This is a genomic window from Pseudactinotalea sp. HY158 (assembly GCF_009660225.1).
Lineage (GTDB): Bacteria > Actinomycetota > Actinomycetes > Actinomycetales > Beutenbergiaceae > HY158.
This window is the reverse complement of sequence record NZ_CP045920.1, coordinates 2642376-2873061: the sequence shown is the minus strand read 5'-3', so window position 1 is coordinate 2873061 and position 230686 is coordinate 2642376. Positions and strand designations below refer to the sequence as shown.

Below are 230686 nucleotides of genomic sequence, written 5' to 3'. Positions count from 1 at the left end.
AGGTGATCGTCGCGTCGAAACGCATGGGGCTCCTCGGCTCTCGGGATCCGCCGGCGGGCCGGCGGATGATCGGCGTGCGAACGCAAGGCTAACCGACCCCTAGGCTGGGGCGGTGTCCACGATGAGCGATCTGATCCAACGGCACGGCACGGGCGACGGTGCCGACGCCGACTGGCTGCACCTGTTGGTCGGGGATTGGCAGATCATCTCCGATCTGGCGTTCGCCGACCTCGTGCTGTGGCTTCCCGTCGAGGGCGGGGACTACGTCGCCATCGCCCACTGCCGCCCGTCGACCGGCGCGACCGTCCACCACGAGGACATCGTCGGCTCGGTCGCGCCGCGCGGATTCGTGCCGACCCTCGACGAGGCCGCCAAGAAGCGCGAGATCATCCGGGTCGTCGAGGCCCGGTGGACCGGCTCGTACGCGATCCGCGAGGAGGCGGTGCCGGTGGTGCGCAACGGGCGCACGATCGCGGTCATCGCCCGCGAGACCCACCTGGGTGCCAGCCGCACGCCGAGCCGCCTCGAGATCAACTACGTCGAGTCCGCCGATGAGCTGTGCGGCATGATCGCCCGCGGCGAGTTCCCGGTGCCCGGGGCCGCGACGGGACGACGACGCGGCGCACCTCGCGTAGGCGACGGCCTCATCCGCCTCAACGGCGAGGGGGAGGTGCTCTACGCCAGCCCGAACGCGCTCTCGGCGTTTCACCGCGTCGGGGTGACCGGCGAGATCGTCGGGCAGTCGCTCGCCGAGGTGACCACGCCGCTGATCGAGCACTCGCGCGAGGTCGACGAATCGCTCCCGCTCGTGGTCATGGGCCGGGCCGCCTGGCGCACCGAGCTCGAGGCCCGGGGGGTGGCGCTCTCACTTCGTGCCGTTCCGGTGACCGAGCTGGGGCAGCGGGTCGGTGCCGTGCTGCTCGCGCGGGACGTCTCCGAACTGCGGCGCCGCGAGCGCGAGCTCATGACCAAGGACGCGACGATCCGCGAGATCCACCACCGCGTGAAGAACAACCTGCAGACCGTGGCGGCGCTCCTGCGACTGCAGGCGCGGCGGACGTCCTCGGAGGAGGCGCGCACGGCACTGGAGGAGGCGATGCGCCGCGTGGCCACGATCGCGACCGTGCACGAGGCCCTCTCCCAGACCATCGACGAGACCGTCGACTTCGACAGCGTCTTCGGGCGGGCGCTCAGCCTCGCCGCCGACGTCGCCACCGCGAACAACGTGCACATCGACTACGTGCGCGAGGGCAGGTTCGGCGTCATCCGGGCCACCAAGGCGACCGCGCTCGCGGTCGTGCTCACCGAACTGGTGACGAACGCGGTCGAGCACGGCCTCGCCACGAGCGGGGGGACCGTGACGATCTCCTCGCACCGCGAGGCCGGGATGCTCCACGTGACCGTGAGCGACGACGGGGTCGGCACCGGCGACGGCATCGGCCGCGGCCTCGGCACTCAGATCGTCAAGACCCTCGTCGACACGGAACTGGACGGCACGATCGACTGGCAGAACAGTCCAGACGGCGGCACCCGCGTGCAACTGACCGTCGGGTTGGGCGAGGTGCGCGACTAGCCCCGACGGCCGCCGGCACGGCGGTACGGCTCAGCGGGCGCGACGTGCCCGGGCCGTGCGGCGCTTGAGGGCGCGGCGCTCGTCCTCCGACATGCCACCCCACACGCCGGCGTCCTGGCCGGAGTCGATGGCCCACTTGAGGCACGTGTCGACCACCGGGCACCGCTTGCAGACGGCCTTCGCCTCTTCGATCTGGACCAGGGCGGGGCCGGTGTTGCCGATCGGGAAGAACAGTTCGGGGTCTTCCGTCAGGCATGCTGCCTCGTGACGCCAATCCATCAGCCACTTCTCCTTGGGCGTGAGTCAGGTACGGAACTTAGGTGTCGTCCTGACGTAAAGTCAATGAACCAACGACTACTTTCACATGTCCGACCAATGACGCACAAGAGCTAGCGGGTCCCATTTTCGTTTTCGCCCTGAGAGGTCTCTCACTGCGCGAGATCGTGAGGTGTGCTACATCTCCCGGCCTCTCCGCCCACCGCACGGCCCGGCCACCGCACGGCCCGGCCCGCAGTGGCCCCGGCCCGGGGAACTAGAGTGACGTGCGTGCCCGCCTCCCACACCTCCCATACCTCCCTTACCTCTCGCCCCGTCCCGCTCCTGGTCGGCCTCGCCGGCGCCGCCGCCGAGGTGGTCGCCCTCGTCGGGGCGGCGGTGTGGATGCTCGTCGACCGGCCCGAGGGCGGAGCCGATTCGCTGCCGTACGGCATCGCGATGGCCGTGACGCTGCTGCTGTTCGCCGGGCTCGTCGGCCTCGGGGTGCGAGGGCTGTGGCGCGGGCACCGCTGGGGTCGCGGCCCGGTCGTGACGTGGCAGCTGCTCCAGGGGATCACCGTGGCCACGATGTGGGGACTGCTGCCGGCGGCCGTGGCCGCCACGGCCCTCGCGCTGAGCGTCGTCGTGCTCGTCACCCTGCTCACCCCGGCCGCGTTGGCGGCGACCGCTCGAACCCTCGGGCCGGCGGCCGGCTCACGGGACTGAGTCCCCGAGACCGCCCGACCCACTCGATCCACCCGACCCACCGGCACGGTCGACCTGCACCGGGATCGCCCGGCCGCCGAGCGCGAGCACGCCGCGGCCCGGCCGGCGGCCCCCGAGCCAGGGCCGCACGTCCACGCCCGTGAGTGCGGCCGGGACGGGCCCGAGCACGAGCATCGCCCCGTCACGGGCCCGCGCGAGCAGCGGATGGAAGCCGCTCACGAGCCCGTCCGGCCGGGTCGTCACCACGACCGCGCCGCCGCCGGTCAGCCACGCCATCCCCTCGTCGAGCGTCGCCGCGGGGGTGCGGTCCACGTCGTCGAGGACGAGCAGGCCGCCCGCGACCGGAGTTCGCCCGCCCGCGCTCCCGAACGAGACCTCGCCGCCCGCCTCGGCCACCCGGCGCCCGATCGTGGTCGCCGCCGTGGTCCGGCCCCGGCCGGGCCCGCCCACGACGGTGAGCACCTGCCCGGGCGTGACCGGCGCGAGCACGGGGGCTGCGTCGTCCCCACCCAGACCGACGACCACCCACCCGGCTCGCCCGGACGCTCGAGCCGCCGCCGCGGGCAGGTCCACGAGCGCCGGCACGGGCCGCAGCCGCAGGGGCGGCGGATCCACTCGACCGGCCGGCCCGGGTCCCTCGAGCGGGAGCAGCACCTGCCCGCGGATCGCCCGCCCGCCCGACAGGAGCGTGCCCCGGCCGCGTGGGGCGTGCCCCGCCCACGCCTTCGGCACCCCGGCGAGCAGCTGCAGGTCCGGCTCGCCCCCGGTGAGCACGAGCCGGTGATCGGCCGGCTGCGCCCACCGCGGCAGCGGCAGCTCGCTCGTGAGCACGAGGCCGAGGCCGTTGCCCCGCGCCGAGCGCAGCAGCTCGGTCACGGCCTCGGCGCCGCAGCCGGGCCCGAGCCGCTCGTCGATCGCGCGCTCGAGGGCGGCCGCGTCGTCGAGCACGAGCAGCTCCGGGCGGGTGCGCGGCTCCTCCGTGAGGATCCCGAGCAGGCGTCGCGCGAGGACGACGTCGCCCGCCTCTCCCGTCGTGCCCAGCCAGGGGGCGGCCGGGTGGGGCGCGGCCGGGCCGGGCAGGTCCCGGCCGAGCAGGTGGGTGACGACGCCGCGGTCGAGTGCGGCCCGGGCGAGCGTGGCCGCCGCGGTCGTGCGGCCGCTGCGGCGGCCCGCGACGACCAGCACCTCCCCGGCGGGCAGCGCCCAGTGGCCGAGCCGCTGCTCGTCGGTGACGTCCACGACGAGCAGCGGCAGCTCGCCGCCCGGTGCCGGCGGCCCCGGGGCCGGAGTGGGCCACGGTGCCACGGGCGGGAGCGCGCGGGCCCGGTCCGGCAGCTCCGGCGCCCATGGCCGGTACGCCCCGCCGGACTCGGTGGCTCGGGCGGCGCCGGTGAGCGCGGCGACGAGGCGCGGCACGTACCCCGCGTGCGGCGGGCCGACCCAGAAGGACTGCACCTCGGCCGGCGTGCCGGCGCGCAGCAGGAACCGGCCCGGCACGGGCGGTAGTCGCGCCGCGCCCGGCTCGCCGAGCACGTCGACCGAATCGCCCTCCTCGAGCACCCGCAGGCACAGCCGCACGGCGATGTTCGCCCGGATCTCGGCCCCCACCGCGCCGCCCGGGCGCTGCGTGGCGAGCACGAGGTGGAGGCCGAGGGAGCGGCCCTGGGCGGCGAGCCGCACGAGCTCGTCGAGCACGTCGGGATGTTCCTCGGACATGGCCCGGAACTCGTCCACCACGAGCAGGAGGCGGCACAGCGGCGTGCCGGGCAGGCCGCGGCCGAGGCGGGCGTGGTGCTCGAGCAGGTCGGCCGCCCCGGTCTCGGCGAGGAGCCGCTCGCGCCGCTGGACCTCCGCGCGCAGCCCGGCCAGCGCCCGGGCCGTTCCGGGCGGGTCGAGGTCGGTGAGCACGCCGGCCACGTGGGGCAGGCCCGCGAGCTCACCGAAGGTGGCGCCGCCCTTGTAGTCCACGAGGATGAGCGAGAGGCGGCTCGGCGGGTGGCCGCGGGCGAGGGCGAGCAGCCAGCTGAGGAGCAGCTCGGACTTGCCCGATCCGGTCGTGCCGGCCACGAGCGCGTGCGGCCCCTCCGCGGCCAGATCGACCCGGGCGGGCACGAGCCGGCCGGTGTCGGGATCCTGCCGCACGCCCACCGGGGCCGCGAGCCCCGCCGGGGGATCGCGCCAGTCTCGCCGGATCGCGTCCGGTTCGGCCGGCCCGAGCACCGCGGGCAGCAGGGCCTCGGTCGGCAGCGCCCCGGCGGCCGCGGGCAGGAGCGTGAGCACGTGCCGCAGCCACGGCAGTCGGACCCGGCGATCGTGATCGTCGGCGACCGGGATCACCCGGCTGCACCACCGCGGGGCCTGCGAGGCGGCGGGGCACACGACGATCGTGACCGCGCCGGTGCGCGGGGGCGCCGCCGGATCCTCCGTGACCGCGATGTGCAGGCCGCCCGAACCCGCCACCGGGCCCGTCCCGGACGTGGGGACGGTGGCGTGCCCGGCGAGGCCCCAGCCGGGCGGGACCCGGAAGGTCACGTCGGCGCGGGTGAGCAGGAGCTGACCGAGCAGCCAGCGTGCGAGGGAGCCGGCCGCCTCCGGGGCGCCGCACACCGCGATCCCGCCCCCGGCCGCGGCAGGTCGACCGATTCCCACCGGTGCCGCCGCCGGCGTGGGGCGTGCGCCCGGCGCGCGTCCGCCCGGCCGAGCTCGAGGCGGGTGCCGACCGTGGGCCACGGCCGGCCCGCCATGGCCAGCGCGGCGGCGGGATCGACGAGCGGCGGCGGCCGGGGCCGATCCGCCTCGGTCCGGTCGCGGCGCCGCTGCCGCCACCGCGGCACCGCGACCGTGCCCACGACCATCGCCACGAGCGCCCCGAGCAGCACCCAGCGCAGCGCACCGCCGCGACCGGTGAACAGGAACATGAGCATCGTGCCCGCCGAGAACACGAGGGGCAGCAGCATCCCCGCTCCCGGCGACGCGGGGGAGCCGGCCTCCGGCTCCTGCCCGGAGCGCAGCTGCAGCCGGGTCTCCCCGGCGCGCACGAGGCCGCCCGCACCGAGCCGGAGCCAGCGCCCCCGGGGCACGGGCAGCCAGATCCCGGCCCGGCGCACCCGGGTGCCGTTCGCCGAGCCGCAGTCGCGCACCTGCACGTGCCGCCCCCGCACCCGCAGGAGGCAATGCCGACGCGAGAGCAGCGGATCGGCCACCCGGAGCGTGGCCTCCTCGCCGCGCCCGAGCACGACCTGCTCCCCGCCGGCCGGGAGCGCGGCGATCCAGCCGGGATCGGGGCCGCCGACGACCGCGACGTGGGCGTGCACGACCGGATTCCTCATGGCCCCAGGACACACCGCGCCCCGGCGCGCTCGCCGGCACGCCGGGGCGGACTGTGGACGCCGGGTCAGGCTGTGGACGAGCCGGTCACCGGCGCCCCCGAGTCGCTCACTCGAGTCGCTCACTCGAGGCGCTCACTCCTCGGCGAGGGCCTCGACCGGGGACGTGCGCACGGCGCTGCGGGCGGGCAGCACCGAGGCGAGCAGTCCCGCGGCCACCGCCACGACGACGACCGCCCCGACCGTGCCCCAGGGGATCACGAGGGAGACGTGCCCGAGCTGCCCGAGCATCACGGCCGCGCCCGCCCAGCCGTACGCGATCCCGGCGATCAGCCCGATGATCGTGCCGACCCCGGCGATGAGCACCCCCTCGACCGCCAGCATCGCCCGCAGCTGACCGCGGGTCAGGCCCATGGCCCGCAGCACCGCCGACTCCCGCCGCCGCTCGAGCACCGAGAGCGCGAGCGTGTTCGCCACGCCCACGAGCGCGATGACCACCGCCACGGCGAGCAGGCCGAGCACCACCGCCAGGAGCGTGTCGATCACCTGCGCGAAGGAGACCCGCTCGAGCGCGCTGCCCTCGACCGCGACGAGCGGCGCCTCCGGATCGGTCTCGCTGATCCGGGCCAGGGCCTCGTTCAGGCTCTCCCCGACCTCGAGCGGGTCGGCGCCGTCGGCCAGCGCGAGCCAGGCCACGTTCTCGGGCACCTCCGGTGCGATCTCGGTCATGAGAGCGGGGGTGGCGATCGCGGAGGCGCCGTCGTAGGAGTTGACGAGCACGGTGACCTCGATCCCGTCGCGGCCGCCGAGGCGCAGGCCGTCGCCGGCGGACAGGCCGAGCATCCGGGCGCTCGTGTTCCCGATGAGCACGGTGCGATCGTCCAGGCCGGCGAGGTCGCCCGGGTTCTGGAGCACGGATCGCGCGTCCGCCGGGGCCGTGAGCGCGAGCGTGGGGCCGGCGTCGTCGGCGCCGTCCGCGGCGGCCTCGATCCACTCCGCGCGCCCGAAGCTCAGCGCGTCGATCCCCTCGAGCGCAGTGACGGCGTCGCGCTGGTCGGGCGTGAGGGCGAGGGTCTGATCGACGGTCGCCGCGCTCAGGTCGACCGGGAAGTTCGACGTGAGCTCCTCCTCGAGTGCGCGCTGGCCCGTGGCCGCGCCCGTGCTCATCATCGCCACGAGCGCCACCCCGATGACGAGCGCGTTCGTGGTCGTGGCCGTGCGGCGCGGGTTCCGGATGGCGTTCTCGGTGGCGATCCGGCCCGCCACGGAGCCCCCACCGAGGCGACCGAGGAGGCGCACCACGGCCGGCACGACGTAGACGGCCCCGAGGAGGATCCCGAAGACGGAGATGAACCCGCCGGGGATCCCGAGCAGCAGCCCGACCTCGGGCCCGGTCGCCGGTTCGGACCGGGTGGCCACGAGCACGCCGCCGACGAGCATGACCGCCCCGATGAGCACGAGCGCGAGGGCGATCCCGGCGCGGAGCCTGCCCGCGGTGCGCGTGCCGTCGAGGGGTCGCAGCGCCGCCAGGGGGGAGACCCGGGTGGCGTTGCGGGCGGGGAGCCAGCACGCGACGAACGTCACGGCCAGACCGGTGAGCAGCGGGGCGATGATCGTCGCGGGCGTGATGCCCACGGCCGCGGCCACGTCGATGCCCGGGAGGTGCGGGCTGAGGAGCCGGGCGCCGAGTTCGACCACGCCGATGCCCAGACCGATCCCGACGGCGGAGGCCCCGACCCCGAGCAGGGCCGCCTCGGTGAGCACGGACCGGCGCACCTGCCACCGGGTCGCGCCGATGGCCCGCAGGAGGGCGAGCAGCCGGGTGCGCTGTGCCACGAGCACGGTGAACGTGTTCGTGATCACGAGCGCCGCGACCGCGAGGGCCACGGCGGCGAACGCGAGCAGGAGCGTGGTGAACGTGTCGGCGTCGCCGGTCAGGCCCGCGGTCGTGTCCTGCGCGAACTCGGTCATCGTGCGCACCTGGACCTCCGGGCCGAGCTCGGAGGTGAGGTCCGACTGCACGCCGGCGAGGTCCGGGCCGGCGGCCGGGTCGAGCGCGACGGCGATCGAGTCGAAGGAGTCGGCGGGCACGACCTGCCGGAACCGGTCCGCGGGGAGCACGAGGTCGGCGCCGGCATCGAAGAAGCTCGTCGCGCTCGCGGTGATCCCGACGACCGTGGCGCTGTGGCGTGTGTCGTCGACGGGGGAGAGGTAGTCGAGCCGGTCGCCGAGGGAGAGCTCGAGCCGGGAGGCCAGCCCCGCGGAGACCGCGACCTGATCGTCGGCGCGCGGGAACTCGCCGGACTCGAGCGTGCCGGTGCGCATCCGTGGCAGTGGGGCGGCGGACTCGATGCCGACCCATTCGGACCGGTTCCGGGCGCTCACCTCCATGCCCACGTAGGTCCGGGGCCGGGCGGCCTCGACGCCGTCCGTCGCCGCGATCCGCTCGAACTGCTCGTCGCCGAGGGGATGGCCGGTGACCACGAGGTCGCTGCCGGCGTAGGCGGCCGTGAAGGACTGGTAGGCGGTGTTGCGCATGGTCTGCCCGGCGAGCAGCGTCGCGGCCACGAACGCGGTGCCGAGCACGATCGCCAGGCCCGCCGCGGCGAGCCGGGCCCAGCCGGTGCGCATGTGGTGGAGCGTGATCGCGAACATCAGGCGACCGCCTCCGGGGCACGCAGCGCGTCGAGGCCCGCGAGCACCGACTCCGGGGTGGGGTGGGAGATCGTGCCGGCGACCCGGCCGTCCGCGATGAGCACGACCTCGTCCGCATAGGCCGCGGCCGCCGGGTCGTGGGTCACCATGACGATCGTCTGGCCCAGCTCGCGCACGGAGCGCCGCAGGAACGCGAGCACCTCGGTGCCCGAGCGGGAGTCGAGGTTCCCGGTCGGCTCGTCGGCGAACACGACGTCGGGCCGGGTCGAGAGGGCCCGGGCGATGGCGACGCGCTGCTGCTGCCCGCCGGAGAGCTCGTGCGGCTTGTGCCCGAGCCGGTCGGTCAGCCCGAGGGTCTCCACGAGGGTGAGGTACCACTCGTGGTCGAGGCGGCGGCCGGCCAGCTGCGAGGGCAGGGCGATGTTCTGCGCGGCGGTGAACATCGGCAGCAGGTTGAACGACTGGAACACGAACCCGATCCGGTCCCGGCGCAGCAGCGTCAGCTGCTTGTCGGTCAGCGCGGTCAGTTCGGTCTCGCCGAGGTACACCCGCCCGCCCGTGGCGCCGTCGAGGCCCGCGAGCAGATGCATGAGGGTCGACTTGCCCGAGCCGGAGGGCCCCATGATGGCGGTGAAGCGGCCGCGGTCGACGGCGACGTCCACGCCGTCGAGGGCGTGCACGGCCGCCTCCCCGTGCCCGTAGATCTTGGTGAGTCCGCTCGCGCGCACGGCCGGGGCCGCCGCGTCGGGTCGTGGTGTGGTCATGCCCCGAGCCTAGGAACGCCCGGGAGGGGCGCGCGTCCGGCCCAGGGCGGCTTGCGCCGTCCACCCGCAGGAGGACGCGCGGGCCCCGGGGTCATTCCCCGGGGCGCACGAGACCGGTCTCGTAGGCGAGCACGACGGCCTGCACGCGGTCGCGGGCGGAGAGCTTCGCGAGGATCCGGCCGACATGGGTCTTGACGGTCGCCTCGGCCACGAACAGGTCACCGGCGATCTCGGTGTTCGAGCGGCCGCGGGCCATGAGCACGAGCACCTCCCGCTCCCGGTCGGTCAGGGTGTCGAGGATCGCAGGGGAGGCCTGCTCGGAATCGGGCAGGGCGGCGGCGAGCTGTTCGATGAGACGACGCGTGGTCGAGGGCGCGATGACGGCGTCGCCGCGGTGGATGGTGCGGATCGCGGCGAGCATGTCCTCGGGCGGGGTGTCCTTGAGGAGGAAGCCCGAGGCCCCGGCCCTGATCGCGGCGAGCGCGTATTCGTCGAGGTCGAAGGTGGTGAGGATGACGACCCGGGGAGGGGTGGTCCCCGCGGGGGTCCGGGCGGGGTCGGTCAGCTCGGCGGTCGCGGCGAGCCCGTCCATGGTCGGCATGCGCACGTCCATGAGCACGACCTCGACCTCCCGCCCGGCCAGCAGCCGCAGTGCCTGGGCCCCGTCGCCGGCCTCGAACACGACCTCCATGTCGGGCTGGGAGTTGATCACGAGCGCGAAACCGGCGCGCACGAGCGCCTGGTCGTCGACGATGGCGACGCGGATCGGGGTGGGCGTCGGGTCGGGCGTCATGGTGTCCTCGGCTGGTGGGATGGGCGAAGCGGTGGCGGGCGGGTGCCGGCCCTGGCGACGAGGGTAGCCGCCGCCGGCGGGCGGACCGCGGTGCTGCGGGGGCTACGGGGCTACGGGGCGCCGCCCGGGATCGGGATCGTGGCGCGCGTGCGGAAGCCGCCGCCGGGCCGGGGACCGGCGATGAGGGCGCCGCCGAGCATGCTCGCGCGCTCCTTCATCCCCACGAGGCCGTATCCGGGGACCTCGGTGGCGGCGGCGGCGCCGCGGCCGTCGTCCTCGACGGTGAGCACGAGCTCGGCTGGAGTCCACTGGGTGGTCACGGTGACGCGCGCGTGCGGGCCGGCGTGCTTGAGCACGTTCGTCAACGCCTCCTGCACGATCCGGTACACGGCGACGCCGGTGCCCGGGGGCATCGGCCGGGGCGTGCCCAGATCCACGTGGGAGACCTCGAGCCCGCTGCGGCGCACCTGCTCCAGCAGCGCGACGATGTCGGCGTCGGCCGGCTGGGGGATGAGGTCGGCCGCCTGCCCGTCCTCGTCGCGCAGCACCCCGAGGATCCGGCGCATGTCGGCCAGGGCCGCCCGGCCGGTCTCGGAGATCGTCGACAGCGCGGTGACCGCCGCCGCCGGATCCGCCGCGGCGGCGTACCGGCCGCCGTCGGCCTGGGCGATGACCACGGAGAGGGAGTGGGCCACGATGTCGTGCATCTCGCGGGCGATCCGGTTCCGTTCGGCGGCCGTGGCGAGCTGGGCCTGCTGATCGCGTTCGAGTTCGAGCCGGGCGGCCCGCTCTCGCAGGGACTCGGTGCGGTCGCTCCGGCTGCGGCGCAGGAGCCCGACCGACCAGAACAGCAGCACCGCCGTGGCTGCGAACGCGAAGCCGAAGGCCACGAGGAACACCGCCTCGAGCCGGGTGGTGGCGTTCGCGGCGAACACGGTCGACACGAGCAGCCCGCCGACGAGGGCGCCCGCGAGGCCGAGCCGTTCGGCCCAGCGCGGCCCGTGGACCGTGACCGAGTAGAGCGCGAGGAAGATGAGGGCGTCGATCGGCAGGAGCATGAAGCCGGCCGCGAAGTGGGCGAGCGCGGTGAAGTACACGAGGATCGTCGCCGGCACCGGGTTGCTCGCCCGCCAGACCATCGCGCCGCACATGAGAACGCCCGCCAGGAGCACGATGGCCGGGGCGCCGTCGCGCGTCCCGAAGCCGGAGAAGCCGAACGTCACGAGGCTCGAGAGCCCGAACACCACGAAGCACACGACCGCCAGGAGGACGTCCTGCAGCAGCCGCGGCCGGGTGGGATGGCGCCGGCTGCTGCTCGGCCCGGCGGTCACGGGGGCGGACATGCGCCCAGCCTAGATGAGTAATTCCAAGGGGTCAGTGGTCGTAGGCGGTCAGTGAGCGGCGGATGGGCTGGCCGGTACGGTCGTTGTGCCAGATGGCGGCGGTCAGGGCCAGGATGCGTTGCAGGATGCGGATCAGGACACCGGCGGGGGTGCGGCCTTGGTGGCGTTCGAGGTCGAGTTGGCCCTTGAAGGTATCGAAGATCGATTCGATGGTCTGGCGCAGTGGTTTGAAGAACCGTGCACCCGGGCGCGGTTTCTCGCCCTTGCGTGCTGGGCGCAGCAGTTCGATTTCGTGGTCGGCGAGGTCGGTCTCGAACTGGTGGCCGAAGTAGTTCTTGTCGCCGATCAGGATCGATCGGGCGCGTCCGGCCAGGGACTGGTCGGTCTGCAGGAGTTCCAGGACCACGGTGCGTTCATCGGCCTTGGCGCCGGTGATCGCGAACGCGATGGGCAGTCCGTGGACGGTGGCGATCATGTGCAGGCGTAGTCCCCAGAAGTAGCGGGAGTGGCTGGCGCAGTAGCCGTACTGGGCCCAGCCGGCCAGGTCCGAGCGGTGCACGGTCTCCCTGGAGCGGGCGCATTCGATGGGGGTGGAGTCGACCAGGAGGACGTCGTCGTCGTACACGGAGGTCTGGGATGCCAGCGCCCGGATCAGCCATGCCACGGTCCCGACCAGGGCACGCAGGCGCTTGTTGTAGCCCGATTGACCCGGAATGTAGGGGAACATGGCGTGCAGGTGCGTGTGGGCGTACCGGAGCCAGCGGGTCTCGTTGGTATGGCCCAGCAGTGCCTGCATCACCGCCAACGTGATCAGCTCGGCGTCGCTGATCTGCGGTGCCAGGCCCACCAACGGCCGCAACGGGCATTCTTCGGGATGGGCCTTCAGTAGGTCATCGGTCGTGACGTACAGTTCAGTTGCGAGGGTGTCCAGGTCGGCGTCCACGGCGAACCTCCACGTTCGGCGATTGGGGTAACAACGCCGATCCTGGACACTTTCTCGTTCACCGCGCAGCCGCCGCGCCGCCCACACCCCTTGGAATTACTCATCTAGGCACCCGCCCGGGGCGGCGCGTCCCGCCCAGGGCGGGCGACGTCGTCCTCCCGCAGGGGGAGGCCGGCCAGTTCGGGAGGGGACGCCACGGCCTCGAGGAGGCCGGGGTGATTATTACGGACGGCGCCCACCGCCTTGGTCACGGGGTGCCAGGTGAGGCGGGGGCCGGGCTCGCGGGTGAGCTCGAGCGCCGCGCGCGCATCGGTGAGCTCCGGGTCGAGCCACGCGCGGGCGGCGGCCGCACCGAGCACGACCGGCTCGCGGGCGTGGAGGGTGGCGAGCGCCCCGCGGGCCTCGCCGGTGACGATCGTGGTCGAGAGCAGCCAGCGCTGCGGGTCGCCCGCGGGCAGCTCCGGATCCGGCCACCACGAGTACAGGCCGGCGAACGCGAGCGGCGCCTCGCCCGCGGGATGGATGTAATAGGGCTGGCGGAGCTCCCCGCTCCGGCGGGCCGTCGAGCCGGCTGCGCCGGTCGAGCCGGTCGAGCCGGTCGAGCCGGTCGAGTCCGGTGAGCCGGGGGCCGGGGTGTAGCGGTGCCATTCGTAGTAGCCGTCGGCGAGCACGAGGCAGCGCTGCTTCGCCGCCGGGACGCGGAAGGCCGGCTTGTCCGCGAGGGTCTCGGAGCGGGCGTTGATCATCCGGGACCCGATCGCCGGGGAGGTCGCCCAGGGCGGCACGAGGCCCCAGCGCGCGGCCTGGAGTGAGCGGCGGGAGCCGGGGTGGGCGACCACGATCCGCACCGGATCGGTCGGGGCGACGTTCCAGCTCGCCGCGATCGCCCGGGCCGCGTCGGTCATGTCGTCGACGTCGAAGGCGTCCGCCATCGCCTGGGCCGCCCGGAAGGAGGCATATCGTCCGCACATGCCTCCATCCTGCCCCCTGCCGCCCCCGAGTCACCGAGCCGCCGAGCCGTGGAGCCGTCAAGCCGTGGAGCCGTCAAGCCGTGGAGCCGTCGAGCCGTCGAACTCGGGATCGTGCCGGGGTCACCCCGGCCGCACTGCACGCAATCCGGCTCTTCGTGGTTCGTGGTGAGGAGGGCCGCACCGGTGGGATCATGAGGGAATGAGCGCCGCCGACTTCTACACGGGTGACCCGGATGCCGACCGACTGCTCGCGGCGGACGACCTCGCCCTGCTGCTCGGGATGGTGCTCGACCAGCAGGTGATGATGGAGACCGCGTTCGCGGGCCCGGCGAAGCTGGCCGATCGGCTCGGGGGTCTCGACCCCGCGCAGATCGCCCACCTGGATCCGGAGGAGTTCAAGGCGGTGTGTGCCACCCCGCCGGCGGTGCACCGCTTCCCCGGGTCGATGGCGGCGCGGCTGCAGGGGGTCTGCGCGGCGATCGTCGCGGACTGGGGCGGCGAGGCCGGGCGGCTCTGGACCGACGGGGAGCCCGACGGCGCGGAGGTCTATCGCCGGCTGCGTGCCCTGCCCGGCTTCGGGGATCAGAAGGCCCGGGTGTTCCTCGCGCTGCTCGGCAAGCGCCGCGGCCTCACGGCCCCCGGCTGGCGCGAGGCCGCCGGCGACTACGGTCCGGACGAGGCGTACCTGTCGATCGCCGACGTGCGCGACGAGCACACTCTGGCCCGTGTGCGGGAGAACAAGAAGGCCGTCAAGGCCGCGGCGAAGGCGCGCAGGTAGGCGCGAGCCGAATCATCGCGCGTCGGCGTTCGCCAGCTCGGCGCTTCGATCGCCGACGAGCTCCCGGATCGTCACCGCTGCGTCGCGCATCTCGCGCAGCAGCAGGAGTTCACGCCGCATAGAGGGGCTGCGTGTCGGCAAGGACCTGCACGCGGATGTACTTGTTGATCGCCTTGCGCGCGACCAGGTCGACCCGACGCCCGAAGAGCGCGGCGAGCTCGTCTTCGAGGTCGAAGAGTTTGAATCCAAGACGTGCATCCGGTTTCAAGACGTAGAGCAGGTCGACGTCGCTATCGGGCCGGTGCTCACCCCGGGCGACCGACCCGAACACCTCCAACGACGCGACGCCGTAGCGCTCGCATACTTCGCGCAAGCGCTCCGGGTCGACGTCCACGGCCAGCACAGCCCAAGACTATCGGAGAGTGGCCGCATCCGGCTGTCATCCAACCGATATCGACCCGATGACGATAGTTTGCACGGTGTTCGCGCTGACAACGAGGCGGTCGTGCTGCTGCGCCGCATCGCGCTCGACCCTGCTGCTGAGCGCGCGACGCCGAGGGGCACGTGCCCGTGCCGGTCCGCCGGATCCGCAGCGAATCTTGACCCGCCCGAGGGGGAATTCGCGGGCGTGCTTGAACCGTTCCCGGCCGCGTGCCCGCGCGGCCTGAGACGTCTCCCACACGTGCAACGCGAATCGTTTCGATCCGGCGAGAATCCTGACAGGATGCTCTGGCACGAACGAAACGTTTCGATATCAGGAGTCGGATGACCGCGCTCGCACGACCGCAGACCGCACCCATCCCCACGCGGGCCGCCCGGACCGGGCGGGCCTCGATGGCGAAGTGGGTCCTGCTGCTCGGTTCCATGGCCGCACTCGGTGCGCTCACCACCGACATGTACCTGCCCTCGCTCCCGGAGGTCGCCACCGAGCTGGGCACCGGGATGTCGGCGGTGCAGTTCACCATCACCGGCACGCTCATCGGCGGCGCGGTCGGCCAGCTCGTGATCGGCCCGCTCTCGGACCGCTACGGCCGCCGGGCACCCGTGTTCGCCGGGCTCGTGCTGCACATCGTGGCCTCGCTGCTGTGCCTCCTGGCCTACTCCGTGGTGCCGCTCATCGCGCTGCGGATGCTCCAGGGCGTGGGCAACGCCGCGGCCGGGGTCGTCGCCATCGCCGTGATCCGCGACCGGATGACCGGCTCCGACGCCTCCGCCCTGCTCTCCCGGCTCATGCTCGTGATCGGCGTGGCCCCCCTGCTCGCCCCCACGATCGGCAGCGCCCTGGCCCACCTGTGGGGCTGGCGCTCGGTGTTCGTGGCGCTCGCCGTGCTGGGGGCCGGGCTGTTCGTGATCGTGTGGAGGTTCCTGCCCGAGACGCTGCCCGCCGAGCGGCGCCTGCGCAGCACCCGCGGGGTGATGCGGTCCTACCGGGTGCTCGCCGCCGACGGGCGCTTCATGGCGTACGCGCTCCTGCCCGGGCTGACGATGGCCGCCCTGTTCGCCTACGTCGCCGGATCCCCGTTCGTGCTGCGCGACGGATACGGCCTCTCCTCCGGGGAGTTCGCGATGCTCTTCGCGATCAACGGCGCCGGACTCGTGCTCGGGGCCCAGCTCAACGCCGCGCTCGTGCGCCGCTTCGCCCCCATCCGCATCATCCGCATCGCCATGCCGTTCGCGGTGATCTGCGCGCTCGTGCTCACCGCGACCGCGCTCACCGGCGCCGGCGGACTCCTCGGGCTGCTGCTGCCGCTGTTCTTCGTGCTGTTCTTCGGCTCGTTCATCCCGCCGAACGCCTCGGCGATCGCCCTCGGCCGCCACGGTGAGCGGGCCGGGGCGGCCGCGGCCTTCATCGGCGCGCTGCAGGCGGGGATCGCCGGCGTCATCGCACCGATCGTCGGCGTGCTCGGCGGGAACGCGACGGCCATGGCGATCGTCATGCTCGCGGCCGTCGCGGTGAGCCTCGGGGTCATCGCCTTCGGGGCGCGCGCCTATCGCCGCGGCGGCTGGGAGGCTACCGTGGAACCGGACACACTGCAGGACCGACGGGCCTGAGCCGGGGAGACCGGGTGGGCGCGCGGGGCGGGATTGGCGAAACCACCGGACGAAGGGGCACAGTGAACGGATGAGCGCCACGACGACGTCCACCCCCATGTCGGACGTGCTGCGGCTGCAGCGCGCCGCCTTCCACCGCGACGGCCCGCCCGATGCCGCCCTCCGGCGCGACCGGGTGGACCGCTTCACCCACGCGGTCGTGGCGAACACGGACCGGCTCGTGACGGCGATCTCGGATGACTTCGGCCACCGCCCCGAGGTGACCACGCTCGTGACCGACGTGCTCACCCTCGCCGCCGAGACCGAGGTCCTGCGCGCCGGTCTCGGCCGCTGGATGCGGCCCCGCTATTCCGCCGGCGCCGTGACCGGCCGGGTCCTGCGCCTGGCCGGGCTCACGAGCCAGGTCGTGCCCAGCCCCCTCGGGGTCGTCGGCGTCATGGGCATGTGGAACTTCCCGCTCAACCTCACCGCGGTCCCGGCCCTCACCGCCCTGGCCGCCGGCAACCGGGTCATGATCAAGATGAGCGAGAAGCTGCCGCGGACCTCCGAGGTGCTCGCGAACGCCTGGCACGACGTCTTCGACGTCGAGGAGCTCGCCGTGGTCACCGGCGACGTGGCCGTGTCGGCCGAGTTCGCCTCGCTCGACCTCGATCACCTCTTCTTCACCGGCTCCGCCGCGACCGGATCGAAGATCATGGCGGCCGCCGCCACGAATCTCACGCCCGTGACCCTCGAGCTCGGCGGCAAGAACCCCGTGGTGGTCAGCCCGGAGGTGGCCTCCCATCGCGGCCGGCTGCGCCGCTCCGCCGCCCGGGTCGCCGCCTCCCGGCTGCTCAACGCCGGCCAGGTCTGCCTGAGCCCGGACGACGTGTACGTGCCCGCCTCGCAGCTTCGACTGTTCGTGCAGGAGGTCTTCAACGCCTGGAGTGAGACCGTGCCCGACCGGCTCGCGACCGGGGAGGTCACCAGCCTGATCGACGCCCAGGCCTACGACCGGGTCACTGCACTCATCGACGACGCCGCCGCCCAGGGCGCCCAGGTGCTGCGCGCCTTCGGCACCGACGAGGCGGGGGAGGCGGCGCTGCGCGGCCGGCGCATCGTGCCGCCCACGATCGTGCTCGACGTGACCGAGGGCATGCGCCTGAGCCGCGAGGAGGTCTTCGGACCCGTGCTGGCCGTGCACCCCTACGACGACGTCGACGAGGTGGTCGCCCGGCTCGCGGATCGGCCCGCCCCGCTCGTGGCCACCTGGTACGGCAAGGACGACGCGGCGTTCCGCTCGTTCGTCGCGAACACCCGGTCCGGGGGCGTGGCCCGGAACGATTGGGGCCTGACGAACGCGATCCCGATGGCCCCGTTCGGCGGCGTCGGGCAGTCGGGGATGGGCCGCTACCACGGCAGGTTCGGCTTCGAACAGTTCTCGCACCTGCGTGCGGTGGCCGGCTCCGACCTGCCGATCTCGGTGACCGACCTGGCCGCCCCACCCGGGCCCGACGGCTGGACCGAGAAGGTGCGTTCGGCGCTCGGCTCCTACGCCGGCCTGCTCGACCGGCGCCTGCGCCGCTGACGGGGCCGGACTCCGGGGGCCGGTGAGCTGGCGTAGGGTGGTCGACTGTGGTCACCGACTTTCCCCATGAGATCGAAGCGCTCCGGCACACCTACGACACCATCGCGGCGGTGACCGACCCGGCGCAGCTCGCCGCCCGGATCGAGGAACTCTCGCAGCAGGCCGCCGCCCCCGACCTGTGGGACGACCTCGAGCATGCCCAGGCGGTCACGAGCGACCTGTCGCACACGCAGTCGGAGCTGGGGCGGCTGACCAAGATCTCGCAGCGGATCGACGACCTCGAGGCCCTCGTCGAACTCGGCGAGGAGGCCGGCGACGACGAGGTGATGGCCGAGGCCGCCGGGGAACTGGGATCCATCCGCGAGGCCCTGAGCGACCTCGAGGTGCGCACCCTACTGTCGGGGGAGTTCGATCAGCGGGAGGCCGTGGTCTCCATCCGGGCCGGAGCCGGCGGCGTCGACGCCGCGGACTTCGCCGAGATGCTCATGCGCATGTACCTGCGCTGGGCCGAGCGGCAGGGCTATCCCACCTCGGTCCTCGACACCTCCTACGCCGAGGAGGCCGGGCTCAAGTCCGCCACCTTCGAGGTCAAGGCGCCCTACGCCTACGGCACCCTCTCGGTGGAGGCCGGCACGCACCGGCTCGTGCGCATCTCCCCGTTCGACAACCAGGGTCGCCGGCAGACGTCCTTCGCCGCCGTCGAGGTGATCCCGCTCATCGAGCAGACCGACCACGTCGAGATCCCCGAGGCCGACATCAAGGTGGACGTGTTCCGCTCCTCCGGCCCGGGCGGGCAGAGCGTGAACACGACCGACTCGGCCGTGCGGATGACCCACGTGCCCACCGGCATCGTCGTGTCGATGCAGAACGAGAAGTCCCAGATCCAGAACCGGGCCGCCGCGCTGCGCGTGCTCCAGTCCCGCCTGCTGCTCCAGCGCCAGGAGGAGGAGAACGCCACGAAGAAGGCCCTCGCCGGCGACGTCAAGGCCTCCTGGGGCGACCAGATGCGCTCGTACGTGCTCCAGCCCTACCAGATGGTCAAGGACCTGCGCACCGAGCACGAGTCCGGCAACCCCGCGGCCGTCTTCGACGGCGAGATCGACGACTTCATCGAGACCGGGATCCGCTGGCGCCGGCGGCAGCAGGACTGACCCGACCCCACCCATCGGGGCGACCGCGCCGATACGGGCGCCCGATGGGCGACGCCCGGGCGCGCCTACGAGGGCCGGCCGGGCGTCGTCCATAGGCCGCTCGCGGCGGTTCGGCGTGTCGCAGTCACGCTTCGCAGGTTGGTTCCATACGCTGCCCATGGCCGGAGTTCAGCACGACCAGCTCCTCATGGCGCCATCCCATTCTCGAGACCGGCCGGTTGAAGATACGTGATTCGCTTAGACAAGGTCTCCAAGGTGTACGCCCGTGGAGCACGCCCAGCCCTGGACCAGATCGACATGGAGGTGGACCGGGGGGAATTCGTGTTCCTCGTCGGCGCCTCCGGTTCCGGGAAGTCCACATTCCTGCGGCTCGTGCTGCGCGAGGAGCGGCCCACCTCCGGGGCGATCTTCGTGGCCGGGCGGGACCTGTCGAAGGTCTCGCAATGGAAGGTGCCGTATCTGCGCCGCCAGATCGGCACGGTGTTCCAGGACTTCCGGCTGCTGCCCAAGAAGAACGTGTTCGACAACGTGGCCATCGCGCTGCAGGTCATCGGCAAGCCGCGCCACCACGTGCTCCAGGTCGTGCCCGAGACCCTCGAGCTCGTGGGCCTCGCGGGCAAGGAGAAGCGGCTGCCGCACGAGCTCTCGGGCGGGGAACAGCAGCGGGTCGCGATCGCCCGGGCGATGGCGGGCCGTCCCGCGATCCTGCTCGCCGACGAGCCCACCGGCAACCTCGACCCGGCGACGTCCGTGGGGATCATGCGCCTGCTCGACCGGATCAACCGCCGGGGAACCACGATCGTCATGGCCACCCACGACGACGACATCGTGGACCAGATGCGCAAGCGCGTGGTGGAACTCGTGGACGGGCAGATGGTCCGTGACCAGGCCCGCGGAGTGTACGGAGCGCAGCGATGAGAGTCCGGTTCATTCTTTCCCAGATCGGCTCGGGGCTGAAGTCGAATATCGCCATGGCGATCTCGGTGGTGCTCGTGACGTTCGTGTCGCTCGCGTTCGTGGGGTCGGCGGCGCTTATGCAGACCCAGATCGGCAAGCTCAAGGACGACTGGTACGACAAGGTCGAGGTGAGCGTGTTCATGTGCCCGGCGGACTCGCTGCAGCCCAGCTGCGCGGGCGGGGAGGCCACCGACGACCAGCTCGACGACGTGCGCGGGATCCTCGAGTCGGAGGCGCTGGCGCCGTACGTCTCCAAGGTCTACCTCGAGACCAAGGAGGAGGCCTACGACAACTTCGTCGAGCAGTTCGGCGACGAGGACTGGGCCCAGGCGATCACCGCCGACCAGATGCAGGTCTCGTTCCGGATCAAGCTCGTCGATCCCGAGCAGTACGAGGTCATCGCCGACGAGCTCACGGGCCGCACCGGCGTGCAGCAGGTGCAGGATCAGCGCAAGATCTTCGAACCGCTCTTCCTCGTGCTCAACCGCGCCACGGTGCTCTCGGTCGGGCTCGCCGTGGTCATGATCGTCGCGGCCGTGCTGCTCATCACGACGACGATCCGGCTCTCCGCGATGAGCCGCTCCCGCGAGACCTCGATCATGCGCCTGGTCGGGGCCTCGAACCTGTTCATCCAATTGCCATTCATGCTCGAGGGCGCGATCGCGGCCCTCGTCGGCGCGGCCCTCGCGGTGGGCGGGCTCTGGGGCGCGGTGGACTACCTGCAGGGCTGGTTGGCGGACCAGATCACCTGGGTCAACCTCGTCAACACCGCCGACGTCTGGACGATCGCACCCATCCTGGTGCTCGTCGGAATCCTGCTCGCCGGGGTCTCCTCAGCTGTGAGCCTGAGCCGATACACGAAGGTATGACCATGGCACGCCGCACACGCCCCCTCCCGCGGATGCTCGCCGCGCTCACCGCCTTCGCGGCCACCGCGGCCCTGCTCCTGGGCGGGCTGACGCTGCCCGCCGCCGCCGGCCCGAAGGACGATCTGGAGGATCAGCGCGCGCGCAACGCCCAGGAGCGGGAGGAGCTCGAGGCCTCGCTCGAGGGCACCGACCAGGACCTGGCGGAGCTGTACCTCGCGCTCGACGAGACCAAGCGCCGCCTGCCCGAGGCCGAGGCCGAGCTCGAGGTGAAGAACCAGGAGCTCGACGCCGCCGAACGCGAGCTCGACGCCGTGCAGGATCGGCTCGCGGCGGCCCGCTCCCAGCGGGACTCGCTCGAATCCGAGATCGCGGCGAGCGACACCGAGATGGACACCGCCCACGCCGCCCTCGGTGAGGTGGCCCGTTCCGCCTACCGCGGCGGCGACGGCATCTCGACCCTGGCGGTCGTGTTCGAGGCCACCTCCCCGCAGGAGTTCGCGAGCTCCTACTCGGTCATGAGCTCGGCCATGCGCACCCAGAACGAGACCCTCGCCGAGCTGCGGGACATCCAGGCCGTCAACCGCAATCGCGAGGCACGCCTGGGCGCCGTCGAGGATCGCATCGGCGATCTGGAGGACGAGGCCGCCGCCGCGGTCGCCGCCGCCGACGACGCGCGCGCGGCCGCCGCGGATCTCGTGGCCGAGATCTCCCAGCTCAAGATCGACCAGGAACATCAGGCCGCCGACCTCGAGGACGCCAAGGCGGCGAGCGAGCAGGAGCTCGCCGACCTCAAGGCCGCCGACGCCGAGCTCGCCTCCCAGATCGCCGACATCGTGGCGAAGGAGGAGGCCGCGGAGGCCCGCCGCCGCGAGGAGGCGGCCAAGAACCAGAACTCCTCGAAGCCGGGCTCGGGCGGGGGCTCCTCCTCCGGCGGGGGCTCGGGCGGCTCCGGCGGGTCGGGCGGCTCCGGTGGCAGCGGCACGCTCATCCCCCCGGTCGGCCGGTCGAACCTGCACGTGACCTCCCCGTGGGGCATGCGCTGGTATCCGTTCGGCGGGCGGTGGATGCATAACGGCGTCGACCTGCGCTCGAGCTGCGGGGAGAACCAGATCGCCTCGGCCGCGGGCACGGTCTCGGCCGTGCGGCCCGCGGCCGGCAACGGCACCCACGGCAACCAGGTGATGATCAACCACGGCCGGATCGGCGGCAGCATCTACGTCACGGTCTACAACCACCTGTCGCGATTCGCCGTCTCCACGGGCGAGCGGGTCTCCCAGGGCGAGACGATCGGCTACACCGGCGCGACCGGGAAGGTGACCGGCTGCCACGTCCACTTCGAGGTGTGGAAGAACGGCAGCACGATCGACCCGATGGGCCTGCCCGGGTTCTGAGCGGCCGAAATCGAGTGGCTCGCCCGCGCGCCGCTCCTCTACAGTGGGCCGCGACGGCCGGCGGCCCCGTCGGGTGCAGGCGGGCGTGTGGTCGCGGCGAGAAGGAGCAGGATGAGCAAGGCGGGCAAGAAGCAGGCGAGTGCCAAGGTCGACCCGAAGACGGTCAAGACCGTGGTCGCGCGCAACCGCCGCGCCTATCACGACTTCCACATCGACCGCACGTTCGAGGCCGGGATCGCCCTGACCGGCACCGAGGTGAAGAGCCTGCGGGCCGGGCGCGCGAGCCTGATCGACGGCTGGGTGCACATCGACTACGGCGAGGCCTGGCTCGAGAGCGTGCACATCCCGGAGTACACCGAGGGCACGTGGACCAACCACGCCCCGCGCCGCAAGCGCAAGCTCCTGCTCCACCGCGAGGAGATCGCCAAGCTCGACCAGAAGACCCGCGAGAAGGGGCACACGATCGTGCCGCTCGAGCTCTACTTCATCGGCGGCCGGGCGAAGGTCGAGATCGCGATCGCCCGCGGCAAGCAGGAGTGGGACAAGCGCGAGACGCTGCGTCAGAAGCAGGACGAGCGTGAGGCCGCCCGGGCGATGAGCGTGCGCCGTCGCCGCGGCTGAGCCTGTCAGCGCCTCGTCTGCGTGAGCGCCGAGGCCGGGGAGGGCAGAGTAGTCTGCGCCCGGAGAAGCCCCGGATGTTCACTGTCGGACGCGGGTGCGATTCCCGCCACCTCCACCAGCGACATGTCGTCGTCTAGGCCATCCCACCCCGGTGTGCACGCTCCGCACGCGCTGCGGTGAGGACGTTCGGCTCGCGGCTCTCATGCCGAACCGGCGCACTCCATGCTCCCGGACGGCGCCGGTGCCGATCGTGTCCAGTCGAGGACGTGGTGCATCCAGGTCCTGCCGATCGCGGTGCCCGATAGGGCGGGGTCGATCAAGGTGACGATCAGCGCGGCGGCCAGCGCTGCTGTGCTGTAGGCGGCGCAGTGGGGGACTGGGCGGCTGAGTCTGGCGTAGCCGGGTCCCCAGCCGGCAGGGATGGTGAAGTGGTCGAACGGCATCATGCGGCGGCGTTGGGCTTCCGTGAGGATGGCGGTTCTCAGGGCGCCGCCGTCGATGTCGTGGGTGGTGGCGAAGGCGACGAGGTCGACGAGATCCTTCTCGCGGGTCGAGTCGCGTTCGCCGTACCTGGTCATCGTGGCGCAGACCTTGTCGGCGATCTGGTCCACGACCGGGTAGAGGCGGTAGGCGTGACTGGTCAGCCGCGGCAGTGGTAGTGCGCTGACAGGGCGACTGGCCGTGATCTGGTCAGTGATTCCGGCGCCGACCGCGAGGTCGACGTGGACGGTGCCCCTGTTGCTGATGCCGATGAACACGTTGAACTTCACGCGATATCCGTCGGTGTAAGGCTGGGTGTCGGTGCCGATCGAGTCGCTGTGCCCGGCGTACTCGAAGGTGAAGTGATCGTGCAGATCGATCCGCGACAGGCGTCTGAGGTCCTCGAGCGCTCGGTCGAGGCTGTAGCCGCGGCGATACAGGTCGATGTCACGGGTGGAACGGGTGGACGGGATCCGCGCGAGGATGCCGGTGCCGCCCTTGAGTACCCAGTCGGACCCTTCCCCTTCTGAGAACACTCGGCTGAGGAAACGGTTGAAGTACTCCAGCTGGATCCGCTTGCCGACATCGAGTGAGGGGTCTGCGGCGGCCGCCGTCTTCGCCGCGTTCTTGATAGCGCTTTCGACACCAGCAGCAGTCGAATATGCGGCCGTGTCAGCCATCGGATTTCAGGATTTCGGGCCGCCTGGTCCGCGCGGTGTTGATCAGCAGATCGGCCTCTGCGACGTTGAGGCTGCTGAGGTAGCGTGCAGCGGTCCGTGGTCCGAGCGACGGGTCGCGTGCGATCTGGTCGGCGAGTGCGTCTGGGTCGATGCCTGCGGCCTGTTGGAGTCGTTCCAGCAGAGCGGCACCGTCGCCCTTGGCGAACCCGTGGCGGTGGGCGAGTGGCCCCAGCAGCACTGTGAGACGGCCGAGGTCGAGATCGCGTTGCTTCGACGCGTCGCGCAGGGCGTCGCTGACCAGGCTGAGGTCGCCGACGTCCTCGACAAGGTCAGCGATGGTGCGTTCGAGCGTCATCACTGGTAGGCCCTCGACCAGGGTGACGTCTTGCGCATCTAGGGCGCGCAGGCGGTAACGGATCTGGGAGCGCTGGCTCTGCCGTCGGGCGGGGGAGACGAACTCGTGCCGGTCTGTCCAGAGGTCGCCGATGCCGTGGAGCCGGGCGGCCGAGGATGCGGCGATCACCACACCCTTGGAGCGTTCGCTGAGCCGCGCTTCGCCGATGAGCCTGGGATTGGTGCTCAGCCAGGCCGCGCGTAGGTCGTCGAGCCGGCCGCTGGGTGCGCCGCCGTCCATGTATACGCCGTGCGCGAGGCGCTTCAGGTGTCCGGACTGGGCCAGGCGAGACAGGTCGAGACGAGAGACTCCATGCAGACCGGCTTGCGCTGCCGTCACCATGCCCCACTGGTAGGCCGTGATGCCGGCAAGCGTACGGAGCGCCTCCACAGCATTCATGCTTGTAATGTATCTTCCAGGTCGATACATGACAAGGTCACTGCTGGCCGGCACTGACGTCGCCGTCGCCTACGTTCGGTGGGCCTCGGCGGGGACGACGTCCGTGGGCCCCGGTGTGGTGCGCGGCCTGCCCCGCTGTGCCCGGGCCTCGGCCTCGGTCTGCTTCTTCGTGGCCGCGAAGGAGCAGATGGGGCAGCCGGCGAGGTCGTGGCGCTGCGCCGGGCAGAACTCCCGGCCGAAGTAGATGATCTGCAGGTGGCGCCGATTCCAGGTGTCCCGGGGGAAGACCCGCTTGAGATCCGTCTCCACCTTCTCCACGGTCGTGCCGGTCGACAGGCCCCACCGCCGCGCCAGCCGGAAGATGTGCGTGTCGACGGGGAACGCCGGGATGTCGAAGGCTTGAGCCATGACCACGCTGGCCGTCTTGTGCCCCACGCCCGCCAGGTGTTCGAGGAAGTCCCAGTCCGGGAGCACCCGACCGCCGGCGTCGAGGATCTGCCCGGCGGCGGTCCACACGTTCCGCGCCTTCGTCGGTGCGAGACCGATCTGGCGGATCAGCTCGAGGATCCGATCCGCGCCGAGCGCGTACATCTCCTCGGGCGTGCTCGCCTCGGCGAACAGCGCCGGGGTGACCTCGTTGACCTTCTTGTCGGTGGTCTGTGCGGACAGCGCCACGGCCACGAGCAGCGTATAGGCGTCGGTGTGGTCGAGGGCGATCGGCGGGTCCGGGTACAGGTCGTCGAGGATCCGCCCGATCCGCTCCGCCTTCTCCGCCCGCTTCACGCGGCCAGCCTACCGGCCGCGCATGCGATCGCCGCGGCCGGGTCCACCCGCCTACGGACGGCGCAGCTCGCCGTCCGTAGGCCGCTTCCGGTCGGCGCCCGGACGAGGCGGTTCACCCCTGGGAGTAATGGTTCGACAGCGGCTCGATCGGCCCCGTATCATGGGGATGTCGCGGTTCGCCGCGGCGGTACAACTCAATAGGGGGTGATCGGTTTCGACGGCAGTCGTCGATCCAGGAGAAGCGGGCCGAGGATGCAGAGTCATCTCGTTAACGCTCTTTGCAAACCAATAGGTGCCGATAACAACCGCACCGACTTCGCACTCGCCGCCTGAGCGAGTCCTGAAGTCCGTCAGCCCGGGCTAGCTCTCGACCCGGTTCCTGGCGTCAGCTAGAGAGCCACTGCTCATCGTCCTCGTTACCGGGACGGTGGGGACTTCTAGGTAACTGAGCCCGTCAGCACCTTGTCTGCGTGAGTGCTGGGGCCGAGAAAAGCAGAGCAGTCTGCGCCCGGAGAAGCCCTGGATTTTCACTGTCGGACGCGGGTTCGATTCCCGCCACCTCCACTGACGAAGCGCCGCGTGCCCCAGGGTGCGCGGCGCTTCTCGTCGTGGTGCCGGCGGTCTTCGGCGATCGGCTCCGCATGCGCGAGTTGGCGGGACTCGGCCGTAGCCGGCCCAGATGGCCCCCGGTTGGCGCGATGGGTGTGTACGATTCTGACTTGGTTGCCAACGGGATCAACGACATGGAGCATGCCCACAGGCTGGTCACCCGCGCCGAGGCCATTCGGGCCGGAGAGCGCGAGACCCGCCCGCTCGATGAGCTGATGTCCGCGATGGAGATCAGCCGTGAGGAGCTGGACGCGGCGCCCGATCGCGCCCGCATGTGGAGTGTTCGGGTAGCTGACTGATTCCGGTGGCAGCGGAATGGGGCACATACCCGAACGGAGGTGACGTAGCCCGCCTTGCGGAGGGACCCGGTGGTGAGGGCCCGCACCGGACTGCTCGACGCGCTCGACGCGCTCGACGCGTTGGCGGCGCGCGTCAGCGCTTGCCGGGCTTGTCTGCGGTCGACCCGCCATTTAGAGTAGGTAGGTACCTACATTGACGGAGGTGTGGCTGTGACGACTATGAGCGCACGTGACTTCAATCGCGACGTCAGTGCCGCCAAGCGGGCGGCCGATCATGGCCCGGTGATCATCACCGACCGGGGGCGGGCAGCCTACGTTCTGCTGGCGGCCCCGGCCTACGAGCAGCTCATCGATAAGCGTTCCATCGTCGATTGGCTGCAGGTGGATGACGATATCGAGTTCGAACCCGCCCGGCTGACGTCGGTGCCGCGAGCTGCAGACCTGTGAGCTTCCTACTCGACACCAACGTTGTCAGCGAGTTGCGGAAGCGTCCCGGAGTGGTGGACCCGCACGTGCTGGCGTGGGCGCAGCGGCAGCCCGCTCATGACCTGTACGTCAGCGTGGTCACCGTGCTCGAGATCGCGCTGGGTGTCGCGCGAGTCGAGCGCCGCGATCCGCGGCAGGGTGCTGTGCTGAGGGAGTGGATGGAGTCGGGTGTGCTGGCCGGATTCGCCGGCCGCATCCTGGTAGTGGATGTCGATGTGGCGCTGAGTGCCGCGCAATTTCACGTTCCCGATCCTCGCCCCGAGCGCGATGCGTTGATCGGGGCCACGGCGAGCGTCCACGGCCTCACAGTCGTCACGCGAAACGTCCAGGATTTCCAGCCCACCGGAGTCGCTGTGCTGGATCCCTGGGCACACGGCCGGTAGCCGCCCAGATCGACGACACCCGCAACCACTGTGTGCCAGTAAGGGTAAGGCGCGTTGGGCGACTGCGATGGACCTCGTGTGTACTGACGCAGTCAATGAGTCCGCCGCCCGCACCGCGACGTACGTCCGTTCCGCATGGCCTACGGCGCACCCCGTTGGCGGACCGGGGGAGCGGGGACACGCGGATCCTTCCCTACGGGCACCAGGTCAACGGAAGGTGTGTGGAGGTTTCAACCGCATCGTGCGAGAATCCGGGGTGCGCCCGGCTCAACGCGAGTGAGTCCGGGCGCATCGCCCAGGTCCTAGGGTTCCTGTACGCCTGCATCCATCACGGCGGCCGATGCCTGCGAGCAATCGGGCTTGTCGGGCCGCTCTTGCGTGGTCGGATCGAGCGCTGCGCTTGATGTACCTACGCGGAGGCTCACGAAAGGTCGTCCGGCGAACCTGGCGGCGCCCACGGCGCAGAACGACTGCCCGCGGGTCAGGGTGAGGGCGGTGGGCCCGTAGCGAGCAGCGCGAGCGAAACTTGTGCTCGACGTCGGCGTTCGACAGGAACGTAGGACCACGCTGGATGGTCGTCGGGTAGCGCTCGTGCGAGGTTCCGTATCCTGCGGGCATCGGAGCCTGTCCACAGCTCGGGCGACTCGAGGAGCGCATCGGCGTCCTCGACTGTGGCTGCAAGCATGGCGCCGTCGAGCAGGTGACGATCTCGGTCTCGTGAGTCGACGCGGTAGGCGCCTCCCTTGAGCGTGAGAGCGCCGAGGACGTCGGGGATGCTGATCGTCACCTCGTCAGATGTCTCTGCGGATAGGTGCAGGTTCACCGTCTTGCGGAGCGCCGATGTCCCTCCTGGCGCCTCGACGACGGCTTGATGTCCGACGCGATCGGCGATGGCGCGCGGCCCCGCGTGGTCGGCAATGAGGACGTCGATGACGCGACCGTCCTCGGAGCGGATGAATCGATGTGCAGGGTCCCGACGATCGTTGGGCTCGACTAGCCGGTACCCGAGTCTGCGTAGGCCGGCGCAGGCGGTACTCCAGCTGATCGCGCCAGTCTCGACGTGGAGGACGACGTCGATGTCCTCGGTGGGGCGGGCCACAGTCAGGCCCGCATGGAGCACGTGGGCCTGCACCATCAGGCCGCCGACGAGGGTCCACGATCCATGAGGTAGATGGTGGGCGAGGTCGGGCAGCTGCGGCCACGGCTCTGGCAGTGCGTCGACGCGATGCTCCAACCGCCAGACAGGCCGCTTCATCGAGCGAGCCGTTCGGCAAGGACCTCCAGCGCCGCGCCGCGTTCGCGGACCCCCCACCGCTCGGCGAGATCGAGAGCGGCAGTGACGATCCCGGTGGTCGGCTCCTGGTCGGTGCAGTGGATGAGGACTTCTCCCTCCGCGTCGGCTTCGAGGCCGAAGCGGTGCTGCAGCCGTTGCCATTGGTCGTCCACGACGTATCCCTCGATGCGACCGCCGTCGACGGCGACCAGACCGAACTGCGCGGCGATGTCGCGCCGAGCGAGCAGTGACTCACCGGAGAGTGAGAGCTCGTCGCGCAGCTGGTCTCTCGTGCGTCGTGTCTGGCTGCCCCGCCACAGTTGCGCCCGGCGACTGGTGAGGCGAACCAGTTCAGCCGCGTTGCAACTGCGTAGCCGGCCTCGCAGCCGAGACAACGAGGAGCCGGTGAGTCTCTCGGTCCTACCGGTCTCGAGCAGATCGACCGCCGCCCACGCCGTGTGGGTCGCCCACGTTCGACCACGGCGTGCAGCGGCGGCTGTAGTGAGTGCGGAGTCATCCAGGAGATTGCTGGAACCGACTCGACGCACCACCTGCAGGCGGCCCGCTTGCGCGAGCCGTTGCACCTGCCGCACGGAGACGCCCAGGCGTGCCGCGACTTCCGTCGTCGTCATCTCCATGTCAGTAATAGTCGCACGAACGACTATATGTGTCAATGTTCGAATCGAAGCGCGCGGCGCTGCTCGATGGGGCGTGCTCCCCCAAATCCCGCCGAACGTTCTCGCCACGCCGGGCCGCTTGGCCGCGTCTCACGCCCGGGCCGATAGGTTGACCCCGAGGCCGGGGGCGTTCCCAGCCTCGGGGGGTTTCTCCACAGCGGAGTGCCCGCGAGGAGGCAGGCGTGACCACGCAGGAATGGGCGATCTCGACCCGCGGCCTACGCAAGTCCTATCCGGGCGTGCGCAGGCGGGTCGCCGTCGACGGGCTCGACCTGAACGTGCCCGCGGGCGGCGTGCACGGGTTCCTCGGGCCGAACGGCTCGGGCAAGACCACCACGATCCGGATGGTGCTCGGCCTCGTGCGCCCCGACTCGGGGGAGATCACGGTGCTCGGGAAGCCGGTGCCGGCCGCGCTGCCCGAGGTGATCGCCAAGGTCGGCGCGATCGTCGAATCGCCCAAGTTCTTCCCCAACTTCTCCGGGCGGGCGAACCTCGAACTCCTTGCCGACGCGATCGGCGCCCCACGCCCGCACGTCGCCGAGGTGCTCGCCCAGACCGGGCTGTCCGACCGCGCCGGCGACCACTTCGGCACCTACTCCCTCGGAATGAAGCAGCGGCTCGCGATCGCCGCCACGCTGCTCAAGCGACCCGAGGTGCTGATCTTCGATGAACCCACGAACGGCCTCGACCCCGCCGGCATCCACGACGTGCGCGCCACCATGCGCGCACTCGCCGACGAGGGCCGCACCGTGCTCGTGAGCAGTCACATCCTCGCCGAGGTCGAACAGATCGCCGACACGGTCTCGATCATCGGCCGCGGCCGGCTCATCGCCGGCGGCACCGTGGCGGAGATCATCGGCGCACGCACGGCCACGATCCGGATCCGCGTGGCCGAACCCGAGCGCGCCGTGGCCGTGCTCGCCGGCGCCGGGCACGCGGCCCGGCTCGACCACGGCACGATCCACGTCGACTCCGGCGACGACCCCGCCGTCCTCAACGAACTGCTGGCCGCCCACGGCCTGTTCGCGAGCGAACTCCTCGCCGAGCGCCCCGGCCTCGAATCGGTGTTCCTCGACCTCACCCGGGAGGCCGAGCTCGGTCTCCCGCGCCGCCGGGATCGCCGCGGCGGCGTGGCCCCGTCGAAGGAGGCCGGCGCATGAGACTCCTGCGGGTGGAACTACGCCGGCTGCGGCTGCGCGGACTCGTCCGGATCGCGAGCGTGCTCGGGCTGCTCGGGGCGATCCTCCTCGTGGGGATCGCGGTCCTCGACGCCCGACCGGCGACCGCGGAGGACATCGCCTGGGCCGAGCAGATGTACCAGGAGGAGCGGGCCAACTGGGAGGAGCACGGGCAGGAGCAGATCGAGCAGTGCGAGCTGGCCGAGGCCTCCGAATCCGAGATCGCGGGTGAACAACTCGACTTCGGCTGCGACGACATGGAGCCACGGCTCGAGTGGTACCTGCCGCCCGACCCGGTCCTGACCGACTACCTGGCCTCCGCGATCCGGCCGTTCACGATCCTGCTCACGCTCCTGATCGGCCTGCTCATCGGCGCCACGGCGATCGCCGCGGAGTTCGGGGCCGGCTCGATGTCGACGCTCCTCACGTTCGAACCCCGGCGCCGGCGCGTCTATCTCGCGAAGACGGGCGCTGCCGTCCTCGGCACGATCCCGCTCGGCCTCGTCATGGTCGCGCTGACCTTCGGCGGGGTGTGCACGGTCTTCGCCCTGCGCGGCCTCGAGGCCGACGTGCCGAGCTCGGTCATCTGGTCGTGGGTCCGGCTCGTCGCCGTGCTGCCCGCGGCCGCCGCCGTCGGCGCGGTGGTCGGGTTCCTGCTGCGCTCGACCGCCGCCGTGCTCGGCACCGCCGTGGGCTACGTCATCGCCGTCGAGGCGATCGTTCGCTTCAACGTGCCCGCCCTGGCGCCCTGGATCCCCGGGGTCAACCTCGCCGGCTGGGTGAGCGGCGGCACGACCTACTACCTCCAGGAATGCACGCGCTCCTCCGCGGGCCTCATGTGCGAGGCGGTCGAGCAGTCGATCTCCTTCGGGTGGAGCGCCGGATTCCTCGCCGTCCTGCTCGCCGTGCTCGTGACGCTCGGGGGCTGGAACTTCGCCCGCCGCGACGTGAACTGACCCCATACCGGGCATGCCCGGGCGAATGGACGACGCAGCTCGCCTCGGCCGTTCGCCTCGCGCCCGTGGTCGCTTCGGCCGATGCCGCGTACCGTGGAGACGGGCCGGGTTGCGGCCCGGGAAGTGACGAGTGAGAGGCGAGGCGTGGGATGAGCATCGGACGATTCGCACTGAGGGTCACGATCGGTGGCCTCTTCGTGGGCCATGGGCTCCAGAAGCTCACGGGCTCCTTCGGCGGGCCCGGCCTCGCGGGGACCGAGCAGATGATGACCTCACTCGAGCTGTACCCGCCGCACCTGCAGGCGCTCGCCGCCGGCGCGACGGAGACGGCCGCCGGGGCGATGCTCACCGCGGGCCTGCTCACCCCGATCGCCTCCGCGGGACTGGTCGGCGTCATGACGACCGCCATCCGCACGGTTCATGCCCCGAACGGCCTGTGGAACGCCAAGGGCGGCTGGGAGTTCAACGCGGTGATGATCGCGGCGGCCCTCACGCTCGCGGAGGAGCCGGGCCGCGGCTCACTCGACGCCGCCTTCGGCCGGGCACGGTGGGGATCGACGTGGGCCGTCGCCGCGCTCGTGGGCGGCATGCTCGCCTCGACCGCCACCATCGCGGTGGGCCGCAGGATGGCCCGCGCGGCCGCCGAGCACGAGGAGACCGCCGAGGGCGCCTAGGAGTCGGCGTCATGGCGAAGCGGTGCGCCTGGCCACGATCTGCGCGACCGAGCGGGCCATCGCCGCGGGGCGGCGCCGGACGTCCTCCGTCGTGAAATGCACCATGTGCCATCCGAGCGCGGCGAGACGCCGATCGCGCCGACGGTCACGCTCCTGCTGATCTGCCGAGGAGTGATAGGCGGCGCCGTCGACCTCGACCCCGACCATGGTGGCGAGGTCGACGAAGTCGATCCGGAACTCTTCGCGCCCGCCGTCGAGCACGACGTGCTGCGGCTCGAGCGCGAGCCCCACCGCCCGGAACGCCTCGACGGCCTGAGCCTCGAGGCCCGAGTCCAGCCGGTCGTCCAGGGCGATGAGCACCTGCGACAGGACGCCCGCGCCGCGGCGCCGGCTCACCGCCGAGGCGGCGATCCGAAGCTGTTCGGTGCTCACCTTCTCGGAGCGGAGGCAGTCGTAGAGGACGGCTCGCAGCCGATCCGCGCCGAGAGCGCCCGCGAGGTCGACGATCGTCCGGGCCACGGAGGTTGCAGGGTGACCGGCGGCCGACTGCGTGAAGCCCTCGATCCTGCGGGATCGGACATAGCGCACTCCCGGCCCGGACCGACGCGTGGACTCGTGCGGGATCGTGATCCACACGTCCCCGGAGGGCAGCCGGACGCCCAGCCGCAGCAGCCGCGCGGCCGTGACGTGACTGAACACCGAGCCGGGCGGGGCGTGGAGCAGCGCGGCGACGGCGATCGTCATCCGCGTGAGCGGCGCGGCCGAGACTCGATAGACGCCCGGGTGCATCGCGACCCACTCTCGGCGGGCCACCCGGCCATCGATCTGGCGGGTGCTCAGGCCGCACTCGCGTGCTTGACCGCGGGTGACGAGGCCGGCCTGCACACACGTGATCGCGGCGAGCGCGTCGAGCGGGGACGGCGGTGCTGATTCGACCATGATCCCGATTCAGTCGGAGATCGCCGTCGTCCGCCTCTCCGGCGGGGCGAGCTGTGGATGCCGGTGCATCACGACCCGTATGTGGGCGGCCGGGCCGGTGATGTGGGTGGCTGGGACCACTTCCCGGGTGGTCGGGGCCACCCGGTGCGTCGCGGCCGGTGATGTGGGTGGCTGGGACTACTCCCCAGGTGGTCGGGGCCACCCGGTGTGTCGCGGCCGGTGATGTGGGTGGCTGGGACTACTTCCCGGGTGGTCGGGGCCACCCGGTGCGTCAGAGCCGGATCGGGTCGACGAGCACGTACGCCTCCCGCCGCACCCACCATTGCCGCCGGGACCGCAGCTCGGCCCACGTGCTGTAGCGGTAGTCGAACACCCGCGCGCGCACCCAGGCCGGGCGGGCGCCGTCCATAGGATCGTGGGCGAGGAGGCGCAAGGTGGCGGGATCGGCCTGCAAGAGCCGGCGGAGGAGCCGCTCGAACCAGCGCAGCTGGGCGCGCGAGCCGAGGGCGAGGAACCACATGCCCCAGTCGAGCCGCAGGTGGTACGGCGCGAATTGCCGGGGAAGGCGGTGCGGATCGCCCGGCTTGCCGCGGAAGCCGTACTCGTGCCACGTCGCCGCGGCCGGATCGGGGTCGGCGGTGGCCTCGATGACCACCTCGCGGCGCCGGCGCGTGATCGACCCGAACGCGCCGTAGGCACCCACGAGATGCCAGCGGTTGAAGGCGGCGTTCATGCGCTGCCGGCGGCTCAGCAGGTTCGCCACCGGGCGCGGGCTGAGCACGAGCACGAGAACCCCGAGGGCCACGGACACGAGCGCGAGCGTGACCGCGGCTGCGCCCGGAGGCGGAAGTGGAGCGGCCGCGCCACCGAGGACCGAGTCGCCGACCGCCGCGAACGCCAGCAGCATGGTGAGCCAGTTGAGCCAGGCGAAGTTCCCCGAGGCCACGAGCCACAGCTGCGTGGCGATCACGGCCGCCGCGGCCCACGTGGCGATCGGCTGCGGGGCGAACAGGAGCCACGGCACCCCGAGCTGCACGACGTGGTTCGCCGCGACCTCGACCCGATGGAGCGGCCTGGGCAGATGATGGAAGAACCAGCTGAGCGGCCCGGGCATCGGCTGGGTCTCATGGTGAAAGTCGAGGGCGGTGAGATCCCGCCAGACCCGGTCGCCGCGGAGCTTGATCATCCCCGCCCCGAACTCCACCCGGAACAGCAGCCAGCGGAACGCGACGAGCGTGATCACCGGCGTGCCCACGTCGCCGGACCCGAGGAATACCGCGAGGAAGCCCGCCTCGAGCAGCAGCGACTCCCAGCCGAACCCGTAGAAGACCTGCCCGGCGTTGACGATCGAGAGATAGAGGCCGTAGAGCGCGCCGAAGACGAGCGCCGGCGCCCACCACGGGCCCAGTTGCGGCACTCCGACGACGACGGCGAGCGCGAGGACGAGGCCGGACCGGGCGACCACGCGCAGCAGCCGGTCGGAGTAGCGCCCATGGAACAGGCTCGGTGCGCGCCGCCGCCCCGCCGCCCGGAGGAAGTCGCGCGCGGGCAGCAGCCCGTGCTCACCGAGGAGCGCCGGGAACTGCCGGTCCGCGGCGAGGAACGCGACGGCGTAGATCGCGGCGATGCCCCGCTGCAGCACGGCGCGGGCGAGATCGGCGTCGGCGGTCAGCAGGCCGCCGGCGAGCCACTGCGCGTCCATCCTCCGCACCCACCCTTCGGCCGTCCGGATCGTGCCCGCCTCGACCGTACTGCGCGCGCGGGCGGCCGGGTAGCCGCCCGCGGCCCTCAGCCCATCGCCGCGGCCGTGAGTTCCACGGAGTGCAGCCGCTCGGTCGCACTCGGGCCCTGGTGCGCGAGGATGAGCTCGTCGGCACCGGTGTCGGCCGCGAAGCCGTGCAGGAAGTCGGCGACCCGGCCGGGGGTGCCGGCGGCCGTGTAGCGCAGGTTCTCGTGCACGAGGCGCCCGTGCGGAGAGTCGAGCACGAGGTCGGCCTCCGCATCCGGTACGGGGTCGGTGCGGCCGAGCACGATCGTGACCCAGCGCCGCCGCAGCGTGAGCAGCTGCTGCGCGGCCGCCTCCTCGGAGTCCGCGGCGAGCACGTTCGCGGCCGCGATCACGTAGGGGCGCTCGCACTGCGGCGAGGGCCGGAACTCGGCGCGATAGGCGGCGACCGCGTCGGTCAGGGCCGCGGGCGCGAAGTGGGAGGCGAACGCGTACGGCAGGCCGAGGGCCGCGGCCAGCCGGGCCCCGAACAGGGAGGAGCCCAGGATGTACACGGGCACGTTCGTGCCGGCACCCGGGGTGGCCCGGATGCCCTCGACGAGGCTCTCCCCGCTCAGGTAGCCCTGCAGCTCCTGCACGTCGCGGGGGAAGGTCTGGGCGGCGGCGGGCCCGCGGCGCATCGCGAGCATCGCGTTGCGGTCGGTCCCGGGTGCCCGGCCCAGGCCCAGGTCGATCCGGCCCGGGTGCAGCTCGGCGAGCGTGCCGAACTGCTCGGCGATCACGAGCGGGGCGTGGTTGGGCAGCATCACCCCGCCCGAGCCGAGGCGGATCGTGGCGGTGTGGGCGGCGACGTGGGCGATGAGCACCGCCGGGGCCGCCGAGGCGATGAGGGCGTTGTTGTGGTGCTCGGCGTACCAGACCCTGTGGTAGCCGCAGCGTTCCGCGGCCCGGGCGAGGTCGACGCTGGCCGCGAGGGCATCCGCCACCCGTTCACCGCGGCCGACGGAGGCCAGATCGAGGATCGACAGGGGACCCCGGAATTCACTCACCTCGTCAGTCTGACACGGGGATCGGCGCGGCCGGCGCGGGCCTCAGCGGAAGCGCTGGACCGCCCGGTCGGCGTAGCGGGCGAGCTCCGCGATGGCCTCGTGGGAGGGCTGGGCGAGCAGCTCGGGCAGCGGGCCGCGGTCGACGAGGCGGCCCTCGGCGAGGAACACGACCTCCGGGCACAGCCGGTTCACGAGTTCCAGGTCGTGGCTGGCCACGAGCAGCGAGGTGCCCAGGCGCTCGACCGTGCCGCTGAGCGAACGGGCGATCTGCCCGCGGGCGGTCGGGTCGACGGCGGTGAGCGGCTCGTCGAGCACGAGGATCTCCGGGCGGGTCGCCAGCGCCACCGCGAGCGAGACCCGCTGCCGTTCCCCGCCCGAGAGTGAGACCATCGACCGGGTCAGATACCGGGGCTCGAGCCCGACGGCGTCGAGCATCTCCGCCGGTTCCACCGAGTGGGTGCGTCCGCCCCGGCGCGCCCGTGCCGCCGCGTTCTTCAGCCGGGCCTTCGGGGTGTCCCGCGGGTCGGTGATCGTGAGCGAATACTGCGACATGAACCGAACCGCGGCCTTGAAGTGCTTACCCTCCTTGCCGCGCAGCTTGTAGACGCCGCGGCCGTCGAAGGTGGCCCGGCCGCCGCCGGGCCGCATCACCCCGGCGAGCAGGTCGAGCAGCGTGGTCTTGCCGGCCCCGGAGGCGCCGACGAGCCCGAGCGGCGCCTGTCCCGCCTCGATGCTCAGGTCGACGCCCGCGAGCACCGGCAGGCCGGGATAGGAGAAGTGGACGTCGGCGGCGGTGAGGCTGGAGGGGGCGGCCATGGGGCTCCTTGTCGCGGGAACGGGCGTCCTCACTCTAACCGCGCGCGACCACGAATCCGGTGCGCATCCCTGTGACGGGGTGTGAATGCGCACCGACGGTCCGGTCGCCGGGTTCGTGCGACCGGACCGTCGATGCGTGGGACGGTGGGGCCGCCTACGTCGTCGCGGGGCGGCGGGTCTCGGAACTGATGAACCAGGCCTGCTGCTCGAGCCGGGCGATGTACTCGTGGAGGATGTCCGAGGTGCTCGGATCGGCCTTGTCCACGGAATCGTGGACCGCGCGCATCGTCGCGACCGTTCCCTCGATCGCGCGCACGGCGAGGTCGACGGCATCGGACGTGAGGATCTCACCCCGAGGCACCTCGGGCAGCGTCGAGTCGCCGGCGACGGTCGTGCTCCGGGCGTCCGGGGTCGCGTGCAGCGCCCGCATCCGCTCGGCGATGTCGTCGGATCCCTCCCGGGCGATCGCGACCACCTCGTCCATGTTCAGGTGCAGGTCGCGGAAGTTCGGGCCCACGAGGTTCCAGTGGATCTGCTTGCCCACGAGGTGCAGGTTCACCAGGTCGACGAGAACGTGCTGCAAGTCGTCCCGGAGGGAGGCGGGCGCGACGAACCCGTGCTCGGCGTTCTCCTCGGTCGTCGTGGCCGCGGGGGTCTTCGATGCGTTGGCCATTCTTCCTCCAAGTCTCGTGACGGTGCGGGCGGGGACGCCGGCGACTCATGGAGCCACGCCCTCCTCATTCACGCTTGCACACCGTGATCCCGCTGACAACGGGGCGGACGGCTCGGGATCCTCGTCTAGGATCGATGCGGTCGATCAGAGGAGGAACCATGTGTCAGCGCATCTCGTGCGAGGCCTGCGCCAAGCCGACCTGGCAGGGCTGCGGCGAGCACATCGAGGAGGCCCTCGAGGGCGTCGCACCGGCGGATCGCTGCGTCTGCCCGCGCTGACGCTCGAGGAGATCAGTCCGGGATCGGGCCGAGGAGTGCGGTCGCCCACGACGCGTGGGTGGACTCCTCGCTGCTCGGATGGAAGATCCCGGCCGCCACGTCGCGGTAGAGCCGCGAGAGCTCGTTCCGCGTGAAGTAGGAGCCGCCGCCGCTCAGGCGCATCGCCGCGTCGACCACCCGCCGGGCCGTCTCCGTGGCGTGGATCTTGACCGCGGACAGCCGCGGAAACCACAGGTCGCCGTGGTCCGCGGCCCCGGGGAGGCCCTCGACGTCCCGCGCGATCGTGGTCAGGTGCACGAGCGCCTCGTCCAGGTCCATCGCGGCCGCGGCGACGGCCTTGCGGATCGTCGGGTTGTGCGCGTAGGGGGTGCCGCCGGCCGCCTTCGAGGTGCGCCGGGCCACCGCCTCGATCGCGAGGTCGAGGGCCCGCTGGGCGATCCCCGCATAGACCGAGGCGACGAGGATCTCGAAGTTCGCGAAGATCCCGAAGACGAGCGGATCCGGGTTCGGGCCGGGAACGAGTCGGCGCAGCACCCGTTCCGGCGGGGCGTAGGCGCCGTCGAGGATCGTGGTGCACGACTGCGAGGCCCGCATGCCGAGGGTGTCCCAGTCGCTCTTGACCTCGAAGCCGCCGCCCGCCCGGTCGACGAACGCGTACACGTTGCGCGGATCGCCCGGGTCGGTGGAGTCGAGGCCGAACGTGCCGAGCTTGGTCCAGCCGGGGGAGTTCGACGTGAAGATCTTCGTGCCGTGGAAGGTGTAGCCGCCGCCCGCCACGGGGCGCGCCTCGCTCGAGGATCCGAGCAGCACGAGGTCGTTCCCGGGCTCCGAGATCCCGAATCCGAAGACCTCCCCGGCCGCCGCGTCCGTGAACAGCCAGTCGAGGCCGGCGTCTCCGCGGGCGCGGACGGTGCGGGCCACGCCGACCCAGACCTGGTGCATGTTGACCGAGAGCGCGGTGGCGGGGGCGGCGCCGGCCAGCCGCATCTGCACCTGGGTCATCTCCGGCAGCGTGAGCCCGCCGCCGCCGAACTCGGTGGGCACGAACAGGCGCAGGTAGCCGGCGCCGGCAAGGTCGGCGAGGTCCTCGGCGAAGAAGGTGTTGGTGCGGTCGTATTCCGCCGCCCGGGCGTGGATCCGGTCGAGCAGGTCGTCGGTGAGGCTCATGGATCGAACGTACCGCGCGGCACCGACGGCGTCAGCATCTGCCCAGTGCCGGCATCTGCCCGGTGTCAGGACGGTGTCAGGACGGCGCGAGGACGGCGTGAGGACGACGGTGCTCGCCCGTCCGCGCATCCCATCCGCTCGTAGGGGGATCGCGGGGGTGCCGTTCGGATGCGTCCGCAGGCGCCCCGACGCGACCCTGAGACGCTCTCGAGACGCTCTGGAGATGCCCGGGAGCTGTCCCGCGGCGCCCCGGGAGGCGTGTGACGAAAGTGACGAACGGGGCTGGTGGGGACGTGAATTGACGGTGAATCTGCCAAAACGCCGTGGAAACTGGACAAGATGGCGGGTCCGGGCCGTAATGTCGGCATCGGCGCCTCCCGTTCGGGACGCCGTCCGAACCATGAGAGGGAGACTCCCAGTGTCCGTCAACCGCACCGAGCTCGTTGCCGCCATCGCCGACAAGGCCGGCCTGACCAAGACCCAGGCCGACGCCGCCGTGGCCGCCCTGCAAGAGGTCCTCACGTCCTCGCTGTCCGATGGCGAGGCCGTCAAGATCACCGGCCTGCTCAGCGTGGAGCGCGTCGAGCGCAAGGCCCGCACCGGCCGCAACCCCCGCACGGGTGAGGAGATCCAGATCCCCGCCGGCTTCGGCGTCAAGATCTCCGCCGGCTCGGCCCTGAAGAAGGCCGTCACCGCCTGAGTCACCGCCACGACACCGGCCCGGGAGTTCCCTTCCCGGGCCGGTTCGTTGTGTTCGGGGCCCATCGCGGGGTGGGCGGATGTCCCCGCTGCGGGTGGCGGCCGGGCGACGTAGACTGGAGGGCATGAGTGAGCACCAGCCCCCCGTCGATCCGCTCGAATCCGGCCGTACCCAGGCAGGCACGGGCGTGCTCGAGCGGGAGGAACTGCGCGAGCAGGCGGCCCCGGGGGACGCCGAGCGCTATGCCCACTACGTGAAGAAGGAGAAGATCACGTCCGCCTCGGTCACGGGCGGCCCGGTCGTGGCGCTGTGCGGGAAGGTGTGGTCTCCCTCGCGCGACCCGAAGAAGTATCCCGTGTGCCCGGCGTGCAAGGAGATCTTCGAATCCCTCGGCAAGCACGGCGAACACGGTGACGGCGCCGGCGGGTTCTTCGGCTTCGACGGCACCACCAAGTGAACTCGCCGCTCACGAGCGGCCTGGCCCAGCGGGACGGAGCGCACGGCGCCGCCCGCGATCCGGGATCGCCCTCGGCCAGCGCCGCCTCGAACCTCTCCCCGGCCTATCCGGCCCGGGCCGCGTGGGGAACCGCCGGCAGCCTGCGCGCCTGGCAGGCCGCGGCACTGGCCGCGTACCTGGAGCGGCAGCCGCGCGACTTCCTCGCGGTCGCCACCCCCGGGGCCGGGAAGACGACCTTCGCGCTGCGGGTGGCCGCCGAGCTCATCGCCGCGGGCGTCATCCGCCGCATCGCCGTGGTCGCCCCGACCGAGCACCTCAAGACCCAGTGGGCCGACGCGGCCGCCCGCGTGGGCATCATGATCGACCCGAACTTCCGCAACGCCCAGGGCCGCCACGGGGCCCAGTTCACCGGCGTCGCCCTGACGTACGCCCAGGTCGCCGCGAACCCGGCGCTGCACCGGGCCCGCACGGAGGCCGAACGCACGCTCGTCATCCTCGACGAGGTGCACCACGGCGGCGACGCTCTCACCTGGGGCGACGGCATCCGCGAGGCGTTCGACCCGGCCACCCGCCGGCTCTCGCTCACCGGCACCCCCTTCCGCTCGGACACCGCCCCGATCCCGTTCATCACCTACACCCCGGACTCCGCGGGCATCCGCCGTTCCCAGGCCGACCACACCTACGGCTACTCCGACGCCCTGCGCGACGGCGTGGTCCGGCCCGTGCTGTTCATGTCGTATTCCGGCGCGATGCGCTGGCGCACCCGGGTGGGCGACGAGATGAGCGCGAGCCTCGGCACACCCATGACCAAGGATCTGGCCGCCCAGGCCTGGCGCACCGCGCTCGACCCCCAGGGCGAGTGGATCCAGAGCGTGCTCGCCGCGGCCGACCGGCGCCTGACCGAGGTCCGCCGCGGCATGCCCGACGCCGGGGGCCTCGTGATCGCCACCGACCAGGACGCCGCCCGCGCCTACGCCGCCCACCTGCGCCGCATCACCGGCGAGGCGCCCGTGGTCGTGCTCTCCGACGACCCGTCCGCCTCGAAGAACATCGAGGTGTTCAACGGCGGCGACCAGCGCTGGATGGTTGCGGTGCGGATGGTCTCCGAGGGCGTCGACGTGCCCCGCCTCGCCGTCGGCGTCTACGCGACCGCGACCGCCACCCCGCTCTTCTTCGCCCAGGCGGTCGGCCGGTTCGTGCGCGCCCGCCGCCGCGGCGAGACCGCCTCGATCTTCCTGCCGTCGGTGCCCGTGCTCCTCGGCCTCGCCGGCGAGCTCGAGGCCGAACGCGACCATGCCCTCGACCGCCCCGAGAAGGAGGGCGACGGGCTCTTCGACGACGAGGCGCTCGCCGAGGCGAACCGCGCCGAGTCCGCCTCGAGTGACCTGCTGCCGGGGTTCGCGGCCCTCGAGGCGAACGCCTCCTTCGACCGGGTGCTCTTCGACGGCGGCGAGTTCGGCCTCGGCGGGGAGGTCGGCTCCGAGGAGGAGCAGGACTTCCTCGGCATCCCCGGCCTGCTCGACCCCGACCAGGTGGCCACGCTGCTGCGCAGCCACCAGGCCGAGCACGCGAAGCGCCGTCCGGCCGGCTCACCTGCCCAAGCCGGCCAAGCCGGTCAAACACAGTCCGCGAGCCCGGCCGTCGATCACCGCAAGCTCGCGGAGCTCCGCAAGGAGCTCAACTCGCTCGTGTCGGCCTGGGCGAGGCGCTCGGGAAGCCCACACGGCGTCGTCCATACGCGCCTGCGTGAGCACAGCGGCGGGGCGGAGGTCGCGACGGCCTCCCAGGAGCACCTGGAGAAGCGCATCGCCCAGGTGCGCCGCTGGTTCCTCGGCAAGAAGTGAGCTAACGGTCGGCCGTGTCGGCGCGCACGGCCGCCGGCGCGGGATCGCTCGCGGCGGCGATCCGCCGGGAGGGCCACCACAGGTGCCGGCCGAGCTCATGGCCGAGCGCCGGCACGAGCACGCTGCGCACCAGCAGCGTGTCGATGAGCACGCCGAAGGCCACGATGAAGGCCAACTGCAGCAGGAACATGATCGGTATGACGGCGAGCGCGGCGAACGTCGCCGCGAGCACGAGGCCCGCCGAGGTGATCACCCCGCCGGTGATGGCCAGGCCCCGGTTCATCCCCTCCCGCGCGCCATGGTGCAACGCCTCCTCCCGGACCCGGGTCATGAGGAAGATGTTGTAGTCGATGCCGAGCGCGACCAGGAACACGAAGCCGAAGAGGGGGACGGCCGGATCGGCTCCGGGCAGGTCGAACACGTGGTCGAAGACCAGCGCCGAGATCCCCAGCGTGGCGGCGAAGGAGAGCACCACGGTTCCGATGAGGAGGACGGGCGCCACGACCGCACGCAACAGCAGCATGAGAATGACCAGGATCACGAGCAACACGATCGGGATGATGAGGGTGCGATCGCGGATCGACGCGTTGTTGGAGTCGAGATCGGTCGCGGTGGGCCCGCCGATGGCCGCGCGATCGCCGAGGTCGGAGCGCAACTGCCGGATCACGTCCTCGGCGGCGGCCGAGTCGGCCGGATAGGCGAGGGTCGCCTGCAGGAGCACGTCGCCGTCATCGACTGTCGGGTCCGGTGCAGGAGTCCCGGGCGGGCCGATCGGCTGGACGCCGTCGGCCGTGACCGGTGCGGTGCCGCTGGGGGAGTCGGCGGCGGTGACCGCGACCGAGGCCACGCCCTCCGTCCCGAGGAGCGCATCGGTGACGTCTTGCAGCTCACCCTCGTCGGCGATGACATAGGCGGGGCTTCCCGATCCGCCCGGGAAGTGCTGTCCGAGTGCCGCCTGGCCGTCCCGGGCCTCGGAGGAGCCGAGCACGAGGTCCGACTGCGGCACGCCCTTCGCCTCGAGCTGCGTGAGCCCGAGGGTGCCGGCGAGGAGCGCGAGCGTGACCACGATCCAGATCGGCCGGGCGTGGCGGGCGACGTAGCGGGGCAGCCGGGCCCACACGCCACGTGCGGGCAGGTGCGCGACCTGAGGATCGACGTCGTCGCCGATCGGCTGCGGGCGCCGGGGCCAGAAGGCGGACCTGCCGAAGGCCATGAGGAGCGAGGGGAGGAGCGTGAGCGCGGAGGCCATGGCGAAGACGATGCCGATCGAGGCGATCGGGCCGAGCGACCGGTTCGACTGCAGGTCGCTCAGCAGCAGGCACAGGAGACCGGCGATGACCGTTCCTCCGGAGGCCGTGATGGCGGCGATCGAGCCGCGCCACGCCGCCTTGGTCGCGGCCCAGCGCGTGTCGTGATCACGCAACGTCTCGCGGTACCGGGAGACGTAGAGCAGGGCATAGTCGGTGGCTGCGCCGATGACGAGGATGAACAGGATCCCTTGGGTCTGACCGCTGAGCAGGACGATGCCGGCCTTGGCGAGCCACCAGACGGTCAGCAGCGCGACGCACAGCGCGAAGGTGCTCGTGACGAGCACGATGATCGGCAGCAGCGGCGACCGGTAGACGACGACGAGGATGAGGAAGACGGCGATGACCGCGACGAGCAGCAGCAACCCGTCGATTCCGCCGAACGCCTCGACGAGGTCGCCGGCGAAGCCGGCCGGGCCGGTGACGTAGCTCGTGAGCCCGCCGGGCAGCGTGGCGGCGAGCTCGGCGCGCAGGGCCTCCACGGCGGCGTCCACCTCGGAGTCGGCGTCGAGGGGGACGAAGATCTGCACGGCCAGCCCGTCCTCGGAGGGGATCGGCGGGCTGACGGCGCCGGCCACCTCCGGGAGGCCGGCGAGGTCCTGGGCGAGGGTCCGAATGTCGGCCAGGTCGGCGGAGTCCAGCTTCTGTTGGCTGGTGATGAGGACGATCGCGGGGATGGCGTCCTCACCGAGGAAGTCGGGGAGCCGGTTCTGGACCGTCGTCGCCTCGGCACTCGTGGGCAGGAAGGCGGTGGAGTCGTTCGAGGAGACCTCGCTCACCTTGCCGAAATACGGGCCGCCGATGCCCGCACCGGCGAGCCAGACGAGGATGATGAGCGCCGGGATCACGACCCGGAGGGCGTGGAAGCGGTGGCCCCCGGTCGTGGGGGAATCCGTCGGGGGGCTCGAGGAGGAGGTGGGCATCGCGGGCCTTCGGTCGAGTAGGTAGAAAGCTCACACTATAGATTACTAGCTTGGCTAGCAATCTCCCCGGTTAGTAATGTGACGCGGCTAGTATCGTGTGATGGATGCCGCCGAACCCGGCGAGCCGGCGTCGGATGCTGGCGAGCTGCGAATGCACGACCCCCGGGTCATCGACTCTCGCGGCCGGCTCATCGACGTCGACGGCACCGACGAGGAGCAGGTGGCGGGAGCGGTCGAGGTACTCAACGCCCTCTTCCGCTGGCGCAGGGCCGAGCAGCGGGTGAGCGAGGCCTCTGCGCGCTACATGCGGTTGTCGGCCACGGACATGCGAGCCGTGCGGTATCTCATCGTCGCCGCCGATGCCGGGACGACGGTGACGGCCCGAGACATCGCCGAGCACCTCGGCATCTCGAGCGCGTCGACCACGAAGCTGCTCGACCGGATGGAGGCCGGCGGGCATATCCGGCGGCAGCCGCACCCGAGTGACCGGCGCGCGCTCGCCATCGTCGTGACGGACGCCACCCGGGTGGCCGCCGAGCGGACGATCGGGCGCGAGCATGCTCGCAGATTCCGGCTCGCCGCCGACCTCGGCCCGGACGAGCGCGCGGCGGTCATCGGCTTCCTCGACTCCTTGAGTCGGACGGCCGAGGACGAGTGGGGCGAGGGTTGAGGCGTGCGAGCCGCCCGGACAACACCGTGGCGAACGTGCACCAGCCCGCGTAGGCGCCCAGCGCGATCACCTTCCCCCGACCGGTCGGTGCGGCGCGCCGGGCGATGTCGGCGGAGCTGGCCGCGAGGGCACCTGCCACGATGGTCGCGGCACGGAGCCGGTGGAATCGGAAGAACACGGCCGACCAGCCGGCGTTGAGCGCCAGGTTGATTCGGAGTGCGCGGGCGAACGCGCGGCTCGCACGGGCGTCGCCGGCTTCTGCCAGTTCCCTGATCGTCGCGGTGGAGGAGGCCCAGATCGCTCCGTACAGCGTCGTCCACGCGAGCGGGAAGACCGCCGCCGGCGGCTGGAGGGCAGGCTTGCGAAGCGTGCGATACCACCGCCCGTCCGGCTCGGTCGCCCACGACCCGACTACCGCGGCGGCCGCGACCCCGGCTCCCACCGCCGCGGCCGTGCGGCCCCACCGCTTCGGATCGACCCCCTCGGCGGCGATCCGGATGGCGTCATCGAAGCCGGTCGGCCCGCCCGGTGGCGCGCCGAGCAACTCGTCGGCGTCCTCGTCGTTCTTGACTGCATCGTGGATGATGCTGCCGACGAGCGGCTTGGCGATGCAGGCGGCCACGGGCGTGACCAGGCCGACCCAGTGGCTCGCCAGCGCAGGGGTGAGCACCGGTACCACGAGGATCCGGCGCGGCAGCAATCCGGTCACCTGGGCATAGCGCTTCATCATCTCCCGGTAGGTGAGCACCTCGTCCATTCCGAGGTCGATGGAGCGGTTCACCTCGTCCGGAAGGGAGGCGGCGGCCACGAGATAGTGGATGACATCGGCGGTGGCGATCGGCTGCACCCGGTTGTCGAGCCAGCGGGGCGCGACCGCCACGGGCAGGCGTTCGGTCAGGTGGCGGAGCATCCTGAAGGAGATCGACTGCGGGCCGAGGACGATGCCGGCTTGCAGCACCGCGGCCGGCACCCCCGAGTCGAGGAAGACCTTGCCGACCTCGGCCCGCGAGCGCATGTGGTCCGACAACGGTCGGTCCGTCGGGTGGAGGCCGCTCAGGTACACGACCCGCGAGACTTGGGCCTCCTCGGCGGCGCGTGCGAAGCCGCGCGCGAGCTCCAGGTCGCGGCGCAGGAAGTCGCCCCGGTCGTCCATCGAGTGCAGCAGGTAGTAGGCGCACGTGACTCCGTCGAGTGCCGCCTGCAGGCGTTCGTTGTCGGTGGCGTCGCCGTGCACGACGTCGACCCGATCGCGCCAGTCGGGATGGAGCTTGGCGGGGTTGCGGGCCAGCACGCGGACCCGCCAGCCTCGGTCGAGGAGGGCCGGTACGAGGTGGCCGCCGATGAAGCCGGATGCTCCCGTGACGAGTGCGAGATCGGTGGACATGGGACCGCTCCTTCTCCGTGGATCAGATCCTGCCGAGCACGCTCGGCAGGAATAGCAGCATTCCGATGGACCACACGAGGTGGCTGACGATCGGACCGAGCACCCCGCCCGTGACGCGGCGTTGCAACCCGGTGAGGGCTCCCAGGCAGAGCGCCGCGAACGTCAGCAGCGGGACCCCCGACAGCACGGTCGACAGTGCGTAGCCGAGCGTGGACCCGGCCACCCGCCACCGGGGCGGGAGCGCCGAGAACAGGGCGCCCCGAAAGAAGAGTTCTTCGGCGGCGCCGTTGATCGCCGTGAGCGCGAGCACGACCGGCAGCGAGGCGTAACGGGCGTGCCGGAGCAGATCGTCCACGGGGGTGCGCAGCGCCGGAACCTCGGCCACGGCGAGCGCCCCGAGCAGGAAGACCCCGAGCAGCATCCCCCCGAGAATGAGCCCCTGCAGCATCGCCCGGCTCGTGCGCCCGTCGCGCGTGCGGGCGTGACCGAGGCGGATCGGACCGGAGCCGAATGCGCCGAGCACCCAGATCGCGGCCGTGGCCACGAGCAGGGCGTAGAAGGCCGGATCGCCGGCGGGCACGGCCGGCAGGCGGCCGAGCAGCACCGCCCCGGCGACGATGGTCGATCCCACCACGACCCGCCGCCGCAGCGTCGCCTCGTGGTCGACCGGTCGGTCGGGGAGCACGACCCGATCCACGAGTGCGGCGCGGAAGAAGTCCCGCAGCTCCCGCGCCGGGCCGGTCATCCCGCCCCCTCGGGCAGGGACGAGCCCGGCGCGGGGCTCGGCCTCACCGGTCCTCCTCCTTGGGGAAATGAGCGACCATCCGGATCAGAAGTCGGCGCAACTGGTCGACCTCCGCGGCGCTCAGGCTGTCCCCGAGCAGCGACTCGACGTTTCGGAGATGATCGAGCCGTTCGAGGGCGGTGCGGCCGGAGTCGGTCAGGGTGACGACGCGGCGGCGGCGATCCTCCGGATGCGCCGACCGGGTGAGGTGGCCGGCCCGCTCGAGCCCGCCGAGCACCCGCCCGACCGACTGCTCGCTCACGTGCATCTGCCCGGCGATCTCCCGCTGCGACAGCGGGCCGCCGGTGAGGATGACCAACACGGGCAGGGAGGCATGGGTGAGCGACCACTGCTCGAGATAGTCGTCCCACGCGCGTTCCACCCGCCGGGCCGCGGCCGACAGGAGTCGTCCGGTCGGCCAGGTCTCCGGCGGCGGATACGCCCGGGTGGCCCCCGCGTCCGCGGGGCCGTCGCTCATGTCGCGGCGCTCCCGTGGGCAGGTCCGGCCGCCGAACTCTCCTGCCTCGAACGGGTTCCACTCACTTGCTCACCATGCTTAGTATTGTCGAACAGCCGCATCCGGTGGTCAACGGGCGGCGGCCGACCAGACAGGACCACGGGTGGACGCGATGTGGCACACGGACCCCCGTCGACCGGTGGAGGAGGTGGGGCGATGACCGCGTTGGCGAAGGCCGACGAGGGACTTCGAGGGACCGACCGGGCGCTCGAGGAGTTCTTCGATTCCGGCACCGCGCACATCCTCACCGACGGCCATCGGCGTCTCTGGTCCGCGTTGCGGGACGCGACCGAGGGCGGCAAACGGTTGCGGCCGCGGCTCTTCCACAGCGTCTACCGGGCGCTCGGAGGCGTGGACGGCCGGGCCGCGGGGCACGTGGGGGCCGCCCTCGAGCTGCTGCACACGGCCCTGGTGATCCATGACGACGTCATCGACGGGGACGGGATGCGGCGCGGCAAGCCGAACGTCTCCGGCACGTTCGCGGCGGAGGCGACGGATCTCGGTCGGCCGGCCGGTCGTGCCGGCGCCTACGGTGACGCCGCCGCGATCCTCGCCGGCGACCTCGCGCTCGCCGGTGCGGTGCGGCTCATCGCCCGCTGCGGCGCGGACGGCGCGACCACCGCGGAACTGCTCGACGCGCTGGACGAGGCGCTCCACCAGAGCGCGGCGGGGGAGCTGGCGGACGTGTTCCTCAGCCTGGTCGCCGACGGCGACGTCGAGGGGACCCTCACGATGGAGCGGCACAAGACCGCCGCCTACTCCTTCGAGCTGCCGCTGCGGTCCGCCGCCGTGCTCGCGGGCGCCGCTGCACAGGTGCGCACCGCGCTCGAGGACTATGCCCGGTACGTGGGAATCGCCTACCAGCTCCGGGACGACGTGAGCGGGGTCTTCGGCCTCGAGCAGGAGACCGGGAAGAGCGTGCTGTCGGACCTGCGGGAGGGGAAGTTCACTCCGCTCATCGCGTTCGCACGCACGACCTCGCAATGGCCGCTCATCGCCCCCTACCTGGGGGTCGAGGGGCTGACGGCGCATGAGGCGGGACACGTGCGTGAGCTGCTCGAGCTCTGCGGCGCCCGCGCCTTCGTGGAGGAGCTCGCGCGTGACTTCGCGAGCCGGGCTCGGCGCAGCGCCCGCGACCTGAGCATCGCGCCGCTGTTGGAGGACTGGATCCGGGCCGCCGGGGTAGACGCATGATCGCGCACCGCCGGCGGAACCGGCCGCGGTACGACCGGGTGGCCAGCCGGAGCGCGGCGGTGGTGATCGCCGGGTATTCCACGTCCTTCGGATGGGCCACCCGCCTCCTGCCCGCGGACATGCGCGGCCACATCCGCAATATCTACGCGCTCGTCCGAGTCGCCGACGAGATCGTCGACGAGCCGGATGCGGGCTGGCCCGCGGCCGACCGGGCGCGACTCCTCGACGACCTCGAGGCCGAGACGCGGCGCGCCGTGCAGGAGCGACGCAGCCCGAACCTGGTGGTGCACGCCTTCGCTTTGACGGCTCGCAGCTACGGCATCGACGCCGACCTCATCGATCCCTTCTTCGCCTCCATGCGCACGGACCTCACCCGGAGCGGGCACGATGCGGCGAGCCTGACGGAGTACGTCTACGGATCGGCCGAGGTCGTCGGCCTCATGTGCCTGCGGGTCTTCGTCGACGGCGACGCCGCGGCGTACGACGGGCTCTCCGGCGGGGCTCGCCGACTCGGCGCCGCGTTCCAGAAGGTCAACTTCCTGCGCGACCTGGGCGCCGATCTCGACGAGCTGGGCCGTAGCTACGTCCAGGTCGACCCGGACAGCTTTCACGACACCGACCGGGACCGCCTGCTCGACGACATCGACGACGACCTGGCGGCCGCCCAGGCCGCGCTCCTCGCCCTGCCGGTCGGCGCGCGCGTGGCCGTCCGGGCGGCCCACTCGCTCTTCGCAGAGCTGTCGAGGCGGCTGCGAGCGACCCCGGCCACGGACATCCGCCGCACCCGGGTTCGGGTGCCCGGTCCCCGCAAGGCCTGGCTGGTGGGCCGCGCGCTCGTGAGCCGGGGCCGCCGATGAACGCGCCACCGCAGGTCGCCGTCGTCGGCGGCGGTATCTCCGGGCTCGCGGCCGCGGCCCTGCTCGCCCGCGACGGGATGGACGTCGAGCTGTTCGAACAGGGCGAACTCGGCGGGCGCGCGGGCCGCTGGGCCGCGGACGGCTTTCGCTTCGACACGGGGCCGTCCTGGTATCTCATGCCCGAGGTGTTCTCCCGCTTCTTCGAGCTCATGGGAACGAGCGTGGAGGCCGAGCTCGACCTGATCGGCCTCGACCCGGCGTACCGGGTCTACTACGAGGACCATCCGGAGCCGGTCGATATCAGCGCCCGCACGGCGGATAACCTTGCCACGTTCGAGGCCATCGAGCCGGGCGCCGGCGCCCGGCTCGGCCGCTACCTGGCCTCGGCGGCCGACACCTATGACATCGCGAAGCGCCGGTTCCTCTACACCAGCTTCACCTCGCCGTGGGACCTCGCCCGACCCGACGTGCTCACCCGGGTGCACCGGCTCGTCCCGCTGCTCCTGCGATCCCTGCAGAGCCGGATCGAACGGGACTTCGCCGACCGGCGTCTCCAGCAGATCCTCGGCTATCCGGCCGTCTTCCTCGGCACCTCCCCGGACCGGGCGCCGAGCCTGTACCACCTCATGAGCGCGCTCGACCTGAACGGGGGCGTGCTCTATCCGGACGGCGGTTTCGCCCGGCTCATCGATGTGATCGCCGCGACCGCCCGGCGGGCCGGCGTGCGCATCCACACCGGCGCGCGTGTCGAGGCCATTCTCACGGACGACGAGGGCGGCGGGCGCGTGCGCGGCGTGCGGTTCCGGCAGGGCGAGCAACTGCTGGAGCGGGCGGCGCGGTGGGTGGTCGCGGCGGCCGACCTCCATCACGTCGAACACGACCTGCTCGACCCGCGGCTGCGGGAGCGGAGCCGGCGCTGGTGGAGCCGGCACGATCCGGGACCGGGCGGGGTGCTCGTCTACCTCGGCGTGAGGGGAACCGTGCCGCAGCTCGCCCACCACTCCCTCTTCTTCACGCGGGACTGGCAGCGAAACTTCGCCGATATCCGCATGGGACGGGTGCCCGATCCGGCCTCCGTCTACGTCTGTGCGCCGTCGAAGACCGATGCGAGCGTGGCACCGGCGGGCGACGAGAACCTCTTCATCCTCGTGCCGGTGCCGGCCGATCCGGGCATCGGCCGGGGCGGGCGCGACGGTGGCGGAGATCCCGCGGTGGAGCGGATCGCAGACGCGGCGATCGACCTGGTGGCCGACTACGCCGACATTCCCGACCTGCGCGAGCGGATCCTCCTGCGCCGGACCTCCGGGCCCGGGGACTTCGCCGACCGGTTCAACTCCTGGCGCGGGGGACTGCTCGGCCCCGCGCACACGCTGCGTCAGAGCGCCTTCTTCCGCACCTCGAACCGGTCGCGCCGGGTCGAGGGGCTCTACTTCGCGGGCGCGAGCACCATTCCCGGGGTCGGTCTGCCGATGTGTCTCATCAGCGCCGAGAACGTGCGGGACCGGATCCGATCGGACCGAAGCCGGGCGGCGGCCCCCGGACGACGGAGTCGATCGTGACCGGGGGAGCGCCGGGCGCCGGGTCAGCCGAACGAGAGCACCATCCCGCGCAGGGCGTAGCCCTCGATCAACTGGTCGCGGGTGAGCGTCGGCTCCGCCGCCGGCCGCGGGTTCGCCCTGAGCAGGCGGGTGAGGAAGATGTCCGTCTCGGCCATCGCCAGCGTCTGGCCCGGGCACTTGTGGGCGCCGTCGCTGAAGCTCAGCCCCGCGGCGGCGACGCCGCGGGGAAGCTCGCGGCCCGGGCGCAGGCACCGGGGGTGCGCGCCGACCGCCTCGGCGTCCGTATTCGTTTGCCGCACGCAGACGTCCACGAGGTCGCCGGCCCGCAACGTGAACGTCGACTCGCCGTGGGTGAGCTCGAAGTCCTGCTGCATCCGGCGATAGAGGTGGCCCACCACCGGCTCGAGGCGCAGGATCTCCTCCAGGATCGCCGTGCGCTCGGCCTCGCCGGCGACCAGGTAGCGCTCCCGGAGCGCGTCGTCACGAAGCAGGTGCCAGCACGCCATCGTGATGAATTCACGCGTGGTGACCATTCCCGCCGTTCCGTACGTCAGGCACTCGACCAGGATGTCGGGGGTGCGGTAGCCCTCCGCGATGAGATGGTCGACGACGGTGGCGCCCGGGTGGCGGCGTCGACGGCGGACGGCCGGGCGCACGTCGGCGAGGTAGAAGCGCAGCAACGGCACGAGCGCATTGATCCCGGCGCGGGCCCATTGGGCCCGGCTCCGCCCGAAGTCCGCCCGGGTGACGTCGAGCGGAGGCTGGTTGAAGAACGAGTCGAGTCGCCGGCACAGGCCCCGGAGCGAGGAGTGGTCGATTCCGACGATCCGGCGGGTGACGTCGACCGTGAACCGCAGCGCGATCTCGTCGAGCGTGCAGGTGCCCGCCGCCACGGCCGCGTCGATCAGGTCCTCCGCCGTGGTTCGGATATCCGCCCCGTACCGCTCGTGCACGACCGCCGGGGCGAAGAACCGGGCGACCTTGCGCCGCTGCTCGTCGTGCTGCGGGCCGTCGGAGACCAGGATCGGGTGGTGCCGGAAGTAGCCCTTCGGAATCGCCTCCGCCGTGAAACCGGCCTGCGTCGTCACCGATCGTGCTCGCAGCACCTGTCGGGCCGCGGCGAGGGAGCGGATCCGCCACACGGATCGGTCGCCGTCGACGCGGGGCTCGTCCGGTTCGTCGCGCTTGCGGGAGAGTCGCACGTCGTCGTCCACAGCCGGGGCTCCTTCCGTCCTTCGCCAGATCATACGCAGCCGTCGATCATCGACCGCAGAAGGGAACACCGTCAGTGAGTCAACTGCAGTACCTGATCGTCATGGGCCTGTGCGTAGCCGTCACGCTGCCCTTGGAATTCCTGGTCGGAGCGCGGGTGTATCGCTCCCCGCGCCGGCTGGCGACGGCGGTCGTGCCGGTGCTCGTGCTCTTCGGGGCGTGGGACGTGTTCGCGATCTCCCGGGGCCACTGGACCTACAGCTCCCGCTTCGTGACCGGTGTCGAGGTGGGAACGCTGCCGCTGGAGGAGATCGTGTTCTTCGTGGTCATCCCGATCTGCGCGTTGCTCACGTACGAGGCGGTCCGACGCCTCCTGGCGCTGGCCCGCGCGCCCGGGCGGCTCTCGTTCCGCTGGCCGGACGGCCTCGTGCGGGTCGGGGAGGGCGGGCCGGATGCCTGAGTACACGGTCTTCACGGCGATCGGCATCGTGCTCGTGCTCGGATTCGAGCTGGTGTGGGCGCGCACGGGCATCTTCCGGCGCGGGGCCTATTGGCTGGCGATGGCGATCGTCTTCGGTTTCCAGGTCGCCGTGGACGGGTGGCTGACGAAGCTCTCGAACCCGATCGTGCTGTACAACCCGGACGAGTTCCTCGGCATTCGCCTTCCCTGGGACATCCCGATCGAGGACTTCGGTTTCGGGTTCGCGATGCTGACGTTGACACTCATCCTGTGGATCCGGTCCGGTCAAAGCAAGGAGCAGGAATGAGACACGCCGTCACCCCGGGCGCCGACGAGCAGGTGCCCGTCACGCGGGCCTTCGACCGCGGAGCCGCCCGGTACGACCGGATGGTCGCGCTCAACCCCGGCTACCACAGGCACCTCGCGTTCGCGGCGCGGACGCTCGGGAGGCGGTGCCGATCGGACGCGCCGATGCGGATACTCGACCTCGCCTGCGGGTCCGGAGCATCCACGCGCGCGCTCGTCGACGCACTGCCCGCCGGGGCCCGCGTGCTGGGGCTGGACGCCTCGGCCGGGATGCTCGCCGAGGCCGAACGCAAGGTCTGGCCCGCGGGTGTGAGCTTCGAGCAGGCCGAGTGCGGCCGACTGGACGTTCAGCGCCACGGGCCGGGAGAGTGGGACGGCGTGTTGGCGGCCTACCTCTTTCGCAACGTCGACGAGCGCCGCCGCGACCGGGCGATCCGGGAGGCGTTCGAGCTGCTGCGCCCGGGCGGCCGGCTCGTCGTGCAGGAGTACTCGATCGCCGGTGACCGACTCGCCACCGCGGTGTGGGACGCCGTCTCCTGGCTCGTGATCATCCCACTCGGGATCATCCTCGACCGCAATCCCGGGCTGTATCGGTACCTGTGGCGCAGCGTGCGTGCCTTCGACTCCCGGGCCCGGTTCGCCGCCCGGCTCCGGCGGGCGGGCTTCACGCACGTGGACTCGCGCTCCGGCTCGGGCTGGCAGCGCGGCATCCTGCACACCTTCGTCGCCCGGAAGCCGGTGAACCGATGACCCCCGCACTCGGGCGGGATCCGCATGCGGTCCGGCACTCCTTCCGCACGGGCACGCCCCGGCTCGGCCGGCCGCGAACCGTCGCCGTCGTCGGAGGCGGCATCGCCGGCATCGCGGCCGCGGCGGGGCTCTGCGAACGCGGCGCCCGGGTGATCCTCTTCGAGTCGACCGACCGGCTCGGCGGACGGGTCGCCGCCTGGCCGCTGCCGGACGGGCGCTCGATGAGCCGCGGCTTCCACGCGTTCTTCCGCCAGTATTACAACCTGCGCCGGCTGCTCCACCGGGCCGACCCCGCCTTGACCGCACTCGTGCCGGTGGCGGACTACCCGCTGCAACGCCGCGACGGGATGCGCGATTCGTTCTCGCGCATCCCGACGTCCCCGCCCTGGAACGTGCTCGGATTCGTCGCCCGCAGCCCCGCGTTCTCGCTCGGGTCGCTGGCGCAGGTGGATGTGCGCGCGGCCCTCGAACTCGTTCGGGTGCGCTTCCCCGAGACCTTCTCGGCCTATGACGGCGAATCGGCGGCCGCGTTCCTCGACCGGCTGCGCTTTCCGCAGGCGGCCCGGGACCTTGCCCTGGAGGTGTTCGCGCGGTCGTTCTTCGCGGATCCGACCGAGTTCGCCGCGGGGGAGCTCATCGCCATGTTCCACACCTACTTCCTCGGTTCGGGGGAAGGGCTCGTGTTCGATGTGCCCACCGACGACTACGACACCGCCCTGTGGGCACCGATGGGCCGCCTACTCGGTGGCAACGGCGTCGAGATCCGCACCGGCACCCGGGTCGAGCGGATCGTCCCGCACGGCGACGGCGTCGAGATCCACACCGATGGCGACGAGTTCCGGGTCGACGCCGCGGTGCTGGCCACCGATCCGCGTGCGGCCCGCGCGCTGGTCGCGGGGATGCCCGAGCCGGTCGACCCCGAATGGGCGCGGGCCGTGGCCACCACGCGCAACGCCCCACCGTTCGTCGTCACCCGGCTGTGGCTGGACGGGCTCGTGAACTCCGACCGTCCCGCGTTCCTGGGCATGAGCGGCTACGGCTCGGCCGACAATGTCGCCGTGCTGGAGCGGTTCGAACGCTCGGCCGCGCGGTGGTCGACTCGGCACGGTGGATCCGTGGTCGAACTCCACGCCTACGCCTGCAGCCGGGAGGTCCAGCCGGGCAGTGCCGCGGCCGAGGGCATCGACGCCGAGCTCGAACGGCGCCTCCACCAGGTCTACCCGGAGACGGCGCGGCTGCGGGCCGTCCACCGTGAGCTGCTCGTGCGCGACGACTGCGCCCTGGTCACCCCGGATCCGTGGGAGCGCCGTCCCGGCGTGCGGACCCCCTGGCCGAACCTCATGGTCGCGGGCGACTGGGTGCGCTGCGACTATCCCGTGGCGCTCATGGAACGCGCAGCCACGACCGGATTCCTCGCGGCCAACGCGCTCCTGACCCGCTGGGGCAGCAGCGGCCAGGACCTGTGGACCGCCCCGATGGCCGGGATCCTGCGCAGCCGCCGCGCCGCCGCCCGGGCGAGCCGGCGTCGCGCGCTCGATGTCGGCACCCGAGGCTTAGGGTGAGCCTCGTGCGCACACTCCTCTGGCTCCGACGGGACCTGCGGATCGAGGACCTGCCCGCGCTCGGCCGCGCCCATGACCAGGCCGGCGGAAACGCGATCGTGCCGCTCGTCGTCCTCGATCCCGGCCTGCTGGCCGGCTCACCGGTGCGGACCCGGGCCTACCTGGCCGCGGTGACAGCCGCCCAGGAGGCCTACGACGGCGCGCTCGTCGTGCGCACCGGGCGCCCCGAGACGGTGGTTCCACAGGTCGCCGCCGAGGCGGACGCGGCCGGGGTCCACGTCTCGGCGGAGACGACCCCGTACGGGCGCCGCCGGGACGAGCGCGTGCGGGACGCGCTCGGCGACATACCGCTCGTGGCCACGGGGAGCCCGTATGCCGTCACCCCCGGGCGGATCCGGAACGGCTCGGGTGATCCCTACAAGGTGTTCACGCCGTACTCGCGCGCCTGGCGCGACCACGGCTGGCCGCGTCCGGCGATCGTGCCGGCGGGCCTGCGGCTCGCGCGCACCATCGAGTCCGAGGACCTGCCGGCACTCCCGGAGTCCGCTGTGGCAGCGCCCGCGCTCGGTCCGGCCGCAGCGCTTGAACGCTGGCACGCGTTCCTCGAGGAGGACGTCACCGACTACGCCGACCGGCGAGACCGCCCGGACCTGGATGGCACGAGCCGGTTGTCCGCGCACCTGAAATACGGAACGATCCATCCGCGCACCCTGCTCGCCGCGCTGGGCCGCCGACGGGGCGCGGGCGCGCACACGTTCGTCGACGAGCTCGCCTGGCGGGAGTTCTACGCGGACGTGCTCTGGCATCATCCCGACTCCGCCTGGAACGACCTACGCCGGCAACTCGCCGGCATGGGCTACGACGACCCGGATTCCGACGGCGACGCCGCGGCGGCCCTCGACGCCTGGCGCGCCGGCCGCACCGGCTACCCGTTCGTGGACGCCGGGATGCGGCAGCTGCTCGCCGAGGGGTGGATGCACAATCGGCTGCGCATGGTCACCGCGAGCTTTCTGGTCAAGCACCTGCACATCTGGTGGCCACACGGCGCCCGACACTTCCTGGCCCACCTGATCGACGGCGACCTCGCCTCGAATAATCACGGCTGGCAGTGGGTCGCGGGCACGGGCACCGATGCCGCCCCCTACTTCCGGATCTTCAACCCGATCACCCAGGGGCGGAAGTTCGACCCCGACGGCCGCTACATCCGCCGCTACGTGCCCGAGCTCGGCCACCTCGAGGGCGCGGCGATCCACGAGCCGTGGGCCGCTCCGGCCGGCCTCGCGGGCGGGTATCCGGAACCGATCGTCGAGCATCGCGCCGCCCGGGCGGAGGCGCTCGCCCGCTACGGGCACGCACGGGGCCGATCGTTCCCCGACCCGGCCGGCTAGACCTCGGCCACGTCGACGTGCACGGTCGCGAGCGCCGGGTCGCCCGCGGAGAGCCGCCGGGCCGCGGGGCGCAGCTCCGCCCGCGAGGCCTGATGACGACGCCCCGCCCGCAGCAGTCCCGCCGCGCCGATGTGGTCCTCGTCGACGACCCCGGCCCGGGCGAGCGGCACGTGCAGCGCCCGCAGGTCCTCGCCCGCCGGTGACCAGTCGCCCTCGGCGCCCGAGACGATGACCTCCTCGCTCGCGCGGCCGGCGGGGTCGATCCGGCGGGCGGCGTTCTTGCGGCCGCCGACGCTCGCCTTCGAACTCGACACCTTCTGCACCGGCTCCATCTCGCCCGCGGAGTTCTCCCGCAGCACGAGCTTGTACACCATCGAGCAGGTCGGGGCGCCGGAGCCGGTCACCACGGAGGTGCCCACGCCGTAGGAGTCGACCGGGGCCACCGCGAGCGCCGCGATCGAGTACTCGTCCAGGTCGGAGGAGACGACGATCTTCGTGCCCGCCGCGCCGAGGGCGTCGAGCTGCTCGCGCACCTCCCGGGCCACGGCGCCCAGATCTCCCGAGTCGAGCCGCACCGCGTCGAGGCTCGTGCCCGCGGCCGCGATCGCGCGGCGCACGCCGGTGGGGATGTCGTAGGTGTCCACGAGCAGGGTCGTGCCGGTTCCGTAGGCGGCGACCTGCGCCGCGAACGCCTCCTCCTCCGTGTCGTACAGGAGGGTGAAGGCGTGGGCCGCGGTGCCGATCGTCGGGATCGCGTACCGGCGCCCCGCCTCGAGGTTCGACGTGCCCACGAAGCCCGCCACGGTCGCCGCCCGCGCCGCCGCGACCGCCGCCTGCTCGTGCGCCCGCCGCGACCCCATCTCCAGGCACGGGCGGCTCCCGGCCGCGGACGTCATCCGCGAGGCCGCCGAGGCGACCGCCGAGTCGTAGTTGAGGATCGAGAGCACGACGGTCTCCAGCAGCACCCCCTCGCCGAACTCGGACTCGACCACGAGCAGCGGCGAGCCCGGGAAGAACACCTCGCCCTCCGCGTAGCCGTAGATGTCGCCCGTGAAGCGGTAGTCCGCGAGGTAGTCCAGGGTGGGCGTATCGACGACGCTCTCCCGCCGCAGGTAGTCCAGCTCGGCCTCGTCGAAGCGGAAGTCCCGTACGGCCTCGAGCAGCCGGCCCGTGCCGGCCACGACGCCGTAGCGGCGCCCGGGCGGGAGCCTGCGGGTGAACACCTCGAAGATCGACCGGCGGTGCGCGCTGCCGTCGGCGAGCGCGGCCTGCAGCATCGTCAGCTCGTAGCGGTCGGTCAACAGGGCGGTGCTGGTCAGGCCGGGGCCCGGGGTCGATGCGTGCGCCATGGGGCCCAACCTATCGCGCGGGGGGACGGGTCGCCCCGGCACCCCGCGCGGCCCGTGTCGGCGGCGCGCCGTAGGCTGGTTCCCGTGAGTTCAAGCATCGAGATGCCGCTGCCGATCGTGCTCCCCGGGGAGGATCCGCAGGTGGTCGCCCGCCCGGCGCACGAGGCACCCTGGCGGTGCGTGGTCTGGGACGATCCGGTCAACCTCATGAGCTATGTGACCTACGTGTTCATGAGTCACTTCGGCTACCGTCGCGAGCGGGCGCAGACCCTCATGCTGCGGGTGCACGAGGCCGGCTCCGCGATCGTGAGCACCGGCGGCCGGGAACGGATCGAGGCGGACGTGCAGGCGATGCACCGCTACGGGCTGTGGGCCACGATGGCCCAGGAGGGGGAGCGATGAGCCTGTTCTCGTATCGAAACGGGGCGTGCGTGGCGTCGATCGATGCCACCACCCGCGAGTTCCTGCGCCTGCGCTGCATCGACATGGCGGTGACCCTCGGTGGGCGGATCGCGACGGCCGACTCCCTCGCGGAGCCGGTCGAACCCTCGATCGCGCATCCCGACCCGCGCGTGCAGGTGGTCGGCTGGTCCGCCGAGGACCTCGAGGCGCCCACGAACGAGGCCGCCGCCCGGCTGCTCCCGCCGGCCCGGGTCACCGACGACGAGGTGGCCGCGGAGTTCCGCCGGCTGACCGAGCACGACCTGCGGGAGGCGAAGCTCGGGCAGCTGCAACTCGTGCACGACTCCCTCGACGAGGGCGACGAGGTGCGCCTGAGCATGGCCGAGGCGCTCGACTGGGCCGCCGGGGTCAACACGATGCGCCTCATCCTGGCCACGTGGATGCGGATCGACTCGCCCGAGCGCGCCGACGAGGTGGCCCACCTCGCCCGGCAGAGCGCACCGGATCGCCTCGGGGACCAGAACGCGTACTTCCGACACCTGTTCGCGCACGTCTACACGATCCTCGGCGCGCTGCAGGAGAGCGTGCTCGAGGCGCTCCTCGACCACGCCGAGGACTGACCTGCACGCGGCGCGCGAGCCCCTCGGCGGGCGCCGGAACGGTCCCGGACCGGTGGCTCGGGCGAGGTGAACCATCCCACAGTCGCCGTGATCATGCGGCTGCGATCCGGCCCCGCGGGCTACCCTCGGCTCTTGTGAGTGGAGCACCGATCGGCATGTTCGATTCCGGGGTGGGCGGACTGACCGTGGCCCGCGCCGTGATCGACCAATTGCCGAACGAGTCGATCTACTACATCGGCGACACCGCGAACGCCCCGTACGGCCCGCTGCCGATCGCGACCGTGCGCGCCCACGCCCTCGCGATCATGGACCGGCTCGTGGCCGCCGGCGTGAAGATGCTCGTCATCGCCTGCAACTCCGCCTCCGCCGCCGTCCTGCGCGACGCCCGCGAACGGTACACGATCGGCCGGGGCGTGCCCGTGGTCGAGGTGATCCAGCCGGCCGTGCGCCGGGCCGTGGCCGCCACCCGCAGCGGCCGGGTCGGGGTGATCGGCACCCGCGCCACCGTGGACTCGCGGGCGTACGAGGACGCCTTCGCCGCCGCGCCCCACCTGCACCTCACCACGAACGCCGCCCCGCGGTTCGTCGAGTTCGTGGAGCGCGGGCTCACCTCCGGCCCGGAGGTCCTGGCCGCGGCGCGCGAGTACCTCGCCCCGGTCATGGCGGCCGACGTCGACACCCTCGTGCTCGGCTGCACCCACTACCCGCTCCTGACCGGCGCGATCTCGTACGTGACCGGTGAGGCCGTCACGCTCGTGTCGTCGGCCGAGGAGACGGCCAAGGATGTCTACCGCACGCTCGTGGCCCACGGTTTGGAGCGGCGCGAGTCGTCCCCGCCGGAGTACACCTTCCTGTCGACCGGTGACCCGGCGGCCTTCGACCGGCTCGCCCGGCGTTTCCTCGGCCCCGATGTGGGGGCGGAGAGCGCGCTGGCCGTCACCGGTGAGATCCCGATCATTCGAGAGGCCCCATGAAGCTCACCGTCGTCGGCTGCTCCGGATCGGTCTCCGGGCCGGAGTCCGCCTCCTCCTGCTACCTCCTCCAGGCCGAGGACCGGGGAACGATCACCTCGGTCGTGCTCGACCTCGGCTCGGGCGCGTTCGGCCAGCTCCTGCGCTTCGTCGACCCCGGCACGCTCGACGGCGTGCTGCTCTCCCACCTGCACGCCGACCACGTGGTCGACACCGCCGCGCTCGAGGTGCACCTGAAGTACGCCCCGACCGGCCCCTACGCGCCGATGCGGGTGTTCGGCCCGGAGGGCACGTCCGAGCGGCTCGCGCAGATCGCGGGCGACGACGGCGCCGAGTCCCCCTTCCGGGTCGAGGCGTGGCGGCCGGGGGAGCGGGTGCGGCTCGGCTCGCTCACGATCGAACCGTTCCCCGTGCTGCACCCGGTGCCGGCGTTCGCGCTGCGCATCACCGGCCCGGGGGAGCGGGCCGGCACCACGCGCGTGCTGACCTTCACCGGCGACACGGACCTGTGCGAGGGCGTGAGCCGGGCGGCAGACGGGGCCGACCTGCTGCTGGCCGAGGCCGCGTTCGAGGAGGGTCGCGATCACGTGCGCGGCATCCACCTGACCGGTCGGCGCGCCGGGGAGCTGGCGAGCGGGTCCGGCGCGAGGCGACTCGTGCTCACCCACATCCCGCCGTGGACGAATCCGGCGACGGTCCGGGCCGAGGCCTGCACCACGTTCTCCGGGCCGGTCGACCTGGCCGCACCGGGGGCGTGCTGGTCGCTGTAAGACCGGGCCTCAGCCCGCGAGGTCGATCGCCACGACCGGCTCGGTCGTCGGCTGCGGGGAACCGCCCGCCGGTTCGATGGTCACGGCGAGTGTCGTCCCGGCCGCAAGCCGGTCGACGTCCGTGCGCGCCGTACCCGCGCGGAGCTCGATGATCCCCTCGGAGACCGCGCCGCCGGCACCGACCGCCCAGAGCTGGTAGGTGCGTCCGCTTCCGGCGGGGGGCACTCCGCGCATGACGAACAGCCCCCGACCGCCCGCGGCGACGACGACCGCGCGGCCACCGCCGGCGACGTCCTGCGCGTAGAGGGTCGCGCCGGGGCGGGCCAGCGCCTCGATCACGGCGCTCGCCCGGTCGCGCGCGCCTCGGCCTGACGCGACTCCTGCACGGCGATGCCCGTCGGCACGGCGATGGCCGCGACCACGGCCGCGGCCGCGGCCCAGCGGGCGATCCGCCATCCCCGCCCGTGCCGGCGCGAGGCCGCGGCGAGGTCGATCGGTGGGCGCTCGTCCACCGGGCCGGAGTCCTGCTGCGGCTCGGTGGCGACGGCGCGGAGCACCGCGGCGCGCACGTGTTCCGGCGCGGGCACGGCGTCCTGGGCGGCGAGCGCGGCGACGGTCTCACGCAGGGCCCGGGCCTCGCGCGCGAGAGCGGGGTCGGCGGAGATGGCGTGCTCGACGAGCGCGCGTTCGGCCGGTTCGACGGCGTCCAGCGCCCAGGCGGCGAGCAGGTCGGCGGTCACCCTGGGATCGTTCACGAGCCCACCTCCAGGCAGCGTTTCAGGGCCATGAGCCCGTCCCTCATCCGGGACTTGATCGTCGGCAGGGCGACGCCCGTCTCCGCGGCGACCTGCCGGTATGTGCGCCCGCCGTAGTAGGCCCGGTCGATCGCCTGGCGCTGCAGGTCGGTGAGCGTGTCGAGACAGCGGCGCACGCGCCGGCGCTCGTCGTCGTCCTCGACGTGCTGGGACACGGCGTCGAACGGGACCTGCTGGTCGCGGACGCCGACGAACTCGTCCCGGGCGCGTTGGGAGGAGACGGCGCGGACCCGGTCGATCGCGCGCCGGTGGGCGATCGTGGCGACCCAGGCGGGCACGCTGCCGCGGTCCTCGTCGAAGTCGGGGGCGTGGCGCCACACGTCGATCATCACTTCCTGGGTGATCTCTGCCGACAGATCGGGGTCGCGCACGACCCGCAGCGCGGTGCCGTGCACCATCGGTGAGAGCGCGTCGTAGACCTCGGCGAAGGCCTGCTGGTCGCCGCGGCCGACGCGTCGCATGAGCACCGCCAGGTGCGATGCGTGGACGTCGGTCAGGGAGGACACGGACCCAGTATGACGAGCCGTGCCCGCTTCCCGCGACGGGGGCCGGTGGGCCGTGCCACCGGCGACGGCGGCGAGCCGGTGGTTCCGGCCCGCCGCCGCGGGATGTGCCGGGTGCGTCAGTTGAGAGCCTCGTCGAGGGAGTCGATCGCTCCGGCGAGGGTCTGCACGTGCATCGCGAGCCCCTCGGCGATGGCGTCTGCGGGGAGCGCCCCGTCCGAGATCGTGGCGAAGAAGTCACCGGCGTCGCCACGGTAGTCGTCGAGGTCGACGAGTGCCTGCTGGGCGGCCGCGTCGTCCCCGCCGGCGATGGCGACCGCGTAGTCCACGAAGTAGCCGATGTGGGTGCGCCACAGGTCGAGGAACGCCGCCCCTTTGTCGTCCCCGGCGAGGGAGCCGACCGCCTCGCTCAGCCTGACCGAGTTCCCGTCGAGGGTCGCCGCCGCGGCCTTGAACGCCTCCGAGTCGGGGCCGCCGTCGGCGGTGTAGGCGGTGAAGACGGCGATCGAGGCGAGGTACACGTGTTCCTGCAGCAACTGGGTCAGGTTGGTGCGCAGGGTCGAGGCCTCGTCGTCGGGGTCGCCGCTCATGCCGGTGGCGGCGACGAGCCCGTCGGCGATGACGCCTGCCGCCGTGCTCACGTGCGCGGCGGCCTGCTGCAAGGTGTCGTAGGCGTCGGGGCTGCCTGCGGCGAGGTCGTCGATCGCCGCGCTCAGGGTCTCCACGTGCATGGAGAGCGCGTCGGTCATCGTCGCGGCGGGAAGGTGACCGTCGCTGATCTTGTCGAAGAAGGCGCCTGCATCCTTCGTGTACTGGGTGAGCTCGGCGGTGGCCTTGTCAGCTCCGGCCTCGTCCTGGCCGGCGACGGCGACCGCGTAGTCCACGAAGTAGCCGATGTGCGTGCGCCACAGGTCGAGGAACGCCGCCGCGTTCTCGTCCCCGGCGAGGGAGCCGACCGCCTCGGACAGATCGACCGAGTTCTCGTCGAGGGTGGCCGCGGCGGCGTCGAACTCCGGCGAGTCCGGGCCCGCCGCATAGGCGGTGGCGACCGCGATGCCGGCGAGGTAGACGTGCTCCTGCAGCAGGGCGGTGAGGTTCGCGCGCAGGGTGGCGGCGTCGGAGTCCGCGTCACCGGGCAGGTCGAGGGCCGTGACGAAGCCCGCGGCCAGGGTGGCGGCGGTGCCCGGCATGTGCGCGGCGGCGGTGCGGGCGTCCTCGAACGGGTCGCCCGTGCCCGTCGGCTGGACGGCGCTCGGGGCCTCGGAACTGGTCGGCTCCGCGGATTCCTCGGGCGTCTGGCTCATCGTGTCGGGTGGGGAGGCGCTCGGCTCGTCGTCGCCCGTTCCGCATGCCGCCATGCCCAGCATCAGGGCGAGCGCGGCGGGGACCGTCGCGGCCTTGTGGATCGATCGCATGATGTGCTCCTCATTCGGGTGTCGTGTTCTGTCACCCGGGGTTCGGAGCGGTCGCGGGGGCGGATGGGTCCGGTCCGGAATTCGTCTCCCACGGCCTGTTCGAGTGGGGCGCGGGGCGGGGTCAGAGCGTGGGCAGGCGCACCGTGGTCGCGCCGCCGACGCCGGTGAAGCGGTCCTCCTGGCAGGTGAAGAGCACGACCTGGGCCTGGCGTCCGACCGTGGCGAGCACGAGGTTGAGGGCCTCGAGCCGCTGGGCGTCGGCGAAGCCGAGGGTGTCGTCGAGGATGACCGGGGCGCCCTCGTCGGCGTCGATCAGCTGGGCGCACGCGAGCCGGCCCAGGAGGGCGAGCTGTTCGCTGGCACCGGCCGAGAGCGAGTCGAAGGGCACGGTGTCGCCGCCGAGGGTGCGGGAGACGATCTGCAGGTTCTCGTCGATCTGCACGCCGAACTCCGGCCCGAACACGAGCCGGCCGAGCCGGTCGATCGCGTCCCGGAACGGTGCCACGTACTTGCGGTGGGCCTCGTCGCGGTGGCGATGGATCGTCTCGCGGAGGAGCCGGATCGCCCGGGCGGACCGGTCCAGTCGCTCGTGGGCGGCGCGTGCCGCCCCGAGCTCGGCCTCGGCGGCCGCGAGCCTGTCGTAGATCCCGGCCTGGGCGCTCTCCTCGAGCAGGGCACGCACTCCGACGAGTCGCTCCCGCGTGCCCGCCAGCCGCTCACGCGCCGAGACCAGTGCCGCGTCGGCGTTCGTCAGCTCGAGTTCGACGCGGTCGGCGTCGGCGCCGACGAGCTCCGCCCGGGCGGCCGCAGCCGCTCGGACGGCCCGGTCCAGCGCCGCGGCCGCGGACTCCACCCCGAGGGCCACGGCCTCGTCCGTCAGCGTGGACCGGGCGCGGTCGAGCCGCTCCTGCTCCACGCGGTGCTCCTCGCCCTGCTGCTCCACGGCGACCTGCGCGCGCATGAGGGCGGTCTCGGCCTCCCGGCTCGCGGCCTGGGCCGCCTCGAGCGCCCGCTGCGCCTCGGTGTTCGCGCGCTCGGCGCGGGCGGCCGCCTCCTCGGCCTCGGCCGCCGCGGTGCGTAGTTCGTCGACGGAGGCGTCCGGATCCTCGGACAGCACCCCGACTCGCGCCTCGAGAGTCGCCGCCCGTTCGGCGAGCTCGGGGATGCTCTGCCCGTCGAGCAGTGCCGTCAGGGTGCTCACCGCCCGGTCCCGGGCGGTGAGCGCCTCGGTCTGCTCCTCGGCCACTCGGCGCGCCTGCGCCAGGGAGGCGACGCCGGCGCCGGCGAGCGCCTCACGCAGTGACTCCTCGGCCCGGGTGAGGTCCCCTTCGAGATCGGCCGGCCCCGCTCCGGGGTGGATCTCCACCCGCAGCACGCCGGCGGCCTCGACCGTCACGGCGTCGGTGGCATGCCGGGTCTCGGGGGCATCGATCGCGGCGCCGTTCACGAGCACGGACACCTCACCGAGAGGCTGCACGAGCACCCGGGCCGCCGCGGCCTCCCGGGCCCGCCGAGCCAGGGTCACCCGGGTGGCCAGATCGGTCAATCCCGCAAGGGTCGAGGCGTCGACCCGCGGCCCACCCTCGAGCGTGGCCACCGCGGTGAGTCGATGCCCGTCCGCCTCGCGGGCCCGGTCGAGCCGCCGCCGGAGCTCGATCAGCGCCGTGGAGTCCTGCGCTCGTTCGAGTGCCTTGGTCGCCCGGGCCGCGCGACCGCGGCCCTCCTCGAGGTTCGTGCCCGCCACCCGGGCGCGCTCCCGGGCCTCGCCGAGTCGCTCACCTGCCGGCCGGGCCGTCTCGGCCAGGTCGGTCGCCTCCAGCCGGATCGCGGCCAGGTGGTCGGTGCGACGGGCCAGCGCAGAGATCAGCTCCTCGCGCGCCTCCCGGGCAGCGGCCGCCTCGGTGCGCGCAAGCTCGGCCCCGGCCAGGTCCCGGTCGCGTTCCTCCGCGCGTTCCCGCAGCTGCTCGAGCGCCCGATCCCGGGCCCGCCACGTCTCCAGCCGGGCGCCGGCCCGGCCGATCCGTTCCTGGTCGTCGATGAGCAGGGCCGATTCACGCTCGTGATCGCTCGTGCGTCGGTCCATGACGCGACTCTGCTCGCGCAGGTCGGCCGCCGCCGACTCGAGGCCCGGCAGCCTCGCGCCGATCTCCCGGTACTCGCCGGTGGGCCTGCCCGTCGAGGTGAAGAACCGCCTGTACTCCGCCTCGATCCGCTCGAGCAGCCCGTCGTGTCCCGCGCCGTCCAGCCCGGGCTCGCCTGCCTCGTGCCCGGCGCCCGCCGCCGTGCGATCGAGCGCGGCGTGGAGGGCGCCGATCTCGGCCAGCTGCGGGCGCTCGAGGGACATCCCCTGGGCCACGTCGAGCGCCGAGAGCAGGTCCAGATCCACGGTCTCGGCCAGGATCTGCCCGAACCGGTCGTGGGCCTGATCCCCGCTCAACTGCTCGTGCCGGGGTGCGCTCACCTCGAGCTCGGTGAAGGCATCCCGGATCCACCGCTTCGCGTACCTCATCCGGTACCCGCCGCTGCTCAGGTGCACCTCCACCTCGGGGCCGACGTCCCGGCCCACCGGCTGCACCGACTTGACGGCCTGACTCTTCGAGGAGTGCTTGACCTCCCGCAGCAGCCGGATCGCCTCCCGCACCGAGGACTTGCCCACCTCGTTCGGTCCGGAGACGATCGTGACCCCGGGGGAGAGGTCGACGACGGACTCCGACACGCCGCGGAAGTTGCGCAGCCGCACCCGCTCGAGCCTCATCGGAGCGCCTGCGTGTACTGGTAGAGGCGGGCCAGGGCGTCCTGGGCGACGGCGGCCTCCTCGTGGTCACCGCGGGCGGAGGCGACCAACTCGCCCACCGCGGCCTCGGCGAAGCCCGTGAGCCCCAGCCCGGTGAACTCGGCCTGCTCGGGCACGACCGCCAGGTCGTAGTGCCGCCACCAGTGATCGAGCCGGGCGAACAGGTCCCGGGCCTCGTCGAGCACCTGATCCAGCCGGGCCTTCGCCCGGGTCGAGAGCGATCCGCTCGCCTTGATCCAGGCGGCCGTGCGCTCCTTGTCGGGCAGCGCGGCCAGCGTCGCGGCGAGCTCCTCCACATCGGCCTCGTCGAGGAGGTCGGCCACGATCGTGGCGAAGGCCCACCGGCCCGTGCGCACCCGGGTCACGGCGACCGACCGATCCGATTCGTCCACCTCGACCACGAGCACGTGGCCCGGGTCGACCTCCCGGCGGGCCGTGACCTCCGGGGTGCCCGGATACCAGATTCCGGTGGCGACCTCGGTCGCGGAGTGCCGGTCGCCGAGGATCGCCGCGTGCACGCGCCCCTCCGCGATCGCGGCCTCGAGCCCGGGCACGTCGATCACGGCCGCCGACTCCTGATCCGGCTCGAGGGTGCTCACCGCGCCGTGCCCCACGAGCACCCGGGTCGTGCCCGCGGGCGCGGGCCCGAGCGGCCCGTAGGCGCCGGCCACCAGATCCGTCAGTGGCCGCTTGGAGAACCACGGCGCGCCCACGACCTCGACGCCCGGGACCACCTCGACCGGCTCCGAATCCCGCAGCACGCGCACGTGCGGCGGCACCCGGCTCGCGAACGCCGCCGAGTCGTACAGGCTCGCGGCATCGAGCGGATCGTGGTTGCCCGGCACGAGCACGACCGGCACCGTGAACTCCGCCAGCGCCTCGCACGCCCGCGCCACGATCGCCCGGTCGAGCTGATTCGACTCGAACACGTCCCCGCCGACCACGACGAACGCGGCCTCGTGCTCCCGGGCGATCGCCGCGATCGCACGCACGGCGTCGAGGCGAGCCTGATGAAAACGCGGGCGGGCGTCGTCCTCGAGGAAGTTCGCGGCCATGCCCAGCTGCCAGTCCGCGGTCGCTACGAAACGCATCGAATCCTCCCATCGAGAGTCGTTCCGCCATCGTGACAGAACCCGCCGACATCGCCGCGACCATCCGCGATCGGGTGGTCGAACCGTGACCTGGACCACGCTGCCGGGGCCTCCCGGCACCTGCGTTCTTGACCAGTCCTTGAGACCGTTACGCTCGAGTCATGACGATCGACTCATCCGATACCCCGGCTCACGGCATCGCATCCGGATCACGATCCGGCGCGGTCGAGGAGATGCCCGATGAACTGCGTCACGACGTTCGGCTGCTGGGCGACCTGCTCGGCCGGGTGCTCACCGAGGCCGGCGGCGCCGATCTCCTCGCCGACGTCGAGCGCCTGCGGGAGCTGACCATCCGGGCCTACGCCGCGCCGGGATCCGAGGCGTTCGAGCAGGCCGAAGCGCTCGTCGAGGCGTTCACGCTCGACCGGGCCGAGGAGGTCGCCCGCGCGTTCCTGTGCTACTTCCACCTCGTCAACCTCGCCGAGGAGGCCCACCGCGTGCGCGTGCTGCGCAGCCGTGAGGACGCCGTCGCGGCCAGTCCCGAGGACTCCCTCGCCGGCACGATCGCGTACCTGCGCGAGACCTACGGTGAGGAGGCCGCCCGCGCGCGGATCGCCGAGCTCGAGTTCCGGCCCGTGCTCACGGCCCACCCGACCGAGGCCCGCCGCCGCGCGATCAACGCCTCGATCCGGCGCATCACCGACCTGCTCGCCGGCCGCGGCGACACCCGCCTGGGCGCCTCCGCGCTCGCGGCGAACGAGCGCTCGCTGCTGACCGAGATCGACACCCTGTGGCGCACCTCGCCGCTGCGGCTCGACAAGCCGACCCCGCTCGACGAGGTGCGCACGGCGATGGGCGTCTTCGAGGCGACCCTGTTCCGCACGCTCCCGCAGGTGTATCGGCGCTTCGACGACCTGCTCGGCGGCACCGACCCGCACGCGCCGCTCGCCCCCGCGTTCGTGCGGCTCGGCTCCTGGATCGGCGCGGACCGCGACGGCAATCCGAACGTCACGGCCCCGATCACCCGGGCCGCGGCGGGCATCGCGAGCGAGCACATCCTGTCCGCGCTCACGGCCGCGACCCGCGAGGTCGCCGTCCTGCTCACCCTCGACGCGACGACCACTGCGCCTTCGCCGGAGCTGACGAAGCTGTGGAACACCCAGCGCTCCCTCGCGGTCGAGGTGGCCGACGAGATCGCCGCGGGCGCCCCCGAGGAGCCCCATCGCCAGGTCATGGGGATGGTGGCCGAGCGGCTCGCGGCCACCCGCGCCCGCGACGCCGACCTCGCCTACCCCTCCCCGGAGGCGCTGCTCGCGGACCTGCGCACGGTGCAGGATTCGCTCGTGACCGCCGGCGAGGTCCGCCGCGGCTACGGCGAGCTGCAGGATCTCATCTGGCAGGTGGAGACCTTCGGCTTCCACCTCGCCGAGTTCGAGGTGCGTCAGCATTCCGAGGTGCACCGGCGCACGCTCGCCGACCTCGCGGCGGTGGCCGAGAACGGCGGCGAGCTCTCGGACATGTCCAAGGAGGTGCTCGACACCTTCCGCGCGATCGGCTCGGTCCAGCGCCGCCACGGCGAGCGGGCCGCGCACCGCTACATCATCTCGTTCGCCACGTGTGCGGACGACGTCGGATGCGTCTTCGCGCTCGCGGAGGCCGCGTTCGGCTCGCCCGAGGACGTGCCCGCACTCGATGTCATCCCCCTCTTCGAGACCTTCGACGACCTGCACGCGGCCCCGGGCGTGCTCGACGACATGCTCGCCCTCGAGCCCTACCGTGCCCGGCTCGAGGCGACGGGCCGGCGGGTCGAGGTGATGCTCGGCTACTCCGACTCCTCCAAGGACGTGGGGCCGGTCTCGGCGACCCTCGCCCTGTACGAGGCGCAGGAGAAGATCGCCGCCTGGGCGCGGCGCAACGACATCGAGCTCACCCTGTTCCACGGCCGCGGCGGGGCGCTGGGGCGTGGGGGCGGCCCCGCGAACCGGGCCGTGCTCGCGCAGCCACCGGGCTCGGTCGACGGCCGGTTCAAGCTGACGGAGCAGGGGGAGGTCATCTCCGCCCGCTACGGCGACCCGGTCATCGCCACCCGGCACATCGAGCAGGTCGCCGCGGCCACCCTCATGCAGGGCACCGAGGCGATCTCCCAGCGCAACGACGACGCCGCCCACACCTTCGCGGGCCTGGCCGGTCGCCTCGACGAGATCTCCCGGGCGCGGTTCTACGATCTCGTGCACTCCGAGGGCTTCGCGCCGTGGTTCGCCACCGTGACCCCGCAGGAGGAGGTGGGGTGGCTGCCGATCGGCTCCCGCCCGGCCCGTCGCGGGCTGAGCGTGGAATCCCTCGAGGACCTGCGGGCGATCCCGTGGGTGTTCGCCTGGACCCAGGCGCGCATCAACCTGACGGGCTGGTTCGGGCTGGGCGCCGCGCTCGCGGGCGTCGGCGACCTGGCGGAGCTCCAGCGGGCCTATGCCGAGTGGCCGCTGTTCGCCACGATGATCGACAACGTCGAGATGTCGCTGGCCAAGACCGACACCCGGATCGCCAAGCGCTATCTCGCCCTCGGTGACCGGGAGGACCTGGCCACGATGGTGCTCGAGGAGATGGCCCTCACCCGGGACTGGATCGTGCAGATCACCGGCCAGGAGCGGCTGCTGGCCGGGCACCGGGTGCTCGGCCGGGCGGTGCAGCTGCGCAGCCCCTACGTCGACGCCCTGAGCCTCATCCAGCTGCGCGCACTGCGCGGGCTGCGCTCGACCGACGGCTCCGACGAGAGCGCCGATAAGCAGAACCGCCGACTCATGCTCATCTCCGTCAACGGCGTGGCCGCCGGGGTGCAGAACACCGGGTAGTGCGCATCGCCCCTGCCAGCGGGGAGGATCGACCACCCGGTGCGTGGACGATCCTCCCCGCTCGGCTGTGCGGCCCGGTGTGGGGGCGGTCGGCCACTCGTGAGGTGGTCGATCCTCCCCGCTGGGCTGTATAGGAGCGGATGCGCCGGCAGCGTCGATCACGTCGGATAGGAGGAGCCCATGCGGCGGATTCCCGCGCGGACACGCTTCCGCCTCATGATTCTCATCCAGGAGTGGATGCAGGGTCATTCCCGCGACGCCGAGGTCGGGGACGCGCGGCGGCTCGCACTCGTGGCGCTCTCGAGCACCGCGTACCGGGATCGAGAACGCGCACGGGTCGCGGCGGTCGATGAGGCGAACCGGCGTCGCGATCCCTCGATCGAACCGATCCGACCCGTGCCGCGCGGAGCATTGACGCTGACGTTCGTGGGATTCCTGCTCGGGGCCGCCGGAATCGTGCCGCTTCTCAACCAGGGCACGATCACGCGCCGAAGCGCCCCGTTGTTCTCGGCCGAGGAGTGGATGATTCCGGCCGGCATGTTGGCGCTGATCTCGATCGCGCTGCTGGCATGGCTCGAGCCGTTGCGTGCCCGCGGAAGGATCTATCACGGCGGCTGGGAGGCGGCCGGCTACCTCGTGCCCGGATCCATCCTGGTCGGGTTCCCGATCTATCAGGCCGTCTTCGCATTGGACGATATTCGCGATCCGGAGGGGTGGACGCGGGTGATCGCCGGCTCGCTCATGATGTGCGGCGCGGGCGTCTGGGCGATCCTGCTGTGGCGGCGGGGCCGGGCCTCCGACGCCGCCGGCCTGCTCTTGGAGCATCACGACCCGTTGGCGGGACTCACGCGCCGGACCGATGCCGAGGAGATCTATGTCGCACTCGACGCCTGGTGGGAGCGGGAGGCGCAGCGCCAACTCGACGCGAGGCCCGAGTCGTTGGAGGCGGCTGCGGCCTTGGCCCTCGAGTGGCTGGCGAACAACGGGGTGCGGGTGCGGCTGAAGAAGGGCACCGCGCTGACGCGGGGCGTCCCGGCCGCCCGGTGGCGGGAACCGCGCGGATAGTGCGTGCCGCTCCGCCGGGTGGCGGGGGAGACGGCCCGGCACGGCCGGCCCGAGTCGGGGTGGAGAGCGGAACCCAGTAGGCTCGAATCCATGAGTTCGATGACCCGCGCCGATGGGCGCCGCCCCGATGAACTGCGATCCGTGACGTTCCAGCGGGGGTGGTCCGACCACGCCGAGGGCTCGGTGCTCGTGCAATTCGGCGGCACCCGGGTGCTGTGCACCGCCTCGTTCACGGCCGAGGTGCCGCGCTGGCGCAAGGGGTCCGGTCTCGGCTGGGTCACCGCCGAGTACGCCATGCTGCCCCGGGCCACGACCACCCGCTCGTCCCGGGAATCGGTCAAGGGCAAGATCGGCGGCCGCACCCACGAGATCTCCCGGCTCATCGGCCGCTCCCTGCGCGCGATCATCGACCTGGCCGCCCTCGGGGAGAACACGATCGTGCTCGACTGCGACGTGCTCCAGGCCGACGGCGGCACCCGCACCGCCGCGATCACCGGTGCCTACGTGGCGCTGGCCGACGCCGTGGCCCACGGCCAGCGGACCGGCGACATCGCCGCCTCCGCGACCGTGCTCACCGACTCCGTGGCCGCCGTGTCGGTCGGGATCATCGACGGCACCCCCATGCTCGACCTGCCCTACGTCGAGGACGTCCGCGCCGACACCGACATGAACGTCGTGGTCACGGGCTCGGGCTCCTTCGTCGAGGTGCAGGGCACCGCCGAGGGCGTGCCCTTCCACCGCGCCGAACTCGACTCCCTCCTCGACCTCGCCCTCGCCGGCACGGCGAGCCTGACCGAGCTGCAGCACCGGGCCCTCGCCGCCGACCTGCCCGGCCGCACCGCCCCCGCCCCGATCGCCGCCGCGCCGACCGGGACCGGCGCATGAGCGCTGCCCGGCTCGTGCTCGCAACCCACAATCCGGGCAAGCTGACCGAGCTGCGGGCGATCCTCGCGGGCGTGCTCGCGGCCGACGAGATCACCTCCGCGGCGGAGCTCGGAACGCCCGACGTCAAGGAGACCGGGGTGACGTTCGCCGAGAACGCCCTGATCAAGGCCCGCGCCCTCGCCCGCGCCACCGGGCTCGTGGCCGTGGCGGACGACTCCGGCCTCGCCGTCGACGTGCTTGGCGGCGCACCCGGCATCTTCTCCGCCCGCTGGGCCGGCCGCCACGGCGACGACCGCGCGAACCTCGAACTGCTGCTCGCCCAACTCGCCGACATCGCCCCCGGCCACCGCCAGGCGGCGTTCGTCTGCGCCGCCGCCCTCGTGACCCCGGACGGCCACGAACACGTCGAGCACGGCTACCTCGCGGGCACGCTCACCACCGAGCCCCGGGGCGACGGCGGCTTCGGCTACGACCCGATCCTCATGCCGACCGGCCGCGACGTGACCACCGCCGAGATCCCCGCCGAGGAGAAGAACGCCATCTCCCACCGCGGCCAGGCCTTCCGCGCACTCACGCCGCACATCGGCCGCGCCCTGGGGCATGACCATCGTCCCAGCGGGTCCGCGGGCGGGCCTGCCAGAGTATGACCTCATGACGACACGACCCCACCCCGGCGCGCCCGGGCGGCGCTCCCCGCTCGCCGCCGCACTCGCCACCGTTCTCACCGTCGCCGTGCTCACGGTGCTGTCCGCGTGTACCCCGACCGATGACCGGCCGGAACCTGCGCGGGGAGGCGAGCAGGCGTCGTCCACAGGCTCGGCGACAGCCGAGGGGATCCTCGCCGAATACGACCTCGCCGGCCTCGACGGACGCGAGCTCGTGGACCGGCTCGAGGCGACCCCGATCACCGAACGCCCCACCGGGCTCATCGCCTCGGTGCGATCCGACGCCGTGCTCGTCACCGGGGCCGACGGCCGCGAGGCCGCCGTGCCGCTGCCCGCCGACGAGTTCTACGTGTCGATCGCGCCGTTCGTGGACCAGACCCACGAGTGCTACTTCCACAGCCTGACCACCTGCCTCGGGGAACTCTCCGGGGAGGAGTTCGACGTGCAGGTGCTCGCGGACGACGGCAGCGTCGTGCTCGCCGAGACCGCGAGCACGAACGACAACGGCTTCCTCGGGCTGTGGCTCCCGCGCGACCTCGCCGGAACCCTGACCGTGACGCAGGGGGAGCGCACCGCCACGGTTCCGCTCGCCACCGGCGCCGACGACCCGACCTGCCTCACCACCGTCCACCTCACCTGAGCGATCGGGCGTACCGACCCCGGCGCACGGCGAGGATCAACCCGATCAGGGTGACCGATCCGGCGCACACGGCCCACGGCAGCGCCCCGGACGATCCCGTGCGGGGCAGCGCCGCCGCGGAGTCGTCCGTGCGGCCGGGGTCCGTGGGCTCGCCTGTCCCGGGGTCGGTGGGTTCGGTGGTGCCGGGGTCGGTGGGCTCGCCGGTGCCGGGGTCGGTGGGTTCGGTGGTGCCGGGGTCGGTGGGCTCGCCTGTTCCGGGGTCGGTGGGTTCGGTGGTGCCGGGGTCGGTCGGCTCGCCTGTTCCGGGGTCGGTCGGCTCGTCGGTGCCTGGGTCGGTCGGCTCGTCGGTGCCCGGGTCGGTGGGTTCCCCTGGCTCCTGGTCCGCGGGCCAGGAGACGTCGTCGATCTGGAAGACGGAGGTCCACGGCGCGGACGAGGCCGGCGCGCGCAGGCCGATCTCGATCCGGGTCACGGCGCCCAGGCCCTGCCAATCGGGCAGGGCGAACCGCAGCTCGTTCCGGTCGTCGGCAGCGTCGGCGGCGACGGGGACGACGTGCAGGCGGCTGTCGCCGTCGGCCGACCAGAGCTTGATCGAGGCCTCGTAGCCCACGTCGTCGCCGAGCCCTTCGCGCATCGTCATGTGCGCGATGAATTCACTCGAGCGGGACAGGTCCAAGGGGACCGGTGGGGTCACGGTGAGCGCGCGCTTCTGATGAGCGGGAAGGGGCCGCGACCGCGCCTGAAGGGCGTGCGCACCCGTGTCGCCGTCGGCGCGGGCCCACAGCAGCGCCCCGACGCCCTGCCCGGCGCGCCACCCCTGGTAGCCGTTCTCGAAGTCGTAGACCGAGTAGTCGACGGGCGCCGGGCTCTCCCCGCCGCCCGTTGCGGCCAGCAGCGACAGGGGAATCGAGTTCGCGAGCGCCTGCTGTCCGGCGACGTTCACGTGGACGCCGTCACCCGTGTCGTATCTCGGCAGGATCGAGTTCGGGCGCACCGGGTCCTTGAGGACGGCGTCGAAGTCGATCACGCCGTCACAGGTGCCGCTGCAGTTCCCGCCGGCGCGCACGAATTCGTTCACCTCGCCGCGCCAGGCGTTCTGGTCGGCGGAATAGGACGGACGGGGCGTGATCGGGGTGACATAGACGGCGATGCCCGCGTCGTGGAGGCGGTCGAAGATGTCGACATAGCTCTCGACGATCTCGCGGTCGGTGCACGCGCCGTAGGCCAGGTCGTTCGTTCCGTAGTAGAAAAGGACCGCGGTGACCCCGTGGAGCGCGAGCACGTCACGGTCGAGCCGGGTGACGCCGTCGTTCCCGCCCCCGGCGCAGTCCGGAGAGCTCGTGGTGCCGCCGATCCCCGCGTTCGCGACCGCCAGCTGCGCGTCGGCGGGCAATTCGCTGTTGATGCGCCGGCCGAGTTCGTCGGTCCAGCGGCGATCCGTGCCGAGCGCGGTGCAGCCCGGGCCGCAGTTCTGGCTCCCCTCGCCGTCGACGACCGAGCTGCCGTAGGCCACGGTCGTGCCGAGCAGATCGGGATTGTGCACGTCGACTGCGCTGACGAGGTAGGTCCACGACATCACCTCGGTGAACGGATCGCCCGTCGTGTCCGCCACCTGATTCCCCGATCCGCGGGGCGAGACGTAGTTCTTCCGGTAGGGGGCGTCGTGCAGGCTCGGCACGGTGGGCTCCTGCAGATACATGCTCACCGCGACGTCGTCCTGGGCGTCGGTCTGCAGCTCGACGGGATCGCTCCACGCCTCGCCGCCGGCCGGGATGGTCACCGCGGGGGAGCCGTCGAAGCTGAGCGGACGGCTCGTGCCCTCGACCGTCCCGGCCTCGCCCGTGGACAGGGCCACGCCCGCCGCGTCGATCGTGATCGGGCCGGCGCCGAACTCGTTCTGGAGGCGTACCCGGAGGGAGTCTCCTCCCTGGCTCAGGTGCGTGATCATGCGGAACGTCTGTTCGGTGAACGTGTTGTCCGACCGGCGCTGCTGGGATTGGGCCCAGGACGTGAACCAGCCGTCGTCGGGCGGTGCCGAGGTGGCCGGTGCGGCGGGAGCCAGCACGATGCCGGCGAGCAGCAGCGCGGCGCCCGCCATGCGAAGGGGTCTAGCGAGAAGGGGCGACATTGCATTCCAATCGTCTTCGATCGTGTCGCCCGCCACGATGACACCGTCTTGACAACGATGTCAAGGCCTCGCGGCGATGTCCCCGTGATCCGGCCGAGCCGACCAGAGCCCGCCGCGACCAGAGCCCGCCGCGACCAGGGCCCGCCCGGTGCGCCGCGGCTAGGCTGGTCGGATGAGCTGGTGGATGTCGACCTCGGGCCTGCAGCTCGGCCTGCTCGGCCTGTCGTTCGTGCTGTGCGGTTTCATCGGCCTCGAGCGGCAGTTCCGGCAGAAGGCCGCCGGATTCCGCACGCACGTGCTCGTGGGCACGGGTGCGTGCACGTTCACGCTCGTGTCCGCCTTCGGATTCGCCCCGGTGCTCGGGGAGGAGGTGGTGCTCGACCCCTCCCGGATCGCGGCCCAGATCGTCTCGGGGATCGGCTTCCTCGGCGCCGGGGTCATCTTCACCCGGCGCGACGTCGTGCGCGGGCTCACCACGGCGGCGACCATCTGGGTGGCCGCGGCGGTGGGGATGGCGGCCGGGGCGGGCATGGTCTCGCTCGCGATCGGCCTGACGGTGGCGCACCTGTTCGCGCTCATCGTGGTGGCCCCGCTCGTGGCGCACGTGCCCACGCGCGACTCGAACCGGGTGCTGCGCATCACCTACGTCGACGGCGAGGGCGTGCTGCGCCGGCTCCTGACCGAGGCCACGACCGTGGGCTTCAGCGCCTTCATCCTCGGCACCCGCCGCAAGGACGACTCCGACCTCGTGGAGCTCGACGTCCGCTTCAAGGGGCGCGCGCCGCTGCGCAACCTCATCCCGAACCTCGACGACATCGAGGGGGTCCGCTCGGTGCAGGTGCGCCGCGACGACAACGACGACGAGGAGGACGCCGGCGCCTGAGGCGCAGGCGTCAGCGCAGCTCGCGCCGCAGCCGCAGCCGGGCGGCCAGCAGTGCCACGAGCCGCCAGCCGAGAAGCGATACGGCGAGCACCCCGGCCGCGACGTAGGGGAAGCCGCCCGCCAGGCCCCCGCCGGTGAGGTACCTGAGCGCGAGTCCGCCGGCGACCGTGGTCGCCCACACGATCACGCCCGCCGGCCACAGCGCCACCGGCCGGCGCCACGCCCGCGCCAGTGCCCAGCCGAAGACGAGCGCCACCCAGAACGGCCACGCCGTGCCGGCGGCGCCGGCGAGCCCGCCGTCCTCGGAATGGGTGCCCCGCCCGGCCAGCACGAAGGCGAGCACGAGCAGCGCGTCGAAGAGGAACGCGAGCGGCGCGCCCCAGCCGGCGAGCCCGGCGCGGACCTCGGCGGGAGAGCCGGTCCGGTCCGCGGCGCTCATACGAGCCGCCCGGTCGTGGCCAGCGCGGTGCGGATGAGCGCCGCGTGCCCGTCGACCATCTCGCCGAGCACGGTTGGGTCGATGATCTCCTCCGGGGCGTTCCAGGCGATCTCGAGCGCGTCCTGGGAGGGCACGCAGTCGCCGTCCACGGGCACGATGTAGGCGAGCGAGACCGCGTGCTGGCGCGGGTCGTGATACGGCGTGATGCCCGGGGTGGGGAAGTACTCGGCGATGGTGAACGGCACGATCGAGACCGGCAGCCGCGGCAGCGCCATCGGCCCGAGGTCCTTGTCGAGGTGCCGGGCGATCGCGTCGCGCAGCCGCTCGTGGTACATCACCCGGCCCGAGCACAGGGCCCGCCGGATCCCGCCCTCGCGCGGCGTGCGCAGCAGGGTGGCGATCTCGGTGATCTGCCCGTCGGCGTCGACCCGCACGGGCAGGATGTCGAGGTAGAGGAAGGGCAGCCGGTGCCGCAGCACCGTCAGCTCCTCCTCGGAGAACCAGCTGCCGATGTCGTCGGATCCGATGTCGCTCACCCCTCAATTTCTAGCGTGCGCGCCCGCCGAACGCCACTCGCCCGCTGCCCGCCCCTCGCTCAGGTGCCCGTGTGGACGGCGCGGCTCGCCCTCCGCGCGGGCGTGCCCCTCGTCGTGGGGCGCCGACGCGGGCAGAATCGAGAGAGCGGACAGACCGCCGTTGGCGGCTCACCCCTCGCGCCCGGGCACCTCGTCGGGGAGAATGTTCGGAGCAGGCCGGCCTGTGACCGCCAGGGCAGGCGGCGGGCCAGGAGGCGGACGTGTGGCAGGACGTGAGCGAGGAGGCGAGGATGCGGCGGCTGCAGCGGGTGGCCCGCGGGGCACGGGGGATGGCCGCCGTGCCGATCGTGATGCTCCTGCTCGTCGCCGGGTGTTCCGGCCCGGGGCAGGAGCGGCAGCCGGAGCGGTCGGCCCAGGTGAGCGCGCCGACGCCCCGCATGTCGGAGGCGCCGACCACGATGCCGACGGCCGCGCCGCCGCCCACGCCCGCCGAACCGGTCGACATCGCCACCGGCCTCGAGGCGCCGTGGTCGATCGTGTTCGTGGGCACGTCCGCCCTCATCAGCGAACGCGACAGCGGCCGGATCCTCGAGCTCACCGCCGCCGGCGACGTCCGGGAGGTGGCGACCGTGGCGGGCATCGTGCACGGGGGCGAGGGCGGCCTCCTGGGCATGGCCACCGACGACGACCGCCTCTACGTCTATTCCACGGGTGAGGGCGGGAACCGGGTGCAGCGGTTCGCGCTCTCCGGGCACCCGGGCGACATCGCCCTCGGGGACCCGGAGACGATCCTGGCGGGCATCCCGGCCGCGCGCGTGCACAACGGCGGGCGGATCGCGTTCGGCCCGGACGGCATGCTGTATGTGACCACGGGGGATGCCACCGAGCGGGAGAACGCCCAGGACCTCGATTCCCTGAGCGGCAAGATCCTGCGGATGACCCCGGCGGGGGAGGTGCCCGCGGACAACCCGTTCCCGGGATCGCTCGTGTACAGCTACGGTCACCGCAACGTCGAGGGCCTCGCCTGGTCGGGCGACGGCACCCTCTTCGCCACGGAGTTCGGCGAGAACACGTGGGACGAGCTCAACATCATCACCGCGGGCGGCAACTACGGCTGGCCCGACGTCGAGGGCATGGGCGGCGGGGACGGGATGACCGATCCGGTGCAGGTGTGGGCGACCGAGGAGGCGAGCCCGAGCGGCATCGCCCGCTCCGGGGACAGCCTCGTGATCGCGAACCTGCGCGGCGAGCGGCTGCGGGTCGTGCCGATCGCCGACCCGGCGACCTCGACCGAGCTGTTCGCGGGTGAGTACGGGCGCATCCGCACGGTCGTGCCCGCCCCGGACGGCGGCCTCTGGTTCCTCACGAACAACACCGACGGCCGCGGCGACCCGCGCCCCGGGGACGACCGGATCGTCGCGTTCGCGCTCGGGTGAGCCCAGTAGCGCGTTCTCGCCCGATGGCCAGGGACGCCTGACGCCGACAGGGTGGGGGTTGACGGGTGCGCGGGTGGGCGTGATAGCTTCGACCAAACCTGACATCGATGTCAGGATCGGAAGATCCGTTGGAGCCGAAGGAGCCCCCTGCATGTCACTACCGAGGTCACGAACGACCCGAGCGGGCGGTCCCCGCCGAAGGGCCGGAGCCGCCGCCGCGGTCGCGTCCACCGGCGCGCTGGTCGGCACCCTGCTCATCGGTGCCACCGTTCCCGCCGCAGCCGCCGAGAGCGAATTCGCCTCGTCCTTCGAGGCCGGGGACTCCCAGCCGGCCCTGAGCGCGTCATACGATGCCCCGGTGAACTTCACCGGCGCCTCCTACCGGGCCGGCAGCCTCCTCGGGCTCGTCGCCGGCGTCACCGCGAGCGACGAGAACCCGCCGAGCGAGACCGCCGTCAAGGCCGCCGACGGCAACCCGAAAACGAAGTGGCTCGCCCACGCGACGAGCGCCTGGCTCACCTACGAGCTCTCCGAGGCCGCCTCGATCACCGGCTACGCGCTCACCTCTGCCAACGACGCCCCCGACCGGGACCCGCGCGACTTCACCGTCGAGGGGTCCACCGACGGCGAGGACTGGGTCGAGCTCGACGCCCGCACCGGCGAGGTCTGGCAGGACGACGACGGCGAGAACCGATTCGTGACCAAGGACTACGAGCTCGACGAGCGCAGCGCGGAGTACACCTACGTCCGCCTGAACATCGCCGCGAACCAGGGCACCAGCCTCATCCAGCTCGCCGATTTCGAGCTCCTCGACTCCGACCTGGGCACGCCCATCACGCCGATGCTCACCGAGGTCGCCGGCGGCCCCAGCTCGTCCTCCACGGCCAAGACCGGCGTCGGGTTCACCGGCACCCGCTCGCTGCACTACGGCGGCCAGGTCACGGGCGACGGGGGCGCGAGCGCCGTCAACACGCTGTTCGAGACCGACGTGGAACTGACCGCGGACTCCCAGCTCACCTACAAGATCTTCCCCGAGCTCGACCGCGGGCTCACCTACGCCTCGACCCACGCCGCGGTCGACCTCGTGTTCGACGACGGCACCCGCCTGTCCGAGACCGGCGCCACCGACGCGTACGGCTTCGGCGCGAACGCCCGCGCGCAGGGCACCGGCGACATCCTCTGGCCCGACCAGTGGAACTCGGTCACCGTGGACCTGTCCGCCTTCGCCGGGCGCACGGTCACCGACGTGCTCCTCGCCTACGACCAGCCGGACGCCCCGGCCGGCACGACGGTGGGCGGCTACCTCGACGACGTGACGCTCGATCACGCGGTCGAGCGCGACACCTCCGACGGGCTCGTCAGCTACGTGGACACCCGCCGCGGCACGAACTCCTCCGGCGGCTTCTCCCGCGGCAACAATATCCCGGCGACCGCCTGGCCGAACGGGTTCAACTTCATCACCCCGTTCACCAACGCGAGCACCACCGGGACACTGTACGAGTACCAGGCCCGGAACAACTCCGACAACCGGCCCACCCTCGAGGGCATCGGCTTCTCGCACGAGCCGAGCATCTGGATGGGCGACCGGAACCAGTTCATCGTGCTCCCCGCCGACGGCAGCGATCCGACCTCGAAGCTGAGCGAGCGCAAGCTCGCCTTCGGCCACGAGAACGAGACCGCCCGGCCCGACATCTACGAGGTCGAATTCGACAACGGGCTCGCCACGGCGGTCACCCCGACCGACCACGGCGCGGTCTTCGCCTTCACCTTCACCGGGGACACCGGCAGCGTGCTCGTCGATCAGGGCATCAGTGACAAGGACGGAAAGTCCGGCCTCACTGTCTCCGCCGACGGCCACGTGAGCGGCTGGGTCGAGGACGGCTCCGGCTACCCGGGCAAGACCCGGATGTTCGTCGCCGGCCAGTTCGACGCCGCGCCCACGGCGGCGGGCGCCGCACCGCGCGGGGACCGGGACAGCGCCCGGTACGCCGCCTTCGACACGAGCGAGGACTCGACGGTCGAGCTGCGCGTGGCAAGCTCCTTCATCTCCCAGGCCCAGGCCGAGAAGAACCTCGGTCTCGAGGTGACCGGCCGCAGCTTCGACGAGCTCCACGCGGCCGCGACCGACGCCTGGAACGAGCGGCTCTCGGTCATCACCGACGTCGAGGGCGCGACCGACGAGCAACTGGTCAACCTCTACTCGGGGCTGTACCGCCTCAACCTCTACCCGAACTCCCAGTTCGAGAACACGGGCACGGCCGAGGCGCCGGTGTACCAGTACGCGAGCCCGGTCTCGCCGACCGTGGGCGATGCGACCGACACCGAGACGAACGCGCCGATCGTCGACGGGAAGATCTACGTCAACAACGGCTTCTGGGACACCTACCGCACGGCCTGGCCGGCGTACGCGCTGCTCTACCCGGACGGGATCACCCAGGAACTGGTCGACGGCTTCGTGCAGCAGTACCGCGACGGCGGCTGGGTCGCCCGGTGGTCCTCGCCCGGCTACGCCGACCTCATGACCGGCACGAGCTCCGACGTCGCCTTCGCCGAGGCCTACCTCGCCGGCGCGATCGACACCGACCTCGCGCTCGACGCCTATGACGCCGCCGTGAAGAACGCGACGGTGCTGCCCGACTCGAACGCGGTGGGCCGCAAGGGCCTCGACCGGTCGATCTTCCTCGGCTACACCGACGCGAGCACCCACCAGAGCGCCTCGTGGGGCCTCGAGGGCTTCATCAACGACTACGGCATCGCGCAGATGGCGCACAAGCTCGCCGACGACCCGAACACCCCGGCCGACCGCGTGGCGCAGCTGCGCGAGGAGGCCGCCTACTTCGACGCCCGCTCCGAGCACTTCGCCCTCATGTACAACCCGGAGGCCGGGGTCTTCACCTCCCGCAACGCCGACGGCTCGTTCTCCGACGGGGCCGACTTCGACAAGAAGGAGTGGGGCGGGGCGTTCACCGAGGCCTCGGGATGGACCTTCGCCTTCCACGCCCCGCAGGACGTCGACGGCCTCGCCGCCCTCTACGGCGGCCGCCAAGGTCTCGTGGACGAACTGCACGAGTTCCTCACCACGCCCGAGAAGGCCGACTACTCCGGCATCCACGAGGCCCGCGAGGCGCGCGACGTGCGCCTGGGCATGCTCGGGCTGTCGAATCAGGTCGCCCACCACATCCCCTACGTGCTCGCCGAGGCCGGGGACCCCTCCGGCGCCCAGGAGCTCATCCGGGAGATCATGCAGCGGCTCTTCGCCGGCTCCGACATCGGCCAGGGCTACCCCGGCGATGAGGACAACGGCGAGTTCTCCGCCTGGTACATCTTCTCCGCGCTCGGCTTCTACCCGCTCCAGGTCGGCTCCGGCGACTACACGATCGGCTCGCCGATCTTCGACGCCGCCACCCTCAACCTCGGCGATACGACCCTGCGGATCGAGGCGCCCGGCGCGAGCGAGGGCAAGGTCTACGTCGACGGTGTCGCCCACAACGGCACGCCGCTGACCGAGACGACCATCGACGGCGACCTCATCCGCTCCGGCGGCACCCTCACCTTCACCATGAGTGAGAGCCCGAGCGACTGGGGCGCCAAGGACCTCGACGAGGACCTGTCCGTGCCCGAGACGATGCGCGACGCCACGAAGCCCGGCATCGGCACCCTGACCGCGCGTGACGGCGCCGGCGAGACCGTCGATTCGGCGCCGCTGACCGACGACCTCATGCGCTCCTCGGTCACGTTCGAGGGAACCGACGCGGAACTGACCTGGACCTCCGAATCGGGACCGGTCGCCGTCCATTCATACACGCTCACCGCCACGACGGCCGGCGCCGCACCCGCGGCGTGGACCCTCAAGGCCTCCAGCGACGGCGAGAACTGGACCGAGCTGGACTCCCGCAGCGGCGAGACCTTCCCGTTCGGAACCCAGACCCGTCCGTTCTCGGTGCCCGGCAGCGATAATGCGGCCGGCTACACCCAGTACCGGCTCACCGTCTCGGCCGCCGAGGGCGACCTCGCCCTCGCCGAGCTCGAGCTGTTCGCCACGGGTGCCGCGACCGGCGACCTCGAGGTCACCGGGGCGGACGCCCAGCGCGTGCGCATGGGCGAGGAGTTCGACGGCCAGGTCGCCACGATCCGGGGCGAGGGCGTGAATGCCGACTCCGACGTGACCGTCGACTTCGGCGACGGCGGCGACGCGCAGCCGGCCACCCTCACCGACAACGGCTTCGGCGGCTGGCGAGCGGCCGCGTCGCACACCTACGACCGGCCGGGCGTCTACACGGTGACGGTCACCGCGACCGCCGACGGCGGCGCGAGGGCCGGTGGCACCACGTCGATCGAGGTCTACCGCGACGACACGTTCACCGGTCAGTTCAACAACGTGTGCATCGGCGACCTGAACGAGACCGCCGGCAACTGCGACGGGCAAAGCTCGAGCTACTTCCGCGACAAGCTCGCGGACTCGGGCTTCGTGCAGGGCACGACGGTCGAGGTTCCCGGCACGGACGTGACGTTCGACCTGCCCGACATCCCCGCGGGGGAGCCGGACAACATCACCGGCGAGGGCCAGAGTGTCGCGATCGACCTCGGTGACGGGGCCACGCAGATCTCCCTCATCGGCACGGCCACCGAGTCCGGCAAGGACCTCACGGGCGTGCTCACCTACGCCGACGGCACGACCCAGGACCTCCCGATCCAGTTCGGCGACTGGGTCGGCGCCTCGGGCAGCCCGGCCTACGGCAACATCCTGGTCGGGCTCTCGAAGGGGCGCCTCGTCGGCACCCAGGCCGAGGGCACCGTGAAGAACTCCGGGATCTTCGCGACCGCCCCGGTCGACCTCGCCACGGACTCCGGCGGCGCGGCCAAGCGCGTCGTCAGCCTGACCCTGCCCGCCGAGGAGGGCACGCTCCGCAACGACGGCCGCGCGCACCTCTTCGCGATCGCATCCGACGGCGACCGGCAGGAGAGCGCGGCGCTCGCGGTCTCCCCGGCCGAGGTCGGCGAACAGACGACGCAGGTCGCCTTCACCGAGGTCCTCGCCACCGTCTCGGGCGGCGTCGGCACCGATGACACGACGGCGGTCGTCAACTGGGGCGACGGCAGCGCCGTCGACCTGATCGATGCCGTGACCGATTCGGTGACCGGCACGCACACGTACGCCGCGCCCGGCACCTATCAGGTGGCGGTCACGGTGGACGACGGCGTGACCTCGCAGGTCGCCCGGCTCGAGATCGTCGTGACCGACCCGCCGGTGCTCTACGAGCCGGCGATCACCCTCGACGCCGAGACGGTCGCCCCGGGTGGGACCGTGGGCGTGACCGGGTCCGGCTTCGCCCCGGGCGAGACCGTGGCCGTGGACCTCGGCGAGGCGATGACCCTCGCCGGTGCTGAGGGTGGCGAGGGCGGCGAAGGCACGGTGACCGCCGATGCCGACGGCGGGTTCGCCTACGAGCTGGCGATCCCGGCCGCTGCCGTCGCGGGCACGTATCCCGTGGTGGCCACGGGCGCCGAGTCGCAGGTGCCGGCCCGCGCCGAGATCGTCGTCGCCCTCGAGGTGCCCGGCCCGGTGGACACGAGCGTGACGCTCACCGCCGGTTCGGACGCCCCCGTGGCGGGATCCTCGGTCACGCTCACCGCGACCGTCGCGCCCGCCGAGGCGAGCGGAATGATCGAGATCCTCGACGGCGACGAGGTCGTGGGAACCGCCCCGGTCTCGGGTGGCACGGCCTCGGTCGACGTCACCCCGGCGACCTCGGGCGAGCACTCCTACACCGCCCGGTTCACCCCGGACGACGAGGATGCCTTCGCGCCGTCGACCTCCGCGGCGCTCGTGCTCACCGTGGGCGATGCGCCCATCGGCGGGGACGACGGCGGCTCGGACGGGTCGGACGGCGGCTCGGACGGATCGGATGCGGGCTCGGACCAGGGCGACGACTCGGGATCGAGTGACGCATCGGGCGCGGACACCGCGGCCGACGGCTCGGGTGACGGGTCGATGCCCTCGACCGGGGCGAGCGTGACCGGCTGGGTCATCGCCCTCGGCGCGCTGCTGGCGGCCGGTGGCCTGGTGATCGCGCTGCGACGCCGGTTCGGTTCCACCGCCGAATAGCAGCACGAACGACCGGCACCTCGCCCGCCGTCTCCACACCGGAGGCGGCGGGCGAGGCGTCTGTCGGGCCGCCTCGCTAGGGTGCGTGGGTCAGAACCGTTCCGGTGACGTGCTGAGAGCGGCCGGTGAATCCGCTACAGGCTCTGGGGGCGCCCGTCCGGTGCGGTGATCGTGGACCGTTTGGCAGTCTCTGCTGCGTTGATGGGCGCGATATTCGCCGATACCACCCCGGGCGGCTGGGTCAGTACCAGGCCACGTAGCCCGTTATCCAGACTCGGCGGAAGTAGAAGCGACTGCACCGGGTCATAGCCACGGAACGTCTTCGCGACCGGCGCCGCCAGCGATAATCCTCGGCCTGGACCGGCAACCGACAGAGCCATCTCGAACAAGCCGCACTGCGAGCCGCCGTCACGATCCAATGCTCCCAGTACCCGCGACAGCAAGCCCGATTCAACTCGGCGCGTTGACCGCCAAGTTCCGACCCGCGCACCTAGGTCAAACGTGCGCTACGCTCTTGTGTCAGGAGTATCCGCAGACTTGCTCGCCGTGCCAGAGCGATCAGGGTGTTGGCGGGACATGACATGCACGAAAGGGCCGCATGAGCGAAGCGCTAGATGAGGGCGACAACCATTTCTCAACTCGGCAGTATAGCCGCAGACGCCTCATTCGTGTCGCCATTATCGTTGGAATCGTATTTCTGCTTGCTGTTGCCTGGGCCCTTTCGCGCCTGGGTGTCCCCGACTCCGTCCCCGCTGAGTCGACCCCAAGTGAAACGAGAACCGCTGCAGCTCTAAGCGTGGCGCCTCCTCCGACCGCTGTCGCTTCACCAACCGAACCGAAGCCCACCGAGCCGCCAGTTCCAAGCGTTGAGATTAGGTGCTCTCCGACTAGCGTGACTGTGGAGCGAGTTGACCCAGTGGACTTCTCCGAGGCGTGGGGCCGTGCCCGTGAATGCGTTTCGCAAATCGATGATGCTCCAATGTCTCCCGAAACTGCGGCGGAGCAAGCGGTGGTGAAGATGTATGAATATGACGGTGCAATCAATGTCGCCTACCATCTTTGCGCAAGTACTTCGGGTCGGAATGAAGGGCGGCTGCGGGAAGTTTCGGTTGGTGCGATAAGTGAGAGTACTATTGCTGAATTGAGCGCAATGCTTGCACTGTGTCCAAGCCACCCATGGGCAGAGAGAGTTCAGACGATGGCGACATTCATGGAAGACCTTCTTCCTCTTTTGATTAGCGCAGATGACGCCCTCGTTGGAGAAGAGGTGCAGCCAGGAACCTACTACGTGGAAGGGGGTGTCGCAAATTGCTATTGGGAGCGTCAGGGAAAGTCGGGCAGTGCCATCGATAACGATTTTATCGTTGAGGCGCGTCGCGTTGAAGTTGTAATTCAGCCCAGCGACTACGCATTTCAGTCGGATGGCTGCGGCATTTGGGTACCTACTTCAGTGCCGATTCCTGAAGGAGTCACGCTCCGTTGAGGAGGCGTGCTTGGGTCGCGGTCGTGAGGGAATGCGGCTTCGTGGATGTAGGTGATTCTGACGGCTGTGCAACTTGATAACGGTGATTTTCGTGCGGCGGCGCCGCATGTGTAGATGTGCTCCTCGTCTATATGGAAGTCGTCAGGCGGACGCGGCGGTTCTGCGTACCCATATATGAGGGCGTACATTCCGCGCAGGCCACGGCGGTAGCTCCCAGTTCGGAACTTCTCTGTTGGCCAAAATCTTAAGGAATGCGAGATCAACCCGTCAGGTATAGGCCAATGCCATGCGGTCCCATCTCGGGCGGGAGAGGGCGCCGCTATCGTCGACTACGGGCGCCGTGACCCTCGGTGCTTTGGGGACGGTTGCCTGACCGCTAGGTGCGCGGGTCGGAACTTGGGCGGTCAACGCGCCGAGTTGAATCGGGCTTGCTGTCGCGGGTACTGGGAGCATTGGATCGTGACGGCGGCTCGCAGTGCGGCTTGTTCGAGATGGCTCTGTCGGTTGCCGGTCCAGGCCGAGGATTATCGCTGGCGGCGCCGGTCGCGAAGACGTTCCGTGGCTATGACCCGGTGCAGTCGCTTCTACTTCCGCCGAGTCTGGATAACGGGCTACGTGGCCTGGTACTGACCCAGCCGCCCGGGGTGGTATCGGCGAATATCGCGCCCATCAACGCAGCAGAGACTGCCAAACGGTCCACGATCACCGCACCGGACGGGCGCCCCCAGAGCCTGTAGCGGATTCACCGGCCGCTCTCAGCACGTCACCGGAACGGTTCTGACCCACGCACTGACTCCTGCGTCCGCGGGCCGCCGCCCAACCACCGGCTCCACGCGCACCGTGGGCCGCCCTGTGCACCACCGACCAGCACATCACCGACTACGCCGACCGTGCCCGCTTGGGAACCGGGGCCTAGAACTCAAGACTGGCGTCAAGTTTGAACCCTTTAGGATCGCTAGGGTGCAGGCATGTCCACGGAATTCGTCGAGGTGACCGCGCCCGCCGGCCGCGTGCGGGGCCGGTGGCGCGGGGCCGAGGAGGGGTCCGCGGCCTTCCTGGGTATTCCGTTCGCGGAGCCGCCGGTGGCCGAGCTGCGGTTCGCCGCGCCCCGGCCCAAGGAGCCCTGGCGGGGCGTGCTCGGCGCCCTCGAGTACGGGGCCACGCCCCAACGGGGAGCGACGGGCCCCACGACGATCCCCGAGCCGAGCATCGCCGGGGACTCGACCCTCAACGTCAACGTGTTCACGCCCTCACCCGAGCGCCCGGGCAGCGCCTGCGGACTGCCGGTGCTCGTCTGGTTCCACGGCGGCTCGTTCACCGCGGGATCGCCGGCCGGACCCTGGTACGACGGGGCCGCGTTCAACCGCGACGGCGTCGTGACCGTGACCGTCTCCTATCGGCTCGGGCACGACGGATTCGGCTGGATCGACGGCGCGCCGGCGAACCGGGGCGTGCGGGACTGGCTGCTCGCACTCGAATGGGTGCAGGAGAACATCGCGGCCTTCGGCGGCGACCCCGCGCGGGTGACCATCGCCGGCCAGTCCGCCGGCGGCGGGGCCGTGCTCACGCTGCTCGGCATGCCCGCGGCCGCCCACCTCTTCCACGGCGTCTACGCGCTCTCCGGGGCGCTGGCGGACGTCCCGGCCGGCCGGGCAGAGCGCCTCGGGCGGGCCATCGCCGCCCGGGCCGGGGTCGAGCCGACCGCGGCCGCCCTGCGGTCCGTGCCCGAGGAGCGTCTCCTGCCGATTCAACGGGAGCTGACCACCCTCTCCCGGCCGTGGCAGGTCGCCGAGGTCACCACGCACGGGTTGCCGATCGGGCCGATGGTCGACGGCGACCTCCTGCCCGCCCCGACCCTCGACTCGATCCGCGCCGGCGTCGGCGCCGACAAGCCGCTCGTGCTCGGCACCACCGACGACGAGTTCCTCGGCGCCGTCGCCCCGCTGGCCCGCCGGCTCAGGTGGGCACCGACCCGGCTCGTGCTGCGGGTCATGGGCCTCGAGCGCGCCCGCCTCGGGGACTATCTCGCGGCCAACCGAGCGCTCGCCCGCGCGGGCACGGCCCGCATCGCCGGTCGATTCCTCACCGACGCCGTGTTCCGGGCCCCGGCGCTGCGGTTCGCCGCCGCCCGGGCCGAGGCGCCGGAGGCGGCGACCTGGCTGTACCGGTTCGCGTGGCCCTCCCGCGCGGCCGGCCACGCCCAGCACTGCCTCGACGTGCCCTTCTTCTTCGACTGCCTCGACCGCGACGACGTGCCCCCCGTCACCGGGCCCGAGCCGCCGCAGGCGCTCGCCGATGCGGTGCACGGCGCCGCGGTCCGCTTGATGCGGACGGGTGAGCCGGGATGGGAACGCTACCGGGCGCCGTCCATGATCTCCCGGGTGTTCGACGAGACCACCCGGGACCTGGCGGGCGCCTACGCGGCGGTGGCGCCGCTCGTGCGCCCCTGAGACGCGAGATGTGGTCGAAGGATGAACGTCCCGTGCCTATACGTCGGTCGTGTTTCCCGCGGGCTCTTTGCGGGCTACGATCGAAGAACGGGCGCTGGTCCAAGTGCCCAGACGTCTTGCCTGCGGGTATCGCGTCCCTCCAGGGCTGATTCTCGGCCACAACCGACGCGAGCAGGAGTTCATGTCTATTTCCACGGCCGCCGTCCGACCGGGCGAGCGCCAGCGTAATTTCGTGCGGGACTTCACCGAACTGCGCAAGAAGGTGACCGCGCAGGGTCTCATGCGGCGGCGCTACACGTTCTACTGGTCCGCATTCGGGGGCCTGCTCCTGGCCTATGGCGCGATCGCGACGGCGTTCGTGCTGCTCGGTGACAGCTGGTGGCAGCTCCTCGTCGCGGGCGCGCTGGCCGTCACGCTCACGCAGACGGCCTTCCTCGGCCACGATGCCGCCCACATGCAGATCTTCCGCTCGGGCCGCAAGAACGAATGGGCGAGCCTGCTGCTGGCGAACGTGCTCGTCGGGCTGAGCTACGGCTGGTGGCAGGTCAAGCACTCCAAGCACCACGCCCAGCCGAATAAGGTCGGGGCCGACCCGGACATCGACATGGACGTCATCGCGTTCGTGCCCGGGCAGACCGACGGCGCGTCGCCCCTGCAGCGGTTCTGGTACAAGCGGCAGGGCTACCTGTTCTTCCCGCTCGTGTGCCTCGAGGGAATCAACCTGCACTACCAGAGCATCCGCGGCCTCTTCCGCAAGGATCAGGCGGGCCGGGCGGAGCGTCGCTGGCTCGAGTTCGCGCTGCTGGTGCTGCGGATCGGCGGCCTCGTCGCCGCGGTGTTCCTGGTGCTCTCCCCGGGACTCGCCTTCGCGTTCCTCGGCGTGCAGCTGGCCGTCTTCGGGTTCTACATGGGCTGCTCGTTCGCCCCGAACCACAAGGGGATGCCGATCGTTCCCAAGGACATGTCGATCGACTTCCTGCGCCGGCAGGTGCTCATGTCGCGCAACATCCGCGGCGGCTGGTTCATGGCCGCGCTCTACGGCGGGCTCAACTACCAGATCGAGCACCACCTCTTCCCGAGCATGCCCCGGATCGCCATGCGCGAGGTCGCCCCGATCGTCAAGGCGTACTGCCTGGAGAAGGGCGTCAAGTACACCGAGACCTCGATGGGGGAGTCCTACCGGATCCTCGTGGAGTACCTGAACAAGGTCGGCCTCGGCGAGCGCGACCCGTTCGACTGCCCCCTGGCCAGCCAGCTGCGCCTGAGCGCCTAGCACCGGCCCACCCGCTCAGGCGAGGGCCGAGAGGGCGCCGACGACGAGGACCGTGACGAGGGTCGTCCAGCCCGTGATGGCGATCCCCTGCCACAACAGGATGCGCTGCCTGCGCACACCGGCGGCGGCGAGCATCGTCGCGGTGAACTGGGTGGGAATGAGGAGCGGGCCGAGCAGGCTGACCCCGGGCACCCCGTACCGCTCCAACGCCCGCTGGAACTTGGCTCGCCGGGCCGCCTTGCGGCCGGTCTCGACGTGCGCGGCCGGATCGACGACGCCGCCGAGGCCGGTGCCGGCAGTGCCGGTCTGGTCGGTCGCGTCGGTCGAGTCCATACCGCCGGTGCCGGCGAGCACGCGGGTGTGATGGCGGATGATGACCGCCCGGCGCACGCGGGTCGTGGTGAGCACGAGCACCGTGACGCACAGGAGATTGCCGGCGATGGCGGCGAGGGCGGCGAGGACCGGGTGGATTCCACCGACGATCCCGATCGTGGCGGCCCCCTCGCCTTCGATGAAGGGGATGGCGGCGGCGGCCGAGACGATGACCGGCTGCAGCAGCTCCGGAACCTGAGCAACGAGGTCCTGGAAGAAGGCGATGAGGTCCATGGGTTCTCCTGTCGTGGGGCACCGGGTGTCGGTGTGCCACCAGTCCATCGGTTCGGGCGAGGAGCGGGAAGTGCCGCCGTGTCACCCGCGCGGGGGAACATGACCCGCACGAGGGGTGACAACTGTCATGCCCGTAGGCTGTGGCGGTGACCAGCCCTGACGACCGTGCCGCCGCAGCTCCCGCGGCGCCCGGTCTCCGCAGCGATCGTCGGCTCACCCGGAGCATCACCGTGACCTGGTGGTACACGGTCTCGGCGATCGTCTTCTTCGAGCTGATGCTCGTTCTGATGACGGTGTCGGTGCTCCACCTGGAGGGCTTTCGCCCCGCGGTGGTGCGCGCCGTCGCCGCCGGCGGGCTCCTGTGGCTGGTCGCGACGGGCGTGGCCCTCGTCGCCTACCGGCACCGCACCGATTCCGCCCCACTCCTGCCGTGGCGTTCGGCGCTCCTGCCGCTGTCGACGGCCGCGGTCCTCGGCGCCCTCGGTTGGGCGTCCACCGGTATCTGGATCGTCGCGATCACGCCCGTCGTGCAGGTGGCGGTCATGCTCGACTGGGCGGCGGGGATCCGGCTGCGGGTGGTGGTGGCCGCGACCGCGCTGCTTGCCGTGCTCGCATCGATCGACGCCCGCTCGGTCTTCACGGGGGGCGATTCCGCCGAGTCGAACTGGCCGGTCATGGTCGTGTACTCGGTCCTGCTCCCCGGCGTGACCGTGCTCTCGCTGTGGTGGTGGGATGTGCTCGTGCGGCTCGACCGGGCCCGGGCGGCCGAATCGCGCCTGGGGGCGACCCAGGAGCGGCTGCGCGTCGCGACCGACGTGCACGACCTGCAGGGGCATCACCTTCAGGTCATCGCCCTGCAGCTCGAACTCGCCGAGCGACTCATCGACAAGGGTCGAGCCGGCGCCGCGCTCGAGCAGGTGCGGGCGGCGAGAACGAGCGTCGCCGCCGCGCAGCAGGGCACGCGGGATCTCGCGACGCGGTTCCGCGGCGTCCCCCTCGAGCACGAGATCGCGAACGCGGTCGACCTGCTCCGGGCCGCGGGCACGACCGCGGAGGCGACGATCGACCCCGACTCGCGCCGAGCGCCCGCCGACGTCCTCGGGCCGGTGATCCGCGAGACGACCACGAACGTGCTCCGGCACGGGGGCGGGCGGTGGGCCCGGTTGCTGCTCACCGGCGACGGCGCCGGCTGGCGCTACGAGATCACCAACGACGCGTCCTCGCCCGCCGCGGCGAGCGAGGACGGATCCGGGCTCACGGGCATCGCCCGGCGGGTGGGCGAGGCCGGCGGCGAGGTCCGCGTGGAGCGCGGGCGGAGCGAGTTCACGGTCACGGTGCGGGTGCCGGCTACCGGCCGGCCGGCCGGACCGGTGACCGTGCCCGCGGAGGGGAGCGAGCGACGATGATCCGCATCCTGATCGCCGACGACGAGGCGATGATCCGGTCGGCTCTGGCCGCGCTGCTCCGCCTCGAGGACGACATCGACGTGGTCGCCGAGTGCGCCGACGGCGAGGCAGCCGTCGACCTCGCGCTCAGGCTCGAGCCGGACGTCTGCCTGCTCGACCTGGAGATGCCGGGCCTCGACGGGGTCGAGGTCGCCGAACGGCTGCGCCGCACCGTCGCGTCCCGGTGCGTGGTGGTGACGAGGCATGCGCGGCCCGGAGTGCTGCGCCGCGCGCTCGCCTCGGGCGTCGCCGGATTCCTGCCCAAGTCGCGCGGGGCCGAGGAGGTCGCCCAGGTCATCCGCCGCGTCGCGGCCGGTGCCCGGTACGTCGACCCGGAGGTGGCCGCCGACGCCCTGAGCGACGAACGCAGCCCCCTGACCGACCGGGAGCTCGACGTGCTGCGGGCGGGCCGCCGCGGTCAGACCACGGGGCAGATCGCCCGCTCCCTCTCGCTGGCGCCCGGAACGGTGCGCAACCACATCTCGACCGTGCTCGGCAAGCTCCAGGTCGCCACGCGCCAGCAGGCGGTGCTGCTCGCGGAGGAACGCGGCTGGATCTGAGGTGGTCCGACCTGGGCGCAGCCGCATCCTCGTTCACCGTTGGTCTGCAGTGTTGTGACCCCGATAGACGCCCCATCTCACAAGCGTTTCAGCCCATCGATGTTGTCTTCGATTGCCTGGAGCGCCTGTTGCGCGAAGGTCGGTTCAGGGTTGACGAGCATGTGAACGGCCAATCCGTCGACAAGTCCGTGCAGCGCGGTCGTCGCTGCTTCGATGTCGAGTTCCGGCGCGGCCAGGTCAGCTTGGTGGATGTGGGTGACCATGCGCCTGCACGCATCTCGGAGCACCGCATAGGTTTCGTCACGGACCTGCCTGATCTGGTCATTGCCGGGTGCTTCGGCGATCAGCGCGATGTTGACCTGCATCTCTGCGCGGCGCTCGGCGTCGAGCGGGAGAAGCTCCCTGATGACGGCGATCACAAGGGAGCGCGGGTCCGGCTCCTCGAGGTGGTGTTGGATGCGCTCCCACGCGCGCTGATCCACCAGTTGCATGGCGTGAACCAGCAGCTCGGTCTTGGTGGGAAAAACGTGGCGTAGCGACCCGGTGGAGATGCCTGCTTCTGCTGCGACCGTACGAATGGACACGCTGCTGATGCCCTCGGCCAGAACAACACGCCAGGTTGCTTCAGCGATCTGTTCACGTCGCTGATCGTGATCGATGAGCTTCGGCATCTCATGATGCTAACACGGTCGTGCTAATATCCATTTGCTAGTTCATTCGTGTCACCAAGATGGAGGTCAGATGGCTGCTGCGACCCTCGCGTTACGGCGCGAGCGGCGCACGCTGGACAGTGCAACGCTCGCCAGCGGTGCTGAGCAGGTCGTCGACTTCGTGCTGCCACTCTTCGCGGGCGCAATACTCGGGCTCTCTGCGTGGGAGACCGGCCTGCTGATCGCAGCGAGTCAGTTGACGGCATTCCTGATTCGCCCCGTAGCCGGTGTGGTGGTCGACCGCGCAGATCGCTCGGTCGTCGGCGCGCTCGGGGCAGGTGCATTCGCGGTCGGATGCGGACTCTTCGCCCTCTCGACGGGGTTCTCATCGGCCGTGATCGCGGCGGTCGTGACCGGCGGGGCAGGTGCGTTTCTGTGGGTCGCAATCCGTTCGATCATCGGGGAACGCCTCCACGAGGATTCGAGCGTGTTCGCGAAGCTTGTCGCAGCGGAGGAAACGGGCGGATGGCTGATCCTCGTGCCCGCCATCATCCTGCTCTCCATCGCCGGGTATCAGTGGGTATTCGCCGGCATCGCCCTGTGCTGCCTCCTCGCGGCGTGGGGGCTGTTCCGAACACGTCATCGAGATTCATCGACGGACGACGCGAGGACCGCGGCAACAGAGCTATCGAGCGTTTCGCTGAGACGACTCGGCACATCGCTACGACCAATGCTGCTTGCCGTAGTGGTTACGATGACCGCTGAAGCGGCGATCAGTCTGCTACTGATCCTCCACCTGCAACGCGGCTTCGGTCTCGGACTCGTCGAGATCGCCTACGTGTTCCTTCCCGGAGCGATCGCAATGAGCGTCCTCCCGGCCCCTCTGCATCGCCTGGCCGTGCGGTTCGGTCGCCGCCGGATGCTCATGCTCGGCTCGGTGAGCAGCGCCCTGTTCGCACTCGGTCTTGCATTCGCACCGAGCCCACCCTGGATCGCAGCACTATGGGTACTGTCCGCGGTCGCATGGGCGGCAGTGATCCCCGTACAGCAGTCGGTGATCGCAGAGGTTGCGGGCCGCGCGCACCTTGGTCGCGGCCTCAGTCTGTACGAGGCGGCCTGCCTGGCAGGAGCGTTCATCGGATCTCTCGTCGCGGGTCTTCTCTACGAGTCGGGAAGCTGGCTCCTCGCCTGCCTCATCTGCGCCCTCGTGATCTCATCCGGTGCGGCCCTTATCCCCGCGGCGGTGAGACGACTCGGTGTGACCGACGACCCAGAAGCTGCAGCGGTCGCGGCCCTCTCCGGCCCCGCGAGGCCGACGATTCACTCGGACGGGCGCCCTTCCACCGCGCAGGACGTGGACCTGAGTGCCCGCTCCGACGCGAACGAATCCATGGCGCAGAAATCACGCCGAACACTCCTCACCGATCTTGCGGCCCACAGCGGACTACTTGCAGTTGGGCTCTTGATCGCCCGGTTCGCCGTCCCCGAGTCCTCGTTCTCCTCGATCCTGGGTTTCGGCACCGAAGCCCCCGGCGTCGTGCGCGCCGTCCGTGAACTCTTCGACGGCGACCCCGACATTGCTGCGCTCGCGGGCGCCGCCATGCGCACGTGGGTCGTCGTGTACATCATCGATCTCATCTGGACGGCCTGGAAGATGTTGGAACCCCGGAGCGACGACCATGATCGCAGCTGATGCGCGGCTGTTGCACTGGACGAACTCGGTTCGGCGGATGTTGGCCAGGGCCTCGAGCCCGGTCCGGACATGCCGGTGCCAGGACCGTCTGGCCGGCTGCGTCGCCCAGCCGTTCAGTCAGGCAGGCGTTACGCCATCGCTCATCGGGTGCGCGAGGTGGGACTCGAACCCACACGTCCTACGGACACAGGAACCTAAATCCTGCGCGGCTGCCAATTACGCCACTCGCGCGTGAAACCAGCGGCCAGTCTAGCCGCCGGTCCGAGTCCGGCCGGCGCGCCTACGCCGCGTCGATGCCCAGGTCGCGGCGCAGCTTGGCCACGTGTCCGCTCGCCCGCACGTTGTACTGCGCGAGCGCCACGGTGCCGTCCGGGGCGACGACGATCGTCGAGCGGATGACGCCGACGTAGATGCGCCCATAGTTCTTCTTCTCACCCCAGGCGCCGTAGGCCTCGAGCACCGCGTGCTCGGGGTCGGAGACGACCGGGAACGTGAGGGACTCGGACTCGACGAATTTCGCGAGCTTGGCCACCGGGTCGGGGGAGACGCCGATCACCCCGTAGCCGGCGGCGCGCAGCGAGGCGAGGCTGTCGCGGAAGTCGCACGCCTGCTTCGTGCACCCGGGCGTGCCCGCCGCCGGGTAGAAGTAGACGACGACGCCGGCCTCGGCTCCGGAGCGCAACTCGGCGAGGCTCACCTCGCGGCCGTCGGCGCTCGGCAGGGTGAATTCGGGGGCGGGATCGCCCACGGCAAGACGGGACACGCGACTCCTCGGATCGGTGGCGGGTGGTGCGGCTCAGGCGAGGTCGATGTTCTGCGAATCGGGCCCCATGCGCGCCTCGGCCATGATCGCATCGGCGAACCGGGCGAGCGCGCCGGGGCTGCACGACTCGTGCACGAACGAGGCGGTGAGCTCGAGCTCCATGATGAGCGGCGGCCCGTCGCTCGGGCGCACGAGATCGACCTGCGCGTAGAGCAGCGGCCGGGAGGTGACGCTGCGGCCCGGGATGCGGGCGCGGGCGAAGGCGAGCGCGGTCTGCGCGGCCTCGATCTCGACGTTCGAGGCCCGGTGGGCGCTCACCTCGGCGGCCATCGAGCTCGTGTTCACCACCTCGGACCCGGGGCTGAGCATCGGCTCCTTGCGCACGGCATGGGAGTACGTGCCGTGGAAGAACGTCAGCGAGATCTCCCCGTGGGAGTCGATCTCGGGGATGTAGCGCTGGACCATGACCGAGTGCCCCTCGCCGAGGAGCCGGTGGGCGTGGTTGATCGCGTACCGGCGCGAGTCCGCGTCGGTGGCCGTGTACCGGCCGCTGCCGTGCGCGCTGATCGCGACGGCCGGCTTGATCACGAACTCCTCCTGGGCGGGGAAGCGGTTGTGCAGGTCGCGCTTGTTGTAGTTGCGGTCGGGTTCGAGCCACGTCGTCTCGATCGTGGGCAGGCCGTGCTCGCTCAGCGGCTGCAGGTAGTGCTTGTCGCTGTTCCAGCGGATGACGTTCGCGGGGTTGGTGAGCCGGGGCACGGTCGTGCACCACTGGAGGAACTCCTCGCGGTGGTCGTTGTGACCCCAGGTGGAGGTGAGCACCACGAGGTCGTAGTCGCTCCAGGGCACCCCGGTGGCGTTCCAGGCGTGCACCTCCGGCAGGCCGCCGCGTTCGGTCAGTGCCGCCGCGAGCGGGCCGCTCTCGTCCTCGAGAAGGGGCAGGCTGGAGCTGATCACCAGGGCGATTCGAGGCGTCGTCGTCACAGTGACGAAGTTACCTCCTTTTTCCGGCGGCCGGTGCGGTTCGGCCCGTGGAACCCGCCACAGTCGCCGCGCGGGCGGATCCTCAGGCGACCACGCGCGGCGGGTGATCCCGCAGCGCCTGCACCTCCTGGTGGAGCTCCTGCATCTGCTCGTCCAGGTGATTGGCGGCGACCGCGGCCTGGCGCAGGTTGTCCACGAGGTGCTCGGGCACAGCGCCGTCGTACTTGTAGTAGATCTTGTGCTCGAGGCTGGCCCAGAAGTCCATGGCGATCGTGCGGATCTGCACCTCGACGGTCACGAGCTCGGTGCCCGCGGCCCGCACGACCGGCACCGCCACGATGAGATGCAGGCTCTTGTACCCGTTCGGCTTGGGCACGGCGATGTAGTCGCGCTCCTCGATCAGGGTGACGTCCGGCAGGCCGAGCAGCAGGTCGCGCACCGTGTAGATGTCGGCGATGAACGAGCACGTGACCCGGATCCCGGCGATGTCGAGGATGTTCTCGCGGATGCCCTCGATCGTCATCGGGAAGTTCTTGCGGTGCAGCTTCGCGATGATCGACGCGGGCGACTTGAGCCGGGAGGAGATCGACTCGATCGGGTTGTCCCCGTGGCTGTGGTTGAAGTCCTCCCGCAGCACCCCGAGCCGCGTGACCATCTGGTCGATCGCGTACTGGTAGCCGAGCAGCACGCCGGTGAGCTCGTGGTGGCGGCGCTGCATCTCGTCGGTGTCGAGGGGGAGGTCGCCGAACGGCACGAGGTCGGATCCGGTTGATTCGTAGGGCATGAGGCTGTGATCTCGATCATGGACGACGGGGACGTGTTCAAGGATATGGCGCGATCCTTGGCGTTTCCTGGGGGAGGGGAGTGCGCGTCCGGGGGTCGCCGTGTCGCACGAACCCGTGTGGCTCGGGTACTGTTGATCCTCGCAAGCGCCTCTAGCTCAACGGTAGAGCAAGTGACTCTTAATCACTGGGTTCTGGGTTCGAATCCCAGGGGGCGTACCAGGATCCTCGGCCGGCTCGACCGGCTGGGGATTTCTTGTCTCGATCCGAGGTGAGCGGTGTACGTCAAGATCTGTGGGCTGAGCACCCCCGCCACCCTCGCCGCCGCCGTGGCCGCCGGGGCCGACGCCGTCGGGTTCGTGTTCGCCCCGGGGAGCCCGCGCACGATCACCCCGGAGATCGCGGCCCCGCTCGTCGCCGCCGCGGGGCCGTCGGTCGAGACCGTCGGCGTCTTCCGCGATCAGCCGATCGAGGAGGTGCTCGCCCTCGCCCGCGCCGCGGGCGTGAGCACCGTGCAGCTGCACGGGCGTGAGGACGACGCAGCTCACCTTCGCGTGATCGAGGCCGGGTTCGCCGGGCTGCGGGCGTTCTCCGCCGAGGACTACCTGCGGCTGAGCCCGGAGCGGATCGCCCGCTGGGCCACCCGGCGGATCCTGCTCGATGCCGTGCGGCCCGGCGCCGGGGAGACCTTCGACGCCGCCCTCCTCGAGGAGGCGCGTCCAGCGGGCTTCTGGCTCCTCGCCGGCGGGCTCACCCCGGCGAACGTGGCGGGCCTCGTGGCGCGCCTGCGACCGAGCGGGGTCGACGTCTCCAGCGGGGTCGAGTCCTCCCGGGGTGTCAAGAGCGCCCGCCTCATCACCGAGTTCGTCGCGGCCGCCCGCGCCGGTGCCTGACGCGCGCCGCTGCGCCGTGCGGAGAGGGTGCCGGTGATGCTCGGCGCCCTGGGACTGGTGATCGCGGCGGCCGTCTTCCACGCCGTCTGGAACATCGCCGCCAAGCGGCACGAGGGCGACGACGCCGACTCGCTCGTCTTCGTGTGGTGCTACCTGGCGGTCTCCGCGGTGCTGTGCGTGCCACTCGCCCTCGTCGAGCTCGGCGCCGGCGGGTGGCCGATGACCTGGCACCTGCTCGCCGGCCCGCTCGTGGCCGCGGTCCTGCACATCGCCTACTCCCTCACGCTCCAGCGCGGATACGCACGGGCGGAGCTGGGCCTCGTCTATCCGGTCGCGCGCGGCGTCGGGCCCGTACTCACGATGGCGTTCGCGCTGCTCGTCGTGGGGGAGCGGCCCGGCTGGCGCGCCGTCGCCGGCGGCTGCGTGGTGCTCGCGGGCATCGTCGTCACGGCCTGGCGGCCCGGCCCCCGGCGGGCGGGCGGGCCGGGCTCGACCCGCACGGGTCTCGGCTACGGCGCCCTGACCGGGGTGATCATCGCCTCCTACACCCTCTGGGACAACCACTCCGTGGTGGCCTGGGGGCTGTCGCCGCTCACCTACTTCGCGGCGACGGTGCTCGGTCAGACCCTCCTGCTCGCGCCCGGCGCCCTCCGCCGGGTCGAGCGGATCCGGCCGGTGCTGCGCCGCAACCGGCGGGAGGTGGTCCTCATCGGGGTGCTCTCCCCGCTCGCCTACATCCTCGTGCTCGTGGCGATGCAGACGATGCCGGTCTCGATCGTCGCACCGCTGCGGGAGTCCTCGATCATCATCGGCTCCCTGCTCGCCTGGTGGCTGTTCAGGGAGCCGCATCCGGTGCGGCGCATCGCCGGGGCCGCGGTCGTGCTCGCCGGCATCGGCGTCATCGCCACCGCGTGAGGGCCGGGCTCAGAGCCCGAGCCGGTCGAACGCCGCCTCGAGGCGGCCGGCGGCGCCGTCGACGTCGGTGAGCTTGTCCAGGCCGAACAGGCCGAGCCGCACCGTGGAGAAGTCCGTGCCCTCCCCACAGTGCAGCGGCACGCCCGCGGCGACCTGCACGCCCGCCTCCTTCAGCCGCGCCCCGCTGTGAATCCGCGGGTCGTCGGTGTGGGCCACGACGACGCTGGCCGCCGCGAAATCCGGCGCGGCGACCGAGGGGAGGCCGCGATCGGCGAGGAGCGCGCGCACGCGGGCGCCGAGGTCGAGCTGTGCCCGCCGCAGCGCGGGCAGTCCGGCCGCGACGGTGCGGCGCGCGAGCTCGAGGTTGTGGGTGAGGGTGTCGGTCGGCATCGTCGCGTGATACGGCGCCTCCCCGCGCCGGTATGCCTCGGCGATGGCCAGCCACCGGCCGAGGTCGGCGGCGAAGCTCGTCGACGTCGACTCCCGCACCGCCGCCGCGCCCGCCTCGCCCAGGAGCACGTAGCCGGCGCCGGGGGAGCCGCTCCACCCCTTCTGCGGGGCGGTGAGCAGCACGTCGATGCCCAGGTCGCCCATGTCGACCCACAGCGCCCCGGAGGCGACGCAGTCGAGCACGAACACCCCGCCCACCTCGTGGGTGGCCGCCGCGAGCGCTCGCAGGTACTCCGCCCCCAGCACGATGCCCGAGGCGGTCTCGACGTGCGGCGCGAACACGACGCCGGGACGCTGCTCGCGAACGGTGGCGACGACGTCCTCGATCGGTGCCGGCGCCCAGGGCGCCTGCCTGCCCCCGGCGACGGGACGCGCCCGGCAGACCGTGACGTCGTCCGTGATCGAACCGGCCTCGAGGATCTGCGACCAGCGGTAGGAGAACAGGCCGTTGCGCAGCACGAGCACGCGGCGCCCGGTCGCGAGCTGGCGGGCCACCGCCTCCATCGCATACGTGCCGCCGCCGGGCACGATCGCTGCCTCGGCGGCCCCGTACGCATCGCGCAGGATGCCCAGCAGCTCGGCCATGACGCCGGTGAAGCGCCGCGACATGTGGTTGAGCGAGTGGTCCGTGAACACCACGGAGTACTCGAGTAGGCCGCCGGGGTCGATGTCATCGTGAGGGAGGGGCACGAGGTCAGCCTTCCATATGGGCGGGCGGGGGCTTATCGCGGCGGGCGCGGCCCGCGTGCGGACCTGTCCGGGTGGAGCCGATCGACCCCACCCGGACGTGCCCGTCGTGGCTATGCCCGACGACTCCGGCGATGCCGGGCGACGAGGAGCCACCCCGCCAGCAGCAGGAGCGAGCCGCTCAGGAGGAGGGTGTCGACCCCCGCGCCCGTCTGCGGCAGCCGCCCACCGGCGTCGGACGGTCCGGCTTCGTCGGGGGCATCGCCCCGAGTGTCGTCCTGGTCGCCGCGATCCGCGCCGCTCGTGCCCGTTGCCGCGTCGTCGTCACCGTGATCGGCGCCGTCGTCGTCGCCCTGGGCCGCGGCGTCGTCGTCACCGTGATCGGCACCGTCGTCGCCGCCCTGAGCTGCGTCGTCGTCATCCGCGTCGTCGGATCCGTTGTGGTCGCCGCCGGAACCCGGCAGGTCGTCACCGTCCGGTCCCACGGTCCGGCAGGTGTCGACGGCGCCCGCGTCCAACAGGACGGGCGTGACCGCCTCCCCGAAGCGGACGTCGACCGTGAACGGGCTCGAGAGGTCTCCTTCGAAGCAGATCCTCGTCTCGGACGTGCTCGATGCGCGTGCGTCCGCGATCATGGAGAGCGAGCCGGCCTCCCCGAGCGACAGGTTCTCGAGACCGTTGCGGTCGGTCCGGGTCAGGTCCCATTCGATCGTGCCGCTCGGCACGTCGGCCTGGATGCCGATGACGTTCTCGATGAGCAGGGCGATCGGGGCCAATCCGGTCCAGCCGGCGAAGTCGGGCTTGGAGATGAGGTCGGATCCGCCCTCCGCGTTCGGTTCCGACCCGCCCTCGTCGGTGCCGGGCGCGATGTGAAGCCCGTCGGCGAGCTCGACGCCGGGGGCGACGACCGGAATCCGTTCGCCGCTCTTGCGACCCGTATATGAATGGCCGATCCAGGACGCGGGCTGCGCCTCGGGTGCGTACATCTCCCACAGTGTTCCGGAGTAGTCGAAGACGTCGACGATCCCGTCGAGGTACCGCGTCGAGGCGTCCCGCGCGAACTCTGCATTCCCGATGGCCTCCACGCCCTTGATCGTGGAGAAGGTGGCCGGAGCCCAGACGCCACCGAGCCAGTAGTGCCCCTTCGGGTCGTAGCGCTCGTCGGTCTTGGCGAGGGTGGGGAACACCATGTCGGTCCAGTACACGGACGGATCCGCGAGCGCGGAGACGAGTCGGTTCGACTGCTCCTCCGAGGCGACGCCGGCGAGGAGGGGCCAGAAGCCGGCGAGGCTGTCGACCTTCCACTGCTCGCCCTGAGCGTCCACCTCGTAGAAGCGGCCGTCGTCCTCGTTCCAGCCGAACTCCTGAATCCGATCGGCGATGGCGCTCGCCCACGCGCGATCGAGCGCGGCGCGGGTCTCGTTCCCGGCCACGAGTTCGAGCTCGGCGAGACTGTTGCGCATCAGGACGATCTGGCTGCTGATGTCGATGTTTCCCACGGGGTTGGACGTGCCGTCCCCGCCTTGGCCCAGTTGCGTCGGCAGATTGTCCATGCCGTTGCCGTTGCCGTTGTTCCAGAAGAGCTGGTGCGGGGTGTTCTGGGACCACTGCTGGATCGAGACCCAGTCCGCATAGGCCCGCAGCGCGGGTAGGACACGCTCGACGCGATCGACGTCACCGGTCATGTGGAAGCCGGCGAGCTCCACCCAGGCGAACAGCGGTGGGTTGACCCCGTTCGGTCCGCTTGCCCAGGGGTGGACCTGTCCGGTGTTCGTGTCGTAGGCGCGGCGGATCTCACCGGTCGGGGACTGGAACGCATACCAATTGTCGAGCGTGCTGATCATGTCGAAGGCGCCCTGGCCGTACAGCGCGTACCGCAGCGAGAAGAGCGTGTCCCACTGGAACATGATCGACGGGTCGAAGCCGGCATCGACGTAGGTGCGCACGAGCGGTGAGTCCTCATCCGGCTCGAGCAGGTTCTCCGATACGAGGATCTGCCACGTCTTCTCGTAGGCCTCGACGTAGTCGGGATCGCCGTCGACGACCGGCGTCGGCAGCTGCGAGCGGATCTCCTCGTAGCTCGGCGCCGGAACGATCTCGCGTTCGACGGGGAGGAACAGTCCCTGCGTGCCCGTGGTGACCAACGGGGGCGGGTCGCCGGGCGTCGTGACGGCGCCGGCCACCTCGAGATCGGAATAGGCGGCCGTCCTCACGCCCCACTGACGAAATCCGCCGAGCGCGGGCGAGAAGGCGGGTGCGGCGAACGTCAGCTGGGCATCCTCCGGCCGCTCCTGCGACGCGGGCCACGCACGCACCTCGTAGGACGTGCCGCTCCAGGCGGCCTCGACCCGATAGCGTTCCCCCGGGGTCCAGGCGAAGCCGGTGCTGTCGAGTCGGGTCTCGGAGCCCCGGTCGCTGCGGATCGCCTCGAACTTCGACTGGGAACCGACGAGCCCGGCCAGATACAGCCGCTGACTGGTGTCGGCGGCGACGAGCATGAGGCTGGTCGAGGCCCACGTCGAGTCCGCGAGCTCCTCCGCGACGGGGACGACGAACTCGGCCGAGACCGTGGCCGAGTCGATCGTCGAGCCGGGGCTGCAGTCCGGGCACAGCGCCCGGGCGATCGCGGCGTCCGCGCCGTCGCTCGTGGAGCGCACCCCGCCGTCCTGCTGTTCCTCCCAGGAACCGCTGAACTGCTGCCAGGCGTGGGGATCGATCGGCTCCGGCGCATCGAGCTCCGCGGGGTAGCCCGCCTCGACGAGATCGACGGCGTACCCCGTGATCCGCACGTCCTGGCCGGCCGAGGTGGTGATCTCGGCCCGATCGGGCCAGACGTCGAGGCCGGCGAGCGTGTGGCCACCCGTCGGAGCGCCCGGCCGCGGTGAATCCGCCGGCCAGATGCGGTAGAGCACGTTGCTCGCGTACCACTCGATCTCGACGTTCTGGATGCTGCCGGGAGGGGCGGACCAGGACCGTTCCGTGCTTCGCGCGCCGTCGTCGAGCGGCCGGGATTCGCCGTCGGTCGTCTTCACGAGGACCGACGAGACCGTGTCCCTGCCGAGGTCGGCGAGCTCGACGCCGATGCGCTCGAGCCCGGATGCATTCCGGAGACCGAGCGTGAGCGTGGCCGGCGAATCGGACGACACGGACGGCATCTCGACCTGATAGGTCACCCGCGCGCTCGTCAGCGGCCGTTCCCTGGAACACTCGCCGCAGATCTCGGAGCTCACGGAGCCGGTGCCGACGAGCTCTCCGCCCGAGACCTCCCACGTGCCCTCGACGATCGCCCAGTCCGTCATGTCGGCAAAGCCGGTCAGCAGCGCGCCGGCCGTGTGGTCCGGCGCATCGGGCGGGTCGGCGGCGTGGGCATCACCCGCTCCCACAACCATGCCGGCAGCTACGACGACGGCTGCGACAGCACCGCACGCTCGAGAAAACATCGCCATTGAATCTCCACTTCTCACGGCCAGCTCGGAATCTCGCTGGTGGTTTGCACCCGCCAGATTATCGGCACCGGCCCCCATGCCCGGCCGCAGGTCCCCGGCCCTGCGGGCCCGGCCCCGACCGGCCCCGACGGCCCCTGCCGTCGAGCGGTCGGCAAACTGTGGCGCAGGTGAACGCCGCGTGTCAGGCTCGAGAGGACGGCGACGAGGAGGAGATCATGACGCGGACGGGATCACCGGGCGGTGCCGCCGCGATCGAGGCGGTCCGCGGCGACCTCACGCGCGCGCGGGTCGATGCGATCGTCAACGCGGCCAACTCTTCCCTCCTGGGCGGGGGCGGGGTCGACGGCGCCGTCCACCGCGCCGCCGGGCCCGAGTTGCTCGAGCACTGCCGGGAGCTGCGGGCCCGCTATCCGGGCGGCTTCCCGGTCGGGGAGGCCGCCGCAATCCCCGGCGCGCGCCTGCCCGCGACCTGGGTGATCCAGACGGTCGGGCCGAACTGGCACCGGGGTGAGCGCCAGGACCGGCTGCTCGCCGCCTGCTTCTCGAACTCGCTGACCGAGGCGGTGCGGGTGGGGGCCCGATCCGTGGCGTTCCCGGCGATCAGCGCCGGCGTGTACGGCTGGGACCCGGTCCGGGTGGCGAAGGTCGCGGCGCGCGCCGTGCGCGCCTCGGACCAGCTCGGCCGGCTCGACCGGGTGGTCTTCGTGCTCATCGACGAACCGATGCGGGCGCTCTTCGCCGCCGCCCTGGCCTGAGCGCCCCCGGCCCCGGGCGGGGCGCTCAGGCGTCATCGACAGTTCGTCCGGGGTTCGTCCTCACGCCACGTTCCCGACGCCTGCGCCCACTCCAATAGAGCCGTTCGAACCACACCGCTCGAATTGGAGAAGTCTTCGATGACATCACGTCATTCCCGCCGAGTCCGACACTCGGTCCTGGCTGCCGGCGCCGTGACGGCGCTCGGGATCCTCGCCCCGGCAGCGGCCTCGGCCGCCGTGAGCGATCACGGCGGCGCCGCCCGACACGACGGCGACAACACCGCGTTCGTGCGCGAGGCGCTCGAGGACGCGTCCGCCAAGAACGTCATCCTGCTCATCGGCGACGGCATGGGCGACAGCGAGATCACCATCGCCCACAACTACGCCTACGGCGCGGGCGGTGAGCTCCCGGGGATCGACGCCCTGCCACTGTCCGGGTCTTACTCCACCTACAGCCTGCACCGCGGCGGCGACTACGCGGGCAAGCCGAACTACGTTCCCGACTCGGCCGCCACCGGCACCGCATGGGCCACCGGCACGAAGTCCTACAACGGGGCCATCTCGGTCGACCTCGACTCGGTCGCGCACGACACCGTGCTCGAACTCGCCAAGGCGAACGGGCTGCGCACCGGCAACGTGTCGACCGCCGAGATCCAGGACGCGACCCCGGCCGTGCAGCTGGCCCACGTGGACGACCGCAAGTGCTACGGCCCCGACTCCGTGGATCGCTGCGGAGCCGACGCGCTCGACGCGGGCGGCGCCGGATCGATCAGCGAGCAGATCCTCGGGGCGCGCGCCGACGTCGTCCTCGGCGGAGGCAGCGCCTCCTTCAGCCAGACCGCCCGCGCCGGCCAGTGGGAGGGACAAACCCTCTTCGAGCAGGCGCGCGAGCGCGGCTACCAGGTGGTGACCACCGCCGCCGAACTCGGCGAGGTGACCCACGCCGACCAGGCCGAGCCGCTCCTGGGCCTGTTCACCCCCGGCAACATGCCCACCCGCATGTCCGAGTCCGTCGCCGTGCCGGGAGGTAACCCGGAGGCGCCGATCGAGTGCCAGGCGAACCCGGACCGGCTGGCGGAGGAGCTCTCCCTCGGATCGATGACCCAGAAGGCGATCGACCTGCTCGACGATCCGGACTCGACCGAGGGGTTCTTCCTCCAGGTCGAGGGCGCCTCGATCGACAAGCGCAACCACGCCGCCGACGTCTGCGGCCAGATCGGCGAGACCGTCGACCTCGACGAGGCCGTGCAGGCGGCGCTCGAGTTCGCGCAGCAGGACGGCGAGACCCTCGTGATCGTGACGGCGGACCACGCCCACACGAGCCAGATCGTCGGCTCCGTTCCCGACCACACCCTCGGCAACACCCTGCTCACGGCCGACGGCTCCCCGATGAACGTCGCCTACGGCACCGCCACCACCGGATCGCAGCAGCACACCGGTGCCCAGGTTCCGATCGCCGGCTACGGCCCCGGTGCCGCGAACGTCGTGGGCCTGACCGACCAGACCGACACCTTCTTCACCGTGGTCAACACCCTCGGCCTGGCCACCGACCTGCCCGCGTTGAGCGCGGATGCGGCCCTCGACCTGCCCGAGGCCCTGGTGGCACCGGCCGCCGAGTTCACGATCGCGGGAACCGGGTTCGCCGGTGACCGGCAGGTGCGCGTCGGCCTCGCCGGCGAGGACCTGGGAACGGTCGACGTGATCGACGGGCGGGTCTCGCTCCCCGCCACGGCCCCCGCCGCAACCGGCGTGGCGGAGGTGGAACTCGTCGGGGTCCAGAGCGACGTGACCGTGACGGGCACCGTCGAGATCGGCACGGACGGCGACGAGGGTGACGCCGGTACCGGCGGAGACGCGGGTGCCGGTGCCGACGGGACCGACGGTGCCGACGGGACCGACGGTGCCGACGGGACCGACGGTGCCGACGGGACCGACGGGACGGACGGGGCCGACGGCTCCGACGACTCGCAGGGGACCGCCGGCTCCGAGGAGGTCGGAGACACCGGCGGGGGCGGGGTCTCCGCCGGGGGAGACCGGCTCCCGGTGACCGGGATGCAGCTGACCGGCGCGGCGCTCATGGCCGCGGGCCTCGTGGCCGCCGGGCTGATGCTGCGCGCGCGCCACCGCCGCAGCGCCGCCTGATCGAACGGGGCCCGTTGCCCCGATGACCACGCGTGGGGTGGCCCGTCCGGGCCATCCCACGCGCGTCGTGCGGGACCGCCGCCGACCGCGGCGACGGCGCCGGGTCGGCGGAAGCCGGCGCGGCGAGCCCGGCGCGAGAGACCGGCCATCACCTCTGGTCTTATACCCCCTGGGGGTATTAAGGTGGCGGCATGCCCCACACGATCGATCACTCCGCCCACGGGACCGAGGCGAGCGGCGACCGCGGCCCGCAGGCCGGTCACGCCGACCATGCCGATCGCGCCGATCACGCCGATCATGCCGGTCATGCCGGGCACCATGGCGACCACGCCGGCCGGTTCCGCCGACTGTTCTGGGTCATGCTCGTGATCTCGATCCCGGTCATCGCCCTCGACGGCGCGTTCGCCCACCTGCTCGGCTATCACCTGCCGACGGCCGCCTGGATCGCGTGGGTCTCGCCCGTGGGCGGCACGCTGATCTACCTCTGGGGCGGGCGGCCGTTCCTCACCGGCGCGGTGGGCGAGCTCCGCGCCCGCACGCCCGGAATGATGCTGCTCATCGGCCTGGCGATCACGGTCGCGTTCGTGGCCTCGTGGGCCGCGACCCTCGGCTGGATCGACGCCGGCATGAGCCTGTGGTGGGAGCTGGCCCTCCTCGTGGTCATCATGCTCCTCGGCCACTGGATCGAGATGCGATCCCTGGCCCGCACCGGTTCGGCGCTCGACTCCCTCGCCGCGCTCCTTCCCGACGACGCCGAGCGGGTCACCGCGGCCGGCACCGAGGCGGTGACGCCGGCCGACCTCAAGGTGGGCGACGTCGTGCTCGTGCGCCCGGGCTCGGCCGTCCCGGCGGACGGCCGCATCATCGACGGCGAGGCCCACCTGGACGAATCGATGATCACCGGGGAGGCGCGGGCCGTGCGCCGCACCGCGGGCGACCAGGTCGTGGCCGGCACGATCGCCACCGACTCGGGGCTGCGGGTCGAGGTGAGTGCCATCGGCGAGGACACGGCCCTCGCCGGGATCCGCCGGCTCGTGGCCGACGCGCAGAACTCCTCCTCCCGCGCCCAGCGCCTCGCCGACAGGGCCGCCGCCCTGCTGTTCTGGTTCGCGCTCGGCTCGGCCCTCGTCGCGCTCGTCGCCTGGCTGCTCGTGGGCACCCCGGACCAGGCCGTGCTGCGCGTCATCACCGTGCTGGTCATCGCCTGCCCGCATGCGCTCGGCCTGGCGATCCCGCTCGTGGTCGCGCTGTCGACCGAGCGCGCGGCCCGGGGCGGTGTGCTCATCAAGGATCGGCTCGCCCTCGAGGGGATGCGCCGGGTCGATGCGGTGCTCTTCGACAAGACCGGCACCCTGACCGCCGGCGAGCCCGCCGTGACCGGGGTCGAGCCCGCCCAGGGCCACGACCCGGACGAGGTGCTCGCGCTCGCGGCCGCGGCCGAGGCCGACAGCGAGCACCCGCTCGCGCGGGCCATCGTCGCGGCCGCGGCGGACCGCGGACTCGAGCCGCCCGCGGCGAGCGGCTTCGCCTCCGAACCCGCGATCGGCGTGCGGGCCACGGTCGGCGACCACGCGGTCGCCGTCGGCGGGCCGAACCTGCTCGAACGTCACGGCCTGAGCGAACTGCCCGGCCGCGAGCCCTGGCGGGCGGCCGGGGCCATCGTCCTGCACGTGCTCGTCGACCACGAGATCGCCGGGGCGCTGCGCCTCGCCGATGCGATCCGGCCCGAGTCACGCGAGACGGTCGACGCGCTCCACGCCGCCGGGATCCAGGTCGTGATGATCACGGGGGACGCCCCGGCCGTCGCGCACGCCGTCGCAACCGAGCTCGGCATCGACCGGGTGTTCGCGGGCGTGCGGCCCGAGCACAAGGCGACCACGGTGGCCGAGCTGCAGGATCGGGGCCACCGGGTCGCGATGGTCGGCGACGGTGTGAACGACGCCCCGGCCCTCGCCCGCGCCGACGTGGGCATCGCGATCGGTGCCGGCACGGACGTGGCGATCGGTTCGGCCGGGGTCATCCTCGCCTCCTCCGACCCACGCTCGGTGCTCTCGGTCATCCAGCTCTCGCGCGCGAGCTACCGCAAGATGAAGCAGAACCTGTGGTGGGCGGCCGGCTACAACCTCGTGGCCGTGCCGCTCGCCGCCGGCGCGCTCGCCCCGGTCGGGTTCACGATGCCGATGAGCGTGGGCGCGCTCCTCATGTCCGCCTCGACGGTCGTCGTCGCGCTCAACGCCCAGCTGCTGCGCCGCCTCGACCTGCACCCGCAGGAGAGCGTCAAGGAGTTCCTGCCCGCGGCCTGAGCCCGGCGCTGCTGTCGGCAGAACTCGCAGGGCGCGACCGCGGGATCGTCTTAGCATGGATCATGGCCGACATCGCACCGCCCCTCCGCCCGGTTCCCCGCCTCCCCCTCGGCGAGGACGGTGAACGTGAGCCGCTCTGGCGGACCGTGCTCGGGCGGGAACTGCGCAGGCTCCGCCACGGACGCGGGGAGACCCTCGGCGAGACCTCGACGCGCGCCGGGGTCTCCGCGCAGTACCTGTCCGAGATGGAACGCGGGGTCAAGGACCCCTCCAGCGAGATGATCGCGGCCGTCGCGGGCGCGCTCGGGGTCTCGCTCATCGACCTGACGTCCGCCGTCGCGCGGGAGCTGCATGCGCCCGCCGCGGGCGCTCCGCGCGGGGCCTCCGGCCGGGCCGCGCTCAGCCTCGCGGCCTGAGGCGCCTCACCGCTGCTCGATCACGTGATCGAGCAGCCCGTAGTCGCGGGCGGCGGTCGCCGTGAAGACGCGGTCGTGGTCGGTGTCGGCGCGCAGCGTCTCGACACTGCGTCCCGTGCGCTGGGCGAGCACGCCCTCGATGTCCGTGCGGATCCGGACCACTTCGTCGGCCTGAAGGATGAGGTCCGGGATGCTGCCCCTGCCCTGGGCGGCCGGTTGATGCAGCACGATCCGGGCGTGCGGGAGCGCAGCGCGCGCCCCGGCGGCGCCGGCCGCCAGGAGCACGGCACCGACCCCGACCGCCTGTCCGACGCAACTGGTCGCCACCTCGGAGCGGATATAGCGCATGGTGTCGTAGACGGCGAGCATCGCGCTCGGATCGCCGCCCTCGCAGTTGATGTAGAGCTGGATCTGCCGGTCGGGCTGATCGGACTCGAGGTAGAGCAACTGTGAGATGAGCGCGTTGGCGACACCCGCGTCGATCGCCGTTCCCAGGTAGATGATCCGCTCGGTCAGCAGGTGTGAATACACATCCAGGACCCGCTCGCCGCGAGGGTGGTGCTGAACGACGTGCGGAATCGTGTAGCCGCTCATCGCCCGCTCCCGCCTCGCGTGGGGCCGAATCCGGCGGAGTCTCGCCGTGCGGGGCCGACTTCGTCGAAGTCCTGGACGATTGCGTCGATGAAGCCGTACTCGAGGGCCTGCCGGGCCGTGTACCAGTGATCGTGCAGCGAGTCCTCGAACACCCGCTCGATCGGCCGGCCCGTGTCGTGGGCGATGATCCCGAGCACCGTGTCCCGGGTGTGGCGGAGGTCGTCGGCCTGCAGCTCGATGTCGACCGCCGTGCCGCCGATGCCCGCCGAGCCCTGGTGCATGAGGACCCGAGCGTGCGGCAGCGCCCGGCGCTTGCCCGGCGTGCCCGCGGACAGGAGGAACTTGCCCGCGCTGTAGGCGATGCCCAGCGCGAGGGTCGAGACGTCGTTGGGGACGAGCCGCATGACATCCCGGATGGCCAACATCGCCGGCACCGACCCGCCGGGGGAGTGGATCCACAGGGCGATGTCGTCGGTGGGCCGGTCAGCCTGCTGCGCCGGCCGGCCCGGGCGCCACCGGTTCTGCTGCGGGCGGCTCCGCCGTGAGCGGCGCGGCTCAGGCTCGCGGAACCGGCCGGCCGGATCGGGGGCGCGCGCGAGTCCCGGGCCCGCTCGGGTCGCGCATGAACCAGGTGAGGGCCAGCCCGAGCACGGGCAGCACGATGAGGGCGGTGAACATGACCCGCAGGCTCGTGTGATCGGCGAAGGTGCCGAGCAGCGGGCTGAACAGCCCGCCGACGCTCACGCCCAGCCCGACCGTGACCCCGCTCGCGGTGCCGATCCGGTTCGGAAGGTAGTCCTGGCCGAGCATGATGAACACGGCGAACGGCAGGTACAGCGCGATCCCGGTGAGCGCCACGAAGGCGAGCGTCGCCGGCCAGGATCGGGTGAACACGAGCCCGGCCAGCGCGGGCACGGTGAGCACGAACCCCGCCTGGATGCTCATGAGCCGATTCGACCGGTCCGCGACCCAACCGCCGAGCAGGGTGCCCGCGGCGCCGGTCACGAGGAAGACCGTGAGCGCCGCCCCGCCGACCGACTCGCTCGTGTGCAGCTCGCGGATGAAATAGAGCCCGATGAACGAGGTGATCCCCAGGAAGAGGATCGAGCGGATCACCACCACCACGATGAGCTTGACGAACTCGGGCCAGTCGTCGCGGCCCGTCGGCATCGCGGCGGCACGGCGCCGGCCGGACCGGCCGTCGAGCACGCGTCGCAGCCGCAGCGCCAGGATCGTCGCCATGACCGCCGCCGGGATGAGCAACAGCGGGGTCCCGCGCACGCCGAGCAGCAGGAACACGGGCGTGGCCACGAGGGAGCCGAGCGCGTACCCGCCGTTGCCCCCGAGCGCGAAGATGCTCATCGCCCGGTTGCTGGGGCCGCCCGCCAGCCGTGCCGCCCGCGCGGCCTCGGGATGGAACGCCGCGATCCCGAAGCCGGAGATCGCGATGAGGATCCACGTGAGCGGATACGAGTGGGCCAGGCCCACGAGCGCCAGGCCGACGCCCGCGGTGAGCATCCCGGCCCCGATGAGCCACCGCCGCGGCCGGCGGTCCCCGAGCACCCCGAAGACCGGCTGCGCGACCGAGGAGATGAGCGTCGCGGCGAGGGTGAGCCCCGCGATCGCCGCGTAGCTGTAGTGACGCTCCGCCGCGAGGAACGGCAGCAGCGCCGGCACGACGCCCTGATAGAAGTCGTTGACCAGGTGCGAGGTCGACATGAGCGCGACCCCGCCGCGGTTCATGCTCAGGGACGGCGCCCGCTCGCCCTCGTCGTGATCGTCACCCACCGTTCCAATCTAGGACCTGGACCGCCGCCTCGCCTCCGGCTCATTCGCCGGCGGCCTCGAGGAACGCCTGGAGGATCGGGCCGGCGGTCTGCGCCCCGGCGATGCCGGCGTCGACGAACACCGCGACCGCGAGGTCGCCCTGGGCGGCGATCATCCAGGCGTGCGGGTCCGTGGACTCGTCGGCGGCCCCGTGTTCGGCGGTGCCGGTCTTGGCGCGGACCTCCTCGCCCGGAACGCCGGCCAGGAAGGACGCGGTGCCGTCGGTCACGACGCCGCGCATGAGCTCCCGCAGCACGGTGGCCTCCTCGGCGGTCAGGGGCTCACCCACGTCGGCGGCGACGGTGACGTCCTCGATCAGGTGTGGCACGACGGCGGTGCCCGCCTGGACCGAGGCGGCCACGGTCGCCATCGCGAGCGGGCTCGCGAGCACCCGCCCCTGCCCGATGATCGCTGCGGCCGCGTCGGTCTGCCCGTCGGTGGCCGGCACCTCCCCGAGGAAGGCCGGGAAGCCGAGGCCCTCGGAGTCGCCGCCGAGGCCGAGCGCTCGGGCGGCACTGGTCAGGTCGTCGGGTTCGAGGCGATCGCGCGCGCCGATCAGGTTGGTGTTGCAGGAATGGGCGAATCCGTTCCGGAACGAGATCTCGCCGAGCGCCGAGTCGGGGTAGCCGTCGTAGTTCTTGAAGCTCCGGCCGTCCACGTCGATCGTCGCCGGGCACGGCAGCACGTCGTCCGCGGCGACGCCGGCCCGCAGCAGCGCCAGCGCACTCACCACCTTGAACGTCGACCCCGGCGGGTACCGGCCCTCGGTGGCGGTGTTCAGGCCCGCGCTTCCCGGGCCGCTCGCCGCGGCGAGCACCGCACCGGTCGAGGGGCGGATCGCCACGATCGAACTCGCGGGCTCCTCGTCCGCGTCGCCGGTGGCGTCCGCGGCGTCCCTGAGGAGAGTCTCCGCGGTCGTCTGCAGGGTCGGGTCCAGGGTGAGGCGCAGCGGCGGGGCCGGCTTCGTGTCCCAGTGGGCCACGGACGTGCGTTCGACGTCGTCGCACTCCGCCCCGTCCTCGCAGCCGCCGGCGCGCAGCACGACGATCTCGACGTCGGGCCGGCCGCGGAGCTCCTCGTCGTAGCGCGCCTGCAGGCCCGAGCGGCCGACGAGGTCTCCGGCCCGGACGGCGCCGCCGGATGAGTCGATGATCTCCGCGGTCGCCGGCCCCACGGTGCCCAGCAGCTCGCGGGCGAAGTCGCGGGTCGGGGCCAGGGGCAGCGAGTCGTCGACCTTGCGCGCGCCCGGGATGTCGGGGAAGTCGGCGTCGATGAGGCCCTCGGCGTCCTCGGGGCGCACGACGATCGCCTCGACGAAGGCCTTCGGGCCGGCGGCCTCGGCCGCGGCCACGAACCGCTCGGCGTCGACGCCGGTCGCCGCCGCGATCCGCTCGGCCGCGGCCGCGACCTCGCCCGGCTCGATCAGGGTCTTGTCGAGCCCGTAGCGTCCGACGGCCCGGTCGGTCACGAGCACGGTGTTGCGCGCCCCGAGGATCTCGGCCCGATCGGGAAACGTGCGCACGACGTCGAACCGGTCGCCCTCACCGAGCTCGGCCAGCAGCGCACTCGGCTCCCACCGCACGCGCCACTGCCCGTCGGTGAGCGCGAGCCGGGCGGACGTCTCGTACTCCCAGTCACGATCCTCGATCGACCAGGTCCAGTGGAGCGGCACCGTGGCCTCGTCGTCCTCGTAGCGGATCGTGCCCGCGTCGACCCGCACGTCGTAGCCGGCGAGCGGCTCGACCTGATCGGTGAAGGCGGCCGCGGCGGCGGGGTCGGCGAGCGGCACACCCTCGAGGCTGTGCTCGGAGAGGGCGGCGGTCAGTGCCGCGGCCGTCTCGTCGGCGCGAGTCGATTCGATCGAGCACGCCGAGAGCGAGACGAGGACGCAGGCGAGCAGCGGGGGCAGGGAGCGGCGACGGGGCATCGCCCAAGTATCCGGAGGCGCCGAAGAAGTGTCAAAGAGTATCAAATGAATGTATTCATAGCATTTGAGTATCATCCGAGGATGGATCTGCTGCGCCACCTGCGGTTCGCGATCACGATCGCGGAGGAACGCCACTTCGGCCGTGCGGCGGCGCGCCTCGACATGAGTCAGCCGCCGCTGTCGCAAGGCCTGCAGCGACTGGAGCGCCGCCTGGGTGTCCGGCTCTTCGAGCGCGATGCCCGCGCGGTGCGTCCGACGCCCGCCGGCGATGCGCTCCTGCCGCGCATGCGCGACGTGCTCGAGGCCGCGGAGGGCTTCCTCGAGGAGGCCACGGAATGGTCGAGCGAACCGGATCTGCGCGTCGGCATCGCCGCCGATGTGGAGGACCGGGCGTGCCGGGCGGTCGAGGCGCTCGGCGGCCTCGGGGTGGCGGTCTCGCCGCTGATCGCCGGCAGCGTGAGGCTCGTCGATGCGGTGCGGGACGGCGGCCTCGACCTGGCCGTGGTGCGCCACCCGGGGATCGTCGACGGCACCGACGCCCGCGGCGTGCTGACGATCCCGCGGACGATCTGCTCGGCCGGCGGGCGGGTGGCCCCGCCCGGCACCGATCTGCCCGTCGTGGTGCCGCCGCGCCGCTGGCAGCCGGCCGCCCACGACCAGCTCGTCGACGCCCTGCGGCGCCACCGCCATTCGGGTGAGGTGATCGAGGAGGCCGACCTCATGGCCCGCCGCGCGCTCGTCGCCGCCGGCCGCGTGCTCGGGCTGGGCGGCGCGCCGGACGCGACGGGTGCGAACTTCCCGCTGCGGCTGCGGGTGATCCTGCCGGTCGCCTCCGATCGCCGCCGCGACCTGCCGCACCTGCGAGCCGCCGAGTTGCTCGAGACCGCGCTGACATGAGTGAGGGCAGGCTCACCCGGCTGGCGAGCGAGGCCGGCATCACGGCCTGGGTGCACGCGACCCGGCTCGGCGGGCCCCCCGCATCGACCTCCGCCGGCGCGGACGTCCCCGTCGCCGTCGCCTCGCTGTACAAGCTCCCCCTCGCGCTCGTCTGGGCGGATCTCGTGGAGGCCGGCGCGCTCGACCCCCACTCGCGGCTGGTCCTGCGGGCGGAGCAGCGCGCCGCCGGCCCGACGGGGGTCGCCATGCTGTGGGACGACGTCGCGCTCAGTCAGCGGGACGCGGTCCGGCTCATGCTCGCGGTCTCGGACAACACCTGCGCGGACGAGATCCTCCGGATCGTCGGCCTCCGGGCGGCCAATGCGGCCCTCGCCGCCGACGGGCTCGAACAGACCCACATTCGACACGGGTCGGCCGAGACCCTGCGGATCGTCCAGGCCGAGACCGGGGCACCCGATCCGGCGGCGGCCGAGCGGGCCCTGGCCACGGTCGACGAGGAACGCCTCACGAGCCAGTTCGAACCGGCGCTGGCCAGCTCCTCCACCGCCCGCGAGCTGTGCCGGGTGCTCGCGCTGCTGTGGGGCCGGACCGGCCGGGCGCACGAGGCGGTCCGCGGCGCGATGGCCCATCAGGCCTGGCGGCACCGGATCGCCTCGGCGTTCCCGCACGACGACGTGCTCGTGCAGGGGAAGACCGGAACGCTGGCACGGTTGCGGCACGAGGCCGCCGTCGTCACCTTCCCGGGCGAGTTCCCGATCGCCGTGGCCGTGCTCACCCGCTCGGCCCGGGCCGAGCGGCACCTGCCGCGCGTCGATGCGGCGATCGGAGCGATCGCCCGCGCCGCGGCGGGCCCGCTGCGCATGAGCCGGGACGACGCACCGGATGCGTCGGCCTCATAGCAACGACCCCGGCCACAGGGCCCACAGCCTGCTCCCGGCGAACCAGGTCGCCGCCCCGCAGGCGAGCGCGAAGCTCACGTTCCAGACCGCCGCGGGCACCCTCGTCAGCCACGCGAGCACGGCCGGATCGCTCGTGGGTGACCGGGAGCCGGCCACGGCACCGAGGTGCCGCCACGCGCCCACGATCCCCACGCCCCCGGCGACGATGAGCACCCAGGCCTGCCAGGCGTCGTCCCCACGCCACCACAGCAGGCCGAGCCCGGCCGTCACGGCGAGCGTGACCGACCCGGTGAGCCAGGATCGTGCGCGCACGAGCGCGGCGGCCGCCGCGACGAGCGCGAGCGTGAGCACCGGGGCGGCCCATCCCCACGTGGCCGCCGCGATCGCCGCGGCCCCGGCGATCGCCGGCGCCGGATAGCCCGCCCAGGTCGTCAGCGCCCGCCCGGCACCGCGCTCGGGGCCGCGGGTGACGGCATGGCCGGAGGCGTCGGCGCGCAGCACGAGGCCCGTGAACGAGCGCCCGCACGCGAGCCCGACGAGGGCGTGCCCGAGTTCGTGCACGAGCGTCACCCCGAGCCGCGCGAGCCGCCACAGCGGCCCGATCACGACGATCGCCAGCGCCACCGCGGCGGCGAGCAGCAGCGAGCGGGCCTCGACCTCGGGGGCGTCGACCGGCAGCACCCGGACCCAGACCTCGCTCAGAATCTCCACCGGCGCAGCCTACGTGAACCGCGCGGTGGCCGGATCAGGCGGAGCGGACCATGCCCGCCCACTGGTGCGGCTCGAGCGGAGACGCCTCGGGCGCGTCGGACCCGGCGCATGCGCGCGCCCAGTCGATCGCCTCGCCGAGCACGGCGCGCAGCTCCGCGTCGGGATCGCCCACGCACGCCTCGGAGAGCGCCCGGGCGGCGATCACCGTGAGCGGGATGGCCACCGACAGCGGCGGCAGCGCGATCTTCATCCGGCGCATGAACGCGACCGACCAGGAGCGCAGGGCGGTGTGGTCGGCCAGCTCCGCCTCGGCACGACTGCGCCACGGCTCCCGCACGGCCACGGGGTACGGGCCGGAGTCACCGAGGATCCGCAGCAGGCCCACGCCGAGGCCGTGCTGATGCTCGAGCGCCGCGATCGGCAGCGCCCGGAGGGCGGCGATGACCGCGACCTCCTCGATGTACTCGTCGCCGAGATCGACGATGCCGATCACCGACGGGATCATCGGCGCGAGCTGCGGGCGCCCCGCATCCGTGGTGAGATCGTTGACCAGTCGCGCCAGCTGCGCCAGCGCCGGGTCCGTGCAGGCGGGATGGTCGCTCCACGGCTGGCCCGCCAGATACGAGGCCAATTCCATGAAGCACGCCCCGCGTCGGGGTTTGCGGTGCTTCCCACGCGCCAGCATGGGCATCATCATTGGTGTAGTCGTCATGATCGACACCTCCGAGAAAGGGAACCGTGTCTCATTCTCCGCCGGTTCACGCAGAAGGGCCAGGGGGCCGGGCGAGGTTCCCCGGCGCGGATCCGCGATCGGCGCATCCCGCCGCCTCACGTTCGCGCGCTCCGGGGCGTCTACCCGGTGAGAGGCGGTGAGGCGCGGTGACCACCACGACCATGACGAACCATGCCCGGATCGAGACCGACCTGGGGGAGTTGACCCTCGTCACGGACGGCGAGGCGATCACGGGCCTGTACTTCCCCGGGCACCCGCACCTGCCCGCCGAACCGGCGTTCGGCGAGCTCGTGACCGAGCGCGCCCTGCCCGTGCTCCGGCTCGCCGCGAGCCGGCTGCGCTCCTACCTCGCCGGCGAGCGGAGCCGCGTCGATGTTCCGGTGTCGACCCGCGGCGATGCCTTCTCCGAGCGCGTCTGGGGCCTGCTCGCCGAGATCCCGTACGGGCACACGACCACCTACGGCGACCTCGCCCGGCGCCTCGGCAACCGCCACCTCGCCCAGCGCGTGGGCGGGTGCGTGGGCAAGAACCCGGTGAGCATCCTCATCCCGTGTCATCGCGTGGTCGGCGCCGACGGCTCGCTCACCGGCTACGCCGGCGGCCTCGAACGCAAGCGGCGCCTGCTCGAGCTCGAGGAGCCGGCCGCCGCGGCCGCCTCCCGACTGTTCTAGGGGTGAGGACGACGCAGCAACCGTTCGAGTGCGCCGTCACCGGCCACGGGGTCACCGTGCTGCGGGTGTGCCGGGCCGTGCTCGGGCCGGGGGCCGACGCCGAGGACGCGTGGTCCGAGACGTTCCTCGCGGCGCTGCGTGCCTGGCCGGACCTGGAGGAGGGCGCCAACGTCGAGGCGTGGCTCGTGCGCATCGCCCGACGCAAGGCGATCGACGTCATCCGCGCCCGCGACCGGCGGGCCGTCCCCACCGAGACGCTCCCGGAACCGCCCGCACGCGCGGGGCCCGGTGGATCGAGCGGGCCCGGTGGATCGGGGGCCGGTGGATCGGGGTCGGGTGGATCGAGCGGCGGGGACCCGGGAGGCGATGCGGCGATCGACTCGGCCACCCTCTGGGGCCGGGTCGCGGCCCTGCCCGAGCGGCAGCGTCTCGCGCTCGGCTACCACTACCTCGGCGGGCTCGCCCACACCGAGACCGCGCAGTTCATCGGCGGCACGCCCGAATCGGTTCGCCGCGCCGCCGCGGACGGCATTCGACGGCTGCGCACGATCTATCACGACGAGGGAGGATCCCGATGAACGCGCGACCCGATCTGCCCGGATCCCCCGGCCGGGCGGACAGAGCCGGCCCCGACGGCCCCGGCGGCCTCGGCGGCCCCGCCCTCGGCGGCCCCGGCCGGGCGGACAGAGCCGCCCCCGACGCGACGGACGGCGAGTTGTTCCCGGTGACGCACGCGGACCTGGCGAGACTGCATGCCCGGCTCGAGGCGAGCGCGCAGGCCGAGGCGATCCTCGACGTCCGTTATCGGGTGATCGACAGCCCGATCGGGCCGCTGCTGCTCGCGGCGACGGCCCGCGGGCTCGTGCGGGTCGCGTTCGAGCGGGAGGGTTTCGAGGCGGTGCTGTCCGCGCTCGCGGGCCGGATCGGCGCGCGGATCCTCGAGACCCCGACCGGGCTCGCGGCCGCCGCCCGGGAACTGGCGGAGTACTTCGCCGGGGACCGCCGGGCCTTCGACCTGACCCTCGACCACGCGCTCTCCGCCGGGTTCAGGGAGCGGGTGCAGCGGTCGCTGCCGCAGATCGCCTACGGCCACACCCGCTCCTACCGTGAGGTCGCCGCGTCCGTGGGCAGTCCGGGGGCCGTGCGCGCCGTGGGCACCGCCTGCGCCACCAATCCGCTCCCGGTCGTGGTGCCGTGCCACCGCGTGCTGCGCTCGGACGGCACGCTCGGCGGCTACGTCGGCGGGCTCGAGGCGAAGGCCGCGCTGCTCGCGCTCGAGCGGGCCGCGTGACGGGCCGGCGTCCACGTGCCGCTCGACGGCCCGCGCACCGGGGTGCCCATTGACCCGCCTCGAGGGCGATGCGAGATTGGGCGGATGCGGCGGACATTCCTCTGGCTGGTCAAGAACACGCTCAACCGGTTCACGATCCGGCTCGCGAAGTCCGGCGTCGGGCCGATCTCGCTCGTGCGACACGTCGGGCGCAGGTCCGGGAAGGTCTACGAGACGCCGATCATCGTGGCGCGCGTGCCGCAGGGGTTCGTCGCCGAGCTCACCTACGGCGCGGGCGTGGACTGGTACCGCAACGTCGTCGCGGCGGGTAGCTGCCGGATCCTCGTCGGCGGCACCGTGTACCGGATCGTCGCGATCGAGCCCTATCCGGCCGACGACGGGCGGCGCGCGTTCGGCTTTCCGGCCCGGCTCATCCTGCGGCTGCTGCGCCGGCAGGAGTTCCGGCTGCTCCGCGCGGACGGACGCGCGCCCGGCCGCCGCTGACGGTCAGGTGTCGTGGCCCTCACGGGGTTGGGGCCGGTCGGGGCCGGGTGGGGCCGGTCGGGCCAGGAGCGCCGCGGCGAGGGTGCGGCCGACCCAGTGCTCGTACGCCGCCAGGTCGTAGCCGGCCGTGGTGACCAGGAGCTCATAGGTCTCCGGGCTCGCGATGGCCCACGCCGTGTCGGCCGCGGCCTCGGGCGTCAGGTCCGCCCGCAGCTCGGCGGCCGGTATCCGCCCGACGAGGTCGGCGACGGTGCGGCGGCGCAGATCCTGCAGGGCCCGCCAGTCGGCCGCGACCTCGGCGTCGGTCGCCGCCGCGTCCCGGTAGAGGCGCCAGCCGAGGGCCGCGCGACCGGCGAGTCCGACATAGAACCGCGCGATGCGCTCGACCACGGCCCGGGCATCGGACTCGGTGCCGCCGAACGACTGGCTGATGAGACGCGGGAGTTGCTCGGAATAGTCCGTGCCCGCATCGCCCGAGAGTGCGGCGTCCAGGTGCGCGCGCAGGAGGGCGCGCTTGCTTCCCCAGGCGAGGTAGAGGGTCTGGACCGTGACGCCGGCCCGGTCCGCGATCCGGGCGACGGTGGCCGCGTGATAACCGCGGTCGGCGAACTCCGCGCCCGCGGCCCGGAGCAGCCGCCGGCGCGTCTCGGCCCGGGAGGCCGCGGCGGCCTCCTGCCGCCGGGTCGGTCGATCGGTCGGTCGGCCGCTCGCTCGATCGGTCGCTCGACCGACCGGACGATGGTTCGGTCGATTATTCGGGCGACGGGGGGCGGGGGAGGGCATGGACGGATCCCGGGAGCGAGGATTAGAGTGTGATTCAAGTCTACTTGAGTGTCACTCAAATCTCGGAGATGTGACATGGCCCGTTCCGCACCCGCCCCGGTCCTCGATCGAGCGTGGCACCGGCCCGGCGCATTCCGGTACGCGCTCGCTCGGCTCGGCGGGATCGCGCGCCCGCCCGTGTCCGTGTACGAACCGGCACCCGGCTCCGTGCTGAGCGATCGCGACGTGGCCGTGCCGATGGCCGACGGCACGGTGCTGCGCGTCAACGTCTACCGGCCGCCCGGCGAGGAGCGCCTGCCCGTGCTGCTCTCGGCCCACCCGTACGGCAAGGACCGTCTGCCGACCCGGCGCGGGTGTTGAGCGACACCGTGGCTGACCACGTGTAGGTGGGTTGGCGTCATCGAATATGAGGACGTGTTCGGCGTCGCGGGGGCTGGCCTGGTTCTATGGTCGGCGTCAAGGGCGTGACCACGTTCTGTTGAAGCGCGACGGCCCTCCCATGCTTTGGCGAGCAGGAGGGCCGTCACTTGGTGCTTGGGGGCACCCGATGTTGATGGTAGGTAGCGACCCGGTCGAGGTCGAGCGGTCGCTGGTGTCGGGGGAGTTGTCCTGCCCCTCGTGTCGAGGCGTGCTGGGTCCGTGGGGCCATGCCCGCCAGCGGTCTACGCGCGGGCCGACGGGCATGGTGCGCCATCGTCCGCGGCGGGCGCGCTGTATCTCCTGCGGGGCGACGCATGTCCTGCTGGCCCAGCTTTGGCTGTCGCGTCGGGCGGATGCGGGCGCGGTGATCGGAGCGGCGCTGGAGGCCAAGGCCGCCGGTTCGGGTCATCGGCCGATCGCGGCGGCGCTGGGACGGCCGGCCTCGACGGTGCGGGGCTGGCTGCGCCGCGCGGCCGTCAACGCCGAGCAGGTCCGCGTCGAGTTCACCCGGCTGCTGGGGGCGCTGGACCCGCTGGCGGCAGCGCTGAGGCCGCGGGGCTCAGCGCTGGCTGACGCGGTGGAGGCGATCGGCCGGGCAGCGGCCGCCGCGGTGGTCAGGCTGTCGCTGGTGGCCCCGTGGGAGTTCGCTGCCCGGGTCAGCGGCGGGCGGCTGCTGGCTCCCTCGCTCGGGGTGGGGTGGTGAGCAACACGAGTTGACCCTGGGCAGGGCCATATCGGCCCGCCATGCTCGGCCGGGATGGGTGTTTCCGACGAGGTGAGGGCAAGGGATGAAGCACAAGGACAGACCCGGAGGTAACGAAGCGCGCCGGGCCGAGCGGGCACGAGACGTGGCCCTGTTCCGGTATGCGCTGATCCGCGAGGCGGCGGACGTGTCGTTGACGACCCGCCAACGCGGGGCGCTGGTGCGCCGGCTGGCCGCCGCCGAGCACACCGGCCCGCACGGGCAGAAGGTCCGCGTCTCGCGGGTGAGCCTGGATCGGTGGATCCGAGCCTGGCGTGCTGGCGGGTTCGACGCGCTGATTCCCACCGCCCGGCACGTCGAGCCCCGCACCCCGGCGGCGGTGCTGGAGCTGGCCGCGGCGCTCAAGCGCGAGGTCCCGGGGCGCACCGCAGCGCAGATCGCCAGGATCCTGACCGAGCACGGGACGGGTTCGGTGCCCTCGGACCGGACGCTGCAGCGGCACTTCGCCCGCCTGGAGCTCAACACTCGCCCCGACGGGCAGGCACCGACGGCGTTCGGCCGGTTCGAGGCTGCCGCGTCGAACGAGCGGTGGACCGGGGACGCGCTGCACGGGCCGGTGATCGCCGGGCGCAAGACCTACCTGATGGCGTTCATCGATGACCACTCCCGGGCCCTGACCGGGTATCGGTGGGGCCACAGCGAGGACGCCCTGCACCTGGCCGCCGCGCTGCGCGCGGGGCTGGCCGCCCGCGGCACCCCCGCCGTCCTCTATCTGGACAACGGGGCGGCGATGGTCTCCAAGCAGCTGCTGCGCGCCCTGGCCGTCCTGGGGATCCGGATGACGCACTCCCGGCCGGGCCAGCCGGAGGGCAGGGGCAAGATCGAACGGTTCTTCCGCACCGTCCGCGAGCAGTTCCTCATCGAGCTGACCGCCCCCGGCGCCGCCGAGAAGATCACCGACCTGGCCGCGTTGAACGAGTTGTTCGCCGCCTGGGTGGAGAGCGTCTACCACCAGCGCGTCCACTCCGAGACCGACCAGACGCCCATCGAGCGGTTCCTGGCCGGCGGGACACCCCACCTACCGACTCCGGCTCAGCTGCGTGAGGCGTTCTTGTGGTCCGAGCACCGCGCGGTGACCAAGACCGCCACCGTCTCCCTGCACGGCAACACCTACGAAGTCGACGCCGCCCTGACCGGCCGACGCGTCGAGCTGGTCTTCGACCCCTTCGACCTGACTGACATCACCGTCCGCTACGCCGGACGCGACATGGGCGCCGCCGTCGCTCACCAGGTCGGCCGGCACGTCCACCCCGCCGCCACACCCGCCGAGGCCACCGGCCCGGCGCCGGTGACCGGGATCGACTACCTGGCCCTGGTCCGCGACCGCCACACCACCACCCTGGCCCAGCGCGTCAACTACGCCGCCATGTCCGGCGAGCCACTCACCGACGAGCCCGCCGCCGAGGACGTCAACGCCGCCCTCGCGGCTGACATCGCCTCCTTCGCTACCCACCGCGACCGGCTCGCTGCCGCCACCGGCGACATACCGGTCCTGCCCGGACAGACCGACCTGATCGAACTGCTGGCCACCACTCACGACGACGATCTTCAGGAGACCCAGTGACTCTCGACCGCCTCCAGGCCCACTACGGCTTCACCCGCATGCCCTTCGGCCGAGCCCTGGCCCCCGGCATGCTGCACCGCCACACCGCCCACGCCGAAGCGGTCGCCCGCATCTCCTGGTGCATCGGTGAACGCGCCCTGGGCGTGATCACCGGCGAGGTCGGCGCCGGCAAGACCGTCGCCGTCCGCGCCGCCCTCGCCACACTGGACGCCTCCCGGCACACCACCATCTACATAGGCAACCCCGCCGTCGGCGGCCGAGGCATCTACGGCCAGATCGTCACCGCCCTCGGCGCCGTCCCGCGCTTCCACAAGGCCAGCCTCATCCCCCAGACCGCCGACCTGCTGGCCGCCGAGGAACACGAACGCGGCCGCACCGTCATCCTCATCCTCGACGAGGCCCACCTGCTCACCGCCGAACAGCTCGAGGAACTGCGTCTGCTGACGAACGCGAAATGGACTCCCACTCACCTTCGCCTGCCTGCTCATCGGCCAGCCGACCCTGCGCCGCCGGATCAAGCTCGGGACCTTCGCCGCGCTGGACCAGCGCATCGCTCTGCGCTACGCACTGACCGCGATGAACGACGCCGAGACCAAGAGCTACCTGGCCCACCATCTGGCCCTGGCCGGGCGCTCAGACACGCTGTTCTCCGACGACGCTACCGCCCTCATCCACCAAGTCGGGCGCGGCACACCACGAGCGGTCAACAACCTCGCCGTACAGGCACTCGTCGCCGCCTTCGCCACCGGCAAGGCCATCGTCGACGAGTCCTCAGCCCGCGCCGCCGTCACCGAGGTCACCGCCGAATAACCACCCCGACACACTGACCACCACCGCGACACCCTGACCACCAAGGCCCCGCCGGGAACCACCGGCGGGGCCACTTCTCAGCACAATCCGTCCTCACCGATCACGACGCGCACATCATCACCCGACGCGGCCGGCAACAGCAAATGGACGACGTTCTACGGTGAGCCGGCCCGGCGGGCCCAGCTCGCCTTCTTCGACCGCCACCTGCGTGGGGTCCCGGGTCCGGCGGGGATACCGGGTCCTGCGGAGGCGGCAGAACCGGTCGAGGCGGCGGAACCGGCTGAGGTGGCAGAACCGGCCGGGTCGGTCGAGGTGCGGCTCGAGGTGCGCGAGGCCGGCGATCGGATCGTCGAGGTGCGGGAGGAGCACGAGTGGCCGCTCGCCCGTACGGACTGGACCCCGCTGTACCTGGCGCCCGGCGGACTCCTGCGCCCCGAGCCCGCGGAGGTGCCCGGCTCGGTGACCTTCCGGCCGCGCCGGCGCGCCGCGGCGTTCACGTTCACGGCCCCCGCCGACCTCGAACTCACCGGGCCGATGGCGCTGCGGATCTGGCTCGCCGTCGAGGATGGCGACGACGTCGACCTCGTCGCCGGGGTCGAGAAGTGGCGCGGCTCCCGCTACGTCGGCTTCGAGGGCTCCTACGGCTTCGGACGCGACCGGGTCGCGACCGGCTGGCAGCGGGCCTCGCTGCGGGAGCTCGACGAGGACGCCTCGAGGATCGGCGAGCCCGTGCACACGTACCGGACTCGGGAACCGTTGCGGCCGGGTGAGGTCGTGCCCGTCGACGTCGCCCTCGGCCACTCCGCGACCCTGTTCCGGCCCGGGGAGTCGCTGCGTCTCGTGATCGGCGGGCGATGGCTCTGGCCGGCCAACCCGCTCACCGGGAACTTCCCGGCCCGATACCGCTGCGTCGGCGCCGGCCGCTGCACCCTCCGCTGGGGCCCGGAGCGGCCCGCCCACCTGCTCGTTCCCCGCATCCCCACCGCGCCATCGGCGGCGCCGGTCGAGACGGCTCGGTCCGAACGGAATGACCCGAAGGAGCAATAATGCGAGTGCTGGTTCTCGGCGCAGGATTCGGCGGGCTCGAACTGTCGGCCCGCGTGTCGGAGGAACTCGGGGACGACGCCGACGTCGTGCTCATCGACCGTGCCGACGGGTTCGTCCTGGGGTTCTCGAAGCTCGACGTCATGTTCGGGCGCACGAGCGAGGCGGCCGTGCGCCACTCCTACGCCGACATCGCCCGGCCCGGGGTGAGGTTCGTCCGGGCCGAGGTGCGGGCGATCGACCCGGTGCGTCGCGCCGTCGACACCGACGCCGGCCGGTTCGAGGGCGACGTCGTGGTCGTCGCCCTCGGTGCCGACCTCGATCCCGCGGCGACGCCCGGACTGGTCGAGGCGGGTGTCGACTACTACACGCCCGCCGGGGCGTTCGCGGCGCGCGCGGTGCTCGAGTCGTTCGGCGGTGGCCGCGTCGTCGTGGGTGTCACGTCCACGCCCTTCAAATGCCCGCCGGCGCCGAGCGAGACGGCGCTGATGATGCACGACTTCCTCACCGCCCGCGGGCTGCGCGAGGCGAGCGAGATCTCCCTGGTCATGCCGCTGCCCAGCCCGATTCCGCCCTCGCCGGGGGCATCCGAGTCGCTCCTGGCCGCCTTCGCCGAGCGCGGCATCCGCTGGTACCCGAACCGGCTCGTGCGCTCGCTCGACCCGGACCGCCGCCTCGCCGTCTGCGCGGACGGGGAGGAACTCCCCTTCGACCTGTTCCTCGGGGTACCGGCCCATCGGGTGCCGCGGGTCGTGGCGGATTCGGGCCTGTGCGTGGACGGCTGGGTGCCCGTGGACCCGCTCACCCTCGAGACCGGCTTCCCGAACGTGTACGCCGTCGGTGACGTCACGAGCGTCGGGACGCCGAAGGCGGGCGTCTTCTCCGAACGGCAGGCCCGCGTCGTGGCCGATCGACTCATCGCCCGGCAGCGCGGAACGGAGGCCATCTCCACCTACGACGGCACCGGCGTCTGCTACGTCGAATACGGCAACGAGACCGTCGGCCGGGTCGAGGTGACGTTCCGCAGCGGCGAGCGGCCGTTCGGCACGTTCGAGGCCCCGTCGGGATCACTGTCGCGTGACAAGGCCGAGTTCGGCCGGTCCCGCGCTCGCCGCTGGTTCGGCACAGACTGGGTCACGTACTGAGTCGGGAATGTCCCGATCACGGCGCGCAGGTCGGATCCGGTGCGATCGGGGAGCCCGAATGAGCCACAACTGGGCATCGCGCGAGGAGGATGGCTGATTGGGGCTCCGTCGCCTGTCTGCCTCAATGAACACTTGGTAATACGTAAGTGGTCATGGCAGAGTACGCTGGGGAACATGAACAGCATGACGGTGAACCCGGCGCACCTGTCGAACGACGACTGGGCGCGCGTGCGCGCGTTCCTGGACTCGGCAAAGAATCGCGGCGAGGTCGTCGACTTCTCCACCCGCGTGGAGTTGCTGACCCCCGCCGAGGTCGCGGGACGGCTGGGGATGTCGCGATCCACCGTGCTGCGCCGGATCGCCGAAGGCGAGATCACCGCTACGAAGGTCGGCACCCACCATCGCATCCCGCTGAACGAGTACGAGCGATACAGTCGCGAGCTGATGCGGCGCATGACCGAAGCGTCCGCTGCCGACATCGAGGCCGAGCTGTTCGGTGAGTGAAGCACCGCTGCTCTTCCTGGACGCCGATACGCTCGCTGCGCCGGTGACCGCACGGCCCTGATCGCGGGCAGCGTAGGTGGACGGGGTCGCGGGGTTCACAGGGTCCACAGAAATGTCCACGCGCATCCTTGTGCGCCGCGGTCACCGAATTTAGCGTCGAGATATAGATGCTGTTGGTGCGGGCCCCAGCGACCCTGGACAAGACGCGGAGGCGGGGCAGTGAGGTCGGATTCGTTGACACTCGGCAGCTGGTCGTGGTGGGTCAGGAGATGGACGCTTCTCTGCATCCCCGGCTGTGGCCTGGCGGTCCTGCTCTGGGGCCCCGATGCGGTCATGGGGATCGCTCTCGCTGTGGCGATCCCGCTCGTCGTGATTCTGGCGACGGCGGAGCACGATCGTCACCTCGATTCCACGCAGCCGTGGGTCGTGCCCGCACGCCGCATCGGCCGGGTCGTGGCGTGCGTCGTGGCATTCGTGCTGTCGACGGTGGCGGTGCTCTCGCTGCTTCCGGGACTCGCGCTCGTGGTGCTGGCCGTCGCGGCGGCGACGAGTCCGCCGGTGCGCGCCTTGCGTGACCGTGTCGTCGAGGCGCCGGACCCCCTGGTACAGACTCCATCAGCGGCGGTCGAGCCGAGCCCGGAGCTGCCGCCATCGCTCGTGCCCGTGGCGGAGCCGCGGTATATGTCCGATGTCATGCTGTGTTTCGCGTGGCGCCACAGCTATTGGGAGCTGTGGCAGGCGGATTCGGTCGTTGAGAAGCTGAGCGTCATCATGCGGCGGCAGCAGATCCTCGAGGAACTGGAGGCCCGCGACGCCATCGCGCTCGAGGCGTGGCTGGCCTCGGGGGCCCGTGCCTCGGCGAGCCCGGAGCGGTATTTCGATGATCACCGTCATGACCACCCCACGCCCGCGTGACGTGCCGACTCACACAGCATCGAGCCCCAGCGTCGACACGCTGGGGCTCGGATTGGGGTGGACGACGGGACTTGAACCCGCGACATCCGCGACCACAACGCGGCGCTCTACCTGCTGAGCTACGCCCACCATGTGCAGCGGTCTCCCGCTGCGCGCCCAGTGTAGCGAGGATTCGTCACCCTCACGAATCGGGGGCGCCTCACCCCGCCGGGGTGGTTGCTCAGAGGCCGAACGCCTCGCCGGTTCCGCTGGATTCCGCGGCTACGGGCGTGTCGGGAATCACAGTGGCGTCGCCGTCCAGCGCGCCGGATTCGTCCACCTGGACCGCCGGGGTGGGGGAGGCGAGGATCGCTGCGGCGGCGGCCTTCGCGGTCGCCGAGTCCGGCCCGGGGTCGGCGGGGAAGAGCACGCTGCGGTAGTAGCGCAGCTCGTCGATGCTCTCGGCGATGTCGGCGAGCGCCCGGTGCCCACCGGCCTTCTTCGGCGACTGGAAGTACGCCCGCTGGTACCAGCGCCGCGCGAGCTCCTTGATCGAGGAGACGTCGATGATCCGATAGTGCAGGAACGCGGTGAGCTCGGGCATGTCCCGATCGAGGAACATCTTGTCGGTGCCCACCGAGTTCCCGGCCAGCGGCGCGGTTCCCGCCTTCGGCACCCACTGCTTGATGAAGTCGAGCACCTGCTGCTGCGCGTGGGCGAGCGTGGTGCCCGAGGCGAGCTCGTCGAGCAGGCCCGAGGCGGTGTGCATCTCCTGCACGATCGGGACCATGTCGTCGGTGGCCCCCGGCGGGGGAGCGATCACGAGATCGAGCCCGGGCCCGAGCGGGTGCAGCTCGGAATCGGTCACGATCACCGCGATCTCGATCAGGGCGTCCTTGGTCAGGTCCAGCCCGGTCATCTCGCAGTCGATCCACACGATCGGGTCGCTGCTGGGGCTCTGCATCTTCACACTCACCCGGCCAGCCTAACGGCGACCGCCGGCATTCGCCGCGTCCGCCCGTTCCGAGGCAGGCCTACAGCCCGAGGATCGCCTTGGCGATCGAGAAGTAGATGATGAGTCCGGTCGCGTCGCAGAACGTGGAGATGAACGGCGTGGAGAAGACGGCCGGGTCGACCCGGCACAGCTTCGCGATGATCGGCATGACCCCGCCGACCACCGCCGACATCGTGCAGATCGCCAGCAGCGTCAGCCCGATCACCGTCCCGATGTCGATCCCGAACACCAGGGTCGCGATCACGAAACCGAGGGTGCCGAGCGCGATCCCGAGGGAGAACCCGGTGCGCAACTCCTTGAAGGCCACCCGCCCCACGTCCCGGTTGCCGATCTCGTTCATCGCGATCGCCCGGGTCAGGGTGGTGGCGGCCTGGGAGCCGGTGTTCCCGCCCGTGCCGGTGAGCAGCGGGATGAACAGGGCGAGCGTCGTCAGCTCCTCGAGCGGGGCCTCGTAGATGTGCAGCACCTGCACCGTGAGGATCGCCGAGATCGCCAGCACGAGCAGCCAGGGACCCCGCGCCTTCGTGATCGAGAGGATGGGCGTGAGCAGATAGGTGCGCCGGAGCGGCTCGTGGCCGCCGGCGCGGGCGCGGTCCTCGTCCTCGGCGGCCCGGATGATCCGCACGGCGTCGTCGATGGTGAGCAGCCCGATGAGCCGCTCCTCCCGGTCCACCACCGGCATCGCGATGAGGCCGACGTCGAGGCAGCGGCGCGCGGCGGCCTCGTCGTCCTCGTACGCGACGACCGAGGTGGCCGCGTTCATCACCTCGTGCACGAACTCCTCCGGCTCGGCGCGCAGCAGGTCCCGCAGGCTGGCGATGCCGACGAGGGTGCGGGAGGCGTCGACCACGGGCACCACGTAGATGGTCTCGGCGCTCGCCTCGTTGCGCCGGACCCGCTCGAGCACCGTGGCCACGTTCTCGCCCGGGTGGGCGGTGAGGTACTCCGGGGTCATCCGGCGTCCGATGGACCCCTGCGGGAAGCCGAGGATCGGGGCCGTGGCGCGGCGCTGGCGGGGGCTGAGCTCGCGCAGGAACCGCTTCGTCACCTTCGCGGGCAGCTCGTCGAGCAGCCCGACCACGTCGTCCGGGTCGAGCGCCTCGAAGACCCCCACCACCTCGGCGTCGCCGAGCTCGGTGATCAGGTCCGCCTGGGCGGCCGGTTCGAGTCGTTCGAACACGTCGATCGCCGTGTCCTTGGACAGCAGCCGGAACACCACGGCCGCGTCGGCGGCCGGGAGCCGGTCGAGCAGCTCGGACACCTCGGGCAACGGCGCATCCGAGAGGAATCCGGCCAGTTCGAGCAGGTCCGTGCGCTCCACGAGGTCGTGGACGTGGGTGAGGGTCTCGGTCATCGTCATAGGTCATCCTCCGCGCTGCTGCCAGCGGCCGGCATCGGCGCGGCCGCTATCGGTGGCCGATGCCTCCTACCTCGAACCCGCCGCCATGGCGGGCCCGCTGCGGGAGCGGCCCGGGTGCGCCCTGAACGCCCAGGTCAGGAAGCGCCGGCGCGGTACGCACTCCTGATGGCGTGATGATCTCGACTACTGCCGGGTTCCATGGCCATCCCCCTTCGGTGCGTCTCGCGGCGATAATGACCCTCGTAGTGTAACCGCTCCGGGCGGCTCTCGCTGTGGCACGAAGCACCGCGGCGCGCCCCCGACCGGCTAGGTTGAGGGAACCGACCGAAGGAGCAGCGTGAGGGTCATCGTCTACGGCAGCGCCAACCTCGACACGTCCGTGTGGGTGGAGGCCTTCCCCCGCCCCGGCGAGACGATCCACGCCCACAGGTCGAGTTCCGCGCCCGGCGGCAAGGGCCTCAACCAGGCCGTCGCCGCCGCCCGCATGGGCGCCGAGGCCGTGATCGTCGCATCGATCGGGGACGACGCCCGGGGCCAGGCCGTCCGCCTCGCCCTGGCAGCCGAGCCGGGTCTCGACCTGAGCCGGCTGCGCTCCGAGCCGCACACCCCCACCGGTCAGGCCCTCATCACCGTGGACGCGGACGGGGAGAACCAGATCGTGCTCATCGCCGGCGCGAACGGCTCCCATTCCCCGGCCGGCGTCCCCGGGCGACTCGAGTTCGCCGAGGCCGGCGACGTGCTCGTGTGCCAGCTCGAGATCCCGATGGCGGCCACGGCCGCGGCCCTCGCCTACGGGCGCTCCCGCGGCCTGGTCACGGTGCTCAACGCGGCCCCCGGCGCCCCGGTCGCGGACCTGCTGGGCGATGTGAGCCTGCTCGTGGTCAACGAGACCGAGGCCCGGATCGTGCTCGAAGACGAGTCCGCCGCCACGACCGACCTGGCCGCCCGTATCCACTCGCGACACGGCGTCGACGTGGTCGTCACCCTCGGCGCGGCGGGCGTGCTCTGGCACACGGCGGAGGGCCCCGGCGAGCGGCCGGCATTCGAGATCGACCCGATCGACACCACCGGGGCGGGGGACGCGTTCGTCGGCGGCCTCGCCACGTTCCTGGCCGAGGGGCACCCGCTCGCCGAGGCGATCGACTTCGCCGCCGCGGTCGGGGCGATGGCGACCACCGGCGACGGCGCACAGGGCTACGAGGCCGACCGGGACGTCGTCCGTACGCGGTTCGGGCTCGAGCAGCCGACCGGGCCGGCGAGCGAGACCAAGGCCTACTGGGAGGGCCGCTACCGGGAACGCGGCGCGATGTGGAGCGGGCGCGTGAACGCCGCGCTCGTGCAGGAGACCGGCGCGCTCACCCCCGGCACCGCCCTCGACCTCGGCTGCGGGGAGGGGGCCGATGCGATCTGGCTCGCCGAGCAGGGCTGGCACGTGACCGGCGTGGACATCTCGGCCACCGCGCTCGGGCGAGCCGAGGCCGAGGCCCGCAGGCGCGGGGTCGCGGATCGGATCACGTGGCAGCGCGCCGACCTGGCGCACTGGCGGCCCGCCGCGACCTACGACCTCGTGTCGGCCTGCTTCCTGCACTCCCAGCTCGAGTTCCCGCGGGACGAGATCCTGCGCGGGGCCGCCGCCGCCGTCGCCCCCGGGGGCGCGTTCCTCATCGTGGGACACGTGGACTTCCCGCCGTGGGCGGCGCGCGATCACGGGCACGATCACGAGGCGGGGGAGAACCTGCACGCCTTCCCGAGCGCCGCCGAGGCGGTCACCGGCCTCGGGCTCGACGGGCCGGACTGGGAGGTGCTCGTGGCCGAATCGCGGGTGCGCTCGGCGACCTCGCCGGCCGGGGAGCTCGCCGAGCTGACCGACGCGGTGGTGCTGGCGCGGCGCCGCTGAGATCAGCCGAGGCCGGAGCCCGGCCGCGCGCCGACGCGCAGCACGAGCGCGCGCATCGCGAGCACGACCGCCACGACCACGAGCGTGCCCAGCGCGAGCCCGGAGAGCACGTCGTGCAGGTAGTGCACGCCGGCGGCGAGCCGGGAGAACGCGAGCAGGGCGGCCCAGGCGATGAGCCAGCGCGCGGCCCACGGGAACGTGAGCAGCAGCGCGGTCGCGAACGCCGCGGCGAGCACCGAGTGGTTCGAGGGCCACGACCAGTCGCCCACCGCGGGGCAGGCGAGGGCCCCCTGCACGTCGAGGGTGCGGCACGGGCGCTCCTCGGTCACGATCACCTTGACGAGCTCACTGAGCAGATAGGCCGCGATGACGCCGATCCCGCCGGTGGCCAGCAGCCAGAACCGGGCGCGGTCGCGCAGCCAGGTCCACACCGCCCCGGCGGCCGCGGCGAGCACGAACAGGTACATGCCGTGCTCGGCGACGGCCGCGAAGAGCGGGCCGAGCGGGGAGCCGCCGAGCCCGCCGGCCACGGCGACGAAGATCGGTTCGCGCAGCGGGAACGCGACGAGGGCCGCGAGCGCGAGCGATCCGACCACGATGAGGGTCGTGCGCAGCAGCGCCCGGGTGGACAGGTCGTCCGCGGTGTGGACCGCGCCGTGATGGCTCATGGCCGCCCAGCCTATCGGCGGGGCGCGGCCCCCGGCCGATCCGGGCGGCGCGCCGGGCCGGTCGAGGAGCGCACCACCAGGCGCGGCGCCGGGACCGGCGGCTCGTCGCTCGGGTGCCGGTGCTCGAGCCGGGCCACGACGTGGTCGACCGCGGCCCGGCCCAGCTCCCGGAACGGCTGGGCCACGGTGGTCAGTGCCGGGCTGCAGTAGGCGGCCAGGTCGATGTCGTCCACGCCGACGACCGAGACGTCCTCCGGCACGCGCAGCCCGAGCTCGTGGAGGGCCCGGATCACGCCGAAGGCCATGTCGTCGCTCGCCGCGAGGATGGCCGTGACGTCCGGATCGCGCCCGAGCGCGAGCCCCGCCTGGTATCCGGACTCGGGGCTCCAGTCGCCGTGGTGCGGGGCGGGCGCGCGCCGGCCCGCGGCCGTGAGCGTCGTTCGCCAGCCCGCCGTGCGGTTGGCGGCGTCGATCCAGTCGTCCGGGCCCGCCAGGAGGTGGACCGTGCCGTGCCCGAGACCGAGCAGGTGGGCCGTCGCCAGCTCGGCGACCACCCGCTGATCGAGGGCGAGGGACTCCCCGACCGTCGTGGCCGATCCGCCGATCGTGACCGTCGGCAGGGCGCGCAGGAGCGATTCGCTCCCCGGGTCGATCGTGCCGAGCGGGAGCGCCAGCACGAGCCCCTCGACGCCCTGGGCCGCGAGGCGCTGCAGGCCCGCCCCGATCGCCCGCGGGTCGACCACGCCGACCTGGGCGCCGACGACCGCGTAGCCGTGCGCGGCCGCCCGCTGGTCGATGCTCATCTGCGTCACCGCGCCGGCGTAGGAGCCCGTGGCCATCGTCATGACCCCGATCGTGCGCGTTCGCCCCGAGGAGAGCGCCCGCGCGGCCGTGTTCATCCGATAGCCGAGCGTATGGACGGCGTCCATCACCTTCTCGCGGGTGGCGGCGCTCACGTAGGAGTGTCCGCGCAGGGTCCGCGAGACGGTCTGCGGGGAGACCCCGGCCAGCCGGGCGACGTCGGTCATGCCCGGGGCGCGGGAGGCGGACGTGGGCACGGCGGTTCCTCCTCTCGGGCACGCGTGTGAGCGAACGTGACGTTGTGTGGGCGATCTTGACATGTTCGCTCAGGACGTCGTATGTTACCGATGCCATACTCGCACAGCGTTGTCAGTGGTCATCAGTGGTCATCAGTGGTCACCAGTGGCCGTCACTGGTCGCCAGCGGTCGGCGCGAGTCGTCGTCCGCACACACAGCACGTAGCGCACAGCGCACACGGAACGGAGAAGTACCGAGTGTTGAGCTCCACGCCGCGCGGCCCCGGCCGCGCACGAACCCTTGTCGCAGCCCTCGCCACCGCCGCGCTCGCGGCGATCGCGCCGCTCACGCTGGCGCCCATGGCCGCCGCCGACACCCCCGACCTGCCGCAGCTGCTCCCCTCGCTCGACGGCTGGGAGGGCGCCGAGGGCACCTTCACCGCGACGGGCGACCTGACCGTCGTCGCCGCCGCGGACGACGAGCGGCTCACCTCCACCGCCGAGCTGCTCGCCGACGAGCTCGACACGATCGTGCCCGGCGTCGAGGCCGGCTCGGGGGCCGCCGCCGCGGGCGACATCGAACTCATCGTCGACGCCTCCCGGGCCGGTGCCGACGACCTGGGCGAGGAGGGCTACGAACTCGAGATCGACGAGCAGATCACGATCACCGGCGCCACCGAGACCGGCACGTTCTGGGGGACGCGCACCCTCGTGCAACTGCTCACCCAGCAGCTCGACCTGCCCTACGGCTCGGCGATCGACGTTCCCGCGTACTCCGAGCGCGGGGTCACCCTGTGCGCCTGCGTCATCAACATCTCGACCGACTTCATCGATCGGCTCCTCGAGGACATGAGCTACCTCAAGCTCAACACACTCATGATCGAACTCAAGGTCAAGGTCGACGCCTATCCCCAGACCAACACGTGGTCGTACTACACCAAGGACGACATCCGCACGCTCGTGGCCAAGGCGAACAAGCTCGGCATCGACGTGATCCCGGAGATCAACTCGCCCGGTCACATGGAGATCTGGCTCGAGAACATGCCCGAGCTGCAGCTGACGAACGAGAGCACGGGGGTCAAGGACGAGGTCCGCATGGACATCACGAAGGAGGCCTCCTTCGACTTCTACACCGACCTCATCGACGAGTACACGGACGTGTTCGACTCCGACTACTGGCACATGGGCGTGGACGAGTACATGCTCGGCTCCGGATACGCGAACTTCCCGCAGATCAAGGCGTTCGCCGAGGCCCAGTGGGGTCCCACCGCCACCCAGAACGACGTCGTGGCCTGGTATGTGAACAAGGTGAACGACTACGTCAAGTCCCAGGGCAAGACCCTGCGCATCTGGAACGACGGCGTGATCACCGACAACGAGTTCGTCGACTTCGACACCGATATCGTGATCGAGCACTGGAACAACGCCGCCTCCCACGTCAACCCACAGGACTTCATCGACTGGGGCCACGAGATCGTCAACGTCTCCAACTCCCTGTACATGGTGCGCGGCGGCTATGGCGTGAACGTTCAGAACCTGTACAACTCCGGCTGGAGCCCGACCGACTTCTACAACGGCACGATCTCCGGCGGCCTCGACCAGATCCGTGGTGCGCGCATCAGTGCCTGGCCGGATGCCGGCACCCCGAACGAGGCCGAGAACACCACCGAAGAGCGGATGTTCGAGCCGCTCCGGTTCATCGCCCAGGCCACCTGGGCCGACTCGCGGCCGTGGAGCGACTACAACGGCTTCAAGGCCGCCATGGGTGAGATCGGGCGTCCGCCACTGTGGGAGAACGTCGAACGCCTCCCGGTTCCCGACGGTGCGTTCACGATGTCCGCAGCCGACGGCTCCGGCCTCCTCGCCGCGGGCGAGGGCGGAACGCTGCGGCTCGGTGCGGACGGCGACGGGCTCGACCTCACCCTGACGAGCAACGACGCCGGCTACTACACGATCACCACGAACGACGGCCGCTGCCTCAGCCTCTCCGACGAGGGCACGATGCGTCTCGCGGTCCCGGTCGAGATCGGCGCCGACGTCGTGCTCTCGACCTGCAGCGACACCACGGTGCAGCAGTGGCAGGTCAAGCGCGCCGACGGCGGCTTCCACCTGATCAACGCCGCCTCCCAGCAGTACCTGTCGATCTCCGACGGCCTGACCGACGTGCCCGTGGCCCACGAGGACCTCAAGGACGTGCCCGACGGGCTCATCGTGCAGACCCCGGCCGACTGGGGAACGACCGTATGGACCCTCCAGGGCTCCCTTTCCATGCGGCTGGAGCTCGACGCGTCGGCGGCGCCCCCCGGTGACAGCATCTCCGGCACGGTGCGCCTCGGGAACTTCACCGGCACTACCCTCGCCGGCGCGACCTTGCGGGCGGCCTCGCTCCCGGCGGGCTGGACGGTACTGCCGGGCAGCACCCCCGTGGCCGAGGTCGGCGTGGGTGAGTCCGCCGACGTGGGCGTCACGCTGTACAACGTCTCCGGCGACTCCCTCTCCGGGCCGGTGACGTTCGAGCTCGTGGATGGCGACGGCACCGTGATCTCGACGGCCTCGAGCGACGTGGCGTCGATGTGTTCGGTCGAGCGGATCACCCCGGTCGCCATCGCGAGCGTCTCGAGCGAGCAGACCACGGGCGAGGCGGCCGGCAGCGGCGTGGCCACCGCCGCGATCGACGGTGACCCCTCCACGTACTGGCATTCGCAGTGGTCGCCGTCCGAACCGGGCTACCCGCACTCGATCGTCGTGGACCTCGGCGAGTCGAGCGACGTGTGCGGCCTCTGGTACACCGGCCGCGACAGCGGCGGCGATGGCGGCGCCAACGGACGGATCGCCGAGTACGAGGTGTACGCCTCGGACACCGTGAGCGCGTTCGACAGCGAGGACTGGGGCGAGCCGGTGGCCACCGGCACGTTCGTCAACACCGGCGAGCCGCAGCTCGCGCCGTTCCCGGCCACCGGCGCCCGCTACGTCATGCTCACCGGGCTCTCCGAGGTGCACGGCTTCGTCTGGGCGACCGCCGGTGAGATCGCCGTGGCCGGTCCCGCCGCACCGGCGCCCGAGTACGCCCCGGAGCTGAGCGTGGGAGCCGGGGAGGTGACCGCCGGCGAGGAGGTCACCGCCGTGGCCACGGGCTTCGCCCCGGGCGAGATCGTCGAGTTCGCACTCGACGCCGACGGCGCCGAGTCGGTGACCGCGCAGGCGGACGCCGAGGGCCGGGCCGAGGTCGCGATCCCCGTGGCCGCCGGCGTCGAGGGCGGGGAGTACACCCTGACCGCGACCGGGACCACCACCGGGGCCGCCGCCGCCGCGCAGCTCACGGTCGTCCCCGCCGACTCGAACGGCTCCGACGGGTCTGACGGGTCCGACGGTTCCGATGGGTCTGACGGGTCCGATGGTTCGAACGGCTCGGATGGTTCGAACGGGTCTGATGGGTCCGATGGTTCGAACGGCTCGGATGGTTCGAACGGTTCCGATGGTTCGAACGGTTCCGATGGTTCGAACGGTTCCGATGGGTCCGACGGGTCGAACGGCTCCGGCGGTTCCGACGGCTCCGATGGTTCGAATGGGTCTGCCGGTGCTGCCGGTGCTGACGGTCCGGACGGGTCGAACGGCGCCGGCGCCGACGGCGCGCAGGTACCCGACGTGACCGAGCCGCTGCCCGACACCGGTGCGGCCGTGACCGGCTACGCCGCGGCCGCGATGCTGCTGCTCATCGCCGGGGCGGCGGCCATGGTGCTGCGCAGGCGGGCCACCGGCACGCTCTGATCGAGCGGGGTCCAGCGGGATCCGACGGCCACTCGCGCGACGACGAACGGCGCCTCTCCTACGAGGGGCGCCGTTCGTCGTCCTTAGACTGATCCGATGACACCGACCCACGCGATCCCCCTGACCGATGACTACGTGCGTGGGGCGCTGCGGCTCGAGGACACGGCGCGGGGCGTGGCGCCCTGGCGACTCGACGAATGGGCGCTGCGGCAGGCGGCGGACCCGCGGGTGCGGGCGAACGCGGCACAGACCGCCGGCGTGCGCGTCGCGCTGCGCACACAGGCCACGTCCGTCGAGCTGACCGCGCGGCGATCGCGCGCGACGTTCGCCGGGCTCGAGCCGCGGCCGGACGGGGTGGTGGAACTGGTCGTCGACTCGTGCGTGATGGCCGAGGTCGTGACCTCGGGCGGCACCGTCGCGGAGCTCGACCCGCTCACCGGCGCCGTCACGATGCACGAGGGGGAGCCCTTCACCGCTCGCTTCGACGGCCTCGGGCCGGGGGAGAAGACGATCGAGCTCTGGCTGCCCCACAACGAGGCGACCGAACTGATCGAGGTGCGCGCGAACGCGCCGGCCGAGCCCGCGCCGAGCGATGGCCCGCGGTGGCTGCATCACGGCAGCTCGATCGGCCACGGGTCGAACGCGACCCGGCCGACCGGGACGTGGGCGGCGGCCGCGGCGCGGAGTGCGGGCGCGGAGCTGACGAACCTCGGCTTCGGCGGCAGCGCGCTGCTCGACCCGTTCATGGCACGCACGATCCGGGACCTGCCGGCCGATGTCATCAGCCTGGAACTGGGCATCAACCTCGTGACCTCCGACGTCATGCGGCTGCGGGCGATGCGCACGGCCGTGCACGGCTACCTCGATCAGATCCGCGATGGGCACCCGAGCGCTCCGCTGCTCGTGATCTCACCGATCCACTGCGGAATCGTCGAGACGACCCCGGGCCCGGCGGCCTTCGATCCGGACGCGCTGGCCGAGGGGCGGGTCGTCTTCACCTCGAGCGGCGATCCGGCCGAGGTCGCGGCCGGGCGGCTCACGCTCGAGACGATCCGCGTGGAGCTCGCCCGCATCGTGGCCGAGCGGCGGGCGGAGGATGAACACCTGCACTACCTCGACGGGCTCTCCCTCTTCGGCGCGGACGACGCCGCTCGCCTCCCGCTGCCCGACGCCCTGCATCCGGGGCCCGAGGCGCATCGGCTCATGGGGGAGCGGTTCGCCCGGTCGGTGTTCGGCGGCGGGGCGTTCGCCGGGGTGGGTCGGACGAGGGAGAGGTGACGCTCGGGCGGGGGGCGAGCGACGTCGTCCCGACGCGTGAATCCGAATGAAGGCCTTGACAACATACAACTGATTGGTTGTATGTTGAGTCCATGGACGAGGCGAGCGAGGAGCGGGCCGATGCCTTCTTCCACGCGCTGTCCGATCGCACACGTCGCGACATCCTGCGACGGGTCCTGGCCGGGGAGCACTCGGTCACCAATCTCGCGGCGGAATACGACATGAGCTTCGCCGCGGTGCAGAAGCACGTCGCCGTGCTCGAGCGGGCGGGCCTGCTCGCCAAGCGGCGACGCGGACGAGAACAACTCGCGAGCGGGGACGTCGAGGCCGTGCGTTCGGTCGCCTCGATCCTCGACGAGTTCGAGGACATCTGGCGCGGACGTATCGCCCGCATCGACGACCTGCTCGCGATCCCACCGAAGGAGGAGTGACATGCCCGTCATCGACATCGTCAAGGACATCGAGGGCCGCCGGCTCGTCATCACCGCGGAGTTCAAGGCCCCGCTCGATCGCGTGTGGGCGCTGTACTCCGACCCGCGCCGGTTGGAGAAGGTCTGGGGGCCGCCGGAGTTCCCAGCCACATTCATCGAGCACGATCTCGTGCCCGGTGGACGTTCGAGCTACTACATGACCGGCCCCGACGGGCAGCGCTTCGCCGGCTGGTGGGCGATCACCGACGTCGACGAGCCGAACGGGTTCACCTTCGACGACGGCTTCGCCCACGAGGATCTGACGCCGAATCCGGACCTGCCGGTCTCGCACAACGTGTACTCCTTCACCACCGTGACCGGGGGCACCCGAGCCGTGTACGAGACCTCGTACGACACGGTCGCGGACCTGCAGGTCGTGCTCGAGATGGGCGTCGAGGAGGGGGCGCGGACGGCGATCGACCAGATCGACGGCCTGCTCGCGGGTGCGGGTGCCTGACCCGCCGGGGGCCCGCTGCCGGCGCGCCGCCGGCCGGTCACGGAGCGGGCACGGTTGCGTGCCGATTCGGTGACGATCGGGACATTCGGCCCCCGGCGGCCTAGGGTCACGGGCATGAGCACGATGACGCGCCTGATCGCCGGCCTGGCCATCGCCGCCGGCCTCGTGGCGTGCAGCGCCGAAGGCGCCGACGAGAGCGCGGGCCACGACGCGGGCCGCTCCGTGGCCGATCAGCAGGCCTACGAGCGATCCGAGGCCGGTGCAGCCGGTCAGGGCGTCGATCCCGACATCGCCCCGCGCCAGGTGATCACCACCGCCTCGGCGACCGTCGAGGCCGACGATCCGGCGGCCGCGGCCGACGACCTCGCCGACCGCGCCACGGGGCTGGGCGGCTGGGTCGACGGCCGCCACACCTGGGCCGGGGAGGGCGATGCGTCCGGTCCGCCGAGCGCCTCGCTCGCCCTGCGGATCCCCGCCGAGGAACTGGCCGTCGTGATCGAGGGACTCGCCGACCTCGGCCGGGTGCAGGAGGTCTCCCAGACCAGCGAGGACGTGACGGCGGAGGTCGTCGATCTCGACGCCCGGATCGAGGCCCTGCGCATCTCGACCGACCGGCTGCGGGAGATCATGGCCGGCGCGACCGAGAGCTCCGACCTGCTCGAGGCGGAGGCCGCGCTGAGCGAGCGCCAGGCCGAGCTCGAATCGCACCTCTCGCGGCGGGAGTACCTGGCCGGGCAGGTGGAGATGTCCACGCTCACGGTCGACCTCGTTCCCACCGCCGGGCCCGCCCAGGTGGACGCGGGCGGCTTCGTCGGCGGCCTCGCCACCGGATGGAACGCGCTCCTGTCCTTCGTCTCCTCCCTGCTCGTGGTCGCCGGTGCGCTCGTGCCCTGGGTGGTCGTCGTCGGCGTCCCCGTCGTGGTCGTGCTGCTGCTCGTGCGCCGGCGCCGGCGCCGGCGTGTGGCGGCGGGGGAGCGGACGGAGGCCGCCGGCGGTTCCACGGATTCGGATAGTGTCCGAGGGTGAAGGCGTTCGTGCTGTCGGATCCCGCAGCGGGCCTCATCCGTCCTGCCGAGGTGCCCGTGCCCCGGGTGGGTGAGGGCGAGCTGCTCGTGCGGCTGCGTGCGGTCGGGGTGGGGATCCACGACTCGTCCTTCCTCCCGGCCGCTGCCGGGCCGGACTACCCGATCGGGATCGAGGGCGCCGGGATCGTCGAGGCGGTCGGCGGCGGAGTCTCGGGCTACGGGGCCGGTGACCGCATCGCCTTCGTCAGCGCGATGCAGCCGAAGGGCGGCACGTGGGCCGAATACGCGGTGGTCGACGCGCAGTCCCTCATCCTGCCGATCCCGGCCGGGCTCGACTTCGCCCGGGCCGCGGCGCTGCCGGTGGCGGGCAACACGGCCCTGCGGGCGTTCGCCGCGCTCGGGGCCATGCCCGAGCGCGCCTCGATCTTCGTCGCGGGCGGGTCCGGGGCCATCGGGACCCTGGCGATCCAGCTCGCTCACCGGCGCGGCCGGCGGGTCGGTGCCTCGGCCTCGGCGCGCAACCACCAGTACCTGCGCTCACTCGGCGCGGAGCACGTGGTCGACTATCACGACGGCGGGTGGGTCGAGGAGGTCCGGCGCTGGGTGGGCGGGGGAATCGATGCCGCGATCGCGGTGCAGCCCGGCACGAGCGCCGAGGCCATGCGCGTGGTCGCCGACGGCGGTCGCCTCGTCACCGTCTCCGGTGACGAGGTGATGCCCGAGCGGGGAATCGCCGTGACCATGGTGGACTATCGGGCGCAGGTGCGGGCCGACCTGATCCGGCTCATGGCCGACGTGGTCGCGAACGAGGTGCACGTCGAGATCGAGCGGGTCTACCCGTTCGACGACGCCGCGGAGGCACTCGCCCGGGTGCGCACGCGCCACGCCCGCGGCAAGCTCGTGCTCCGCCTGCCTGAGGCCCGATAGCAGCGCCGCCGCGGTCGTTCTCGCGGGTGGGTGGCCGGGATTATCGGCTCCGTTCCTCCGTGTTCGTCAGCGCGATCGTGGTGCGCAGCGGAGCCTCTCGCATGGCGATGATCGCGACGACCGAGACGACCGAGCAGACGGCGGCGATGAGGAAGACGCCGCCGAACGCATCCGCATACGAGTGGTGGAACACCTCCTGGATCGGCCCGGGGAGCCCGCTGATGTCCAGCTTCGTGTCGCCCGAACCGGACGACATCGAGTCCGCGGACAAGCCGAGCGAACTCAGACCCGTTGTGATGTTCGTGGCCACCCGTGCCGTGAGGACCGCGCCGAGGACCGAGACGCCGACGGCGCCTCCGAGGGAGCGGAAGAACGCGATCGCGGCCGAGGCCGCGCCGATCTGGGTGACGTCGACCGTGTTCTGCACGACGAGCACGACGTTCTGCACGAGCGCGCCGATCCCCGCGCCCATGAGCGCCATGAACACGGCGACGAGCCAGTAGGGCATCGTGTGGTCGATCGTTCCCAGGCCGAACAGCCCGACGAGCATGACGAGGCCGCCGACGAGCATGACCGGCTTGATCCGCCCGGTGCGGGTGACGATCTGCCCGCCGATCGTCGCGGCGAGCATCTGCGCGACGATGAGCGGCATCGTCATGAGTCCGGCCTGCGTGGGGGAGGCTCCGCCCCCGAGCTGGAAGTACTGGGTCAGGAACACCCCGGAGCCGAACATGGCCACGCCGGCACCGATGCCGGCGACGATCATGAGCGCCGCCGTGGGGTTGCGCAGCAGCCGGATCGGGATCACCGGTTCTGCCGCCCGGAGCTCGACCACGATGAGGAGGGCCGCGGCCACGAGGAACGCCACGAGATAGGCGCCCGACTGCCAGGAGATCCAGTCGTAGTCGCTGCCCGCGAACGTCACCCAGAGCATCGGCAGCGCGGCGACGAACGTCACGAGGATCGCGCCCGAGTAGTCGAGCGGGGTCTTCGTGCGCCGGGTCGTGGGCAGCGTCAGCTTGATCTGCAGGAGCACGAGCGCGGCGACCGCCAGCGGAACGCTGACGAAATAGCACCAGCGCCAGCCGAGGGAATCGGTGATGACCCCGCCCAGGAGCGGACCGGAGACGGTCGCGACCGCCATGACGGCACCCATGTAGCCGGCGTATCGGCCGCGTTCCCGCGGGGCCATGATCGATCCCATGATCGCCTGGACCAGGGCCATGAGTCCGCCCATGGCGAGTCCCTGAACCGCACGGGCGACCATCATCATCGCGATCGAGGTGGTCAGGCCCGCCGCCACGGATCCGAGCACGAACAGCACGATGGAGATCTGCGTGAGCGCCTTCTTGCTGAACAGGTCCGAGAGCTTGCCCCACACGGGCGTGCTCACGGTCATCGCGAGCAGGCTCGCCGTGATCACCCAGGTGTACTGGCGCTGCGTCCCGTCGAGGTCGGCGATGATCGTGGGCAGCGCGGTGGAGACGATCGTGGTGGAGATCATCGCGGTGAACAGGGCGGCGAGCAGCGCCGTCATCACCTCGAGGATCTCGCGGTGAGAGTACTGCCGGTAGGCACTGGTGGCGGTGGCCGTGGTGGGGGAGGTCGTCATCCGGCGCTGTCCTTCCTGGTCGGTGCGGCCGAGGCGTCGGTGGCGGCGGGGGCCGGTGGGTCGATGACCGCCCCGAGGTCCCGGTTGAGTCGGGCGAGCAGGGCGATGGCCTGCTCCGCATCCGCGGCGGACCAGTCGCCGAGCGCGTCGCCGAACTCGGCGACCACCCTCGACTCGCGTTCGACCAGCCTGGCGCGCCCGGCGGCGGTCATGGAGATCCGAGCGGCCCGGGCATCGTGCGGGTCGGTCCGCCGCTCCACGAGCCCCTCCGTCTCCAGGGAGACGACGGCGCGCGAGGTGACGGCCGCCGAGACCTGGATGCGGTGGGCGATCTCGCTCAGCCGGGCGTCACCGCCGCGCAGGCACTGGAGGATGCCGAACTCCGTGCCGGCGAGGCTGCGCTCCCGGCTGTTCTGCCCCGCCCGGTGGAACGTGCGGGCGATGCGGACCATCTCGGCGAGGATCTGCCCCGCATGGTGATCGTCGATCACTCCTGCTCCTGTCTCTTCGGTGCGGATCCGGTTCCGCCGCGAGCGCCATCGTAGAGTCTTCAGTTGCTTACCGCAAGCAAGTATCTAGAAGTCGGCCGATCCGTGGCGAACTCTCATCGGCGGCCTCACGCGCGAGGTCGAATGGGTCTTCGAGAGTTTGAGCGCTGATGGGACGGCTGTGATCCCGTGAAACTACTTGTTCTCTGTTGCGGGGCGCCCGCGGAGGGTGGCAGTGACGCGCTGGTTGGAGACGAACCATTGCTCGGCAACTGGATCGACTTCGTTCAAGACGGTGCGCATGTTGGTGAACTGAGTGCGGATCATGCCGGAGCGTAGGAGCGGTTCGAGGTGGGCGACGCGGTTACGAAGTTGGTAGATTCCGTGTACGGAGTTGACCAGCTCCTGCGGACTTCGGTCCAGGTGCGGAAACGCGACGTGCAGGGCGTCGTCCCACAGGCGTTGGCGCCCGGGGTCGCGATCGGGCAGAAGGAATCGCCAGGTCCCGAAGGAGAGCTGGGCCAGCAGATCCGCGTGGGCGACTGGTCGTCGCTGATGCCGGATCGCCCGCTCGGCGCGTTGATGCGCCTTGGTCAGTTCGTGATCGCGGACAAGACGTCGGAGCAACGGCGCGGGGTCGAGGAGCCAGTCACGATCACGGTGCTTGCCGGTCTGCGGGTCGACCTGGGACGAATTCCATCCGCAGAGTTGAGCGTCGATCGCATTGCGTAGGACGACCTCGACCACGTGTAGCGCCTCGTAGACGGCGCCGGAGACACGGATGTTCCACTGATACAAGCGGATCGCCTGCCGCCGGCTACCGTCAGTCGCGGCGACATAGGGAGCCAGCCGCGCCGGCGCGAGGTGAGGCTCCAGCATCTCGTAGAGCCCGTCCGGCTGGTCGACTGATGGCGTCACATGCTCTACCATAGGAGGCGAAAGCAGGGGCAGGTCTCCCTGTTGCAACTTCACCGAGGGCCCGAGTGGTATTCACCGCTCGGGCCCTCGGCCCTTCTCCAACGCGGTCATGAAGACGGCGACAACTCGACAACTCGACAACGAGATGTGAGCGGATTGTGAGCGGCGCATGATGCACTGCCCCGGACGAAAGAGGAGGGTGCCTTCGTGACCGAAACATGCAGGCCAAGATTTCTGCCGCTGATGGCTCTATGCGCGTCGCTCGCGCTCGCCACCGCCGGCTGCGGTGCGTCCGCAGGCGACGGGCAGGTGACCGACGGCGACGCGTCCGTGGCCGCCGGCTCCGTCGCGGATGCCGACGACGGCACGTCCGATGCGTCGGACGGGCAGGCCGCCGAGGGGGCCGGCGGCAGTGGTTCGGAGGGCTCGCTCCCGGACGACTTCCCCGCGGCGGTGCCGCTACCGGACCTCCCGATCGCCTCGGCGATCCCGTTGACGAGTGCCGAGGGGTGGATAGCGAACTTCCGTACGGACGACCAGCCGGGCGACATGGAGAAGGCGCACGGGATGCTCAACGACGCCGGCTTCGAGGACTCCTACTGGGGCGCCGACACCGGCAACGGGCTCGTGAAGAACGCCGACTACGAGGTCGAGGTGCTCCTGAGCGACTCCGAGCCCTGGATCTCCTTCGTGGTCACACCGGTGGCGGGCTAGCGCGCCCGTGGGCGATTCACCCGCTCGAATCGCCGGTCTGTCGGTGCCCCCGGCAGGACTCGAACCTGCAACCTACGGATTAGAAGGCCGTTGCTCTATCCATTGAGCTACGAGGGCCGGATCGACGCGGCACGGACCACGCGCGATCGACGGCTCTCAGGGTAGTGGCAATCGCTCGGTGCGACCATCGGTGCCCGCTGGGCGAGGCGCATTGGTGGATCGGCCCGAAACCGGGCAGAGTTGGAGGGTGACCGTCAGCCCCGCCGCCCAGCCCAGCTCCGGGGGCGTGTCGCCCAGGTTGCCGATGGTGGAGATGGTCGAGCACCTGCTCGCCGGGCTGTCCGGGGCGCGACTCGTCCTCGACACCCCCGATGCCGCCGCGACCCGCGAGCGGCGCGAGCGCGTCGCCTCCCAGGTGCGCAACCACCTCCTGCCCCGGCTGCGGCAGGTCTCGGCCCCGGTCATCGTCGTGCTGGGCGGCCCCACGGGGGCCGGGAAGTCGACCCTCGTGAACTCGGTGCTCGGCGACGACGTGAGCGCCGCCGGGGTCCTGCGCCCCACGACGAAGGAGCCGATCCTCGTCGCCCACCCGAAGGACGCCGAGCTGCTCGCCGACCATCCGGTGCTCGGCCTCGCCCGGCTCGTGGAACACGAGCGGGTCACCCGCGGGGTGGCGATCCTCGACGCGCCCGACCTCGACTCCGTCTCCGACGCCAACCGGGCGCTCGCCGGCGAACTGGTCGAACTCGCCGACCTGTGGGTGTTCGTGACGACCGGCTCGCGCTACGGCGACGCCGTGCCCTGGACCCGGCTGACCGAGGCCGATGAGCGGGGGGTGAGCCTGGCCGTCGTCCTCAATCGCGTCGACCCGGCCGCGCTCGTCGCCGTGCGCGGCGACCTCTTCGGCCGCATGAACGAGCACGGGTTCGGGAACGTTCCGTATTTCGTGATTGCGGACGTCGGCCCGCACGAGGGCGTCCTGCCCACCGGCCGCGTGGCCGAGTTCGCCGGGTGGCTCGAGGTGCTGGGCCGCGGCGCGCAATCGCGTTCGATCATCGCCCGCACGGTGCGGGGGGCGTGGCCGGCGCTGCGGCAGGACGTGCTCGCGGTCGCCGGTGCCCTCGAGGTGCAGCGGCGCACGCACCTCTCGCTCACGAACGAGATCGGCGCCGCCACGGCGGGTGTGGGCCGTCGTGCCCGCGACGACGTGCGCGCCGGGGCGATCGGCTACGGCGCCCCCACGACCACGTGGCTCGCCGCCGCCACCTCGGGCGGCCCGCTCGCCGCCCTCGCCAATCCTCCCCGGGGCGCGTTCGAGCACTGGCGCGCCCGCCGTTCCGCCCAGGCCCGGGCCGCCGCGCTCGCCGCGCTGCGCCGCACCTGCGACCAGGCGGCCCGCGACCTGCTCACCGACGCCGCCGGCCGGGGGGCGCGCGCCATCCGGGACGCCCTCGTGGGCACGGGGCCCGGCGAGCAGGTGCTCGGCCGGCTGCGGCGCGGCGGCACCGAGCGGGAGGCGCGCATGCGCACGCTGCTGACGGAGTGGACCGCCCAGGTCGACGGCCGCGCCCGCGACCTCGTGAGCCGATCGGAGACCCTGCCGCCCGCGAGCGTCGCCGACCTCGTGGCCGTGGCCGCCGTCGGGCTCGACGGGCCGCGCAGGGCCGTGGGCAGGTACCTCGGCGACGCCGGCCTCGACGTCGTCGACGAGCTCCGCGGGGAGCTGGCCGAATGGGCCGAGGCGACCGTGCGCGCCGAGGCCGAGGCCTACCTCGAGGCCCTCGACTCGCTCGACGTCGACGACCCCTCCGCCGCCACCTCGCTGCGACTGCGCGCGAGTGAGCTGAAAGGCTTCGCGTGAACACACCCAGTCCGCAGCCGGGCGACGAACTCGCCGCCCGGGTCGAATCGATCACGGCCGCGCTCGGGACCGCCGGGAACCGCATCCCGGCCGAGGTGGGCGCCCGCGCCCGCGCCGACCTCGACCGCGTCACGGGCCGCCTCGCCCTCGGCGTGCACCACACCGTGGTCGCGCTCGTCGGCGGGACCGGGTCGGGCAAGTCGTCGATGTTCAACGCCCTCTCCCAGCTCGACTTCGCCGACGTCGGGGTGATCCGGCCCACGACCTCGCAGGCCGCCGCGTGCACGTGGGGCGGGTCGGCCGAGGACCTGCTCGACTTCCTCGGCGTCGACGAGACCCGGCGCATCGGCCGCGAGTCGGCGCTCACCGGCCTCGACGAGGAGGAGCTCGCCGGCCTCGTGCTCCTCGACCTGCCGGACCACGACTCCATCGCCGAGGGCCACGCCGGCCTCGTGGACCGGCTGCTGCCGATGATCGACCTGCTCATCTGGGTGCTCGACCCGCAGAAGTACGCCGACAACGTGCTGCACGAGAAGTACCTGCGGGAGCTGACGCACCGGCACGAGGCGATGGTCGTCGTGGTCAATCAGGTCGACACGGTGCCCGAGTCGGGCCTCGACCACATCCGCGCCGACGTGCGCCGCCTCCTCGAGGCCGACCGCCTGAGCGACGTGGCGATCATCCTCGCCTCGGCCAAGACCGGGCACGGCGTGGGGATGGTGCGGGCCGAGCTCGCCCGGGTCATCGCCGCCGAATCGATCGCCGCCCGCACGATGCGCGCCGAGCTCGACGCGATCTGTGAGCGTGTGGGCGGCGAACTCGCGCCCGCGACCCCCGCCCTCCCCGCCGCCGACGACACCGCCGCTCAGCTCGCCGGCGCGAGCGGAATCCCCGCCGTGGCCGACTCCGTGCGCCTGGCCGTCGCGGGGGTGGGCCCCTCCGCCTCGAGCCGGGTGCAGCCGCCCGCCTCCTCCCGGATCGAGGCCGTGCGGGAGGGCTGGCTCGACCGCGTCGGCGGCGCCCTGCCGGCCCGGTGGCGGGACGCGCTCGCGGCCGCGGTCGCCGGTCCCGACGCCTTCTATTCGCGGGTGAGCGAGACCGTCACCGCGGTCCCGCTGCCGCCTGTGAACGACGTGCGCGCCCGGCGCGTGCGGATCGGCGGCCTCGTGCTCGTCGCCCTCGGCGTCCTCGCGGGCCTGGTCGCCGGCCTCGCCACGGGCGTCTGGGTGTGGGCCGGCAGCGGCGGCGGGGCCGCGGTCGTGGCCGGTCTCGTGTGCGTGCTCGTCGCCCGGGGCATGCGATCACGGACGGCGAAGGCCCGCTCGGGCGCATACCTCGCCCGGGTCCACGGCGAGCTCGCGCGCGTCGTGGCCGAGGAGCTCGACGAGCCCGCCCGGGGGATCCTCGCCGATCACGAGAGCGTGCTCGACGCGACGACGCGATAGCCCCGGCCCCTGCCCGATCGGGCATCTCCGGGTGCCCGAAGGGTGGTCCGGGCTCGCTGCCGGGAGGATTGCGAGGCGGCCTAGGGTCGCGTCACGGGACCGGGGTTCCGCGGCGGCGGGAGTGGAACAGTGCCAACGGCAGCGCGATCGAGCGAGACGGCCACTCCCACCGGCGTGCGGCCACCGTCGGCGCCGCGGCGGCCGGTGCCGGTGGGAGCGCTGCCGGTGGCACCGATCAGGGCAGTGGCGCCGCCGCTCGACGGGGTCCGACTGTTGCAGACGGCGGTCGGCAACGGGGTCACCGCCCGTGCGCTCGCGGGCGGCACCGCCGTGGTGCACCGGCAGATCATCGCCGGGGCACCGGCGGTCGCCGGCAGCCCCGCCGCCACGCGAGCCGCATTGCTCGCCTACACCAAGGTGCCCGTCACCGGTGACGGCCGGTCCCTCCGAGGCGAGATCGCCCGGGTGCTCAAGGCCCTCGCCGGGATCCAGCCCTCGGCCGGCGCCGCATTGAAGGACCAGGCCAACGCGTTCGTGACGGCACTGACCGGGCTGCCCAAGGCCCCGACGGCCGAGGACGCCGCCGAAGCCGTGCGGCTCCTGACGGTCCTCGTCGCCGCGGTCAACCAGGCGATCGTCACCTATCGCCTCGACGATGCCGCTCCGAGCGTGACCGCTCGCGTCGAGGAGGACGACTCGCACCACATGAACTACTTCTTCAAGCTCCCGAACGACGATGCGGAGAAGATCTTCGATCTCGACCGGTGGAGTCGAAAGAACGAGGACTTCCACAAGGGGAACGTGGCGGGTCCGACGATCACGGGAATCGTCGACGAGGCGGTGAACGATTGGGACCCCGCCGGCGGGGGAATCGTCCCACTCCTCCTCGCGCGCCTCGTCGGACGCACGCACGAGCCGGTGAGCGGGAGCGCGGGCACCCAGGACGTATCCGCCCTGTTCATGAACTCCCCGCTCGGTCGCGACTACGTGAGGATCCTGCTCGCCGCGGACCACATCCTGCGCGTGCGCACGAAGGACCTCACCCCGCGCGGCGTCAACGTCGACAGCTGGAGGAAGCCGACCCCCGCGGAGAGGAAGCGTGCGGCGTACACGGTCGATTGGCCGCGGCTGCTGCCCGTGGCGCGGGCGCGGATCCGCACCGAGATGCTCGCCCGGACCCCCGCGGCCGAGGATCGTGCCCGCTCGCTCGCCGTGGAGGCGATCATGGGCCACGACACCGTGAGTCCGCTCGTGAACCTCGGCGTGGTCAAGGCCGACGCCGCCACGGGGGAGTTCGCGCTCAACAACAGGAGGGTCGTGCGCGGGGTCGACGTCTGCCAGGCCCAGGCCGACGACCGTTTCAACTTCGACATCAGCCACGTCAAGGCGATCCTGTTCTTCGAATGGAAGGCCGTCGCCGACCTCCAGCGGGGGTAGACGCGGGAGGTGACACCGCGTCGTCATGACGCTTGAGTGGAATATGTCATAAAATCCTGGCCTTTCGGCTGCCGATGGCGGAGAATGAGGGAACAGTTCCCCTCCGACGAAGGTGGCCGAGATGACGACCCCGGAACCCCTCCCCATGCCGATGCTGGCGCGCGGGCAGCACCAGAGCCCGCGCCACGGCGCCTGCTTCATGGAGCTCGCCTCCTACCTTGCGGGCGAGCCGTGGAGCGACGCGCCGAACTGCACCCACTGGGCCCTCGCCCAACTCGCCCGGCTCGTGAACGACCTGACCACGGACGAGAAGCGGCCGCTGCTCGCGCCGCTCGTCCCGCTCGTCATCGGCCAGACGGACTTCGACGACGGCTTCGCCGAGGACCTCGCGCTCATCGCGGCCACGGCGGCGCTGCCCGTGGCCGCGCCGGATCTCGAGCGCAGCATCGCCCTGGGCATGCTCCGGATCGGTGCCGGCGCCGGCGACTACGCCCATTCGGCGAGTGCTCCCTGGCCGCAGCGCGCCCAGGATGCCCTCACCCACGAGGCGGACGCCGAGGCGCTGGCCTGGGCGCACCGCTCCGCCGCGCGCATGGGCAGGATCGAGACCGGCGCCTCGGCCGCGACGTCCCTCACGCTCGTCTCCGCCCGGGCCATCGCGGAATCGAGCGCGCCCGACGCCCAGGACCGGCTCCGCGAGCTCCTGCGCAGCGCCATCGCCTGGGCGCACGAGCGCTCGGGCACGGATCCGGCCACGATCGCCGCGCTCCGCCCGGATCAGTGGCAGGACGTGGTCGCCGCCGCCTGATCCGCGCCCGCCCCGGATGCGCCGGCCACGCTCGAGGGCCCGGCCCGGCCCGGCCCGGCCCGGCGCATCTGGCTGGCCCGGCTCGGCTCGGCCCGGCTCGGCCCCGCTCGGCCCGGAGAGCGCGGCCTGCGCCCGGCTCACGCGGCCTGCACGACTCACGCGGCCTGCGCCCGGCTCACGCGGCCTGCGCCCGGCTCACGCGGCCTGTCCGGCGTACCCGCGCGAGGTGCGCGATGCGGAACGATCCACAACTGCGCGGCTGATGCTGCGTCGTCCACAGGCGGGCGGGGGCGCCGGGCGCGACCCCGGCGCCCCGGTCGACGATGGCCCCATCGGATTCACCGAACCTGATGGGAGAGCAGATCATGTCGAACGAAGTGACCGTGACGATTCGAGGGCACGCGGGCGAACGCGCGGAGCTGCGCACGGGCGGGCAGAAGCCGTTCGTGCGCCTGAGCGTGGCCACGACCCCGCGCCGACGCAGCGGTGAGGAGTGGGTGGACGGGCCCACGCAGTGGTACCAGGTCAAGGCCTGGGGTGACTTCGCCGAGAACATCGCGGCGAGCGTCGAACGCGGCGACGCCGTGGTCGTGACCGGGCCGCTGCGGATCGAGGAGTACACGACCGACGAGGGAGTCACGCACAAGAGCGCCGTCATCCTCGCGAACGCCTTCGGGATGGACCTGCGCCGGGCTCGGGCCCGGGCGACGAAGGTCCGGCCCGTGCGGCCCGGCGACCCCGACGCGCAGGGGAGCCCCGCCGGCGGCGAGTCCGCGAATGCCGGCGATGTGGCCGCCGGCGATCCGGCCGGCGCCGAGGCGCACGACGTCTCCGGGAAGTGGGCGACCGTGGCCGCCGGGCTCGCCGACGAGACGAGGGAGGAGGATCACGTGCCGGCCTGAGCCGGGCGGGCGAGCGGTGCGCCGCGCCGGTTGACGCCGGCCGTAGGCTAGGGGGCTGGATCCCCCTTTTGTCTAGCTCTGAGGAGAGTTGTGGCCGAGTACATCTACTCGATGGTCAAGGCGCGCAAGGCGCATGGTGACAAGGTCATCCTCGACGACGTCTCGATGTCGTTCCTGCCCGGGGCGAAGATCGGGATGGTCGGCCCGAACGGGGCCGGTAAGTCCACGATCCTCAAGATCATGGCCGGCCTCGAACAGGCCTCGAACGGTGAGGCCCGCCTCGCCCCCGGGTACACGGTCGGCATCCTGCTCCAGGAGCCGCCGCTGAACGAGTCCAAGACCGTGCTCGAGAACGTCCAGGAGGGCGTGGGCGACATCAAGGGCAAGGTCGACCGGTTCAACGAGATCGGCGAGCTCATGGCCGACCCCGACGCCGACTTCGACGCGCTCATGGCCGAGATGGGCACGCTCCAGGGCGAGATCGACGCGGCCGACGCGTGGGATCTCGACGCCCAGCTCGAGCAGGCCATGGACGCGCTGCGGTGCCCCCCGGGCGACGCCGAGGTCACGCACCTCTCCGGTGGTGAACGACGCCGGGTCGCCCTGTGCAAGCTGCTCCTCGAGCAGCCCGACCTCCTGCTCCTCGACGAGCCCACGAACCACCTCGACGCCGAGAGCGTGCTGTGGCTCGAGCAGCACCTGGCCAAGTATCCGGGTGCCGTCATCGCCGTCACCCACGATCGGTACTTCCTCGACCACGTGGCCGGGTGGATCGCCGAGGTCGACCGTGGGCGCCTCTACCCCTACGAGGGCAACTACTCGACCTACCTGGAGAAGAAGGCCGCCCGGCTGGACATCCAGGGCAAGAAGGACGCGAAGCTCGCCAAGCGCCTCAAGGACGAGCTCGAATGGGTGCGCTCGAGTGCCAAGGGGCGCCAGACCAAGTCCAAGGCGCGCCTAGCCCGCTACGAGGAGATGGCCGCCGAGGCCGACCGCACCCGCAAGCTCGACTTCGAGGAGATCCAGATCCCGCCGGGCCCCCGCCTGGGATCGCTCGTGCTCGAGGCCACGGACCTGGAGAAGGGCTTCGACGGGCGCACGCTCATCGACGGCCTGGACTTCACGCTGCCGCGCAACGGCATCGTCGGGGTCATCGGCCCGAACGGCGTGGGTAAGACGACGCTGTTCAAGACCATCGTCGGCCTCGAGCCGCTGGATGCCGGTGACCTGAAGATCGGCGACTCGGTCCAGATCTCCTACGTGGACCAGGCGCGGGAGAACATCGACCCGACCAAGACCCTGTGGGAGGTCGTCTCCGACGGGCACGACTTCATCCAGGTCGGCCAGGTCGAGATCCCCTCGCGCGCCTACGTGTCCCAGTTCGGGTTCAAGGGCGCCGACCAGCAGAAGCCGGCGGGCGTGCTCTCCGGTGGGGAGCGCAACCGCCTCAACCTCGCGCTCACCCTCAAGCAGGGCGGCAACCTGCTCCTGCTCGACGAGCCCACGAACGACCTGGACGTCGAGACCCTCGGGTCGCTCGAGAACGCGCTGCTCGACTTCCCCGGCTGCGCCGTGGTGGTCTCCCACGACCGGTGGTTCCTCGACCGCGTGGCCACCCACATCCTCGCCTACGAGGGCACCGAGGAGAACCCGGCCCGCTGGCACTGGTTCGAGGGCAACTTCGCCGGCTACGAGGCGAATAAGGTCGAGCGGCTCGGACCGGACGCCGCCCGCCCCCACCGGGTGACCTACCGCAAGCTCACCCGCGACTGATCGGATCGCGCCGGCCGGTAGCCAGGTGCTTCCGGCCGGCGCAGCCCGCCGACCACGCGACCGCGGGTGGATCCGGCCCTAGACTGGTGTCGATGTGCGCCGGCACCTCCCCACCCGCACCACCTCGAGAGACGGTCCATGGCAAAGATCACCGTACCGATCCGGATGCGCTGGTCCGATCTGGACGCCTACGGGCACGTGAACAACGCGGCCATGCTCACCCTCCTCGAGGAGGCCCGGATCGAGACGTTCTGGACCGTGGATACTGCCGGCGCGGCCGGCGTGGACGGCGCTGCGGCCGGAGCCGATGAGGCAGAGGGGCCCGGCCCGGACGACTCCGGGTCCAAGGCGGCCCGGCGGGTGGCCAAGGTGCTCGCCGGCGGCACCGGATCGACGAGCCGCACGCTCGTGGCCCGGCAGGAGATCGAGTACTCGGCGCCGCTGGCCTACACCCAGCGGCCCGTCCCGGTCGACCTGTGGATCGGCCGGATCGGCGGGGCCTCCCTCGAGGTCTGCTACGAGGTGTTCTCACCCGACGGCACCTCGTGCGCTCGGGCCGTCACGTCGATCGTCATGGTCGACGCCGGCACCGGCCGGCCCCGGCGTCTCAGCGCCGACGAGCGCGCCGCCCTGACCGCCTTGCTCGACGAGCCGGTGACGTTCCGACGCCGCACCTGATCCCCCGGCACGACCGCCGGCCCCGGTCCGGCCACCCGGGTCCGCCGTCTCCGACCACGTCGCCGCCCACCGCCCATCCGGCCCGATTCGCAGCACCCACCCGCATCGCACGTTCGACGAGGAGCAGCAATGACAGACCTGGACACCATCCGCCGCGCCGTGAACGGCGTGCTCATGCCGGGATTCAACGGCACGACCGTTCCCGACTGGCTCGCGAACACCGAGGGGCTGGCCAGTGTCCTCCTGTTCGGCCACAACACCCCGGACGCGGCCGTGACCGCGGCGGTCACGGCCGAGCTCAACGCGATCATCCCCGGGGTCATCATCGCCGCGGACGAGGAGGGCGGCGACGTCACCCGGATCCAGGCCGCGACCGGATCGCTGCTGCCGGGCGCATGCGCGCTCGGCGCCGTGGGCGAGACCGAGCTGACCGGCGCCGCCGGCCGCAGCCTCGGCGACCTGCTGCGCGCCGTCGGAGTGGACCTGGCGATCTCACCCGTGATCGACGTGGCCTCCCGCGACGACAACCCCGTCATCGGGGTGCGTTCCTTCGGCGCCGACCCGGCGGCGGTCGGCGCGCACGGCGTGGCGTTCGCCCGGGGCATCCAGGCCGCCGGGGTGGCCGCCTGCGCCAAGCACTTCCCCGGCCACGGGGACACCGGCACGGACTCCCACGTGGACCTGCCGATCCTCGAGGTCACCCCCGACCTGCTGCGCGAGCGCGACCTCGCCCCGTTCCAGCAGGCCTTCGACGCCGGGGTCGAGACCATCATGGTCGGGCACCTGCGCGTGGCCGGCTACGGCGACACGCCCGCCTCGCTCAACGGCGAGCTCATCGGCCTCGCCCGGGCGATGGGATTCACCGGGGTCGTCATCTCCGACGCCCTCGACATGGGCGCCCTCGCGGTCGACCCCGGCTTCGAGGAGGCCTGCGTGCAGGCGGTCCTCGCCGGTTCGGATCTGCTGTGCCTGGGCAACACCGCCAAGCGCGACGACGAGGAGATGTACCACCTCGCCGCCGGCGCCCTCATCGGCGCCGTCCAGGACGGGCGCCTCACCCTCGATCGCCTGGCCGAATCCGCCGCCCGCGTCACCGCCCTGCGCGACCGGATCCTCGGACTCCGCCGCACCCGGGCCGCCGTGCCCACGATCGAGCGGGCCAACGCGGCCATGGCGCAGGTCGGCCGGGACGTGGCCACCCGCGCCCTCGCCCTGCCGCAGTCCGTGCGCGGCCGGGTGGCCGTGCAGCCCGGGGGGCTGCTGGCGGACCTGCGCCACACGGTCGATTTTGCCGCCGGCAACTCCGCCGCCCGGCTGCCCGGGATCCTCGCCGATCGCCTCGGCCTGACCCTCACCCGGGATCCGGAGGCCGTGCCCGCACTCGTCGTGACCCGCGCCCCGAACCCGGCCGTGGCCGAGCTGCTCACCGCGCACCCGGAGATCGTCGTCGTGCACACCGGGGTCCCGGGCAGCGCGCCGCGCGAGGCGCGCAATCTCGTGCAGGCCTACGGCGGGGGAGTGGCCAACGCCGAAGCAGCGGCCGCCGTCTGTAAGCCCTGAGTCCAGGGGCGCCGCCGAACGGTGGATCCAGCCCCCGATCAGGCCATTTGAGGGGCCGAATCCACCGTTCGGTGCTTGCCGGTGCTTGCCGGTGCCTGGTGGGTTGCCGCCGGTTCAGTCGCCGGAGCCCTCCGGCACCCGGATCATGCCCTCCTGGGCCATCGTGGCCACGAGCCGGCCGTCGCGGCTGTACACCGTGGCGGCCCCGAGCCCGCGGCCGCCCTGGGCCGAGGGGGTCGACTGGCTGAACAGCAGCCACTCGGACAGGTCCACGTCGCGGTGCCACCACATCGCGTGATCGAGCGAGGCCACCGACGCCCCACGCGTGAGCCAGCTCAGGCCGTGGGCGCGCATGATCGGCTCGAGCATCACCTGATCGCACGCGTAGGCGAGCAGCGCCCGCTGGCGCCCCTGGTCGGCGCGCACCGGCGAGCGCGCCCGCAGCCACAGCTGCTGGGTGGTCGACCGCTCGGGATCGGGGCCCGTGAACAGCTGGGGCTGCACGTGGCGCATGTCGAAGGCGCCGTTCCGGTAGAAGAACCGCGCGGCGGGATGGTCGATGGCACTGAACAGGTCGACGGAGCTGGGCAGCTCGTCGGGGCCCGGCACGACCGGCATCGGCTCGGCGTGGACCAGCCCGGGCTGATCCTCCTGGAACGAGGCGATCATCGACAGGATCGGCTTGCCGAACTGCACCGCGTGGGTGCGCCGGGCGCTGAATGAGCGGCCGTCGCGCATCCGCTCGACGGTGAACGTGACGGGCTCGTCGAGGTCCCCGGGGCGCAGGAAGTAGCCGTGCAGCGAATGGGCCAGCCGGCCCGCGGGCACGGTCTGCTCGGCGGCGATGAGCGACTGCGCGAGCACCTGCCCGCCGTAGACCCGACCGTTGAGCTGCGGCAGGGTGGCGCCGCGGAACTCGTCGGCGCCGAGCCGTTCGAGGTCGAGGGCCGCGAGCACCGCCTCGAGCGGGCCGGGTGCCGGGTCCGTCGAACTCATCGATCGCCCTCCTCGAACGTGTTCACGAGCGAGTGCGCGGCCCGCTCGAGGTAGTCCCAGAGGGTGGCCGCGTGCAGGGGCGCGAGCCCGGCGTCGCGGACGGCGACCCGCATGCACGCGAGCCACCGGTCCCGGGCCGCGGGCGTGACGGCGTAGGGCACGTGCCGCATCCGCAGCCGCGGGTGGCCGCGCGTGTCGGAGTAGGTCGTGGGTCCGCCCCAGTACTGCTCGAGGAACAGTCGCAGCCGCCCCTCGGCCGGCCCGAGGTCCTCCTCGGGGTACATCTCCCGCATGACCGGGTCGTCGGCCACCTGCTCGTAGAAGCGCTTGGTGATCTTCGTGAACGTGGCCGTGCCGCCCACCTGCGCCCAGAAGCTGTCCTCGCGGGCGGGTCGCCGCGCCGGCCGCGGGGCCGCCTGTCGCAACTGCGTGGGGACGACGCCCAGTCGCCCGGGCGCGCCCGGCTCGCTCGCGCGGGGCTCGGGACCGGGGGCTGGAATCGCAGGATCGCTCACGCCCCCAGGGTAGCCGCCGGGCCCAGCGCCCCGAGCAGGGCGGAATCCGGGGTCTGCCGTTGCGAGCAGGTCGGCCTTTGGGCCTGCCGTGCCGAGCAGCGCGGGCTTTGGGGTCTGCCGTGGCGAGCAGCGCGGGCCTCGGGGTCTGCTGTGGCGAGCAGCGCGGGGCCTCGGGGTCTGGCGTGGCGAGCAGGGTGGAATCGTTGAAATCGGTGCGTGGAGCACGGGTTTGGCCCTGGTGGCCGGGCGAAATGGCGGTTTGGCCCTGGTGGGCGGGCGAAGCGAGGGATCGGCCCTGGGCGGCGGGCGAAGCGAGGGTTCGGCCCTGGTCGACCTGGCGAGTCGACGATCCCTCTCGGGGGATCGGTCGGGCCACCGTGCTGAGCAATGCGGGCCTCGGGGTCTGGCGTGGCGAGCAGGGTGGAATCGTTGAAATCGGTGTGTGGAGCACGGGTTTGGCCCTGGTGGCCGGGCGAAATGGCGGTTTGGCCCTGGTGGGCGGGCGAAGCGAGGGTTCGGCCCTGGTGGGCGGGTGAAGCGAGGGTTCGGCCCTGGTCGACCTGGCGAGTCGACGATCCCTCTCGGGGGATCGGTCGGGCCACCGTGCTGAGCAGCGCGGGCCTCGGGGGGTCTGCTGTGGCGAGCAGGGTGGAATCGTTGAAATCGGTGCGTGGAGCACGGGTTTGGCCCTGGTCGGCGGGCGAAGCGAGGGTTTGGCCCTGGTCGGCGGGCGAAGCGAGGGTTCGGCCCTGGTCGAGCTGGCGAGTCGACGATCCCTCTCGGGGGATCGGTCGGGCCACAGTGCTGAGCAATGCGGGCCTCGGGGTCTGGCGTGGCGAGCAGGGTGGAATCGTTGAAATCGGTGCGTGGAGCACGGGTTTGGCCCTGGTGGGCGGGCGAAATGGCGGTTTGGCCCTGGTCGGCCGGGCGCCGGGCTACTCGCTGCGCTTGCGGACCTTCGAGATCACGAACGCGGCGATTCCGCCGAGGAGCACGATGGCGCCGGCGATGCCGAGCCCGATCGGGAAGGTGGAACCGGTGTCGGCGAGACGGCCGTCGGCCGCCACCGCGGCGCTCGGGGCAAAGAGCAGGAGGACGACCGTGGCGAACGAGGACAGGCGGGTGGTGCGGTTCATCGGTGCTCCATTCGGTTCGGCCGGCAGCGCCCCGTGGTGACCGGACCCCATATGGACCAGAACCCGTCTTGACGGTGCCCCGTGTTGACCGGGCCCCGTGTCGACGGGGTGGGACGCATGCGTTGCGGCCGACGGTATCAGCCGTGCCCGGTCCACGAACGCGGGGTGTCGCGAAGGCCGACTCGACTGGACCGGGTGCCACCCCGCGTGGACCGGGTGCCATCCCGCGTGGACCGGGTGCCACCCGCGTGGACTGGGTGCCACCCCGCGTGGACCGGGTGCCACCCCGCGTGGACCGGGTGCCATCCCGCGTTCGGCCGAGTCATCGCCTCACCGCCGCAAACGGGGCGCCCGCGCGGTGCGCGCCCCGCCGCCCGGATCGCCGAAACGCGATGGTCGCGTTCCCGTTGACGCTCCGGTTCCGTGCTCCTTAGCATCGAAAGTGGACATCCCAAAGGGGTCGACATGCTACGACAACGGGTCAGCGATTGGATCTCCCAACTCGCCGCGCTCGCTGCCGTGATCGTCGTCGGGATCGTCATGACGATCCTGTCCCCGTACTTCTTCACCTTCACCAACCTGAGCGCGGTCGCCGTGCAAGGGTCGGTCACGGCGATCATCGCGGTCGGCATGACGCTGGTGATCGTCACCGCGGGGATCGACCTGTCGGTCGGCTCCGTCGCCGCACTCACGGGGGTGTTGGGTGCGTTGCTCATGGTCGATGCGCACCTGTCCTGGCCGGTGGCCACGGTCATCGCGCTCCTCATCGGCGGCCTGATCGGCTTCGTCAACGGCGCCCTCGTCGGATGGGCCCGGCTCGCGCCGTTCATCGCCACCCTCGGCATGATGGGTGTGGCACGGGGGCTGACCTTCATCGCGACCGGCTCGGTCGCGGTCTATGGGCTGCCCGCAGGCTTCTCCGTACTGGGGCAGGGAGAACTCGTCTCGATCCCCGTTCCGGCCGTATGCCTCATCGTCGTGATCATCGTCTTCTCCTTCATCTTCAACCGGACCAAGCTCGGCCGCTACGCCTACGCGGTCGGGTCGAACGAGGAGGCCTCCCGGCTGGTCGGCATCCCGGTGCGGCGCTACCTGGTGATGGTCTACATCGCCCAGGGAGTACTCGCCGGGTTCGGCGGGATGATCGCCACGTCCCGGGTGGCCTCCGGCCAACCGAACTTCGGGATCGGTCTCGAGCTCGACGCCATCGCCGCGGCCGTCATCGGCGGGGCGAGCCTCTTCGGCGGTCAGGGGCGGGTGTCGGGCGCCATCATCGGCGCGTTCCTCATCCAGCTGATCCGCAACGGGTCCGTCCTGCTCGACATCAACATCTACGTCCAGGACGTCATCATCGGCGTCGTCATCTGGCTCGCGGTTGCCTGGGATCAATTCCGGCGCAAGCAGATCACCAACCGTAGCCATATTCAATCCGTCGAGGAGCCCGCATAGTCAGGAGTGATTCGCTCACGCGTCTCAGGATCGGAATCATCATGTCAACCAAAGTCAAGGCTGCAGTCACCACGTCTCTGATGTCATTGTCGCTGCTCGTCCTCGCCGCGTGCGGGAGTGGCTCGAACACGGAGAGCCCGTCGCCCGGGGCCTCCGCCGGCGAGTCGCCCTCGGCCGAAGAGAGCCCGGGCACATTGCAGATCGCCGTCGTTCCGAAGGCCGTCGGCTTCGATTATTGGACGCACGTCAAGGCGGGGGCCGAATGCGCCGCCTCGAAGCTCGACGGGGTGAACGTCGAGTGGAACGGCGTCTCGGCCGAGACCGACATCACCCAACAGGTCGACATGCTCAACGGCTATATCAATCAGCACGTCGACGGTCTCATTTACGCGGCGACGGACTCGAAGGCGCTCGTGTCCGTCACCAAGAACGCGCAGGATGCCAAGATTCCGGTGTTCAACATCGACTCCGGTACCGACCCGCAGAACGTGCCGATCTTCGCGACCGACAACATGGCTCTACGCGGTTCGTGGTGAAAGGCCTGCTGTGATTGGTGTTCGCGCTGCTGCTCGAGCGGCGCTGGCCAGGAGTATACGGGCCTTGTAGTTGGCGGAGTTCCTGAATCCGCGGCCGGTGCGTTTGATGTTCTTGATCGTGGTGTTCGCGGCTTCGACCTTCGCGGTCGTGGCGCCGGTGACGATGAGGACTTCGATGGCCTCCCACCAGGTCACGATGGTCTCGTAGAGGCGGTCGGTCTCGGCCATGTTCGCGGTCTGGACGTAGTGACCCAGTCTCATCCGCTCTTGCCACGCCTGGGCGAGGGTATCAGCGCCGAGGAGGCGGCGGAGCTGCTCCTTGACGCCCCACGCGGCGGAGAGCTCATCCGTGGGGTCATCGTCGGTGAAGACCTTCTCCAGCCTGGCCCAGCCACGCGGGGACAGCGTATCGGCGCCCCGCAGCAGCAGCATCCGGTGTGCCCAGGACGCGTCGCTCTTGCGCCCGCGGCGGCCGTGCTGGTCTCGGGCGAGGCGCTGGCGGACCTTGGTGAGCATGTCGCCTGCGAGTTTGACGAGGTGGAACTTGTCGACCGAGACCGCGGCGTGGGGCAGGTGCTCGCGCAGGGCCTTACGGAACGCGGCCGAGGGGTCGATCGCGACGACCTCGATACGGTCCCGCCATGACTGTGGGCGGGCGCTGAGCCACGCGCCCACGCCCGTGCTGTCGCGGCCATCGACGATGCCCAGGACCTGTCCTGTGGCCAGGTCGACCAGGGTCGTCATCCACGGCTCGAACCGGCGCCAGGCCCCGTGCTCATCACGGAAGAACCGCACGGACCGGTACCGGTGCTCATCGATGCCCAAGCGCGTCACGACCCAGTCGTCGGCGGCGGGTAGGACGAGCGCCGCGGCAGCCAGCGCCGATTGGACCAGCCACCATGAGACCCCGTGAGCGCGGGCAACCTCGCTGGCGGCTCGACCGGAGTCGACCACCGCGGCCACGACCTGATTCTTCAGCCGCGTAGTGGACCGGGCGAACCTGGGGACCTGGATGGTGGACTCGGCGAACGTGCCACGCCCGCACAGCTCTTCCCGGCAGAACCAGCGCCGCTTGGCCCACCACACCTCGACCGCACCCGCGATCGGCAGATCACGCAGACGCTGCCGGCGCCGGGAATGGATCTTCACCGCGATCACACCACACGCCGGGCAGCCAGGCGGGGCGAGTGACTCGATCACGACCCGACGGCCTCCGCCGGGAAGATCGATCGCGTCGATGACACGGTAGTCAGACAGATTGAAGATCGTGCTCGCAGCATCACGCTGCGAGCCAGTAAACTCGTCCATAGCTCGTGGTCCTCTGCTCTTGTGGATGTCTCGCAACACCCATCACAGCAGGACCACGAGCCCTCACACGCCTACGACGCGCGGGCCACTTTCACCACGAACCACGAAGAGCCGACAACATCGCCGGCGCCAAGCACGTGGCCAAGTTGATGAATCAGTACCTGGATGGCAAGGGAACGGTCGCCCTCATCGAGTTCCAGCCCGGGTCGATGACCAACGACCAGCGCAAGAAGGGCTTCACCACCGGCCTGAAGGACTACCCGGGTCTCGAACTCGTGGCCGACCAGGCCGACGGGAGTGACGCCAACAAGGCCCTGACGGTCGCGAACAACATCCTCACCGCCCATCCCGACCTCGACGGCATCTTCGGATCGAATGAGCCGTCCGTGATCGGAGCCTCGCAGGCCGTGAAGCAGCGCGGGCTCAGCGGCAAGATCACGCTCGTCGGCTGGGACGCCGCGCCGGACGAGGTCAAGTCGCTCGGCACCGGCGAGATCAGCGCCCTGATCGTTCAGAACCCGTTCCGCATGGGCTTCGACTCGGTCGTGGCCATGGTGCAGCACATCCGCAACGGCGTCGAGGTCAAGAGCGAGGACACCGGAATCTACGCCGTCACGACCGACAACATGAACGAGGAGAAGTATCAGGCCATCCTCGATCCGAGTTGTTCGAACCCGCCGTTGCCCGACGACGACCCCTGGTTGCAGTATGTCCAATAGCACCACGGTGCTCGGACCCCTCCTGCAGGCGCGCAAGGTGAGCAAGCGCTTCGGCGGCCTGCAGGCGCTGGCCGAGGTCGACCTTGAGGTCCGTCAGGGCGAGCACGTCGCGCTGGTGGGCGACAACGGGGCCGGGAAGTCGACGCTGGTCAAGATCCTGACCGGCGCCGACACCCCCGACCGTGGGCAGGTGTGGTTCGGCGGCAACATCGTGCACTTCCACTCGCCCCTCGACGCCCGCAGGGCCGGCATCGAGACCGTGTATCAGACGCTGGCCCTGGCGGAGCACCTCGACGTGGCGGCCAACCTCTTCCTCGGCCGGGAGGAGTACCGGCTGCGGCTGGGCCCGTTCAGCGTCCTCAACGTCAAGTCGATGCGCTCCAAGGCCCGCGACATCCTGGCCACGACCGGCGTGCAGATCCCCGATCTTCACGCGCCGGTGCTCGGCATGTCGGGCGGGCAGCGGCAGGGCGTGGCGATCGCGCGCGCGGCGGGGTGGGGCTCGCGCATCATCGTGCTCGACGAGCCGACCGCGGCCCTGGGCGTGCAGGAGACCGCGAAGGTCGAGGAGATCATCCGCGGCCTCAAGCGTCAGGGGATCGCCATGCTGATGATCAGCCACAACCTGCGCCAGGTATTCGACCTGGTGGACACGGTGTGGGTGCTGCGGCACGGCCGCATGGTCGGGCACCTGGAGACCCGGGACACGAAACCCGAGGAGGTCGTTGCGATGATCACCGGCGTGCACGAGGCCACCGGGACCGACTTCGCCTGACGGCGACGACCCGAGGCGACCCGGACCCGCCTCATCGCGTCGGAGGCGACGCCGACCGTCGGTCTCGAACCCGATCATCCGCTTCCTGGCGCATCGGCGGGTCCGTCGGCCTACAATGGCCTGAGTCACACTAAAAGCGGGAGCAGGAGACACAGTGAGTAAGGCGGAAGAGATCCTCGCGGCTCTTGGCGGAAGCACCAACGTGGTGGAGCTCGAACCGTGCATCACACGGCTGCGCGTGGAGGTGACGGACCCGGGCCTCGTGAACGAGGACGCCCTGCGCGCCAGCGGCGCCTTCGGCGTGGTCCGTTCAGGGCGGGTGGTGCAGGTCGTCGTCGGCCCCGAGGCCGACGTGCTCGCCGAGAACGTGCGGGCGCTGCGGAGCTGAACCGAGACCTTCACGCCCCCGGACGCGCGTTCGGGGGCGTCGTCGTGTCCGCTCCCGCCCGGCGTCTGGCAAAATCATGGAACACCCGTCCCGACACCAGGGGAGAGATGTGGAAAACGTGCTCAAGGGAGCCGTCACCGTCGACGATCGCTGGCGCGAGGTGCTGCCGCCGCTCGTGCTGGGCCGCGTCGGCGCCGGCGCGACCGTTCCCGTGCACGTTCCCGACGGTGCCCACGTGCTCCTGCGGGCGGAGCTCGAGCAGGGCGGGCAGGCGCTGCTCGCCCAGGTCGAGGACTGGACTCCCGCCGAGCTTGTGGACGGCGCCCGGCTGGGTCGCGCACGCTTCTCGCTCGTGGGCGTTCCCGCGGGTTGGCACGAACTCGTGGCCACGATCGACCATGCCGGCGAGCTGAGCACGGCTCGCGCCCCCGTCATCGTGGCGCCCGAGCCCGACGGCCTCGAGGCCGCCGCCGTGCGAGCGGGCGGCGAGGGCGCCGAGGCCGCACCGGGCCGCGGCGAGGAGGCCGCGATCCACCGCCCACCCCGGTTCGGCCGGCAGGAGTACGGCGGCCGAGGCTGGGGCCTGAGTCTCGACCTGCACGCCGTGCGGAGCGCGCGCTCGTGGGGGATCGGGGACTGGGCCGACCTGGCCGACCTCGCCGTCGTCGCGGCCCGCGCCGGGGCCGACTTCCTCCAGCTCAATCCTCCGGTCGCGCGACTCGCGCCGGCCGGTCACACCGATCCAGCCGCTTCAGCTGATCCAGCTGATCCAGCCGCTCGAGTCGCTGCAGGCAGCCCAGCCGATTCAGCCGATCCAGCCGATTCGGCCGATCGAGTCGCTGCAGGAGGTGCGTCCGATTCAGCCGAGTCAGCCCGGATGGGCGGATCCGGGCTGCCGCGCGGGCCCTTCCCGGACCCGATCCACATCCGCCCCGAGGACATCCGCGAGGTGGCCTACCTGCCCGGGGCCCAGCGCACCCTCGTGGAGTGGGGAACCGAGGCGGTGCGCCCGTGGAACACCGACGCCGCCGCGATCGACCCGGCGGCCGCCTGGGAGGCGAAGCGGTCCGCGCTCGAGACCATCTACGCGGCCGGACGCTCCGCGGCCCGCGAGGAGGCCTTCGCCGTGTTCCGGGAACGCGGCGGGCAGCTGCTGGCCGAGCACGCGCGCGCCTGCGTCGAGGCCGCGGGCACCCCGGAGGCCGGTACGGACTCGCCCGAACGCTTCTACACGTGGCTGGCGTGGATCGGCACCGAGCAGGCCGCGCGGGCGCAGCGGGCCGCGCGGATCGCGGGAATGACGATCGGGATCCTCGCCCCGGTCGACCTGGAGGCGGCCCGCGCGGCCACCTGGTGCACCCTCGACCCGTCGCTGCGCTGGGCGCACTGGATCCGCACGGCCGGTCGCACCTGCGGGGGGCTGCTCGTGCACCTGCCCGCGGACACCGGCATCGACCGCCCCCTCCACCCCGCGCTCGCCGAAACCGAACTGACCGACGTGGGCAGCCTCATTGCCGCCGCCGCCGGGAACCGGCTCCTCGTGCTCGACGAGCCCGCGACCGGCCGCGCTGACGGCCGCGGGGCCCGGGACGATCAGACCGACGGCCCGGCGCCCGGCCCGGCCGACAGCTCGGCGGCCGGTCCGGAGGCCGATGCCGCGCGCGAGCTCCCGGGCGAGTTCTGGCGGACCGCGCGCGTCTGGGACCTGGGCCCCGCCCAGCTGCCGACGACCACGCTGGCGAGCGTCGTCGTCGATACGATTCCGAGCGCCGGCTTCCTCGCCGGGGAGCACCTCGACCTGGCCGATCGACTCGGCCTCCTCGAGGATCTGGCGGGCGCGCGGCTCGCGGCCCGGAGCCGGCGCGAGCGCACCCTCACCGCGCTGCGAGAGCAGTACCTCCTCCCGCTCGAGGCCACGGAGCGGGAGGTGATCGAGGCGCTCTATCGGGCGCTCGTGCGCACCCCGGCCCGGCTCGTCTCGGTGGCGCTCGCCGACGCGGTGGGCGAGCGGCGCCCGCAGTCGATGCCCGATCCCGCCGGCGGCTATCCCAGCGGGCGGCTGCCGCTGGCCGACGGTTCCGGGCGGGCCGTGCTCGTGGACGACGTGCGCGGATCCGTGCGCTTCACCTCCCTCGTCGGTGCGATCGCGGCCGACCTGCGTGAACTCGCGGGGGAGCCTGCGGGCGGGGCCGGGCGATGATCGCTGTACTCGCCCCGCTCGCCGGGGAGATCGTGGCGCTCGCGTCGGTGCCCGACACGGTCTTCGCCGAGGAACTGGTCGGCCCGGGCCGCGCGATCGATCCGGCCCGGTCCGCCGGCGCGGCGGGCGAGGGCGCGATCTCGGTGCTCGCCCCCGTCGACGGGCGGGTCGCCGTGCTCCACCCGCACGCGTTCGTGATCGAGAGCGGCGACGCGGGCATCCTCGTGCACCTGGGCATCGACACCGTGACCCTGGGCGGCGGCCCGTTCCGGGCGCACACCGCCGTCGGGGCCGACGTGCGCGCCGGCGACCCGCTCATCACGTGGGACCTGTCCGCCCTGGGAGCGCTCAGCCCGCTCGTGCCCGTGATCGCGCTCGGCGCCGCCCGGGTCGAGCAGCCCGCCGCACCCGGGACCGCGGTGGGCCCGGGGGAGCGGCTCTTCACGCTCGCGTGACGAGATCGCCGCGCGGAGGCGGAACAACGACCGATCCGGGTGGGTTCACCCGGATGTGTGGTGCCGGCATGGGCCGGCCGACAATGGAGAGAAGGAGCAATATGAGTGCGGCTGTCGACTTCTGGTTCGACCCGACCTGCCCGTGGGCGTGGATGACCTCGCGGTGGATGGGGGAGGTGGAACAGGTCCGCGACGTCGACGTCACCTGGCACATCATGAGCCTCTCGGTGCTCAACGAGGGTCAGGACGTCGACCCCGAGTACCGCAAGCTCATGGACCGCGCGTGGGGCCCGGCGCGGGTGGTCAACGCCGCCCGGGAGTTGCACGGGCAGGAGCACGTCAAGCCGCTGTACGACGAGATCGGCATCCGGATCCACCCCGGCGGGCGCCGTGACTACGAGCAGATCATCGTCGAGGCGCTCGCCGAGGTCGGCCTGCCGGCGGAGCTGATCGACTATGCCGGCTCGGAGGAACTCGACGAATCGCTGCGGGCCTCGCACCAGCGCGGACTCGACCTCGTCGGGGAGGACGTCGGCACCCCGATCGTGGCCGTCGACGGCACCGCCTTCTTCGGCCCGGTCATGACCCCCGCCCCCCGCGGAGAGGAGGCCGGACGGGTCTTCGACGGCGTCGTCGCCGTCGCCTCCTACCCGGGTTTCTACGAGCTCAAGCGGACCCGGACCAAGGGACCGATCTTCGACTGAGCGGCCCCGAGCCCGCAAGGCGCCCGCCACGTGACGTGCGGGCGCCTTCGTCATGACGCGACTGTGATGTTGTCCACGCCAAGACGTCCGGCGATGCTCGTGATCCGCGCCATCACACGGCAGCTGTTGTCCGAATGGTGGACTGGGCAGGACGTCCTAGACGCTCGTCCCGGCGCGGACTAGTCTTTCGTCATAATCGGGGCCGAGGGGCGCCATTCGTGCTGTCCCCGGTCGCCGTGCTCGACGAAACATCTCGATACGAGGAGAGATAGCCGTGTCCATATCATTCGCCGCGGGGCGGCGCAGGCAGGGAGTGAGGCGGGCGATCGCCCTCGGCCTCAGTCTCGTGCTCGCGCTCGCCACCGTGATCGGACTGTCCCAGGTCGCCCGGGCGGCGACGCCCGGGATCAACTCGGCCGAGGTCCTGCTCAACGGGGCGACCTACGACGGCACGGCCGTCGTGCAGGAGGGCGACACCCTCACGCTCCGGGTCCAGTACACCGACGCCATGACCCCGGGCGCGACCGTCACCTTCGGCCTCGGCACCAATGTGACGCTCACCGGCGTTCCCGCGGGCAACGAGGCGGTCGAGACGTTCGCGACGGACGGCAACAACGTCCAGGTCACGTTCAAGGATCCGTGGCCGGCCGGGGTCAACCAGGGCGTGTTCGACCTGACGTTCACGGTGAACACGGTCGACGAGAGCGGCCACGACAAGCTGACCTGGACGGTCGACGGCGAGGAACAGTCGATCGACGTCATCGTCAAGAACGAGGGCGACAATTTCGCCAACGTGACCGACGGCTCCGCCAAGGCGCTGAACACCGGTGACCTGAACCAGTACGTCACGGTGAGCGATGAGGGTGTGGTCTCGCTCAAGCCCGGGATCGCCGACCACGTGTTCACCTACACGCTCACCCTGAACTCCGCCGAGGCGCGTACGGGCTTCGGCATCTCTGACGTACTGCCGGCGACCATGGACTACGTGCCCGGCTCCTTCGCCGGCAAGCTGACGACGTGGGACGCGAACGGCCTCAACCAGACCACCGGCGACTTCACCTTCGCCCCGACGGTCACGCCGAGCACCGACGGCACCTCAGCCTCCTTCGCCGGCGCGGTCGACGTGCCCGGCCCCTCGATCCTCACGGTCACCTATAAGGCGCAGGTCACCGACATCGACGGCCTCACCGCCCTCGTCCAGGAGGCCTACGACGCGCGCGAGGGTGCGCCCGGCAACTACTCGGTCGAGCTGAAGAACACCGCGACGTTCGGCGACACGGACCGCACGGCCTCGAAGCGGATCGGCGGGAACATCGCCGCCCCGCCGAGCCCCGAGCCCGGGAACGCCTTCGGCAAGAGCGCCGACTGGAACAAGCAGACGTTCAGCCCGGAGGCGGTCGCCGAGGACGGCACGTTCGCCACGCCGGTCGACATCGCCTACACGCTCAAGGCGGACCTGACCAAGCTCCAGGGCAAGTCCGACTTCGAACTGTCGCGCAACGTCGTCATTCGTGACGAGCTGCCGACCCAGCTCACCTGGAACACGACGGCGACGGACTTCATCACCGCGAGTGCCGGGTTCACCCTCACCGAGGCGAGCGACTGCCCGGATGCGTCGACATTCGCCGGCGACGCCTATGTGGGCCAGTACTGCGTCGACGGGCAGACCCTGCTCATCAACGTCGGCCAGGACGACAGCACGAACGTCACCTTCGCCGTCAAGGCACAGCTGACCACCACTGCCGGCCTCGACAGCGTCGGAAACCAGACGAGCGTGCAGGGCGCGACCTCGTACAAATTCCGCAACGTCGCCTCCTTCTACTGGGACGCCGGAGACAAGCCGCACAATGCCGGTTGGGACGCGTTCCCGACGATCCTCCCCGAGACCGACGAGGGCTACAACGACCCGGACGCGTTCTCCAAGACCGGGCACGTGAGCGACACGACGATCAGGCCCGGTGAGACGGTCACCGCGACCTACAAGTTCGTGGCCGCGGCGGGCAAGGGCATCGACGCAGCCTCGAGCCGGATCGTCGACTACGTCGACACCGAGATCTTCGACCTGAGCGACCTGAGCACGATCGACGTGTCGGGCTCCTACGACTCGCAGAACCTCGACGGCGCGAACTTCGAACTGAGCACCGACGCCGACGGCAACCTCGTGATCGAGCTGAGCGAGGCAGGCAAGGCGTTCGTCGCCGATCGCGGCACCGACAAGCGCTACGAGGTCGACATCACCCTCACGAGCAAGCCGTTCGAGGGCAAGGAGACCAAGACCATCACGAACAAGGCCACCCTGTTCGGTGAGGGCGACGACCCGCTCTACTGGTCCGAGACCGAGACGGAGGCCACCTCCTACGGTGACGAGGCCGAGGTGCGCAAGCGCGTCTACGACCGCGACGCCTCCGAATGGGTCGCCACCCTTGACGCCCAGATCGGCGTCGACGGCACCCTCGTGCAGGACACCTACGTCTACCGCGTCGAGTTCATCCCGCACGGCAGCTACAACCAGGTCGTCATCGCCGACGTGGACGACGTGCTCCCGGACGCGACCGAGTTCCTCGGCTTCGTGACCGAGGCGAACGCCGCCACCGGTGAAAACCCGACTGCCGGCCCGGTCGACATCGGCGGTAATCTTGATGCCCTGTTCGCCGACGGCGTCGTGACGCTGCAGCAGAGGGCGGGCACGAAGCTCCAGGCCGGAGCGCCGATCGCCGCCTACTTCGCGGTGAAGATCACGGACAACACGGCCCCGATCGTGAACAAGATCGGATCCACCGAGGCGACGATCACCCCGCTCGACCCGCCGAGCGTCGACATCGAGAAGTGGACGAGCGAGGACGGCTCGGACGGGCCCGCCTACGACGAGTCCGGCGCGCTGACGAACGACGGCTACGCCGGTGACTTCGACGAGGGGTCGAGCAAGTCCCTCACGCACGGCACCGACCAGGAGATCGCCTTCACGGTCTCGAACGACGGCGGCGAGACGCTCGTGGACGTCGTCGTGAGCGATGAGCTCACGAGCGGCGCGGGCGCGATCGAGAACCTCGTGTGCACCTTCCCGGACGAGTCCACCGGCACCACCTGGGAGGGGCCGTTCGAGCCCGCCGCCCAGTTCGAGTGCACCGGCACCCTGCCGGGCCTGAACGCCGGCGAGACCCACTCCGACACCGCGACGGTCACCGCCGTCGGCAACACGTCGGAGGACGAGGTGACCGATTCGGACGACTGGAACGGCCACGTCGAGTCCTACGCCGTGGGCGACTACACCTGGATCGACACGAACCGTGACGGCGTCCAGGACGGCGACGAGCCGGTGCTCCCGGGCGTCACGGTCGAGCTGCTCGACGAGAGCGGCGCCGTGATCGACACGACCACGACGGACGATCAGGGCCGGTACCTGTTCGACAACCTGCCCGCGGGCACGTATCAGGTGAAGTTCACACTGACGGACGAGCAGGCCGCGATCTACCAGTTCACGCAGGCCGGTGCCGGTGAGGACGACGCGGCGGATTCGGACGCCGATGTGACGACGGGCCTGACGGCCACGTTCGTTCTCGACGACTCGAACGAGGCGCTCACGAACGACTACACGGACCAGGAGTTCGGTGCCACGCAGGGTGTCGACCCGACGTGGGATGCGGGTGTGAACCTCAAGTCGGTCTCCGTGGGTGACTACGTGTGGGTCGACTCCGACCGGGACGGTCTCCAGGACGAGGGCGAGCCGGGTATCCCGGGCGTCACGGTCTGCCTGGTCGGTCCGGACGGTGAGCCCGTCACGGACGTGTTCGGTGACGTGGTCGAGCCGGTCGTGACCGGTCCGAACGGTGAGTACACCTTCGAGAACCTGCCCGCCCTGACCGGTGACGACGTCTACACCGTCTGCATCGACCGGGACGCCTCGGCCGAGGCGCTCGAGCCGTACGTGCCGACCACCCCGGGTGCCGGCGACGACCGTGGCGTGGACTCCTCCACGTGGGAGGCCTCGAGCGAGCCCGGCGGCCTGAGCCAGGACGGCGACCGTGACCCGACGCTCGACTTCGGGTTCGTGGTCAAGTCCTACGCAATCGGCGACTACGTCTGGATCGACTCCAACCGTGACGGCATCCAGGACGACGGCGAGCAGGTTCTGCCCGGCGTCACCGTGGAACTGACGAACGCGGACGGCGAGCCCGTCACCGACGTGTTCGGCGAGCTCGTCGAGCCGACCACCACCGATGCCGAGGGCCGGTACCTGTTCGACAACCTGCCCGCCGGCACGTACCAGGTGCAGTTCACCCTCACGGATGAGCAGGCTCTGGTGTACCAGTTCACTCAGCTCGATGCGGGTGAGGACGACGCGGCCGACTCCGACGCCGATGTGACGACGGGCCTGACGGCCACGTTCGTGCTGGACGGCTCGAACGAGGCGCTCACAACGGACTATGACCGTGAGTTCGGTGCCACGCAGGGTGTGGACCCGACGTGGGATGCGGGTGTGAACCTCAAGTCGGTCTCCGTGGGTGACTACGTGTGGGTCGATGAGAACCGGGACGGTCTCCAGGACGAGGGCGAGCCGGGTATCCCGGGCGTCACGGTCTGCCTGGTCGGTCCGGACGGTGAGCCCGTCACGGACGTGTTCGGTGAGCCGGTCGGACCGGTGGTGACCGATGAGAACGGTCACTACACATTCGATGATCTGCCCGCCCTGACCGGTGACGACGTGTACACGGTGTGCATCGACCGGGACGCCTCGGCCGAGGCGCTCGAGCCGTACGTGCCGACCACCCTGGGTGCCGGTGACGACCGTGGCGTGGACTCCTCCACGTGGGAGGCCTCGAGCGAGCCCGGTGGCCTGAGCCAGGACGGCGACCGTGACCCGAGTCTGGACTTCGGGTTCGTGGTCAAGTCCTACGCCGTGGGTGACTACGTGTGGATCGACTCCGACAAGGACGGCGTCCAGGGTGAGGGCGAGCAGGTGCTGCCCGGCGTCACCGTGGAGCTGACCGACGCGGACGGCGAGCCCGTCACCGACGTCTACGGCACCGTGGTCGCCCCGACCACGACGGACGATCAGGGCCGGTACCTGTTCGACAACCTGCCCGCGGGCACGTATCAGGTGAAGTTCACGCTGACGGCCGAGCAGGCCGCGGTCTACCAGCTGACCCAGCAGGGTGCCGGCGACAACGCCGGCCTCGACTCAGACGCCGACCCGGCCACGGGATGGACCGTCACGTTCACCCTGGACGATGCGAACGAGGCCCTCACGAGTGACTACGACCGCGAGTTCGGTGCCACCCAGGGCGTCGACCCGACGTGGGATGCGGGGGTCTTCCTGACCCCGGTCCCGGGCGAGACCCCGAGTGAGACCCCGAGTGCGGAGGCGCCGGCTCCCGGCCCGATGCCCGACACGGGCAGCAGCGCCCCCGTCGGTGCCATCGTCGCCGCGCTGGCACTGCTCGGACTCGGTGGCGTGCTGCTCACCAACCGGCGCCGCCAGCTCAGCTGACGGATCCGTAGGAGCGTCACGACGACGCATGGGGCCGTGGGGCCGGGGCGCACAGCCCCGGCCCCACGGCCTTTCTCGTGTGCCGGCGTGTGCCGGCGTGTGCCGGCGCGGTCGGTCTGTCCGGGCCGCTGCGTGGGCCGGCGCGTGGGACCTTCGGCTCAGGAGGCGAACGGACGGCGCGACTAGCGTTGCTGTCACGTGGAGCCGGAGATCTCGGCCCGCCGCCGGGCGGGCGCGGGGCATCGATCGGCCCGCGCATCCGGAAGCCGAGACCCGAAAGAGGCCGAGTATGTCCGTCACCGACCAGATCGTCGACGTCCGCGAGGAGATCCCGCGAGTGCGACACGAACTCATCTTCGACACCTTCGGCACGCTCGACCCGGGCACCGCCTTCGTGCTCGTGAACGACCACGACCCGAAGCCCCTGTACTACCAACTCGCCGCCGAGAACGCCGGTGAGTTCACGTGGGAGTACCAGGAGGAGGGCCCGGAGGTCTGGCGCGTGCGGATCGGCAAGGTCGCCCACGCCTGAGTCGAGGCGGCCCCTGTTACACGTTGGTCAGGTGATGTAGTGTTACATCATGATGCGAACGCAGATTTCGCTGACGGAGTCAGACCGCCAGCTGCTGGACGCCGAGGCGGAACGCACGGGTCGATCGATCTCCTCGCTCATCCGCGAGGCGGTCGCGCGCACGTACGGGCCGCAATTCGACCTGAACCACGATCTGGGCGTGATCGCGGCAGTCGCGGGCGCGTGGTCTCGCGAGGGCGAGGACGGCCACGACTACGTCGAGACCATCCGTTCCGGTGACCGGCTACGCGAGGCCATCCGACGGTGACGAGCCTGGTCGACACGTCAATCCTCATCGACGTCCTTCGCGGGGAGCCGGCAGCGGTCACATTGTTGCGCACCGAGCGTGGCCTGGGGCCGCTGCACGCCAGCGAGGTCACCCGAGTCGAGGTCCTGGTCGGAGTACGACGGGGTGAGGAGCGATCGACGTCCGATCTCCTGGACATACTCGACTGGCATCCGGTCGACCGGGAGGTCTCGGAGCGGGCGGGAGAGCTCGGACGCCGTTGGCTGCCGTCGCATCGGGGGATCGACACGGCCGACCTCGTCATCGCGGCCACGGCTGAACTGCTCGGTGCCCGAGTCCTCACGAGGAACGTCAAGCACTTCCCGATGATCGACGGCCTGACCGCGCCGTACTGAGCCCCGCGCGTTCGGGGACGGCGCACTACGAAACGCGTGGTGCGCCGTCCCCAATCGAAGCGGGAGGGGCTACCAGATGCTCACGCGCTGCTCCGGGGCGAGCCACATGCCGTCGCCCGGCGCGGTGGCGAAGACCTCGTGGAACTCGTCGAGGTTCTTGACCGTCTGATTGCAGCGGAACTCCTCGGGGGAGTGCGGGTCGATCGCGAGCAGCCGGATCGCCTCCTCGTCGCGCGCCTTGACCCGCCACACCGCCGCGAACGAGGCGAAGAGCCGCCGCAGCGCCTCCGCCTCGTCGAGGCCGGCGTCCACGCCCTTGCCCCGGGCGATCCGGTATGCCTTGACCGCGATGCCGAGCCCGCCGAGGTCGCCGATGTTCTCGCCGAGCGTGAACTCGCCGTTGACGCGATGGGAGTCCTCGAGCTGGGCGGGGCTGAGCGCCGAGAACTGGTCGATCAGCGCCTGCGTGCGCGCGGTGAACTCCTCCCGGTCGGCCTCGGTCCACCAGTCGGCGAGCCGACCCTCTCCGTCGTAGTGCGATCCCTGGTCGTCGAAGCCGTGCCCGATCTCGTGGCCGATGACGGCGCCGATGCCGCCGTAGTTCGAGGCCGCGTCCGCCTCGATCGAGAAGAACGGCGCCTGCAGGATCGCGGCGGGGAAGACGATCTCGTTCATCGTCGGGTGGTAGTAGGCGTTGACCGTCTGGGGGGTCATGAGCCACTCCTCCCGGTCGATCGGCCGGCCGAGCTTCGCGAGCTCGTAGTCGGTCTCGAACGCCGAGGCGGCCCGCACGTTGCCGAGCAGGTCGTCCGCGGCGACCTCGAGCGCGGAGTAGTCGCGCCACCGGTTCGGGTAGCCGATCTTCGGGGTGAACTTGCCGAGCTTGACCAGCGCCTGCTCCCGGGTCTGCTCGCCCATCCACGGCAGCGCGGAGATCGACTGCCGGTACGCCTCGGTCAGGTCGGCGACGAGCTCGGTCATCGCCCCCTTGTTCGCCGGCGGGAAGTGCCGGGCCACGTACAGCTTCCCGATCGCCTCACCGAGGAGGCTCTCCGTGAGCGAGACCCCGCGCTTCCACCGGTCGCGCAGCTCCTGGGCGCCCGTGAGCGTGCGGCCGTAGAAGTCGAAGTTCTCCGCCACGACCGCCTCGGTCAGGAACGGGGCGCGCGCGTGCACCACGTGCCACGACTGCCATAGCACGAGGTCGGCCAGCGGCGTCGATCCCCAGACCGAATCGACCGTGGTCAGGTAGCTCGGCTGGCGCACCACGAGCTCGTCGAGCAGCGCATCGGAGCCCGCGAGCGCGCGCGCCCAGATCGACCACTCGTAGCCCGGCGCGAGCTCGACGAGCTCCGAGCGGCTCACCCGGTTGTAGGTGGCCTGCGCGTCGCGGTCGCGCACCGTGTCCCAGTGTCCGGCGGCCAGCGCGGTCTCGACCGCCATGACCCGGCCGGCCGCCTCCTCGGACTCGCCGGCCGGCACGACGCCGGTCAGCGTGAGCATCCGGGCGATGTGCGCCACGTAGGCGGTGCGGATCTCGGCGTGGGCGTCCTCGCGGTAGTAGGCCTCGTCCGGCAGCCCGATGCCCGCCTGGGTCAGGTACACGCGGTACTCGGTCGGGTTGCCGGCGTCGTTGTTCACGAAGGCGCCGATCGTCGATCCCACGCCGTCGCGTTCGAGCGTACCGACGGCGCGTGCCAGCTCCGCGCGGTTCGTCACCGCCCGCAGCGGGGCCAGGTCCGCCTCGAGCGGGGCAATCCCCGCGGACTCGATCGCGGCGGTGTTCATGAAGGCGCCGTAGGTCGCCGCGATCTGCTGGGCCGCGGCGTGGTCCGGATCGCTCGCGGGCACGTCGGCGGCCTCGGTGATGATCGCGCGCACGTCGAGTTCGGCCCGGTCGAACAGCTCCCGGGCCACGCCGGTGCGGGCGCGGTCGGCGGCGATCTCGTGCGCGCGCAGCCACGTGCCGTTCACGTGCCGGTAGAGGTCGTCCTGCGGGCGGGTGCTCAGGTCGGCGAGCGCGGGCAGCGGAGCGGAGGTCGTCATGCCACCAGCCTAAATGAGACCGCCGCGCCCTCGGCCCCGGCCGACCCGCTGATGGTCGTGACCCGGTCCGGTCGCGCCGGGGGCCCGATCGACCGCTCGATGTCGGGGCCGGGCGGCTCCAGGTCAGGTCTCACGTCCGGGAGAGGGCGACGTTGCGGGTGAGCGCGGGGAAGACGGCGATCCCGGCCACGATGGGAACGACCGAGATCGCGGTGCCCAGGGCGGTGCCGACGTGCCATCCGGCCGCCGGATCGGACCAGCCGGTGGTGAGCAACAGGGTGATGAGGGGCAGCATGGTCAGCGGCAGGGTGACGGTGCCCCAGAGGCCGCCGAGCCGGCGATACGCCATGGGCACGAGGAGGCCGCTGACGCCGGCCGCGACGGTGGCCAGGCCGTAGTCGAGCACGAGCAGTCCGATACCGCCCTCCCAGACCCCCGCGGTGTACTCGGGGCCCACGGCCATGTCGTGCTGCCAGCCCATCCGGGCGTAGAGCGCGCCCTCGACCACGATGAGCCCGGCGGCCATGATCGTGTGCAGCAGCGCGTTCACGAGGCCGGCGGCGAGCGCGCCCCGGCCGAACGAGCGCCGGGTCATCCCGTGCGCCACGTGCGGGATCATGAGCGCGGCGCTCGTGAGCATCGCGACGACGTAGACGAACCACACGAGCGGCCCGTTCCGCACGAACTGCCCGATCGAGACGTTGACCGTGCCGAACTGGTCGACGATCAGGATGGCCAGGGCGACGCCGACGAGGCAGATCGCCCAGAACAGCGCCCAGATGAAGAGGTAGACCTGCAGCTGGAGTCCGGCCGTGCGCACCCATTGCGGGCGCGCCGGGCTCTGCAGCGGGGCGAGGAGTCGATGGACGAGGCTGCTCATGAGCGTGTCTCCTTCTCCGTCAGTGCGATGAACAGGTCTTCGAGCGGGACGGCCCCGAGTTCGAGGCCCGCCGCGCGGATGTGATCGCGCTGCGGCCCCGTGAGGGTGCCGAGCACGGTCGCCTGCTTGGTGGGGCCGAGATACCGGTGGCCGAGCACGCGCAGATCGGCGGTCGCGGCGTCCACGAGGTCGGTGCGGCCGGTGATCGTGGCCCCGCGGGAGCGCAGGTGCTCGGCCTCCTCGCTCACCAGCACCCGGGCCTCGTCGAGCACGATGACGTGCTCGAGGAGCTGCTCGACCTCGCTGATCAGGTGACTGGAGAGCACGATCGTGCGCGGATGCTCGGCGTAGTCGGCGATGAGGAATTCGTAGAAGCGGCGCCGGGAGGGCGCGTCCATCCCGAGGTGGACCTCGTCGAAGAGGGTGATCGGGGCGCGGGAGGCCAGGCCGATCGTCGCCCCCAGGGCGGAGCGTTGACCCCGGGAGAGCTTTCTCGCCCGCGTGCCCCGGTCGATGCCGAACGCGTCGAGCAGGTCCTCCGCGAAGGTCTGATCCCACGTGGGGCGGGCCAGCGCCGCGACGTCGAGGGAACGGCCGACGCGCTCCTCGGACAGCCCGTCCCCGCTCTCCCGGATGAGGCAGATGCGCTCCATGAGGTATTCGTCCTCGAACGGGCTGCGGCCATCCACCAGGACCCGCCCCGCGGTCGGGCGGCGGAACGAGGCGACGGCCTCGAGCAGCGTCGTCTTGCCCGCGCCGTTGCGTCCCAGGAGGCCGGTGATCGAGTTCGCTGCGATCTCGGCGCTCACGCCGTCGAGCGCCCGAGTCGAGCCGAAATCGACGGTCAGCTCCTGCAGGGTGATCGGCAGGCCGCTCATGCTCTCAGCTCCTTCTCTTCGATGTAGCGGATGAGGTCGGCCGAGCTGATGCCCAGGAGGCCCGCCTCGGCCAGGACCGGGCCGAGCCGATCGGTGTAGAACGCGCCCCGGCGCCGCTCGCGCAGTCGTTCCCGGGCGCCGTCGGCGACGAACATGCCCACTCCTCGTTGCTTGTAGATGACGTCTTCGGTGACGAGCAGCGTGAAGGCCTTGGCGGCCGTGGCGGGATTGATGCGGTAGGTGGTGGCGAACTGTGTCGTGCTCATGACCTGGTCACCCTCCGTGAGCGCGCCGGTCAGGACCTGGTCGCGCAGGTGCTCCGCGATCTGCAGGTAGATCGGCTCGGGCCCGTCGAACATCTCTCACCTCTGCTCGTTGGTTCATTACTAGAGTAGTTAACCATAGAAGTGATGAGTGTGCCAGGGGGTGGCGTGCCACGGCACCGGGGCGCCGGCGGAGGAGGCGGGTCTGGGCGCCCGCGCAGGGGCGCCGGGGGAGCGGGGCGCCGGGGGAGGTGGGTGCTCTCGATCCCGTGTGGGCGGGTCGAGGCCACCCGGGGCGGGACCGGCTACGGCAGGTCGTCGACCTCGACGATGCGGTGCGCCCTCGACCGGGAGGCGGTCACGCGCCGGGCATTGGGCTCGTCCACGTCGAGGGTCCAGGCGCGTGCCTGGGCCTCGGTCATCCCGAAGCGCATGTGGCGCGCGACCAGGCGCTTGCGCCGCAGGCCGTCGTCCACGCCCACGAACCAGGCCTCGTCGAGGTGGGCGAACACGTCGGCCCAGGGGGTGTCGTCCAGAAGCAGGTAGTTGCCCTCGGTGAGCACGATCTCGGCCTCGGCGCTGATCCACGTGCCGGCGGCGACGCCTTCGTCGAGCCGCCGGTCGAAGGTGGGGGCGAAGATGCTCTCGCCGGCGTGGATGCGCCCGAGGGCGTGGGCGTAACCGGCCGCGTCGAAGGTGTCCGGGGCGCCCTTGCGGTCTCGGCGGCCGAGCCGGGCGAGCTCGGCGTTGGAGAGATGGAATCCGTCCATGCTCAACAGGGCCGCCCGCGAACCGAGGCGCTCCAGGAGATGGTCCGCGAGCGTCGTCTTCCCGCTTCCGGGCGCGCCGACGATGCCGAGCACGACCGGGCGCCGCGGCAGGGAGAGCAGCTCCTCGATGCGGCGATGGACCGCCGCCATTCCCGACAGCCTCGCCGGCTCGAGCGACCCGCCCGCCCGGGCGGTGGTCTCGGTCACGAGGAGGCGGCCTCGTGCCGGGCGAGCGACGAGGCGGCGACGTCCTCGAACTCGGCCACGGCGCGGCCGGTCAGCTCGTGTGAGAACAGCGTGCGGGCCACGGCCGTGCTCATCGTCAGGTCGTGCGCGCCGGCCTGAGCGACGTGGGAGACCACCTCGATGCCGCGCAGGCTCGCCGCGAGGATGCGCGGGAATCCGGGACCGCTCAGGGCGGCCATCTCGCGCACGAGCTCGATGCCGTCGAATCCGGCGTCGGTGGAGCGGCCCACGTAGGGGGCGATGAACTGCGCGCCGGCCGCGGCCGCGAGGAGCTGCTGGCTCGGGTGGTACACGGCGGTCACGAGCACCCGGGTACCGGCGGCGGTCAGCTCCGCCGCCACGGTCAGGCCCGGCTGCGTGGCCGGGAGCTTGACCACGATGTCGCCGGAGATCTCCAGGATTGCAACGGAAGCGGTGCGCAACTCATCCGCATCGGCCCCCGTGGCCTGCGCGAAGAACGTGCCGCCGTGCTCCCTCGTGAGCGCGTACAGCTCCGGCAGGTCGGCCACCGAGCGGCCCGCCCGGTCGAGGATCGTGGGGTTCGTGGTCACGCCGGCGAACAGGCCCGTGCCGAGCAGGTCGGCGAGTTCGGCGGTATCGGCCGAGTCCAGGTAGAGCATCCGAGAATCCATCCGATCAGTCGTCCGGCCGACCACGTGGTCGGCCTCCCGGGCCATTATCCCCATTCCGCGCGGGTCGCCCGCCCGGCGGGGACGCGGCCCAGTGGGAAGGATCGACCACCGGGGGCGTGGTCGATCCTCCCCACTGAGGCTCGTGGTGCCGGTCAGTACAGCGTGTAGCCGCCATCGACCACGAGCACCGTGCCCGACATGAAGCTCGAGGCGTCCGAGGCGAGGAACACCATCGCCGGGCCGAGTTCGTCGGGTGTGGCGTATCGCTGCTGCGGGGCGTCCTCGATCCAATAGCGACGGAATCGGGGCTCGTCCACGGGCGACATATCCGTCTTGATATAGCCCGGGGCGAGGGCGTTGACCCGAACCCCGAGCGGCGCCCACTCGGCGGCGAGCGACTTGGTCAACTGATGCACGGCCGCCTTGGATGCGTTGTACGCCGGCTGCATCTGCGGGCGGTTGACGATCATCCCCGAGATCGAACCCACGTTGACGATCGTGCCCGATCCGCGCTCGGTCATGTGACGGCCGACCGTCTGGGAGACGTGCCACAGTGCCGTGAGGTTCGTGTCGATCACGTGTGACCACTCGTCCGGGCTCACCTCGAGGGCGGGGCGATGGATGCAGGCACCGGCGTTATTGACCAGCACGTCGATCCGACCGGCCCGGGCGATCGCCTCGGCGATGATCGTCTCGACGCTGCCGGCCCGGGTCAGATCACCGGTGACGATGTAGGCCTTCCTGCCGAGTTCCTCGATGGAGGCACCGACCTCGGCCGCGGCGGCCTCGTCACGTCCGTGTACGACGATGTCGGCGCCGGCTTCGGCAAGAGAATGGGCGAACTGTCGGCCGAGGCCGCGGGTGGCGCCCGTGACGAGGGCGACGCGATCAGTGAGGTCGAAGCTGTCGAGAACGGACACGTGTGTTCCAACTTTCGTGGGGAATGGGGTGAACGGTGCTGCAGCCCCGGTGGGCAGGAGTCCGGCGGTCCCGGACTCCTGCCCACCGGGGGAGGGTCAGTCGATCAGGCCTGCGGACTTGTAGAGCTCGAGGTACTCCTCGACGTTCTCGGAGGTGATGAGCGGGTTGCCGATGTCCACGTGGACCTCGTCCTCGACTCCGGTGAGGAGGTCGTGCACGGTCTTGAGGTTGAGCTCGGCGAGTTCCTCCGCGTTCTGCAGGGTGCTGGCCGTCATGAGCCCCTTCTCGATCAGCAGAGTGGCCTCAGGCGTGCCGTCCACGCCGTAGGCGAGGATTCCGTCGAAGTTGGGCTTGTTCTTGACTGCTTCGAGGGCGCCGGCGGCCATGTTGTCGTTCATCGAGATGATCGCGTCGATCTCGGGGTGGGCGAGTACCCAGTCCTCCATGAGTCGCAGGGCCTCGTCCTTGTTCCAGTTGGCGATGTCCTCGGCCACGATCTCCACGTCCGGGCGCTTGTCGAAGAACTCCTCCTGCCAGGCCTTACGACGCTCGGTCGAGTGGAAGTTGCCCCCCGGCCCATTGAGAACGACGACCTTGGCATCCTCAGGCACCTGGTCGAGCGCGTATTGGGCGACGACGGCACCCTGGTCGAACGGGCTCGCGTCGACCGACGACGCTCCCTCGATGCCCTCGACGCGAGGGTTCGTGGTGATCGTGACGATACCCGCGGCCACGGACTGCTCGATGTATGGGCGCTGCGCCTCACCGTTATTCGCCTGAATGATGATCGCGTCGAAATTGTTCGCAATCGCGTTCTCGATCATCGTGTTCTCGATCTCGTCATCGGCCTGACCGTCGAACACCTCCACGGTGATGTCGGGGTAGTTCTCGGCCTCGGCCTTGATCTCGTTCGCAAGCCAGGCGGCGAATGAGTCGACCTGGGCGCGGGCGATGTATGCCACGCGGTAGCCGTCGTCGCCCTCGGCGTCGCCACCGCTCGAGGAGCAGGCGACCATCGAGAGGGCGGCCGCGGCGGCAATGCTCACCGTTGCGATCTTTCGGTTGAAGAGTTTCATAGGGTGTCTCCTGATGGTGAAGGGCTATCGAGGGGTTGTTGCTTGTGACAATTGATTGCCGGGTGGCGCACCGGTGTCGCCGTCCGGCGATCGTGTGGTGCCACCGTGCGGACCGTCGTCCGTGGACTTGAGGATCACGGTCTTGCGCTTGCCGCGCTTGCTCCAGACGTCGTAGGTCACTGCGACCGCGATGATCAGTCCCATGACGATCTGCTGGATGTAGGAACCGACGCCGGTGAGGTTCATGATGTTGCCGAGCACACCGACGATGAGTGCGCCGGCGAGGGTGCCCGCGGTCGTGCCGACGCCACCGGAGAAACTCGTGCCACCGATGATCGGGGCAGTGATCGCCTGGAGTTCGTAGCCGACCCCGGCATTCGGCAGGCCTGCGTTGACCCTGGCCATGAAGATGACGCCGGCGATTCCGACGAGGACCCCGTTGACGATGAATGCCTGGTACTTCACCCGTGTCACGGGGATCCCGGCGGCTCGAGCCGCCTCCTCATTCCCGCCGACGGCGTACAGGCCACGCCCGTACCGGGTCTGCGACATGAGATACCAGATCACGACGGTGATGATGATGAGGAAGAGGGTGGGCAGCGGCATCCAGCCGACCGAGCCCTGACCGAGCTTGACGAAGTCGCCGAGCTGGAGCACATTCTGCCCCTGGGTGATCTCCAGCACGGCCCCGCGGGCCATCATCATCATTCCCAGGGTCACGATGAACGCGGGCGTGCGGAACGTCGCCACCAGGAGGGCGTTGACCAGGTTGCAGATGACGCCGATGACGATTCCTGCGAGTATCGCCCACAGCATGCTCTCGGTGTCCTTGTACACGATGACCGAGACCACTCCGGCGAATGCCATGACCGAGCCGGCCGAGAGGTCGATCATCCCGCTGATGATCAGCGTCATCGCGCCGTAGGCGAGGATGGTGATCACCGCGACCTGGCGCAGGATGTTGGTGATGTTGTTCGGGCTCATGAAATTCTCGGAGAGGAAACTCGCGATGAGGATCACGACGGCGAGAATGAGGAATATCGAGTATTGCCCCTTGTCGAGGCCCTTCAGTTTGTCGAGCATGGTCAGGCCACCTCGGCTTCGTCCATTGCGTATTTCAAGATCGTCTCCTGAGAGAATTGGTCGGGCGTGAGTTCGGCGGTGATTCGGCCCGCGGACATGACATAGATTCGATCGCACATCCCGATGAGTTCGGGCAGTTCGGAGGAGATCATGAGGATCCCGCGCCCCTGCTTGGCAAGCTGGGACATGAGTCCGTAGATCTCGTACTTGGCGCCGACGTCGATCCCTCGGGTCGGCTCATCGAGCAGCATCACCTTGGGATCGGCGATGAGCCACCGGGCGAGGAGCACCTTCTGCTGATTGCCGCCGCTGAGGTTCTCGATCAGCGTGTCCTGGCTCGGGGCCTTCACCTTCATGCGGTCGAAGTAGGTTGCCACGAGCTTGCGTTCCTTGAGTCCGTGGGTGCGGCCGCGGTGGATGACCTTCCGCAGGCTGGCGAGGGTTGCGTTCCGCCGGATGGACAGCTTGGGAATGATCCCCGTGAGACGGCGATCCTCGGAGAGCATCGCCACTCCGGCGGCGATGGCGCGGCGGGGATTCGAGAGTGTGACCGGCTTGCCCTCGATCTCGATCTCGCCGGCGTCGAGGTGGTCGAGTCCGAAGACCGACTGGACGACCTCCGAACGGCCGGCGCCGATGAGGCCCGCGAGGCCGACGATTTCACCCTTGCCGATCTCGAGCGAGATGTCCTCGAACTGCTCGGCTCGGGAGAGTCCGGTGGCCCGGAAGACCGTCTCACCGATCTCGATGCGCTCCTTCGGGTAGGCCTGATGGTTCAGGTCACGGCCGACCATTTGGGCGATGACCTGCGCGGAGGTGATCGCCTCGGCGCTCTGGCTGCTCACGACGGCGCCGTCCCGCAGCACGGTGATGTCGTCGGCGAGGGTGAAGACCTCGTCCATCTTGTGGGAGATGTAGATGATCGACTTGCCGGACTCGCGCAGCGCGCGGATCTTGGCGAAGAGCGACTCGACCTCCTTGTGCGCGATCGCGGAGGTGGGCTCGTCCATGATGAGCACGTCGGCGCTGTGGTAGACCGACCGCAGAATCTCGAGCATCTGAATCTCGGAGACGGTGAGGGTGCCGAGTTTGCGGCGTACCGAGTAGCGCAGGCCCTCCTGCGTGAGGATCCGTGCGGCCTCCTTGCGGATGAAGCGCCAGTCGATGCGGCCGAGCTTCGTGGGCAGGCGGCCCATGAAGAAGCTCTCCGCGATCGTCATGTCGGGCACGTAGTTCAGTTCCTGGGCGATCATCGCGATGCCGTGGTCGCGTGCCTCGATCGGGTTGCGGATCTTCGACGGCTCCCCATTCACGTGGATGCGGCCGGCGTCCGGGGAGTACAGGCCGTTGATGCACTTCATGAGGGTCGACTTCCCCGCGCCGTTCTCACCGCAGAGCGCGTGCACCGTGCCCGGGCGTACGTCGAAGGAGACGTCGTCGAGGGCCTTGACGCCGGGGAAGGTCTTGCTGATTCCCTGAAGCGACAGCCGTGGAATGGGGGCGTCCATCACTGCTCCTTCCGGGTCCGTTCCGCGGCCTCGCTCGGGTCTTCGACGCGGGCCACGCCCGGTAGCACGATTCGCTTGAGGGAGTCCGGGGTGTCGTCGGCGCGGAGCGCGTCCTCGACCTGCTCCAGGCCGTACACATGCGTGACGAGTGAGTCGACTTCGACGGCGCCGCTCTCGAGCAGCGCGCGGGCGATCGGCCAGGTGTTCGTGTAGCGGAACGTGCCGGTGACGTTGACCTCGCGCATCGCGATGTCCGCGACCGAGAGCGGAAACTCGTCCACGGAACCGACGAGGATGACCTGCCCGCCGGCGCGTACCGACTTGATGCCGCTGAGGATCGCGGGCACCGCGCCGGACGCGTCGACGAAGACGTGGGCACCGAGATCCTCGGTGGATTCACTCAGAGGGTCGATCACCCGCGTTGCGCCGTAGGAGAGCGCGAGTTCGCGGCGAAGCGGGTTGAGATCGCTGACGATCACCTCGGCCGCGCCGTACGCGCGAGCCACCTGTGCCGTGAGGATGCCGATCGGACCCGCGCCCGCGATGAGGATGGTCTCTCCCACCGAAAGGCCCGACTTCTGTGCGGCGGCGATACCGACCGAGAGGGGCTCCATGAGGGCGGCGGCGTGATCGCTGATCTGCTCGGGCACCTCGAACGCGAAATCGTCCTGAATCGTGACGTATTCACAGAATGCGCCGTCGATCGGCGGCGTAGCGTAAAACTCCATGTCGGGGCAGAGGTTGTACTGCCCGGCGCGGCAGAAGTCGCAGGTGCGGCACGCCCGCTGTGGCTCGACGGCGACCCGCCGGCCCACCCGTGCCGGGTCGACCGCGGAGCCGACGGCGACGATGGTTCCGCTCAGCTCGTGGCCGAGGACGAGCGGGGCGTCGACCACGTAGTCGCCGATCCGGCCGTGCTCGTAGTAGTGAACGTCCGAGCCGCAGACTCCGACGCTCGCGACCTGGATGAGGACCTGATCCGGATCGGGGGTCGGCACGGGGCGTTCCTCGAGGGCGATCGAGCCGACGCCCGTGAGGACACTGGCGCGCATCATCGGTGGCAGTGCGGTCATGGTTCTTCTCCTTGGGTTGGTCAGGCCCCTCGTGGCGGTGCGCCGGGGCCGGGGAGGGCTGGTCAGTAGGTGGTGCCGTCTGCTTGGAGGTCTGCGAGCTGCACGTAGCGGTCGAAGACATCGGAGCGGTCGGCCTGGGGGCGCGTGACCGAGACGGTCCGGGGTTGCCATGCCCGTGTCTGCTCGGCGACCGTGCGTCCGTGGAGGATCGCGCTCGCTTGGACGGCGGCCCCACGGGCGGTCGCCTCGGCGGCATCGACGGTGTGAACGTCGTGGCCCGTCAGATCGGCGACGATCTGGCGGTAGGCGGCCGAGCGGGCGCCGCCGCCGATGACGAGTGCACGCCCGGAGGTGGGCACTCCGAACGAGGCGATCTGGCGCTCCCCGCGGGCCAGCCCGAGCACGACCCCCTCGTAGGCGGCGAGTGCGAACTGCTCACGCGTGATGCCCGAGGTCAGACCGGCCATCATCCCGCGAGCCGCGGGCAAGCGGGGTGACCGTTCGCCGTCGAGATAGGCGGCGAGCACGGGCCGATCGGGCGTGATCGGGGCGGCGAGTGCGAGGTCGCTCAGCTCGGCGTGGCCGACCCCGAGGAGGCGGGCGGCGGCGTCGGTCACCTTCGCTGCGTTGAGTGTGCACACGAGCGGCAGATATCCGCCCGTGGTGTTGGCCACGCCGTCGATCGCCCCGGAGGGATCGTGGACCGGCTCACCGGTCGTGGCGAAGACGACCCCGGAGGTGCCCAGGCTGTAGGCGACATCGCCGCCGACGAGCCCGATGCCCTGGGCCGCGAGGTGCTGATCGCCTCCGCCGGGCCCGACGAGAGCGGAGGCGTCGAGCCCGAGTGCTCGGGCGGCTTCGGGGGTGACCCGGCCGGCGGCCTCGTCCGGTCCGAGCACGGTCGGCAGCATGGCCTCCCAGTCCCGGGGGCCGAAGAGCTCGGCGAGCATGTCGGTACGCCACGTATTCGTCGCCGCCGCGTAGTAGCCGGTGCCGGAGGCGTCGGAGCGGTCGGTCACGTGGTTCCCCGTCAGGCGGAACGTGAGCCAGTCATGGGGCACGAACAGGCGGCGGATCTCGGCGAACGAGTCGGGCTCGTTCTCGAAGAGCCAGGCCAGCTTCGTCACGGTGATCGCTGCCGAGGGCACGATCCCCATCTCGTTCGCCCACCACCGGGCGCCGTAGCGTTCCACGAGCCGGGCCGCCTGTCCGCCCGAGGTGGTGTCGTTCCACAGCTTGGCCGGGCGGATGACGCGATCCTGCGAGCCGGTGATCGTCAAGCCATGGCACTGGGCTCCGACCGCGACGCCGAGAATGTGCACGGGGCCATGTTCTGATTCCGCACGACTGCGGGCCTCGGCGCCGGCGAGCAGGAGCGCCGCCCACCATGCGTCCGGGTGCTGCTCGCTCACCGGGGGTGAGGTGGCCGGATGGTGGGCGCTTGCAGTCGCGAGGAGGACCCCGCTCTCCAATGCGCGGAGCTCGACGGTGCAGGACTGGGTGGAACTGTCGACCCCCATGACTGCGGCGGTCATCGTGAGACCTTGCCGGCGTCGATGGGCAGGAACGGAAGGTCTGCGGGAAGGTTCGCGCGCTGCCCGACGGCGCCGGCAGGGTGGGTGGTCATGAATTGGTCCCACGTGTAGCCGCGATTGCGCATGACCACCTCGGCGAGGGCGTCGCCCCAGGCGGCCTGGGCCAGCGTGATGCCCGTGGCGATCACCCCGCCGATATCTGCCGCCGGATCGACCGCGACGAGTGCCACCTGGTCCGCGTGCCGAGCCAGGGGTGAGTCGGCGTGGGCGGTGAGGGCAACGACCCGGGCGCCGCGGTCGCGGGCGATCGTCGCAAACTCGACGACCTCGGCGGAGGCTCCGCCGTTGGAGATGAGCAGAACCACGTCCCCCGAACAGACGGCACCCGAGGCCCCGTGCAGGGCGTCCATGGCGGAGAGGTAGACCGCCGGGGTGCCGGAGACGGAGAAGATGTGGGCCATGCGGCGAGCGATGGTGCCCGAGGTGCCCGAGCCCGAGATGACGACCTTGCCCGGGCAGTCGCGCAGCAGCCGCGCGACGGAGAGGAACGAGGCATCGAGACGCCGTGCGAGGGCGTCGATCGCGGCCGACTCCGCCTGAAGACGCTCGCGGGCGATCTCCAAAGCCGGGGTGGGGACAGTCACGGGGTGATACTCCTTTGAATCGAGGGCCGGTGAGGCCTTCCCCGCCGCTTGGTGGGCGACACACGTATGTGACGCTCATATGAGCGGGAGGCGTGTACGATTGAGCATACGAACGATCCCGCAAGGGCGCAACCTGGAGTGATCAAATGACACAAGACCGTGATGTAGGCGCTCATTTGAGCTCCCGTCTTCGTGGGGCGGAGACGGACCGCGCGCTACTGGCGAAGGTCGCACGCTCGTACTATCTCGATGCCGGATCGAAGGTCGAGATCGCCGATTCCCTTGGAATCTCGCGGTTTCGGGTGGCGCGGCTACTCGAGCGCGCGCTCGCCGAGGGGGTCGTTCAGATCACCATCAACGACGACGGCCTCGACGATCCGGTCCTCAGCGCTGAGCTCGGTGAATACCTCGGTCTGGACGAGTGCCTCGTGGTGCGCTGTTATGGCGACCCGGACCAGGTGAGGGCGCAGGTGGGCGGAGCCGCGGCCTCACTGCTGAGCGCCACTCTGGGCGAGGACGAGGTGCTCGGGCTTACGTGGGGCCGCACGCTCACGGCCACGACCTCGCAGCTGACGTCGCTGCCGCGCTGCACGGTGGTCCAGCTCACCGGTTCGGTCAGCGGCGAGCTGGGCTCCTCCCCGATCGAGATCGTGCGGCAGGCATCCCAGCGCGCCGGCGGAGCGGTCTATCCGATCTTCTCCCCGCTGTTCGTGGACGACGCCCTGACCGCGGAGAGCCTGCGGCAACACCCCGGCATCAAGCTCGCACTGGACTTCTTCGACGAGGTCACCACGGCCGTGATGTCGGTCGGGAGCTGGGATCCGCAGATCTCTCAGGTTCCGGAAGTCATCCCGGAGGCGGACGTGCGCAGGGCGCGCGAGCGAGGGTGCGTGGCCGACATCGCAGGAATTCTCATCGGTGCCGACGGGAAGCTCGTCGATCCCGCGTTCCAAGAGCGCTGCGTCTCGATCTCATATGCGCAGCTCGACGCGATTCCCCGGGTGATCGCCGTGGCCTCCGATGCGGGTAAGGCCGACGCGATTCGCGCCGTCACCTGCGCCGGCCTGGTCTCCAGCCTCGTGGTCGACCATGGGCTCGCAGAGGCACTGCTTGCGGGGGAGCGGGCATGACGGTCGGGCCACCCCGCGTGGCCGGTTCCCTCTGGTCGGTCGATCCCGCCGACCAGGCGCGGAACCTCGCAGCAGCGGTGGAGGGCGGAATGAATCGCGTGCACTGGGATCACGCGGATGGCGAGTTCGCCGCCGCCGGGGGCTTCGCCTCGGAGCGCGCGGCCGAGCTGGCCGGCGAGCTGACCGGGATGTCGGGAGTGGCGCACGAGACCCACGTAATGTTCACCGACCCGCTCGGCCAGGTCGACGCCTGGACCGACCTGTGCCGCCGCATCGTCGTCCACGTCGAGACGCCGCGGTGGCGTGAGACGGTCGCTCGGATCGAGCGCCGAGGCAGCGAGGCCGCGCTCGCGCTCTCCCCCCGGACCCCGGCCGGTGCCGCACCCGACGATCTCGCGGTGCTGTGTATGTCGGTCACGCCCGGGCAGGCCGGGAGCACGTTCGACCGGGCGGCGCTACGAAAGGTGGCCGAGCTGGCCGAACGCAATCCGGATCGGGAGCTGGGTCTCGACGGCGGTGTCACCCGGGCGATCGTGCCCGAGGCGCTCGCGGCCGGTGCCACGTGGCTCGTCGTGGGAAACGACCTCTTCGGTCCGGGCGGCCTCGACCGGTGGAGCGACGTGCTCGAATAGTCGCCCGCCCGGCGGGGGCGGCCGGCCACGGGGCGGGGCCGATCCTCCCCGCTCGGCGCAGGTGCGGCATGATTGGACACATGCGCATTCACATCGCCGCCGACCACGCCGGGTTCGAGCTCCGCGAGGCCCTCATCACGCACCTGACCGACGCCGGGCACGAGGTGATCGATCACGGCAACGACCGCTACGACGCCGAGGACGACTACCCCTCGTTCTGCTTCGCCGCAGGGGAGGCCGTCGTCGCCGACGAGGGCTCCCTCGGGATCGTGATCGGCGGCAGCGGCAACGGCGAGCAGATCGCCGCGAACAAGGTGCCGGGAATCCGCTGCGCACTCGCCTGGAACGAGGAGACCGCCCAGCTCTCCCGCCAGCACAACAACGCCAACTGCGTGGGTATCGGCGCCCGCCAGCACACCGTCGCCGCGGCGATCCAGATCGTCGCGGCCTTCGTCGGCACCGCCTTCAGCAACGCGGACCGCCACCAGCGGCGCATCGACCAGGTGAGCGCCTACGAAACCGCCTGAGGACGACGCAGGCCGGGTTGCGTCGTCCGCACGCCTCGGGCGCTGCCGAGGGCGGGCGCGGCGGGTGGGCCGGTACCGAAGCGCGGGCCCCGTCAGGCGCGGCGGTGCGTGAGGCGGCGTGAGAGCGCCGCGAGGGCGACCTGGAGCGGGACGAGCGTGACGACCGCGATCGCCAGCTCGCCGGTGAGCCAGACCCAGACGCCGAACAGGGCGCCGGTGAGCAGCGACCATGACCAGTCCACCCACGGCGAGGTCGGGGCGCCGGCGGCGACGGCGGCGCGGGCCGCCTCCCCCTCGCGCGTGTGGGCCACGAGGGTGGTGGCCAGGCCCCGGTTGCGCAGGATCTCGGTTCCGCCGGCGAGCACGAGCCACCCGGCGCCGGCGGCGAGGCCGATCCGCCAGCCGGGCCCCACGAGCTGGGAGACCGCCAGGGCCAGCAGCGGCACGGCGGCCGCGCTCACCAGTGCGCCGAGGAGCACGGACTGACCGATCGGGCGTGTGCGAGTGGCGATGCTCAGCACGCCCATGCCGACGGCCGTGGCCAGGAGCCAGGCGCCGGCGCCCGCGAGGAGGCCCCCGCTCGAGAGCATGACGGCGACGACGAGCAGGGCGGTCGCGATGAGCGCGCGGAGGACGTCGGTGGCCCGCATGGCCGACCGGTACGCCAGCACGGCGCTGCGCTCGTCGACGTGGGAGTGGTCCTCGGTGCTGTCGCAGTGCTCGCACGTGTGCGCCGGGGCGCCCGGTTCGGCGGCCGAGGAGGCATCGAGCTGGGTGGCGGGATCGTCCGCTGGCGTGGCAGTCATGGCATGAGTGATCATAGGCCGGTGAGTGCCGTACCCGATGATTACGCCGAGTTCGTGCTCGATCTTGTGAGCCGGATCCCAGTCGGGCGCGTGAGCACGTATGGGGTGCTCGCCGAGATCGCGCGGGCGGAGACGGGCAGGGGGAGCGCCCGCACGGTGGGCCGGGTGCTCTCGCTCTACGGCGGGGGAGTGCCGTGGTGGCGGGTGTGCGCCGCGGGCGGCAGGCTCGTGGTGCACAAGAGCGAGCGCCAGGCCGAGCACCTGCGCGCCGAGGGGGTCGTGCTCAGCCGGGCCGGGCGGGTGCCGATGGGCGAGGTCGGCTGGCCGGACTGACGTCGTCGGGGGCCCGGGGCCCTGGGACTGGGGGCGGGGCCGGGTTCAGGGTTCGGGGCGCCGGCCTCGGGGCGCAGGTGAGGAGCCGCACAGTGGGTTGCTCTGCCCATCGCCAGGATTCGCGCCGGGTGAATACCGTGGCCCCGCCGGCCGATCGGCCGGCGATAGTGGACCGCGCGGGGCGCGGATGAGGGAGAGAGACCGACGTGAACGCAAAGCTGACTGGAATTCGTGCGGCCACGGCCGCCGGCGGCGTGGCGCTGCTCATGCTCGTCTCCGCGTGCGGTGGCTCGGGGGAGTCCACGGGCGAGGGCACGGCCGAGCAGGACGCCGGCGCGGGTGCCGCGGAGGAGACCGGCGGCATGGACGGCGGCTCGGACGCGGGCGGCGAGTCGGGTGCCGGTGAGGAGCAGGACGGCGCGGGCGACGGGGCCGACGCGGGTGACGACGCCGATGCCTCGGCCGGTGGTGCCGTGGCGGCTCCGGCCGAGGGGTTCAGCGCGTGTGACGTGCTGGAGGCCGACGAGCTCGGCGAGGTCACGGGACTGGACCTGGGCGAGGGCACGGCCGACGAGATCATGGGCTCGACCACGTGCACCTTCACGGCCGCCGACGGCTCGGGCATGGCGATGGTCCAGTGGGCCGCCGTGGAGATCGCCGACGATGCCACGTTCGACGCCACCCTCGAGGCCGCCCAGAGCACCTACGAGGGTGGGAGCGAAGCCGAACAGCTCGACATCCCGGGCGCCTCGCGGGCCGGTGGATTCACCGGAGACCTCATGGGCTACACCGCCGCCGGCGTGCTCGCCCAGGCCGAGGGGGGCTTCCTGCAGGTCGTCGTCGGCGGTTCGGACGTCACGATCGACGCGGCGGCCGAGGTCGCCGAGCTCACCCTGGCGCGCGCCTGAGCCGAGGACTCGCGGGCCCCATCGGGCGGCACCTGGTCGCGTTCGACGATCACGCCGCGCGCGGGTCGAGCGCGTGTCCGCACAGCGGACGTGTAAAGAATCGACCGTTATCTTTACAGGTCGGGCCGACGTGTCAAGCTACTTGACACGTCGCCCGGCGCGGGCGGCTCAGCGGAGTTCGGCCATGGGCGGCACGTTGGCGTAGAGCACCCGGCGCCCGATTCGGACTTCTTGCAGCAGGCCGACTGCGGTGAGCTTCTTGAGCCACTTCGAGGAAGTCGGCCTTGACCCCGCATCTCTGCTCGATGTCGCTCGTGCGCGCGTACGGCTGTTCCATGGGCGTGCCCTGCCCTCGTCGAAGCCCCGGCGCAGCGCGGTGCGGTACCGCAGTCTCTGCGGGTGCAGGGTCGGTGGCCCTGGTTCTGTGACGCAGCGCAGGTCAGATGTAGATGGCCGGGTCGATCGGGTACTCGTCGTCGGGACGGGGGTTGGGGCGCACGTGCCCGGGCACGCCCACGACGACGGCGCCGGGCTCGACGTCCTTGACCACCACGGCGTTCGCGCCGATCTTCACGTCGTCGCCGATGCTGATCGGACCGAGGACCTTCGCCCCCGAGCCGATGACCACCCGGTCGCCGACCGTGGGATGCCGTTTCCCCTTCGACATCGAGCGCCCGCCGAGGGTCGAGGTGTGGAACATGAGCACGTCGTCGCCGACCTCGGCGGTCTCCCCGATCACGACCCCCATGCCGTGATCGACGAAGAACCGCCGCCCCAGCACCGCGCCGGGGTGGATCTCCACGCCGGTGAACGTGCGCGCCAGCTCCGACAGCATCCGGGCCGGGAACCGGAGCAGGTGGGAGGTGACCCACATGCGGTGGGAGAGCCGGTGGAGCCACAGCGCGTGTACGCCCGGATAGAGCAGCGCGATCTCGAAGGAGGATCGGGCGGCCGGGTCGCGGCGCTTCGCGGTCGCGAGATCCTCGGAGATCAGCGACCGCAGCGAGAGATGACTGGTAGCACTCACGGGCACGATGCTGTCACGTTTGCGCAGACCCTGTGGCCTTGTGGTGCCGCGGCACCGTCCAGCGCCGCCGCGGCACCCGGGGCCGAACTCACTGCAGGTGCGCGTAGAGCGGGGTCGAGAGGTAGCGCTCGCCGAAGTCGGGTACGACGACCACGATCTGCTTGCCGGCGTTCTCCGGGCGGGCGGCGACCTGCAGGGCCGCCTCGATCGCGGCGCCCGAGGAGATGCCCACGAGGAGTCCCTCGCGGCGCGCGACCTCGCGGGCCCGCTCGAGCGAGGCCTCGGCGTCGATGTCGATCACCTCGTCGTAGATCGTCGTGTCGAGCACCTTCGGAACGAAGTTCGCCCCGAGTCCCTGGATCTTGTGCGGCCCGGGCTCGCCGCCGTTGAGGATCGGCGACTCGGCCGGCTCCACGGCGATGATCTGCACCTCGGGCTTGCGCTCCTTGAGTACCTGGCCCACCCCGGTGATGGTGCCGCCGGTGCCGATTCCGGCCACGACGATGTCGACCTCGCCGTCGGTGTCGGTCCAGATCTCCTCGGCCGTCGTGCGGCGGTGGATCTCCGGGTTCGCCTCGTTCTCGAACTGGCGCGCGAGGATCGCCCCCTCCCGCTCCGTCGCGATCCTCTCGGCCGTGGACACGGCGCCCTTCATACCCTCGGACGGCGCCGTGAGCACGAGCTCGGCCCCGAGGGCGCGCAGCAGCACCTTGCGCTCGTTCGACGCCGACTCGGGCATCGCGAGCACGACGTTGTAGCCGCGGGCGGCCCCGACGAACGCGAGCGCGATCCCGGTGTTCCCGGACGTCGCCTCCACGATCGTGCCGCCCGGCTTCAGCGCGCCGGCGGCCTCGGCGGCGTCGATCATGGCCACGCCGATGCGGTCCTTGACCGAGTTGGCCGGGTTGTAGAACTCGAGCTTCGCGAGCACGGTCGCTCCGAGCCCCTCGGTGACCTGGTTGAGCCGGACGAGCGGGGTGTTGCCCACCAGGTCGGTGGCGTTCTCGTAGATGCGGGACATGACGTTCCTTCCGAAGGCGGGCTGATCGCTGGCTTCAGCCTTGCACCCGGAGGCCGCGCTGACCAGAGAGTGAGCGGGTCGTCTACCTGGTGAGACGGTGTTCACCATTCGGTCATCGGCGCGCGCGGGCGGCGACCGTGTTGAGCAGCGCCGCGGCGGTGGCCGCGTCGTCGACCGTGAGGACGGCGGAGCGCCCTCCCGTACGTTCGATCCGTATCGCTTCGCCCTTGCGGGTGACGAGGCCGGTGGTGCCGTGGACGTTGGTGCGGATGCCCCAGCCGCCGAACTCGGCGAACGGCCTGACCTGGGTCACCGACGCGGCCAGCACCTCATCCGCCGGCACATGCAGCACCCGCAGTCCGATGCTGCTCCGGGCGACGATCCCGGCCGAATCCACCTGCACCGTGAAGCTGAGGAAGCCGAGCAGCAATGCGGCAACGCCCGCCATCGGCAGCAGCAGCCACCAGTTGCTCGTACTCACCCCGACCGCGAGCCCCACGGCCATCGGGATCAGGCCCATCATGGCGAGCAGCCCGGGCCGGCGCATGGTGGCCTGACCCGACCAGGCCGCGCGAGCGTCGTCCGTAAGCTCGATACGGGCGGCGCCGGCGGGCACGGGAGCGGTCGCGGGACGGGCGGGATCGGCGCCGGCCAGCGCGGCTGCGACGATTCCCAGGGCGAGCGCCACGCCGATGCTCAGGGCGATGGCGCCGCCGGCAGTGGTGGCGGCATAGGGGTCGGTGAGCCCGCGCTGGCCGGCGACCTGCACGAGGAACAGTCCACAGAACATCGTGAGCATGCCCGCCGACAACCCCACGATCATGCGCCGGGTCAGCGCGGAGCGGCCGAACAGGAGCACGAGCGGGAACATCACCACGACGCCGACCCCGATGAGCACGGAGTTGAGGGTCATGAGCTCCGCGAGGCTGCCCACGCGGTCCACGCCGTTCGGGCCCCAGTGCAGGGCCACGGTGTCCGGCAGGTCGGGCAGCCAGGCGAGCACGAGGGCGTAGCTCGCGGCGATGAGCACGAGCGGCAGTGCGATCCCGAGCGCGATCGCCCGGCCGCGGTGGGGCAGCGGGGGGCGGGGCGGGGTCGTGGCGCTGGGGGTGGTTCCGCGGTCGTGGGGACTCATGCGGGCTCCTTCGTGGTGAGCAGTGCGGCGAGGGTCGCGGGCGCCAGGCCCAGGCGGGCGGCCTCGGCGCGGACGGCGGCGATGTGTCGGTGGAGGGTGGCGAAGTCGGCGGCGGCCCGGGTGGTCACGGTCGCCCCGCGGCCCCGGCGGAGCTCGATCAGCCCCTCGGCCACGAGCTCGCGGTAGGCGTGCAGCACCGTGTTCACGTTGAGATCGAGGGACTGTGCGAGGTCGCGCGTGGCCGGAAGCCGGTCGCCGGCGCCCCGCTGTCCGGTGAGGATCGCGAGCCGGATCGACGCCGCGATCTGCTCGAAGAGCGGCTGCGGGCTGGTCGGGTCCACCGTGATGAGCACACCTCAAGCGTAGTTGCACTAGTTCAACTAGTGCAAACTGGAGTGTGGGCGGGGCGCGCGGTGATGAGGGTCGGTTCCCGGGCGCGTTCGTTGCCCGGCATGTACACAACGAATACAATGTTTACATGAACTCGACGACGCCGCTGGGGCGGCCCATCTCGGTGCGACTTCCCGAAGGCCTGCGCGCGCGCGTCGAGGCGCTCGCCGCGGCGACGCGACGAAGCCAGGGGGATGTTGTGCGCGAGGTGCTGGAGCGTGACCTGGCACAGTTGGAGTGGGAGCAGCGGATCGTCGAGCGCGCCGCGGACCTTCGCTCCGGGCGGCAGCAGGCAGTGCCGCTCGCCGTGGTCGAGCGCGAGTTGGGGCTCGGTGACGATCCGGTCGATCCGAGTCTCGTGGATGAGATCGAGTGACCTGGGAAGTCGAACTGTCGCCCGAGGCGGCACGCTGGCTGCGGAAGGCTGATCCGCAGACCGCCCGGCGTGTTCGTGCCGCGCTTCGCGCGATCACGACACTCGAGAGCCCGCGGGACCGAGGTGCGCCGCTCACCGGAGGTCTGGCCGGCCTGTGGCGGTATCGCGTCGGCGACTACAGGATCATCTGCGACCTGCGCGATGAACGGTTGGTCGTGCTCGTGATCGAGATCGGCCACCGCAGCGGCGTCTACGAATGAGCCGGTGATCGCCCGAATCCGCGACGGGCCCGATCGGAGGTCCCGGAGCGGGGACGTGTGGCCACCGCGGTGGTGGTGTATCCGCCCCGCTGTGCTGTGGCGATGGCGCGCTGGATCGGCGGGGCGGCGCGGCGCGTGGTCGGGCACACACGAAGTCGACCCCGGATGCGTAGCAGTGAATTAGGTAAGGCGTGCCATACTTTATTCGTGCTCACGTCGACCGTAGCCAAGGACACCCGCCCCGGATACCGCCCGTACGCGGTGCGCGTGGCGCGGATTCGCAGGATCACCCCGAGTTTCGTGCGCGTCACATTCGCCGGGGACGAGCTCGACTCCTTCGGGACCGACCGCCTCGATCAGCGCGTGAAGATCGTGCTTCCCCACCCGGGCGACAATCCCGGCGGGCACCCGGCCGGCCACGTCGCCGACTTCGGCTGGAACGACCCGGCCACGATCGCGGCCGGCGACTGGTACAAGCGGTGGCGTGAGCTGCCCGACGCCGACCGCAACCCGTTCCGCACCTACACCGTGCGGGCCGTGCGCCCCGGCGAGGTCGACGTCGACATGGTCACCCACCCCGACGGCGGCCCCGCCTCCCGCTGGCTCGAGCAGGCGGTCCCGGGCGATGCGCTCGTGCTCGTCGGCCCGGACGCCCGTTCCCGGGACTCGGGGATCGGCATCGACTTCCATCCCGGCACCGCCGAGAAGATCCTCCTCGTGGGCGACGAGACCGCGGCCCCGGCGATCTGCTCGATCCTCGAGCACCTCGGGCCCGAGCGCGAGGCGCACGTGTTCCTCGAGGTGCCCGCGAGCGAGGATGTGCTGCCGATCGTCACGGCGGCGCGCACGCAGGTGACGTGGCTGCCGCGCAACGGCGCCGGCCACGGAACCCTCCTCGAGCCGGCCGTGACCGCCTGGGTCTCGGCCCACCCCCACGTCTACCTCGCGGCCCTGTCGACCTCCGAGCAGCGACTCGAGGAGGTCGACGTCGATCGCGACCTGCTATGGGACTCCTTCGGCGACCTGTACTGCGTGCGAGGCGGTGAGTTCTACGCGTGGCTGGCCGGCGAGGCGGGCGTGATCAAGCGCCTGCGCCGCCTCCTCGTGACCACCACGGGCATCACCCGCACCCGGGTCTCCTTCATGGGCTACTGGCGCCTGGGCAGGGCCGAGGCCCAGTGATCACCGGAGTCCCGCCCCAGTGATGGGCGACGTGACGGCCGACGTGACACCGGCCCCGGTCGCCGGCCCCCGCAGCGCACCGGACCGCGCGGGCGCACCGGACCCGGTGGGCGCCCCGAGCCCGGCCCGCCGGTGGCTGGCGCTCGCGGCCCTCGTCGTGGCGCTGGCGGTCGTGATCGCCCTGAGCCTCGCGCTCGGCGCCGCGGCGATCGGCCCCGCCGAGGTGTGGCACGCGCTGACGAGTCCGGGCCAGGATCCGGCCACCGTCGTCGTGCGGGACCTGCGCCTGCCGCGCACGATCGTCGGGCTGCTCGCGGGCGCCGCGCTCGGCCTCGCGGGCGCGGTCATGCAGGGCCTCACCCGCAACCCGCTCGCCGATCCGGGCATCCTCGGGGTGAACGCGGGCGCGTCGTTCGCGGTGGTGCTCGCGATCTCGGTGCTCGGCCTGACGAGCCCGGCCGCCTTCATCTGGTTCGCGCTCGCCGGGGCCGCGTGCGCGGCGGGCCTCGTCTACGGAATCGGCGCCCTCCAGCGCGGCGCCGCGAGCCCGGTGGGCCTCGCGCTCGCGGGCATGGCGCTCACGGCCGGGCTCACCTCGCTCACGACCCTCGTGCTCCTCACCGACACGGCGACCCTCGCCAGCTACCGGCTGTGGTCGGTGGGCTCCCTGGCCGGCCGCGGCGCCGAGGCCGCCGTGACGCTGTTGCCGTTCCTCGCGGCGGGCGCGCTCCTCGCCCTCGCCTCGGGTCGGATGCTCAACCTCCTCGCCCTCGGCGAGGACCTGGCCCGCGGACTCGGCCAGAACCTCACCCTCGCCCGCATCGCGTGCGGGCTCGCCGTGGTGCTGCTCGCCGGGGCCGCGACTGCGCTCGCCGGGCCGATCATGTTCGTGGGCCTCATGGTGCCCCACGCCGTGCGCCAGCTCGTGGGCACCGACTACCGCTGGATCCTCGCCTTCTGCGCGATCGGCGGCCCCATCCTCCTGCTCGGCGCCGACATCATCGGCCGCCTCGTGGTGCCCCCGGGCGAACTCGAGGCCGGCATCGTCGTGGCCGTGCTCGGCGCGCCGGTGCTCATCGCCCTCGCCCGCCGCACCCGGCTGGGGTCGCTGTGATCACCGTGCCCGCACCGCCCGCCTCCGGCGGCACCGACCCCACAGAAGACACAGGGCATACAGCGCGCACCGAGCGCACCGAGCCGACAGCCCGGGCCGCTCTCGCGGCCGCTCTACGACGACGTCGCACCCGCTGCGTACTCGTGTGCACCGCCCTGGGGCTCGCCGCCGTCGCGCTCGTCCTCGTCGGGCTGGCCACGGGGCCCTATCCGCTCAGCCCCGGCGAGCTCGCGCGCATCCTCGCGGGCGGTCCGGAGGCGACCGGCGGCGGCAGCTTCGTGTTCTGGCGGCTGCGGGCCCCCACGGTCGCCCTCGGCGTGCTCGCGGGCGCGGCCTTCGCCCTCTCGGGGGCGCTGTTCCAGACCCTCGTGCGCAATCCGCTCGCGAGCCCGGACATCCTCGGCATCTCGGGCGGGGCGAGCGTGGCGGCGGTGTTCGGGCTGCTCGTGCTCGGGGTCTCGGGCATCGGGCTCTCCCTGCTCGCGCTCGCCGGCGGCTTCGGGGTGGCGTTGGCCATCTACGCCCTCGCCTGGCGGGGCGGGGTGGGCGCCTACCGGTTCGTGCTCGTGGGCGTCGGCTTCGCGTTCGCCGGCCAGGCGGTGCTCGGCTACCTCATCTCCCGCGGCGACGTGCGCGAGGTGTCCCGCGCGCTCGCCTGGACCGTCGGCGGGATCGGCGGGGCCCGCTGGGACTCCATCGCGGTGCTCGCCGTCGCGCTCGCGATCCTGCTGCCGGCGCTCGCGCTGACCCGGCCCGCCCTGCAGGCCCTCCAGCTCGGCGACCCCCAGGCCGGCGGGCTCGGGGTGCGGGTGGAACACACCCGGCTGGGCATCCTCGCCCTGGCCGTCACCCTCGCCGCCCTGACCACGGCCGTGACCGGCCCGATCGCGTTCGTCGCCTTCATCGCCCCGCCGATCGCCCGCAGCCTCGTGCGCGACGGTGGCCCGGCGCTCGTGGCCGCCGCGCTCACGGGCGTGTGCGTCGTGCTCGGCGCGGACGCCGCCCTCGGCGCCTTCCTGCCCGACTCCCCGGTGCCGGTGGGCATCGTCACCGGCGCGATCGGCGCCCCGTACCTGCTCTGGCTGCTGGCCACGGGCCGCAGCTGAATGTGAGGAGAGACCCGATGACCCAGCCCACGACGTCGCGTGCGCTCGCCGCCGAGAACCTGTCGCTGTCCTACGACGGGCGCTGCGTCGTCCATACGCTCGACCTGGAGGTACCGCGCGGCCAGGTGAGCGTGATCGTCGGGGCGAACGCGTGCGGGAAGTCGACGCTGCTCAAGGGGCTCGCGCGGCTGCTGCGGCCCAGCGGCGGGCGCGTCACGCTCGACGGGCGCGACATCCGCCGCCACGGCGGCAAGGAGTTCGCGCGGATGGTCGGCCTGCTCCCGCAGCAGCCGCTCGCCCCGGACGGCATCACGGTGGCCGATCTCGTGGGCCGCGGGCGGTACCCGCATCAGGGGGTGCTGCGCCGGGATCGGCGCACGGACGAGGCGGCGGTCGCCCTCGCGCTCGAGCTCACCCAGTGCGCCGGGCTCGCCGGGCGCGCGATGGACGAGCTCTCCGGCGGGCAGCGGCAGCGGGCGTGGGTGGCGGTCGCGCTCGCCCAGGATCCCGACATCCTGCTCCTCGACGAGCCGACCACCTACCTCGACCTCGCCCATCAGGTCGAGCTGCTCGACCTGTTCCATCAGCTCAACCGGGCCCGCGGCACCACGATCGTCATGGTCCTGCACGAGCTCAACCTCGCCGCCCGGTACGCCGACCACCTCGTGGTCATGGCCGGCGGGCGGATCACCGCCGAGGGCCCGCCCGAGCGGGTGCTCACGAGCGAGGTCGTGCGCGACGCGTTCGCCCTCGAATCGCGCGTGGTGCCCGATCCGATCAGCGGCACCCCGCTCGTGGTGCCGATCGGGCGGTTCCATCGCCCACCGGCCGCGCCGCAGCCGGCCGCGCCCTGACCCCTCGCCCCTCACGACCCGGGAGATTCCATGATCCGACGTCCACGCATCCTCGTCGCGCTCGCCGCGGCGGCGCTCGCCCTGACCGCCTGCTCGAGCGGCGGCACGGGCGAGGAACCCGCGAGCCCGACCGGTACCGACGGCCCCACGAATACCGGCGGCACTGCGAACACGGAAGGCGCCCCCACGACGATCGAGCACGCCTTCGGGGAGACGGTGGTCCCCGCGGATCCGCACAGCGTGGTCACGCTCGGGTGGGGGAGCGCGGACGCGGCGATCGCCGTCGGGGTGGTGCCCACGGCGATGGAGTCCCAGCCCTACGGCGGCGACGAGAACGGGGTGCTGCCGTGGATCCAGGAGGAGCTCACCGACCTCGGCGCCGCGACGCCGGTGATGCTGCCCGTCTCCGCCGAGGAGCCGGCGTACGAGGAGATCGCCGCCGCCTCCCCGGACCTCATCCTGGCCGTGTACTCGGGTATCACGGCCGGGCAGTACGAGCTGCTCAGTCAGATCGCCCCGACCGTGGCCTACCCGGACGAGGCGTGGAGCACGCCGTGGCGCCAGGTCGTCGAGATCGTGGGCGAGGCCCTCGGCCGGACCACGGAGGCGGCCACCGTGCTCGCCGACATCGACGACACCCTCGAGCGCGCCGCCGCCGATCACCCCGAGTTCGCGGGCAAGACGATCGCGGCCACGTGGGACGTGTCGGGCACGTTCTACGTGTACAAGCCCGCCGATCCGCGGGTGGGCTTCCTGCGCGACCTGGGCTTCGTCGACGCCCCGGCGGTGACCGAGCTCGCGAACGGCGACGAGACGTTCTACTACACGCTCAGCCACGAGCGGCTCTCCGAGCTCGACTCGGATGTGCTCGTGTCCTACGCGGACACCCCCGAGCAGGAGGAGGCGTTCCTCGCGGCGCCGTATGCGGCCACGATCCCGGCGGTGACCTCCGGGGCGGTGGCCTCGATCACCGGTCCCGAGCTCGTGGCCGCGGTCTCCCCGCCGACCGCACTCTCGCTCACGTGGGGGCTGGACTCCTACCTCGAAGCGCTCTCGGCCGCGGCGAAGGCCGCGTAGCCGGCCTATGGACGACGCCCGGGCGGCCCGCGTAGCGCGGGTCGCCCAGGCGGGAGGTCAGCTACCGGTGGGCGGGTTCCTTTCGTCGCTGATGTGGTGATGAGACACTGACGAGATGAATGTTCCTGCTGTCACTGCGCCTGGCGGCCTCGCGGCCCACCGCGAGGCCATCCGCGGTGTGCTCGCCAGTTATGGCGTTGAGGCGGCCGGGGTGTTCGGGTCTGTTGCGCGTGGTCAAGCAACCGACTCCTCAGACCTTGACTTGATCGTGCAGTTCTCGCCTGGCGTCGAGCGGGACCTCATTCGTTTGGGCGAGGAGTTGTCGCGCGTGGCCGGGGCGACTGTTGACGTCGTAGACGCCGACGTCGTGCGCGAACGGGCGCATCGCACGGGTGTGGGGCTGTCTATCCTGGCCGAGACCGTGCCGCTGTGAACCTCGCCGAGGCCGAGGGGCAGGGAAGGCACCGACGTCTCGTCACCGCGTGTCGGCGCATGGGCAAGGTGCGTGCGCCCGATCGTCCCCGGGGTGGTGGTCAGGGGCAGGCGGCCCGGGTCCACGGTCCCGCGGTCACCGTGCGCAAGTAGCTGCCCGCGATCGCGGTGAGGTAGTCGCCGACGCGCGCGACACGCTCGGGAAACTGTCGACTCACGCGGACGCCAGTTCGTCGAGCGCACCTCTCAACCGCGCCGGTGCCTCACACACTTCGGTGATCGCCTGCGTGAGCTCGTCGAACGAATCGACGACGAACACATTCGGGCGCGTCGCCAGGGCGATGCCCCAGGTCGTGGTTCTCGCGACGCGGCTCGTGAGGATCACCGGGCGTCCGTGCTCACACGCAAGTCGCGCCTGGATCCTGGTTCCGGAATGCTCGCCCGCCTCGATGACGATCGTCGCGAGGCCGTAGCCGGACATCGTGGCGTTCCTCATGGGAAAGGACTGCTTGGACGGTGCCGCCTCCGGGTAGGACTGGGAGAGAAGGAGCCCTCGGGTGGCGATCTCCTGTTGGAGCGTTCGGTTCGATGCCGGGTAGGACTTGGTGATGCCCGTGCCCAGGACTGCGACGGTCCGCCCGTCTACATCGAGCGCCGCGCGATGAGCGGCCGTGTCGATGCCGTCGGCGAGACCGGCGATGACCGTGAGGTCCCTGGATGCGAGATGGCGCGCGACGCGGTCGGCCAAGTGCAGGCCATGGTCGGAGGCGGAGCGTGATCCGACGACCGACATGCCCTGATCATGTTCCTGGAGCGTGCCCTGGTAGAACAGGAACGGTGGAGTCTCCCTGATTCCGAAGAGCCGACTCGGGTAATCGGCGTCGAGGACCGTCAGCCACCGATGCCCGGCCTCTGCCCACGAGGTGACCTCCGCGGTTGCCCGGGCGAGCCCGGCCTCGAGTTCGGGGTCGCCGAAGAGTGCCGGACCATCGGCTCCGCTCAGAATCTGGACAGCGCTTCCCGCGGCTGCCACATCGGCGGCAATCTCACCCCAACCGGTGCTGTGGCGTCGGTGGCGCAGCAGCGTCAGTAGAGCCGCGAACTCTCGATCCCGTGTGCCCATAGCCGCATGGTAACCGGTAGGTCCGACGTTCCAATCGGAGCGGGAGCGTGGAATCTCGGCCGGCCGGGCTGTGTGTCGGATCTCTTCGCGCGACCCATGCGCGGGCGCTCGACGGAAGGATGGACGTGCTCGTTGGCTGTGACTCGCCGAGGTGGGCGGGCCGGTCGTCTCTGGTGGTCGACGCGAGCGCCGAAGGGGAGGCTCCGTTGCTCGGGGATGATTTGAAGCCGGTGTAGCTGAACGCGGGGCTGCGTGCATCGGTGCGCCTCACGGAGGCGCCAGGTTTCCGGGGCTTCATCGATGCGGGCCCACAGCATGATCTCGGTCATGCCGGGACGCGCAGAAGCCCACGCCGGAGTGTGGGCTTCTCGAATCGGCGCTCCGGGAACTGTCTCATCCCAGCTACCGCTGCCGACGGTAGTTCCCGCGGAGAGACAGTTCAACTGTCGTGCCCCCGTCATGCATGCCCGTTCGCGCTGGCAGGGGGCGCCGCCAATCCGCCCGCGACCACAGGTGGTTGCCGGATGAGTGGGCGCACGTCGTTGCATCGTGACGCCCGTTCGGTGTTCGGTCATCGCCGAACGCCGAATGATCATGCAGCCGGTGTCCGGGCCGCGTCGACGCGGCCCCGATCCACATCGTGATGATCGACTGCCGGGGTGACGTCGAGGCGGCGAGCCTCCTCGTCCAGCGCGTCGATTCATGTCGGGTGTGATGCCCTTGCCTGCGTCGAAGTTCGTATCCAGCGTGTCGGCCCGCCTTGGCCGGACCGCGCGTCGGGGCGCCGGGCGCCGGTTGCGGCAGGGCCTATGGACGACGCCCGGTCGGCCCGCGTAGCGCGGTCGCCCGGGTGGGCGGGGAGCCACGCGAGAGTGAAACCGCGCACGTTGGCCGGTGGTGAGGCCACCTCGAGACGACGGTCTTGCTACCGTCGTCCGCGGTGCTGAGTCGATTCGCGAATCCTCCCCGCCACGCGGGAGGCGAGAGGCGTGTCCCAGCCGACCCCTCCGGCGGCCCTGCCGCCCCACCGCGCCATGCCGCGCGGCCGCGCCGCGAGGCGACCGCGGAGGGTGTGTTCCGGCATGAACTGCACGGCGTGCGCGGGCTTGCCCTGAGCCTCGTGGTGTTGTTCCACCTCTTCGGCAACGGCCGGGTCTCCGGCGGAATCGACGTATTCCTCGCGATCACGGGCTTCCTCTTCACAGGGTCGTTGCTGCGGCGCGCCATCAAGGGGAACGGCCGGATCAGCCTCGTGCAGCACTTCGGACGGCTCGGGCAGCGGCTCCTGCCGCCGATCCTGCCCGTGCTCCTCGCTGTGGCCGTCGGTGCCTACTTCCTCCTGCCCGAATCACGGTGGCTGCAGGTGGCGCGTGAACTGAGGGCCACGATCCTCTACTACGAGAACTGGGAACTCGTCGGTTCCCAACTCGATTACAACGCCGCGGGGGCCGACACGAGTCCGCTGCAGCATTTCTGGTCGCTGTCCGTGCAGGGCCAGTTCTATCTCGTCGCTCCGCTCGTGGTCATGGCCGTCACGATGCTGGCCCTGCGGCTGCAGGTGTCGCCGCGGTGGGCTCTCGTCGGCGTGCTCGCCCTGGTTCTCGTGGGCTCCCTCTCCTACTCCGTGTATCTCACGGCCGTCGACCAGCCGGTCGCCTACTTCCACTCCGGGGCTCGGATGTGGGAGTTCGCACTGGGCGGCTTGGCCGCGCTGCTGCTGCCGTACGTCAAGCTCTCGATGCGCGGGAGGGTCGTGAGCGGCTGGGCCGGCATCGCGATGATCGCGACCTGTGGATTGATCTTCGACGGCGGGAACCTCTTCCCGGGGTACCTGGCCGCGTGGCCGGTGATCGGGATGATCCTCGTGCTGGCGGGCGGGATGACGACCTCGCCGTGGGGTGTGGATCGCCTACTTGTGACCAAGCCGTTCACCTTCGCGGCCGACATCTCCTACAGCCTCTACCTCTGGCACTGGCCCATCCTCATCTTCGTGCTCGCGACGTTCGGCCTGCAGCGCATCGGCCCGCTCGAGGCCGTGGCGATCCTCTCGGCATCGGTCGGACTCGCCTGGCTGTCGAAGCGCTTCATCGAGGACCCCGCCCAGAACTGGCGCTTCGTGCGGAGCCAGGGCCGGAAGTTCGCGTGGGCGGTCGCCAGCGTGACGGTGGTCGCCCTGACCACCGGTGCTGCCGCGTCGAGCCTCTCGCAGCGCCAGGATGCGCTCCTGGCGCAGGCGATCGTCGACGGCGGCGAGTATCCGGGTGCCGCGGTGCTCATGTCGGGAGAGCCGATCAGCCTCGATCCCTACGAGCCGGGTGACGTCGTCCCGGACCTGACCGTGCTCTCCCGGGACCTGCCGGCGATCTACGACGAATCGTGCGTGCAGAGCCATCGTGACGGATTCGATGAGGTGCTCGTGTGCCGGGACGTGCCGGCCGATCCGCTACGGAGGGTGGTCATGACCGGCGGCTCGCACATCGGGCAGTGGTGGCCGGCGATGAGCCGGATCGCCGAGGAGCAGTCGTGGGAACTCATCCTGCTCGAAAAGGGCGGATGCCACCTGACGGTCGACTGGGAGAACGTCGACGGTCTCGGCTTCAACGACAGCTGCCGGGATTGGAACCGGGATGCGCTGCCGCTGATCGCGCAGCTGGAACCCGATCTCGTCTTCACCCTCGGCACCACGACCAAGGGCGGGTACGAACACGTGGCCGCAGGGGCCGTGGGCGCCTGGTCGAAGCTGGCCGATGCGGGGATCCCGATCGTGGCGGTCCGGGACACCCCACGCCTGGAGGAGTCCGCGGCGGAGTGCCTCGAACGCGTGGGAGTCGATCCGCGGGAGTGCGGCCAGCCGCGCGACGCGTCGCTGGAGATGGCCTCTCCGATGCGGACCGCCGAGGGCATACCCGTGAACGTGACCCCGCTCGATCTGACGGCCGCGTTCTGCGACGCGACCTACTGCCCGGCCGTCGCGGGGGACACGATCGTCATGCGCGACGAGCACCACGTCTCGGCCACGTACATGCGCACCGTGACCCCGTTCCTCGAACTCGGGCTCCGGGATGCGGCCGGGTTCCTGTTCTCGCAGTGACCGACGACGCGGCGAGCTCGCGGTGCGTCCGGGTGGCGTCCCGGTGGTCTAGGCCACAGCCGTCCGGCCCGGCGTGCATCAGCCCCGGGCTCTGGAGTATGATCGTCCGGGCTCAACGTGAGAGAGTTGTGCCTTGGAGCCTCCAGGAGCGGTCAGCACCAACCGAGGCGAGTACCCGCCCGTTGGCGCCCGCGCCCACGTGAACACCCGATTGTAGGAAGTTGATATGAAGAAGGACATCCACCCGGAGTACCAGCCGGTCGTGTTCCGTGACATCTCGGCGAACTTCTCGATTCTGACGAAGTCGACGATCTCCTCGGCGAACACGGTCGAGTGGGAGGACGGCAACACCTACCCGGTGGTCGATGTCGACATCTCGTCCGCTTCGCACCCGTTCTACACCGGCAAGCAGAAGATCCTCGACACCGCTGGTCGTGTGGAGAAGTTCCGTCGTCGCTACGCGAACGCCGGCAAGTAGACCTGAGTTTGCGCCGGGCTCCCCGGCGCGCGTAACCGTCGTAGAAGAGGAGGCAAGGCCATGGCAGTTCCCAAGCGCAAGATGTCGCGCAGCAACACCCGCTCGCGTCGTTCGCAGTGGAAGGCAGAGGTCGTTGACCTGGTCCCAGTCCGCTCCGGTGGCCGCGAGGTCAAGGTGCCTCGGCGCCTGGCCCGTGGCGTCGAGCGCGGCCTGGTCGACGTCGAGGACTGACAAGTGCGGCGCCTGAGCGCCGATGATGCATCGAAGGGCTGCCCGGTGGGCGGCCCTTCGTTCTTTCTGCGGACCTAGAGTAGAAGCGTGACGGACGAGATCGAGACCACCCCCGCGCGTCACACGTGGCGTGACTATCAGTGGAAGCCACGACGCTCCCTCGTGCTCATGGCCGGTCAGGCCGTACGCGGGATCCGCGAGCCGACCCAGAAGATCGCGATCGCCGGCAGCGACGACGCGGTGAGCCAGCGCCACGCCCGCGCCGTCATCGACCTGTGCCTGCGGGCAGGCGAGGCGATGCTGGCCACGGGCGCCTCGGCCGCGGACGTCGTGGCGACCGTGCTGCGCATGAGCGCCGGATACGGACTGAACGGCACGCACGTCGACATCACGTTCACCTCGGTCACCATCAGCGTGCACCGGGGCCTGAACGAGGATCCGATCTCGGTCATGCGGGTGGTCAAGGTCCGCACCACCGACTATGCGCGGCTCCAGGCCGTGTACCGGCTCATCGACGAGATCACCGCGGGCGACGAGCTCATGCACGTCGACGAGGCCCGTGAGCGCCTCGGCGCGATCCTCACCCAGCCCCATCCGTACCGGCGCTGGCTTGTCACGGCGGGCAAGGCGACCCTCGCCGGCGGCGTCGTGGTCATGTACGACGCGAGCTTCGTGCTCGTGATCGTGGCCGCGGTCGCGGCGATCGCCGTGGACCTCCTCACCCGCAGGATGGCCAAGTGGGGCATCGCCGCGTTCTTCGGGCAGATCGCCGCCGCCATGATCACGACCTGGGCCGCCGTGGGGATGTACTGGCTGCGGTCGATGGGCATCGAGCTGCCCGGGGCGAACCGCCCGACGGTCATCGTGATCTCCGGGATCATCATGCTGCTGTCAGGTATCGGGCTCACCGCGGCGGCACGCGATGCCATCGACGGCTACTACGTCACGGCTACGGCCCGGGGGATGGAAGTGGTGATGCTCACCCTCGGTCTGGCCGTGGGGATCTCGGTGACGATCGGTGTCGCGATCCGGCTGGGAGTGCCGATGCGGGTGGGCACCACCCTCGGGCCGGACGGCGGACTCGTCGCCGGCGTGGTCGGCGCCGCGCTCATCGGGGTCGGCTTCGCGCTCACCTCGTATGTGCACCTGCGCGTCGTCCCCCTCATGGCCGCAGTCGCCGGCCTCGTGTTCGCCGTCTACTACGTGCTGCTTCCCCTGACCGACCAGCCCGGTGTCGTGCCCGGTCTCGCGGGCGTCGTCGCCGGGGTGCTCGGGTACCTGGTGTACCGCTGGCTCAAGGTGCCGGAGTCGGCCATGACCATGGCCGGGATCATCGGCCTCATCCCCGGCCTGGCCGTCTACCGCGCCCTCTACTCGATCATGGATTCCGAGTACGGCATCTCCGCGGCCATGCCCGCCCTCGTCTCCGCCATCGCGGTCGGCCTCGGGCTCGCCGCCGGGACCACCATCGGCGGCTTCCTCACGCGCCAGACCTTCGGCCTCGACCGGTCCGCGATCATCGCCTCCCGGCGGACGCGGGGCGCCCGGTAGTCGAGAGTCAACACCGAGGGCAACGTATGCCCAGCTTGCACCCAGGCGCACCTCAGCCCGTTCACAGGGGCGTTGGATTCGTCACGTTGCTCACGCGAGAACTACACCTTCGCATCTACCGCACGTCTCCCGGGGTTGTTACGTTGCCAGCATGCGCGAGATCTTCCTGGCACCTCACCAACTGGGCGTCGGCGGTCGTACCACGGCCGTCTTCGCTCAGGCCGAGATGTTCCTACGGCTCGGGCTCGCGCCGACCGTGCTCACGTTCAACTACGACGGACGTTTCGAGTCCTCCATCGCGTCGCGGCGCGCTTCGAGTCAGATTCCGGACGGCGTGAGGGTGCGCAACATCTACCTCGACCTCATGGAGCAGAACTCCGTGCCCGGGGAGGCGAACTGGTCGATGGCCGAGGACGACGAGGTGGACGGACTGATCGAGCAGGACGATCTGTTCGAGAAGGATCGGTTCATTCGATACTTCGACCGACACGGCGAGTACATCAAGTTCCGCCGCTGGGACGGTGGCGGTGCGCCCGTGCAGACGACCTATTTCCAGGCCCGGCGTGCCGTGGTGCGCCGCGAGTACAACTCCGCGGGCTTCTGTGGGCTCGAGTATCACTACGACCTGGTCACCGGGAAGGTGAACCAGGAGCGGTACTACACCGCCGACGGCTTCTGCTACCTCGCCCGCTGGATCAACCCGAACAGTGGCGCTCACGCGGGCCTGTACGTCAACTCACGCGAGGTAGGAAAGAGCCGCCGGTTCGCGCACAATGTGCCCTGGCACGTGGACTGGCTCGAAGGGCTGATGAAGGGGGCTGCGGGACGTCCGACGCTCGTGGCCCACTCCTCGGGCGCGGCTCGCAAGGTGATCGATGTGAAGCCCGGGCTCGCCGATCGCGTGTTCGTGTGGCACGAGAATCACTTCAAGCCGCCGTTCCGGTTCGGCGCCGATATCCGCGATGACTACGCGGACACCTTCAAGAGGTTCGCGGAGATGCCCGCAGTCGTCGTCGCAACCGAGGCCCAGGCTGCCGACCTGCGCCGTCGCTATCCGGATGCACACAACGTCCACGTCGTGCCGAATCGGATCCGCACCGCGCCCACGGTCGAGGGAGCGGAGAAGGCCGAGGGCAGGATCGGCGTCTTCTCCCGGCTGCACCCGGGCAAGCGGATCGATCAGCTCATCCGAATCATTCCTGCCATCCGCAAGGCGATCCCGGCCGCGAACCTGCACGTCTACGGGCGAGGTCCCGAGCGGGCGGCACTCGAGAACCTGACGAGGGAGCTTTCCCTCGATGATTACGTCACATTCCACGGCCAGATCAGCGATGTGAGTGCCGCGATGTCGCGCTGCCAAGTGACGGTCTCCACCTCGGAGGTCGAGTCGTTCGGCCTCGCGATCGGCGAGTCGCTTGCCGCGGGAACACCCGTGGTCGCCTACGACATCAACTATGGACCGAGCGATCAGATCCGTGATGGCGTCGACGGCCGCCTCGTGCCCGACAACAAGCCGAAGCAGCTGACGAAGCGCCTGATCGAGGTGCTGTCAGATCCGGAGCGCGCGGCCGTCATGGGCACGAGCGGACGGGAACGAATGGCGGACCAGTTCGGCCATGCAACGGTCGTCGCGCGCTGGCGCCACTTGCTGGACATCGACGGCGAGTCGCAGGTGTAGCGAGCCGACGACTGCGCTTGCACGGCTAGCATGGCGGAACATCATCTCGACTTGGAGGAGCAACGGGTGTACTCCCTTCTACTGCTCAACGGCGGCATCGGTGCACGGGTGGGTGCCGGCCAGCCGAAGCAATTGCTCAAGGTGCGGGGGATCCCGATCCTCGTGTACTCACTCGTAGCGGTCGACAGGATCGAGGGGGTGACGCAGATCGTCCTCAACTACCCGCCGGGCTGGAAGGAGGCGGTCGAGGAGATCCTCGAGGCGTATGCGATCCGTACGCCGGTGACCCTCGTCGAGGCGGGGGACACGAGACATGCGTCCGTCGCGGTGATGCTTCCCCACTGCGAGAACGACCACGTGATCGTGCACGAGGCCGCGCGCCCGCTGGTCAGCGAGGAGGACTTCGAGCGGCTGATCGCAAGCGAGTACGAGAACGTCTCGCTCATGCTGCCGATCCCCTTCACCGTCGCGCCCGTCGACCCGGCGACACACGAGGTCACGGGTTCACTCGAACGCGACCGACTGCGGAACGTGCAGCTGCCGCAGAAGTTCAACAAGACCCACCTCGCGAGCGCGCACACCTTCGCCTCCGAGCGCGACGAGGTCTTCACGGAGGACGCGACCCTCGTGGCGGTCGCCGGCCACCCCGTGCACTTCATCGACGGAACAGACCGCAACTTCAAGGTGACCACACCCATCGACGTGCGGCTCGCCACCTACCTGCTGCAGAGCGAGGAGGCCGAGGATGAATAAGACTGCACTCGTGACGGGGGCGTCTCGCGGCATCGGCCTGGAGACCGTGCGGCGCCTCGTACAGGCGCCGGGGGAGACCACGACCGTCGTCATGTTCGCACGGGAATCGGACGACTTCACTGCGGCGGTGGCCGAGCTGGAGTCGGCCAACCCCCATGGCAAGAGGATCGTTGCCTACCGTGTGGACGTCGGCAACCGCGCCGCGCTGCAGCAGGCCATCTCCGACGCCTATCGAGAGGTCGGCACCATACACACGCTCGTCAACAACGCGGGCTACACGAATCCGGTGCCCCTCCAGCAGGTGGACTTCGCTGACTTCGAGCGGACGATGGCGGTCAATCTCTACGGGCCGTTCACCCTCGTGCAGGACCTGCTGCACCTGGGGAACCAGTTCGATCTCATCGTTAACGTCGCCTCGACGGCCGGCATCACGGGCCGCTCCGGGTGGTTGACCTACTCGGCATCGAAGGCCGCCGTGATCAACATGAGCCAGGTGATGCGTGAGGAGCTCGCGATCTACGGCACCCGAGTCGTGTGCATCTCTCCGGGCCGGACGGCGACGGCGCTACGCCGGGTACTGGCGCCGGACGAGGACCCGGGGACGATCATGCAGCCTGGTCACGTCGCCCAGGTGATCGAGACGCTCGCATCTCCCGTGGGTCGCTTCATCGACTCCGAGAACTTGGTTGTACGACAGTAGCCTCTACGTGTTGTCGCGTTCCCAGGGCGCGGGCAGCGGGAAATACTTCGGCAGGAACTTGGCGAGTTCTCTCCGGGCCAGGACGCTGTAGGGGCCCGACTCCTCTTGATTGAGGCAGAACGTGTCGTAACGGCGCAGCGCTGCGAGGCCATCCAAGTCCTGCCACGACTTCGGTTTGCTGATGTCCAGGTAGAGGTAATTCGGCTCGTCTGCCACTGCTCTGCCGAGGGCAGAGGCATACCAGTGATGTAGTGATGAAGCTACGGAGATATCGGTCGGTGCGCGGAACGGGGAACTCCTCGTGAGTTCGAACTCGCGCGGGCTCTCCCGTTCCATTTGCTCCACGACGTCGCGGAGTTGGGGATGCACCGTGTGCCGAATCTTGGAGGTGACCGTCAGGCCGAATCGCCGCGCGATGAGGTCTCGTCCGTTCTTGGCGGCGGCCATGATCGGCGGATCCTCAATGGATGGTGGCCCTGGATAGACTGGTAGATCGGATGGGAAGAACTTCGCGAGGCCCGTTGGGTGGAAGAAGTCGCTCGGGTACGCTAGTCGTCCGAAGAAGACGTCATCATTTAGGTACAGATATCTTTCGGCGATATCGGGAATGCGGTGTAGCGCCGACTCGATCGCATGTGAATTAAATGTTAGTCTTGGAAGAATTTCACTATGATCGACGATGGAGATCTTCGGATGGGAGAGATCGAGCCACTGCGGTACTTGCCGGTCGGTGACGATGTAGATGTGGTTGACCCAATTGGCAAACGTGAAGACCGACCGAAGCGAGTAGCGGAGTTCATCGGAGTCGATGAATCGGGAGGAGTCTGTGGCGTTCGTGTGCCATCTCCGACTACCGTGCATGGCAGTAATGCGCGCGAGCGTGGCGTCCCGGCGTCTACGCCACTCATCATCGGATCCATCAACCCAGGTATAGACGACGTCGATTGGGCCATCGACGTTCGAGACGGGCCATTGGTGCCTGCCTGGATCGAAGGCGCGAATATCACGATTCGCCACCTCCCGAATAAGGACCCTCAGTCCGGGTTCATGGGTGTGTGGGCCGAAATGATATGGCGCTGGGGTGAGAGTGGCCGTCTCGCCCGACACGGTCTCGTGAATCGATTCTCGTAGTAAACGGATCTTTTTTAGTTCGTGGAGTACCTGGGCGGGGCTGCTCGTCGTGATGTTCAGGGGGCGGCGGTCCTCAAGGGGCGCCAATTCGGCAGGGAGGCCGCTCGTCGCCGACAGGGCAGCTTGTTTCAGAGCCGCGCGCGCCGCGTGTAGGTCGATTAGATTCGCGGCGCGATTCTTATGAATGCGTGTCGGTGCTTCCGGGCCTAGCCGGTGCCAGGGGGCGCCCCGCTTGATCTTCGCCAGCAGTCGGCGGGCTGCCATATATGAATACGGGGCCATGGTTGTTCCGATATGGGTTAGAGCTCGAAGGAACTCGGGATGGGTAGCAAATCCTCCAAGAAATTGTCTACTGCGAAGTCAACAGCTTCGGGGTCGGGAATCGGGATTGCGGGCTCTCCCAGGGTCACAATGTGATGCTGGTGCCGCAGGGCATTCGTCAGCGAGCGCCCGAGGTGTTCGCTGCCCAGTGGTACGTACGTGTACCTGATCGAGCCAGGAACGCTCCTTCCAGTCGCGTACCCATAATAGTGGGAGAGAGACGAGGGGATTGCCAGGTCGTCCGGCCCCCGGAAGCGCTGTGCACTAGTACGCTTCCACTGGGTGGCATACCGTTCCTCAATCTCCTTGAGCATGGAGAGTCGCTGTGCGTGCGGAGTGTGCAGCATGCCCTGGGTGACCGTCATTCCGAAATCGGTCTCGAGGATCCGTCGCGTGTTCAATCCGGCTGCGATGTGGGGCGGCGGATTGAGGCGCTCGCCGTTGATTTTGACCGGTGATGTGAAGAACCGAGTCAGCCCGCTCCCTGTGAAGTAGAGTTCGGGAGGGTTGGCACGTGCCAGGAGGGTGTCGTCGTTCAGGTAGAGGTAATGCTCGCTCAACCCTTCGATACGGTGGAGGTTCGCCTCGATCGCGTGTGAATTGAAGGTTGGCAGCACGGATGGATCCGGGAAGATCTCCTCATGATCCACGACGGTCAAGCGGTCCGAGTCGGACCGCAGCCAAGCTGGCCGTTGGCCTGCCGTGACGAGGTAGACATTGCGGACCCACGGGGCGTATTCCTCGAGCGAGCGGAGCGAATAACGTAGCTCATCGCGATTGCGGAAGCGGGCGGCGCTTGTCGCCTCATGATGCAGTCCGGCGTTGTCGCTGTCTCGCAACGTGTTTCGGCGTTGCTGCCATGCAAGATCAGTGTCATCTACCCATGTGTACACGACATCGATAGGGAACTGGACCGAAGACCAGAGGTGACGTGTCGCCAACGGCAAAGTCGGAACGCGGCGGGAGTCGATCGTCACGGCCTCAAGCCGCGTCAATTCCGACGCGGCGACGCGATCTGCGATTCGGTTATTGCGCGGCGGCACGAGATCCCCGGCTTCATCCTCGGGCCAGAACTCGATGTCGCAGCCAGCGGGCCCTTCCCGAAGTGTGCCCGTTGAGTCGGTCACGGTGAAGGAGAGCCGCAGAACAGACGCTGTGTGGAAGAGGATCGGCAGTAGCTGGCCCGCGCCGGGGCGCCACGGCTCCACGGTCAAACGCGAGTTTCCGCGAAGGCCGTAGACCTCAAGTGACGGGTCAGCGGAGTTCTGGATGATTTCGACGACATCGCGGCGCACCGATTCCGGCATGGCGATGCAGTGCCGGCTTGCGTCATATCCGGGTATCCAGAAATAGGGAATTTGCGCGGTGTCGAACATTTCGACGGTTCGGCCGAGGTTGCGGTCGGCGAGTTGTGGTGTCCGCAGGCGGTGGACTGGCATGACTTCAGGAACGATGCTGAAGGAGGCACGATCATCGACCGATGTCGGGGGCGACTCCGAGTGGACGGTCGTACTCGCTACGGCTGTGCCTGCTGTGCGTGCGATCCGCCCTGGTGTGGCTCTGGCTTGGTCGAGTAAGTCGGCGTACAACGTACGCCACCTGTGGTGGATGTTTGCAGCGGAGAACCGGTCGGAGACGTTGCGTGACCCTTCCGCTAGCCGGGCGCGCAGCAGCGAGTCTCCCATAAGCTGTGTCAGCGCTGCGGCGAGCGCATCCACCTCACCCCATGGGATGAGGAATCCATTCACTTCGTCGTCGATGATCTCGGCGGGCCCGGTCTCGCAGTCGTAGGCGACGAGCGGTAGCCCAGCCGCCATTGCCTCCAGCGCGACGAGCGGAAGCCCCTCGACTCCTCGGAACGCCATTGCAAAGATGGACGCCTTGGCCCACTCGGTCTGCAGGTCCGGCACGCTTGGCGTGATATCGATACGCGACTCTAGATTTACTCGCCGTGCGATGCCACGCAGTCGCGCCATATCGGGTCCATCGCCGTGGATGCGCAGTCGCCACGTTGGATGGTCGTCGGCCACTCGTGCAAACGCCTCGATCAGGTCTCCGAACCCTTTGCTTCGAACGAGGCGGCCGGCTCCTAGAATAGTGTCCGAACTCAGGTTCGACTGTGGATAGAAGCTAGCGGGAATAGCATTGGGAACGGTCTCGAGGTGCGGGGCGCGGTCGCCGAGTCGGTCTTCGAGCCAGGACGTCGAGCGTTGGGTCAAGGAGACGAGGCAGTCGAGTTGTGGCGCTGCTATGGACAGTGGTTCGAACGAGGCGCGGCTTCGTGCTCCGGTGGCGCGGTGCTCCTGCCCAACCACCACCACATGCTCAGGCGCGAACCTGGTCGCCAGGTAGGCGAGGGCCGGTGTCGTGGTCACGAGCACGTCGCACTCAAGCGAGCGGAGAACGTCCTGGACGAGCACGTCCGAACTGGCGCAGAATTGATCGTCCCACTCGATTGGGATGAGGCGCGACGGCGCGTCCGCCTCGCGGAGTCGCTGCGAGAGTGTCGCTCCGGTTCCGGGACTTTGCAACGGAGCGTCCATGATGTATCGCACGTTGATGTCGCCGTGAACCGAGAAGGTCGGGGATCCGGTTTCCCGGTAAATGCTCAGTAGTTCGACAGCGTCTCCGTCCCGAGCGAAGGGGTTAGCCTGGTCGATGATTGCGCGCTCGGTTCCCGCGCCCGCATCGATCGTGGTGACGAAGTAGACGATCTTCATACGGGACTCCCAGCCGTCGTTGTCGGTGTTGGTTTCGTGCTCGAACGTTGCTCGATCGCGAGTCGAGCGTCCAAGGTCCAGTAGGGTCGGAAAATTGGTCGGCCAGGCTGTCCGGCCAGACGAATGGACTTATATCGGACGGCGTTGCGAGGATTTCGAATGTCGCTCAAGCCGTTCTGGAGCTTCATGTGGCCTGCAGGTGTCTCGACCACCACTTCCCAGGTGGGGTTCGCCTCGTCGTCTGCGTACGCTTGGTTCGCCATGGCCGTAAGCGGCAGATCAACGATCACGGCACCGGATATGCGATGGAAGGGGATTTCCAGGCGCGTGTGACTCGTGCGTCTATGTGTCCACATCCGCTCTACTGTCGTTTCGACGGGAGTGAGCGTGAGCCGAATCCGATACAGGGATGCGTCGACGCTCGTGACGTCGATTGAGGGAGTGGGGGACGAAACTGTGATGACCGCCAGACCCAAGGCGTTTGTTCCAATATGTCGCACCAGGTGGTCTGAGCGTGCCGGCGGATGGGGGCGGATAACGGTCGCGGTCGCGTGCTTGCGCGCTGGCCCTGAGATCATCAGCGGGAGGCGGTGCCGCTCGGTTTCGACCGACATCGTCCAGCGGCCAATGCGCAGGTCGGCACCATTGGCATCTAGCATCACGGTAATAGTCGCAGATTCAGCATCCGAATTCATGAGCAGTGGAATCCGGCGCCGGGAAGCACCGTTTCGGAACCGCAGAGCTCGCGCATGCTCGCCTGGTGGTACATAGAGTCGAATGTTGAGGGTTCGCCCGTCGGCTAGTGAGACGCCGTCGGCGTCCGCATGTGGCGCCGTGGAGACAACCGTTCGAGCGGCCTTCAGTGCTGTCCGGCTGAGGCGCTTGGCGATCCTCTTGAGGCGCGTGCTAGCGCGTTCCACGGAACATCCTTCCCCGATGCGGTGCTGGCTCGCCCAGTGCGTCACACGGACTGTGTGTGCCTGGGGGACTCCTTGGGCTCGCGATCGATGCTACCCGAATGAGATCAGTGACCCGTAAACCACGAAGTGCTTGAGGGTGACCTCAGGAGCCGCGGTGTCGGCGGCCCACGCTTCTGCAGAGACGGGCCGCTAGGCTGGACGGGTCTTGAACGTCCGTGTCCGTCGTAGCTGGGGGTGTGCAGGTGGGAGTGTTGCGACGCAGGCTTGGTCGAGTCTGTCACGTGGTCGCAGACCGGTTGGCTCGTGACCGGTATGAGCGTTCGTTGCGTGAGTCTGATCGGGCCTTGCCCGCCGACACGAAGCTGCGCGTCACGTTGCTCGGAGGGCGTAGGATTCCTGCTCGTCGTGCAGACAGGTCGGAGCCCGCGTCGCATCAGGCCGACCTGGCGCGACGGGTGACCGATCTCCTCGCAGCACATGGGGTCGACACGTTCCTGATTCCGGATCCAGTCGGCACGGTGGGACGTTTGGGCGTTCGAGGAAGCTCCTGGAACGTGATGTTGAGCGCACTCGCAGAGTTTGCGCCGGCATGGCTGTTCGGGGAGGAACATCGCTACTCGCGACCCGGAACGGAAGTCGGACCGATCATCGTGCGTGATCAGGTGCCTTCGTTCGCAGCGAGCAATCGGATTCACGTCATCGACCCGGTGGTCACCGTGGTCGGCGGTCGCGTCGTAGCGGCTTTGGGGTTGGCGGCGGCCGTCACAGTCGAGTGCTGGAGCGAAGATGGAGGCGGGCGCGCGATCGCGCCAGTCTGGAACCCATACGCCGAAGATGTCGATCTCGGGACGCCGGCGACGTTCAACTCCCGCTACGGAGACTTCGCGACCCTTCCGGAATTGGCCGCGCCCAACATCTTTGACATCTCATTCCCGATCGATGTGGTCTACACGTGGGTCGATGGTAGTGACCCCGCATGGGTGGTGCGCAAGCGCGCCGCGGTCGAGCAGCTCTCGGGCGAATCGATGACAGAGGACGCTGCGGCCGACCTGCGATTCGTCGACCACGACGAGCTACGCTATTCGTTGCGATCGATCGAACAGTATGCGCCGTGGGTGCGCCACATCTACATCGTGACCGATCGTCAGCGTCCGGCCTGGCTCAAGGCCGACCACCCTCGCATCACCGTGGTGGACCACACCGATATCGCTCCCCCGGGGGCGTCACTGCCGACCTTCAACTCGCACGCCATCGAGGCCAACCTGCACCGTATCGAGGGTTTGAGCGAACACTTCCTCTATTTCAACGACGACGTGTTCCTCTCGTCGCCGGTGGGCCCGGACCTGTTCTTCAGTGCGAACGGGATCGCTCACATGTACCTGTCGAAGGCGCAGGTCTCCTCGGGTGAACCGGTCCCGGGCGAGCCCGCGTCCGACTCCGCCGGCAAGAACGCGCGGCGGATGGTGATGGAGGTGAGCGGGCGGCGGCTCAGCCGAAAGCTCTTCCACACGCCCTTCGCGCTCCAGCGCTCCGTCACCGAGGAGATCGAGGCGCGCTGGCCCGCGGACGTGGCCGGCACCCGGAGTGCTCGGTTCCGCCGGATCAGCGACGTGACGCTTGCGGGTGCCCTGCACATGAACTACGCCTACGCCGTCGGCAGGGCCGTCACACGCGGCATCCGGTATCGCTACGTGAACGTGGGGGCCGAGGACGCCGAAACCCGCCTCGCCCGGCTGTACAAGGATCGGCACGTGCTCCAGACGTTCTGCCTGAACGAGGCCACGCAGGAGCAGGATCCGGCAGCCATCGACCAGTTGGTGCGACGATTCCTCGAACGGCGCTTCCCCGACGTCAGCACATTCGAGTTGATCGATGACGAGTGACCCCACGGTTCCTCGGTCGGTCTCGGTCACGGTCGTGGTGCCCACGTTCCGTCGCGAACGCGACGCCGCAGATCAGGCTGAGCGGTTCGCCGGAATGACGATGGTGGCGCGCGTGCTCGTGGTCGACCAGGGCTCCACCTTGGCGACCTACGAACCGTTCATCGAACTCCGGAGGCGGGAAGCCAAGATCGAGCTCATCGATCAGCCCAACCTCGGCGGCTCGGGCGGCTACGCCCGCGGAATGCTCGAGTCGCTCACCTCACCGGAGCACGCCGTCTACCTCTCGGACGACGACGCCCAGATCTCCGAGGAGTCGTTGGCGCTCATGCTCGCCCACCAAGGGCAAGCCGACCGGCCCACCATCGTGGGCACGGCGATGTACGCGGCCGACGACCCCGAACTGCAGATCTCCGGTCCGGAGGCGGTCCGCGGCGCGGACTTCATGTGGGGGCCGGCCGGGGACGCGTCGCCGAACTACACCGGCTGGTGGGGCACGCTCCTGCCGCCGGGAACGGTGGCCGAGCTCGGCCTGCCGGCCCCGTACTTCCTCAAATGGGACGACGCCGAGTACGGCCTGCGGGCCACCCGGGCCGGCTACGACACCGTGGTGCCGCCCGGAGCGAACGTGTGGCACCCGACCTGGAACGCGTTCGCCACCCAGATGAGCTGGACCGCCCGCATCCTGCACCGCAACCGGCTGGCCACCGCCGCCGCCTGTGGTGCGGGCCGGGGCGTCATCCGCTCTTCCCTGCTCCACCAGGGCAAGCACATTCTCGCCGGCCACCACCTCACCGCCACCCTCTGGGCGGCCGGGATCGACCAGTTCCTCGCGGGCCCCGGGACCTGGCTCGGGCGCGACCTCACCCACGCGCGTGCCGACGGCCAACGCGTCGTCGAGGGGTGGAACGAGGACCACCTCGAGGTGGCCACCGACCTGGCGGTCACGCACGCCGGGCCGCTGCCCGCAGCGCGGGCGGCCGTGCGCGCGCTGGCGAACCTGGTCGGGCCGGCGCGCCCGCCGCGCATCGTCTGCGAGCTGCCTGCGGACGAGGTGACGTGGCGCACGACCCTCGGCGCCGACGCGGTGATCGTGACCGGCCCGGACGGCTCCCGCGCCGGCACCCTCATCGCCGACGGCCCGACCGCCCGGCGGCTCCTGGCCACCACCCTGCGCCAGCACTGGGCCCTCGCCCGGCGATGGCGGCAGCTGTGCCGCAGCTACCATCGAGCGTTGCCCAAGGTCACCACCCGCGCGGCCTGGGAACGAATGATCGCCGCGGCCGAGGAGGCCGAACGCCCCGCAAAGGACGATTGATGCCCCCGCGTAAAGACACCCTCAAGCGACGACTGCGCTCCTCCGGCGGCAAGCTCCTTCGCCGCTTCGGGCTGCTCCCGGGCGGCATGCCCGACGGGCTCGGCGACGACGAGCGCCTCGCCGGAACCGGGCTCGAGGGCGAGGTCCTCCTCTTCTTCCCCGACACCGCCGACAGCCTGTACCAGCTGCGCGGCTGGTACGGCCCGCTCCGCGAGCTCCACCAGGCTCAGGGCCTCACGATCGTGTGCATGGATTCCCGCCTCGCCCGCCTCATCCGCGCCGAGCTCGACGTCCCGGTCCTCACGATCGCCCAGGAATCCACCCTCGACGAGCTCGTGGCCCGGAGCACCCTGAAGATCTGTCTCTACGTCAACTACAACCCTCTCAACTTCCTCGCCCTGCGGCTGCGCTCGGTCATCCACGTCTCCCTGCTCCACGGCGACTCCGACAAGAGCGTGTCGGTGTCCAACCAGGTCAAGGCCTACGACTTCTCCTTCGTCGCCGGGCAGGCCGGCATCGACCGCTACGCGCGCTACACGGCCCTCTTCGACGCCGCGGCCCGCTGCATCCCCGTGGGCCGACCGAGCCTCGACACCGATCCCGTCCCGCCCGTGCTCACCCGCGTGGACGGCGCCCGGCCCGTCGTGCTGTACGCCCCCACCTGGGAAGGGGGCCAGGCGAGCGTCGCCTACGGATCCCTGCCCACGCACGCCGTCGCGCTCGTCTCCTCGCTCATGGACGCCGGAGCTCGCGTCATCTATCGCCCTCACCCGCTCACGGGCGTGCGCGTGCCGAGCTACGGGGAGGCCGATGCGCGGCTGCGCGAGCTGCTCGCGGGTGCGGATCACACCGTGTCCGAGGGCCGCGCCCTCATGGACGACTTCGCGGCCGCGGACCTGCTCATCTGTGACATCTCCGCGGTGGCCAACGACTGGCTCGTCACCGGAAAGCCGATCGTCATCACGCGCCCGGCCGGGGACCTCACCCGGGAGGCCGCCACCCGGCTGCTCGAGGTCGCCCCGCGCCTGAGCGCCGCCGACGCGCCTCGCGCCGGCGAACTCGCCGTGCGAGAGATCACCGAGGACCCGGGGCGCGACGAGCGCATCGCCCTGGCCGAGTACTACCTCGGCGACATCCGGCCGGGTGCCTCCCTCGAGCGCTTCCTGACCGCCTGCCGCGACCTGGCCGACCTGCGCGACCGGGAATGGGGTCGAATCGAGGCGAATGAGGAGGGTTCGTGACCGTTCCCGCGGAGGCGACCGGGGCGTCGTCCATCCGCTGCCGGGCTCGCTACGATGATGCGAGCACGCCCCCTGCCCCCTGCCCGAGAGTGACGACGTGAGCGAATTCCGCCGGCGAGAGGTCGCCAACCCGTGAGTCGCAAGACAGGCTATGTGGCGGGGGAGAAGCGCACCACGCTCGAGGTGATCCGCGAGCTCTACCGCACCCGCGGGATCCTGTGGGTACTCATCCGCCGCGACCTCAAGGTGCGCTACGCCGAGTCGATGCTCGGGTACGTGTGGTCGGTGCTCGAACCGCTCATGATGGGCGTCATCTACTGGTTCGTGTTCACCGTGATCTTCGAGCGCAAGGTCGGCGGCGACCCCTACATCATCTTCCTCATGGCCGCGCTGCTGCCGTGGATGTGGTTCACCTCCGGCCTGACCGAGGGGGCCAAGGCGCTGCGCTCGCAACGGCGGCTCGTGGCCTCGACCGCCCTGCCCAGGCAGATCTGGGTGCTGCGATCGGTCGGGGGGAAGGGGATCGAGTTCCTCTTCTCGATACCCGTGTTCGTCATCTTCCTGATCTTCTACCCGCCGCAGGTCAACGCGCACGTTCCGTTCGTGCTGCTCGGCCTGCTCATCCAGCTCGTGCTGCTGCTCGGGCTCGGCTTCCTGCTCTCGCCGATCATGATGCTCTTCCGCGACCTCGAACCGCTCATCCGGATCGCCACCCGGGCGCTGTTCTACGCCTCGCCGATCATCTACAGCATCAACGACGTACTCGGCACCGGCATGCCCGAATTCCTCAAGGTGATCTACAAGCTCAACCCGGTCACCGGCATCATGGAGGCCTACCGGGCCGGGTTCTTCCCCGAACAGACCCACCTCGACGTCATCGCGATCGCCGGGGCGATCAGCGTGCTCACCCTCGTGGTCGGCTGGATCACGTTCGGGCGCATGGAACGCGCCGTGCTCAAGGAGATCTGATGGTGACCAGTGACCCGGTGATCTCGATCGAGAACGTCGGCGTGGAGTTCTCCCGCGGCCGGCGCAACGTGGGGCTGCGCGAACTGATCTTCAAACGCAACGCGGGCGTGACCTCGGACTCGTTCTGGGCCCTGCGCGACGTGAGCTTCGACGTGCGCCCGGGCGAGGCGATCGGGGTGATCGGCCGCAACGGCCAGGGCAAGTCCACCCTGCTCAAGATCGTGGCCGGCGTCATGCTCCCGGACGAGGGCGAGGTGCGGGTGCGCCAGGGCGTGGCCCCGCTCATCGAGATCACCGGCGGCTTCGCCCCCGACCTGACCGGGCGGGAGAACATCTACCTCGCCGCCGGCCTCCACGGCATGCCGAAGGATCTCGTGGACGACCGGTTCGACGAGATCGTGGAGTTCTCCGAGATGGCGGACTTCCTCGACACGCCGTTCCGGCACTACTCCTCCGGGATGAAGGTGCGCCTCGCCTTCGCGGTGATCTCCCGGCTGGAGGACCCGATCCTGCTGGTCGACGAGGTGCTCGCCGTGGGCGACAAGGCCTTCCGGAAGAAATGCCACAACAGGATCGAGGAACTGCTCGCCGGGGGGCGCACCCTCTTCCTCGTGTCCCACTCCGACGGCGACCTCAAGCGCTTCTGCGAGCGCGGCCTGTACCTGCGCGAGGGCCAGCTGCGGGCCGACGGCCCGATCGACGAGGTGCTGGAGCAGTACACGGCGCAGGGCTGAGCACCCCCGCACGGAGAGCTCCACCCGGGTGACCGGGCCCCGGGGCGGCACCAGGGGAACCTGATAGTTTCTGACCCGGACATCGAGGGCCGGTCGGTTCACCGGCGGCGGCGAGACACGGCGGCGAGGAGGGATCTGTGCGCATATTCAAGTGGGACATCGCGGATACGGCGATCGCCCTCGTCGCCACGGCGGGAACGATCCTGTTGCTCTGTGACGTGTTCGCGGTGGGCCTGACCGTTTGGGCCGTCGCCTACTGCGGGATGCTCGCGAGAGTGATCCCGCGCGGTGGCCTGAGCGCGGGCCGGGCCGTGGGGCGGCAGCTGACCGCCCGGATCATCCTCGCGTTCGGCGTCGCGGGGCTCGTGCTGCACCGCGAGCCGGCCGTGGAGTGGCTCGCCTGGCTCGCGATCGCGGTGCTCGTGCTCGCGATCCGCGTGGAGACGACGCTGCGCAAGGTCTCGACCTACACCGGCATCCGCGCCGAGAACCTGCCCGGCCTGCGCCTGCGACCGAACCGGCACGGGGTCGATCTCGCCTATGTGGCGGTCGCGACCCTCGCGTTGCCCGCGCTGCTGCTGCTGGGCGTCGGCGGCGTGGCCGGCTGGGCCTGGCTCGCGGTCGCCGTGATCCAGGTCGCCGCGGGCGTGCTCGTCGCCGCGGAGGCCCTCCGTCGCCGCCGCGCCTCGCGCACCTCCTACGAGGCGCTGCCCGAGGCGCTCGATCGGCTCGCGCCGCGCTTCGTGCTCTATTGGGACGCCCCGGCCCGCTCGCAGTACCAGCTGGCGATGTGGCTGCCGCACCTGGAACGGCTCGGTGTCCCGTTCTATGTCATGGTCCGCAATGCCGCGAGCTACGCCGACGCGGTCTCGGTCGCGGGCGGCACACCGATCGTGCTGTGCAAGACCATGCAGGATGCCGAGCGGGCCAGGCCGGAGAGCCTGCGGGCGGCCTTCTACGTGAACAACGCCGCCCGGAACTCCCACTTCGTGCGGTTCCACGAGCTCACCCATGTGCAACTCCTGCACGGCGACAGCGACAAGGCCCCGAGCTACAACCCCGTGACGGCCATGTTCGACCGGATCTTCGTGGCCGGGCGCGCCGGCCGCGATCGCTACTCCGCGCACGGAATCGACATTCCGGCGGAGAAGTTCCGGATCGTGGGCCGGCCGCAGGTCGTGGGGATCGAGCGGGCGACGTGGACGGGCGGCGACCTCTCCGGCGCAGGCGTGCTGTATGCGCCGACCTGGCAGGGCTACCACGACGATGCCGCCTACAGTTCGATGGGCTCCGCAGCGGCGATCGCACGAGTCGTGATCGAGCAGGGGAGCCGCCTGATCTTCCGGCCGCATCCCTACTGCCACCGGGACCCGGGATTCCGCGCCATCATCGAGCAGGTGCACGAGCTGCTCCGGGACGACACGCGGCGCACCGGGCGCGATCACCTCTTCGGCGAGGTGGCCGAGACCGAGATGTCGCTGATCGAATGCTTCAACGCGGCGGACGTGATGATCGCCGACGTCTCCGGTGTGCTCGCGGACTTCCTCTACTCCGAGAAGCCGTTCCTCATCGTGACGGACACCTCCGACACCGAGGAGTTCGTTCGCGAGTTCCCGCTCGCCCGGGCGGCCTACGTCGTGGACGGCTCCCCGGAGGCGATGAGGGCGACACTGACCGAGGTCGCAACGACGGACCCCCTGGCCGACATGCGGCGGGCACAGCGGACCTACTACCTGGGCGACTTCCCGGAGGCCGGCTATGAGGACGCATTCCTGGCGGCCGCCGCCGAGGCCGCCGGGCTGAGACGGCCGTCACCGGTCGCGGCCGAGTCGGATCGGTAGGGTCGAGGGCTTGGTGTCGGTGCGACGATGAGGCGGGATTCATGAGGTGGCTGGTTCTCGGGGACATCGGACGCCGGGACCTCTATCACGTCGGTGACGAGGCGATGGCGGAGGTCGCCGTCGAGGCGCTGACGACGCGCGGTGCCGCCGCCATCACCCTCGTGGCCACCCACGCATCGGCCGCCACCGAGCTCTACGGACGTCCGGCCGTCGAGCGGGTCGGCGTCGACCCCGGCTGGACCGTGGCCCGGCGCGACGAGATGCTCGGTCAGGCGGCCGCCGGCGAACTCGACGCCTCGACGCCGCTGGGGCGACTCGACGCGGCGGTCGCGGCGGCGGACGCCGTGCTCATCAGCGGCGGCGGCAACCTGAACTCGCGCTTCGGACACCACATCGACGAACGGGCGGCGCTGACCCGCCTCGCCCGGCGGCACGGCAAGCCGCTCGTGGTCGCGGCCCAGACCATCGGGCCCGCCCTCGACGACCGCGAACGCCGCCTCGTCGGCGAGATCATCGAGTACGCCCGGGCATTCGCGGTCCGCGACGACGACAGCTACCGCCTCGCCCTCGAACTCGGGGGCGAGGCCGCCCGCGTACACCGCATCAGCGACGACGCGATCCTGCTCTCGTCGCGTGAGGCCGACGACGTCGTGGCCGGTGACCTCGTGGCCTCCGACGTTCGATACGTGGCGGCGAGCTTCACCGCCGACCCCGGGCGCAGCGGACTCGATCGACACGACTACCTCGACCTCGTGGCCACGACCCTCGACGACCTGTCCGAGCAGGTCGACGCCCCCGTCCTCCTCGTCCCGCACATCGGATCACTCGCCGGACCCGTGCGGAAGGTCGACGAACTGTCCGATGCATCGATCGTCGAACGATCGACTAGCGGGCGCATCCGTGCACTGCCGACGATGACGGCGCGGGCCGCGGCCGCCGTGACCGCCGGCGCGCTCCTCTCGGTCTCGACCCGATATCACCCGCTCGTGTTCGCCACGGCCCAGGGCGTGCCCGCCGTCGGGATCTCTCTGGCTCGCTTCTCCACGGTCCGCATGCAGGGTGCTCTCTGCCCGCTCGGACTGGGGGCATTCGTGCTCGGGCCCGCATCCTGGGAGTCGGTTCCCGCGGCGGCTCGGGAACTGTCCGAGCGCCGGGTCGAGGTGCGCCAGTGGCTCGAACCCACCATGGCGGCAAGGCGCGAACAGCAACAGCGATGGTGGGATGGCGCGGCGGCGCTCGCTGACGACGCCGCGTTCCCCGCACCCTCGCCCGCCGCTCCCTTCCCGCGGACCGGGCCGTGGGCAGCACCCGCCGCACGAGCGCTGGCACTCTTCGACACCCTGGACGAGGAACGACACCGAGTCGCCGACCTCACCGCTCAGCTGGCGGACGAGCGCCGGCGGCTCCGTGACCGGACCGACCGCCTGGAGCACGCACGCCGGCGACTCGACTCCCAGGCCGCACGGGCCCGACGGGCGGAGAACCGGCGGCTGGTGAGGCTGGCCGACCGGCTCGGCGACGCCGCCCGCACGGTCGGCCGTCGGCGGCGCCCCCGCGGCGTGGTGGCCACGCGCGCGGGCGAGCCGCAGCCGCTCCTCTCCGTGCTCGTCCCGATCTACAACGTCGAGGACTACCTCGACGAATGCCTGAGGAGCATCGTCGACCAGTCCCTGACGGACCTGGAGATCCTCCTCATCGACGACGGCAGCACCGACGCCTCGGCCACGATCGCGGAGCGCTTCGCCGCCCGCGATGACCGGATCCGCCTCGTTCGGCAGGAGAACCAGGGCCTGGGGGCGGTCCGGAACAGCGGTGTGCGGATGGCGCGCGGGAGGTACCTCACGTTCGTCGACTCCGACGATGTGGTGCCGCGCCGGGCCTTCGAGGCGCTCGTCGCCGCGCTCGAGGCGAGCGGTGCCGACCTCGCCACGGGTGGGACCGCGCGCGTCCTGCCCGACGGCTCGCTGCGGACGCGGCAGTGGGTGCGAGATCTCCACGGCCGGGATCGGCACACCACGATCGAGGAGACACCGCAGCTCTTGCGGGACTTCTACACGTGGAACAAGGCATACCGTGCGGAGTTCTGGCACGCGCACGGATTCCGGTTCCGCGAGGGTGTGCTCTTCGAGGACCAACCCGTGATCACGGAGATCCTGTGCCGGGCGGCCTCGATCGACGTCGTGGCGCAGACGACGTACCACTACCGCATCCGGCCCGACGATTCGGCCCTCACCGGGACCATGTACTCCCTCGCGGACGTCCGCTCGCGCGAGCAGGCGATCCGCCTCACCTCCGAAGCCCTCGATACCCTCGGCGTCAGCACACGCATTCGGCGGGCGTGGTGGTGGACCCAGGTCGACCACCACTTCCCCCGGTACCTCGAGAACACCGCGGCCGGTGACGGACCGGAGTACGCCGCAGTCGTGGACATGATGCACGAGACCGTCTCGACCGAGGACGTGCAGGCACTCGAGAACGCGTCTGCGGCCCATCGAGCGCTGTGCCACCTCGCACTGACGACGAGCCGCGAGAGCGTTGCACGGTATCTCGAGGCGGGCGGTGCGAGCACGAGCAGCGCGCGCCTCGAAGGCCGCGGAGGGGAGACGGTCGCGGCCCTGCCCGTGCCCGACGAGGGGCGAGCCGACCTACCGGCCGACCTGTGCGTCGTCTCCACGAACGAGCAGCGACTCGTCGCACTATTCGACGGGCACGCCTGGGAGGATCCATGCGTGCTGGTCGTCCACGCACGCGTCGGGATCAGCCAGGCGATACCCCCGGATCGCGCCGGTGCGAGCGTCGTCCTCGCCTTCGCCGACGGCACCAGAATGCCGCTGGACCACACGGGACGGCTCGAGCGGACCGAGGAACTCCCGCGCCCCTTCGGGGTCGCGGCGTGGTACGTGATGCGCATCCCGATCGACGTCGGCGCACTGCACCGCGACCATCCCGGCGCGCCGGCGCGGTCGGCGCGGGTCGAGGTCGACCTGACCTGGGGCGCACTCACGCGGTCCGGGACGCTCAGCCGCCGCAGCGAGCAGGGCAGTGGCGCGGCTCTCAACGGTTCCATGATCCCGGGAACCTCGAGGGCCCTCGAACTGGCGTGGACACGCACCGCCGGAGTGCAGCTGCGTGCACCCGCCCGGGAGGTCTCGGCACACGTCGCGGTGAACGAGGACGCGAGTCTCGACCTGCTGCTGCACGCTCGACGAACCGAATTCGACATCGTCTTCGTCACGGTCAAGGCCGCCGGAGTACCAGCACGCCGCCACCTCGTGCGCCGGATCGGGCCGAGGGAATACCGGGTCAGGGTGGAGACGGCGTGGCTGGAGCCGGGACGGGTCGCGCATCTGGCGGCTCTGGACGAGGCCGGCACCCGCAGGAACGTCCACGTCAGTGCGATGCAACTCCGGGAGGTGATCACGCCTACCCTTGTCATGACGACGACGCCCGGGGCACGCTTGCAGGTCATGCGGCCGGCGGCCGGAGAGTGACCCGACACGAACCTGACGTGCCGGAGTCGAATAGCTCGAACACAAGCGCGGCTGAGCCCGCATTGGACGAAAGATGTGACGTATGAGGCGTTCTGTGTACACGCTCGGGGCGACCGTACTGGCCGGTCTCCTGACTGCGACCGGGGCCGTGGCCGAGACGGCCCCCGTGGATGAGACCCCCGGCGTGCACTCCGAGGAGCACGACCGCCCCGACCTCGACGACGGCGAGGCGTACATGGGCTGGTCGCTGCGGGCCGAACAGACCGCGCAGCCTCGGGCATTGGCCGGCCGGGCGGCGCCCGCTGCGGTGCCCGCCCCACCGGGGGTGCCGGGCATCGACGTCTCCAGCTGGCAGCGGAACGTGGACTGGCGCGGCCAGTGGAACCAGGGCAAGCGCTTCGCGTACGTCAAGGCGACCGAGGGCGTCGCGTACCGGAACCCCTACTTCGGCCAGCAGTACAACGGCTCCTACGACATCGGAATGTTCCGGGGCAGCTATCACTTCGGACGACCGGACATCGACGCCGGCGCCAAGGAGCAGGCCGCCTACTTCGTCGCCAACGGCGGCAACTGGTCACCGGACGGCAGGACCCTGCCCGGCGTGCTCGATATCGAGTACAACCCGGTCGCGGGCGCCGACAAGTGTTACGACCTGAGCCCATCGCAGATGGTGCGGTGGGTCCGGGACTTCGTGACCGAGTACAAGCGCCGGACGGGCCGGGAGGCCGTGATCTACACGAACCTCGATTGGTGGGGCCAGTGCACGGGCAACAGCACGGCCTTCAGCGAGACGAACCCGCTGTGGGTGGCGCGCTGGTCGAGTTCGGTCGGCACCCTGCCGGGCGGTTGGGCGAACCACACGTTCTGGCAGTACACCGACGTCCCCCTCGATCAGGATCAGTTCAACGGCACACTCGACCAGCTCGCGACGTTCGCGACGTTCCGCGATGTTCCCGCCGACTACGTCTTCGGCGTGGAGATCTCGTGGCTTCTGGGTCAGGACATCACGACCGGGTACGACGACGGCACGTTCCGGCCGCGCAACAAGATCTCCCGCGAGGCCATGGCGGCATTCCTGTACCGGTACGCCGGTGCTCCGGCCTTCAGGGCCCCCGCCAGGTCACCCTTCAGCGACCTGCCCACGACCGCACCCTTCTACAAGGAGATCACCTGGCTGCTCGCCCAGGGGATCACCACCGGCTACGACGACGGCACGTTCCGGCCGCGTAACCAGATCTCGCGCGAGGCGATGGCGGCGTTCCTCTACCGGTTCGAGGACGTGAGCGGCTATCGGCCCGGCCCGTCCGACTTCAGCGACGTTCCCACCGGCTATGTCTTCGGCAAGGAGATCGCGTGGCTCGCCGATCAGGGGATCACCACGGGCTACGACGACGGCACGTTCCGGCCCCGGGGCAAGATCTCCCGCGAGGCCACGGCCGCCTTCCTCTACCGGCTTGATCGGCGCTGAGCCGCGGGAACATACGCAATGGGGTGACCGCGGGCGGGAGGCGTCCGGGGTGGTGAGGTTCGTCGTCCGCACGTAGTGCCGGTCGATGACCCGGCCGGGCCCGCGCACCCGGGATGCGCGGGCCCGGCGCTGCCGCGCTGCCACGCCCCGTGCCGCGAGGCCGCACGCGCGCGGCCCCGCGCGTCGCACTGATGTGTCAACGACCTGCCACGCTAATCCACATCCTGTGGACTACTTTTATCTTGACCTATACGAAAGTTCCGATAGTCTGTGGTGAGCGCCACTCGGGCGCCCCGAGCAGTGAGGTCGGGGGCGGTCGGGGTGGAGCACTCGATGAGGGCCCGCCTCGCGGCAACACCCGTTGCCGGTGAACGCGGGCCACGTGCAGAGTTTCAAGGAGGAAATGTGGTAGCTAGCAAGCGACGGGCCCGTTGGTCGGCCCGGGGGGTGGGTGCGCTGTTCGCCGGCGCGCTCGTGCTCCCGCTCGGTGTGAGCGGAGCCCTCGCCGACACGGCGGACGCGGCGAACGTGACCGTGCCGGCCGACCAGGTCGGCGTCCAGCTGTACTCGCTCATCCCCTGGGTGGAGGACGTCGGCCTCGAAGCCGTGTTCCAGCGCCTCCAGGAGGTCGGCATCCAGAACATCGAACCGTACGGCGGCAACTTCTCGGACCTCACGGCCGAGGAGTTCAAGGCGCTCGCCGACAAGTACGACCTCAACGTGTCGTCGTCCCACTACAACGTGGACGAGGACACCTTCGACACCACGCTCGAGTACGTCAAGACCATCGGTCAGGAGTACGTGGGCTCGGGCGGCTTCCCCGACCCGGGCATCGGGAGCTACGAGGAGACCCTCGCGACCGCCAAGGCGATGAACCGGCTCGGCAAGAGGTCCGTCGAGGCGGGAACGGGCAAGTTCTTCGGCCACAACCACACCTCCGAGCTACTCAAGACGTACGAGCACAACGGTGAAGAGCTCATGGCGTGGGAGATCCTCGTCGCGGAGACCGACCCCGAGTACGTCACCTTCGAGGTCGACGTCGCCTGGGCCGCGCACGCGAACGTCGACGTGCCCGCCCTGCTGCGCCAGTACAGCGACCGCGTCGAACTGCTCCACATCAAGGACGGCGACGGGCTGGGTACCGCCGATCGGCCCACCTTCACCAACCTCGGCGACGGTGAGAACAAGCTCCAGGAGATCCTCGCGGCCGCTGCGGACGGCAACATCGAGTACTACATCATGGAGTACGACCGGGCCGCCGACGGCAACAGCTTCGTGACCAACGGTTTCGAGTACCTCACGGGCATCACCCCGCCGTACATCCCCGCCACCACGGAGGACGTCACGTTCTCCGACGCGGACGCCACCTACCTGGTGCCCTCGGTCCAGGGAGTCGAGTACGTGCTCGACGGTCAGGTGCTCGAGCCCGGCTACTACGCCGGCAAGGGCGACGTGACGATCACGGCCCGCACCCTCGACGGGTACACCCTCACCGAGGGGAGCGCCGCCGAGTGGTCGCACACCTTCACCCTCGACTCGGCCGACCGCGTGACGGTCCCGGCCGACAAGGTCGGCGTGCAGCTGTTCTCCCTCATCCCCTGGGTGGGCGAGGACGGCCTCGAATCGGTGCTCGGCACCCTCTCCGACATCGGCATC

At 71.1% G+C, this 230686-nt stretch carries 203 protein-coding genes, 4 tRNA genes, 1 other RNA gene and 4 pseudogenes (2 of these 212 only partly in view); 126 read left to right on the top strand and 86 right to left on the bottom strand.

Annotation, left to right across the window (positions count from 1 at the left end; all coding sequences use genetic code 11):
- Positions 1–25: the 5' end (the start) of a DUF2505 domain-containing protein gene (locus GCE65_RS12590; protein ID WP_153878642.1), read on the bottom strand. Its footprint begins 473 nt before the window's first position; the window shows 25 of its 498 coding nt (coding positions 1–25); its start codon is at positions 23–25; its stop codon lies off the left edge, out of view.
- A 96-nt stretch (positions 26–121) separates the two neighbouring features.
- Here GCE65_RS12590 and GCE65_RS12585 point away from each other — a divergent pair, with 96 nt between their 5' ends.
- Positions 122–1573: a sensor histidine kinase gene (locus tag GCE65_RS12585; RefSeq protein ID WP_152909402.1), complete on the top strand. Its 1452-nt coding sequence runs from the start codon at positions 122–124 to the stop codon at positions 1571–1573.
- 30 nt (positions 1574–1603) lie between these two features.
- Here GCE65_RS12585 and GCE65_RS12580 read toward each other — a convergent pair whose 3' ends face one another.
- Positions 1604–1852, bottom strand: coding sequence for a WhiB family transcriptional regulator (locus GCE65_RS12580; RefSeq protein ID WP_152909403.1), 249 nt, complete (start codon positions 1850–1852; stop codon positions 1604–1606).
- A 267-nt stretch (positions 1853–2119) separates the two neighbouring features.
- Here GCE65_RS12580 and GCE65_RS12575 point away from each other — a divergent pair, with 267 nt between their 5' ends.
- Positions 2120–2554, top strand: coding sequence for a hypothetical protein (locus GCE65_RS12575; protein WP_153878641.1), 435 nt, complete (start codon positions 2120–2122; stop codon positions 2552–2554).
- On the opposite strand, the gene GCE65_RS12570 is transcribed toward GCE65_RS12575, so the two are convergent.
- From GCE65_RS12570 to GCE65_RS12540, 8 genes are all read right to left on the bottom strand, one after another.
- Positions 2543–5197 (bottom strand): FtsK/SpoIIIE domain-containing protein, encoded by a 2655-nt coding sequence (locus GCE65_RS12570; RefSeq protein WP_228760200.1) that lies wholly within the window; start codon positions 5195–5197, stop codon positions 2543–2545. The genes GCE65_RS12575 and GCE65_RS12570 overlap by 12 nt on opposite strands.
- Positions 5083–5883, bottom strand: coding sequence for an FHA domain-containing protein (locus tag GCE65_RS16670; RefSeq protein WP_228759946.1), 801 nt, complete (start codon positions 5881–5883; stop codon positions 5083–5085). The genes GCE65_RS12570 and GCE65_RS16670 overlap by 115 nt, the downstream gene beginning before the upstream one ends.
- A 132-nt stretch (positions 5884–6015) precedes the next feature.
- Positions 6016–8535, bottom strand: coding sequence for an ABC transporter permease (locus GCE65_RS12565; RefSeq protein ID WP_153878639.1), 2520 nt, complete (start codon positions 8533–8535; stop codon positions 6016–6018).
- Positions 8535–9299, bottom strand: a complete 765-nt coding sequence (locus tag GCE65_RS12560; RefSeq protein ID WP_152909407.1) for an ABC transporter ATP-binding protein — start codon at positions 9297–9299, stop codon at positions 8535–8537. Before GCE65_RS12560 ends, GCE65_RS12565 begins: the two co-directional genes overlap by 1 nt.
- A 91-nt stretch (positions 9300–9390) precedes the next feature.
- A complete protein-coding gene (locus GCE65_RS12555; RefSeq protein ID WP_152909408.1) occupies positions 9391–10092 on the bottom strand; it encodes a response regulator transcription factor in 702 nt (233 codons plus the stop codon).
- A gap of 110 nt (positions 10093–10202) precedes the next feature.
- Complete coding sequence (locus GCE65_RS12550) at positions 10203–11435, bottom strand: sensor histidine kinase (RefSeq protein ID WP_153878638.1); 1233 nt, start codon at positions 11433–11435, stop codon at positions 10203–10205.
- A 31-nt stretch (positions 11436–11466) separates the two neighbouring features.
- Positions 11467–12378, bottom strand: coding sequence for an IS982 family transposase (locus tag GCE65_RS12545; protein ID WP_153878637.1), 912 nt, complete (start codon positions 12376–12378; stop codon positions 11467–11469).
- A gap of 104 nt (positions 12379–12482) precedes the next feature.
- On the bottom strand, positions 12483–13349 hold the full coding sequence (locus tag GCE65_RS12540) for an SOS response-associated peptidase (protein ID WP_153878636.1): 867 nt from the start codon (positions 13347–13349) through the stop codon (positions 12483–12485).
- A gap of 199 nt (positions 13350–13548) precedes the next feature.
- Between GCE65_RS12540 and GCE65_RS12535 the strand changes: the two genes are divergently transcribed.
- Positions 13549–14127, top strand: coding sequence for an HhH-GPD-type base excision DNA repair protein (locus GCE65_RS12535; RefSeq protein ID WP_153878635.1), 579 nt, complete (start codon positions 13549–13551; stop codon positions 14125–14127).
- Between the two features lie 109 nt (positions 14128–14236).
- Here GCE65_RS12535 and GCE65_RS12530 read toward each other — a convergent pair whose 3' ends face one another.
- Positions 14237–14530, bottom strand: a complete 294-nt coding sequence (locus GCE65_RS12530; protein ID WP_228759945.1) for a nucleotidyltransferase family protein — start codon at positions 14528–14530, stop codon at positions 14237–14239.
- 362 nt (positions 14531–14892) lie between these two features.
- Between GCE65_RS12530 and GCE65_RS12525 the strand changes: the two genes are divergently transcribed.
- The 7 genes from GCE65_RS12525 to smpB all read left to right on the top strand — a co-directional run bounded on the left by GCE65_RS12525 (position 14893) and on the right by smpB (position 22735).
- Positions 14893–16179, top strand: a complete 1287-nt coding sequence (locus tag GCE65_RS12525; RefSeq protein ID WP_228759944.1) for a multidrug effflux MFS transporter — start codon at positions 14893–14895, stop codon at positions 16177–16179.
- 70 nt (positions 16180–16249) lie between these two features.
- Positions 16250–17746 (top strand): aldehyde dehydrogenase family protein, encoded by a 1497-nt coding sequence (locus tag GCE65_RS12520; RefSeq protein ID WP_152909413.1) that lies wholly within the window; start codon positions 16250–16252, stop codon positions 17744–17746.
- 47 nt (positions 17747–17793) lie between these two features.
- Entirely contained in the window at positions 17794–18897 is a 1104-nt protein-coding gene (prfB, locus tag GCE65_RS12515; protein WP_153878634.1) for a peptide chain release factor 2, read from the top strand.
- 228 nt (positions 18898–19125) lie between these two features.
- A complete protein-coding gene (gene ftsE, locus GCE65_RS12510) occupies positions 19126–19815 on the top strand; it encodes a cell division ATP-binding protein FtsE (protein ID WP_153878633.1) in 690 nt (229 codons plus the stop codon).
- Positions 19812–20723, top strand: coding sequence for a permease-like cell division protein FtsX (ftsX, locus tag GCE65_RS12505; protein WP_153878632.1), 912 nt, complete (start codon positions 19812–19814; stop codon positions 20721–20723). The genes ftsE and ftsX overlap by 4 nt, the downstream gene beginning before the upstream one ends.
- 2 nt (positions 20724–20725) lie before the next feature.
- On the top strand, positions 20726–22114 hold the full coding sequence (locus GCE65_RS12500; protein ID WP_153878631.1) for a murein hydrolase activator EnvC: 1389 nt from the start codon (positions 20726–20728) through the stop codon (positions 22112–22114).
- A 111-nt stretch (positions 22115–22225) separates the two neighbouring features.
- Positions 22226–22735 carry an SsrA-binding protein SmpB gene (smpB, locus tag GCE65_RS12495; protein ID WP_152909416.1) on the top strand — a complete coding sequence of 170 codons (510 nt, stop codon included), beginning with the start codon at positions 22226–22228 and terminating at the stop codon, positions 22733–22735.
- A 200-nt stretch (positions 22736–22935) separates the two neighbouring features.
- On the opposite strand, the gene GCE65_RS12490 is transcribed toward smpB, so the two are convergent.
- The 3 genes from GCE65_RS12490 to nth all read right to left on the bottom strand — a co-directional run bounded on the left by GCE65_RS12490 (position 22936) and on the right by nth (position 25471).
- Entirely contained in the window at positions 22936–23895 is a 960-nt protein-coding gene (locus tag GCE65_RS12490) for a nucleotidyl transferase AbiEii/AbiGii toxin family protein (RefSeq protein ID WP_153878630.1), read from the bottom strand.
- Positions 23888–24688: a type IV toxin-antitoxin system AbiEi family antitoxin domain-containing protein gene (locus tag GCE65_RS12485; RefSeq protein WP_194928702.1), complete on the bottom strand. Its 801-nt coding sequence runs from the start codon at positions 24686–24688 to the stop codon at positions 23888–23890. Before GCE65_RS12485 ends, GCE65_RS12490 begins: the two co-directional genes overlap by 8 nt.
- A 69-nt stretch (positions 24689–24757) precedes the next feature.
- The gene (gene nth, locus GCE65_RS12480) at positions 24758–25471 is read right to left on the bottom strand and encodes an endonuclease III (RefSeq protein ID WP_153878628.1); all 714 of its coding nucleotides are present in this window, start codon (positions 25469–25471) and stop codon (positions 24758–24760) included.
- A gap of 200 nt (positions 25472–25671) precedes the next feature.
- Between nth and ssrA the strand changes: the two genes are divergently transcribed.
- The 4 genes from ssrA (at position 25672) to GCE65_RS12460 (ending at position 27248) form a co-directional block, all read left to right on the top strand.
- Positions 25672–26038, top strand: a transfer-messenger RNA (tmRNA) gene (gene ssrA / locus GCE65_RS12475).
- Positions 26039–26190: 152 nt separating this feature from the next.
- On the top strand, positions 26191–26379 hold the full coding sequence (locus tag GCE65_RS12470; protein ID WP_153878627.1) for a hypothetical protein: 189 nt from the start codon (positions 26191–26193) through the stop codon (positions 26377–26379).
- Positions 26380–26598: 219 nt separating this feature from the next.
- Positions 26599–26826, top strand: coding sequence for a type II toxin-antitoxin system Phd/YefM family antitoxin (locus GCE65_RS12465; RefSeq protein WP_153878626.1), 228 nt, complete (start codon positions 26599–26601; stop codon positions 26824–26826).
- On the top strand, positions 26823–27248 hold the full coding sequence (locus GCE65_RS12460) for a type II toxin-antitoxin system VapC family toxin (RefSeq protein ID WP_153878625.1): 426 nt from the start codon (positions 26823–26825) through the stop codon (positions 27246–27248). Before GCE65_RS12465 ends, GCE65_RS12460 begins: the two co-directional genes overlap by 4 nt.
- 481 nt (positions 27249–27729) lie before the next feature.
- On the opposite strand, the gene GCE65_RS12455 is transcribed toward GCE65_RS12460, so the two are convergent.
- Both GCE65_RS12455 and GCE65_RS12450 read right to left on the bottom strand, forming a co-directional pair.
- Positions 27730–28503 (bottom strand): hypothetical protein, encoded by a 774-nt coding sequence (locus tag GCE65_RS12455; RefSeq protein WP_153878624.1) that lies wholly within the window; start codon positions 28501–28503, stop codon positions 27730–27732.
- Positions 28500–29159, bottom strand: coding sequence for an excisionase family DNA-binding protein (locus tag GCE65_RS12450; protein WP_153878623.1), 660 nt, complete (start codon positions 29157–29159; stop codon positions 28500–28502). The genes GCE65_RS12455 and GCE65_RS12450 overlap by 4 nt, the downstream gene beginning before the upstream one ends.
- Before the next feature lie 221 nt (positions 29160–29380).
- On the opposite strand from GCE65_RS12450, the gene GCE65_RS12445 reads away from it, so the two are divergent.
- From GCE65_RS12445 to GCE65_RS12435, 3 genes are all read left to right on the top strand, one after another.
- The gene (locus GCE65_RS12445) at positions 29381–30358 is read left to right on the top strand and encodes an ABC transporter ATP-binding protein (protein WP_153878622.1); all 978 of its coding nucleotides are present in this window, start codon (positions 29381–29383) and stop codon (positions 30356–30358) included.
- Entirely contained in the window at positions 30355–31332 is a 978-nt protein-coding gene (locus tag GCE65_RS12440; RefSeq protein WP_153878621.1) for an ABC transporter permease subunit, read from the top strand. Before GCE65_RS12445 ends, GCE65_RS12440 begins: the two co-directional genes overlap by 4 nt.
- A gap of 149 nt (positions 31333–31481) precedes the next feature.
- Positions 31482–32006: a DoxX family protein gene (locus GCE65_RS12435; protein ID WP_152909421.1), complete on the top strand. Its 525-nt coding sequence runs from the start codon at positions 31482–31484 to the stop codon at positions 32004–32006.
- Between the two features lie 9 nt (positions 32007–32015).
- On the opposite strand, the gene GCE65_RS12430 is transcribed toward GCE65_RS12435, so the two are convergent.
- From GCE65_RS12430 to GCE65_RS12405, 6 genes are all read right to left on the bottom strand, one after another.
- Positions 32016–32945 carry a DUF559 domain-containing protein gene (locus tag GCE65_RS12430; RefSeq protein WP_153878620.1) on the bottom strand — a complete coding sequence of 310 codons (930 nt, stop codon included), beginning with the start codon at positions 32943–32945 and terminating at the stop codon, positions 32016–32018.
- A 271-nt stretch (positions 32946–33216) separates the two neighbouring features.
- The gene (locus tag GCE65_RS12425) at positions 33217–34647 is read right to left on the bottom strand and encodes a lipase maturation factor family protein (protein WP_153878619.1); all 1431 of its coding nucleotides are present in this window, start codon (positions 34645–34647) and stop codon (positions 33217–33219) included.
- Between the two features lie 86 nt (positions 34648–34733).
- Complete coding sequence (locus GCE65_RS12420; protein WP_194928701.1) at positions 34734–35720, bottom strand: LLM class flavin-dependent oxidoreductase; 987 nt, start codon at positions 35718–35720, stop codon at positions 34734–34736.
- A 42-nt stretch (positions 35721–35762) separates the two neighbouring features.
- Positions 35763–36536 carry an ABC transporter ATP-binding protein gene (locus GCE65_RS12415; protein ID WP_153878618.1) on the bottom strand — a complete coding sequence of 258 codons (774 nt, stop codon included), beginning with the start codon at positions 36534–36536 and terminating at the stop codon, positions 35763–35765.
- Between the two features lie 154 nt (positions 36537–36690).
- Positions 36691–37209, bottom strand: coding sequence for a Dps family protein (locus GCE65_RS12410; RefSeq protein WP_152909425.1), 519 nt, complete (start codon positions 37207–37209; stop codon positions 36691–36693).
- A gap of 290 nt (positions 37210–37499) precedes the next feature.
- Positions 37500–38654, bottom strand: coding sequence for an acyl-CoA dehydrogenase family protein (locus tag GCE65_RS12405; protein WP_152909426.1), 1155 nt, complete (start codon positions 38652–38654; stop codon positions 37500–37502).
- A 418-nt stretch (positions 38655–39072) separates the two neighbouring features.
- Here GCE65_RS12405 and GCE65_RS12400 point away from each other — a divergent pair, with 418 nt between their 5' ends.
- The 3 genes from GCE65_RS12400 to GCE65_RS12390 all read left to right on the top strand — a co-directional run bounded on the left by GCE65_RS12400 (position 39073) and on the right by GCE65_RS12390 (position 41655).
- Entirely contained in the window at positions 39073–39354 is a 282-nt protein-coding gene (locus GCE65_RS12400; protein ID WP_153878617.1) for an HU family DNA-binding protein, read from the top strand.
- Positions 39355–39478: 124 nt separating this feature from the next.
- Positions 39479–39811, top strand: a complete 333-nt coding sequence (locus tag GCE65_RS12395) for a DUF3039 domain-containing protein (RefSeq protein ID WP_153878616.1) — start codon at positions 39479–39481, stop codon at positions 39809–39811.
- Positions 39812–39831: 20 nt separating this feature from the next.
- Entirely contained in the window at positions 39832–41655 is a 1824-nt protein-coding gene (locus GCE65_RS12390) for a DEAD/DEAH box helicase (protein ID WP_153879270.1), read from the top strand.
- Between the two features lies 1 nt (position 41656).
- Here GCE65_RS12390 and GCE65_RS12385 read toward each other — a convergent pair whose 3' ends face one another.
- Positions 41657–43885, bottom strand: coding sequence for an MMPL family transporter (locus tag GCE65_RS12385; protein WP_153878615.1), 2229 nt, complete (start codon positions 43883–43885; stop codon positions 41657–41659).
- 100 nt (positions 43886–43985) lie between these two features.
- On the opposite strand from GCE65_RS12385, the gene GCE65_RS12380 reads away from it, so the two are divergent.
- Positions 43986–44555 carry a MarR family winged helix-turn-helix transcriptional regulator gene (locus tag GCE65_RS12380; RefSeq protein WP_228759943.1) on the top strand — a complete coding sequence of 190 codons (570 nt, stop codon included), beginning with the start codon at positions 43986–43988 and terminating at the stop codon, positions 44553–44555.
- Here the strand turns inward: GCE65_RS12380 and GCE65_RS12375 are convergent.
- Genes GCE65_RS12375 through GCE65_RS12365 form a run of 3 tightly spaced genes read right to left on the bottom strand, consistent with a single transcriptional unit; the run spans position 44497 to position 47201 of the window.
- Positions 44497–45939, bottom strand: coding sequence for a tryptophan-rich sensory protein (locus GCE65_RS12375; protein ID WP_153878614.1), 1443 nt, complete (start codon positions 45937–45939; stop codon positions 44497–44499). The genes GCE65_RS12380 and GCE65_RS12375 overlap by 59 nt on opposite strands.
- Positions 45940–45961: 22 nt before the next feature.
- Entirely contained in the window at positions 45962–46684 is a 723-nt protein-coding gene (locus GCE65_RS12370) for a CPBP family intramembrane glutamic endopeptidase (RefSeq protein ID WP_153878613.1), read from the bottom strand.
- A 43-nt stretch (positions 46685–46727) separates the two neighbouring features.
- Positions 46728–47201: a MarR family winged helix-turn-helix transcriptional regulator gene (locus GCE65_RS12365; RefSeq protein ID WP_153878612.1), complete on the bottom strand. Its 474-nt coding sequence runs from the start codon at positions 47199–47201 to the stop codon at positions 46728–46730.
- Positions 47202–47396: 195 nt separating this feature from the next.
- Here GCE65_RS12365 and GCE65_RS12360 point away from each other — a divergent pair, with 195 nt between their 5' ends.
- From GCE65_RS12360 to crtI, 3 genes are read left to right on the top strand one after another with little or no spacing between them, the layout of a single operon-like run.
- Positions 47397–48434 (top strand): polyprenyl synthetase family protein, encoded by a 1038-nt coding sequence (locus tag GCE65_RS12360; RefSeq protein WP_194928700.1) that lies wholly within the window; start codon positions 47397–47399, stop codon positions 48432–48434.
- A complete protein-coding gene (locus tag GCE65_RS12355; protein ID WP_153878610.1) occupies positions 48431–49291 on the top strand; it encodes a squalene/phytoene synthase family protein in 861 nt (286 codons plus the stop codon). Before GCE65_RS12360 ends, GCE65_RS12355 begins: the two co-directional genes overlap by 4 nt.
- The gene (gene crtI, locus GCE65_RS12350) at positions 49288–50850 is read left to right on the top strand and encodes a phytoene desaturase family protein (protein ID WP_153878609.1); all 1563 of its coding nucleotides are present in this window, start codon (positions 49288–49290) and stop codon (positions 50848–50850) included. Before GCE65_RS12355 ends, crtI begins: the two co-directional genes overlap by 4 nt.
- 23 nt (positions 50851–50873) lie before the next feature.
- On the opposite strand, the gene GCE65_RS12345 is transcribed toward crtI, so the two are convergent.
- The gene (locus tag GCE65_RS12345; protein WP_228759942.1) at positions 50874–52064 is read right to left on the bottom strand and encodes a cytochrome P450; all 1191 of its coding nucleotides are present in this window, start codon (positions 52062–52064) and stop codon (positions 50874–50876) included.
- A gap of 74 nt (positions 52065–52138) precedes the next feature.
- Between GCE65_RS12345 and GCE65_RS12340 the strand changes: the two genes are divergently transcribed.
- Genes GCE65_RS12340 through GCE65_RS12320 form a run of 5 tightly spaced genes read left to right on the top strand, consistent with a single transcriptional unit; the run spans position 52139 to position 56528 of the window.
- Positions 52139–52522 carry a lycopene cyclase domain-containing protein gene (locus GCE65_RS12340; RefSeq protein WP_228759941.1) on the top strand — a complete coding sequence of 128 codons (384 nt, stop codon included), beginning with the start codon at positions 52139–52141 and terminating at the stop codon, positions 52520–52522.
- Positions 52515–52829, top strand: coding sequence for a lycopene cyclase domain-containing protein (locus GCE65_RS12335; protein WP_153878607.1), 315 nt, complete (start codon positions 52515–52517; stop codon positions 52827–52829). The genes GCE65_RS12340 and GCE65_RS12335 overlap by 8 nt, the downstream gene beginning before the upstream one ends.
- A complete protein-coding gene (locus tag GCE65_RS12330; RefSeq protein ID WP_153878606.1) occupies positions 52826–53578 on the top strand; it encodes a class I SAM-dependent methyltransferase in 753 nt (250 codons plus the stop codon). The genes GCE65_RS12335 and GCE65_RS12330 overlap by 4 nt, the downstream gene beginning before the upstream one ends.
- Complete coding sequence (locus GCE65_RS12325) at positions 53575–55140, top strand: FAD-dependent oxidoreductase (RefSeq protein WP_153878605.1); 1566 nt, start codon at positions 53575–53577, stop codon at positions 55138–55140. Before GCE65_RS12330 ends, GCE65_RS12325 begins: the two co-directional genes overlap by 4 nt.
- Before the next feature lie 5 nt (positions 55141–55145).
- Complete coding sequence (locus GCE65_RS12320) at positions 55146–56528, top strand: deoxyribodipyrimidine photo-lyase (RefSeq protein ID WP_153878604.1); 1383 nt, start codon at positions 55146–55148, stop codon at positions 56526–56528.
- Here GCE65_RS12320 and GCE65_RS12315 read toward each other — a convergent pair.
- Positions 56525–57877, bottom strand: a complete 1353-nt coding sequence (locus GCE65_RS12315; protein ID WP_153878603.1) for a nicotinate phosphoribosyltransferase — start codon at positions 57875–57877, stop codon at positions 56525–56527. The two genes, GCE65_RS12320 and GCE65_RS12315, sit on opposite strands and share 4 nt — an antisense overlap.
- Before the next feature lie 84 nt (positions 57878–57961).
- On the opposite strand from GCE65_RS12315, the gene clpS reads away from it, so the two are divergent.
- The 4 genes from clpS (at position 57962) to GCE65_RS12295 (ending at position 60640) form a co-directional block, all read left to right on the top strand.
- On the top strand, positions 57962–58279 hold the full coding sequence (clpS, locus tag GCE65_RS12310) for an ATP-dependent Clp protease adapter ClpS (RefSeq protein WP_228759940.1): 318 nt from the start codon (positions 57962–57964) through the stop codon (positions 58277–58279).
- Positions 58276–58899 (top strand): DUF2017 family protein, encoded by a 624-nt coding sequence (locus GCE65_RS12305; RefSeq protein ID WP_153878602.1) that lies wholly within the window; start codon positions 58276–58278, stop codon positions 58897–58899. The genes clpS and GCE65_RS12305 overlap by 4 nt, the downstream gene beginning before the upstream one ends.
- A 155-nt stretch (positions 58900–59054) precedes the next feature.
- Positions 59055–59873, top strand: coding sequence for a glutamate racemase (gene murI / locus GCE65_RS12300; RefSeq protein ID WP_228759939.1), 819 nt, complete (start codon positions 59055–59057; stop codon positions 59871–59873).
- Positions 59870–60640, top strand: a complete 771-nt coding sequence (locus tag GCE65_RS12295) for an MBL fold metallo-hydrolase (protein ID WP_153878600.1) — start codon at positions 59870–59872, stop codon at positions 60638–60640. The genes murI and GCE65_RS12295 overlap by 4 nt, the downstream gene beginning before the upstream one ends.
- Before the next feature lie 9 nt (positions 60641–60649).
- On the opposite strand, the pseudogene GCE65_RS16315 reads toward GCE65_RS12295, so the two are convergent.
- The 5 genes and pseudogenes from GCE65_RS16315 to GCE65_RS12265 form a co-directional block, all read right to left on the bottom strand.
- Positions 60650–61159 (bottom strand): annotated as a pseudogene (locus GCE65_RS16315) (anti-sigma factor domain-containing protein); the annotation flags it as partial.
- Positions 61160–61391: 232 nt separating this feature from the next.
- The gene (sigK, locus tag GCE65_RS12280) at positions 61392–61961 is read right to left on the bottom strand and encodes an ECF RNA polymerase sigma factor SigK (protein WP_228759938.1); all 570 of its coding nucleotides are present in this window, start codon (positions 61959–61961) and stop codon (positions 61392–61394) included.
- A gap of 116 nt (positions 61962–62077) precedes the next feature.
- Positions 62078–63373, bottom strand: a complete 1296-nt coding sequence (locus GCE65_RS12275; protein ID WP_153878597.1) for a hypothetical protein — start codon at positions 63371–63373, stop codon at positions 62078–62080.
- Positions 63374–63494: 121 nt separating this feature from the next.
- Positions 63495–66128: an AAA family ATPase gene (locus GCE65_RS12270; protein ID WP_153878596.1), complete on the bottom strand. Its 2634-nt coding sequence runs from the start codon at positions 66126–66128 to the stop codon at positions 63495–63497.
- A complete protein-coding gene (locus GCE65_RS12265; RefSeq protein ID WP_153878595.1) occupies positions 66125–67258 on the bottom strand; it encodes a metallophosphoesterase in 1134 nt (377 codons plus the stop codon). Before GCE65_RS12265 ends, GCE65_RS12270 begins: the two co-directional genes overlap by 4 nt.
- Before the next feature lie 161 nt (positions 67259–67419).
- On the opposite strand from GCE65_RS12265, the gene GCE65_RS12260 reads away from it, so the two are divergent.
- The 5 genes from GCE65_RS12260 to GCE65_RS12240 all read left to right on the top strand — a co-directional run bounded on the left by GCE65_RS12260 (position 67420) and on the right by GCE65_RS12240 (position 73362).
- Positions 67420–70107, top strand: a complete 2688-nt coding sequence (locus tag GCE65_RS12260) for a phosphoenolpyruvate carboxylase (RefSeq protein WP_370460119.1) — start codon at positions 67420–67422, stop codon at positions 70105–70107.
- Between the two features lie 180 nt (positions 70108–70287).
- Entirely contained in the window at positions 70288–71172 is an 885-nt protein-coding gene (locus tag GCE65_RS12255; protein WP_153878594.1) for a hypothetical protein, read from the top strand.
- 90 nt (positions 71173–71262) lie between these two features.
- Positions 71263–72057 carry a ribonuclease PH gene (gene rph / locus GCE65_RS12250; protein ID WP_153878593.1) on the top strand — a complete coding sequence of 265 codons (795 nt, stop codon included), beginning with the start codon at positions 71263–71265 and terminating at the stop codon, positions 72055–72057.
- Entirely contained in the window at positions 72054–72704 is a 651-nt protein-coding gene (gene rdgB, locus GCE65_RS12245; RefSeq protein WP_153878592.1) for an RdgB/HAM1 family non-canonical purine NTP pyrophosphatase, read from the top strand. The genes rph and rdgB overlap by 4 nt, the downstream gene beginning before the upstream one ends.
- Positions 72705–72708: 4 nt before the next feature.
- Complete coding sequence (locus GCE65_RS12240; protein ID WP_194928699.1) at positions 72709–73362, top strand: CueP family metal-binding protein; 654 nt, start codon at positions 72709–72711, stop codon at positions 73360–73362.
- Here GCE65_RS12240 and GCE65_RS16665 read toward each other — a convergent pair.
- Positions 73355–75460, bottom strand: a complete 2106-nt coding sequence (locus GCE65_RS16665) for a GDSL-type esterase/lipase family protein (protein WP_228759937.1) — start codon at positions 75458–75460, stop codon at positions 73355–73357. The two genes, GCE65_RS12240 and GCE65_RS16665, sit on opposite strands and share 8 nt — an antisense overlap.
- Positions 75461–75662: 202 nt before the next feature.
- On the opposite strand from GCE65_RS16665, the gene GCE65_RS12230 reads away from it, so the two are divergent.
- Positions 75663–76373, top strand: a complete 711-nt coding sequence (locus GCE65_RS12230; protein ID WP_227993589.1) for an MgtC/SapB family protein — start codon at positions 75663–75665, stop codon at positions 76371–76373.
- Positions 76374–76383: 10 nt separating this feature from the next.
- On the opposite strand, the gene GCE65_RS12225 is transcribed toward GCE65_RS12230, so the two are convergent.
- Together GCE65_RS12225 and GCE65_RS12220 are read right to left on the bottom strand one after the other, a co-directional pair.
- Positions 76384–76812: a DUF3054 domain-containing protein gene (locus tag GCE65_RS12225; RefSeq protein ID WP_153878591.1), complete on the bottom strand. Its 429-nt coding sequence runs from the start codon at positions 76810–76812 to the stop codon at positions 76384–76386.
- On the bottom strand, positions 76809–77348 hold the full coding sequence (locus GCE65_RS12220) for an NUDIX hydrolase family protein (protein WP_153878590.1): 540 nt from the start codon (positions 77346–77348) through the stop codon (positions 76809–76811). The genes GCE65_RS12225 and GCE65_RS12220 overlap by 4 nt, the downstream gene beginning before the upstream one ends.
- Positions 77349–77608: 260 nt before the next feature.
- Here GCE65_RS12220 and GCE65_RS12215 point away from each other — a divergent pair, with 260 nt between their 5' ends.
- From GCE65_RS12215 to GCE65_RS12195, 5 genes are all read left to right on the top strand, one after another.
- Positions 77609–78784, top strand: coding sequence for a sorbosone dehydrogenase family protein (locus tag GCE65_RS12215; RefSeq protein ID WP_228759936.1), 1176 nt, complete (start codon positions 77609–77611; stop codon positions 78782–78784).
- 151 nt (positions 78785–78935) lie between these two features.
- Positions 78936–84890, top strand: coding sequence for a GH92 family glycosyl hydrolase (locus tag GCE65_RS12210; protein WP_153878589.1), 5955 nt, complete (start codon positions 78936–78938; stop codon positions 84888–84890).
- Positions 84891–85869: 979 nt separating this feature from the next.
- The gene (locus GCE65_RS12205) at positions 85870–86373 is read left to right on the top strand and encodes a hypothetical protein (RefSeq protein WP_153878588.1); all 504 of its coding nucleotides are present in this window, start codon (positions 85870–85872) and stop codon (positions 86371–86373) included.
- Between the two features lie 968 nt (positions 86374–87341).
- On the top strand, positions 87342–88823 hold the full coding sequence (locus tag GCE65_RS12200; protein ID WP_153878587.1) for a carboxylesterase/lipase family protein: 1482 nt from the start codon (positions 87342–87344) through the stop codon (positions 88821–88823).
- A gap of 181 nt (positions 88824–89004) precedes the next feature.
- On the top strand, positions 89005–90096 hold the full coding sequence (locus GCE65_RS12195) for an acyl-CoA desaturase (RefSeq protein ID WP_152909444.1): 1092 nt from the start codon (positions 89005–89007) through the stop codon (positions 90094–90096).
- Between the two features lie 15 nt (positions 90097–90111).
- On the opposite strand, the gene GCE65_RS12190 is transcribed toward GCE65_RS12195, so the two are convergent.
- Positions 90112–90702 carry a small multidrug efflux protein gene (locus GCE65_RS12190; RefSeq protein ID WP_153878586.1) on the bottom strand — a complete coding sequence of 197 codons (591 nt, stop codon included), beginning with the start codon at positions 90700–90702 and terminating at the stop codon, positions 90112–90114.
- Positions 90703–90848: 146 nt separating this feature from the next.
- On the opposite strand from GCE65_RS12190, the gene GCE65_RS12185 reads away from it, so the two are divergent.
- Positions 90849–92108 (top strand): sensor histidine kinase, encoded by a 1260-nt coding sequence (locus tag GCE65_RS12185; RefSeq protein WP_228759935.1) that lies wholly within the window; start codon positions 90849–90851, stop codon positions 92106–92108.
- The gene (locus GCE65_RS12180) at positions 92105–92707 is read left to right on the top strand and encodes a response regulator transcription factor (protein ID WP_153878585.1); all 603 of its coding nucleotides are present in this window, start codon (positions 92105–92107) and stop codon (positions 92705–92707) included. Before GCE65_RS12185 ends, GCE65_RS12180 begins: the two co-directional genes overlap by 4 nt.
- A 77-nt stretch (positions 92708–92784) precedes the next feature.
- On the opposite strand, the gene GCE65_RS12175 is transcribed toward GCE65_RS12180, so the two are convergent.
- The gene (locus tag GCE65_RS12175; protein WP_152909447.1) at positions 92785–93378 is read right to left on the bottom strand and encodes a TetR/AcrR family transcriptional regulator; all 594 of its coding nucleotides are present in this window, start codon (positions 93376–93378) and stop codon (positions 92785–92787) included.
- Positions 93379–93448: 70 nt separating this feature from the next.
- On the opposite strand from GCE65_RS12175, the gene GCE65_RS12170 reads away from it, so the two are divergent.
- Positions 93449–95050 carry an MFS transporter gene (locus GCE65_RS12170; protein ID WP_153878584.1) on the top strand — a complete coding sequence of 534 codons (1602 nt, stop codon included), beginning with the start codon at positions 93449–93451 and terminating at the stop codon, positions 95048–95050.
- A gap of 148 nt (positions 95051–95198) precedes the next feature.
- Here GCE65_RS12170 and GCE65_RS12165 read toward each other — a convergent pair.
- The 4 genes from GCE65_RS12165 to GCE65_RS12150 form a co-directional block, all read right to left on the bottom strand.
- Positions 95199–95281, bottom strand: a tRNA-Leu gene (locus GCE65_RS12165).
- 49 nt (positions 95282–95330) lie between these two features.
- Complete coding sequence (gene bcp, locus GCE65_RS12160; protein ID WP_153878583.1) at positions 95331–95813, bottom strand: thioredoxin-dependent thiol peroxidase; 483 nt, start codon at positions 95811–95813, stop codon at positions 95331–95333.
- 33 nt (positions 95814–95846) lie between these two features.
- Positions 95847–96770, bottom strand: coding sequence for a RimK family alpha-L-glutamate ligase (locus tag GCE65_RS12155; protein WP_152909449.1), 924 nt, complete (start codon positions 96768–96770; stop codon positions 95847–95849).
- 109 nt (positions 96771–96879) lie between these two features.
- Positions 96880–97581, bottom strand: a complete 702-nt coding sequence (locus GCE65_RS12150; RefSeq protein ID WP_152909450.1) for a GTP pyrophosphokinase family protein — start codon at positions 97579–97581, stop codon at positions 96880–96882.
- 145 nt (positions 97582–97726) lie between these two features.
- Here GCE65_RS12150 and GCE65_RS12145 point away from each other — a divergent pair.
- The 3 genes from GCE65_RS12145 to GCE65_RS12135 all read left to right on the top strand — a co-directional run bounded on the left by GCE65_RS12145 (position 97727) and on the right by GCE65_RS12135 (position 99387).
- Positions 97727–97801: transfer RNA gene (locus GCE65_RS12145), tRNA-Lys, on the top strand.
- Positions 97802–97857: 56 nt separating this feature from the next.
- The gene (locus tag GCE65_RS12140; RefSeq protein ID WP_153878582.1) at positions 97858–98472 is read left to right on the top strand and encodes a phosphoribosylanthranilate isomerase; all 615 of its coding nucleotides are present in this window, start codon (positions 97858–97860) and stop codon (positions 98470–98472) included.
- 36 nt (positions 98473–98508) lie between these two features.
- The gene (locus GCE65_RS12135) at positions 98509–99387 is read left to right on the top strand and encodes a DMT family transporter (protein WP_153878581.1); all 879 of its coding nucleotides are present in this window, start codon (positions 98509–98511) and stop codon (positions 99385–99387) included.
- A gap of 9 nt (positions 99388–99396) precedes the next feature.
- On the opposite strand, the gene GCE65_RS12130 is transcribed toward GCE65_RS12135, so the two are convergent.
- Together GCE65_RS12130 and GCE65_RS12125 are read right to left on the bottom strand one after the other, a co-directional pair.
- Positions 99397–100527, bottom strand: coding sequence for an alanine--glyoxylate aminotransferase family protein (locus tag GCE65_RS12130; RefSeq protein ID WP_153878580.1), 1131 nt, complete (start codon positions 100525–100527; stop codon positions 99397–99399).
- Between the two features lie 110 nt (positions 100528–100637).
- A complete protein-coding gene (locus tag GCE65_RS12125; RefSeq protein ID WP_194928697.1) occupies positions 100638–103913 on the bottom strand; it encodes a trehalase family glycosidase in 3276 nt (1091 codons plus the stop codon).
- A gap of 272 nt (positions 103914–104185) precedes the next feature.
- On the opposite strand from GCE65_RS12125, the gene GCE65_RS12120 reads away from it, so the two are divergent.
- From GCE65_RS12120 to GCE65_RS12105, 4 genes are all read left to right on the top strand, one after another.
- A complete protein-coding gene (locus GCE65_RS12120; RefSeq protein WP_153878578.1) occupies positions 104186–104725 on the top strand; it encodes an O-acetyl-ADP-ribose deacetylase in 540 nt (179 codons plus the stop codon).
- Between the two features lie 138 nt (positions 104726–104863).
- Entirely contained in the window at positions 104864–106867 is a 2004-nt protein-coding gene (gene phoA, locus GCE65_RS12115) for an alkaline phosphatase (protein WP_153878577.1), read from the top strand.
- A 191-nt stretch (positions 106868–107058) separates the two neighbouring features.
- Positions 107059–109170 carry a heavy metal translocating P-type ATPase gene (locus tag GCE65_RS12110; protein WP_153878576.1) on the top strand — a complete coding sequence of 704 codons (2112 nt, stop codon included), beginning with the start codon at positions 107059–107061 and terminating at the stop codon, positions 109168–109170.
- 62 nt (positions 109171–109232) lie between these two features.
- Positions 109233–109586 carry a helix-turn-helix domain-containing protein gene (locus GCE65_RS12105; protein WP_152909453.1) on the top strand — a complete coding sequence of 118 codons (354 nt, stop codon included), beginning with the start codon at positions 109233–109235 and terminating at the stop codon, positions 109584–109586.
- Between the two features lie 6 nt (positions 109587–109592).
- Here GCE65_RS12105 and GCE65_RS12100 read toward each other — a convergent pair whose 3' ends face one another.
- From GCE65_RS12100 to GCE65_RS12085, 4 genes and pseudogenes are all read right to left on the bottom strand, one after another.
- On the bottom strand, positions 109593–110180 hold the full coding sequence (locus GCE65_RS12100) for a ClpP family protease (RefSeq protein WP_152909454.1): 588 nt from the start codon (positions 110178–110180) through the stop codon (positions 109593–109595).
- A pseudogene (locus tag GCE65_RS12095) lies at positions 110177–110659 on the bottom strand (ClpP family protease); the annotation flags it as partial. The pseudogene GCE65_RS12095 and the gene GCE65_RS12100, both read right to left, overlap by 4 nt.
- Before the next feature lie 76 nt (positions 110660–110735).
- Entirely contained in the window at positions 110736–111968 is a 1233-nt protein-coding gene (locus GCE65_RS12090; protein ID WP_228759934.1) for an MFS transporter, read from the bottom strand.
- A 40-nt stretch (positions 111969–112008) separates the two neighbouring features.
- The gene (locus GCE65_RS12085; RefSeq protein WP_152909456.1) at positions 112009–113934 is read right to left on the bottom strand and encodes a penicillin-binding transpeptidase domain-containing protein; all 1926 of its coding nucleotides are present in this window, start codon (positions 113932–113934) and stop codon (positions 112009–112011) included.
- An 81-nt stretch (positions 113935–114015) separates the two neighbouring features.
- Between GCE65_RS12085 and GCE65_RS12080 the strand changes: the two genes are divergently transcribed.
- Both GCE65_RS12080 and GCE65_RS12075 read left to right on the top strand, forming a co-directional pair.
- Positions 114016–114831, top strand: coding sequence for a LysR family transcriptional regulator (locus GCE65_RS12080; RefSeq protein WP_153878574.1), 816 nt, complete (start codon positions 114016–114018; stop codon positions 114829–114831).
- Positions 114828–115730: a serine hydrolase gene (locus GCE65_RS12075; RefSeq protein ID WP_153878573.1), complete on the top strand. Its 903-nt coding sequence runs from the start codon at positions 114828–114830 to the stop codon at positions 115728–115730. Before GCE65_RS12080 ends, GCE65_RS12075 begins: the two co-directional genes overlap by 4 nt.
- Here GCE65_RS12075 and GCE65_RS12070 read toward each other — a convergent pair.
- The gene (locus GCE65_RS12070; protein WP_153878572.1) at positions 115725–116441 is read right to left on the bottom strand and encodes a M50 family metallopeptidase; all 717 of its coding nucleotides are present in this window, start codon (positions 116439–116441) and stop codon (positions 115725–115727) included. The genes GCE65_RS12075 and GCE65_RS12070 overlap by 6 nt on opposite strands.
- A gap of 34 nt (positions 116442–116475) precedes the next feature.
- Entirely contained in the window at positions 116476–117153 is a 678-nt protein-coding gene (locus GCE65_RS12065; protein ID WP_153878571.1) for a hypothetical protein, read from the bottom strand.
- 167 nt (positions 117154–117320) lie between these two features.
- Between GCE65_RS12065 and GCE65_RS12060 the strand changes: the two genes are divergently transcribed.
- The 4 genes from GCE65_RS12060 to GCE65_RS12045 all read left to right on the top strand — a co-directional run bounded on the left by GCE65_RS12060 (position 117321) and on the right by GCE65_RS12045 (position 119619).
- Complete coding sequence (locus GCE65_RS12060) at positions 117321–117845, top strand: methylated-DNA--[protein]-cysteine S-methyltransferase (protein ID WP_370460117.1); 525 nt, start codon at positions 117321–117323, stop codon at positions 117843–117845.
- Between the two features lie 2 nt (positions 117846–117847).
- Entirely contained in the window at positions 117848–118423 is a 576-nt protein-coding gene (locus GCE65_RS12055) for an RNA polymerase sigma factor (protein ID WP_153878570.1), read from the top strand.
- Positions 118420–119136, top strand: coding sequence for a methylated-DNA--[protein]-cysteine S-methyltransferase (locus tag GCE65_RS12050; protein ID WP_153878569.1), 717 nt, complete (start codon positions 118420–118422; stop codon positions 119134–119136). Before GCE65_RS12055 ends, GCE65_RS12050 begins: the two co-directional genes overlap by 4 nt.
- An 84-nt stretch (positions 119137–119220) precedes the next feature.
- Positions 119221–119619: a nitroreductase/quinone reductase family protein gene (locus GCE65_RS12045; protein ID WP_152909461.1), complete on the top strand. Its 399-nt coding sequence runs from the start codon at positions 119221–119223 to the stop codon at positions 119617–119619.
- Between the two features lie 3 nt (positions 119620–119622).
- On the opposite strand, the gene GCE65_RS12040 is transcribed toward GCE65_RS12045, so the two are convergent.
- Complete coding sequence (locus tag GCE65_RS12040) at positions 119623–120402, bottom strand: TetR/AcrR family transcriptional regulator (RefSeq protein WP_153878568.1); 780 nt, start codon at positions 120400–120402, stop codon at positions 119623–119625.
- A 75-nt stretch (positions 120403–120477) separates the two neighbouring features.
- Between GCE65_RS12040 and GCE65_RS12035 the strand changes: the two genes are divergently transcribed.
- From GCE65_RS12035 to GCE65_RS12000, 9 genes and pseudogenes are all read left to right on the top strand, one after another.
- Positions 120478–120762 carry a CocE/NonD family hydrolase gene (locus GCE65_RS12035; RefSeq protein ID WP_153878567.1) on the top strand — a complete coding sequence of 95 codons (285 nt, stop codon included), beginning with the start codon at positions 120478–120480 and terminating at the stop codon, positions 120760–120762.
- 322 nt (positions 120763–121084) lie between these two features.
- Positions 121085–121525, top strand: coding sequence for a hypothetical protein (locus tag GCE65_RS12030; protein WP_228759933.1), 441 nt, complete (start codon positions 121085–121087; stop codon positions 121523–121525).
- 85 nt (positions 121526–121610) lie between these two features.
- The gene (locus GCE65_RS12025; protein WP_228759932.1) at positions 121611–123149 is read left to right on the top strand and encodes a DDE-type integrase/transposase/recombinase; all 1539 of its coding nucleotides are present in this window, start codon (positions 121611–121613) and stop codon (positions 123147–123149) included.
- A 38-nt stretch (positions 123150–123187) separates the two neighbouring features.
- Positions 123188–123541, top strand: a pseudogene (locus tag GCE65_RS17110) (AAA family ATPase); the annotation flags it as partial.
- 184 nt (positions 123542–123725) lie between these two features.
- On the top strand, positions 123726–123959 hold the full coding sequence (locus tag GCE65_RS16655) for a hypothetical protein (RefSeq protein ID WP_228759930.1): 234 nt from the start codon (positions 123726–123728) through the stop codon (positions 123957–123959).
- 285 nt (positions 123960–124244) lie between these two features.
- Positions 124245–125006 carry a CocE/NonD family hydrolase gene (locus GCE65_RS12015; protein WP_228759929.1) on the top strand — a complete coding sequence of 254 codons (762 nt, stop codon included), beginning with the start codon at positions 124245–124247 and terminating at the stop codon, positions 125004–125006.
- Positions 125006–126148 (top strand): NAD(P)/FAD-dependent oxidoreductase, encoded by a 1143-nt coding sequence (locus GCE65_RS12010; RefSeq protein WP_153878565.1) that lies wholly within the window; start codon positions 125006–125008, stop codon positions 126146–126148. The genes GCE65_RS12015 and GCE65_RS12010 overlap by 1 nt, the downstream gene beginning before the upstream one ends.
- Positions 126149–126322: 174 nt before the next feature.
- The gene (locus GCE65_RS12005) at positions 126323–126652 is read left to right on the top strand and encodes an excisionase family DNA-binding protein (protein WP_152909465.1); all 330 of its coding nucleotides are present in this window, start codon (positions 126323–126325) and stop codon (positions 126650–126652) included.
- A gap of 333 nt (positions 126653–126985) precedes the next feature.
- Positions 126986–127567, top strand: coding sequence for a hypothetical protein (locus GCE65_RS12000; RefSeq protein WP_152909467.1), 582 nt, complete (start codon positions 126986–126988; stop codon positions 127565–127567).
- A 53-nt stretch (positions 127568–127620) separates the two neighbouring features.
- Here GCE65_RS12000 and GCE65_RS11995 read toward each other — a convergent pair.
- From GCE65_RS11995 to mgtE, 3 genes are all read right to left on the bottom strand, one after another.
- Positions 127621–127696, bottom strand: a tRNA-His gene (locus GCE65_RS11995).
- 91 nt (positions 127697–127787) lie between these two features.
- Positions 127788–128510, bottom strand: a complete 723-nt coding sequence (gene orn, locus GCE65_RS11990; protein ID WP_153879261.1) for an oligoribonuclease — start codon at positions 128508–128510, stop codon at positions 127788–127790.
- A gap of 70 nt (positions 128511–128580) precedes the next feature.
- On the bottom strand, positions 128581–129921 hold the full coding sequence (mgtE, locus tag GCE65_RS11985) for a magnesium transporter (protein WP_153878564.1): 1341 nt from the start codon (positions 129919–129921) through the stop codon (positions 128581–128583).
- Between the two features lie 337 nt (positions 129922–130258).
- Between mgtE and GCE65_RS11980 the strand changes: the two genes are divergently transcribed.
- Positions 130259–131818, top strand: coding sequence for a PfkB family carbohydrate kinase (locus GCE65_RS11980; RefSeq protein ID WP_194928696.1), 1560 nt, complete (start codon positions 130259–130261; stop codon positions 131816–131818).
- Between the two features lie 2 nt (positions 131819–131820).
- Here the strand turns inward: GCE65_RS11980 and GCE65_RS11975 are convergent, their stop codons facing one another.
- Together GCE65_RS11975 and GCE65_RS11970 are read right to left on the bottom strand one after the other, a co-directional pair.
- On the bottom strand, positions 131821–132486 hold the full coding sequence (locus tag GCE65_RS11975) for a phosphatase PAP2 family protein (RefSeq protein WP_153878563.1): 666 nt from the start codon (positions 132484–132486) through the stop codon (positions 131821–131823).
- Between the two features lie 11 nt (positions 132487–132497).
- Positions 132498–133544 carry a LacI family DNA-binding transcriptional regulator gene (locus tag GCE65_RS11970; RefSeq protein WP_228759928.1) on the bottom strand — a complete coding sequence of 349 codons (1047 nt, stop codon included), beginning with the start codon at positions 133542–133544 and terminating at the stop codon, positions 132498–132500.
- 237 nt (positions 133545–133781) lie between these two features.
- Between GCE65_RS11970 and GCE65_RS11965 the strand changes: the two genes are divergently transcribed.
- The 6 genes from GCE65_RS11965 (at position 133782) to GCE65_RS11940 (ending at position 141448) form a co-directional block, all read left to right on the top strand.
- The gene (locus GCE65_RS11965; RefSeq protein ID WP_194928695.1) at positions 133782–137291 is read left to right on the top strand and encodes a family 20 glycosylhydrolase; all 3510 of its coding nucleotides are present in this window, start codon (positions 133782–133784) and stop codon (positions 137289–137291) included.
- A 96-nt stretch (positions 137292–137387) separates the two neighbouring features.
- On the top strand, positions 137388–138569 hold the full coding sequence (locus tag GCE65_RS11960) for an SGNH/GDSL hydrolase family protein (RefSeq protein ID WP_153878561.1): 1182 nt from the start codon (positions 137388–137390) through the stop codon (positions 138567–138569).
- A 92-nt stretch (positions 138570–138661) separates the two neighbouring features.
- Positions 138662–139000 (top strand): helix-turn-helix transcriptional regulator, encoded by a 339-nt coding sequence (locus GCE65_RS11955; RefSeq protein ID WP_153878560.1) that lies wholly within the window; start codon positions 138662–138664, stop codon positions 138998–139000.
- A gap of 1 nt (position 139001) precedes the next feature.
- Entirely contained in the window at positions 139002–139496 is a 495-nt protein-coding gene (locus tag GCE65_RS11950; RefSeq protein ID WP_153878559.1) for an SRPBCC domain-containing protein, read from the top strand.
- A 114-nt stretch (positions 139497–139610) separates the two neighbouring features.
- Positions 139611–140522 (top strand): DUF4349 domain-containing protein, encoded by a 912-nt coding sequence (locus tag GCE65_RS11945; protein WP_153878558.1) that lies wholly within the window; start codon positions 139611–139613, stop codon positions 140520–140522.
- Positions 140519–141448, top strand: coding sequence for an NADP-dependent oxidoreductase (locus GCE65_RS11940; protein WP_153878557.1), 930 nt, complete (start codon positions 140519–140521; stop codon positions 141446–141448). Before GCE65_RS11945 ends, GCE65_RS11940 begins: the two co-directional genes overlap by 4 nt.
- A gap of 40 nt (positions 141449–141488) precedes the next feature.
- Here the strand turns inward: GCE65_RS11940 and GCE65_RS11935 are convergent, their stop codons facing one another.
- The 3 genes from GCE65_RS11935 to GCE65_RS11925 all read right to left on the bottom strand — a co-directional run bounded on the left by GCE65_RS11935 (position 141489) and on the right by GCE65_RS11925 (position 144466).
- Positions 141489–143060 (bottom strand): MFS transporter, encoded by a 1572-nt coding sequence (locus GCE65_RS11935; RefSeq protein WP_153878556.1) that lies wholly within the window; start codon positions 143058–143060, stop codon positions 141489–141491.
- Positions 143057–143551, bottom strand: coding sequence for a MarR family winged helix-turn-helix transcriptional regulator (locus tag GCE65_RS11930; RefSeq protein WP_153878555.1), 495 nt, complete (start codon positions 143549–143551; stop codon positions 143057–143059). The genes GCE65_RS11935 and GCE65_RS11930 overlap by 4 nt, the downstream gene beginning before the upstream one ends.
- A 192-nt stretch (positions 143552–143743) precedes the next feature.
- Positions 143744–144466, bottom strand: a complete 723-nt coding sequence (locus GCE65_RS11925) for an Abi family protein (RefSeq protein ID WP_194928694.1) — start codon at positions 144464–144466, stop codon at positions 143744–143746.
- A 243-nt stretch (positions 144467–144709) separates the two neighbouring features.
- Here GCE65_RS11925 and GCE65_RS11920 point away from each other — a divergent pair, with 243 nt between their 5' ends.
- On the top strand, positions 144710–145180 hold the full coding sequence (locus tag GCE65_RS11920; protein ID WP_153878553.1) for a hypothetical protein: 471 nt from the start codon (positions 144710–144712) through the stop codon (positions 145178–145180).
- Between the two features lie 44 nt (positions 145181–145224).
- On the opposite strand, the gene GCE65_RS11915 is transcribed toward GCE65_RS11920, so the two are convergent.
- A tRNA-Arg gene (locus GCE65_RS11915) sits at positions 145225–145297 on the bottom strand.
- 130 nt (positions 145298–145427) lie between these two features.
- Between GCE65_RS11915 and GCE65_RS11910 the strand changes: the two genes are divergently transcribed.
- From GCE65_RS11910 to GCE65_RS11875, 8 genes are all read left to right on the top strand, one after another.
- The gene (locus GCE65_RS11910) at positions 145428–147041 is read left to right on the top strand and encodes a hypothetical protein (RefSeq protein ID WP_152909487.1); all 1614 of its coding nucleotides are present in this window, start codon (positions 145428–145430) and stop codon (positions 147039–147041) included.
- A complete protein-coding gene (locus GCE65_RS11905; protein WP_153878552.1) occupies positions 147038–148486 on the top strand; it encodes a GTP-binding protein in 1449 nt (482 codons plus the stop codon). Before GCE65_RS11910 ends, GCE65_RS11905 begins: the two co-directional genes overlap by 4 nt.
- Positions 148487–148711: 225 nt before the next feature.
- Positions 148712–149923: a hypothetical protein gene (locus GCE65_RS11900; protein WP_153878551.1), complete on the top strand. Its 1212-nt coding sequence runs from the start codon at positions 148712–148714 to the stop codon at positions 149921–149923.
- 121 nt (positions 149924–150044) lie between these two features.
- Positions 150045–150731 carry a hypothetical protein gene (locus GCE65_RS11895; protein ID WP_153878550.1) on the top strand — a complete coding sequence of 229 codons (687 nt, stop codon included), beginning with the start codon at positions 150045–150047 and terminating at the stop codon, positions 150729–150731.
- A gap of 365 nt (positions 150732–151096) precedes the next feature.
- Complete coding sequence (locus tag GCE65_RS11890) at positions 151097–151633, top strand: single-stranded DNA-binding protein (RefSeq protein WP_194928693.1); 537 nt, start codon at positions 151097–151099, stop codon at positions 151631–151633.
- Positions 151634–151723: 90 nt separating this feature from the next.
- Positions 151724–153406 carry an energy-dependent translational throttle protein EttA gene (gene ettA / locus GCE65_RS11885; protein ID WP_153878548.1) on the top strand — a complete coding sequence of 561 codons (1683 nt, stop codon included), beginning with the start codon at positions 151724–151726 and terminating at the stop codon, positions 153404–153406.
- A gap of 138 nt (positions 153407–153544) precedes the next feature.
- Positions 153545–154084, top strand: coding sequence for a thioesterase family protein (locus GCE65_RS11880; RefSeq protein WP_153878547.1), 540 nt, complete (start codon positions 153545–153547; stop codon positions 154082–154084).
- Between the two features lie 129 nt (positions 154085–154213).
- Positions 154214–155644 (top strand): glycoside hydrolase family 3 protein, encoded by a 1431-nt coding sequence (locus tag GCE65_RS11875; RefSeq protein WP_153878546.1) that lies wholly within the window; start codon positions 154214–154216, stop codon positions 155642–155644.
- A 114-nt stretch (positions 155645–155758) separates the two neighbouring features.
- Here GCE65_RS11875 and GCE65_RS11870 read toward each other — a convergent pair whose 3' ends face one another.
- From GCE65_RS11870 to GCE65_RS16310, 3 genes are all read right to left on the bottom strand, one after another.
- Positions 155759–156640, bottom strand: coding sequence for an acyl-CoA thioesterase II (locus GCE65_RS11870; RefSeq protein WP_153878545.1), 882 nt, complete (start codon positions 156638–156640; stop codon positions 155759–155761).
- The gene (locus tag GCE65_RS11865; protein ID WP_153879259.1) at positions 156637–157065 is read right to left on the bottom strand and encodes a globin; all 429 of its coding nucleotides are present in this window, start codon (positions 157063–157065) and stop codon (positions 156637–156639) included. The genes GCE65_RS11870 and GCE65_RS11865 overlap by 4 nt, the downstream gene beginning before the upstream one ends.
- A 1025-nt stretch (positions 157066–158090) precedes the next feature.
- Positions 158091–158291 carry an LPXTG cell wall anchor domain-containing protein gene (locus GCE65_RS16310; protein WP_194165035.1) on the bottom strand — a complete coding sequence of 67 codons (201 nt, stop codon included), beginning with the start codon at positions 158289–158291 and terminating at the stop codon, positions 158091–158093.
- A gap of 465 nt (positions 158292–158756) precedes the next feature.
- Between GCE65_RS16310 and GCE65_RS11855 the strand changes: the two genes are divergently transcribed.
- On the top strand, positions 158757–159740 hold the full coding sequence (locus GCE65_RS11855) for an ABC transporter permease (protein ID WP_152909497.1): 984 nt from the start codon (positions 158757–158759) through the stop codon (positions 159738–159740).
- A gap of 80 nt (positions 159741–159820) precedes the next feature.
- Positions 159821–160276, top strand: coding sequence for a substrate-binding domain-containing protein (locus GCE65_RS11850; protein WP_153878543.1), 456 nt, complete (start codon positions 159821–159823; stop codon positions 160274–160276).
- Here the strand turns inward: GCE65_RS11850 and GCE65_RS11845 are convergent.
- A complete protein-coding gene (locus GCE65_RS11845; protein WP_153876953.1) occupies positions 160259–161584 on the bottom strand; it encodes an ISL3 family transposase in 1326 nt (441 codons plus the stop codon). The genes GCE65_RS11850 and GCE65_RS11845 overlap by 18 nt on opposite strands.
- A gap of 5 nt (positions 161585–161589) precedes the next feature.
- Between GCE65_RS11845 and GCE65_RS11840 the strand changes: the two genes are divergently transcribed.
- The 10 genes from GCE65_RS11840 (at position 161590) to GCE65_RS11795 (ending at position 173526) form a co-directional block, all read left to right on the top strand.
- On the top strand, positions 161590–162303 hold the full coding sequence (locus GCE65_RS11840) for a substrate-binding domain-containing protein (protein ID WP_228759927.1): 714 nt from the start codon (positions 161590–161592) through the stop codon (positions 162301–162303).
- Complete coding sequence (locus tag GCE65_RS11835) at positions 162293–163078, top strand: ATP-binding cassette domain-containing protein (protein WP_153878541.1); 786 nt, start codon at positions 162293–162295, stop codon at positions 163076–163078. The genes GCE65_RS11840 and GCE65_RS11835 overlap by 11 nt, the downstream gene beginning before the upstream one ends.
- 154 nt (positions 163079–163232) lie before the next feature.
- Positions 163233–163466 carry a glucose PTS transporter subunit EIIB gene (locus tag GCE65_RS11830; protein WP_153878540.1) on the top strand — a complete coding sequence of 78 codons (234 nt, stop codon included), beginning with the start codon at positions 163233–163235 and terminating at the stop codon, positions 163464–163466.
- A 109-nt stretch (positions 163467–163575) separates the two neighbouring features.
- A complete protein-coding gene (locus GCE65_RS11825) occupies positions 163576–165666 on the top strand; it encodes a hypothetical protein (RefSeq protein WP_153878539.1) in 2091 nt (696 codons plus the stop codon).
- Positions 165663–166121: a PTS glucose transporter subunit IIA gene (locus tag GCE65_RS11820; protein WP_153878538.1), complete on the top strand. Its 459-nt coding sequence runs from the start codon at positions 165663–165665 to the stop codon at positions 166119–166121. Before GCE65_RS11825 ends, GCE65_RS11820 begins: the two co-directional genes overlap by 4 nt.
- A gap of 101 nt (positions 166122–166222) precedes the next feature.
- Entirely contained in the window at positions 166223–166825 is a 603-nt protein-coding gene (locus GCE65_RS11815; RefSeq protein ID WP_153878537.1) for a disulfide bond formation protein DsbA, read from the top strand.
- A 274-nt stretch (positions 166826–167099) separates the two neighbouring features.
- The gene (locus GCE65_RS11810; protein WP_153878536.1) at positions 167100–172313 is read left to right on the top strand and encodes an SdrD B-like domain-containing protein; all 5214 of its coding nucleotides are present in this window, start codon (positions 167100–167102) and stop codon (positions 172311–172313) included.
- A 289-nt stretch (positions 172314–172602) separates the two neighbouring features.
- A complete protein-coding gene (locus GCE65_RS11805) occupies positions 172603–172845 on the top strand; it encodes a DUF2249 domain-containing protein (protein WP_152909967.1) in 243 nt (80 codons plus the stop codon).
- A gap of 49 nt (positions 172846–172894) precedes the next feature.
- Complete coding sequence (locus GCE65_RS11800) at positions 172895–173152, top strand: CopG family transcriptional regulator (protein ID WP_152909966.1); 258 nt, start codon at positions 172895–172897, stop codon at positions 173150–173152.
- Entirely contained in the window at positions 173149–173526 is a 378-nt protein-coding gene (locus tag GCE65_RS11795) for a type II toxin-antitoxin system VapC family toxin (RefSeq protein WP_153878535.1), read from the top strand. The genes GCE65_RS11800 and GCE65_RS11795 overlap by 4 nt, the downstream gene beginning before the upstream one ends.
- A gap of 69 nt (positions 173527–173595) precedes the next feature.
- Here the strand turns inward: GCE65_RS11795 and GCE65_RS11790 are convergent, their stop codons facing one another.
- From GCE65_RS11790 to GCE65_RS11730, 13 genes are all read right to left on the bottom strand, one after another.
- Positions 173596–175572 (bottom strand): M13 family metallopeptidase, encoded by a 1977-nt coding sequence (locus GCE65_RS11790; RefSeq protein ID WP_153878534.1) that lies wholly within the window; start codon positions 175570–175572, stop codon positions 173596–173598.
- Positions 175573–175702: 130 nt separating this feature from the next.
- Positions 175703–176452, bottom strand: coding sequence for a hypothetical protein (locus GCE65_RS11785; protein ID WP_153878533.1), 750 nt, complete (start codon positions 176450–176452; stop codon positions 175703–175705).
- Positions 176449–177330, bottom strand: coding sequence for an ATP-binding cassette domain-containing protein (locus tag GCE65_RS11780; protein WP_153878532.1), 882 nt, complete (start codon positions 177328–177330; stop codon positions 176449–176451). Before GCE65_RS11780 ends, GCE65_RS11785 begins: the two co-directional genes overlap by 4 nt.
- Positions 177327–177689 carry a GntR family transcriptional regulator gene (locus tag GCE65_RS11775; protein WP_152909961.1) on the bottom strand — a complete coding sequence of 121 codons (363 nt, stop codon included), beginning with the start codon at positions 177687–177689 and terminating at the stop codon, positions 177327–177329. Before GCE65_RS11775 ends, GCE65_RS11780 begins: the two co-directional genes overlap by 4 nt.
- Before the next feature lie 209 nt (positions 177690–177898).
- The gene (locus tag GCE65_RS11770; RefSeq protein ID WP_228759926.1) at positions 177899–178570 is read right to left on the bottom strand and encodes a nucleoside/nucleotide kinase family protein; all 672 of its coding nucleotides are present in this window, start codon (positions 178568–178570) and stop codon (positions 177899–177901) included.
- Complete coding sequence (locus tag GCE65_RS11765) at positions 178567–179229, bottom strand: transaldolase family protein (protein ID WP_194928692.1); 663 nt, start codon at positions 179227–179229, stop codon at positions 178567–178569. The genes GCE65_RS11770 and GCE65_RS11765 overlap by 4 nt, the downstream gene beginning before the upstream one ends.
- Before the next feature lie 164 nt (positions 179230–179393).
- Positions 179394–180161 carry an SDR family NAD(P)-dependent oxidoreductase gene (locus GCE65_RS11760; protein WP_153878530.1) on the bottom strand — a complete coding sequence of 256 codons (768 nt, stop codon included), beginning with the start codon at positions 180159–180161 and terminating at the stop codon, positions 179394–179396.
- Between the two features lie 96 nt (positions 180162–180257).
- A complete protein-coding gene (locus GCE65_RS11755; RefSeq protein ID WP_152909958.1) occupies positions 180258–181238 on the bottom strand; it encodes a sugar ABC transporter substrate-binding protein in 981 nt (326 codons plus the stop codon).
- A gap of 24 nt (positions 181239–181262) precedes the next feature.
- Complete coding sequence (locus GCE65_RS11750) at positions 181263–182321, bottom strand: ABC transporter permease (RefSeq protein ID WP_153878529.1); 1059 nt, start codon at positions 182319–182321, stop codon at positions 181263–181265.
- Between the two features lie 2 nt (positions 182322–182323).
- Positions 182324–183829 carry a sugar ABC transporter ATP-binding protein gene (locus GCE65_RS11745; protein WP_153878528.1) on the bottom strand — a complete coding sequence of 502 codons (1506 nt, stop codon included), beginning with the start codon at positions 183827–183829 and terminating at the stop codon, positions 182324–182326.
- Positions 183829–184902 (bottom strand): NAD(P)-dependent alcohol dehydrogenase, encoded by a 1074-nt coding sequence (locus GCE65_RS11740; protein ID WP_153878527.1) that lies wholly within the window; start codon positions 184900–184902, stop codon positions 183829–183831. Before GCE65_RS11740 ends, GCE65_RS11745 begins: the two co-directional genes overlap by 1 nt.
- A 62-nt stretch (positions 184903–184964) precedes the next feature.
- Positions 184965–186437, bottom strand: coding sequence for an FGGY family carbohydrate kinase (locus tag GCE65_RS11735; protein ID WP_153878526.1), 1473 nt, complete (start codon positions 186435–186437; stop codon positions 184965–184967).
- Positions 186434–187081: an SIS domain-containing protein gene (locus GCE65_RS11730; protein WP_153878525.1), complete on the bottom strand. Its 648-nt coding sequence runs from the start codon at positions 187079–187081 to the stop codon at positions 186434–186436. The genes GCE65_RS11735 and GCE65_RS11730 overlap by 4 nt, the downstream gene beginning before the upstream one ends.
- A 176-nt stretch (positions 187082–187257) precedes the next feature.
- Between GCE65_RS11730 and GCE65_RS11725 the strand changes: the two genes are divergently transcribed.
- The 3 genes from GCE65_RS11725 (at position 187258) to GCE65_RS11715 (ending at position 189370) form a co-directional block, all read left to right on the top strand.
- A complete protein-coding gene (locus GCE65_RS11725) occupies positions 187258–188211 on the top strand; it encodes a sugar-binding transcriptional regulator (RefSeq protein ID WP_194928691.1) in 954 nt (317 codons plus the stop codon).
- Positions 188208–188843 carry a hypothetical protein gene (locus tag GCE65_RS11720; protein ID WP_153878524.1) on the top strand — a complete coding sequence of 212 codons (636 nt, stop codon included), beginning with the start codon at positions 188208–188210 and terminating at the stop codon, positions 188841–188843. The genes GCE65_RS11725 and GCE65_RS11720 overlap by 4 nt, the downstream gene beginning before the upstream one ends.
- Positions 188844–188923: 80 nt before the next feature.
- Positions 188924–189370, top strand: coding sequence for a ribose-5-phosphate isomerase (locus GCE65_RS11715; protein WP_153878523.1), 447 nt, complete (start codon positions 188924–188926; stop codon positions 189368–189370).
- 92 nt (positions 189371–189462) lie between these two features.
- Here the strand turns inward: GCE65_RS11715 and GCE65_RS11710 are convergent, their stop codons facing one another.
- Entirely contained in the window at positions 189463–190176 is a 714-nt protein-coding gene (locus GCE65_RS11710) for a hypothetical protein (RefSeq protein ID WP_153878522.1), read from the bottom strand.
- A 21-nt stretch (positions 190177–190197) separates the two neighbouring features.
- Between GCE65_RS11710 and GCE65_RS11705 the strand changes: the two genes are divergently transcribed.
- The gene (locus GCE65_RS11705) at positions 190198–190509 is read left to right on the top strand and encodes an MGMT family protein (protein WP_228759925.1); all 312 of its coding nucleotides are present in this window, start codon (positions 190198–190200) and stop codon (positions 190507–190509) included.
- Between the two features lie 206 nt (positions 190510–190715).
- A complete protein-coding gene (locus GCE65_RS11700; RefSeq protein ID WP_153878520.1) occupies positions 190716–191417 on the top strand; it encodes a hypothetical protein in 702 nt (233 codons plus the stop codon).
- 439 nt (positions 191418–191856) lie between these two features.
- On the opposite strand, the gene epsC is transcribed toward GCE65_RS11700, so the two are convergent.
- The 4 genes from epsC to GCE65_RS11680 all read right to left on the bottom strand — a co-directional run bounded on the left by epsC (position 191857) and on the right by GCE65_RS11680 (position 194953).
- Positions 191857–192444, bottom strand: a complete 588-nt coding sequence (gene epsC / locus GCE65_RS11695) for a serine O-acetyltransferase EpsC (protein WP_153878519.1) — start codon at positions 192442–192444, stop codon at positions 191857–191859.
- 88 nt (positions 192445–192532) lie between these two features.
- Positions 192533–193465 carry a cysteine synthase A gene (gene cysK / locus GCE65_RS11690; RefSeq protein ID WP_153878518.1) on the bottom strand — a complete coding sequence of 311 codons (933 nt, stop codon included), beginning with the start codon at positions 193463–193465 and terminating at the stop codon, positions 192533–192535.
- Between the two features lie 112 nt (positions 193466–193577).
- A complete protein-coding gene (locus GCE65_RS11685; protein ID WP_153878517.1) occupies positions 193578–194600 on the bottom strand; it encodes a DUF1648 domain-containing protein in 1023 nt (340 codons plus the stop codon).
- Positions 194597–194953 carry a GntR family transcriptional regulator gene (locus tag GCE65_RS11680; RefSeq protein WP_153878516.1) on the bottom strand — a complete coding sequence of 119 codons (357 nt, stop codon included), beginning with the start codon at positions 194951–194953 and terminating at the stop codon, positions 194597–194599. The genes GCE65_RS11685 and GCE65_RS11680 overlap by 4 nt, the downstream gene beginning before the upstream one ends.
- A 125-nt stretch (positions 194954–195078) precedes the next feature.
- Here GCE65_RS11680 and GCE65_RS11675 point away from each other — a divergent pair, with 125 nt between their 5' ends.
- The 8 genes from GCE65_RS11675 to GCE65_RS11640 all read left to right on the top strand — a co-directional run bounded on the left by GCE65_RS11675 (position 195079) and on the right by GCE65_RS11640 (position 201392).
- Positions 195079–195366: a ribbon-helix-helix protein, CopG family gene (locus GCE65_RS11675; RefSeq protein WP_152909944.1), complete on the top strand. Its 288-nt coding sequence runs from the start codon at positions 195079–195081 to the stop codon at positions 195364–195366.
- The gene (locus tag GCE65_RS11670; RefSeq protein WP_153878515.1) at positions 195363–195626 is read left to right on the top strand and encodes a type II toxin-antitoxin system RelE/ParE family toxin; all 264 of its coding nucleotides are present in this window, start codon (positions 195363–195365) and stop codon (positions 195624–195626) included. The genes GCE65_RS11675 and GCE65_RS11670 overlap by 4 nt, the downstream gene beginning before the upstream one ends.
- 207 nt (positions 195627–195833) lie before the next feature.
- Positions 195834–196808 (top strand): siderophore-interacting protein, encoded by a 975-nt coding sequence (locus GCE65_RS11665; protein WP_228759924.1) that lies wholly within the window; start codon positions 195834–195836, stop codon positions 196806–196808.
- A 22-nt stretch (positions 196809–196830) separates the two neighbouring features.
- The gene (locus GCE65_RS11660; RefSeq protein ID WP_153878514.1) at positions 196831–197922 is read left to right on the top strand and encodes an iron ABC transporter permease; all 1092 of its coding nucleotides are present in this window, start codon (positions 196831–196833) and stop codon (positions 197920–197922) included.
- Positions 197923–197927: 5 nt separating this feature from the next.
- Positions 197928–199028 carry an iron chelate uptake ABC transporter family permease subunit gene (locus GCE65_RS11655; protein WP_228759922.1) on the top strand — a complete coding sequence of 367 codons (1101 nt, stop codon included), beginning with the start codon at positions 197928–197930 and terminating at the stop codon, positions 199026–199028.
- A gap of 17 nt (positions 199029–199045) precedes the next feature.
- The gene (locus GCE65_RS11650) at positions 199046–199882 is read left to right on the top strand and encodes an ABC transporter ATP-binding protein (protein ID WP_153878513.1); all 837 of its coding nucleotides are present in this window, start codon (positions 199046–199048) and stop codon (positions 199880–199882) included.
- A 30-nt stretch (positions 199883–199912) separates the two neighbouring features.
- Positions 199913–200959 (top strand): iron-siderophore ABC transporter substrate-binding protein, encoded by a 1047-nt coding sequence (locus GCE65_RS11645; RefSeq protein ID WP_153878512.1) that lies wholly within the window; start codon positions 199913–199915, stop codon positions 200957–200959.
- 115 nt (positions 200960–201074) lie between these two features.
- Complete coding sequence (locus tag GCE65_RS11640) at positions 201075–201392, top strand: nucleotidyltransferase family protein (protein WP_152909937.1); 318 nt, start codon at positions 201075–201077, stop codon at positions 201390–201392.
- A gap of 213 nt (positions 201393–201605) precedes the next feature.
- Here the strand turns inward: GCE65_RS11640 and GCE65_RS11635 are convergent, their stop codons facing one another.
- Entirely contained in the window at positions 201606–202514 is a 909-nt protein-coding gene (locus GCE65_RS11635; RefSeq protein WP_153878511.1) for a DNA-processing protein DprA, read from the bottom strand.
- Positions 202515–203454: 940 nt separating this feature from the next.
- Here GCE65_RS11635 and GCE65_RS11630 point away from each other — a divergent pair.
- From GCE65_RS11630 to GCE65_RS11600, 7 genes are all read left to right on the top strand, one after another.
- A complete protein-coding gene (locus GCE65_RS11630) occupies positions 203455–205605 on the top strand; it encodes an acyltransferase family protein (RefSeq protein WP_370460113.1) in 2151 nt (716 codons plus the stop codon).
- 226 nt (positions 205606–205831) lie between these two features.
- Positions 205832–206083, top strand: a complete 252-nt coding sequence (locus GCE65_RS11625; RefSeq protein WP_152909934.1) for a type B 50S ribosomal protein L31 — start codon at positions 205832–205834, stop codon at positions 206081–206083.
- Between the two features lie 60 nt (positions 206084–206143).
- On the top strand, positions 206144–206314 hold the full coding sequence (gene rpmF, locus GCE65_RS11620) for a 50S ribosomal protein L32 (RefSeq protein ID WP_152909933.1): 171 nt from the start codon (positions 206144–206146) through the stop codon (positions 206312–206314).
- An 87-nt stretch (positions 206315–206401) separates the two neighbouring features.
- Complete coding sequence (locus GCE65_RS11615; protein WP_228759921.1) at positions 206402–207865, top strand: threonine/serine exporter ThrE family protein; 1464 nt, start codon at positions 206402–206404, stop codon at positions 207863–207865.
- 151 nt (positions 207866–208016) lie between these two features.
- Entirely contained in the window at positions 208017–209543 is a 1527-nt protein-coding gene (locus GCE65_RS11610; protein ID WP_153878509.1) for a glycosyltransferase, read from the top strand.
- 66 nt (positions 209544–209609) lie between these two features.
- On the top strand, positions 209610–210296 hold the full coding sequence (locus GCE65_RS11605; protein WP_153878508.1) for a 2-C-methyl-D-erythritol 4-phosphate cytidylyltransferase: 687 nt from the start codon (positions 209610–209612) through the stop codon (positions 210294–210296).
- Entirely contained in the window at positions 210289–210996 is a 708-nt protein-coding gene (locus GCE65_RS11600; protein ID WP_153878507.1) for an SDR family NAD(P)-dependent oxidoreductase, read from the top strand. The genes GCE65_RS11605 and GCE65_RS11600 overlap by 8 nt, the downstream gene beginning before the upstream one ends.
- Before the next feature lie 3 nt (positions 210997–210999).
- On the opposite strand, the gene GCE65_RS11595 is transcribed toward GCE65_RS11600, so the two are convergent.
- The 3 genes from GCE65_RS11595 to GCE65_RS11585 are packed head-to-tail and all read right to left on the bottom strand — an operon-like array spanning position 211000 to position 216088.
- Positions 211000–212391: a stealth family protein gene (locus GCE65_RS11595; RefSeq protein WP_194928689.1), complete on the bottom strand. Its 1392-nt coding sequence runs from the start codon at positions 212389–212391 to the stop codon at positions 211000–211002.
- A 35-nt stretch (positions 212392–212426) separates the two neighbouring features.
- Entirely contained in the window at positions 212427–215168 is a 2742-nt protein-coding gene (locus GCE65_RS11590; RefSeq protein WP_153878505.1) for a stealth conserved region 3 domain-containing protein, read from the bottom strand.
- On the bottom strand, positions 215165–216088 hold the full coding sequence (locus GCE65_RS11585; protein WP_153878504.1) for a hypothetical protein: 924 nt from the start codon (positions 216086–216088) through the stop codon (positions 215165–215167). The genes GCE65_RS11590 and GCE65_RS11585 overlap by 4 nt, the downstream gene beginning before the upstream one ends.
- Before the next feature lie 455 nt (positions 216089–216543).
- Between GCE65_RS11585 and GCE65_RS11580 the strand changes: the two genes are divergently transcribed.
- From GCE65_RS11580 to GCE65_RS11540, 9 genes and pseudogenes are all read left to right on the top strand, one after another.
- On the top strand, positions 216544–217971 hold the full coding sequence (locus GCE65_RS11580) for a stealth family protein (RefSeq protein ID WP_153878503.1): 1428 nt from the start codon (positions 216544–216546) through the stop codon (positions 217969–217971).
- Positions 217961–219286 (top strand): glycosyltransferase, encoded by a 1326-nt coding sequence (locus GCE65_RS11575; protein WP_153878502.1) that lies wholly within the window; start codon positions 217961–217963, stop codon positions 219284–219286. Before GCE65_RS11580 ends, GCE65_RS11575 begins: the two co-directional genes overlap by 11 nt.
- Positions 219286–220527 carry a CDP-glycerol glycerophosphotransferase family protein gene (locus GCE65_RS11570; RefSeq protein WP_152909914.1) on the top strand — a complete coding sequence of 414 codons (1242 nt, stop codon included), beginning with the start codon at positions 219286–219288 and terminating at the stop codon, positions 220525–220527. The genes GCE65_RS11575 and GCE65_RS11570 overlap by 1 nt, the downstream gene beginning before the upstream one ends.
- Before the next feature lie 132 nt (positions 220528–220659).
- The gene (locus tag GCE65_RS11565) at positions 220660–221496 is read left to right on the top strand and encodes an ABC transporter permease (protein WP_153878501.1); all 837 of its coding nucleotides are present in this window, start codon (positions 220660–220662) and stop codon (positions 221494–221496) included.
- 140 nt (positions 221497–221636) lie between these two features.
- Positions 221637–222230 (top strand): annotated as a pseudogene (locus tag GCE65_RS11560) (ABC transporter ATP-binding protein); the annotation flags it as partial.
- 137 nt (positions 222231–222367) lie between these two features.
- On the top strand, positions 222368–224071 hold the full coding sequence (locus GCE65_RS11555) for a CDP-glycerol glycerophosphotransferase family protein (RefSeq protein WP_152909912.1): 1704 nt from the start codon (positions 222368–222370) through the stop codon (positions 224069–224071).
- Positions 224072–224112: 41 nt separating this feature from the next.
- Positions 224113–227562, top strand: coding sequence for a glycosyltransferase (locus GCE65_RS11550; RefSeq protein ID WP_152909911.1), 3450 nt, complete (start codon positions 224113–224115; stop codon positions 227560–227562).
- An 82-nt stretch (positions 227563–227644) separates the two neighbouring features.
- Positions 227645–229030, top strand: coding sequence for a GH25 family lysozyme (locus GCE65_RS11545; RefSeq protein WP_152909910.1), 1386 nt, complete (start codon positions 227645–227647; stop codon positions 229028–229030).
- 405 nt (positions 229031–229435) lie between these two features.
- Positions 229436–230686 carry the 5' portion of a sugar phosphate isomerase/epimerase gene (locus GCE65_RS11540; RefSeq protein WP_194928688.1) on the top strand. Its footprint extends 1125 nt past the window's final position, so 1251 of the gene's 2376 nt are visible here — the first part of the coding sequence; it begins with the start codon at positions 229436–229438; the stop codon falls past the right edge of the window.

Excerpts from the sequence above, each read along its gene's own strand:
- GCE65_RS12585 (WP_152909402.1), top strand. The coding sequence starts at position 122 with ATGAGCGATCTGATCCAACGGCACGGCACGGGCGACGGTGCCGACGCC.
- GCE65_RS12580 (WP_152909403.1), bottom strand. The coding sequence starts at position 1,852 with ATGGATTGGCGTCACGAGGCAGCATGCCTGACGGAAGACCCCGAACTG.
- GCE65_RS16670 (WP_228759946.1), bottom strand. The coding sequence starts at position 5,883 with ATGAGGAATCCGGTCGTGCACGCCCACGTCGCGGTCGTCGGCGGCCCC.
- GCE65_RS12565 (WP_153878639.1), bottom strand. The coding sequence starts at position 8,535 with ATGTTCGCGATCACGCTCCACCACATGCGCACCGGCTGGGCCCGGCTC.
- GCE65_RS12560 (WP_152909407.1), bottom strand. The coding sequence starts at position 9,299 with ATGACCACACCACGACCCGACGCGGCGGCCCCGGCCGTGCGCGCGAGC.
- GCE65_RS12555 (WP_152909408.1), bottom strand. The coding sequence starts at position 10,092 with ATGACGCCCGACCCGACGCCCACCCCGATCCGCGTCGCCATCGTCGAC.
- GCE65_RS12550 (WP_153878638.1), bottom strand. The coding sequence starts at position 11,435 with ATGTCCGCCCCCGTGACCGCCGGGCCGAGCAGCAGCCGGCGCCATCCC.
- GCE65_RS12540 (WP_153878636.1), bottom strand. The coding sequence starts at position 13,349 with ATGTGCGGACGATATGCCTCCTTCCGGGCGGCCCAGGCGATGGCGGAC.
- GCE65_RS12535 (WP_153878635.1), top strand. The coding sequence starts at position 13,549 with ATGAGCGCCGCCGACTTCTACACGGGTGACCCGGATGCCGACCGACTG.
- GCE65_RS12525 (WP_228759944.1), top strand. The coding sequence starts at position 14,893 with ATGACCGCGCTCGCACGACCGCAGACCGCACCCATCCCCACGCGGGCC.
- GCE65_RS12520 (WP_152909413.1), top strand. The coding sequence starts at position 16,250 with ATGAGCGCCACGACGACGTCCACCCCCATGTCGGACGTGCTGCGGCTG.
- ftsX (WP_153878632.1), top strand. The coding sequence starts at position 19,812 with ATGAGAGTCCGGTTCATTCTTTCCCAGATCGGCTCGGGGCTGAAGTCG.
- GCE65_RS12500 (WP_153878631.1), top strand. The coding sequence starts at position 20,726 with ATGGCACGCCGCACACGCCCCCTCCCGCGGATGCTCGCCGCGCTCACC.
- smpB (WP_152909416.1), top strand. The coding sequence starts at position 22,226 with ATGAGCAAGGCGGGCAAGAAGCAGGCGAGTGCCAAGGTCGACCCGAAG.
- GCE65_RS12490 (WP_153878630.1), bottom strand. The coding sequence starts at position 23,895 with ATGGCTGACACGGCCGCATATTCGACTGCTGCTGGTGTCGAAAGCGCT.
- GCE65_RS12485 (WP_194928702.1), bottom strand. The coding sequence starts at position 24,688 with ATGAATGCTGTGGAGGCGCTCCGTACGCTTGCCGGCATCACGGCCTAC.
- GCE65_RS12465 (WP_153878626.1), top strand. The coding sequence starts at position 26,599 with ATGAGCGCACGTGACTTCAATCGCGACGTCAGTGCCGCCAAGCGGGCG.
- GCE65_RS12455 (WP_153878624.1), bottom strand. The coding sequence starts at position 28,503 with ATGAAGCGGCCTGTCTGGCGGTTGGAGCATCGCGTCGACGCACTGCCA.
- GCE65_RS12450 (WP_153878623.1), bottom strand. The coding sequence starts at position 29,159 with ATGGAGATGACGACGACGGAAGTCGCGGCACGCCTGGGCGTCTCCGTG.
- GCE65_RS12440 (WP_153878621.1), top strand. The coding sequence starts at position 30,355 with ATGAGACTCCTGCGGGTGGAACTACGCCGGCTGCGGCTGCGCGGACTC.
- GCE65_RS12435 (WP_152909421.1), top strand. The coding sequence starts at position 31,482 with ATGAGCATCGGACGATTCGCACTGAGGGTCACGATCGGTGGCCTCTTC.
- GCE65_RS12430 (WP_153878620.1), bottom strand. The coding sequence starts at position 32,945 with ATGGTCGAATCAGCACCGCCGTCCCCGCTCGACGCGCTCGCCGCGATC.
- GCE65_RS12425 (WP_153878619.1), bottom strand. The coding sequence starts at position 34,647 with ATGGACGCGCAGTGGCTCGCCGGCGGCCTGCTGACCGCCGACGCCGAT.
- GCE65_RS12415 (WP_153878618.1), bottom strand. The coding sequence starts at position 36,536 with ATGGCCGCCCCCTCCAGCCTCACCGCCGCCGACGTCCACTTCTCCTAT.
- GCE65_RS12410 (WP_152909425.1), bottom strand. The coding sequence starts at position 37,209 with ATGGCCAACGCATCGAAGACCCCCGCGGCCACGACGACCGAGGAGAAC.
- GCE65_RS12405 (WP_152909426.1), bottom strand. The coding sequence starts at position 38,654 with ATGAGCCTCACCGACGACCTGCTCGACCGGATCCACGCCCGGGCGGCG.
- GCE65_RS12395 (WP_153878616.1), top strand. The coding sequence starts at position 39,479 with ATGAGTGAGCACCAGCCCCCCGTCGATCCGCTCGAATCCGGCCGTACC.
- GCE65_RS12385 (WP_153878615.1), bottom strand. The coding sequence starts at position 43,885 with ATGCCCACCTCCTCCTCGAGCCCCCCGACGGATTCCCCCACGACCGGG.
- GCE65_RS12380 (WP_228759943.1), top strand. The coding sequence starts at position 43,986 with ATGGATGCCGCCGAACCCGGCGAGCCGGCGTCGGATGCTGGCGAGCTG.
- GCE65_RS12375 (WP_153878614.1), bottom strand. The coding sequence starts at position 45,939 with ATGTCCACCGATCTCGCACTCGTCACGGGAGCATCCGGCTTCATCGGC.
- GCE65_RS12370 (WP_153878613.1), bottom strand. The coding sequence starts at position 46,684 with ATGACCGGCCCGGCGCGGGAGCTGCGGGACTTCTTCCGCGCCGCACTC.
- GCE65_RS12365 (WP_153878612.1), bottom strand. The coding sequence starts at position 47,201 with ATGAGCGACGGCCCCGCGGACGCGGGGGCCACCCGGGCGTATCCGCCG.
- GCE65_RS12360 (WP_194928700.1), top strand. The coding sequence starts at position 47,397 with ATGACCGCGTTGGCGAAGGCCGACGAGGGACTTCGAGGGACCGACCGG.
- GCE65_RS12355 (WP_153878610.1), top strand. The coding sequence starts at position 48,431 with ATGATCGCGCACCGCCGGCGGAACCGGCCGCGGTACGACCGGGTGGCC.
- crtI (WP_153878609.1), top strand. The coding sequence starts at position 49,288 with ATGAACGCGCCACCGCAGGTCGCCGTCGTCGGCGGCGGTATCTCCGGG.
- GCE65_RS12335 (WP_153878607.1), top strand. The coding sequence starts at position 52,515 with ATGCCTGAGTACACGGTCTTCACGGCGATCGGCATCGTGCTCGTGCTC.
- GCE65_RS12330 (WP_153878606.1), top strand. The coding sequence starts at position 52,826 with ATGAGACACGCCGTCACCCCGGGCGCCGACGAGCAGGTGCCCGTCACG.
- GCE65_RS12325 (WP_153878605.1), top strand. The coding sequence starts at position 53,575 with ATGACCCCCGCACTCGGGCGGGATCCGCATGCGGTCCGGCACTCCTTC.
- GCE65_RS12315 (WP_153878603.1), bottom strand. The coding sequence starts at position 57,877 with ATGGCGCACGCATCGACCCCGGGCCCCGGCCTGACCAGCACCGCCCTG.
- GCE65_RS12305 (WP_153878602.1), top strand. The coding sequence starts at position 58,276 with ATGAGCCTGTTCTCGTATCGAAACGGGGCGTGCGTGGCGTCGATCGAT.
- murI (WP_228759939.1), top strand. The coding sequence starts at position 59,055 with ATGTTCGATTCCGGGGTGGGCGGACTGACCGTGGCCCGCGCCGTGATC.
- GCE65_RS12295 (WP_153878600.1), top strand. The coding sequence starts at position 59,870 with ATGAAGCTCACCGTCGTCGGCTGCTCCGGATCGGTCTCCGGGCCGGAG.
- GCE65_RS12275 (WP_153878597.1), bottom strand. The coding sequence starts at position 63,373 with ATGCGATCGATCCACAAGGCCGCGACGGTCCCCGCCGCGCTCGCCCTG.
- GCE65_RS12270 (WP_153878596.1), bottom strand. The coding sequence starts at position 66,128 with ATGAGGCTCGAGCGGGTGCGGCTGCGCAACTTCCGCGGCGTGTCGGAG.
- GCE65_RS12265 (WP_153878595.1), bottom strand. The coding sequence starts at position 67,258 with ATGCGTTTCGTAGCGACCGCGGACTGGCAGCTGGGCATGGCCGCGAAC.
- GCE65_RS12260 (WP_370460119.1), top strand. The coding sequence starts at position 67,420 with ATGACGATCGACTCATCCGATACCCCGGCTCACGGCATCGCATCCGGA.
- GCE65_RS12255 (WP_153878594.1), top strand. The coding sequence starts at position 70,288 with ATGCGGCGGATTCCCGCGCGGACACGCTTCCGCCTCATGATTCTCATC.
- rph (WP_153878593.1), top strand. The coding sequence starts at position 71,263 with ATGAGTTCGATGACCCGCGCCGATGGGCGCCGCCCCGATGAACTGCGA.
- rdgB (WP_153878592.1), top strand. The coding sequence starts at position 72,054 with ATGAGCGCTGCCCGGCTCGTGCTCGCAACCCACAATCCGGGCAAGCTG.
- GCE65_RS12240 (WP_194928699.1), top strand. The coding sequence starts at position 72,709 with ATGACGACACGACCCCACCCCGGCGCGCCCGGGCGGCGCTCCCCGCTC.
- GCE65_RS16665 (WP_228759937.1), bottom strand. The coding sequence starts at position 75,460 with ATGGCGGGCGCCGCGCTGCTGCTCGCCGGCATCGTGCTGGCTCCCGCC.
- GCE65_RS12230 (WP_227993589.1), top strand. The coding sequence starts at position 75,663 with ATGAGCTGGTGGATGTCGACCTCGGGCCTGCAGCTCGGCCTGCTCGGC.
- GCE65_RS12225 (WP_153878591.1), bottom strand. The coding sequence starts at position 76,812 with ATGAGCGCCGCGGACCGGACCGGCTCTCCCGCCGAGGTCCGCGCCGGG.
- GCE65_RS12210 (WP_153878589.1), top strand. The coding sequence starts at position 78,936 with ATGTCACTACCGAGGTCACGAACGACCCGAGCGGGCGGTCCCCGCCGA.
- GCE65_RS12205 (WP_153878588.1), top strand. The coding sequence starts at position 85,870 with ATGTCTCCCGAAACTGCGGCGGAGCAAGCGGTGGTGAAGATGTATGAA.
- GCE65_RS12200 (WP_153878587.1), top strand. The coding sequence starts at position 87,342 with ATGTCCACGGAATTCGTCGAGGTGACCGCGCCCGCCGGCCGCGTGCGG.
- GCE65_RS12195 (WP_152909444.1), top strand. The coding sequence starts at position 89,005 with ATGTCTATTTCCACGGCCGCCGTCCGACCGGGCGAGCGCCAGCGTAAT.
- GCE65_RS12190 (WP_153878586.1), bottom strand. The coding sequence starts at position 90,702 with ATGGACCTCATCGCCTTCTTCCAGGACCTCGTTGCTCAGGTTCCGGAG.
- GCE65_RS12180 (WP_153878585.1), top strand. The coding sequence starts at position 92,105 with ATGATCCGCATCCTGATCGCCGACGACGAGGCGATGATCCGGTCGGCT.
- GCE65_RS12175 (WP_152909447.1), bottom strand. The coding sequence starts at position 93,378 with ATGCCGAAGCTCATCGATCACGATCAGCGACGTGAACAGATCGCTGAA.
- GCE65_RS12170 (WP_153878584.1), top strand. The coding sequence starts at position 93,449 with ATGGCTGCTGCGACCCTCGCGTTACGGCGCGAGCGGCGCACGCTGGAC.
- GCE65_RS12150 (WP_152909450.1), bottom strand. The coding sequence starts at position 97,581 with ATGCCCTACGAATCAACCGGATCCGACCTCGTGCCGTTCGGCGACCTC.
- GCE65_RS12135 (WP_153878581.1), top strand. The coding sequence starts at position 98,509 with ATGCTCGGCGCCCTGGGACTGGTGATCGCGGCGGCCGTCTTCCACGCC.
- GCE65_RS12125 (WP_194928697.1), bottom strand. The coding sequence starts at position 103,913 with ATGGTTGTGGGAGCGGGTGATGCCCACGCCGCCGACCCGCCCGATGCG.
- GCE65_RS12120 (WP_153878578.1), top strand. The coding sequence starts at position 104,186 with ATGACGCGGACGGGATCACCGGGCGGTGCCGCCGCGATCGAGGCGGTC.
- phoA (WP_153878577.1), top strand. The coding sequence starts at position 104,864 with ATGACATCACGTCATTCCCGCCGAGTCCGACACTCGGTCCTGGCTGCC.
- GCE65_RS12110 (WP_153878576.1), top strand. The coding sequence starts at position 107,059 with ATGCCCCACACGATCGATCACTCCGCCCACGGGACCGAGGCGAGCGGC.
- GCE65_RS12105 (WP_152909453.1), top strand. The coding sequence starts at position 109,233 with ATGGCCGACATCGCACCGCCCCTCCGCCCGGTTCCCCGCCTCCCCCTC.
- GCE65_RS12100 (WP_152909454.1), bottom strand. The coding sequence starts at position 110,180 with ATGAGCGGCTACACGATTCCGCACGTCGTTCAGCACCACCCTCGCGGC.
- GCE65_RS12085 (WP_152909456.1), bottom strand. The coding sequence starts at position 113,934 with ATGCCCCGTCGCCGCTCCCTGCCCCCGCTGCTCGCCTGCGTCCTCGTC.
- GCE65_RS12080 (WP_153878574.1), top strand. The coding sequence starts at position 114,016 with ATGGATCTGCTGCGCCACCTGCGGTTCGCGATCACGATCGCGGAGGAA.
- GCE65_RS12075 (WP_153878573.1), top strand. The coding sequence starts at position 114,828 with ATGAGTGAGGGCAGGCTCACCCGGCTGGCGAGCGAGGCCGGCATCACG.
- GCE65_RS12065 (WP_153878571.1), bottom strand. The coding sequence starts at position 117,153 with ATGACGACTACACCAATGATGATGCCCATGCTGGCGCGTGGGAAGCAC.
- GCE65_RS12050 (WP_153878569.1), top strand. The coding sequence starts at position 118,420 with ATGAACGCGCGACCCGATCTGCCCGGATCCCCCGGCCGGGCGGACAGA.
- GCE65_RS12045 (WP_152909461.1), top strand. The coding sequence starts at position 119,221 with ATGCGGCGGACATTCCTCTGGCTGGTCAAGAACACGCTCAACCGGTTC.
- GCE65_RS12040 (WP_153878568.1), bottom strand. The coding sequence starts at position 120,402 with ATGCCCTCCCCCGCCCCCCGTCGCCCGAATAATCGACCGAACCATCGT.
- GCE65_RS12035 (WP_153878567.1), top strand. The coding sequence starts at position 120,478 with ATGGCCCGTTCCGCACCCGCCCCGGTCCTCGATCGAGCGTGGCACCGG.
- GCE65_RS12030 (WP_228759933.1), top strand. The coding sequence starts at position 121,085 with ATGGTGCGCCATCGTCCGCGGCGGGCGCGCTGTATCTCCTGCGGGGCG.
- GCE65_RS12025 (WP_228759932.1), top strand. The coding sequence starts at position 121,611 with ATGAAGCACAAGGACAGACCCGGAGGTAACGAAGCGCGCCGGGCCGAG.
- GCE65_RS16655 (WP_228759930.1), top strand. The coding sequence starts at position 123,726 with ATGAACGACGCCGAGACCAAGAGCTACCTGGCCCACCATCTGGCCCTG.
- GCE65_RS12010 (WP_153878565.1), top strand. The coding sequence starts at position 125,006 with ATGCGAGTGCTGGTTCTCGGCGCAGGATTCGGCGGGCTCGAACTGTCG.
- GCE65_RS12005 (WP_152909465.1), top strand. The coding sequence starts at position 126,323 with ATGAACAGCATGACGGTGAACCCGGCGCACCTGTCGAACGACGACTGG.
- GCE65_RS12000 (WP_152909467.1), top strand. The coding sequence starts at position 126,986 with ATGGGGATCGCTCTCGCTGTGGCGATCCCGCTCGTCGTGATTCTGGCG.
- orn (WP_153879261.1), bottom strand. The coding sequence starts at position 128,510 with ATGCAGAGCCCCAGCAGCGACCCGATCGTGTGGATCGACTGCGAGATG.
- mgtE (WP_153878564.1), bottom strand. The coding sequence starts at position 129,921 with ATGACGATGACCGAGACCCTCACCCACGTCCACGACCTCGTGGAGCGC.
- GCE65_RS11975 (WP_153878563.1), bottom strand. The coding sequence starts at position 132,486 with ATGAGCCATCACGGCGCGGTCCACACCGCGGACGACCTGTCCACCCGG.
- GCE65_RS11960 (WP_153878561.1), top strand. The coding sequence starts at position 137,388 with ATGACACCGACCCACGCGATCCCCCTGACCGATGACTACGTGCGTGGG.
- GCE65_RS11955 (WP_153878560.1), top strand. The coding sequence starts at position 138,662 with ATGGACGAGGCGAGCGAGGAGCGGGCCGATGCCTTCTTCCACGCGCTG.
- GCE65_RS11950 (WP_153878559.1), top strand. The coding sequence starts at position 139,002 with ATGCCCGTCATCGACATCGTCAAGGACATCGAGGGCCGCCGGCTCGTC.
- GCE65_RS11945 (WP_153878558.1), top strand. The coding sequence starts at position 139,611 with ATGAGCACGATGACGCGCCTGATCGCCGGCCTGGCCATCGCCGCCGGC.
- GCE65_RS11935 (WP_153878556.1), bottom strand. The coding sequence starts at position 143,060 with ATGACGACCTCCCCCACCACGGCCACCGCCACCAGTGCCTACCGGCAG.
- GCE65_RS11920 (WP_153878553.1), top strand. The coding sequence starts at position 144,710 with ATGGCTCTATGCGCGTCGCTCGCGCTCGCCACCGCCGGCTGCGGTGCG.
- GCE65_RS11895 (WP_153878550.1), top strand. The coding sequence starts at position 150,045 with ATGACGACCCCGGAACCCCTCCCCATGCCGATGCTGGCGCGCGGGCAG.
- GCE65_RS11890 (WP_194928693.1), top strand. The coding sequence starts at position 151,097 with ATGTCGAACGAAGTGACCGTGACGATTCGAGGGCACGCGGGCGAACGC.
- GCE65_RS11880 (WP_153878547.1), top strand. The coding sequence starts at position 153,545 with ATGGCAAAGATCACCGTACCGATCCGGATGCGCTGGTCCGATCTGGAC.
- GCE65_RS11875 (WP_153878546.1), top strand. The coding sequence starts at position 154,214 with ATGACAGACCTGGACACCATCCGCCGCGCCGTGAACGGCGTGCTCATG.
- GCE65_RS11870 (WP_153878545.1), bottom strand. The coding sequence starts at position 156,640 with ATGAGTTCGACGGACCCGGCACCCGGCCCGCTCGAGGCGGTGCTCGCG.
- GCE65_RS16310 (WP_194165035.1), bottom strand. The coding sequence starts at position 158,291 with ATGAACCGCACCACCCGCCTGTCCTCGTTCGCCACGGTCGTCCTCCTG.
- GCE65_RS11855 (WP_152909497.1), top strand. The coding sequence starts at position 158,757 with ATGCTACGACAACGGGTCAGCGATTGGATCTCCCAACTCGCCGCGCTC.
- GCE65_RS11850 (WP_153878543.1), top strand. The coding sequence starts at position 159,821 with ATGTCATTGTCGCTGCTCGTCCTCGCCGCGTGCGGGAGTGGCTCGAAC.
- GCE65_RS11845 (WP_153876953.1), bottom strand. The coding sequence starts at position 161,584 with ATGGACGAGTTTACTGGCTCGCAGCGTGATGCTGCGAGCACGATCTTC.
- GCE65_RS11835 (WP_153878541.1), top strand. The coding sequence starts at position 162,293 with ATGTCCAATAGCACCACGGTGCTCGGACCCCTCCTGCAGGCGCGCAAG.
- GCE65_RS11820 (WP_153878538.1), top strand. The coding sequence starts at position 165,663 with ATGATCGCTGTACTCGCCCCGCTCGCCGGGGAGATCGTGGCGCTCGCG.
- GCE65_RS11815 (WP_153878537.1), top strand. The coding sequence starts at position 166,223 with ATGAGTGCGGCTGTCGACTTCTGGTTCGACCCGACCTGCCCGTGGGCG.
- GCE65_RS11805 (WP_152909967.1), top strand. The coding sequence starts at position 172,603 with ATGTCCGTCACCGACCAGATCGTCGACGTCCGCGAGGAGATCCCGCGA.
- GCE65_RS11800 (WP_152909966.1), top strand. The coding sequence starts at position 172,895 with ATGATGCGAACGCAGATTTCGCTGACGGAGTCAGACCGCCAGCTGCTG.
- GCE65_RS11790 (WP_153878534.1), bottom strand. The coding sequence starts at position 175,572 with ATGACGACCTCCGCTCCGCTGCCCGCGCTCGCCGACCTGAGCACCCGC.
- GCE65_RS11785 (WP_153878533.1), bottom strand. The coding sequence starts at position 176,452 with ATGAGCAGCCTCGTCCATCGACTCCTCGCCCCGCTGCAGAGCCCGGCG.
- GCE65_RS11780 (WP_153878532.1), bottom strand. The coding sequence starts at position 177,330 with ATGAGCGGCCTGCCGATCACCCTGCAGGAGCTGACCGTCGATTTCGGC.
- GCE65_RS11775 (WP_152909961.1), bottom strand. The coding sequence starts at position 177,689 with ATGTTCGACGGGCCCGAGCCGATCTACCTGCAGATCGCGGAGCACCTG.
- GCE65_RS11765 (WP_194928692.1), bottom strand. The coding sequence starts at position 179,229 with ATGCTCTACCTGGACTCGGCCGATACCGCCGAACTCGCCGACCTGCTC.
- GCE65_RS11755 (WP_152909958.1), bottom strand. The coding sequence starts at position 181,238 with ATGAAACTCTTCAACCGAAAGATCGCAACGGTGAGCATTGCCGCCGCG.
- GCE65_RS11750 (WP_153878529.1), bottom strand. The coding sequence starts at position 182,321 with ATGCTCGACAAACTGAAGGGCCTCGACAAGGGGCAATACTCGATATTC.
- GCE65_RS11745 (WP_153878528.1), bottom strand. The coding sequence starts at position 183,829 with ATGGACGCCCCCATTCCACGGCTGTCGCTTCAGGGAATCAGCAAGACC.
- GCE65_RS11740 (WP_153878527.1), bottom strand. The coding sequence starts at position 184,902 with ATGACCGCACTGCCACCGATGATGCGCGCCAGTGTCCTCACGGGCGTC.
- GCE65_RS11735 (WP_153878526.1), bottom strand. The coding sequence starts at position 186,437 with ATGACCGCCGCAGTCATGGGGGTCGACAGTTCCACCCAGTCCTGCACC.
- GCE65_RS11720 (WP_153878524.1), top strand. The coding sequence starts at position 188,208 with ATGACGGTCGGGCCACCCCGCGTGGCCGGTTCCCTCTGGTCGGTCGAT.
- GCE65_RS11715 (WP_153878523.1), top strand. The coding sequence starts at position 188,924 with ATGCGCATTCACATCGCCGCCGACCACGCCGGGTTCGAGCTCCGCGAG.
- GCE65_RS11710 (WP_153878522.1), bottom strand. The coding sequence starts at position 190,176 with ATGACTGCCACGCCAGCGGACGATCCCGCCACCCAGCTCGATGCCTCC.
- cysK (WP_153878518.1), bottom strand. The coding sequence starts at position 193,465 with ATGTCCCGCATCTACGAGAACGCCACCGACCTGGTGGGCAACACCCCG.
- GCE65_RS11685 (WP_153878517.1), bottom strand. The coding sequence starts at position 194,600 with ATGAGTCCCCACGACCGCGGAACCACCCCCAGCGCCACGACCCCGCCC.
- GCE65_RS11675 (WP_152909944.1), top strand. The coding sequence starts at position 195,079 with ATGAACTCGACGACGCCGCTGGGGCGGCCCATCTCGGTGCGACTTCCC.
- GCE65_RS11660 (WP_153878514.1), top strand. The coding sequence starts at position 196,831 with ATGGGCGACGTGACGGCCGACGTGACACCGGCCCCGGTCGCCGGCCCC.
- GCE65_RS11650 (WP_153878513.1), top strand. The coding sequence starts at position 199,046 with ATGACCCAGCCCACGACGTCGCGTGCGCTCGCCGCCGAGAACCTGTCG.
- GCE65_RS11645 (WP_153878512.1), top strand. The coding sequence starts at position 199,913 with ATGATCCGACGTCCACGCATCCTCGTCGCGCTCGCCGCGGCGGCGCTC.
- GCE65_RS11640 (WP_152909937.1), top strand. The coding sequence starts at position 201,075 with ATGAATGTTCCTGCTGTCACTGCGCCTGGCGGCCTCGCGGCCCACCGC.
- GCE65_RS11635 (WP_153878511.1), bottom strand. The coding sequence starts at position 202,514 with ATGGGCACACGGGATCGAGAGTTCGCGGCTCTACTGACGCTGCTGCGC.
- GCE65_RS11625 (WP_152909934.1), top strand. The coding sequence starts at position 205,832 with ATGAAGAAGGACATCCACCCGGAGTACCAGCCGGTCGTGTTCCGTGAC.
- rpmF (WP_152909933.1), top strand. The coding sequence starts at position 206,144 with ATGGCAGTTCCCAAGCGCAAGATGTCGCGCAGCAACACCCGCTCGCGT.
- GCE65_RS11610 (WP_153878509.1), top strand. The coding sequence starts at position 208,017 with ATGCGCGAGATCTTCCTGGCACCTCACCAACTGGGCGTCGGCGGTCGT.
- GCE65_RS11600 (WP_153878507.1), top strand. The coding sequence starts at position 210,289 with ATGAATAAGACTGCACTCGTGACGGGGGCGTCTCGCGGCATCGGCCTG.
- GCE65_RS11595 (WP_194928689.1), bottom strand. The coding sequence starts at position 212,391 with ATGGCAGCCCGCCGACTGCTGGCGAAGATCAAGCGGGGCGCCCCCTGG.
- GCE65_RS11590 (WP_153878505.1), bottom strand. The coding sequence starts at position 215,168 with ATGAAGATCGTCTACTTCGTCACCACGATCGATGCGGGCGCGGGAACC.
- GCE65_RS11575 (WP_153878502.1), top strand. The coding sequence starts at position 217,961 with ATGACGAGTGACCCCACGGTTCCTCGGTCGGTCTCGGTCACGGTCGTG.
- GCE65_RS11570 (WP_152909914.1), top strand. The coding sequence starts at position 219,286 with ATGCCCCCGCGTAAAGACACCCTCAAGCGACGACTGCGCTCCTCCGGC.
- GCE65_RS11550 (WP_152909911.1), top strand. The coding sequence starts at position 224,113 with ATGAGGTGGCTGGTTCTCGGGGACATCGGACGCCGGGACCTCTATCAC.
- GCE65_RS11545 (WP_152909910.1), top strand. The coding sequence starts at position 227,645 with ATGAGGCGTTCTGTGTACACGCTCGGGGCGACCGTACTGGCCGGTCTC.